General features: G+C 67.4%; 206 protein-coding genes, 1 tRNA gene, 1 other RNA gene and 1 pseudogene (2 of these 209 cut by a window edge). 99 read left to right on the forward strand and 110 right to left on the reverse strand.

Annotated features, from left to right (window positions below):
* The 3 genes from GGR33_RS05105 to GGR33_RS05115 all read left to right on the forward strand — a co-directional run.
* Positions 1-216 carry the 3' portion of a hypothetical protein gene (locus GGR33_RS05105; protein ID WP_183503519.1) on the forward strand. 126 nt of this gene lie to the left of the window's left edge, so only the last 216 of its 342 coding nucleotides appear in the window; its start codon lies beyond the left edge, outside the window; it ends in the stop codon at positions 214-216.
* Between the two features lie 319 nt (positions 217-535).
* Positions 536-973: a DUF2231 domain-containing protein gene (locus tag GGR33_RS05110; RefSeq protein WP_210301853.1), complete on the forward strand. Its 438-nt coding sequence runs from the start codon at positions 536-538 to the stop codon at positions 971-973.
* Between the two features lie 2 nt (positions 974-975).
* The gene (locus tag GGR33_RS05115; protein ID WP_425488749.1) at positions 976-2,292 is read left to right on the forward strand and encodes a PQQ-dependent sugar dehydrogenase; all 1,317 of its coding nucleotides are present in this window, start codon (positions 976-978) and stop codon (positions 2,290-2,292) included.
* 168 nt (positions 2,293-2,460) lie between these two features.
* On the opposite strand, the gene GGR33_RS05120 is transcribed toward GGR33_RS05115, so the two are convergent.
* Together GGR33_RS05120 and mprF are read right to left on the reverse strand one after the other, a co-directional pair.
* Positions 2,461-3,843 (reverse strand): virulence factor family protein, encoded by a 1,383-nt coding sequence (locus GGR33_RS05120; RefSeq protein ID WP_183502592.1) that lies wholly within the window; start codon positions 3,841-3,843, stop codon positions 2,461-2,463.
* Positions 3,840-6,482, reverse strand: coding sequence for a bifunctional lysylphosphatidylglycerol flippase/synthetase MprF (gene mprF, locus GGR33_RS05125; protein ID WP_183503523.1), 2,643 nt, complete (start codon positions 6,480-6,482; stop codon positions 3,840-3,842). Before mprF ends, GGR33_RS05120 begins: the two co-directional genes overlap by 4 nt.
* A gap of 533 nt (positions 6,483-7,015) precedes the next feature.
* On the opposite strand from mprF, the gene GGR33_RS05130 reads away from it, so the two are divergent.
* Together GGR33_RS05130 and GGR33_RS05135 are read left to right on the forward strand one after the other, a co-directional pair.
* Complete coding sequence (locus GGR33_RS05130; protein WP_183502594.1) at positions 7,016-7,207, forward strand: hypothetical protein; 192 nt, start codon at positions 7,016-7,018, stop codon at positions 7,205-7,207.
* A gap of 84 nt (positions 7,208-7,291) precedes the next feature.
* The gene (locus GGR33_RS05135; RefSeq protein WP_183502596.1) at positions 7,292-8,479 is read left to right on the forward strand and encodes a pyridoxal phosphate-dependent aminotransferase; all 1,188 of its coding nucleotides are present in this window, start codon (positions 7,292-7,294) and stop codon (positions 8,477-8,479) included.
* 288 nt (positions 8,480-8,767) lie between these two features.
* On the opposite strand, the gene GGR33_RS05140 is transcribed toward GGR33_RS05135, so the two are convergent.
* The gene (locus GGR33_RS05140; protein ID WP_183502598.1) at positions 8,768-8,986 is read right to left on the reverse strand and encodes a hypothetical protein; all 219 of its coding nucleotides are present in this window, start codon (positions 8,984-8,986) and stop codon (positions 8,768-8,770) included.
* Positions 8,987-9,627: 641 nt separating this feature from the next.
* A complete protein-coding gene (locus tag GGR33_RS05145; protein WP_183502600.1) occupies positions 9,628-9,795 on the reverse strand; it encodes a hypothetical protein in 168 nt (55 codons plus the stop codon).
* Between the two features lie 404 nt (positions 9,796-10,199).
* On the opposite strand from GGR33_RS05145, the gene GGR33_RS05150 reads away from it, so the two are divergent.
* Together GGR33_RS05150 and GGR33_RS26205 are read left to right on the forward strand one after the other, a co-directional pair.
* Positions 10,200-12,404 (forward strand): transglycosylase domain-containing protein, encoded by a 2,205-nt coding sequence (locus GGR33_RS05150; protein ID WP_183502601.1) that lies wholly within the window; start codon positions 10,200-10,202, stop codon positions 12,402-12,404.
* Between the two features lie 227 nt (positions 12,405-12,631).
* Positions 12,632-13,012, forward strand: coding sequence for a PilZ domain-containing protein (locus GGR33_RS26205; RefSeq protein ID WP_183502603.1), 381 nt, complete (start codon positions 12,632-12,634; stop codon positions 13,010-13,012).
* 12 nt (positions 13,013-13,024) lie between these two features.
* Here the strand turns inward: GGR33_RS26205 and ppa are convergent, their stop codons facing one another.
* Together ppa and GGR33_RS05165 are read right to left on the reverse strand one after the other, a co-directional pair.
* Positions 13,025-13,570: an inorganic diphosphatase gene (gene ppa / locus GGR33_RS05160; protein ID WP_183502605.1), complete on the reverse strand. Its 546-nt coding sequence runs from the start codon at positions 13,568-13,570 to the stop codon at positions 13,025-13,027.
* Between the two features lie 120 nt (positions 13,571-13,690).
* Positions 13,691-14,197 (reverse strand): GNAT family N-acetyltransferase, encoded by a 507-nt coding sequence (locus tag GGR33_RS05165; protein ID WP_183502607.1) that lies wholly within the window; start codon positions 14,195-14,197, stop codon positions 13,691-13,693.
* Between the two features lie 164 nt (positions 14,198-14,361).
* Between GGR33_RS05165 and GGR33_RS05170 the strand changes: the two genes are divergently transcribed.
* Positions 14,362-15,087, forward strand: a complete 726-nt coding sequence (locus tag GGR33_RS05170) for a fused DSP-PTPase phosphatase/NAD kinase-like protein (protein WP_183503525.1) — start codon at positions 14,362-14,364, stop codon at positions 15,085-15,087.
* 8 nt (positions 15,088-15,095) lie between these two features.
* The gene (locus GGR33_RS05175) at positions 15,096-16,103 is read left to right on the forward strand and encodes a WcbI family polysaccharide biosynthesis putative acetyltransferase (RefSeq protein ID WP_284211014.1); all 1,008 of its coding nucleotides are present in this window, start codon (positions 15,096-15,098) and stop codon (positions 16,101-16,103) included.
* Positions 16,104-16,186: 83 nt separating this feature from the next.
* On the opposite strand, the gene lpxD is transcribed toward GGR33_RS05175, so the two are convergent.
* From lpxD to GGR33_RS05225, 10 genes are all read right to left on the reverse strand, one after another.
* The gene (gene lpxD / locus GGR33_RS05180) at positions 16,187-17,248 is read right to left on the reverse strand and encodes a UDP-3-O-(3-hydroxymyristoyl)glucosamine N-acyltransferase (protein WP_183502609.1); all 1,062 of its coding nucleotides are present in this window, start codon (positions 17,246-17,248) and stop codon (positions 16,187-16,189) included.
* A 153-nt stretch (positions 17,249-17,401) separates the two neighbouring features.
* Entirely contained in the window at positions 17,402-19,990 is a 2,589-nt protein-coding gene (gene bamA, locus GGR33_RS05185; RefSeq protein ID WP_183502611.1) for an outer membrane protein assembly factor BamA, read from the reverse strand.
* A 455-nt stretch (positions 19,991-20,445) separates the two neighbouring features.
* A complete protein-coding gene (gene rseP, locus GGR33_RS05190) occupies positions 20,446-21,606 on the reverse strand; it encodes an RIP metalloprotease RseP (RefSeq protein ID WP_183502613.1) in 1,161 nt (386 codons plus the stop codon).
* Positions 21,607-21,754: 148 nt separating this feature from the next.
* Complete coding sequence (dxr, locus tag GGR33_RS05195; RefSeq protein WP_183503529.1) at positions 21,755-22,933, reverse strand: 1-deoxy-D-xylulose-5-phosphate reductoisomerase; 1,179 nt, start codon at positions 22,931-22,933, stop codon at positions 21,755-21,757.
* A gap of 8 nt (positions 22,934-22,941) precedes the next feature.
* Complete coding sequence (locus GGR33_RS05200) at positions 22,942-23,796, reverse strand: phosphatidate cytidylyltransferase (protein ID WP_183502615.1); 855 nt, start codon at positions 23,794-23,796, stop codon at positions 22,942-22,944.
* Between the two features lie 57 nt (positions 23,797-23,853).
* Positions 23,854-24,420, reverse strand: a complete 567-nt coding sequence (frr, locus tag GGR33_RS05205) for a ribosome recycling factor (protein WP_183502617.1) — start codon at positions 24,418-24,420, stop codon at positions 23,854-23,856.
* Between the two features lie 217 nt (positions 24,421-24,637).
* Positions 24,638-25,360, reverse strand: coding sequence for a UMP kinase (gene pyrH, locus GGR33_RS05210; RefSeq protein WP_183502619.1), 723 nt, complete (start codon positions 25,358-25,360; stop codon positions 24,638-24,640).
* A gap of 210 nt (positions 25,361-25,570) precedes the next feature.
* The gene (gene tsf / locus GGR33_RS05215; RefSeq protein ID WP_183502621.1) at positions 25,571-26,497 is read right to left on the reverse strand and encodes a translation elongation factor Ts; all 927 of its coding nucleotides are present in this window, start codon (positions 26,495-26,497) and stop codon (positions 25,571-25,573) included.
* A 145-nt stretch (positions 26,498-26,642) separates the two neighbouring features.
* Positions 26,643-27,710, reverse strand: a complete 1,068-nt coding sequence (locus GGR33_RS05220; protein WP_183502623.1) for a 30S ribosomal protein S2 — start codon at positions 27,708-27,710, stop codon at positions 26,643-26,645.
* Between the two features lie 178 nt (positions 27,711-27,888).
* The gene (locus GGR33_RS05225; RefSeq protein ID WP_246412859.1) at positions 27,889-28,476 is read right to left on the reverse strand and encodes a TetR/AcrR family transcriptional regulator; all 588 of its coding nucleotides are present in this window, start codon (positions 28,474-28,476) and stop codon (positions 27,889-27,891) included.
* An 89-nt stretch (positions 28,477-28,565) separates the two neighbouring features.
* Here GGR33_RS05225 and GGR33_RS05230 point away from each other — a divergent pair, with 89 nt between their 5' ends.
* Entirely contained in the window at positions 28,566-29,399 is an 834-nt protein-coding gene (locus GGR33_RS05230; protein WP_183502627.1) for an oxidoreductase, read from the forward strand.
* A 42-nt stretch (positions 29,400-29,441) separates the two neighbouring features.
* On the opposite strand, the gene GGR33_RS05235 is transcribed toward GGR33_RS05230, so the two are convergent.
* Positions 29,442-30,362, reverse strand: a complete 921-nt coding sequence (locus GGR33_RS05235) for a KpsF/GutQ family sugar-phosphate isomerase (RefSeq protein ID WP_246412891.1) — start codon at positions 30,360-30,362, stop codon at positions 29,442-29,444.
* A gap of 104 nt (positions 30,363-30,466) precedes the next feature.
* Positions 30,467-30,676 (reverse strand): hypothetical protein, encoded by a 210-nt coding sequence (locus tag GGR33_RS05240; RefSeq protein ID WP_183502631.1) that lies wholly within the window; start codon positions 30,674-30,676, stop codon positions 30,467-30,469.
* Here GGR33_RS05240 and GGR33_RS05245 point away from each other — a divergent pair.
* From GGR33_RS05245 to GGR33_RS05275, 8 genes and pseudogenes are all read left to right on the forward strand, one after another.
* Positions 30,675-31,373, forward strand: coding sequence for a response regulator transcription factor (locus tag GGR33_RS05245; protein WP_183502632.1), 699 nt, complete (start codon positions 30,675-30,677; stop codon positions 31,371-31,373). The two genes, GGR33_RS05240 and GGR33_RS05245, sit on opposite strands and share 2 nt — an antisense overlap.
* Positions 31,373-32,791: a sensor histidine kinase gene (locus tag GGR33_RS05250; RefSeq protein ID WP_183503531.1), complete on the forward strand. Its 1,419-nt coding sequence runs from the start codon at positions 31,373-31,375 to the stop codon at positions 32,789-32,791. The genes GGR33_RS05245 and GGR33_RS05250 overlap by 1 nt, the downstream gene beginning before the upstream one ends.
* Positions 32,792-32,926: 135 nt before the next feature.
* Positions 32,927-34,711: pseudogene (locus tag GGR33_RS26505) on the forward strand (PAS domain S-box protein); the annotation flags it as partial.
* 36 nt (positions 34,712-34,747) lie between these two features.
* Positions 34,748-37,051, forward strand: coding sequence for a PAS domain S-box protein (locus tag GGR33_RS26510; protein WP_425488750.1), 2,304 nt, complete (start codon positions 34,748-34,750; stop codon positions 37,049-37,051).
* Positions 37,052-37,057: 6 nt separating this feature from the next.
* Positions 37,058-39,970: a bifunctional [glutamine synthetase] adenylyltransferase/[glutamine synthetase]-adenylyl-L-tyrosine phosphorylase gene (locus tag GGR33_RS05260; RefSeq protein WP_183502636.1), complete on the forward strand. Its 2,913-nt coding sequence runs from the start codon at positions 37,058-37,060 to the stop codon at positions 39,968-39,970.
* Positions 39,971-40,014: 44 nt separating this feature from the next.
* Complete coding sequence (locus GGR33_RS05265) at positions 40,015-40,764, forward strand: class I SAM-dependent methyltransferase (protein ID WP_183502638.1); 750 nt, start codon at positions 40,015-40,017, stop codon at positions 40,762-40,764.
* Between the two features lie 267 nt (positions 40,765-41,031).
* Positions 41,032-43,947: a preprotein translocase subunit SecA gene (secA, locus tag GGR33_RS05270; RefSeq protein ID WP_183502640.1), complete on the forward strand. Its 2,916-nt coding sequence runs from the start codon at positions 41,032-41,034 to the stop codon at positions 43,945-43,947.
* Positions 43,948-43,956: 9 nt separating this feature from the next.
* Positions 43,957-44,379, forward strand: coding sequence for a GNAT family N-acetyltransferase (locus tag GGR33_RS05275; RefSeq protein WP_183502642.1), 423 nt, complete (start codon positions 43,957-43,959; stop codon positions 44,377-44,379).
* A 19-nt stretch (positions 44,380-44,398) separates the two neighbouring features.
* Here the strand turns inward: GGR33_RS05275 and GGR33_RS05280 are convergent, their stop codons facing one another.
* Positions 44,399-45,133: a class I SAM-dependent methyltransferase gene (locus GGR33_RS05280; RefSeq protein WP_183503533.1), complete on the reverse strand. Its 735-nt coding sequence runs from the start codon at positions 45,131-45,133 to the stop codon at positions 44,399-44,401.
* Between the two features lie 166 nt (positions 45,134-45,299).
* On the opposite strand from GGR33_RS05280, the gene gloB reads away from it, so the two are divergent.
* From gloB to lpdA, 10 genes are all read left to right on the forward strand, one after another.
* A complete protein-coding gene (gloB, locus tag GGR33_RS05285) occupies positions 45,300-46,079 on the forward strand; it encodes a hydroxyacylglutathione hydrolase (protein WP_183502644.1) in 780 nt (259 codons plus the stop codon).
* A 48-nt stretch (positions 46,080-46,127) separates the two neighbouring features.
* Complete coding sequence (locus tag GGR33_RS05290) at positions 46,128-46,514, forward strand: MAPEG family protein (RefSeq protein ID WP_183502646.1); 387 nt, start codon at positions 46,128-46,130, stop codon at positions 46,512-46,514.
* A gap of 119 nt (positions 46,515-46,633) precedes the next feature.
* Complete coding sequence (locus tag GGR33_RS05295) at positions 46,634-47,320, forward strand: TetR family transcriptional regulator (protein WP_246412860.1); 687 nt, start codon at positions 46,634-46,636, stop codon at positions 47,318-47,320.
* A 307-nt stretch (positions 47,321-47,627) separates the two neighbouring features.
* Positions 47,628-48,590, forward strand: a complete 963-nt coding sequence (gene mdh / locus GGR33_RS05300; RefSeq protein ID WP_183502650.1) for a malate dehydrogenase — start codon at positions 47,628-47,630, stop codon at positions 48,588-48,590.
* A 138-nt stretch (positions 48,591-48,728) separates the two neighbouring features.
* Positions 48,729-49,925, forward strand: coding sequence for an ADP-forming succinate--CoA ligase subunit beta (gene sucC / locus GGR33_RS05305; RefSeq protein WP_183502652.1), 1,197 nt, complete (start codon positions 48,729-48,731; stop codon positions 49,923-49,925).
* A 9-nt stretch (positions 49,926-49,934) separates the two neighbouring features.
* Complete coding sequence (gene sucD / locus GGR33_RS05310; protein ID WP_183502654.1) at positions 49,935-50,819, forward strand: succinate--CoA ligase subunit alpha; 885 nt, start codon at positions 49,935-49,937, stop codon at positions 50,817-50,819.
* A 130-nt stretch (positions 50,820-50,949) separates the two neighbouring features.
* Complete coding sequence (locus GGR33_RS05315) at positions 50,950-53,940, forward strand: 2-oxoglutarate dehydrogenase E1 component (protein ID WP_183502656.1); 2,991 nt, start codon at positions 50,950-50,952, stop codon at positions 53,938-53,940.
* 62 nt (positions 53,941-54,002) lie between these two features.
* Complete coding sequence (gene odhB / locus GGR33_RS05320; protein ID WP_183502658.1) at positions 54,003-55,262, forward strand: 2-oxoglutarate dehydrogenase complex dihydrolipoyllysine-residue succinyltransferase; 1,260 nt, start codon at positions 54,003-54,005, stop codon at positions 55,260-55,262.
* Between the two features lie 24 nt (positions 55,263-55,286).
* Complete coding sequence (locus tag GGR33_RS05325) at positions 55,287-56,474, forward strand: DUF4241 domain-containing protein (protein ID WP_183502660.1); 1,188 nt, start codon at positions 55,287-55,289, stop codon at positions 56,472-56,474.
* A 43-nt stretch (positions 56,475-56,517) separates the two neighbouring features.
* Positions 56,518-57,924: a dihydrolipoyl dehydrogenase gene (gene lpdA, locus GGR33_RS05330; protein WP_183502662.1), complete on the forward strand. Its 1,407-nt coding sequence runs from the start codon at positions 56,518-56,520 to the stop codon at positions 57,922-57,924.
* Between the two features lie 113 nt (positions 57,925-58,037).
* On the opposite strand, the gene zapE is transcribed toward lpdA, so the two are convergent.
* A complete protein-coding gene (zapE, locus tag GGR33_RS05335) occupies positions 58,038-59,267 on the reverse strand; it encodes a cell division protein ZapE (protein ID WP_183502664.1) in 1,230 nt (409 codons plus the stop codon).
* Positions 59,268-59,415: 148 nt separating this feature from the next.
* Entirely contained in the window at positions 59,416-59,880 is a 465-nt protein-coding gene (locus GGR33_RS05340) for a YcgN family cysteine cluster protein (RefSeq protein WP_183502665.1), read from the reverse strand.
* A 272-nt stretch (positions 59,881-60,152) separates the two neighbouring features.
* Between GGR33_RS05340 and GGR33_RS05345 the strand changes: the two genes are divergently transcribed.
* The 3 genes from GGR33_RS05345 to GGR33_RS05355 are packed head-to-tail and all read left to right on the forward strand — an operon-like array spanning position 60,153 to position 63,747.
* The gene (locus GGR33_RS05345) at positions 60,153-62,417 is read left to right on the forward strand and encodes a transglycosylase domain-containing protein (protein WP_183502667.1); all 2,265 of its coding nucleotides are present in this window, start codon (positions 60,153-60,155) and stop codon (positions 62,415-62,417) included.
* 32 nt (positions 62,418-62,449) lie between these two features.
* Positions 62,450-63,139 (forward strand): DUF1214 domain-containing protein, encoded by a 690-nt coding sequence (locus GGR33_RS05350; protein ID WP_183503535.1) that lies wholly within the window; start codon positions 62,450-62,452, stop codon positions 63,137-63,139.
* Positions 63,136-63,747, forward strand: a complete 612-nt coding sequence (locus tag GGR33_RS05355; protein ID WP_425488744.1) for a DUF1254 domain-containing protein — start codon at positions 63,136-63,138, stop codon at positions 63,745-63,747. The genes GGR33_RS05350 and GGR33_RS05355 overlap by 4 nt, the downstream gene beginning before the upstream one ends.
* 3 nt (positions 63,748-63,750) lie before the next feature.
* On the opposite strand, the gene GGR33_RS05360 is transcribed toward GGR33_RS05355, so the two are convergent.
* The 4 genes from GGR33_RS05360 to GGR33_RS05375 are packed head-to-tail and all read right to left on the reverse strand — an operon-like array spanning position 63,751 to position 66,053.
* On the reverse strand, positions 63,751-64,308 hold the full coding sequence (locus GGR33_RS05360; protein ID WP_183502671.1) for a DNA-3-methyladenine glycosylase: 558 nt from the start codon (positions 64,306-64,308) through the stop codon (positions 63,751-63,753).
* Between the two features lie 8 nt (positions 64,309-64,316).
* Positions 64,317-64,997: a ribonuclease HI gene (gene rnhA, locus GGR33_RS05365; protein WP_183502673.1), complete on the reverse strand. Its 681-nt coding sequence runs from the start codon at positions 64,995-64,997 to the stop codon at positions 64,317-64,319.
* Positions 64,998-65,040: 43 nt separating this feature from the next.
* A complete protein-coding gene (locus GGR33_RS05370) occupies positions 65,041-65,841 on the reverse strand; it encodes a hypothetical protein (protein ID WP_284211304.1) in 801 nt (266 codons plus the stop codon).
* Positions 65,838-66,053, reverse strand: a complete 216-nt coding sequence (locus GGR33_RS05375) for a hypothetical protein (RefSeq protein WP_183502675.1) — start codon at positions 66,051-66,053, stop codon at positions 65,838-65,840. The genes GGR33_RS05370 and GGR33_RS05375 overlap by 4 nt, the downstream gene beginning before the upstream one ends.
* Before the next feature lie 506 nt (positions 66,054-66,559).
* Between GGR33_RS05375 and GGR33_RS05380 the strand changes: the two genes are divergently transcribed.
* Together GGR33_RS05380 and gshB are read left to right on the forward strand one after the other, a co-directional pair.
* Positions 66,560-66,856, forward strand: coding sequence for a hypothetical protein (locus GGR33_RS05380; RefSeq protein ID WP_183502677.1), 297 nt, complete (start codon positions 66,560-66,562; stop codon positions 66,854-66,856).
* 51 nt (positions 66,857-66,907) lie between these two features.
* Positions 66,908-67,855, forward strand: a complete 948-nt coding sequence (gene gshB, locus GGR33_RS05385) for a glutathione synthase (RefSeq protein WP_183502678.1) — start codon at positions 66,908-66,910, stop codon at positions 67,853-67,855.
* 6 nt (positions 67,856-67,861) lie between these two features.
* Here gshB and GGR33_RS05390 read toward each other — a convergent pair whose 3' ends face one another.
* The 5 genes from GGR33_RS05390 to GGR33_RS05410 all read right to left on the reverse strand — a co-directional run bounded on the left by GGR33_RS05390 (position 67,862) and on the right by GGR33_RS05410 (position 72,998).
* Positions 67,862-69,463, reverse strand: a complete 1,602-nt coding sequence (locus tag GGR33_RS05390; RefSeq protein ID WP_183502680.1) for a Na+/H+ antiporter — start codon at positions 69,461-69,463, stop codon at positions 67,862-67,864.
* An 80-nt stretch (positions 69,464-69,543) separates the two neighbouring features.
* Entirely contained in the window at positions 69,544-71,166 is a 1,623-nt protein-coding gene (locus GGR33_RS05395) for a cation:proton antiporter (protein WP_183502682.1), read from the reverse strand.
* 81 nt (positions 71,167-71,247) lie between these two features.
* Positions 71,248-71,688 carry a hypothetical protein gene (locus GGR33_RS05400; RefSeq protein ID WP_183502684.1) on the reverse strand — a complete coding sequence of 147 codons (441 nt, stop codon included), beginning with the start codon at positions 71,686-71,688 and terminating at the stop codon, positions 71,248-71,250.
* 126 nt (positions 71,689-71,814) lie between these two features.
* Positions 71,815-72,186, reverse strand: a complete 372-nt coding sequence (locus tag GGR33_RS05405; RefSeq protein WP_246412893.1) for a DUF2147 domain-containing protein — start codon at positions 72,184-72,186, stop codon at positions 71,815-71,817.
* 164 nt (positions 72,187-72,350) lie between these two features.
* Positions 72,351-72,998 carry a hypothetical protein gene (locus tag GGR33_RS05410; RefSeq protein WP_183502688.1) on the reverse strand — a complete coding sequence of 216 codons (648 nt, stop codon included), beginning with the start codon at positions 72,996-72,998 and terminating at the stop codon, positions 72,351-72,353.
* A gap of 206 nt (positions 72,999-73,204) precedes the next feature.
* On the opposite strand from GGR33_RS05410, the gene lexA reads away from it, so the two are divergent.
* On the forward strand, positions 73,205-73,933 hold the full coding sequence (gene lexA, locus GGR33_RS05415) for a transcriptional repressor LexA (RefSeq protein ID WP_183502690.1): 729 nt from the start codon (positions 73,205-73,207) through the stop codon (positions 73,931-73,933).
* On the opposite strand, the gene GGR33_RS05420 is transcribed toward lexA, so the two are convergent.
* A complete protein-coding gene (locus tag GGR33_RS05420; RefSeq protein WP_183502692.1) occupies positions 73,927-76,209 on the reverse strand; it encodes a ComEC/Rec2 family competence protein in 2,283 nt (760 codons plus the stop codon). The genes lexA and GGR33_RS05420 overlap by 7 nt on opposite strands.
* Before the next feature lie 168 nt (positions 76,210-76,377).
* Here GGR33_RS05420 and gltX point away from each other — a divergent pair, with 168 nt between their 5' ends.
* The 5 genes from gltX (at position 76,378) to GGR33_RS05445 (ending at position 81,613) form a co-directional block, all read left to right on the forward strand.
* Positions 76,378-77,775 (forward strand): glutamate--tRNA ligase, encoded by a 1,398-nt coding sequence (gene gltX / locus GGR33_RS05425; RefSeq protein WP_183502694.1) that lies wholly within the window; start codon positions 76,378-76,380, stop codon positions 77,773-77,775.
* A 201-nt stretch (positions 77,776-77,976) separates the two neighbouring features.
* The gene (locus tag GGR33_RS05430) at positions 77,977-79,266 is read left to right on the forward strand and encodes a citrate synthase (protein WP_183502696.1); all 1,290 of its coding nucleotides are present in this window, start codon (positions 77,977-77,979) and stop codon (positions 79,264-79,266) included.
* Positions 79,267-79,360: 94 nt separating this feature from the next.
* Positions 79,361-79,852 (forward strand): hypothetical protein, encoded by a 492-nt coding sequence (locus GGR33_RS05435; protein WP_306484219.1) that lies wholly within the window; start codon positions 79,361-79,363, stop codon positions 79,850-79,852.
* Positions 79,853-80,142: 290 nt separating this feature from the next.
* Positions 80,143-80,949, forward strand: a complete 807-nt coding sequence (locus GGR33_RS05440; RefSeq protein WP_183502698.1) for a M15 family metallopeptidase — start codon at positions 80,143-80,145, stop codon at positions 80,947-80,949.
* Positions 80,950-81,208: 259 nt separating this feature from the next.
* Positions 81,209-81,613 (forward strand): VOC family protein, encoded by a 405-nt coding sequence (locus GGR33_RS05445; RefSeq protein ID WP_183502700.1) that lies wholly within the window; start codon positions 81,209-81,211, stop codon positions 81,611-81,613.
* 154 nt (positions 81,614-81,767) lie between these two features.
* Here GGR33_RS05445 and dnaE read toward each other — a convergent pair whose 3' ends face one another.
* Positions 81,768-85,289: a DNA polymerase III subunit alpha gene (gene dnaE, locus GGR33_RS05450; RefSeq protein ID WP_183503541.1), complete on the reverse strand. Its 3,522-nt coding sequence runs from the start codon at positions 85,287-85,289 to the stop codon at positions 81,768-81,770.
* A 629-nt stretch (positions 85,290-85,918) separates the two neighbouring features.
* Between dnaE and GGR33_RS05455 the strand changes: the two genes are divergently transcribed.
* From GGR33_RS05455 to GGR33_RS05465, 3 genes are all read left to right on the forward strand, one after another.
* A complete protein-coding gene (locus GGR33_RS05455; RefSeq protein ID WP_183502702.1) occupies positions 85,919-86,674 on the forward strand; it encodes a hypothetical protein in 756 nt (251 codons plus the stop codon).
* A gap of 95 nt (positions 86,675-86,769) precedes the next feature.
* Positions 86,770-87,363, forward strand: a complete 594-nt coding sequence (locus GGR33_RS05460; protein ID WP_183502704.1) for a PAS domain-containing protein — start codon at positions 86,770-86,772, stop codon at positions 87,361-87,363.
* A 374-nt stretch (positions 87,364-87,737) separates the two neighbouring features.
* A complete protein-coding gene (locus GGR33_RS05465) occupies positions 87,738-87,977 on the forward strand; it encodes a hypothetical protein (protein ID WP_183502706.1) in 240 nt (79 codons plus the stop codon).
* Between the two features lie 66 nt (positions 87,978-88,043).
* Here the strand turns inward: GGR33_RS05465 and GGR33_RS05470 are convergent, their stop codons facing one another.
* From GGR33_RS05470 to GGR33_RS05575, 22 genes are all read right to left on the reverse strand, one after another.
* The gene (locus GGR33_RS05470; protein ID WP_183502708.1) at positions 88,044-88,754 is read right to left on the reverse strand and encodes an ABC transporter ATP-binding protein; all 711 of its coding nucleotides are present in this window, start codon (positions 88,752-88,754) and stop codon (positions 88,044-88,046) included.
* Positions 88,755-88,770: 16 nt separating this feature from the next.
* Positions 88,771-90,075 (reverse strand): lipoprotein-releasing ABC transporter permease subunit, encoded by a 1,305-nt coding sequence (locus tag GGR33_RS05475; protein ID WP_183502710.1) that lies wholly within the window; start codon positions 90,073-90,075, stop codon positions 88,771-88,773.
* Between the two features lie 306 nt (positions 90,076-90,381).
* Positions 90,382-91,707, reverse strand: coding sequence for a proline--tRNA ligase (gene proS / locus GGR33_RS05480; protein WP_183502712.1), 1,326 nt, complete (start codon positions 91,705-91,707; stop codon positions 90,382-90,384).
* 435 nt (positions 91,708-92,142) lie between these two features.
* Positions 92,143-93,474, reverse strand: a complete 1,332-nt coding sequence (locus tag GGR33_RS05485; RefSeq protein ID WP_183502714.1) for a sugar MFS transporter — start codon at positions 93,472-93,474, stop codon at positions 92,143-92,145.
* A gap of 204 nt (positions 93,475-93,678) precedes the next feature.
* Positions 93,679-94,014, reverse strand: a complete 336-nt coding sequence (locus GGR33_RS05490) for a DUF1467 family protein (RefSeq protein ID WP_425488745.1) — start codon at positions 94,012-94,014, stop codon at positions 93,679-93,681.
* Between the two features lie 4 nt (positions 94,015-94,018).
* Positions 94,019-94,423: a methylmalonyl-CoA epimerase gene (mce, locus tag GGR33_RS05495; protein WP_183502716.1), complete on the reverse strand. Its 405-nt coding sequence runs from the start codon at positions 94,421-94,423 to the stop codon at positions 94,019-94,021.
* A gap of 146 nt (positions 94,424-94,569) precedes the next feature.
* The gene (locus tag GGR33_RS05500; RefSeq protein ID WP_183502718.1) at positions 94,570-96,243 is read right to left on the reverse strand and encodes a ribonuclease J; all 1,674 of its coding nucleotides are present in this window, start codon (positions 96,241-96,243) and stop codon (positions 94,570-94,572) included.
* An 18-nt stretch (positions 96,244-96,261) separates the two neighbouring features.
* Complete coding sequence (locus GGR33_RS05505; RefSeq protein ID WP_183502720.1) at positions 96,262-97,041, reverse strand: biotin--[acetyl-CoA-carboxylase] ligase; 780 nt, start codon at positions 97,039-97,041, stop codon at positions 96,262-96,264.
* A gap of 4 nt (positions 97,042-97,045) precedes the next feature.
* Positions 97,046-98,488, reverse strand: a complete 1,443-nt coding sequence (gene nuoN / locus GGR33_RS05510; protein WP_183502722.1) for an NADH-quinone oxidoreductase subunit NuoN — start codon at positions 98,486-98,488, stop codon at positions 97,046-97,048.
* Positions 98,485-100,020 carry an NADH-quinone oxidoreductase subunit M gene (locus GGR33_RS05515; RefSeq protein WP_183502724.1) on the reverse strand — a complete coding sequence of 512 codons (1,536 nt, stop codon included), beginning with the start codon at positions 100,018-100,020 and terminating at the stop codon, positions 98,485-98,487. The genes nuoN and GGR33_RS05515 overlap by 4 nt, the downstream gene beginning before the upstream one ends.
* On the reverse strand, positions 100,020-102,056 hold the full coding sequence (gene nuoL, locus GGR33_RS05520; protein WP_183502726.1) for an NADH-quinone oxidoreductase subunit L: 2,037 nt from the start codon (positions 102,054-102,056) through the stop codon (positions 100,020-100,022). Before nuoL ends, GGR33_RS05515 begins: the two co-directional genes overlap by 1 nt.
* Positions 102,057-102,105: 49 nt before the next feature.
* Entirely contained in the window at positions 102,106-102,414 is a 309-nt protein-coding gene (gene nuoK, locus GGR33_RS05525; protein ID WP_183503545.1) for an NADH-quinone oxidoreductase subunit NuoK, read from the reverse strand.
* Positions 102,415-102,416: 2 nt separating this feature from the next.
* Positions 102,417-103,037, reverse strand: a complete 621-nt coding sequence (locus GGR33_RS05530; protein ID WP_183502728.1) for an NADH-quinone oxidoreductase subunit J — start codon at positions 103,035-103,037, stop codon at positions 102,417-102,419.
* Positions 103,038-103,157: 120 nt separating this feature from the next.
* Positions 103,158-103,646, reverse strand: coding sequence for an NADH-quinone oxidoreductase subunit NuoI (nuoI, locus tag GGR33_RS05535; protein WP_183502730.1), 489 nt, complete (start codon positions 103,644-103,646; stop codon positions 103,158-103,160).
* A gap of 25 nt (positions 103,647-103,671) precedes the next feature.
* The gene (gene nuoH, locus GGR33_RS05540; protein ID WP_183502732.1) at positions 103,672-104,694 is read right to left on the reverse strand and encodes an NADH-quinone oxidoreductase subunit NuoH; all 1,023 of its coding nucleotides are present in this window, start codon (positions 104,692-104,694) and stop codon (positions 103,672-103,674) included.
* Between the two features lie 7 nt (positions 104,695-104,701).
* Positions 104,702-106,783: an NADH-quinone oxidoreductase subunit NuoG gene (nuoG, locus tag GGR33_RS05545; RefSeq protein WP_183502734.1), complete on the reverse strand. Its 2,082-nt coding sequence runs from the start codon at positions 106,781-106,783 to the stop codon at positions 104,702-104,704.
* A gap of 34 nt (positions 106,784-106,817) precedes the next feature.
* A complete protein-coding gene (gene nuoF / locus GGR33_RS05550) occupies positions 106,818-108,119 on the reverse strand; it encodes an NADH-quinone oxidoreductase subunit NuoF (RefSeq protein WP_183502736.1) in 1,302 nt (433 codons plus the stop codon).
* Positions 108,120-108,123: 4 nt separating this feature from the next.
* Positions 108,124-109,395, reverse strand: coding sequence for an NADH-quinone oxidoreductase subunit NuoE (gene nuoE / locus GGR33_RS05555; RefSeq protein WP_183502738.1), 1,272 nt, complete (start codon positions 109,393-109,395; stop codon positions 108,124-108,126).
* Between the two features lie 18 nt (positions 109,396-109,413).
* A complete protein-coding gene (locus tag GGR33_RS05560; protein WP_183502740.1) occupies positions 109,414-110,604 on the reverse strand; it encodes an NADH-quinone oxidoreductase subunit D in 1,191 nt (396 codons plus the stop codon).
* Between the two features lie 9 nt (positions 110,605-110,613).
* Positions 110,614-111,276, reverse strand: coding sequence for an NADH-quinone oxidoreductase subunit C (locus tag GGR33_RS05565; RefSeq protein ID WP_183502742.1), 663 nt, complete (start codon positions 111,274-111,276; stop codon positions 110,614-110,616).
* A gap of 5 nt (positions 111,277-111,281) precedes the next feature.
* Entirely contained in the window at positions 111,282-111,869 is a 588-nt protein-coding gene (locus GGR33_RS05570; RefSeq protein WP_183502744.1) for a NuoB/complex I 20 kDa subunit family protein, read from the reverse strand.
* Positions 111,870-111,906: 37 nt separating this feature from the next.
* On the reverse strand, positions 111,907-112,272 hold the full coding sequence (locus GGR33_RS05575; RefSeq protein ID WP_183502746.1) for an NADH-quinone oxidoreductase subunit A: 366 nt from the start codon (positions 112,270-112,272) through the stop codon (positions 111,907-111,909).
* Positions 112,273-112,640: 368 nt separating this feature from the next.
* Between GGR33_RS05575 and GGR33_RS05580 the strand changes: the two genes are divergently transcribed.
* A tRNA-Asp gene (locus tag GGR33_RS05580) sits at positions 112,641-112,717 on the forward strand.
* A 210-nt stretch (positions 112,718-112,927) separates the two neighbouring features.
* Entirely contained in the window at positions 112,928-113,431 is a 504-nt protein-coding gene (locus GGR33_RS05585; protein ID WP_183502748.1) for a CAP domain-containing protein, read from the forward strand.
* Positions 113,432-113,511: 80 nt separating this feature from the next.
* Here the strand turns inward: GGR33_RS05585 and GGR33_RS05590 are convergent, their stop codons facing one another.
* The 7 genes from GGR33_RS05590 to GGR33_RS05620 form a co-directional block, all read right to left on the reverse strand.
* Entirely contained in the window at positions 113,512-114,156 is a 645-nt protein-coding gene (locus GGR33_RS05590; protein WP_183502750.1) for a DedA family protein, read from the reverse strand.
* A gap of 70 nt (positions 114,157-114,226) precedes the next feature.
* Entirely contained in the window at positions 114,227-114,433 is a 207-nt protein-coding gene (locus tag GGR33_RS05595) for a hypothetical protein (protein WP_183502752.1), read from the reverse strand.
* Between the two features lie 306 nt (positions 114,434-114,739).
* A complete protein-coding gene (locus tag GGR33_RS05600; RefSeq protein WP_183502755.1) occupies positions 114,740-115,540 on the reverse strand; it encodes an ATP12 family chaperone protein in 801 nt (266 codons plus the stop codon).
* Between the two features lie 40 nt (positions 115,541-115,580).
* Positions 115,581-116,279: an HAD-IA family hydrolase gene (locus GGR33_RS05605; RefSeq protein ID WP_183502757.1), complete on the reverse strand. Its 699-nt coding sequence runs from the start codon at positions 116,277-116,279 to the stop codon at positions 115,581-115,583.
* Between the two features lie 19 nt (positions 116,280-116,298).
* A complete protein-coding gene (locus GGR33_RS05610; protein ID WP_246412861.1) occupies positions 116,299-116,760 on the reverse strand; it encodes a hypothetical protein in 462 nt (153 codons plus the stop codon).
* A 150-nt stretch (positions 116,761-116,910) separates the two neighbouring features.
* A complete protein-coding gene (locus tag GGR33_RS05615; protein WP_183502759.1) occupies positions 116,911-118,320 on the reverse strand; it encodes an RluA family pseudouridine synthase in 1,410 nt (469 codons plus the stop codon).
* A 127-nt stretch (positions 118,321-118,447) separates the two neighbouring features.
* The gene (locus GGR33_RS05620) at positions 118,448-120,841 is read right to left on the reverse strand and encodes a transketolase (RefSeq protein WP_183502761.1); all 2,394 of its coding nucleotides are present in this window, start codon (positions 120,839-120,841) and stop codon (positions 118,448-118,450) included.
* 107 nt (positions 120,842-120,948) lie between these two features.
* On the opposite strand from GGR33_RS05620, the gene GGR33_RS05625 reads away from it, so the two are divergent.
* On the forward strand, positions 120,949-121,422 hold the full coding sequence (locus GGR33_RS05625) for an Lrp/AsnC family transcriptional regulator (RefSeq protein WP_183502763.1): 474 nt from the start codon (positions 120,949-120,951) through the stop codon (positions 121,420-121,422).
* A gap of 98 nt (positions 121,423-121,520) precedes the next feature.
* Here GGR33_RS05625 and GGR33_RS05630 read toward each other — a convergent pair whose 3' ends face one another.
* Entirely contained in the window at positions 121,521-122,801 is a 1,281-nt protein-coding gene (locus tag GGR33_RS05630) for an Hsp70 family protein (RefSeq protein WP_183502765.1), read from the reverse strand.
* A 90-nt stretch (positions 122,802-122,891) separates the two neighbouring features.
* Complete coding sequence (locus GGR33_RS05635) at positions 122,892-124,394, reverse strand: carboxypeptidase M32 (protein WP_183502767.1); 1,503 nt, start codon at positions 124,392-124,394, stop codon at positions 122,892-122,894.
* Positions 124,395-124,560: 166 nt separating this feature from the next.
* Between GGR33_RS05635 and GGR33_RS05640 the strand changes: the two genes are divergently transcribed.
* Together GGR33_RS05640 and GGR33_RS05645 are read left to right on the forward strand one after the other, a co-directional pair.
* Positions 124,561-125,034, forward strand: coding sequence for a nuclear transport factor 2 family protein (locus GGR33_RS05640; RefSeq protein WP_183502769.1), 474 nt, complete (start codon positions 124,561-124,563; stop codon positions 125,032-125,034).
* 11 nt (positions 125,035-125,045) lie between these two features.
* Positions 125,046-125,615: a TetR/AcrR family transcriptional regulator gene (locus GGR33_RS05645; RefSeq protein ID WP_183502771.1), complete on the forward strand. Its 570-nt coding sequence runs from the start codon at positions 125,046-125,048 to the stop codon at positions 125,613-125,615.
* 6 nt (positions 125,616-125,621) lie between these two features.
* Here GGR33_RS05645 and GGR33_RS05650 read toward each other — a convergent pair whose 3' ends face one another.
* From GGR33_RS05650 to GGR33_RS05675, 6 genes are all read right to left on the reverse strand, one after another.
* Positions 125,622-126,500, reverse strand: coding sequence for an aldo/keto reductase family oxidoreductase (locus GGR33_RS05650; RefSeq protein ID WP_183502772.1), 879 nt, complete (start codon positions 126,498-126,500; stop codon positions 125,622-125,624).
* Positions 126,501-126,611: 111 nt separating this feature from the next.
* Positions 126,612-127,925 carry a replication-associated recombination protein A gene (locus GGR33_RS05655; protein WP_183502774.1) on the reverse strand — a complete coding sequence of 438 codons (1,314 nt, stop codon included), beginning with the start codon at positions 127,923-127,925 and terminating at the stop codon, positions 126,612-126,614.
* A 61-nt stretch (positions 127,926-127,986) separates the two neighbouring features.
* A complete protein-coding gene (locus GGR33_RS05660) occupies positions 127,987-129,450 on the reverse strand; it encodes a DegQ family serine endoprotease (protein WP_183502776.1) in 1,464 nt (487 codons plus the stop codon).
* An 82-nt stretch (positions 129,451-129,532) separates the two neighbouring features.
* A complete protein-coding gene (locus tag GGR33_RS25840; RefSeq protein WP_246412862.1) occupies positions 129,533-130,402 on the reverse strand; it encodes a phasin family protein in 870 nt (289 codons plus the stop codon).
* A 135-nt stretch (positions 130,403-130,537) separates the two neighbouring features.
* Positions 130,538-130,891: a phasin gene (locus GGR33_RS05670; RefSeq protein WP_183502778.1), complete on the reverse strand. Its 354-nt coding sequence runs from the start codon at positions 130,889-130,891 to the stop codon at positions 130,538-130,540.
* A 268-nt stretch (positions 130,892-131,159) separates the two neighbouring features.
* On the reverse strand, positions 131,160-132,425 hold the full coding sequence (locus tag GGR33_RS05675) for a glycosyltransferase family 4 protein (RefSeq protein ID WP_183502780.1): 1,266 nt from the start codon (positions 132,423-132,425) through the stop codon (positions 131,160-131,162).
* Between the two features lie 117 nt (positions 132,426-132,542).
* Here GGR33_RS05675 and GGR33_RS05680 point away from each other — a divergent pair, with 117 nt between their 5' ends.
* Together GGR33_RS05680 and GGR33_RS05685 are read left to right on the forward strand one after the other, a co-directional pair.
* On the forward strand, positions 132,543-133,844 hold the full coding sequence (locus GGR33_RS05680; protein WP_183502782.1) for a glycosyltransferase family 4 protein: 1,302 nt from the start codon (positions 132,543-132,545) through the stop codon (positions 133,842-133,844).
* A gap of 52 nt (positions 133,845-133,896) precedes the next feature.
* Positions 133,897-134,088, forward strand: a complete 192-nt coding sequence (locus tag GGR33_RS05685; protein WP_183502784.1) for a hypothetical protein — start codon at positions 133,897-133,899, stop codon at positions 134,086-134,088.
* A 12-nt stretch (positions 134,089-134,100) separates the two neighbouring features.
* Here GGR33_RS05685 and GGR33_RS05690 read toward each other — a convergent pair whose 3' ends face one another.
* The 3 genes from GGR33_RS05690 to GGR33_RS05700 all read right to left on the reverse strand — a co-directional run bounded on the left by GGR33_RS05690 (position 134,101) and on the right by GGR33_RS05700 (position 139,345).
* A complete protein-coding gene (locus tag GGR33_RS05690; RefSeq protein WP_183502786.1) occupies positions 134,101-136,527 on the reverse strand; it encodes a putative bifunctional diguanylate cyclase/phosphodiesterase in 2,427 nt (808 codons plus the stop codon).
* Between the two features lie 116 nt (positions 136,528-136,643).
* A complete protein-coding gene (locus tag GGR33_RS05695) occupies positions 136,644-138,338 on the reverse strand; it encodes an acyl-CoA dehydrogenase family protein (protein ID WP_183502788.1) in 1,695 nt (564 codons plus the stop codon).
* Between the two features lie 125 nt (positions 138,339-138,463).
* Entirely contained in the window at positions 138,464-139,345 is an 882-nt protein-coding gene (locus GGR33_RS05700) for a DMT family transporter (RefSeq protein WP_183502790.1), read from the reverse strand.
* 169 nt (positions 139,346-139,514) lie between these two features.
* Between GGR33_RS05700 and GGR33_RS05705 the strand changes: the two genes are divergently transcribed.
* Positions 139,515-140,408: a YihY/virulence factor BrkB family protein gene (locus GGR33_RS05705; protein ID WP_183502792.1), complete on the forward strand. Its 894-nt coding sequence runs from the start codon at positions 139,515-139,517 to the stop codon at positions 140,406-140,408.
* Between the two features lie 379 nt (positions 140,409-140,787).
* Here the strand turns inward: GGR33_RS05705 and GGR33_RS05710 are convergent, their stop codons facing one another.
* Positions 140,788-142,578, reverse strand: a complete 1,791-nt coding sequence (locus GGR33_RS05710) for a glucan ABC transporter ATP-binding protein/ permease (RefSeq protein WP_183502794.1) — start codon at positions 142,576-142,578, stop codon at positions 140,788-140,790.
* Positions 142,579-142,835: 257 nt separating this feature from the next.
* On the opposite strand from GGR33_RS05710, the gene GGR33_RS05715 reads away from it, so the two are divergent.
* The gene (locus GGR33_RS05715; protein WP_183502796.1) at positions 142,836-143,609 is read left to right on the forward strand and encodes a motility protein A; all 774 of its coding nucleotides are present in this window, start codon (positions 142,836-142,838) and stop codon (positions 143,607-143,609) included.
* A gap of 236 nt (positions 143,610-143,845) precedes the next feature.
* On the opposite strand, the gene GGR33_RS05720 is transcribed toward GGR33_RS05715, so the two are convergent.
* The 5 genes from GGR33_RS05720 to GGR33_RS05740 form a co-directional block, all read right to left on the reverse strand.
* Positions 143,846-145,102, reverse strand: a complete 1,257-nt coding sequence (locus tag GGR33_RS05720) for an NAD(P)/FAD-dependent oxidoreductase (RefSeq protein ID WP_183502798.1) — start codon at positions 145,100-145,102, stop codon at positions 143,846-143,848.
* Positions 145,099-145,269, reverse strand: coding sequence for a c-type cytochrome (locus GGR33_RS26390; protein ID WP_246412863.1), 171 nt, complete (start codon positions 145,267-145,269; stop codon positions 145,099-145,101). Before GGR33_RS26390 ends, GGR33_RS05720 begins: the two co-directional genes overlap by 4 nt.
* A gap of 264 nt (positions 145,270-145,533) precedes the next feature.
* Complete coding sequence (locus GGR33_RS05730; RefSeq protein WP_183503549.1) at positions 145,534-146,028, reverse strand: CAP domain-containing protein; 495 nt, start codon at positions 146,026-146,028, stop codon at positions 145,534-145,536.
* Between the two features lie 125 nt (positions 146,029-146,153).
* On the reverse strand, positions 146,154-147,110 hold the full coding sequence (gene argF / locus GGR33_RS05735; protein ID WP_183502802.1) for an ornithine carbamoyltransferase: 957 nt from the start codon (positions 147,108-147,110) through the stop codon (positions 146,154-146,156).
* 152 nt (positions 147,111-147,262) lie between these two features.
* Positions 147,263-148,495: an aspartate aminotransferase family protein gene (locus GGR33_RS05740; protein ID WP_183502803.1), complete on the reverse strand. Its 1,233-nt coding sequence runs from the start codon at positions 148,493-148,495 to the stop codon at positions 147,263-147,265.
* Between the two features lie 175 nt (positions 148,496-148,670).
* On the opposite strand from GGR33_RS05740, the gene GGR33_RS05745 reads away from it, so the two are divergent.
* Together GGR33_RS05745 and GGR33_RS05750 are read left to right on the forward strand one after the other, a co-directional pair.
* A complete protein-coding gene (locus GGR33_RS05745) occupies positions 148,671-149,144 on the forward strand; it encodes a RidA family protein (RefSeq protein WP_183502805.1) in 474 nt (157 codons plus the stop codon).
* Positions 149,145-149,146: 2 nt separating this feature from the next.
* Positions 149,147-149,893, forward strand: a complete 747-nt coding sequence (locus GGR33_RS05750; protein WP_183502807.1) for a glycerophosphodiester phosphodiesterase family protein — start codon at positions 149,147-149,149, stop codon at positions 149,891-149,893.
* A gap of 75 nt (positions 149,894-149,968) precedes the next feature.
* On the opposite strand, the gene GGR33_RS05755 is transcribed toward GGR33_RS05750, so the two are convergent.
* The 3 genes from GGR33_RS05755 to GGR33_RS05765 all read right to left on the reverse strand — a co-directional run bounded on the left by GGR33_RS05755 (position 149,969) and on the right by GGR33_RS05765 (position 152,709).
* On the reverse strand, positions 149,969-150,412 hold the full coding sequence (locus tag GGR33_RS05755) for a CsbD family protein (protein ID WP_183502809.1): 444 nt from the start codon (positions 150,410-150,412) through the stop codon (positions 149,969-149,971).
* Between the two features lie 134 nt (positions 150,413-150,546).
* A complete protein-coding gene (locus tag GGR33_RS26215) occupies positions 150,547-151,824 on the reverse strand; it encodes a DUF5666 domain-containing protein (protein WP_183502811.1) in 1,278 nt (425 codons plus the stop codon).
* Positions 151,825-151,836: 12 nt separating this feature from the next.
* Complete coding sequence (locus GGR33_RS05765; protein ID WP_246412864.1) at positions 151,837-152,709, reverse strand: DUF6502 family protein; 873 nt, start codon at positions 152,707-152,709, stop codon at positions 151,837-151,839.
* Between the two features lie 441 nt (positions 152,710-153,150).
* On the opposite strand from GGR33_RS05765, the gene GGR33_RS05770 reads away from it, so the two are divergent.
* The 4 genes from GGR33_RS05770 to ybgC all read left to right on the forward strand — a co-directional run bounded on the left by GGR33_RS05770 (position 153,151) and on the right by ybgC (position 155,347).
* Complete coding sequence (locus GGR33_RS05770; protein ID WP_183503630.1) at positions 153,151-153,330, forward strand: hypothetical protein; 180 nt, start codon at positions 153,151-153,153, stop codon at positions 153,328-153,330.
* A gap of 74 nt (positions 153,331-153,404) precedes the next feature.
* Positions 153,405-154,139, forward strand: a complete 735-nt coding sequence (locus tag GGR33_RS05775) for an outer membrane protein (RefSeq protein ID WP_183502813.1) — start codon at positions 153,405-153,407, stop codon at positions 154,137-154,139.
* 151 nt (positions 154,140-154,290) lie between these two features.
* Positions 154,291-154,731 carry a phospholipase A2 family protein gene (locus tag GGR33_RS05780; RefSeq protein WP_183502815.1) on the forward strand — a complete coding sequence of 147 codons (441 nt, stop codon included), beginning with the start codon at positions 154,291-154,293 and terminating at the stop codon, positions 154,729-154,731.
* Positions 154,732-154,900: 169 nt separating this feature from the next.
* On the forward strand, positions 154,901-155,347 hold the full coding sequence (gene ybgC, locus GGR33_RS05785) for a tol-pal system-associated acyl-CoA thioesterase (RefSeq protein ID WP_284211275.1): 447 nt from the start codon (positions 154,901-154,903) through the stop codon (positions 155,345-155,347).
* Position 155,348: 1 nt separating this feature from the next.
* Here the strand turns inward: ybgC and GGR33_RS05790 are convergent, their stop codons facing one another.
* On the reverse strand, positions 155,349-155,966 hold the full coding sequence (locus GGR33_RS05790; protein ID WP_183502817.1) for a glutathione S-transferase family protein: 618 nt from the start codon (positions 155,964-155,966) through the stop codon (positions 155,349-155,351).
* 93 nt (positions 155,967-156,059) lie between these two features.
* A complete protein-coding gene (locus GGR33_RS05795) occupies positions 156,060-156,704 on the reverse strand; it encodes a helix-turn-helix transcriptional regulator (protein WP_425488746.1) in 645 nt (214 codons plus the stop codon).
* Between the two features lie 315 nt (positions 156,705-157,019).
* Between GGR33_RS05795 and tolQ the strand changes: the two genes are divergently transcribed.
* From tolQ to tolB, 4 genes are all read left to right on the forward strand, one after another.
* A complete protein-coding gene (tolQ, locus tag GGR33_RS05800) occupies positions 157,020-157,745 on the forward strand; it encodes a protein TolQ (RefSeq protein ID WP_183502819.1) in 726 nt (241 codons plus the stop codon).
* A gap of 28 nt (positions 157,746-157,773) precedes the next feature.
* Positions 157,774-158,217 (forward strand): ExbD/TolR family protein, encoded by a 444-nt coding sequence (locus tag GGR33_RS05805; protein WP_147044772.1) that lies wholly within the window; start codon positions 157,774-157,776, stop codon positions 158,215-158,217.
* Between the two features lie 15 nt (positions 158,218-158,232).
* Positions 158,233-159,501 (forward strand): cell envelope integrity protein TolA, encoded by a 1,269-nt coding sequence (tolA, locus tag GGR33_RS05810; RefSeq protein WP_183502821.1) that lies wholly within the window; start codon positions 158,233-158,235, stop codon positions 159,499-159,501.
* 75 nt (positions 159,502-159,576) lie between these two features.
* Positions 159,577-160,902 (forward strand): Tol-Pal system beta propeller repeat protein TolB, encoded by a 1,326-nt coding sequence (gene tolB, locus GGR33_RS05815; protein ID WP_183502823.1) that lies wholly within the window; start codon positions 159,577-159,579, stop codon positions 160,900-160,902.
* A gap of 43 nt (positions 160,903-160,945) precedes the next feature.
* Here tolB and GGR33_RS05820 read toward each other — a convergent pair whose 3' ends face one another.
* Both GGR33_RS05820 and GGR33_RS05825 read right to left on the reverse strand, forming a co-directional pair.
* Positions 160,946-162,175 carry an MFS transporter gene (locus GGR33_RS05820; protein WP_183502825.1) on the reverse strand — a complete coding sequence of 410 codons (1,230 nt, stop codon included), beginning with the start codon at positions 162,173-162,175 and terminating at the stop codon, positions 160,946-160,948.
* Positions 162,176-162,192: 17 nt separating this feature from the next.
* Positions 162,193-163,422: an MFS transporter gene (locus GGR33_RS05825; protein WP_183502827.1), complete on the reverse strand. Its 1,230-nt coding sequence runs from the start codon at positions 163,420-163,422 to the stop codon at positions 162,193-162,195.
* Positions 163,423-163,531: 109 nt separating this feature from the next.
* Here GGR33_RS05825 and GGR33_RS05830 point away from each other — a divergent pair, with 109 nt between their 5' ends.
* Entirely contained in the window at positions 163,532-164,863 is a 1,332-nt protein-coding gene (locus GGR33_RS05830) for an adenylate/guanylate cyclase domain-containing protein (RefSeq protein WP_246412865.1), read from the forward strand.
* Positions 164,864-164,936: 73 nt separating this feature from the next.
* Here GGR33_RS05830 and GGR33_RS05835 read toward each other — a convergent pair whose 3' ends face one another.
* Positions 164,937-165,218, reverse strand: a complete 282-nt coding sequence (locus GGR33_RS05835) for a hypothetical protein (RefSeq protein WP_183502829.1) — start codon at positions 165,216-165,218, stop codon at positions 164,937-164,939.
* Positions 165,219-165,577: 359 nt separating this feature from the next.
* Between GGR33_RS05835 and GGR33_RS05840 the strand changes: the two genes are divergently transcribed.
* Complete coding sequence (locus GGR33_RS05840; RefSeq protein WP_183502831.1) at positions 165,578-165,781, forward strand: hypothetical protein; 204 nt, start codon at positions 165,578-165,580, stop codon at positions 165,779-165,781.
* A 245-nt stretch (positions 165,782-166,026) separates the two neighbouring features.
* Here the strand turns inward: GGR33_RS05840 and GGR33_RS05845 are convergent, their stop codons facing one another.
* Entirely contained in the window at positions 166,027-169,470 is a 3,444-nt protein-coding gene (locus GGR33_RS05845) for an SbcC/MukB-like Walker B domain-containing protein (protein WP_183502833.1), read from the reverse strand.
* Positions 169,471-169,710: 240 nt separating this feature from the next.
* On the opposite strand from GGR33_RS05845, the gene GGR33_RS05850 reads away from it, so the two are divergent.
* Positions 169,711-170,145, forward strand: coding sequence for a hypothetical protein (locus tag GGR33_RS05850; protein WP_183502835.1), 435 nt, complete (start codon positions 169,711-169,713; stop codon positions 170,143-170,145).
* Between the two features lie 128 nt (positions 170,146-170,273).
* Here GGR33_RS05850 and GGR33_RS05855 read toward each other — a convergent pair whose 3' ends face one another.
* A complete protein-coding gene (locus GGR33_RS05855) occupies positions 170,274-170,507 on the reverse strand; it encodes a hypothetical protein (RefSeq protein WP_183502837.1) in 234 nt (77 codons plus the stop codon).
* A gap of 167 nt (positions 170,508-170,674) precedes the next feature.
* On the opposite strand from GGR33_RS05855, the gene fae reads away from it, so the two are divergent.
* Positions 170,675-171,214: a formaldehyde-activating enzyme gene (gene fae / locus GGR33_RS05860; protein ID WP_183503559.1), complete on the forward strand. Its 540-nt coding sequence runs from the start codon at positions 170,675-170,677 to the stop codon at positions 171,212-171,214.
* On the opposite strand, the gene GGR33_RS05865 is transcribed toward fae, so the two are convergent.
* Positions 171,208-172,431, reverse strand: a complete 1,224-nt coding sequence (locus GGR33_RS05865; protein ID WP_183502839.1) for an adenylate/guanylate cyclase domain-containing protein — start codon at positions 172,429-172,431, stop codon at positions 171,208-171,210. The two genes, fae and GGR33_RS05865, sit on opposite strands and share 7 nt — an antisense overlap.
* Positions 172,432-172,504: 73 nt before the next feature.
* Entirely contained in the window at positions 172,505-174,406 is a 1,902-nt protein-coding gene (locus tag GGR33_RS05870) for an ABC transporter ATP-binding protein (RefSeq protein ID WP_183502841.1), read from the reverse strand.
* Between the two features lie 184 nt (positions 174,407-174,590).
* Here GGR33_RS05870 and GGR33_RS05875 point away from each other — a divergent pair, with 184 nt between their 5' ends.
* The 3 genes from GGR33_RS05875 to GGR33_RS05885 all read left to right on the forward strand — a co-directional run bounded on the left by GGR33_RS05875 (position 174,591) and on the right by GGR33_RS05885 (position 176,363).
* Positions 174,591-175,487, forward strand: coding sequence for a DnaJ C-terminal domain-containing protein (locus GGR33_RS05875; RefSeq protein ID WP_183502843.1), 897 nt, complete (start codon positions 174,591-174,593; stop codon positions 175,485-175,487).
* A 2-nt stretch (positions 175,488-175,489) separates the two neighbouring features.
* On the forward strand, positions 175,490-175,768 hold the full coding sequence (locus GGR33_RS05880; RefSeq protein ID WP_183502845.1) for a chaperone modulator CbpM: 279 nt from the start codon (positions 175,490-175,492) through the stop codon (positions 175,766-175,768).
* 145 nt (positions 175,769-175,913) lie between these two features.
* Positions 175,914-176,363: a tRNA (cytidine(34)-2'-O)-methyltransferase gene (locus GGR33_RS05885; RefSeq protein ID WP_183502847.1), complete on the forward strand. Its 450-nt coding sequence runs from the start codon at positions 175,914-175,916 to the stop codon at positions 176,361-176,363.
* On the opposite strand, the gene GGR33_RS05890 is transcribed toward GGR33_RS05885, so the two are convergent.
* Positions 176,360-177,742: a dipeptidase gene (locus GGR33_RS05890; protein WP_183502849.1), complete on the reverse strand. Its 1,383-nt coding sequence runs from the start codon at positions 177,740-177,742 to the stop codon at positions 176,360-176,362. The genes GGR33_RS05885 and GGR33_RS05890 overlap by 4 nt on opposite strands.
* A 153-nt stretch (positions 177,743-177,895) precedes the next feature.
* On the opposite strand from GGR33_RS05890, the gene GGR33_RS05895 reads away from it, so the two are divergent.
* The 8 genes from GGR33_RS05895 (at position 177,896) to GGR33_RS05930 (ending at position 184,054) form a co-directional block, all read left to right on the forward strand.
* A complete protein-coding gene (locus tag GGR33_RS05895) occupies positions 177,896-178,420 on the forward strand; it encodes a (2Fe-2S)-binding protein (RefSeq protein WP_183502851.1) in 525 nt (174 codons plus the stop codon).
* Complete coding sequence (locus GGR33_RS05900; protein ID WP_183502853.1) at positions 178,417-179,430, forward strand: FAD binding domain-containing protein; 1,014 nt, start codon at positions 178,417-178,419, stop codon at positions 179,428-179,430. Before GGR33_RS05895 ends, GGR33_RS05900 begins: the two co-directional genes overlap by 4 nt.
* A gap of 11 nt (positions 179,431-179,441) precedes the next feature.
* Positions 179,442-181,700 (forward strand): xanthine dehydrogenase family protein molybdopterin-binding subunit, encoded by a 2,259-nt coding sequence (locus GGR33_RS05905; protein ID WP_183502855.1) that lies wholly within the window; start codon positions 179,442-179,444, stop codon positions 181,698-181,700.
* 127 nt (positions 181,701-181,827) lie between these two features.
* Positions 181,828-182,196: a fluoride efflux transporter CrcB gene (gene crcB / locus GGR33_RS05910; RefSeq protein ID WP_183502857.1), complete on the forward strand. Its 369-nt coding sequence runs from the start codon at positions 181,828-181,830 to the stop codon at positions 182,194-182,196.
* 9 nt (positions 182,197-182,205) lie between these two features.
* Positions 182,206-182,640: an EamA family transporter gene (locus tag GGR33_RS05915; RefSeq protein ID WP_183502859.1), complete on the forward strand. Its 435-nt coding sequence runs from the start codon at positions 182,206-182,208 to the stop codon at positions 182,638-182,640.
* Positions 182,640-183,305: a M15 family metallopeptidase gene (locus tag GGR33_RS05920; RefSeq protein WP_183502861.1), complete on the forward strand. Its 666-nt coding sequence runs from the start codon at positions 182,640-182,642 to the stop codon at positions 183,303-183,305. Before GGR33_RS05915 ends, GGR33_RS05920 begins: the two co-directional genes overlap by 1 nt.
* 132 nt (positions 183,306-183,437) lie before the next feature.
* The gene (locus tag GGR33_RS05925) at positions 183,438-183,731 is read left to right on the forward strand and encodes a hypothetical protein (protein ID WP_183502863.1); all 294 of its coding nucleotides are present in this window, start codon (positions 183,438-183,440) and stop codon (positions 183,729-183,731) included.
* Complete coding sequence (locus GGR33_RS05930) at positions 183,728-184,054, forward strand: hypothetical protein (protein WP_183502865.1); 327 nt, start codon at positions 183,728-183,730, stop codon at positions 184,052-184,054. Before GGR33_RS05925 ends, GGR33_RS05930 begins: the two co-directional genes overlap by 4 nt.
* Positions 184,055-184,061: 7 nt before the next feature.
* Here the strand turns inward: GGR33_RS05930 and GGR33_RS05935 are convergent, their stop codons facing one another.
* Entirely contained in the window at positions 184,062-185,300 is a 1,239-nt protein-coding gene (locus GGR33_RS05935) for an amidase (RefSeq protein WP_183502867.1), read from the reverse strand.
* Between the two features lie 113 nt (positions 185,301-185,413).
* On the opposite strand from GGR33_RS05935, the gene GGR33_RS05940 reads away from it, so the two are divergent.
* The 5 genes from GGR33_RS05940 (at position 185,414) to GGR33_RS05960 (ending at position 189,080) form a co-directional block, all read left to right on the forward strand.
* Positions 185,414-186,367, forward strand: a complete 954-nt coding sequence (locus GGR33_RS05940) for an extensin-like domain-containing protein (RefSeq protein ID WP_183502869.1) — start codon at positions 185,414-185,416, stop codon at positions 186,365-186,367.
* A gap of 151 nt (positions 186,368-186,518) precedes the next feature.
* Positions 186,519-187,001 carry a hypothetical protein gene (locus GGR33_RS05945; RefSeq protein WP_425488747.1) on the forward strand — a complete coding sequence of 161 codons (483 nt, stop codon included), beginning with the start codon at positions 186,519-186,521 and terminating at the stop codon, positions 186,999-187,001.
* Positions 187,001-187,675: a ribonuclease T2 family protein gene (locus GGR33_RS05950; RefSeq protein WP_183502871.1), complete on the forward strand. Its 675-nt coding sequence runs from the start codon at positions 187,001-187,003 to the stop codon at positions 187,673-187,675. Before GGR33_RS05945 ends, GGR33_RS05950 begins: the two co-directional genes overlap by 1 nt.
* Before the next feature lie 89 nt (positions 187,676-187,764).
* On the forward strand, positions 187,765-188,208 hold the full coding sequence (locus GGR33_RS05955) for a cupin domain-containing protein (RefSeq protein ID WP_183502873.1): 444 nt from the start codon (positions 187,765-187,767) through the stop codon (positions 188,206-188,208).
* Positions 188,209-188,231: 23 nt separating this feature from the next.
* Positions 188,232-189,080, forward strand: coding sequence for a 23S rRNA (adenine(2030)-N(6))-methyltransferase RlmJ (locus GGR33_RS05960; RefSeq protein WP_183503563.1), 849 nt, complete (start codon positions 188,232-188,234; stop codon positions 189,078-189,080).
* A gap of 3 nt (positions 189,081-189,083) precedes the next feature.
* Here the strand turns inward: GGR33_RS05960 and GGR33_RS05965 are convergent, their stop codons facing one another.
* On the reverse strand, positions 189,084-190,517 hold the full coding sequence (locus GGR33_RS05965; RefSeq protein WP_183502875.1) for an FAD-linked oxidase C-terminal domain-containing protein: 1,434 nt from the start codon (positions 190,515-190,517) through the stop codon (positions 189,084-189,086).
* A gap of 306 nt (positions 190,518-190,823) precedes the next feature.
* On the opposite strand from GGR33_RS05965, the gene GGR33_RS05970 reads away from it, so the two are divergent.
* Entirely contained in the window at positions 190,824-191,183 is a 360-nt protein-coding gene (locus tag GGR33_RS05970; RefSeq protein ID WP_183502877.1) for a c-type cytochrome, read from the forward strand.
* Positions 191,184-191,290: 107 nt separating this feature from the next.
* On the opposite strand, the gene GGR33_RS05975 is transcribed toward GGR33_RS05970, so the two are convergent.
* A complete protein-coding gene (locus GGR33_RS05975; RefSeq protein WP_183502879.1) occupies positions 191,291-191,773 on the reverse strand; it encodes a MarR family winged helix-turn-helix transcriptional regulator in 483 nt (160 codons plus the stop codon).
* Between the two features lie 348 nt (positions 191,774-192,121).
* On the opposite strand from GGR33_RS05975, the gene GGR33_RS05980 reads away from it, so the two are divergent.
* The gene (locus GGR33_RS05980) at positions 192,122-192,769 is read left to right on the forward strand and encodes an RNA polymerase sigma factor (RefSeq protein WP_284211266.1); all 648 of its coding nucleotides are present in this window, start codon (positions 192,122-192,124) and stop codon (positions 192,767-192,769) included.
* Between the two features lie 169 nt (positions 192,770-192,938).
* Entirely contained in the window at positions 192,939-194,894 is a 1,956-nt protein-coding gene (locus GGR33_RS05985) for a vWA domain-containing protein (protein ID WP_246412866.1), read from the forward strand.
* Between the two features lie 3 nt (positions 194,895-194,897).
* On the opposite strand, the gene GGR33_RS05990 is transcribed toward GGR33_RS05985, so the two are convergent.
* The 3 genes from GGR33_RS05990 to GGR33_RS06000 form a co-directional block, all read right to left on the reverse strand.
* Complete coding sequence (locus tag GGR33_RS05990) at positions 194,898-196,199, reverse strand: HlyC/CorC family transporter (protein WP_183502883.1); 1,302 nt, start codon at positions 196,197-196,199, stop codon at positions 194,898-194,900.
* A 159-nt stretch (positions 196,200-196,358) separates the two neighbouring features.
* Entirely contained in the window at positions 196,359-197,807 is a 1,449-nt protein-coding gene (locus tag GGR33_RS05995; RefSeq protein WP_183502885.1) for an ATP-binding protein, read from the reverse strand.
* On the reverse strand, positions 197,804-198,541 hold the full coding sequence (locus GGR33_RS06000) for a response regulator (RefSeq protein ID WP_183502887.1): 738 nt from the start codon (positions 198,539-198,541) through the stop codon (positions 197,804-197,806). The genes GGR33_RS05995 and GGR33_RS06000 overlap by 4 nt, the downstream gene beginning before the upstream one ends.
* A gap of 235 nt (positions 198,542-198,776) precedes the next feature.
* Here GGR33_RS06000 and GGR33_RS06005 point away from each other — a divergent pair, with 235 nt between their 5' ends.
* The 4 genes from GGR33_RS06005 to GGR33_RS06020 all read left to right on the forward strand — a co-directional run bounded on the left by GGR33_RS06005 (position 198,777) and on the right by GGR33_RS06020 (position 201,479).
* Positions 198,777-199,058, forward strand: a complete 282-nt coding sequence (locus GGR33_RS06005) for an accessory factor UbiK family protein (protein WP_183502889.1) — start codon at positions 198,777-198,779, stop codon at positions 199,056-199,058.
* A gap of 274 nt (positions 199,059-199,332) precedes the next feature.
* On the forward strand, positions 199,333-199,839 hold the full coding sequence (locus GGR33_RS06010) for a type III secretion system chaperone family protein (RefSeq protein ID WP_183502891.1): 507 nt from the start codon (positions 199,333-199,335) through the stop codon (positions 199,837-199,839).
* A gap of 7 nt (positions 199,840-199,846) precedes the next feature.
* Positions 199,847-200,674: a pyrroline-5-carboxylate reductase gene (gene proC, locus GGR33_RS06015; protein WP_284211262.1), complete on the forward strand. Its 828-nt coding sequence runs from the start codon at positions 199,847-199,849 to the stop codon at positions 200,672-200,674.
* Between the two features lie 79 nt (positions 200,675-200,753).
* Positions 200,754-201,479, forward strand: coding sequence for a TetR/AcrR family transcriptional regulator (locus tag GGR33_RS06020; RefSeq protein WP_183502893.1), 726 nt, complete (start codon positions 200,754-200,756; stop codon positions 201,477-201,479).
* A 6-nt stretch (positions 201,480-201,485) separates the two neighbouring features.
* Here the strand turns inward: GGR33_RS06020 and GGR33_RS06025 are convergent, their stop codons facing one another.
* Both GGR33_RS06025 and GGR33_RS06030 read right to left on the reverse strand, forming a co-directional pair.
* Positions 201,486-201,734, reverse strand: a complete 249-nt coding sequence (locus GGR33_RS06025) for a hypothetical protein (protein ID WP_183502895.1) — start codon at positions 201,732-201,734, stop codon at positions 201,486-201,488.
* A 154-nt stretch (positions 201,735-201,888) separates the two neighbouring features.
* The gene (locus GGR33_RS06030; RefSeq protein WP_183502897.1) at positions 201,889-202,311 is read right to left on the reverse strand and encodes a gamma-butyrobetaine hydroxylase family protein; all 423 of its coding nucleotides are present in this window, start codon (positions 202,309-202,311) and stop codon (positions 201,889-201,891) included.
* A 134-nt stretch (positions 202,312-202,445) separates the two neighbouring features.
* Between GGR33_RS06030 and moaA the strand changes: the two genes are divergently transcribed.
* Positions 202,446-203,480, forward strand: a complete 1,035-nt coding sequence (moaA, locus tag GGR33_RS06035) for a GTP 3',8-cyclase MoaA (RefSeq protein WP_425488748.1) — start codon at positions 202,446-202,448, stop codon at positions 203,478-203,480.
* A gap of 10 nt (positions 203,481-203,490) precedes the next feature.
* Here the strand turns inward: moaA and GGR33_RS06040 are convergent, their stop codons facing one another.
* On the reverse strand, positions 203,491-204,105 hold the full coding sequence (locus tag GGR33_RS06040) for a DUF4126 domain-containing protein (protein ID WP_183502901.1): 615 nt from the start codon (positions 204,103-204,105) through the stop codon (positions 203,491-203,493).
* A gap of 139 nt (positions 204,106-204,244) precedes the next feature.
* On the opposite strand from GGR33_RS06040, the gene GGR33_RS06045 reads away from it, so the two are divergent.
* Complete coding sequence (locus tag GGR33_RS06045) at positions 204,245-205,111, forward strand: NAD(P)-dependent oxidoreductase (RefSeq protein WP_183502903.1); 867 nt, start codon at positions 204,245-204,247, stop codon at positions 205,109-205,111.
* Here GGR33_RS06045 and miaA read toward each other — a convergent pair.
* Positions 205,089-206,072, reverse strand: coding sequence for a tRNA (adenosine(37)-N6)-dimethylallyltransferase MiaA (gene miaA / locus GGR33_RS06050; RefSeq protein WP_183502905.1), 984 nt, complete (start codon positions 206,070-206,072; stop codon positions 205,089-205,091). The genes GGR33_RS06045 and miaA overlap by 23 nt on opposite strands.
* Here miaA and serB point away from each other — a divergent pair.
* Positions 206,071-206,967, forward strand: coding sequence for a phosphoserine phosphatase SerB (gene serB / locus GGR33_RS06055; protein WP_183502907.1), 897 nt, complete (start codon positions 206,071-206,073; stop codon positions 206,965-206,967). The genes miaA and serB overlap by 2 nt on opposite strands.
* Positions 206,968-207,036: 69 nt before the next feature.
* Here serB and GGR33_RS06060 read toward each other — a convergent pair whose 3' ends face one another.
* The 3 genes from GGR33_RS06060 to hflK all read right to left on the reverse strand — a co-directional run bounded on the left by GGR33_RS06060 (position 207,037) and on the right by hflK (position 210,757).
* A complete protein-coding gene (locus tag GGR33_RS06060) occupies positions 207,037-208,587 on the reverse strand; it encodes a DegQ family serine endoprotease (RefSeq protein WP_183502909.1) in 1,551 nt (516 codons plus the stop codon).
* Between the two features lie 89 nt (positions 208,588-208,676).
* Entirely contained in the window at positions 208,677-209,585 is a 909-nt protein-coding gene (hflC, locus tag GGR33_RS06065) for a protease modulator HflC (RefSeq protein ID WP_183502911.1), read from the reverse strand.
* A complete protein-coding gene (gene hflK / locus GGR33_RS06070) occupies positions 209,582-210,757 on the reverse strand; it encodes an FtsH protease activity modulator HflK (RefSeq protein ID WP_183502913.1) in 1,176 nt (391 codons plus the stop codon). The genes hflC and hflK overlap by 4 nt, the downstream gene beginning before the upstream one ends.
* 480 nt (positions 210,758-211,237) lie before the next feature.
* On the opposite strand from hflK, the gene GGR33_RS06075 reads away from it, so the two are divergent.
* Positions 211,238-211,924, forward strand: coding sequence for a dihydrofolate reductase (locus tag GGR33_RS06075; RefSeq protein WP_183502915.1), 687 nt, complete (start codon positions 211,238-211,240; stop codon positions 211,922-211,924).
* A 3-nt stretch (positions 211,925-211,927) separates the two neighbouring features.
* Here the strand turns inward: GGR33_RS06075 and GGR33_RS06080 are convergent, their stop codons facing one another.
* Positions 211,928-212,722, reverse strand: a complete 795-nt coding sequence (locus GGR33_RS06080) for a thymidylate synthase (RefSeq protein WP_183503569.1) — start codon at positions 212,720-212,722, stop codon at positions 211,928-211,930.
* A gap of 76 nt (positions 212,723-212,798) precedes the next feature.
* Positions 212,799-213,674, reverse strand: coding sequence for a CPBP family intramembrane glutamic endopeptidase (locus GGR33_RS06085; RefSeq protein ID WP_183502917.1), 876 nt, complete (start codon positions 213,672-213,674; stop codon positions 212,799-212,801).
* On the opposite strand from GGR33_RS06085, the gene ssrA reads away from it, so the two are divergent.
* Both ssrA and GGR33_RS06095 read left to right on the forward strand, forming a co-directional pair.
* Positions 213,666-214,052: a transfer-messenger RNA gene (ssrA, locus tag GGR33_RS06090) on the forward strand. The two genes, GGR33_RS06085 and ssrA, sit on opposite strands and share 9 nt — an antisense overlap.
* A gap of 62 nt (positions 214,053-214,114) precedes the next feature.
* Entirely contained in the window at positions 214,115-214,756 is a 642-nt protein-coding gene (locus GGR33_RS06095) for an SspB family protein (protein ID WP_183502919.1), read from the forward strand.
* A gap of 42 nt (positions 214,757-214,798) precedes the next feature.
* Here GGR33_RS06095 and GGR33_RS06100 read toward each other — a convergent pair whose 3' ends face one another.
* Positions 214,799-215,179, reverse strand: coding sequence for an SGNH/GDSL hydrolase family protein (locus GGR33_RS06100; RefSeq protein WP_183502921.1), 381 nt, complete (start codon positions 215,177-215,179; stop codon positions 214,799-214,801).
* A 44-nt stretch (positions 215,180-215,223) separates the two neighbouring features.
* Positions 215,224-216,687: a cytochrome P450 gene (locus GGR33_RS06105; protein WP_183502924.1), complete on the reverse strand. Its 1,464-nt coding sequence runs from the start codon at positions 216,685-216,687 to the stop codon at positions 215,224-215,226.
* 92 nt (positions 216,688-216,779) lie between these two features.
* Between GGR33_RS06105 and fumC the strand changes: the two genes are divergently transcribed.
* From fumC to GGR33_RS06125, 4 genes are all read left to right on the forward strand, one after another.
* Positions 216,780-218,204: a class II fumarate hydratase gene (fumC, locus tag GGR33_RS06110; RefSeq protein WP_183502926.1), complete on the forward strand. Its 1,425-nt coding sequence runs from the start codon at positions 216,780-216,782 to the stop codon at positions 218,202-218,204.
* A gap of 60 nt (positions 218,205-218,264) precedes the next feature.
* Positions 218,265-218,453: a DUF4169 family protein gene (locus GGR33_RS06115; protein WP_183502928.1), complete on the forward strand. Its 189-nt coding sequence runs from the start codon at positions 218,265-218,267 to the stop codon at positions 218,451-218,453.
* Positions 218,450-218,713 carry a ribbon-helix-helix domain-containing protein gene (locus GGR33_RS06120; RefSeq protein WP_183502930.1) on the forward strand — a complete coding sequence of 88 codons (264 nt, stop codon included), beginning with the start codon at positions 218,450-218,452 and terminating at the stop codon, positions 218,711-218,713. Before GGR33_RS06115 ends, GGR33_RS06120 begins: the two co-directional genes overlap by 4 nt.
* 125 nt (positions 218,714-218,838) lie before the next feature.
* Positions 218,839-220,536 (forward strand): methyl-accepting chemotaxis protein, encoded by a 1,698-nt coding sequence (locus GGR33_RS06125; RefSeq protein WP_183502932.1) that lies wholly within the window; start codon positions 218,839-218,841, stop codon positions 220,534-220,536.
* 58 nt (positions 220,537-220,594) lie between these two features.
* Here the strand turns inward: GGR33_RS06125 and GGR33_RS06130 are convergent, their stop codons facing one another.
* Both GGR33_RS06130 and GGR33_RS06135 read right to left on the reverse strand, forming a co-directional pair.
* A complete protein-coding gene (locus tag GGR33_RS06130; RefSeq protein ID WP_183502934.1) occupies positions 220,595-222,229 on the reverse strand; it encodes a metallophosphoesterase family protein in 1,635 nt (544 codons plus the stop codon).
* Between the two features lie 128 nt (positions 222,230-222,357).
* Positions 222,358-223,149, reverse strand: coding sequence for a helix-turn-helix transcriptional regulator (locus GGR33_RS06135; protein WP_183502936.1), 792 nt, complete (start codon positions 223,147-223,149; stop codon positions 222,358-222,360).
* Between the two features lie 84 nt (positions 223,150-223,233).
* Between GGR33_RS06135 and GGR33_RS06140 the strand changes: the two genes are divergently transcribed.
* A protein-coding gene (locus tag GGR33_RS06140; protein WP_183502938.1) for an MBL fold metallo-hydrolase crosses the window boundary here: on the forward strand, positions 223,234-223,814 show its 5' portion. It continues 424 nt past the right edge of the window; the window shows 581 of its 1,005 coding nt (coding positions 1-581); its start codon is at positions 223,234-223,236; its stop codon lies beyond the right edge, outside the window.

Genomic DNA, 223,814 nt, shown 5'->3' on the forward strand with positions numbered 1-223,814 from the left:
ATCGAAGCGCGGATCGGGCCGAGCCACGTCGACGAGTATGCCGCGCTGACCGCGGTCCTGTTCCTCGCGAGTTCCGGCGCCTCCTATCTCTCGATGCGATGGCCTGCCGAGAGCCGGCTCTCAGCCAAGCTCGAGACGGCCGCGGATGTCTGTTTCGTCCTCGGCTTGGTCAGCCTGTCGGTGATCTCGGTCCTGTTCGCGTACGAGGCGGTTTGAGGCAGGCATCGACCCATCGGCTTATGGCGCAGGGGGAACTGCGCTGAGCCTGAAGCGAATAATGTGAAACAAATCAGAAACTTATTTCATCTTACAGCGCGGCAGATCTGTTACGCACTTGCGGCACCGCGTCGCGACCCAAGATCCGATTTCGTGCAAATGGGCACGTGGCCGCCCGTTGCGGCTTCGGTGGCATCACGGTGTTGGACCATCGCATTCGCGATGAAGCCACCGAGTACGGTTGTACCTTTCCCGAGATTTCGCGTTTCACGCATGCTCGACCGAGCTTTCTCAAGTCGTCGCTTCATTGGAGGAAAAAATGGCTAGGCAAATCGGCGAGGGCCGTACGCCCCGGCCGCTGCACTCGTTTTTCGTCGGACTTGGCGGGGCCTTGCTGATGGCCGCCCTGTTCACGGACTACATGTATTTCAGCAATGCGCTGGTGCAGTGGGCGAACTTCTCGGCGTGGCTGATCACCGGCGGGCTCGTGCTGGCCCTGATCGCCGCGATCGTGCTCGTGCTCGATTTCGTGCTCGGCAGGGCAGGCCCGATGCGCTGGCCGGACTTCGGCCTGCTGGCCGTCGCGGCGCTCCTCTCGATCGTCAACGTCTTCATTCACACGCGCGATGGCTGGACGTCCGTCGTTCCGTCCGGGATCACCGTGTCGGCCATCGTCGCGATCCTGCTCCTCGTTGCCGGCCTTCGCGGCTGGTGCGTGACCGGCCTCAAGGCTCCCGCCCGGGGAGAGAACGCATGACCATGAAGCGATTCCGCGCGGCCTCGAGCCTGATGATCGTCGCTCTGCTCGCCGGATGCAGCGACAAGGGCGGCGATCCCTCGAAGCAATACGGGCCGAATCCGGATATTCCGGAGTCTCAAGCGTACATCATCCCCCCGATGAGCGTGCCGCAGGCCATCGGCTGGAAGGCCGGGGAAACGCCCACGGTTCCCGCCGGCCTGCGCATCCAGGCCATGGCGAACGGGCTGATGCATCCGCGCATCGTCTACCCGCTGCCCAACGGCGATATCCTCGTCGTCGAAAGCAACGGCCCCGGGACCAAGCCTTTCCGGCCGAAGGACTACATCTCGGGCTCGATCAAGGCCCGCGGCGGCGCCGCCGACAAGGGCGGCAACCGCATCACGCTGCTGCGTGATGCCGACGGCGATGGCGTTCCGGAGCTGAAGACGGTGCTCGTCGACCATCTGCACTCGCCCTACGGCGTCGCATGGGTCGCGGACACCCTGTACGTGGCCAATACCGACGCGATCATCGCCTATCCGTTCAAGCCCGGGCAGACGGAGATCAAGGAGCCTGGGACCAAGCTCACCGATCTGCCGGCAGGCCCGATCAACCATCACTGGACCAAGGCGATGGTCGCCAGCCCGGATGGCTCGAAGCTCTATGTCGGCGTCGGCTCTAACAGCAACGTTGGCGAGAACGGCATAGACATCGAGGAAGGCCGCGCTGCGATCCACGAGGTCGACCGGCTGACCGGCGCCACGCGCCTCTACGCGACCGGAATCCGCAATCCGACGAATCTCGCCATCCAACCCGGGACGGGGCAGGTGTTCGCCGTCGTCAACGGGCGCGACGAGAACGGGCCGGATGCGGATCCGGACTATCTGTCCTCGATCAAGGAGGGCGGCTTCTACGGCTGGCCCTACAGCTATTGGGGCCAGCACGTCGACGTGCGCATCCAGCCACAGAAGCCCGACTTGGTGGCGAAGGCGATCAAGCCGGATTACGGCCTGAGCTCCCACGTCGCGGCCCTCGGTGTCGCGTTCAGCCAAGGCCAGACGGTGTCACCGCAATTCGCCAACGGCGCGTTCGTGGGCGAGCATGGCAGCTGGAACCGCGACCCGCTGAACGGCTACCAGGTGATCTTCGTCCCCTTCGTCGATGGAAAGCCGAACGGAGCGCCGATCCCGGTGGTCACCGACTTCCTCGCGCAGGACAAGAAGACAGTCCGCGGACGCCCGGTTGGCGTGACGCTCGATCGGACCGGCGCTCTCATCGTCGCAGACGATGTCGGCAACACCGTCTGGCGCGTGAGCGGGGCAGCGGCTACGCACTAAAGCATGCTCTAACTCATTGAAACGGCCACGCTGCGTATCGACCGATCACTTCGGAACGCAGCGTGGTCCAAATCATGTCGCCGCGCGAATACTTCGACAGGCGATCGCCCCCAACCGCGCGGGACGAAACCTCATATTTCGACCGCTACGGCCGCCAATGGCGACCGCTCATCGAGGCAACCTTGCCTCCTCGATGATCCGCCGCGCCAATGCCGGATAGTCCCCGTCGAAATGGTGCCCCCCGTCGATCAGCAGGCGACGGGCGGCGGCGAGACTCGGATCGAGGCAGGGCGAGTCGTGTTCCTTCGAACCGTGGACGCAGAGCACACGATCGAGGGGGAGCGCCGCGAGCTGCGGCAGCACCGGATGCTCGCCGCCGAAGCCGAGCCAGCCCTTCACCGAGACGCTGAAACCGGTGCTGCGGCTCGGCGCGAGCAGCGCGATGAGCCGGACACGGTCGCGCACGGAGGCCTGGAGATAGGGCCACGAGAACGGAAACAGGTCGGCCCCGAACGAGTAGCCGAGCACGATGACCGGCAGGGTGCGGCTCGAATCGGCATCCTTGAGCATGGCGGCGATGTCGGCCGCGACCGTCTGCGGTTCGCGGTCCTTCCAGAAGTAGCGGAGCGCATCGATGCCGACGACGTGGATGCCCTCACGGGTGAGATGCTCGCCGATGGTCTTGTCGATGTCGCGCCAGCCGCCGTCGCCGGAGAAGAACACGGCCACGGCCCTCGTCTTGCCGAGGGCCGGCAGGTCGACGAGCGGCAGGCCGCCCGGCCCCGCATCCTGAGCCGCGATGGCGGAAACCGCGTTCACGGCAGCGCCTAGGCGAAACCTCGGCTCCGGCTCGGGATGACGGTCGATGACGAAGGGTCCGGCGCCCGGCGCACTCGCTTCGGAGACGGGGAGCTGCGCGGCGCTCAGCACCGTGAGCTGCGCCTGCGTCCGCAGCGGCAGCGGGTAGGTGAAGCCGCCCTCGGGTGATGGCAGCGGGTCGGCCACCGGCGCCTTGTCGTCGCAGATCGGGCGGGCGGTGACGAGCCGCTCGGCCGGGTCGAGCGCGACCCCGCCGCCCAGCGTCGCCGCGAAGGTGCGCGAAAGGATGGCCTCGGTGAGCGTCCCGCCCTCCCCCACGCCGACGAGGACCGGGCGGAGATAATTCTGGCCCTTCAGGGAGCGTTGCGCCTCCTTGGCCAGAAGCTCGATATCGACGATCGGGCGGATGCAGGGCGTGGTGTCGCGATCAATGGCCTTGCGCCATGTTTCGAGGTCGAGCTGCAGCACGATGAAGCCCCGCGCGCGCAGCGCCGCGCCGAGCTGACGCTCGGTCTCGCCGGTGCCGCCAGCGCCCGAGAGGATTGCCGCGAGACCGACCGGCGTGCTGGCCGGAGCCTCCACGAGGACGTCCTCGAAATGCGAGGAGGCGATGCGCTCGGGCAAGACCGGAGCAGCGTCCGGCGCCCAAGGGTGAAGCCAGAGCAGGCCAAGGCCGAGCAAGACGACGGCTGCGCCTATCCCACCGCCGACCAGCCGGCGGCCCAGCCTCATCGCCGGATCAGGCCGAACGGCGAGCCGTTCACCAGGGTCGCGACGTCGAGCAGCGTCTTCGGCGTCTGCAGGCCGCCGGGACAGATCAGGTAGTAGGGCGTCCAGACCGGGTCGAACTTCTGCTTGAAGCTGCGCAGGCCGTCGAAGCTGTAGAGGTCGGCACCGCGGCGGTAGAGGAAGGCGCCGAAGCGGTTCCAGCGCGAGGCGAGGCGCTTGTCGACGAGGCCGGAGAGCGGGGCCGCACCGAGGTTGAACCAGCGGTAGCCCTCCTCCTTCGCCGCCAGCAGCAGGTTGGCGAAGAGCGCGTCCATGATCACCTTCGAGGCATCCGGCGCGTAGCGGATCAGGTCGATGGCGATCTCGTTGCGGTCAGCGCCGCGCAGCAGGTTGGCGAAGGCGACGATCCGGCCCTGCTTGCGCATCACCGCGATGTCGAAGCGCGCGAGATAGGCCGGATCGAAGGCGCCCATCGAGAAGCGCTTCTCACCGCCCTGCTTCAGCTCCAGCCACGCATCCGAGACGTCGCGCAGCTCCGGCATGGCGGCACGGACCCGCTCTCGGGGGAGGATCTCGAAGGCGAGGCCTTCCTTCTCGGCGCGACGCTGGCCGTAGCGGAGGTCGTGCCGGGTCGGTCCCTTCAGCGAGAAATCCGCCAGCGGGACGCGCGCCACTTCGCCAAGCTTCAGTGCCGTCAGGCCCATGTCGAGGAACAGGGCGAGATTTTCGGGGCCGACGCCGTAGAAGACCGGGCGCGCGGCGGCCCGATCCGCGAGTTCGCGGAACGACCAGGCGAGATCGGCCTGGAGCCGGGCCGGGCCGACCGGATCGCCCAGAGCGACGAGGCTGCGGCCGGCGCGTGCATACATCACGAAGCCCTCGCCGTCGGGCGAGGTCAGGAATTCCTTGTCGCCCAGCAGCGCCATCGCGGCCGAGGCGTTCGGCGACGCCGCGACGAGATCAGCGATGTCAGAAGGCACGACCGGTTCCGGCTGGCGGCGTCGGCCGCGATGATTGACGGCGCCATCGAAGCCGACGGCGGCGAGCGCCACCATGAAGGCGAAGGAGGCGCGGGCGGCACCCGAGCCGCTCCCGTCCCAGGAGATCTGCCACCAGAGGGCGTCGGCGACGGCGACATGCGTCCACCCGAGGAAGCCGATCCCGGCGGAGGCGGCAGTGAGCAGGCCGCCTGCCGCGAGGGTCGAGCGCAACCCGGCCCGTCGCAGCCAGATCCGGCTCACCGCGAAGGGGTTCGCCTTGGGGCATCGGTAGAACGAGCCGCGGAACAGGGCGAGAAGCGCCGCGAGAGCGGTCAGCAGCGTCGCCTCCTCCCAGTCCAGTCCCTTGCCCAGCGCGAAGCCTGCGCCGATGACGAGCAGCATCACGGCAGCGTTCCAGGCCCGGGCCAGGCGCCGGTACAGGCCGCGCGCGAGCACCAGCAGCGCGATGCCGACGAGGCAGGAGGCGAAATGCGAGGCCTCCATGAACGGAACCGGCACCACCTCGGACAGCACGGCGATGCGCGAGGCGAGGTCGCGGGTCGCGCCGGAGGCCAGCAGCATGAAGCCGCCGGCGAAGGCGATGGCGGACCAGGCGGCCGGCACCATCGGCTCGAGGAAGCGCAAGGACGCCTGGATCGGCTCGCGGCGGCGATAGGCCTCCACGCCCGCCAGCCCGGTCAGCGCGAGGCCGAAGGGCAGCAGCATGTAGATGATGCGGTAGGCGAGCAGAGCCGCGAACAGGTCCGGCCGATCCGCGAGGCCGAGGCTCGCCAGCAGCGTCGCCTCGAAGGCGCAGAGGCCGCCCGGCGCATGGCTGGCGATGCCGACGACGGTGGCCGCGATATAGGCGAGGAGGAAGGCCGGGAAGCCCGGCGCCACATCCGCCGGGAGCAGCACGTAGAGCGTGCCGGCCGCCGCCGTGATGTCGACGATGCCGGCGCAGATCTGCAGGAGCGCCGCGCGCGAGGTCGGCAGGCGCAGCTCGAAGCCGCGCACGCGCAGCGTCTTGGAGGTCGGGCCGAGCCAGATCAGAGATCCGGCGACGAGGCCAAGGACCGCCACACCGAGCAGGGCGGCGAGCTGTGCCTTGGCATCGCCGAAGCCGCCGAAATGCTCGGGGCCGCAGATCAACGCCAAAGCCGTCATGGTGACGAGCGAGATCAGCAGCGCGAACCACGAGGCGCCGAGCACGCGTCCGACATCGGCGAGCCCCGAGGCGCGCGATCCGTAGGCCCGCATGCGGTAGGCGCCCTGGGTCAGGATCGGAAAGCCCAGAGCGTTCGAGACCGCGTAACCGCCCGCTCCCGTGGCGAGGGCCGCGATGCGAGGGATGCGCCCCGGAGCGACCGCCTCGACGGCGATGAGATCGTAGACCGCGATGGCCGCGAAGCTGACCACCGTCAGCAGGAGCGCCAGGGCGAGCGCCGAATCGGGGATCTGGTCGTAGGCCTTCGTCACCGATTCGATCGAGACGCGGCCGAGCGTGCGATGGATCGCGACCGCCGCCATCACGGTCAAACACAGGCCGACGGCGCGCGGCAGGGCACGCCCGATCAGCCGCCAGGGCGACGGCGCGCTCGGAAGCGCCGTGATCTGCTGCTCGACCTGTGCCGGAGCGGAAGACGGTGTCGATGACGTCATCGGCGATGAGGACATGAAGGCGGGCCGGGTGTCTCTCCGGAGGATGCCGCGTGCGCCGTAGCCACTCGAGGCGACCCCGTCACGCGCTTCTCCGCCATCGAACCCGAATGTTGCGTGAATGAGGCGAAGAAATGCACCAGCACCGCTCAATTTGTATGCAGAATGCACGCTGACGCGGCGGATTTACAACGAAGTGGGAGTGCTTAAGCCGCTCCTAGGACATGGTTCTTCCGGACCGCGAATCACGTTCGGGCCTGCCGGCCGCGCCATCCGAAGCCCAGACCCGTCATTCCGGGGCGCCGAAGGCGAACCCGAAATCCACGACTGGCTGCTTCGCCATGCCCAGGCGGCGCATCACGGGTGGATTCCGGGTTCCGCTCCGCGGCCCCGGAATGACGATGCTCCCACCTGCAAATTCGGCCGTGAAACCCTCAATCGTCGAGCAAAGGTGTCCCATTGCCGGGAAAGCAGTGCTATGAGCACCTGTTTTCCGGATGCGGGGACTCAACCCCGCTCAACGTGAGTGCTTGTCCATGAACCCGCTGGTTCCGCTCGGTATTCTCTTCCTTCTGCCGCTCACCGCGATCGGCCTCGTGCTCTACACCGATACCGGGATCCTGCCGGAGCTGTTCTACGCCGCCGTGAAGACCTCGGTGATCCTCATCATCGTCGGTGGCGCGATCTCCTTCGCGGCCAGCAAGCTCGCCGAGCGCTCGAACGGCTGATGTCTTGCTCGTGCGTTGTCCGAGGATGGCCCGCGGGTCTCCTCGGCCACGCCCGATGAGCGGGCTCAACCGTACGAGGATTCCATGCCCCACGTCGTTCCCGCTTTCGATCGCATCGGCGAAGAGAACGCCTTCGCCGTTCTGGCGCGCGCGGGCGCTCTCGCCGCGGAAGGCCGAGACATCGTCAATCTCGGCATCGGCCAGCCCGACATGCCGACGCCGGCCCACATCGTCGAGGCCGGCATCAAGGCACTTCGCGATGGGCATCACGGCTACACGCCGGCAGTGGGCATCCTGCCGCTGCGCGAGGCGGTGGCCGCGGATATCCTGCGCCGCCACCAGGTGACGGTGTCGCCGGACTCGGTGATGATCGTGCCGGGCGGCAAGGTCACCATGTTCATGGCGATCCTGATGTTCGGCGAGCCCGGCGTCGAGATCCTGTACCCCGATCCCGGATTTCCGATCTACCGCTCGATGATCGAGTTCACCGGCGCGACGCCGGTGCCGGTGCCGATCCGCGAGGAGAACGGGTTTGCCTTCTCCGCCGAGGAGACGCTGGCGCTGCTCACGCCGAAGACACGGCTGCTGATCGTCAATTCCCCGGCCAACCCGACCGGCGGCGTCACGCCCAAGGCCGAGATCGACGCGCTGGTCGCCGGCCTCGCCGCGCATCCGGATCTCGCGGTGATGTCCGACGAGATCTACGGCACCATGACCTACGATGAGGAGCAGCACCATTCGCTGCTCAAATACGATGAAATCCGCGACCGGCTGATCTATCTCGATGGGGCCTCCAAGACCTACGCCATGACCGGCTGGCGGCTCGGCTGGTCGGTCTGGCCGAAGAAGCTTTACGAGGCCGCCCGCAAGCTCGCGGTGAACGCGCATTCCTGCGTGAATGCCTCCACGCAATGGGCCGGCGTCGCCGCGTTGAACGGCCCCCAGGATTGCGTGGCCGAGATGGTCGCGGAGTTCGACAAGCGCCGCAAGATCGTGGTCGACGGGCTGAACGCCCTGCCCAACGTCTCCTGCATCTCGCCTAAGGGCGCGTTCTACGCCTTCCCGAACGTATCGAAGACCGGCTGGAAGGCGAAGAAACTCGCCTCCGCGCTTCTCGAAGACGCGGGCGTCGCGGTGATCGGCGGCCCCGATTTCGGGGTCTGCGCGGAGGGCTATATCCGCCTGTCCTATGCGAATTCGGCAGAAAACATCCGCAGGGCGCTGGAGCGGATCAACGACTTCCTCTCGCAGGCGCGTCCCGACCCGGCCTGACGCGAGATCGGTCACCGATACGAAAAAGCCCGCCGCGGCGAACCGGGCGGGCTGATAGCAATGAGAGCCGTCCAGGACGGCTGAGCCGGCAATGGCCTGGGCCGCAAGGGCCGTGATTCCTGCGACAGCCGTGTGACGTAGGCACGGCCAGCTTCCGCCGAAACGGCCCGTCAGCCGTCATTGCGAGGCGAAGCCGAAGCAATCCAGATCACACCTGCACCGCAGGCCCATCGGCCCTGGATTGCTTCGCTGCGCTCGCAATGACGGCGAAGCGTCCGAGGCAGCCGTTCAGATGTTCGAGCCGGGATCGCGCGGCGGGCTTCCGCAGCGGAAACGCTCGATCCGCCACCGCTCGTGCTCGTGATCGTTCTGCCATCCGGCCATGGCCGGCTGGGCGAGCCGCAGACATTGCGTCGGCGTCTGCACCGGCTCGTCGAAGTAGTGCGTGCGCGTGACGCAGTGTGCCGGGTTCGCGGCGAGGCAGGTCACGAAGTAGAGGCCGATCATGCGCGTGGCGCTCCGTGGCGTCGTGCGGCGCTTCCTCGGAGAAACTCCTGGCAAGCGTCGTGCCGATCTGGGTCAACCGGCGGCGCCGGGGCCTGGTTCGCGCGGGCGGTCCCTCTGCGTGTCTCGTCCGTCTGCAGCACGACAAAGCCCGCTCCGGGATAGGGCAATTCCGGGCGGGCTCTGAAGCCGGGCATCCCTCGCTTGCTCTGCGTGAGCCCGAGACGAGGATACGCATTCACACGCGTCGAAAGTTTCAGGCGGATCGCGGCGCTGAACGCCTTCCGTGCGCGGGCTCTTCAGCCGTCGTTGCGAGCGCAGCGGCAAGCTGACACCGAATTCGATGCGGTGAAGCTGAAGCTGAGCGTCGTTTGCCGGCAATGCCGAAAAGAATTGAGCGCGCCCCTCGCAAGAGAAACGCGCTCAAAGTTGGTTCTTTGTCTCAGGGAAGAACTGAGGCAGCCCTTAGCGGGCCGCCCAATGCCATGCTGTAGCGGGGCCGCCACAACCCACTGTGTGGCCTTGTCACGGAAACGTCACGAGAGCACTTGGCTCGCGCCTCTCCGAGGGTGCAAAGGGCTCAGAAACGAAAAGCCCGCCACGGCGAACCGGGCGGGCTTCGGAAGCGGATGTGGGGCTGTAGGTTACTGCCCCGGCTTCGGGTTGGCGGGGGAAGGCTCCTGGCCGTTGGCGCTGCCGCTCTTCATGGCGCCGCCTTCCTTGCTCATGGACCCGCCGCTCTTCTGCATCGAGCCGCCCGCCGTCGACGATCCGGTCTCGCTCTTCCCGTTGACACTGCCAGGGTTGTTCACGGTCCCCTCTTGGCTGTTCGTCTTGCCTGGCCCGTTATTGCTGCCGGCGGCAGCCTGAGCCCAGGCGGAAGCGGGGAGCGTAAAGGCAAGAGTGGCTGCCAGTGCTGCAGTTGCGAAGCGCATTGAGAAATCTCCAGTTCCGAGGTTGTGCCCGAGAACCGGCAGCCGGAAGCATTGTTCAAAATTAAATCGCGCGATCGGCCGCGTCGTGAAAAGCCCGCGCGGCCTTCCGAACGTCGATCCGAGAGGATCGCCGGAGTGCGACACGATAAGTGCATGTGTTTGCTAAACAATCAGATTTTATGGGTTAACGCTCCCTAAACCCGCCGCATTTACCGTGCGGAACCGGGACCGGCCGGCTCCGCTGTTACGCGGTTTCGGGCGGAACGGGTCAGATCGGGCACATGGCAAACGGACGCGGGCGGACGACGAGGCAGGAGCCGAACTTCGACGCGCCCGAGGGCCGCGGCGCGGATCGGGGCTCCGATCTCCGCATGTCCGCGAGCGATCGCGCAGGGGGCGGCGTGGCGAAGCGCGGATCGGGTTCGACAGATCGCGGCGGCCGGCAGCCGGCCAAGGGTAGCGGTGGCGGCGGACGCGGCAACGGCGGCGGCTCGCGCAGTCGCTCGCGGCGTCGCGGCTCGATCCTGGGCAAACTCGTCTATACCGGCGTGGTGCTCGGCCTCTGGGCCGTGATCGGCGTCGCCGGGCTCGTGGCCTATCACGCCTCGCAACTGCCGCCGATCGACCAGCTCAGCGTTCCGAAACGCCCGCCCAACATCGCGATTCTCGCCAGCGACGGCTCGCTGCTCGCCAATCGCGGCGAGACCGGCGGCCGCACGGTCTCGATCAAGGAATTGCCGCCCTACCTGCCGCGCGCCTTCGTGGCGATCGAGGACCGGCGCTTCTACGACCATTTCGGTGTCGATCCCGTCGGCATCGCCCGCGCGGTGGTGCAGAACGTGACCCGGCGCGGCGTCTCCCAGGGCGGCTCGACCCTGACGCAGCAGCTCGCCAAGAACCTGTTCCTCACCCCCGAGCGCTCGGCCTCGCGAAAGATCCAGGAGGCGATCCTGGCTCTGTGGCTGGAGCACAAATACTCGAAGGACGAGATCCTCGAGCTTTACCTGAACCGCGTCTATTTCGGCGCCGGCGCCTACGGCGTCGAGGCGGCGGCCCAGCGCTATTTCGGCAAGCCCGCCAAGAACGTGAGCCTCGCGGAGGCCGCTATGCTCGGCGGCCTGGTCCAGGCGCCCTCGCGCCTCGCACCGAACCGCAACCTCAAGGCCGCGCAGGTGCGCGCCGCACAGGTGCTGGCCGCGATGCAGGAACTCGGCTTCGCCAAGGAGCCGGACGTCAAAGTCGCGCTGGCGCAACCCGCGCGGACCTTTTCGAGCCGCGGCGGTGGATCGGCCAACTACGTCGCCGACCTCGTGATGGACGTGCTCGACGACTTCCTGCCGAAATTCGAGGCCGACATCGTGGTGGCGACCACCGTCGATTCCGGCCTGCAGGCGGCGGCCGAAAAGGCCCTCGTCGATGAGCTGAACGCCAAGGGCGTGCGCTACAATGTCGGCCAGGGCGCCCTGGTTTCCATGAAGCCGGACGGCGCCGTGCGCGCGCTGATCGGTGGCCGCGACTACGCGCAGAGCCAGTTCAACCGCGCCACGACGGCCAAGCGCCAACCCGGCTCGTCGTTCAAGCCCTTCGTCTACCTCTCCGCCGTCGAGCGCGGCCTGACGCCGGACACTGTGCGCGACGACGCGCCGATCAAGATCGGCAACTGGTCACCGGAGAACTACACGCACGCCTATCATGGCCCGGTGACGCTGCGCGACGCCCTGGCACAGTCGCTCAATACGGTCGCCGTGCGGCTCGGCCAGGAGGTCGGCCCCAAGACCGTGGTGCAGACGGCCCAGCGCCTCGGCATCTCGTCCTCGCTGCAGGCAAACGGCTCGATCGCGCTCGGCACCTCCGAGGTCACGCCGATGGAGATGGTCGGCGCCTATTGCGCCTTCGCCAATGGCGGCACCGGCGTGATCCCCTACGTGATCGCGAGCATCAAGAGCGCGGACGGCAAGGTGCTGTACAAGCGCGGCGCCGGCGGCCTCGGCAAGGTCATGTCGCCGGACGCCGACGGCATGATGAACGCGATGATGCACGAGACCTTCGTCAGCGGCACCGCCCGGAAGGGCGACATCCCCGGCTGGGACCTCGCCGGCAAGACCGGCACCAGCCAGGATTATCGCGACGCCTGGATGATCGGCTATTCGGGCTCCCTCGTCACCGGCGTCTGGCTCGGCAACGACGATGGCGAGTCGACCAAGAAGGCCACCGGCGGCAGCCTGCCGCTGGAGATCTGGAAGACCTACATGACCACCGCCCTCAAGGGCGAGAAGCCGGTGCCGCTGCCCGGCATGAACCGCTGGCACGCGCGGCCCGAGGCGGCCGTGGCCCAGGCGGCTCCGAACCCGATCGGGGATATCATCGGCGCGATCACCGGCGAGCCACAGCAGACCGCCTCGACCCGCCCGCCGCCGCAGCAGCGCCGCCGCGGCGGGGACGACCGCAACTTCATCGAGAAGCTGTTCGGCGTCGGCGAGGATTAGAGGCCATCGGGGTCGGCCCAGCAGGGCGATCGCCGACATCCTCGATCCTCGTAGCCGTCGCGACCCATTCCCAGCGATGCGCGGCCGCGACGTCGAGCCCTCGCTTTGGAAGAGTGTTTGCCACGGGCGGCACAGCTTAGCTGTGGCTGCCGAGCCATCTTAATTGATCAGCAACCGACAGCCCACGGTGCTTGCGCGTATAGTCTCCTTCAACTGGGAGAACATTCGTGATCGAGCGCAGGAGACGGCCGCGCGTCCGTGTGGACAGCGTCGGATACATCATTACGAAAACCGGAAACCCGATCGCATGTCGGATCATCGATAGGTCGCCGGACGGGGCGAGACTATGCGTCGACAGTGTCTTCGGTATTCCCAACGAGTTTCGGCTCGTCGTCCAGAAGACCCGCGAAAGCTTTACGACGAACGTGGCCTGGCGCAGTCCGCAGGAACTCGGCGTCGCCTTCGTCGAAACCCACGGCGTCATGGCGGTCACGCCGGCCAACGGCGAACGCGAGCCGATCGCTCTCGCCCAGTATCGCGGTCCCGAGGGCTTCGCGCCGGAATCGCAGGGCGGTTCCCTGGTCTCCGGCGCGTGTTACGAGATCTAGCTCCGCCCGAGATCAGGCCTTGCTGGCCTTGGCGGCGTTCTCGCGCTCGATGCCCTCGAGGATGAGGCGGTGGGCCTCTTCCTTGTCGCCCCAGCGGACGACCTTGACCCACTTGCCGGGCTCCAGATCCTTGTAGTGCTCGAAGAAGTGCTGGATCTGGTGGATCGTGATGTCCGGCAGATCGGTGTAGTTCTGGATGCGCTCGTAGCGGGCGGTCAGGTGGCGCGACGGAACGGCGATGATCTTCTCGTCCTCGCCGGCATTGTCCTCCATCACCAGCACACCGACCGGGCGCACGCTCATGATGGCGCCCGGAGCGATGGCGCGGGTATTGGCGACGAGCACGTCGCAGGGGTCGCCGTCGCCGGAGAGGGTGTGCGGGATGAAGCCGTAATTCCCCGGATAGACCATCGAGGTATAGAGGAACCGGTCGACGACGAGGGCGCCGGACTTCTTGTCCATCTCATACTTGATCGGCTCACCGCCGATCGGCACCTCGATGATGACGTTGACGTCGTGAGGCGTGTTCTTGCCGATCGAGATGTTGTCGATGATCATCGGAGCGGTTCCTGCGGACCTGGGGGAGAGTACTCTGCTCTCCTGTCGCAGGCTTCTAAACCGCCGGACGCGCCAAGGAAATCGGCCGTTCGGCCATAGCCGAGGCCAAGGGCCGAGGTTTCAGCCGAAAATGTAAGCGACTTTCGGCAGGCAGGAGCCCGAAACCCGCTCGATCGCCTCCGGCCCGGGTCGGCCGCCGAGCCCCTCGTAGAAGGCGCGGGCGCGGTCGTTGTCGGCAAGCGCCCAGACGCCGACGCGGGCGAGCCCGTGGTCGGCGAGATCGTTGCGCACCGCGCGAAACAGCCGCGAGCCCAAGCCCAGCCCCTGGTATTCTGGCGCGACGTAGAGCTCGTCGACCTCCCCCTCCGCCGTCAGCGAGCGGTCACGCGCCCGTCCGTAAGACGCGTAGGCGACGACGTCATCGCCGAATTCCACCACGGCGAGGCCGCGGCCACGGCCGATCATGCCGCGCCAGACGCTCGGACCGCGCTTGCTGATGAATTTTTGCAGCGCCACGCCGGGGATGACGCCCTGATAGGCCTCCCGCCACGCGGCCTCGAACACCGCCGACAGCATCCCGATGTCGTCAGGCTTGGCCCGGCGGATGCTGATCGTCTTCGTGCTCATGGATGCGCGGGCCTCCGAAGCAGGTTGGCGTATGATGAGGGCAAATGGAGCGCCGGGGCAATGGCGAAACCAAGGCGGCGGCCCGCTCGCGTTGTCGGCCGCCGGGCCGCCTGATAGATCGGCGGCTCGGCGAGCCCTGCCGAGACGCCCCGCAGCCGGTCCCCTTGTTCAACCGCTACCTCTCCTTCGAGGCACGCTCCGCGCGGCGCACGGCGCGCATCGCGCGGTTCGAGCAGCCCATCACCGGGCCGCTCGCGCGCGCCGGAGCCTGGGCGAACATGCTGCTGCTCGACCATGGCGTCCTGCGGCTCGCCTATCTCAACCGGCACCGCGTCGGCAGCGGTCTGGTCTGGCGATCGGCTCAGCCGAGCCCGCACCAGCTCGCCTGGTTCAAGCGGCAGGGCGTGAAAAGCGTCATCTCCCTGCGCGGCGGACGCGAGCACGGCTCCTGGCCCCTCCAGCGCGAGGCCTGCGAGCGACAGGGCCTCACTCTCGTCGACCTCGTCCTGCGCTCGCGCGAGCCGCCGACCAAGGAGACCATTCGCGAGGCCCAGGCACTGTTCGCTGCGATCGACTATCCCGCCGTGATGCATTGCAAGTCGGGCGCGGACCGCGCCGGGCTCGGGGCAGCCCTGTTCCTGATCCTGCACGAGGGCGTGCCCGTGCGCGAGGCGATGCTTCAGCTCTCGGCCCGCTACGGGCATTTCCGCTTCGCCAGGACGGGCATCCTCGACGCCTTCTTCGCCCGCTACCTGCGCGAGGGTGAGCCGCGCGGCCAGAGCTTCCTCGACTGGGTCGAGACGGACTACGACCCCGAGGCGCTCAGGCGCGATTTCCGGCCAGGCTTCTGGTCGGACCTCGTGGTCGACCGCATCATCAAGCGAGAGTAGTCCGCACCGTGTCCGTCCTGCAGACAGGGCGCCAGGCGCTGCTGGGCGCCCTGGCCCGGCTCCCGTGTTGGCCGGCCGCGCGCGATGTCCCGTATCGCGGCGGCCCGCGGATCGCCGTAATCGGAAACTGTCAGGCGCGCGGCGTGGCTCGCTCGCTCGAAGTGCTGCTGCCGGAGGCCGCCGTAACGCTGGTGCCGACCGGGCAGATCAGCCGGCGCGCACGCACGCTGCGCGCCTTCGCGGACGGCTTGGCCCGTTACGATCACGTCTTCTCGCAACCCATCGCGGCGGGGCATTTCCCCGATGGCGGCTTGGCGGAGCTGCTAAGCCTGCTGCCGCGGGCGCGGCTTTTCCCTCCGATCGTCTTCGCCGCCTTCCATCCCGACATGGTTTATGTCGGGGATCTGTCGGCGGGCGGCGCGGCCGGCCTGGTGCCCTCACCGCTCCACACCTACCACTCGGCAATCACACTGTTCGGATACCTGCGCGGCCTGTCGGAGGAGCGCATCCTGCGGCTGTTCCGGGACGACGTGCTCGCCCGGCTCGGCTTCCTCGACGGCTGGGATCTGGCGGCCGACGATCTGGTCGAGACCAGCCGGTCGATCGGCTTCGATCTCGCTCCCGATCTCCTGCGCTGGTCGCGGCGGGGGGCATTCATGCACGGCATCAACCATCCGAAGCTCTTCGTGATGGCCGATATCGCGCTACGGCTGGCGACGGAGGCTGGCCTCGACCCGGCACCGCTGCCGGTCGAGGCCTATCTCGCCGATGACCTGCTCGGCGAAGTGATCTGGCCGGTGTACCCTGCGGTAGCGGAGGCCTACGGCCTGAAAGGTTCCTACGTCTTCAAGCGCCGGGCGATGCCGAAGGCGCCTCCCTCGGTGCTCGATCTCGCGGGGCTCGTGCGCGAGAGCCTTGCGCTCTACCGGACGATGCCGAGGGCGCGGCTGACCTGTCAGCGCACCGAGCATTGGTCCCGCAGCCCGGAGACCTGCGCCCTGTTCGACGCGGCCTGAGGCGGTTGTGTGCGGGCTCTCTCCTATCCCTTGTGGGGTGGGAATGACCGGCGGCATCCGGTTCGATCAAACGGGGGGCTCGATCACGCCTCCGGCTCACCGCCCTTGTCCGCGCCGCGCTCGGCGAGACGGGCCAGCGTTGTGAGCTCGCGGAACCAGGCGCGCACCGGCTTGGCCGGCGTGCCGCCCCAGCGCGAGCCCGGGGGCACGTCCCGGTTGACGTTGGAGGAGCCGGCGATCTGCGATCCCATACCGATGCGCAGATGGCCGACCACGCCGACCTGGCCGCCGAGCACGACGTAATCCTCCAGCGTCGTCGAGCCGGAGATGCCGACGCCCGAGACGATGACGCAGTGCCGCCCGATGACGACGTTGTGAGCGATCTGCACGAGGTTATCGATCTTGGTGCCCTCCCCGATCACCGTGTCGCGGCTGGCGCCGCGATCGATCGTGGTGTTGGCGCCGATCTCCACGTCGTCCTGGACGATGACGCGGCCGATCTGCGGCACCTTGAGATGACCGCCCGCCCCCATGGCGAAGCCGAAGCCGTCCTGGCCGATCCGCGCGCCGGGATGCACGATGACGCGGTTGCCCACCAGGGCGTTCGTCAAGGTCGCGCCGGCACCGATGGAGGAGTCGCGGCCGATGCAGACGCCGGGGCCGACCACCGTGCCGGGACCGATCACGCTGCCCGAGCCGATCTCCGCACCCGGGCCGATCACGGCGCCGGGATCGACGCGCACGCGGTGCTCCAAGCGCGCCTCGGGATGCACGTGGGCGCCGGGCGAGACGCCCGCGGCGGCAAAGAGCGAGCCAGGCCGCAGGGCATCGGGGTACAGACGTCCGAGCAGGGTCGCGTAGACCCGGTAGGGATCGCGGGTCACGAGGGCGAGCGTTCCCTCCGGCACCCGGGCCGCGAAGCGCTTCGAGACGAGGCAGACCCGCGCCCGCGTCGCCGCCAGGGCGTCGCCGTAGCGGGCGTTGTCCATGTAGGCGAGGTCGTCCGGCCCAGCGCTCTCCAGTGAGGCGGCGCCGGTGACGACGGCGTCCGGATCGGCACCCTCGGGCAGTGTGACGCCTGCCGCCTCGGCAATGGCGGCGAGGCTCAAGTTGCCGTTGGGCTTGAAGAAAATGCAGTCCGACATCGGGCGATCACGAGGGTCTGTTTGCGTCCGACGGTCCAAGACCACGGATCGACCCCGATGCCAACACGGCGGGAACGACAAAGCCCGGAAGCGGCGAGCGCTTCCGGGCTTTTGGAGAGGGCCGCCCGGGAACCGGGCGACGTATCGGGTCGATTAGAAGCGCGAGCCGCCGGAGAAGCGGAAGGCCTGAAGCTGATCCTTGCCGACGCGGCCGAGCAGAGTGCCGTCCGCAGCGTAGATCTTCTGACCCTCGTCCCTTGAGAGGGCGTAGGCGTAGTCGAAGCGGATCGGTCCAAGCGGCGAGTTCCACAGGATCGACGCACCGACCGAGGAGCGGATGATCGGCTTGTCGCGAACGTTCAAGCACTCCGGCTCGACCTTGATCGCGTTGTTGCCGAAGTTCGAGTAGCCGCAGAAGCCGCCCGGAGCGATGCCGTTGATGGCGCCGTCGCGGTTCACGTCGAACTGCGTCTTGCCGTTGTAGCCGAACAGCGTACCGGCATCGGCGAACAAGGCGCCCTTCAGGCCGAGATCCTTCGGAATACCCCAGATCGGGAACTGAACTTCGACCGTACCGCCGACATAGGTGGTGCCGCCGACGGCGTTGGACTGCGTGTCGGTCGTACCGACGTCGCGCGGACCGAGACCGTTCGGGGCGAAGCCGCGGACGAGCGATGGGCCGAGGAAGAACTGGTCGGTGATGCGCAGCTTCTCGTCGGTCAGAGCGCTGATGTTACCGCCCTGGATACGCACGAAGCCGACGACGTCCTCGTAGAGCTCCTTGTAGTAGCGAGCATCGCCGGTGACGCGGAAGAACTTCGAGTCGCCGCCGAGGCCGGCGATGTCGGGCTTGATCTCGCCGTAGAAGCCGTTGGTCGGCCGGGCGACGTTGTCGAGCGTCGAGTAGGCGAGCGTCGCGCCGACGAGCGAGGTCAACGTGTTGCCCTGCGACGCCTTGAGGGCGATCGAGGCTTCACCGTCGAAGGCACAGGTCGGATAGGCTGCCAGGCCGCCGACGTTACGGCCGCTCACCGGATCGATGGTGCCGGCCGGGTTCAGAGCCGTATAGCCCGGGATCGGGTTCGAGCAGTCGTTGTATGGCTGCTTGATCGTGTTCGGGACCTTCAGCTCGGTGTTGTAGAGCGAGTAGCGGAAGGTGACGCCGAGTTCCTGAGTGATCGGCAGGCCGATGCGGAGCTGGCCGCCATAAACCGTGGTCTCGTAACGCGAGTACCGGGTCAGGTCGGAGTACTTGTAGAAGGCGTCGAAGCCGGCCGCGAGGCGGTAGCCGAGGAAGTACGGCTCGGTGAACGAGAAGTCGACGCCCTTGGCGTATTGGCCGCCGGTGCCGGCGATGCGGACGTACTGGCCGCGGCCGAGGAAGTTTGACTCGGAGACCGAAACCTCGCCGATGATGCCGTCCTGGGTCGAGTAGCCACCCGAGACCGAGAACGAACCGGTGGGTTGATCCTCGACGTCGATGTTCACGACGACGCGATCGGGTGCCGAGCCAGGCTCGTTCGAGAAGCGGACCTTCTTGAAGAAGCCGAGACCGTTCAGGCGGCGCTCGGCGCGCTCCACGAGGACGCGGTTGTAGGCGTCACCCTCGCCGAGATCGAGTTCGCGGCGAATGACGTAGTCGCGGGTGCGGGTGTTGCCGCGGACGTTGATGCGCTCGATGTAGACGCGCGGGCCGTCCTCGACCACGAAGCCGAGGGCGACTTGGTGCGTGTTGCGGTCGCGCTGACCGGTCGGGCGAACCTGGGCGAAGGGGAGTCCCTGGCGGTTGACCTCGGTGGTGATGCCGGTGAGCGTCTTCTCGACGTCCTCGGCGTTGTAGACGTCACCGACCTGGGCGCGGACCTCGCCCTCGACCGAGCCCTGATCGACGCCCGGCACGCGGGTATCAACGGAAACGGCGCCGACGGTGTACTGCTCGCCCTCTTCGACAGTGACGGTGATCACCCAGCCGGCATCGCCGTCAGGTCCACCGTCGACGTAACGGGCATCGGCGTTGGCGACGCGGAAGTCGGCGTAGCCGTTGCGCAGGTAGTAGCGGCGGACGATCTCGAGATCGGAGGCGATGCGATCGGGATCGTAGACGTCCGAGGTCTTGATGAACGACAGGAAGTTCATCTCGGTGGTGGTCATCAGACCCTTGAGGGTCCGCTCGGAATAGACGTTGTTTCCGACGAACAGGATCTCGCGGACGCCAGTCTTGTCGCCTTCGTCGATCTGGAACACCACGTCGGTGCGGCCGTTCTCGAGATCGACCAGACGGTAGGTCACCTTGGCGCCGCCGCGGCCCGAACGGCGATAGGTCTCGCGGATACGCTCGACGTCGGCAGCGACCACGGCATTGCTCAGCGCGCCGCGATCCTTCGACTCGACGACGCCCTGCAGGGTCGCCTTCTCGAGCTTCTTGTTGCCCTCGAAGAACACGCGGCCGATGATGCTGTTCTCACGCACGGTCACGACGGTGGTGCCGCCGCGGTTCGACACCTTCACATCGGAGAAGAGGCCGGTGGAGAGCAGGTTGCGGCGCGCCTCTTCGGGCGATCCGGAGGCGGTCCCGGTTACGTAGGAGCGGATCGTGCCCGCCTCCACTCTGCGATTACCTTCGACGACGATCTGCTGCGCATAAGCGGCGCCGCCCACAACGACGCCGACGGCGGCAGTGGCGATCAGGACGATGGTCCGTTCCGCCGACTTACGCCGGCGTTTCCCCGTCATCGACATCATGTATTCGCCCGTCTCATTGTTATCAGCGCGGGTTTGCACCCGCAGACGCCCACCTTTGTGGTGTGACGCTCTCTGGTCCCAGCCACGCTTCTATCGGGAATCCGAGGCGAAGCAACGGCAAGTAGGGACGACCCTTCGGGATTCTGCTGGGTCGTGGCCTTCGGGCAACTTAACGAGGAGAGGCAGTTCCAAACGATCGCACAACACGGTGAACGAGTCGTAAACCACGAAAAAATCTCATGTTTCAGGAATGACCCTGAAGCGTCTTCAGGGTTCGTGAACCATCGGTTTTCGGACTTTTTCGTGGCAGGCAAGCAGAGCTCCGGCGGCGGTCACGCGAACCGGTGCCGACACAGAAAGGCCGCCATTCCGGGCCCGCGCAGCGGAAACCGGAATGGCGGCCCTTATGTCCGGCCCGGACGCGCCAGCGCGCCCGCTCGTCGAGGAGGAAAGCCTCAGGTCCCGCCGGCAGTCCAGGACGCCACGACGTTGAAGACGTCGTTCTTGGTGGCGAAGATCATCAGCAGGGCGACGAGGCCGAGGCCGATGCGGAAGCCGATCTCCTGCACGCGCTCGCTCAAGGGGCGGCCGCGGATCGCCTCGCAGGCGAAGAACAGCAGGTGGCCGCCGTCGAGCAGCGGGATCGGAAACAGGTTGAGCAGACCGATCGACACCGACAGGAAGGCGATCCAGTTGATGATCCCGCTGACACCGCCGACGCGGGCGACTTCACCGGAGACCCGCGCGATCCCGATCGGCCCGGAGAGCTGGTCGACCGATTCCCGGCCGACGACCAGCTTGCCGAGGAAGTTGAAGGTCCGTTCGACGATGAAATAGGTCTCCTGCGAGCCGAGCACGAGCGAGTCGATCGGGCCGTACTGGACGAGTTTGCCATCGCTGCCCTTCGGCCCCTGGACGCCGAGGCGGCCGAGGCGATGCTTCCCGAACGGCGTCGTCTCCTCGATGGTCTCGGGCGTGGCCGTCAGCCGCGTCTCGCCGCCGCCACGCTGCACCGTGAAGACCAGGCTCGAATCGGCGCTCGACGAAACGATGCGCTGCATGCCGCCGAAGGTGTCGACCGCGTTGCCATCGATCGCCTTGATGACGTCGCCGGCTTCGAAGCCGGCGCGTGCGGCGGCGCTGTTCGGCACCACGGCCTCGACGCGTGCCGGAATCTCGTAGCGGCCGCTCATCCAGATCGCGCCGCTGAACACCGTGATAGCGAGGATGAAGTTGGCGATCGGACCGGCCGCGACGATGGCCGCCCGCTTGGCGACGGGCTGGGCCGGAAGACTGACCGCACGCTCGCGAGGGTCCATCCGGGCGATGGCCTCCGCATCCGGCACGCTGGCACCGTTCACGTCGCCGACGAATTTCACGTAGCCGCCGAGGGGGATGGCGCAGAGCTTCCAGCGCGTGCCGTTGCGGTCGTTGAAGCCGATCAGCTCCGGTCCGAAGCCGATCGAGAAGGCGTGAACGCCGACGCCGCACCAGCGCCCGACTAGGAAGTGGCCCATCTCGTGGATGAAGACCACGACGGTGAGCACCAGGACGAAGGTGAGCAGCGTCCCGAAGAAACCGGTCGCCGTGCCGGTCATGGCCGTCAGAAAGTCCATCGCATGATCCCTTCGCCACGGCCGTCGTGATCCGGTCGGCGCCCGGATGCAAGCGTAGCAGCAACCGCGCATCGTCGCACGGTTAAGGCCGTGCGCGCGAGCCGGGCCGGCGAACGCTGCCCGCTTTCCCCGCTGTCCCCGCCCGGATTCAGCCGGCCGCGCGGGTCTCGGGCAGCGCCTGCTCCGACCAGGCGCGTACCTCGGCGTCGATGGCCAGGGCCTCCTCGATATCCGCGGGCGCGGCTCGGAAGACGGGAGCGAAATGCTCGCAGGCCCGCTCCACCAATTCGGCGATGCCGTAGAATGAGATTTCGCCGCGGATGAAGGCCGCGACCGCGATCTCGTTGGCCGCGTTCATCACCGTCGGCGCCGAACCGCCGTCGGCGAGAGCCGCACGAGCGATTCTGAGGCAGGGGAACCGCGCCTCGTCGGCCGGCTCGAAGGTCAGGCTGCCGGTGGCCGCGAGGTCCAGCCCCCTGCCCCGCTCGATCGTCAGGCGGTCGCCGAGCCCGAGGCAATGCGCGATCGGCACGCGCATGTCCGGCATGGCAAGGCCTGCGGTCACCGCACCATCGCGCCAGGTGATCAGGCCGTGCACGATGGATTGCGGGTGGACGATCACGTCGAGGCGGTCGTGCCCGATGGCGAAGAGGTGATGCGCCTCGATCAGCTCGAGGCCCTTGTTCATCAGCGAGGCCGAGTCGATATTGATCTTCATCCCCATCGACCAGGTCGGATGCTTGGCGGCCTCCGCCGCGCTCGCCGCTGCGATGCGCTCGCGGCTCCAGGTGCGGAACGGACCGCCGGAGGCTGTGATCGTCATCTTCGCGACGTCATCGACCGGACCGCCGCCGAGCGCCTGAGCGAGGGCGTTGTGCTCGGAATCCACGGGTAGCAGCAGCGCGTTGTAGCGCTTGGCATCGCGCATGAAGGCATCGCCGGCGCAGACGAGGCTCTCCTTGTTGGCAAGCGCGATCGTGCGCCCGAGCCGCAGAGCCGCATGCGTCGGCTTGAGGCCCGCCGCCCCGCTCACCGCTGCTACGACGATGTCGGCATCGCGCGAGACCGCCTCCAGCACCACACTTTCGCCCGCGCCGCTCGGGATGCCCGAGCCCGCGAGCGCCTCGGCGAGCGCCGGCCCGGCGCTCTCGTCGGCCACGGCTGCAAAGGAGGCGTTCAGCTCACGCGCGAGCTTGCCGAGCCCTGCCGCATCACGGCCGCCGACGAGGGAGCCGACGCGGAAGCGATCCTTGTGCTGCGCCAGCAGATCGACGGTAGAGGCGCCGATCGAGCCGGTAGCGCCGAGGATGGAAACGGTGAGCAAGATGTGTCCTCTCAGGCCGGCAGAGCGGTGCGGGCCAGGATAGCGTGAACCAAGAGATATAGCCCGACCAGCAGCGAGACGGCGAAAAAGCCGTCGAGCCGGTCCATCACGCCGCCATGGCCGGGGATCGAGCGGCCCGAATCCTTCACGCCATAGCGGCGCTTGAGGGACGACTCGAAAAGGTCTCCGGCCTGGCTGATGACCGAGGCGGCGGCACTCGCAAGGGCGACCAGCCACAGCGGGAGCGCGGCCACGCCGGAGCCGCGCGCAACGAGCACGACGGCGACACCGGCGAGCGTGCCCGCTGCGAGTCCGCCGAGCGCGCCGGACCAGGTTTTCTTCGGGCTGACGCGCGGCATCAGCTTCGGGCCGCCGATGGTGCGGCCGGTGAAGTAGGCAATGATGTCGGTGGACCAGACCACGGCGAACATCCAGGCCGGCCCCACGATGCCGATGCCGGGATCCTCACGCAGCAGCGCCGGCACCAGGGCGACGATGGCCCCGCCGGCATAGCCGATGACGGCGTTGAGCCGGGCGGCCGCGCCGCCTCGGGCAAGCCCCGCGAGCGCGCCGGCCGCAAGCACGGCGATCCCGAGAACGGCCCAGGCTGGCGCGTCGAGCAGGATGGCAGCGCAGGTGGCGGCGATCGCCGCGGCGTTCACCAGAGTCAGCGCGAGGACGGGCGACGTCCGCGTGATGGTGAACCATTCGCTGGCGCCGACGACGCCGGCGGCGATCCAGATCAGCGCGAACGGCCAGCCGCCGAGCACCAGCGCCCCGAGCACGACGGTGCCGAGCACGACGGCCGAGGCGATACGCTCGAAGAACTCGCGGGTCGCGAAGGCCTGCGTCTTTCCGGACGTCATCCGGCGCGCCTCCGCGCTGAAACCTGGCGGATCACCGGGGATCCGATCATGCGGGTCTCAAACCTGCATGATCTCCTTCTCCTTGCTCGCCAGCACGCCGTCGATCTCGGCGATGTACTGATCCGTCGCCTTCTGGACGTCGCCGGCCTGACGCTTCTCGTCGTCCTCGGAGATCAGGCTGTCCTTGAGGAGCTTCTTGAGATGGTCGAGGCCGTCGCGGCGCACATGGCGCACGGCGACGCGGGATTCTTCCGTGTATTTGTGCGCCACCTTCACCATCTCTTTGCGGCGCTGCTCGTTCATCTCGGGGATGCGCAGGCGGATGGTCTGGCCTTCGGTCTGCGGGTTGAGGCCGAGATCGGATTCGCGGATCGCCTTCTCGACGGCCGTGATCATCGCGCGGTCCCAGACCGAGATCGAGAGCAGGCGCGGCTCGGGCACGCTCACCGTGGCGACCTGCGCCATCGGCATCATGGCGCCGTAGGCGTCGACCTGGATCGGGTCGAGCAGGCTCGGCGTGGCGCGTCCCGTGCGCAGCGAGCCGAGATCCTTGCTCAACGAAGACACGGCGCCCTGCATGCGGCGCTTGATGTCGGCGAGGTCGAAGTCTGGGATTGCGGCCATGGTCTCAAGTCGTCCCGTCGCGGCTCACGGCGTTCGTCAACGAGACCTGGACAGAGTCGTCGGAGAAGCGCGCCGTGAGGCAGGTTTTCGATGCGAGACCCGGCCGGCGAAGGGCCGGGCTCGATTGCGGCTTCCATGGACGAAATTGGGCAGCCTCGCAAATGGGCAACCGCCTGTCGCGCCCTGGAAACCCTTGAAAATCGACCGCGAGCCGATCTCAGGGCACGACGTGGGTCGAGGGCGCAGCGCCCGTCAGGATCGCCGTGACGGAGGACGGCGCATGCACCGAACCAACCACGATCGACAGCCGGCTCTCGCGGGCGAGCGCGAAGGCGGCCGTGTCCATGACCTTGAGGTCGCGGGCGATGGCCTCGTCGTGGGTGAGGCGGTCGTAGCGGGTGGCGGAAGGGTCCTTCTTCGGATCGGCCGAATAGACGCCGTCCACCTGCGTCGCCTTCAGCACCGCGTCACAGCGCAGCTCCGCCGCGCGCAGCACGGCGGCGGTGTCGGTGGTGAAGAACGGGTTGCCGGTGCCGCCGGCGAGGACCACGACCTGGCCCTTGTCGAGATGGTGCAGGGCGGGCTGACGGGCATAGGTCTCGCAGATCGTCGGCATCGAGACCGCCGACATCGTGCGGGCCGGGACGCCGGCGGCGTTCAGCGCCGTTTCGATGGCCAGCGAGTTCATGACGGTGGCCATCATGCCGAGCGAGTCGCCGGTCGCCCGGTCGATCCAGCCGGCCTGCGAGATGCGCGCGCCCCGGATCAGGTTGCCGCCGCCGACCACCACCGCGATCTCGATGCCCTCGGCAACCACTCGGCCGATATCCTCGGCGAGCGCGGCAAGTGTCTGAGGATGCAACCAATATCCATCGGGCGCCGCCAGGGCCTCCCCGGAGAGTTTCACGAGCACGCGGCGAAACGGCGTCGTCTCCGGCATCGAAGGCTCCCCATCGGCGGGCCCGGCCGCCATCCGACTGAAATGATGTCGGGGCTTCTAGAACATGGCGGGGGACGGGGAAACCGGATTCATCGGATGGCCCTTCCGTCATCGCGAGCGCAGCGAAGCGATGACGGAAGAGGACCGGAAACGACGAAGGGCGACCTCGCGGCCGCCCTTCGGAGAACTGACTCGAAAAACCGAAAGGAATCAGCGCGACATCGCCGCGACTTCGGCCGCGAAATCCGGGCCCTCTTCCTTCTCGATGCCCTCGCCGAGGGCGTAGCGCACGAAGGCCTTGAGCGTGACGGGCGCGCCGGCCTTGCCCTCGGCCTCCTTGAGGACCTGGGAGATGGTCTTGGAGCCATCGTGGACGAAAGGCTGCTCCAGGAGGGTGACCTCCTTGTAGTAGCTCTTCAGGCCGCTCTCGATGATCTTGGCCATGACGTGGTCCGGCTTGCCGGCGTTCTTCTCGCGCAGGATGTTCGACTCGCGCTCCAGCACCGCCGGGTCGACGCCGGCCGCGTCGAGCGCCACCGGGTTCGTCGCGGCGACGTGCATGGCGATCTGGCGGCCGAGCGTCGAGAGGAAGTCTACGTCGCCGTTCGACTCGAGAGCCACGAGCACGCCGATCTTGCCGAGGCTGGCGCCCGGCGTGATCGGGCCGTGGACGTAGTTGGCCACCACGCCCTTGGCGACGTCGAGCTTGGCGACGCGGCGCAGGGTCATGTTCTCGCCGATGGTGGCGATGAGGCCCTGCAGCGTGTCGTTGACCGTCTCGGACGAGCCTGGGAACGTCTTGGCCTGCAGGCCTTCGAGGGTGCCGTCGGAATCGAGGGCGAGCTTGGCGGCTTCGCGGGCGAAGGCCTGGAAGCTGTCGTTGCGGGCGACGAAGTCGGTCTCGGAATTCACCTCGACGAGCGCGGCGTGATGGCCGGAGGACTCGACGGCGACGAGGCCCTCGGCGGCGACGCGGCCGGCCTTCTTGGCGGCCTTGGCGAGACCCTTCTGGCGCAGCCAGTCGACACCCGCTTCGAGATCACCGGCAACCTCGGTGAGCGCGCGCTTGCAATCCATCATGCCGGCGCCGGTCTTCTCGCGAAGCTCTTTGACGAGGGCTGCGGTGATCTCGGCCATGTGAATCTCTTTCAGCGAAGGGGTGGCGCAAACGGGGTTGCGGACGGGTCTTTGAAGTGAGTGAGCCCGGCGCTTGGGTTAAGCGCCGGGCTTTGCAGTGAAATGACGCAAGTCGGACCGGGCCGGAGCCCCATCCAGGCGGACCTTACACAGCGGCGGCGTCGAGGAAGCCGCGCGACTGGGCGATCCAGCCATCGCGATCGATACGGCCGTTGAGCTTCAGCTCGGCGTCGAGCTTGGTCACGTCCTCCGGCTGCATCGCGGCGACCTGCCAGTAGTGCCAGACGCCCGCATCGTTGAGCTTCTGCACGATCTGCGGGCCGATGCCGGTGAGCTTCATCAGGTCGTCCGGCGCGCCGCGCGGGGCGGGAAGCAGCTCGAAATGCTCGGTCGAATCGGCCAGCGCGGCAACCTCGGCCTGCGTGATGGCATCGGACTCGATCGAAGCCGGCGCATGGCTCTCCTCGACGGGCAGCTCCTCGGGGGCCGGCTGCTCGGAGGCGCCGACGTCCACGCCCGACGAGCCCTGGCCACGACCGATGCCCTCGATCGCCGCACGGGCGATCAGGTCGCAGTAGAGCGCGATCGCGCGGCCAGCATCGTCGTTGGCCGGAACGATGTGGGTGATGCCGTCGGGGTTGCAGTTCGTGTCGACGATGGCGGCGACCGGGATGCCGAGGCGGTTCGCCTCCTTGATCGCCAGTTGCTCCTTGTTGGTGTCGATCACGAAGATCAGGTCGGGCACGCCGCCCATGTCCTTGATGCCGCCGAGCGCCTTCTCGAGCTTGTCCTTCTCACGCGTCAGCATGAGGCGCTCCTTCTTGGTGAGGCCCGTGGCCCCACCTTCGAGCGTCTCGTCGACCTTGCGCAGACGCGAGATCGAGCCGGAGATGGTCTTCCAGTTGGTCAGCATGCCGCCGAGCCAGCGGGAATTGACGTAGTACTGGGCGGAGCGCTTGGCGCTCTCGGCGATCGCCTCGGCAGCCTGGCGCTTGGTGCCGACGAACAGCACGCGGCCACCCTTGGCAACCGTGTCGCTCACGGCCTGCAGCGCGGCGTGGAGCGCCGGCACGGTCTGAGCGAGATCAATGATGTGGATGTTGTTGCGCGTGCCGAAGATGTACGGCTGCATCTTCGGGTTCCAGCGGTGCGACTGGTGACCGAAATGGGCGCCCGCTTCGAGGAGCTGACGCATAGTGAAATCGACGGCCATGATCCGTGTTCTCTCCGGTTATTTCCGCCGCGGGGGATGTAGCCGACTGAATGCCGGCCACCGGAAAGGCCTCATTCAGGCATGAGGCCGCCTCCGCGTGTGGGATGGGCGGTGCCGTTAGCAGAATGGGGGATGGGGAGCAAGCGCTGCGGCCGATCGTCTGGCCGCGACGGCGGTGTCACTCCTCCAGAAGGACGAAAACCTCGGCGCGATCCTCACGCCCGATGAATCCGAGAAGCGCCGCCGCAGCCGCGCTGCGTGCCCGGCGACCCAACATTTCGTCGTCGAGTTCTCCGGCGGTCCAGAAGGACAGCACGCCGCGAAACGCAAAGGCGAGCTGATCCGGTAGCACCGACAACGCCCGGATGCGCGTCGCGGAGGCGAGACCCTTCCCATCCGCGAGCGCTTCGGCCCAAAGGCCGCTGGAGCGCGCCAGGACATCGCCGGGAGCGTCGCTCGGGGCGCCGAGCGCGCCCATGACGGCGCGGTTCACGCCCGGCGCCTCCAACATTACCGCCACGGCGATCTCGACGGCGGCCAACACGCGCGAGACGGCTCTCGCGGGCAACGCAGCCTGCGCAAGTCGTTCGCGCATCGATGCGATCCGGCGCGCCGACAGCGCCTGCATGATCCCCGCTTTGCTGCCGAACTGATTGAAGGGCGTCGCGAAGCTGACGCCTGCCTCATCGGCCAGCTCGCGCATCGAGAAGGCGGCACCGTCCTGGGTCAGCAGGCGCTCGGCCGCATCGAGAACGCGCTCGCGCATTGGCACCGTCGATGACGGGCGGGGCTTGTCGGAGGACATTCTGATTTATATCATGATATAGAAGTGGCACAAACGATCGGTGAGCGCGTATGACGCATTCCAAGACCTTCCTCATCACAGGTGTCGCGTCGGGCCTCGGCCGCGCCTTCGCGACCGAAGCCCTGGCGGACGGCCATCGCGTCGTCGGTACGGTGCGCCGCCCGGAGGATGCCGAGACGTTCGGCTCTTCGGAGCGAGCTCATCCACTGCTTCTCGACGTCACCGATTACGCCGCGATCCCGGACGCCGTCGCGCGGGTCGAGGCCGAGGTCGGCCCGATCGACGTCCTGGTCAACAATGCCGGCTACGGCCACGAGGGCGTGCTCGAAGAGTCGTCGATGGACGATCTCCAACGGCAATTCGCTGCAAACGTCTTTGGCGCGGTCGCGATGATCAAGGCCGTGCTTCCCGGCATGCGCGAGCGCCGTCGTGGCCACATCGTGAACGTGACCTCGATGGGCGGCTTCATCACGATGCCGGGCATCAGCTTCTATTGCGGCAGCAAGTTTGCCCTCGAAGGCATCTCGGAGGCCCTCGGCAAGGAAGTCGCGCCGTTCGGGATCCACGTCACCGCGCTGGCACCGGGCCAGTTCCGCACGGACTGGGCCGGCCGCTCGATGGACCGGACCCCGCGCAGTATCCCCGATTACGACGCCACCATGGATCCCATCCGCGCCGCGCGCAGCACCAAGAGCGGCCAGCAGCCCGGCGATCCGCGCAAGGCGGCCCGGGCACTCCTCCAACTGGTCGCAGCGGAGCGGCCGCCGACGCGCCTGTTCCTGGGTGAGGACGCGCTCGGCCTCGTCGAAAACAAGCTCGTTCAGATGGGGGACGAGATCGCGGCGTGGCGCACGCTGACATGCTCGACGAACTTCGCCGCATGACACGGTGAGGTGGCTCGGCGGACCTGCGGCCGTTGGCGCCCCTTAGGCGACCCCGGCCTGCAGCAGGTCGTGGACGTGCAGGATGCCGACCGGACGACCGTCCTCGGTCACGAACACGGCCGTGATGCGCTTGCGGTTCATCAGGCCGAGTGCCGTGCTCGCCAGGAGTTCTCTCTCCACGACGATCGGATCGGCGGTCATGATCGTGCGGACCGGCGTGTCGAGCAGCGCCGGACCCATGTGGCGGCGCATGTCGCCGTCGGTGACGATGCCCACGAGGCGGCCATCCGTGTCCGTCACGCCGCAGCAGCCGTAGCGGCGCCCGGCGATCACGATCAGCGCCTCGGACATCACCGTCCCGTCGGAGACCAGCGGGATCTCGGGGCCGGAATGCATGAGTTGCTGCACGGTCTTGAGCCGAGCGGCGAGCTTGCCGCCCGGATGCAGAACCTTGAACCCGGCCGAGGTGAAGCCGCGCTGCTCGATCAGCGCCACGGCGAGCGCATCGCCGAGCGCGAGCTGGATCAGGGTCGACGAGGTCGGCGCGAGGTCGTGTGGGCAGGATTCGCGTACCCGCGGCAGGGCGAGCAGGACGTCGGCGGCGCGGCCGAGCGTGCTCTCGGGCTTGCTCGTCACCGCGATCAGCGGGATCGAGAAGCGGCCGGAGAAGCTGACGAGGTCGCCGAGTTCAGCGGTCTCGCCCGACCAGGACAGGGCGACGATCACGTCGTCCGGTACGATCATGCCGAGGTCGCCGTGGCTCGCCTCGGTCGGGTGGACGAAGAAGGCCGGTGTGCCGGTGGAGGCGAGCGTCGCGGCGAGCTTGCGGCCGATATGGCCGCTCTTGCCGACGCCGCAGACGATGACGCGGCCCTTGGCATCGAGAATCGTGCGCACCGCGCGTTCGAATGCATCGCCGAGATCGGCATCGAGCGCCGCAGTCAGTTCCCGCATCGCCGCCATGCCGGATTGCAGGCTGCGCGCTGCGGAGGAACGGATGTCGTCGACGGTCTCGTCAGTCTTGACGAGGCTGAGGTTGCGGAACGGAACCGTTTCGGTCGCGGTCTTCATGTGCCGATATCGACTCCGGGCAGTGCAATGACTGGAAAACGACTTCGCGAAATGTCTTGGTATTTCAAATAGTCGAGCGGCCGCAGAGTCTTGCGACGGTCTCCCAACGATGTTTTGCCGGTATGGTTTAATTGTGACGGTTGGTTTTCCGCCATGTGATCAGGCCGTTTTCCTGCGGCCGGGAAATGCTTATCTGAGAGCGCCATGCGCCTCCTCATCATCGAAGACGACCGCGCGGCCGTCGCCTACCTCGTCAAGGCCTTCCGCGAGGCCGGCCACGTCGCCGACCAGGCGACGGATGGGCTCGACGGCTATGCCATGGCCCGCGAGGGCGGTTACGACCTGCTCGTCGTCGACCGCATGCTGCCGAAGCTCGACGGGCTGTCGCTGATCCGCTCCCTGCGCGAGCAGAAGGTCGAGACGCCAGTGCTCATTCTCTCCGCGCTGGGCCAGGTCGACGACCGCGTGAAGGGCCTGCGAGCCGGCGGGGACGATTACCTTCCCAAGCCCTACGCCTTCTCGGAGCTGCTCGCCCGCGCCGAGGTCCTGGCCCGCCGCCGCGCGAGCGCCCCCGGAACGTCCGAGGCTACCGCCTACCGGGTCGGCGACCTCGAGCTCGACCGTCTCTCGCACCGCGTCGTGCGCGCCGGCCGCGAGATCGTGCTGCAGCCGCGCGAGTTCCGGCTGCTCGAATACCTCATGCGCCATGCCGGACAGGTCGTTACCCGGACGATGCTGCTCGAGCATGTTTGGGACTACCATTTCGATCCGCAGACCAACGTCATCGACGTGCACGTCTCGCGACTGCGCGGCAAGATCGATCGCGGGTTCGAGCACGCCCTGATCCAGACCGTGCGCGGCGCCGGCTACGTGGTGCGCGCCGAGGAGCCGCGCACCACGTGATGTCCCCCGCCCCGCTTCGGCCTTCGCGGGAGGGTGTGCTGGCTCGTGTCGGCAAGCTGTTCCGCACGACGGCGTTCAAGCTCTCCCTCGCCTATCTCGTCATCTTCGCGCTCTGCGCGGTTGTGGCGCTCGGCTACGTCGCCTGGAACGCGCGCAGGGTTCTCGACGATCAGATCGTCCAGACCATCGAGGCCGAGATCAACGGCTTGCAGGAGCAATATACGGCGGGCGGCCTGCGCACGCTGATCGCAGTCATCGAGCGCCGCTCGAAGGAACCCGGCGCCTCGCTCTACCTCGTGACGACGCCGGCCGGCGAGCGCGTCGTCGGCAATGTCGGCTCCGTCCCTACCTCCCTGCTGTCGAAGACGGGGCAGTTCGAGATCTCCTACGGCCGCGACGTCGATACCAGGAACATCCAGCACCGGGCGATCGTCCGGCTCTACACGCTCGCCGGTGGTTTCCACCTCCTGGTCGGCCGCGACACCGAGGAGCGTGACCAGCTGCGCGCGGCCATCGGCAACACCTTCGGAAGCTCGCTGGCTCTGGTGCTGCTGCTCGGCGTGATCGGCGGCTGGTTTGTGGCGAGCCGCGTGCTCAAGCGGGTCGACGACATGACCGAGACGACGCGCTCGATCATGGCCGGCAATCTGGACGGGCGCCTGCGCGTTGCCGGCACCGGCGACGAGCTCGACCGCCTGGCCCAGAACCTGAACCTCATGCTGGAGCGTATCGGCGAGCTGATGCGGGGCATGAAGGAGGTCTCCGACAACATCGCCCACGACCTCAAGACGCCACTAACCCGCCTGCGCAACCATGCCGACGAGGCCCTTCGCGGCGAGCGATCGCCGGAGGAGCTGCGCGGGGCGATCGGCGCCGTGATCGAGGAAAGCGACGGGCTGATCCGCGTGTTCGAGGCACTGCTCACCATCGCCAGGCTGGAAGCCGGCAGTGCCCGCGAATCCTTTTCGGAGTTCGACGCGGGTCAGGCGCTGCGCGAGGTCGGCGAATTGTACGAGGCACTGGCGGAAGAGAACGGGCTCACGCTCTCGGTCGAGGCCGAAGACGGCTTGATGCTCGTCGGCAACCGCGAACTCGTCGGGCAGGCGCTCGCCAATCTCGCCGACAACGCCATCAAATACGGCGCGGGCGGTATCGGCGAGCGCAGCATCGCGATGAGGGCCGAGCGCGAGGTGGACGGCGTCGCGCTCAGCGTCGCGGATCACGGCCCGGGCATCCCGGAGGGTGAGCAGGCCCGGGTTCTCGACCGTTTCGTCCGCCTGGACGATGCGCGCTCGCGGCCCGGTTTCGGCCTCGGGCTGAGCCTCGTCAACGCCGTGGTGCGCCTGCATGGCGGCGCGCTCACCCTACGAAACAATGCCCCGGGCCTGGCGGTTAAGCTGTCACTGCCGCGAGCCTGAGCATCGGCCTCGCCAATCCGGGCACGCGCCGAGCGACACCTCCGGCGGTGTCGTGATAGGAGATCGCATGTCCGCGCACGCTCAGCTCCTAAGACGCCACATCCCCGAAGCGGCTTCGCAACGCGACGGCCGCTGATGGCCACAGATCCCGCCCGTGAAGCGCAGCGGCTCGCGGCCCTACACAGCTACGACATCCTGGACACGCCGCCCGAGGCCGAGTTCGACGACGTCGCACAGATGGCCGCTCAGGCGTGCGGCACGACGATGGCGCATATCAATTTCATCGATGCGGACCGGCAGTGGATCAAGGCGGCGGTCGGCCACGATGCCCGCGAGATGCCGCTCCATTTCGGCTTCTGCACCGACACGATGGAAAAGCGCGACCTCCTGGTCCTGCCGGACATCGAGAAGGAACCCGGCCTCGCCGACAACCCGCTCGTCAGCGGACCACCCCATCTGAGCTTCTATGCCGGCGTCCCGCTGGCCAGTCCGGACGGATGGATCATCGGCACGCTCTGCGTGATCGACCGGGTGCGGCACGAACTCGCCGAGGAGCAGATTTTCATCCTGCGGGCGCTGGCCCGCACGGTCATGGCCCAGCTCGAGATGCGCCGGTCCGACAAGGCGTTGCGCCGAAGCGAGGCCCGGCTGCGGCTCGCTCTGTCCGCGGCCGGCCAGGGCGATTGGGAACTCGATCTGCGGACCATGGATCTGCAGGTCTCGGAGACGTGCCGGTCCCATTTCGGGCGCAGGCCCGACGAACCCTTCGGATACCCGGAGCTGATTGCGAGCATCCATCCGGACGACCAGGAGCGCATGCAGGCGACCGTGGCCCGGGCCCTCGTCGAGCGGTCCGATTACGACATCGAGTACCGCTGCATCTGGCCCGACGGCACCGAACGCTGGATGCACATTCACGGGCGGCCGAGCTACGGCGAGGATGACCGGCCGATCGGCATGGTCGGCATCTCCTCCGACGTGACCGCCCGGCACCAGACCGAGATGGCCCTACGCGCCAGCGAGACGCGACTCTCGGCAAGCGAGGCGCGCCACGCCTTCCTGCTGAAACTCACCGACACGATCCGGGCACTCACCGACCCGCGCCCGATCATGGATGCCGCTGTCGAAGCGCTCGGCCGCCATCTCAAGGCTAGCCGCGCCGGCTACGGGCGGGTTCAGCCGGACGGCCGCAGCATCGTGCGCGACGCTGGCTATGCCAACGGTGTCGAGCCAGTGGACGGCCCGATCGACATGCAGGCCCTCGGGAGCGCGGCGCTCGGCAAACTCCGGGCCGGCGAGACTCTCGCTACCGCCGACGTCATGGCGGAACTCGCCTCCGGCGGCGAGCGCGACCCGTCGACCTGGACGGCGCTCTCCGTCGGCTCCTTCATCGCCGTGCCGCTGGTCCGCGGCGGTGCGCTGATCGCAGTCCTCTATGCAGCGGACCGCGAGCCGCGCAACTGGAGTTGGGACGACGTCACTCTGGTCGAGGACGTCGCTGCGCGCACCTGGGACGCGGTCGAGCGCGCCGCAGCCGAGACGGGCAAGCGCGAGAGCGCCACACGGCATCGCCAGATCCTCGACAGCGCCACCGACTACGCCATCATCGCCATGGACCGCGATGGCGTCGTCACGGAGTGGAACGAGGGCGCACGCCGCATTCTGGGCTGGGACGAGGCCGAGATGCTCGGGCAGACCGGGGAGCTTTTCTTCACGCCCGAGGACCGTGCCAAGGGTCGGATCGAGGAGGAGATGCGGGCAGCCGCAGAGAGCGGCGTCGGGACCGACGAGCGCTGGCACATGCGCAAGGGCGGCGAGCGCTTCTGGGCCAGTGGTGAGATGACCCCGATCCGCGACGATGCCGGCCATACGATCGGCTTCGTGAAAGTCCTGCGCGACCGCACGGCCGACCAGCTCGCCCGCGAGGCCCTCGACGAGGTCAGACAGCGCCAGGAGATCGCCCTCGATACCAGCCGCGTCGGCTTCTTCGACTGGGACGTCGAGCGCGGCGTGATCGAAGGTGATCGGCGCTTCGCGGCGTTCTTCGGGCTGGATTCCTCGATCGTGACGACGGGCTTGCCGTTCAAGACCTTCCTCGACCGTGTCCACCCCGACGACCGGGCCTCCGTCAAACAGAACATTGAGACGGCATTCTCCACGCTCGGTGACTACGCGAAGGAGTACCGGGTCGGTCGCGACGGCAGCCATCATTGGCTGATGGCGCGGGGACGCTGCTACGCCAGCGCCCACGGCAAGCCTCTGCGCTATGCCGGCACCGTCATCGACGTAACCGAGCAAAAGTCCACGCAGGCGCGCCTGGATGAGAGTGAGGCGCGCTATCGATCGCTGTTCGAGTCGATCGACGTGGGCTTCTGTCTCATCGAGGTGATCTTCGACGAGGACGGCAAGCCGACCGACTATCGCTTCGTCGAGATCAACCCGGCCTTCGAACGTCACACGGGCCTGACGAATGCCGTCGGCAGGCGCGTTCGAGAGTTCGCGCCCGCTCACGAGCAGCACTGGTTCGACACCTATGGGCGCGTCGCGCTCACGGGCGAGTCCCACCGCTTCGAGAACGTCGCCGAGGCGCTCGATGGCCGCTGGTACGACGTCTACGCCTTCCGCAGCGGTGCCCCAGAGGCGCGGCGCGTCGCGGTCCTGTTCAACGACGTGTCCCAGCGGCGGCGGCTGGAGATTCAACTCCGGCGTCTGAACGAGACCCTCGAGGCCCAGGTCGCCGAACGCACGGCCGAGCGCGACCGGGTCTGGCGCAACGCCCGCGACCTGCTCGCCGTCATCGATCCCTCCGGCATCTTCCGCGCCGTGAACCCGGCCTGGGAGGCGACGCTCGGATTCCGCTCGGACGAAATCCTGGGCAAGAGCTTCCTCGAATTCCTGGCGCCCGAGGACGTCGAGCGCAGCCGCAAGGCTCACGCCAAGGCCACCCACGAGAACCTCTCGAATTTCGAGAACCGCTACCGCCACTTCGACGGCAGCTTCCGGACCATCGCTTGGCAGACATCCGTGGAGGGCGATCTCGTCTACGCCTATGGCCGCGACGTTACCAACGAGCGCGAGCGCCAGGAGGAACTGGTCCACGCGCAGGAGGCCCTTCGGCAGTCGCAGAAGATGGAGGCCGTCGGCCAGCTCACCGGCGGCGTCGCGCACGACTTCAACAACCTGCTGACGATCATCCGCTCGTCCGTCGACTTCCTGCGACGGCCCGACCTGCCGGAGGATCGGCGCAAGCGCTACATGGACGCCGTCTCTGATACGGTGGACCGAGCAGCCAAGCTCACCGGCCAGCTCCTGGCCTTCGCGCGACGCCAAGCCCTGAAGCCTGAAGTCTTCGACGTCGGCACACGGCTCGGAAGCGTCGCCGACATGCTCGACACGGTCACGGGCGCGCGCATCACCGTGGTGACGCAGCTCGCAGGTACGCACTGCTTCGTGCGGGCCGATGTCAGCCAGTTCGAGACGGCCCTGGTGAACATGGCGGTCAATGCCCGCGACGCCATGGAGGGCGAAGGTACGCTGACGCTCCGGCTCGTCTGCTCCGTACCGATGCCGGCCCTGCGCGGCCATGCCGGCGCGCGTGGCCCTTTCGCCGCGGTGTCGCTTCACGATACCGGCTCGGGCATCTCCACTCAGGCGCTCGGCCGCATCTTCGAGCCGTTCTTCACCACGAAGGAGGTCGGACGCGGCACCGGTCTCGGCCTCAGTCAGGTCTTCGGCTTCGCCAAGCAATCCGGCGGCGACGTCGCCGTGGAGAGCGAGCCGGTTCGGGGCACCACCTTCACGCTCTACCTGCCCGAGATCGACGCCCCGGACGAGGTCTCTCCAGCTCGCACCGACGAGGCCGACCTCGCTCCCGACGGCACGGGGCAGCGGGTGCTCGTGGTCGAGGACAACATCGAGGTCGGCCGCTTCGCCACGCAGATCCTGCAGGATCTGGGCTACGAGACCGCCTGGGCCGCCAATGCCGAGGAGGCGCTCGACACGCTGGGAGTCGACGGCGCGGACTTCGATGTCGTCTTCTCGGACGTGGTGATGCCGGGCATGGGCGGCCTCGCGTTGGCGGAGGAGCTGCGCCGTCGTCTGCCCGACCTCCCGGTGGTGCTCGCCTCGGGCTACAGCCACGTTCTGGCCCAGGAAGGCGCGCACGGCTTCGAATTGCTGCACAAACCCTATTCGGCCGAGCAGCTCTCGCGCATCTTGAGGCGCGTCAGCGCGCGAGGCCGAAGGGTGAACGCGGAGTAGCCTGCCATGGCCAGCGAGAAAGGGCTGATCGGACGCATCGTCGGCGTGCCGCCCCTGTCCAATCCAGGCGAGGCCGAGCAGCTCGTCTCCGACATTGCGGACGCGCTGCCGGCGCGGCTGCGCAAAGGGCCGGCTTACGACCTGCTCCTCACCGTCGCCGACCACTCGCCCTTCCTGTGGGGGCTCGCCAGTCGTGATCCGGAGCGGCTCGGCCGGCTGTTTGCAGAGGCGCCGGAAGCCGCGAACGCCCGCATCGTCGACGACCAGCGTGCGGCCGGGCGCTCGTCCACCGATCTCGACGAGATCGGCGCCCGGCTGCGGACGAACCGGGCGGAGCATGCGCTGCTCGTCGCCCTGGCCGATCTCGGCGGCGTCTGGCCGGTGAAGACGGTGACGGAAGCTCTTGCCGATTTCGCCGACGCCTCGGTATCGGCCGCCGCCGACGCGATGCTGCTTCAGGCCGCCGCCGCAGGGCGCTTCATCCCCAAGGACGCGGACAAGCCGCAAGAGGCCTCCGGCCTGGTGATACTGGGACTGGGCAAGCTCGGCGGCCGCGAACTCAACTATTCCAGCGACATCGACCTGATCGTGCTCTTCGACGGCGAGGCGGCGCCGCTGAAGGAAGGGCTGGAGCCGACGCCGTTCTTCTCGCGGCTCGCTCAGGGCATGGCGAAGCTGCTGCAGGATCGTACCGCCGATGGCTACGTCCACCGCGTCGATTATCGGCTGCGCCCGGATCCCGGCTCGACGCCGACGGCTTTGAGCCTCGCCTCGGCCTACCATTACTACGAGACGACGGGTCAGAACTGGGAGCGCGCCGCCTTCATCAAGGCGCGGCCGATCGCGGGCGACATCGCGGCCGGCAATCGCTTTCTCGACGATCTCAAGCCTTTTGTCTGGCGCAAGTATTTCGATTTCGCGGCCATCGCCGACGTCCATGCCATGAAGCGGCAGATCCATGCCGTACGCGGACACGAGGCGCTTGCGGTCGCCGGCCACGACATCAAGCTCGGGCGCGGCGGCATCCGCGAGATCGAGTTCTTCGTGCAGACCCAGCAGCTCGTCTTCGGCGGACGCCGGGCGAACCTGCGAGGACGCAGCACCATCCCGATGCTGTCCGCCCTGCACGACGATGGCTGGATCTCGGCCGAGGCCCGCGACGAACTCGGCGAGGCCTACGGCTTCCTGCGCACCATCGAGCACCGCCTGCAGATGGTGCGCGACGAGCAGACCCAGCGACTGCCGACCGACGATGCAGAGATCGAGCGCTTTTCGCGGTTCGCCGGCTACGAGACGCGCAGGGATTTCGAGGAGGCGCTCCTTTCCCATGCGCGCCGGGTCCAGGCGCATTACGCCCTGCTGTTCGAGGCCGCGCCGGATCTCTCATCGGAAATCGGCGACCTCGTCTTTTCCGGGTCCGAAGACGATCCCGCGACGCTGGAGACCCTGCGAAAACTCGGTTTCCGCGAGCCCGAGCGCGTCGCCGAGACCGTCCGCGGCTGGCATTTCGGACGCCGCTCCGCCGTTCGGAGTGCCCGCGCCCGCGAGGTGCTGACGGAGTTGGTCCCGGCCCTGATCCAGGCGCTGGCGGGAACGCACGACCCGGACAACGCCCTAGACAACCTCGACCGCGCCTTCGGTCGCATGCCTGCCGCGGTCGAGCTGCTGACGATCCTGCGCGAACGCGAAAGGCTGCGCACTCTCTTCGCCGACCTCCTCGGCAGCGCGCCGCGGCTCGCCGACATCGTCGCCTTCAGCCCGCACGTGCTCGACGCGGTGATCGATCCGGGCTTCGTCGAGCCGACGACGGACGCGGCGGAGATCTCGGCGCATTACCGCAGTCTTCTCGGCAAGCCGGACAGCCACGAGATCTTCCTCGACCGTTCCCGCGACGCCGCGCGCCAGCTTCGCTTCGTGACCGGAGCGCGCCTGCTCTCAGGTATCCTGACGCCCGAGGGCGCGGGCCGCGCCTTCTCGGCGATCGCCGACGCCGTCGTCGCGAGTTCGCTCGAAGAGGTGGCGCGGCACTTCGAGGCCGAGCACGGCAACATTCCGGCTGGCCGGATGGCGGTGCTCGGCTTCGGCCGGCTCGGCTCGCATCAGCTCACGGCGGAATCCGATCTCGACCTCGTCGTGCTCTACGATTTCGACGAGGAGAACCGGGCCAGTACCGGCAAACGTTCGCTCGATGCGGCGATGTATTTCAACCGGCTGACCCAGCGGCTCGTCGCGGCGCTCACCGTCCCGACCCGGCGCGGAGGACTCTACGAGGTCGACCTGCGCCTGCGCCCCGGCGGCGGCCAGGGCTCGGTGGCCACGCAGTTTCGCAGCTTCCGCGCCTATCAAGGTGAGGAAGCCGAGCTGTGGGAGCACATGGCGCTGACCCGCGCCCGCGTCGTCGCGGGCGATGCCAGCCTCGCCGAGGAGGCGACAGGCGTGGTCCGCGACGCGCTGATGGCGAAGCGCGACCCGAAGGCCGTCGACCGCGCGGTGCGCGACATGCGCATGCTCATCGCGAAGGAGAAAGGTGACGGAGGCCCTCTCGACCTCAAGCTCGCTCCCGGCGGCCTGCTCGACCTCGACTTCCTGGCACAGGCCCTGGTGCTCGGGCATGCCAGCGACATCCCCGATCTGATCGGGCTCGACGCTCCGTCCGTCTTCCGGCTCGCCGCCGAGCACGGCGTCCTGACGGGAGCCGACGCCGAGCGTCTCCTCGACGCCTACCGCCTCCTCGACGACGTCCACCACTGGCAGCGCCTGATGGTCGAGGGCGATCCGACCGGGGCGACGCCCGTGGCGCTTGCCCGTCTGGCGCGCGCCGTGAACCTGCCGGATGCGCGCGCGCTTGAGACGGAGCTGGGCACGCGGCGGAAGGCCGTAAAACGGCTGTTCGACTCCCTGCTCAAAGCCGGGCACTGAGGGCCGGAACCGTCGCCACGCCTTCGATCACGCCACGAGGCCTCATGACCTTCCGCTCCGGCAACCCGGCCGTCGACCGCTACATCGTCGAGGACTACGAAAGTGTGCGCGGCATGTCCTCGCGCTTCGCCGCGACGATCTGCGCGCACGTGATCCGCCGGCAGAGCAGCCTCGGCATCGAGGGGCACTTCGCCGAGATCGGCACCTTCGAGGGGCGTTTCTTCATCGCCATGGCGCTCGGCCTCGCCCGCGGGGAGAAGGCGCTCGGAATCGACACCTTCGACTGGCCCGACGCGGGCCTAATCGACCGTTTCCACGCACATTGCGCCCGGCTCGGCCTGCCCGAAGACGGCACCGTGACGATCAAGTCCGCCGCCCGGGATCTCACCGACGGGGATATTCGGGGCGCGCTCGGCGGCCCGGTGCGCTTCTGGCACATCGACGGCGATCACACGCCCGACAGCCTCACCGCCGATCTCGATCTCGCCGTGCAGAGCCTGCATGCCAAGGGCGTCCTCTGCCTCGACGACATGCTGCACCCCGGCTACCCGCTGCTCGTCGCTGCTTTGCAGGCTTGGCTCGCCCGTCATCCTGAGATGCACGTGCTCGCCGTGATCGACCGCGAGGACATCGTGGCGGCCGCCAAGGTCATGATCTGCCGCGAGGATGCCGTAGATCTCTACGGCCAGGACCTCGTCGATGCCTTCCCCGCCCACCATTGGAAGCTCGGATCGGATTGGGGCGACTATTTCGCCGTCGTTCTGACGCCGCAGCCACGCCTCGCCGAGGTGTAGTGAACGGGCCTTCCCCGTCATTGCGAGCGCAGCGAGGCAATCCAGGGCCAATGGGCTGACGTGGCGGGTGCGAGTCTGGATTGCTTCGCTGCGCTCGCAATGACGGCGGTGCTCGTTCAAACGGCGAGCGTCTCGGACCAGTCCCTTTGGACAGCCGCTCTTTCGGATGCGCCTCCGGATATTTACCTCTATAAGCCCGGCCAAAGCCTGCTGAGGGTGCCGTTTCGGCATCTCGCAGGCCGCACTTTCGAAGTCCGTAGGTTCACGATGCTCGGCTCTATCGCCAAGAAGATTTTCGGCTCGTCCAACGACCGTCGGGTCAAGGGCTTCCGTCCGCGCGTCGACCAGATCAATAAGATGGAGCCGGAAATCTCGGCCCTCACGGACGAGGGGCTTCGCGAACGCACCCTGGCCCTGAAGGCCGAGGTCGCCGCCGGCAAGAGCCTCGACGACGTGCTGGTCCCTACCTTCGCCCTGGTCCGCGAGGCCGCCAAGCGCGTGCTCGGCCAGCGCCACTTCGACGTGCAGCTGATGGGCGGCATGGTCCTCCACGAGAGCGGCATCGCCGAGATGAAGACTGGCGAGGGCAAGACCCAGGTGGCGACCCTCGCCGTCGTGTTGAACGCGCTGTCCGGCAAGGGCGTCCACGTCGTCACGGTCAACGACTACCTCGCCGCGCGCGACGCCGAGTGGATGGGCCGGATCTACAAGTTCCTGGGGCTGACCGTCGGCACCATCGTCCATGGGCTCGACGACGACCAACGCAAGGAAAACTACGCCTGCGACATCACCTACGGCACCAATAACGAGTTCGGCTTCGACTACCTGCGCGACAATATGAAGTACGAGCTCTCGCAGATGACGCAGCGGGGGCACAATTTCGCGATCGTCGACGAGGTCGACTCGATCCTGGTGGACGAGGCCCGCACGCCGCTCATCATCTCCGGCCCGGTCGATGACCGTTCCGAGCTGTACATGGCGGTCGATGCGCTCATGCCGCATCTGGTGCGCGAGCATTACGACCTCGACGAGAAGCAGCGCACCGTCTCGCTGACCGAAGAGGGCAACGAGTTCATGGAGGAGGCCCTGCGCGAGGCCGGCATCCTCAAGGAGGGCGACCTCTACGACGCGCACAACGTCACCATCGTCGCCCACGTCACGCAGGCGCTTCGCGCCCACACCCTGTTCACGCTGGACAAGGACTACATCGTCAAGAACGACGAGGTGGTGATCATCGACGAGTTCACCGGCCGCATGATGCAGGGCCGGCGCTATTCGGAAGGCCTGCACCAGGCGCTGGAGGCCAAGGAGAAGGTCACGATCCAGCCCGAGAACCAGACGCTCGCCTCGATCACCTTCCAGAACTACTTCCGCCTCTACAACAAGCTCGCCGGCATGACCGGCACGGCGGCGACCGAGGCCGACGAATTCGCCGAGATCTACAAGCTCGACGTGGTCGAGATCCCGACCAACAAGCCGATCGAGCGCGTCGACGAGGACGATCAGGTCTACCGGACCGTCCAGGAGAAGTACGACGCGATCATCCAGGAGATCGACAGGGCGCACGAGCGCCACCAGCCGGTCCTGGTCGGAACGGGCTCCATCGAGAAGTCGGAACTGATCGGCGAGATGCTGACCAAGCACGGCTACACCCTGCTCGACTACTCGGACCCGAACGCGCTGACCGACGTCTACAAGGCGGCGCGGGAGAACCGGGTCACCAAGCGCTTCGCGGTGCTGAATGCCCGCTTCCACGAGCAGGAAGCCTACATCGTGGCCGAGGCCGGCGTGCCCGGCGCGATCACCATCGCGACCAACATGGCCGGCCGCGGTACCGACATCAAACTCGGCGGCAACCTGGACATGCGCATCGAGAAGGAGCTCGCGCATCTCGAAGCGGGCCCGGAGCGCGACGCCGCTATCGAGGCGCTGCGTGCCGAGATCGCCGAGAATCGCGAGAAGGTTCTGAACTCGGGCGAGAAGGCCAACCCGGAAGCCGGCCTGAAGAGGGACCTGCCGGGCGGCCTCTACATCGTCGGCACCGAGCGCCACGAATCCCGCCGCATCGACAACCAGCTGCGCGGCCGCGGCGGTCGCCAGGGCGATCCCGGCCGCTCCAAGTTCTTCCTGTCGCTGCAAGACGACCTGATGCGGATCTTCGGATCCGACCGCATGGACGGCATGCTGACCAAGCTCGGCCTGCAGCCCGGCGAGGCGATCATTCACCCGTGGATCAACAAGGCCATCGAGAAGGCGCAGCAGAAGGTCGAGGCGCGCAACTTCGACATGCGCAAGAACGTGCTCAAGTACGACAACGTCATGAACGACCAGCGCAAGGTCGTGTTCGAGCAGCGCCGTGACCTGATGGGCCAGGAGACGGTCCGCGAGACCGTCGACGAGATGCGCGAAGGCGTGATCGATGACCTCGTCGCCGTGCACGTTCCCGAAAACGCCTATGCCGAACAGTGGGACATCCAGGGGCTCAAGGAGCGCACCCAGGACGTGCTCAACCTCGACCTGCCGGTGCAGGATTGGGCGGCCGAGGAAGGCATCGCCGACGAGGAGATGCGCGAGCGCCTGAAGAAGGCCGCCGAAGAGGCGTACGCCGCGCGCACCGAGAAGAACACGCCCGATGTGATGACCTATGTCGAGAAGCAGGTCGTCCTGCAGACCCTCGACCATCTCTGGCGCGAGCATCTCGTCACCCTCGATCACCTCCGCCAGGTGATCGGCTGGCGCGGCATCGCCCAGCGCGACCCGCTCAACGAGTACAAGTCCGAGGCCTTCGACCTCTTCAACCAGCTGGTGACGGCGCTCCGGGAGCAGGTCACCGGTCAGCTGTCGCGCATCGAGATCATGTATCAGGAGCCGGAGGGCGCCGACGGGTCTTCGGCGAGCTTCGAGCAGGCCGGCCTCGGCCAGCCTCAGCTTCCGCCGATGTTCGCGCAGCATCTCGACCCGGTCACCGGAGAGAACGAATTCGGCCGCGGATCGGGCAGCGAAGGCGGCGGCGGCCCGGCCTACGGCTACGCCGCGCGCGACCTCTCGGCGGACACCGCCGTGCTGGAGCGCAAATCCGATGACAGCACCACCTGGGGCAAGGTCGGGCGCAACGAACCCTGTCCCTGCGGCTCGGGCAAGAAGTACAAGCACTGCCACGGCGCCTTCGCCACGGAAGCCTGATCGACAGCGATGACTTCCGCGGGTTTCGTTTACGGCATCGAGCCGGCCCTGAGCGCGGCGGAGTTCCGCCGCGTGCTCGTCGCCTCCGGTCTCGATGCGCGCCGCCCGGCCGAGGATCTCGACCGCCTCGAACGGATGTTGCGTGGCGCGAACCTGATCGTCACCGCACGTGCCTACACGCCGGAGCGCACGCTCGTCGGCGTCGCCCGCACGCTGACCGACTTCTCGTATTGCGCCTACGTTTCGGACCTCGCCGTCGCCAAACCGCAGCAGGGATTGGGTCTCGGCCAAGGTCTGCTGGACGCGGTGCGCAAACAGGTCGGTCCGGAGGTCTCGGTGATCCTGCTCGCGGCACCCGGGATCGAAACCTACTACGAGAAGATCGGCATGCGCTCGGCCACGAACGCCTTCGTCTCGGATCGCGGGCGCTAGAATTCGAGCTCGGGCAACATCACCCCGGCTGCCCCGCCGGCACCAGGATCGGCGACGGCATCCGCGCCTTGACCCGCCGAACCTGCTGCACCGCCACGGGCCTGTAGAGCTGCTTTGTCGCGTCGATGACGTGAACGCCCGCGAAGGGCAGCGACAGGCTGGTGCCGAGCCACTCCCAGGTACTCGCCGATTGCAGCATCAGTCGCGAGCGCACCGGGGGCATGTACAGCGTCTCGGTCCAGTCCTCCGGCGAGAACAGGGTCTCGCGCATCAGCCGGCTGAGTTGCGAGCGGCTGTAGGGCTGGCCGTGACCGAAGGGCGTCGCGTCGCGCCGCGCCCAGACGCCGGTCCGATTGGGCACGACGAGGATCATCCGCCCCCCGGGCGTGAGCACCCGCCAGACTTCCGCAAGCAGCTCGCTCGGGCTCTCGACCCCTTCCAGCGCGTGGACGAGGACGACGCGGTCGACGGCCGCCTCAGGCAGCGGCAGCATGGTAGGGTCGGCAAGCGCCGTGACGGAGCGGCCGGTGGCGGGCCAGTTCACCACTCCCTGCGTCGCCGGCATGAAGGCGAGGGTCCGCTCGGCGATGACGTGAACCGGACCGAGATACGGCGTGACGTAGCCGAGACCGAGAATGCGCAGGCCCGAGACTGAGCCGAGAAATCCGTCGATCGCCTTCGCGACGAACCTGTGCGTGACGAGCCCGAGCGGACTTGCATAGAAAGTCCGCAGGTCGTTGACGTCGAGACGCATCGGTACGGGTTCCGGCACGGCCGGTTTCCTCTGCCGGGCAGCTTGAAGCATGAATGGGGATTGCCGCAGGCCCGGACAAGCGCGGCGCCCCTCTCGTGTTCGGAACTGCGGTGGGCAACCACCCGTTCTCCCGCGCATTTCGATTTCAGACTGGACGTGAGGCTTCATGAGCGCAGCCGGACCCTGGATCCGCACTTTCCTCTGCCGCAGCGACAATATCGGCGTGCTGATCCGCGATCCCGAAACCGGCGATTGCGCATCGATCGACGTGCCGGAGGCCGGCCCGGTGCTCGCCGCACTCGAGGAGACCGGCTGGAGGCTGACCGATATTCTGGTGACGCATCGGCATGCCGACCACGTCGAAGGCATCCCCGAGGTCAAGGCACGTACCGGAGCCAAGGTGACGGCGCCGGCCAAGGCCGGGGATGCGGTGCCAGACGTCGACCGGACCGTCGTCGAGGGGGACAGGGTGCGAGTTGGCCAATTGGAGGCCGAGGTTTGGGAGACGCCGGGCCATTGCGCCGACCACGTCAGCTACGTCTTTCGCGACGCGGGCGTGGCCTTCGCGGGCGACACGCTGTTCACGCTCGGCTGCGGCCGGGTGATGGAAGCCGAGCCCGCAACGCTCTGGCACTCGCTGGAACGCTTCCTCGCCCTGCCGGACGCGACCGAGGTCTATAGCGGCCACGATTACGTGCTCTCGAACGCGCGCTTCGCCCTGGCTGCCGATCCCGACAACGCCGCGCTGAAGGAGCGCATGGCCGAGGCCGAACGCCTGAAGGCGCAGGACCGCTTCCTGATCCCGTCGACCATCGGCGCGGAGAAGGCGACCAACCCGTTCTTGCGCGTCGCCGAGCCGGCCGTTGCCCGTTCGGTCGATCTCGCGCCGGACGCGGAGGCGGAAGCGGTATTTACGGCACTCAGGGCCTGGAAGAACCGGTTCTGAGACGCGAAGCTCGCATCCCTGCCGTCACGCGACCCCGATGAGCGACGCATGATTTTTCCAGCGACGACCGCTTTCTTCGCCGGCCTGTTCGGCCTCCTTCATGTCGGCTTCACCGGCTGGGTGGTGGCGGGGCGAGTACAGAAGGAAACCCTGCATGGCACCGGCGACGATCCGCTGATGAAGCGTATCCGCTCGCAGGGCAACTTTTCGGAGAACGTTCCGCTCGCGCTGCTGCTCGTCGCGTTCGTCGAAGCCAGAGGCACGGCACACTGGCTCGTCGAGCTCCTCCTCGTCGTGCTGCTCGTGGGGCGACTCCTGCATCCCTACGGAATGTTCGCACCCGCAAACTCGCCCAGGCAGTTCGCCTGCCGCGGCGGCGGCATCATTGCGACACTCCTGGTGATGCTGGTCTCGTCGATCCTGCTCTTGACCTGATTGCCGCCGGCAGGCTTTCGCTTGCCAAGTGCCAGGCCAATGCGGAGGGTCGGTGGAGAGTAGAGGGAGCGCGTCGGCGCGGGTCCATGCCATCGGCGGTGAGTATCGAGGCGGCCATCATGGCGCCGGACGATCCTGAACGGACGGAGAGTGCGGGCGCTCGTCCCGGACGCGCCCAGCGTCTGAGCGGGCCGGCCGCGCGGGCACGGCCGACGCCGGTCTCCACCGACGCACGGCTTCTCGCCATCGCCTCGGATCATCTCGCGCGGCTCGGGCCGAAGGGCGTCACGGTCGTCGCGGTGGCGGCCGAAGCCGGCATGACCCATGCGAACGTCTACCGGTACTTTCCCTCGAAGGACGCGCTGCTCGATGCCGTCGCCGGACGCTGGCTGCGCGATGTCGAGACTCGCCTCGCCGGCATCGCCGACGCACCCGACCCCGCCGAAGACAAGATCGAGCGCTTCCTCATCGCGCTCAGCCTCGCGCAGCGCGAGGCGCTCGCCGGTGAGCCGAACGTCTTTTCGGTGCATCTCGATGCCACGGTCGCGTCGCGCCCGATCGCCCGGCGGCATCGCGTCCGCCTGCGCACCTTGGTGGAACGGGTCGTCGAAGAAGGGATCGCCAGCGGCGCCTTCGTCGCCCGAGACCGCGAGCGGGCCATCGCCTGCATCTTCGACGCGAGCTACCGGTTCACCCATCCGCTGGCGATCCAGCAGGATGCCGACGTGCCGCGCGATCTGCTGGAAGCACGGCTCGGAGCCGTGATTCAGGCGATCCAGCGCATGCTCCGATCGGGCGCGTTCTAGCTCCGGCTAAAGGTTCGGTGACAGATCCTCCAGTCTGTCACCTGAGCGATTCCGCTGCATCGCCGTTTCGGCGGCGCACCTAAATCGCTCAGATCGCTGTACTTTCTGCGAAAATTGCGTTTTGCGAAGCCAGTTTTCGGCCCGCAGCCGGCAGGCGAGCACCCATCGCCTTCGGGTTGAAGCAGCATGGCTTTTCCGCCAAACCAGCGCCCGCAATACGACCGGCCTGTCAGACTCGCCGATCCGGCGGACATTCCTCTCCTCCGGCAGCCTGACGAGGCGTCATTGGGATCGGAGGTTTTCTCTCATGGCACGCAGCAAGATCGCGCTCATCGGCGCCGGACAGATCGGCGGAACCCTCGCGCATCTGGCGGGCCTGAAAGAGCTCGGTGACGTCGTCCTGTTCGACATCGTCGACGGCGTGCCCCAGGGCAAGGCGCTCGACATCGCCGAGTCGGCCCCGGTCGACGGCTTCGACGCCAAGTATTCCGGCGCGAGCGACTACTCGGCCATCGCGGGCGCCGACGTGGTGATCGTCACCGCCGGTGTGCCGCGCAAGCCCGGCATGAGCCGCGACGACCTGATCGGCATCAACCTGAAGGTCATGGAAGCCGTCGGCACGGGCATCAAGAAGCATGCGCCAGATGCCTTCGTGATCTGCATCACCAACCCGCTCGATGCGATGGTCTGGGCGCTCCAGAAGTTCTCGGGCCTGCCGACCAACAAGGTCGTCGGCATGGCCGGCGTGCTCGACTCGGCCCGCTTCCGCCACTTCCTCGCCGAAGAGTTCGGCGTGTCCGTCGAAGACGTCACGGCCTTCGTGCTCGGCGGCCACGGCGACGACATGGTGCCGCTGACCCGCTATTCGACCGTCGCCGGCGTGCCGCTGACCGATCTGGTCAAGCTCGGCTGGACCACCCAGGAGAAGCTCGACGCCATGGTCGAGCGCACCCGCAAGGGCGGCGGCGAGATCGTCAATCTCCTCAAGACCGGCTCTGCCTTCTACGCGCCCGCTGCCTCCGCCATCGCCATGGCTGAGAGCTACCTGCGCGACAAGAAGCGCGTGCTGCCCTGCGCTGCCTATCTCGACGGCCAATACGGCGTGAACGGCATGTATGTCGGCGTGCCGGTGGTGATCGGCGAGAACGGCGTCGAGCGCGTCCTCGAAGTGACCTTCGACGAGGCCGAGAAGGCCATGTTCGAGAAGTCGGTCGGCGCCGTGAACACGCTCATTGCGGCCTGCAAGGACGTCAATAAGTCGCTGGCGTAAGCCGAGAGCGGTGTCATCCCGGGGCCGCAAAGCGGAACCCGGGATCCAGAACCACGGGTGGTGCTCCAGCTTGCCGCGACAGCGGCTCTGGATTCCGGGTTCGCCTCCGGCGCCCCGGAATGACGGAGAGGGTCCTAGATGAACATCCACGAATACCAGGCCAAGGCGGTCCTCAAGGAGTTCGGCCTGCCGGTCTCCCGGGGCGTTGCGATCTTCAAGCCCGAGGAAGCGGAAGCCGCCGCCAAGGAACTCGGCGGCCAGGTCTGGGTGGTGAAGTCGCAGATCCACGCGGGCGGACGCGGCAAGGGCACCTTCAAGGGCGCACCCGAGGGCGCCAAGGGCGGCGTGCGCGTCACCAAGTCGATCGACGAAGTGAAGCAATATGCCGGCGAGATGCTCGGCGAGACGCTGGTCACGATCCAGACCGGCCCGGCCGGCAAACAGGTCAACCGCCTCTACATCGAGGAAGGCGCGCAGATCGCCGCCGAGTTCTACCTGTCGATGCTCGTCGACCGCGAGACCGGGCAGGTCGCCTTCGTCGTCTCCACCGAAGGCGGCATGGACATCGAGACGGTGGCCCACGACACCCCGGAAAAGATCGTCACCTTCTCGGTCGATCCGGCCACCGGCATCATGCCCCATCACGGCCGCGCGGTCGCCAAGGCGCTGGGCCTCACCGGCCCTCAGGCCAAGGAAGCGGGCGACCTCACCACCAAGCTCTACGCGGCCTTCACGGCCAAGGACATGAGCATGCTGGAGATCAATCCGCTGGTGCTCACCGGCGACGGCCATCTCAAGTGCCTCGACGCCAAGATCTCGTTCGATTCGAACGCCCTATACCGCCATCCCGACGTCGTCGCGCTCCGCGACGAGACCGAGGAGGACGCGAAAGAGATCGAGGCCTCGAAATACGACCTCGCCTATATCGCGCTCGACGGCACGATCGGCTGCATGGTCAACGGCGCCGGCCTCGCCATGGCCACGCTCGACATCATCAAGCTCTACGGCGAGGAGCCCGCGAACTTCCTCGACGTCGGCGGCGGCGCCAGTGAGGAAAAGGTCACCGCGGCTTTCAAGATCATCACCGCCGACCCGCAGGTGAAGGGCATCCTCGTCAACATCTTCGGCGGGATCATGAAGTGCGACGTCATCGCCCGCGGCGTGATCGCGGCGGTGAAGGCGGTCGGCCTCGAAGTGCCGCTGGTGGTGCGCCTCGAAGGCACCAACGTCGAGCCGGGCAAGGAGATCATCCGCACCTCGGGTCTCAACGTGATCCCGGCGGACGATCTCGACGACGCCGCGCAGAAAATCGTCGCCGCCGTGAAGAAGGGCTGAGCCGAAACCATGTCCATTCTGATCGACGCGAACACCAAGGTCATCTGCCAGGGCTTCACTGGCAAGAACGGCACCTTCCATTCCGAACAGGCCATCGCCTACGGAACGAAGATGGTCGGCGGCACCTCGCCGGGTAAGGGCGGTTCGAGCCATCTCGGCCTGCCGGTCTTCGACACCGTGTCCGAGGCCCGCGAGGCCACCGGCGCCGACGCCTCCGTCGTCTACGTGCCGCCGCCGGGCGCGGCCGACGCGATCTGCGAGGCCATCGCGGCCGAGATCCCGCTGATCGTCTGCATCACCGAGGGCATCCCGGTGCTCGACATGGTGCGCGTGAAGCGTGCCCTCGAAGGCTCGAAGTCGCGCCTCATCGGGCCGAACTGCCCCGGCGTCGTCACGGCGGGCGAGTCCAAGATCGGCATCATGCCGGCCAACATCTTCAAGCCCGGATCCGTCGGCATCGTCTCGCGCTCCGGCACGCTGACCTACGAGGCCGTGTTCCAGACCACCACCGCCGGCCTCGGCCAGACCACGGCCGTCGGTATCGGTGGCGATCCGGTCAAGGGCACCGAGTTCATCTCGATGCTGGAGCTGTTCCTGGCCGATCCGAAGACCGAGTCGATCGTGATGATCGGCGAGATCGGCGGCTCAGCCGAGGAAGAGGCCGCGCAGTTCCTCGCCGACGAGGCGAAGAAGGGCCGCAAGAAGCCGATGGTCGGCTTCATTGCCGGCCGCACGGCGCCTCCGGGCCGCCGCATGGGCCATGCCGGCGCGATCATCTCGGGCGGCAAGGGCGGCGCCGAGGACAAGATCGCGGCGATGGAACGGGCCGGCATCCGGGTCTCGCCCTCGCCGGCGCGTCTCGGCTCGACGCTGGTCGAGGTCTTGAAGGGCTGAGCGGGCGACGCGCCTGCGCTGCAGCACATGCAGCGGCCGAACACCCATGTAGGAGACCGGGGCTGACGGCATCCCCGGTCTGAGACGGAGAGGCGGTCGCACCGGCGACCGAGTTTGAGGACACCAAGCGATGGCACGCCAGGACGCGAACGACGCCTTCCTCGAAACCTCTTTCCTCTACGGTGGAAACGCCGCCTACATCGAGGAACTCCAGGCGGCCTATGCCCGCGATCCCAACTCGGTCGATCCCGAGTGGCAGCGCTTCTTCAAGGAGCTCGGCGAGGAGAACGCCCTCGTCGAGAAGAGCGCGGCCGGCGCTTCCTGGGAGAAGCCGAATTGGCCGGTCCCAGCCAATGGCGAGCTCGTCTCGGCGCTGGACGGTGATTGGAGCAGCCTCGAAAAGGCCGTCGGCGAGAAGATCCAGGCCAAGGCCGGCAAGCCCGTCGACGGAACCGGCAAGGGCGCCGACATCGTCGCCAAGACCGGCGTTTCGGTAGAGCAGGCCACCAAGGATTCCGTGCGCGCGATCATGCTGATCCGCGCCTACCGCATGCGCGGCCATCTCCACGCCAAGCTCGACCCGCTCGGCCTGACCAAGCGCGGCGATCACGAAGAGCTGCATCCGCAGCATTACGGTTTCAAGGAAGAGGCCGACTGGGATCGCCCGATCTTCCTCGACAACGTGCTCGGGATGGAATTCTCGACGATCCGCGAGATCGTGGCGATCCTGGAGCGCACCTACTGCCAGACGCTCGGCGTCGAGTTCATGCACATCTCCGATCCCGAGGAGAAGGCTTGGCTCCAGGAGCGCATCGAGGGCAAGGACAAGGAGATCTCCTTCACCCCCGAGGGACGTCGCGCGATCCTGAACAAGCTGATCGAGGCCGAAGGCTTCGAGAAGTTCCTCGACACCAAGTACACCGGCACCAAGCGCTTCGGCCTCGACGGTGGCGAGTCGATGGTCCCCGCGCTGGAGCAGATCATCAAGCGCGGCGGCGCGCTCGGCGTCGAGGAGATCGTGTTGGGCATGGCCCATCGCGGCCGGCTGAACGTGCTCACCAACGTGATGGCGAAGCCCTTCCGCGCCGTGTTCAACGAGTTCAAGGGCGGCTCGGCCAACCCGGCCGAGGTCGAGGGCTCGGGCGACGTGAAGTACCATCTCGGTGCCTCGTCCGATCGCGCCTTCGACGACAACCACGTCCACCTGTCGCTGACCGCCAATCCCTCCCACCTCGAGATCGTCGATCCGGTGGTGCTCGGTAAGGTGCGCGCCAAGCAGGATCAGCTCGCCAAGCCGAACGTCGAGCGCCGCAAGGTGCTGCCGCTGCTGATCCACGGCGATGCCGCCTTCGCCGGCCAGGGCGTCGTGGCCGAATGCCTCGGCCTGTCCGGCCTGAAGGGTCACCGCACAGGCGGCTCGATCCACTTCATCATCAACAACCAGATCGGCTTCACCACCGATCCGCGCTTCTCGCGGTCCTCGCCGTACCCGTCCGACGTGGCGAAAATGGTGGAAGCCCCGATCTTCCATTGCAACGGCGACGATCCGGAGGCTGTGACCTTCGCCGCGAAGATCGCGACCGAGTACCGTCAGAAGTTCGGCAAGCCGGTTGTGATCGACATGCTGTGCTACCGCCGCTTCGGCCACAACGAGGGCGACGAGCCGGCCTTCACGCAGCCGAAGATGTACCAGCTCATCCGCAAGCACCCGACGGCGCTTGAGACCTACGGCAAGAAGCTCGTCGCGCAGGGCGACCTGACCCAGGGGCAGCTCGACGCCCGCAAGGGCGAGTTCCGCGCGATGCTCGACGACGAGCTCGATTCCGCCGGCAGCTACAAGGCCAACAAGGCCGATTGGCTCGATGGGCGCTGGTCCGGCTTCAAGGCGGTGCGCGAGGAGATGGACGACCCCCGTCGCGGCCAGACCGGCGTGTCGGAATCGACGCTCCGCGAGATCGCGCAGAAGATTACCACGCCGCCGCCCGGCTTCCACCTGCACCGCACGATCCAGCGCTTCTTCGACAACCGGGCCAAAGCGGTCGAGACCGGCGCCGGCATCGATTGGGCGACCGCCGAGGCGCTGGCCTTCGGCTCGATCCTAATCGAGGGCAACCGCATCCGGTTCTCGGGCCAGGATGTCGAGCGCGGCACCTTCTCGCAGCGCCACGCCGTCGTGATCGATCAGGAGAACGAGCAGCGCTACACGCCGCTGAACTCCGTGAAGGAGGGTCAGGCCCGCATCGAGGTGATCAACTCGATGCTGTCCGAGGAGGCCGTGCTCGGCTTCGAATACGGCTACTCGGCCGCCGAGCCGAATGCCCTGGTGCTCTGGGAGGCGCAGTTCGGCGACTTCGCCAACGGCGCACAGGTCGTCATCGATCAGTTCATCTCGTCCGGCGAGCGCAAGTGGCTGCGCATGTCCGGCCTCGTGATGCTGCTGCCGCACGGCTACGAGGGCCAGGGACCGGAGCACTCCTCGGCCCGCCTGGAGCGCTATCTTCAGATGTGCGCCGAGGACAACATGCAGGTCGCCAACTGCACGACGCCCTCGAACTACTTCCATATCCTGCGTCGTCAGCTGAAGCGCGACTTCCGCAAGCCGCTCGTCCTGATGACCCCGAAATCACTGCTGCGCCACAAGCGCGCCGTCTCGCGTCTCTCGGAGATCTCCGAGGATTCGACCTTCCACCGCGTGCTCTGGGACGATGCCGAGCACGAGGATGACGGCATCAAGCTGGTGAAGGATGACAAGATCCGGCGCGTCGTGCTCTGCTCGGGCAAGGTCTATTACGACCTCTACGAGGAGCGCGAGAAGCGCGGCATCAACGACGTCTACATCATGCGCGTCGAACAGCTCTATCCGTTCCCGCTCAAGGCGCTGGCCAACGAGATGAGCCGCTTCCGCAATGCCGAAGTGGTGTGGTGTCAGGAGGAGCCCAAGAACATGGGCGCCTGGGCCTTCGTCGACGACTATCTCGAATGGGTGCTCGGCCAGGCCGGGTCCTCGGTGAAGCGCGCCCGCTACGTCGGCCGTCCGGCCTCGGCCTCGACCGCCGTCGGCCTGATGTCGAAGCACGTCGCGCAGCTTCAGGCCTTCCTCAACGAAGCCCTCACGGTCTGACCATCCTTCAGGGGCCGACCGCCCGCGGCCCCTTCGACACGAAACGCTGGAAGACGAACGACATGGCCACCGACATCCTCGTCCCGACGCTCGGCGAATCCGTGACCGAGGCCACGATCGGCCGCTGGTTCAAGAAGCCCGGCGACACCGTCGCCGCCGACGAGCCCCTGGTGGAACTCGAGACCGACAAGGTCACCCTCGAGGTCAACGCCCCGGCGGCCGGCGAGCTCGGCGAGATCCTGGTCAAGGACGGCGAGACGGTGGAGCCCGGCGCCCTGCTAGGCTCGATCGTCGAGTCCAGCGGCGGTGCCAAGAAGCCGGCCGCCGCCAAGACCGCCGAGAAGTCCGAGCAGAAGGCCGAGAGCCGCAAGGAAGAACCGGCCAAGGAGCCCGCCAAGTCGGGCAGCAGCGCTCGCTCCGCCGAGGATAGCGGTCCGGCGGTGGCCAAGCTCGCTCGCGAGACCGGCATCGATCCCTCGACGCTGAATGGCAGTGGCAAGGATGGCCGCGCCACGAAGGGCGACATGCTCGCCGCCAAGGACGGCCGGTCCGCTTCCTCCGCTCCGGCTCAGGAAGCTCGCCCGCCGGCTCCGCCGCGCGCCCCCTCGGCTCCGGACGATGCCGCGCGCGAAGAGCGCGTGAAGATGACGAAGCTGCGCCAGACCATCGCGCGGCGTCTCAAGTCCGCTCAAGACACGGCCGCGATGCTCACCACGTTCAACGACGTGGACATGAGCGCCGTGATGGCGATGCGCAGCCAGTACAAGGACATCTTCGAGAAGAAGCACGGCACGAAGCTCGGCTTCATGGGCTTCTTCACCAAGGCGGTGATCGGCGCCCTCAAGGACGTGCCGGCGGTCAATGCCGAGATCGACGGCACCGACCTCGTCTACAAGAACTACTACCACATCGGCATCGCCGTCGGGACCGATAAGGGCCTCGTCGTGCCGGTGGTGCGCGATGCCGACGACCTCTCGATCGCCGGGATCGAGAAGAAGATCGCCGGGTTCGGCAAGAAGGCCCGCGACGGCAAGCTTTCCATCGAGGAGATGCAGGGCGGTACCTTCACCATCACCAATGGCGGCATCTACGGCTCGCTGATGTCAACGCCGATCCTCAACGCGCCGCAATCGGGCATCCTGGGCATGCACCGGATCGAAGAACGCCCGGTCGTGCGCGCCGGCAAGATCGAGGCGCGACCGATGATGTATCTCGCGCTGTCCTACGATCACAGGATCGTGGACGGGAAGGAGGCCGTGACCTTCCTCGTGCGCGTGAAGGAAGCCCTGGAGGATCCGGCCCGTCTCGTGCTGGACCTTTGAGGTCCGGCTGAACCCGTCCGTGCCATGCCAGAGTTCGGTCGCCTCGTCGGCATCGCCCTCGTCGCCGCGATCGTGATCAGCGGCGCTACGGCGGTGCTGGTGGCGCGGGCAAGTCGACAGGAGGGCCGACCGTTGACCGCCTTCGATCCCCCCGCCGACAAGCCGACGCGGCATGTCGACCTCACGACGGCGAACGAGAATCTCGGGCTGACGGCCTCGTCCGAAACCGAGTTGGGCGCGCGCGGGGTGACCCGGCACAAGCTCGGGTATCTCGACGTCCCAACCGGCGCCATCGTCGCGGCCGATCCGGCGGTGCAGCCGGAGCGGCCGGCCTTCGCCCGCACCGTCACACCAGGCCGATACGCGCTGACCCTTTACAAGGCCCAATCGCGGGTCGCGATGGCAGAGCTGCGCTTCGCGGACGGCACGCCGACCCGCTGGCAGCTGGCGGTGGTGGCCGGCCAAGATGCCGGCACGCTCAAGGACGACGAGATTTTCGGCTATCCGGTGGATGCGGGCCTCGGCTGCTTCATGGACGTGAAGGGCCGGGACGCCTTCCTCAAACGCGATGCACGGGAGCAGGCGCGTCTCGGTTCGAAATACGTGTCGAGCTACGACGACATCATCGCGGGGCCGCTGGACGCGAACGGCGGCAACGAAGTGATGCTGCAGCCGCTGCCCGACGAACCCGCCAACGTCGCCATCTTCCAGAGCGGCTGGGGCGATGGGTTCTACGCCTCCTATTGGGGTCTCGACGATGCCGGCACGCCCCTGCTGCTGGTGACCGATTTCGGAGTGATCGATAAGGGCGACGGGCGCCCGGCGCACGAAATCGCACAGGCTGCCATCACCGCCGCGATGACGTCCGAGCAGCAACGTGACAGCAAGGATGGCTACGCGGCGCTCAAAGCCGACGACTTCGGTGCCGTGTCGGCACTTCTCCGACAGGGGCGCATCGCACCCGAGACTCACATCGAAGAGACCGGGGATACCTTCACGTTCGAGGCGATCCGCCTCGACAAGCCCGAAGCCCTCGCGCTCCTCGTGGCTCATGACGCTCCGATCACGATGCCCGAGTATCTGCGCACATCCAAGATTGCGACCTATTCGGACTACGCCCGCGCGCTAAACAAGCCGCGCTCGGCAGAACTTTCGAAAATCATCGCCGACTGGGAAAGCGCTCGGAGCGCGCTCGACCCGAGCAAACGGTAACGCGGCCTCCTTCGACCGCATCGCTCCAGCCAGGAACACCTTCATGAGCAGCAGCTACGATCTCGTCGTCATCGGCACCGGCCCCGGAGGCTATGTCTGTGCGATCCGTGCAGCGCAGCTCGGCCTGAAGACCGCCGTCGTCGAGAAGCGGGCCACTCATGGCGGCACCTGCCTCAACGTCGGCTGCATCCCGTCGAAGGCGCTGCTCCATGCCTCCGAGGCCTTCGAGGAGGCCAACCACCATTTCGCGGATCTCGGCATCCAGGTCGGGACACCGAAGCTAGATCTCGCCAAGATGCAATCGTTCAAGCAGAGCGGCGTCGACGGCAACACCAAGGGCGTCGAGTTCCTGCTGAAGAAGAACAAGGTCGACACCTATCACGGCACCGGCCGCATCGCCGGAGCCGGCCGCGTCGAGGTGGTCTCCGACGATGGCGGCAACCACATGCTGGAGACGAAGAACATCGTCATCGCCACGGGCTCCGACGTCGCGCGCCTGCCCGGTGTCGAGATCGACGAGAAGACCGTGGTCTCCTCCACCGGCGCCCTCGAACTCGCCAAGGTGCCGAAGAAGCTGCTGGTGATCGGCGCGGGCGTGATCGGTCTCGAACTCGGCTCGGTCTGGCGCCGCCTCGGCGCCGAGGTCACGGTGGTCGAGTATCTCGACCGCGTGCTGCCCGGCATGGACGGCGAGGTCGGCAAGCAGTTCCAGAAGATCCTCGGCAAGCAGGGCATCGCCTTCAAGCTGTCCTCGAAGGTGACCGGCGTCGAGGTCGGCAAGTCCGGCGCGACCGTCACCGTCGAACCCGCCGCCGGCGGCGAGGCCGAGACGATCAAGGCCGACGTCGTGCTCGTAGCGATCGGCCGGACTCCCTATACGCAGGGTCTCGGCCTGGAGGGCGTCGGCGTGCAGCTCGACAACCGCGGGCGCGTCCAGACCGACAGCCACTACGCCACGAACGTCACCGGCATCTACGCCATCGGCGACGTGATCGCCGGCCCGATGCTCGCCCACAAAGCCGAGGATGAGGGCGTCGCCCTTGCCGAGATCCTGGCCGGGCAATCGGGCCACGTGAATTACGGCGTGATCCCAAACGTGGTCTACACCTTCCCCGAGGTCGCCTCTGTCGGCCGCACCGAGGAAGAGCTGAAGAAGGACGAGGTCGCCTACAACGTCGGCAAGTTCCCCTTCACGGCCAATGGCCGCGCCAAGGCCAACGGCACCACGGACGGCTTCGTGAAGATCCTGGCCGATGCGACGACGGACAAGGTGCTCGGCGTCCACATCGTCGGTGCGGATGCAGGCAACCTCATCGCCGAGGTTGCGGTGGCCATGGAATTCTCGGCCTCGGCCGAGGACATCGCCCGCACCTGCCACGCCCACCCGACCCTGACCGAGGCAGTGAAGGAAGCCGCGCTGGCCGTGGCCAAGCGGGCGATTCACATCTGAGGACGGCAACCTCCGTCATTGCGAGGCAAAGCCGAAGCAATCCAGGGCCACGCGCGCAAACGTTACCGCGTTGGCGCTGGATTGCTTCGCTACGCTCGCAATGACGATCGGGGCTACGTCTCCACCAACCCGCTGCTCGACCCCGAGCCTTCGGAATGGCCGCCGCCATGCGGCAATCCGAGATATTCGCTCGACCGCATCTCGATGAGCCGCGAGGCCGTGCGCTCGAATTCGAAGGCCTCGCGGCCCTCCGTGCCGGTGTAGAGCCCGGTCGCGTCGGCAGTGGCCGAGGCGATCAGCTTCACATGCGCATCGTAGAGCGTGTCGATCAGCGTGATGAAGCGCTTGGCTTCGTTTCGGGTCTCCTGGCTCATCACCGGGATGTCGGACACGATCACCGTGTGGAAGTGACTGGCGATGGCCATGTAGTCGGACGCGCCGAGCGGCCGTGCGCAGAGATCGGCGAAGGTGAAGCGCGCCACGCCGCCCGCCTCCTCCGGCACCACGACCTCGCGGCCCTTCACCCGGATCGAGCCCGGCTGTCCCTTCGCCTTGCCGGTGAGCGCCTTGAAGGCCTGGTCCAAGGCCTCGCTCGCGCCGCCCTCCCCGATCAGATGATAGACCGAGCTGCCGCCGAGCTTTTCGAGCCGGAAATCGGTGCGGGAATCGAGCCGCATCACGCTCACCCGCTCCTGCAACTCGGCGATGAAGGGCAGGAACAGAGCGCGGTTCAGCCCTCCCTCGTAGAGCCGGTCCGGCTCGACGTTCGAGGTCGCCACCACCGTCACGCCGCGCTTGAACAAGGCTCCGAACAGGCGGCCGAGCAACATCGCATCGGCGATGTCGGTGACGGTGAATTCGTCGAAGCAGAGCAACGTCGCCTCCGCCGCGAGCGCATCGGCCACCGGCGGGATCGGGTCGTCGCCCTTGGCCGTGCCGGCCTTCACCGCCTGACGGTGGGCATGGATGCGCTCATGCGCATCGGCCATGAAGCCGTGAAAGTGGATGCGCCGCTTGGGCGCCGGAGCGGCCTCGTAGAACAGGTCCATCAGCATGGTCTTGCCGCGGCCGACCGAACCCCAGACGTAGAGGCCCTTCACCGGCCCCGCATCGTCGTCCTTGCGGCCAAACAGCCAGCCGAGTGCGCTCCCCTTGCTGGCGCGCTTGCGGCGACCGAGATCGAACACCAGCCGGTCGAGGGCCTTCAGCAGAACGAGCTGCGCCGGGTCGCGCTCGATGGCGCCGGCGCGCACCAGGGCGTCGTAGCGCTCGAAGACCGGCCCAGGAGAGACGGCGCCGGCCCGCGCTTGCTCCGAGGGGGACGGCCTTGCGGCATCACTCACGACGACACAATCCTGCGCTCCGCAACCCTGCGCCCGAGCGGGCGGGCTGGATGAACCTGTGCCGCGCGCGCGCGGCCGGATCAAGCCCGTGGACGGCCAGGCACCGGACGCGGTCTCGGCGGCGGCAGGTGGTCACGCGCGCTGGCGCTCAGTCGGTTTCGCCCGGCCAGCCCACGATGCGGTCGACGAGCTCGTCCTCGGTGAACTCCTCCTCGTTGCCAGCGACCCGTCCGCGCACCGAGATCCCGGCCTCGTGAACGCTCGCCCTGCGCCCCGACACCAGCGGATGCCAGGGCAGCAGGTCGCGGCCCTCGCGCACGAGCCGGTAAGCGCAGGTCGGCGGCAGCCAGGGGATTTCGCGCACCGCCTCGGGCGTCAGCCGCACGCAATCCGGCACCCTCTTGGCGCGGTTCCGATAGTCGCGGCAGCGGCAGGCATGGGCGTCGAGCAGGGTGCAGCCAATATCGGTGTGGTGGATCTCGCCGGTATCGTCGTCTTCGAGCTTGAGCAGGCAGCAGCGCCCACAGCCGTCGCACAGGCTCTCCCACTCGGTCGAGTTCATCTCGTCGAGGGACTTCGTGCGCCAGAAGGGAGGGTGACCTGTCTCCGTCATCGCGTGCTCGTGCCGCAGGCGGGACCATCAGGCAAGGGCAGCCGATGCCACGCCGTGCGCCGCCACCCGGCCGCCCCATTGTCGCATCAAGGTTAACGAAAGCTTTCGGCCGCTCGGAACCGCAGGAACGCGCGTCCGAGCGTTCGTGACGCGATCGCGAACCTCGCGCGCGGTTGCGAGCCTTGATACAAGAGGATCGGTCGGATCGGCTCGGCGCTCGTTGCGTGCCAAGCTGGCTCATGACCGGGTCATCCGAGGAACCGGACAAAGCCGTGCGCCTGCCCAGCCTCACCGCGATCAAGACCCGGATCAGCCGCGCGGCCCTCGCCTTCGACGCCTGGGTCAATGCCAGCCTCTACGAGGGTGGGCGTTCGTCGGGCGAGTCCTACGAGCGTTTCCGCGAGCGCATGGCGGTGTTCGCCTTTACCGGCTGGAAGCGCTTCGTGCTGGATCTGACGAGCGAGGCGGCCACCGTCGGTGCGGCCGGCGCGATGTTCGTTCTCTTCCTGGCGCAATCAGCCTTCAACCTCACGAGCGAGCAGGGTTGGCTGAAGGAGCAGGACCTCGCGGTCACCTTCCTCGACCGTTACGGCAACGAGGTCGGGCGGCGCGGCATCAAGCACGACGACTCGCTCAAGCTCAACGACTTCCCGGACCTGATGATCAAGGCGCTGCTCTCCACCGAGGACCGGCGCTTCTACGAGCATTACGGCATCGACCCGATCGGTACGGCCCGTGCGCTCGTCTCGAATTCGAGCGGCAAGGGCAACGTCCAGGGCGGCTCGACCCTGACCCAGCAGCTCGCCAAGAACCTGTTCCTGTCCAACGAGCGCTCGCTGGAGCGCAAGATCAACGAGGCGTTCCTGGCCTTCTGGCTCGAGAACCACCTCACCAAGAACCAGATCCTGAAGCTCTATCTCGACCGCGCCTATATGGGCGGCGGCACTTTCGGCGCGGTGGCGGCGGCCGACTATTATTTCGGCAAGCGCCTGCAGGACGTGACATTGGCCGAGGCCGCGATGCTCGCCGGCTTGTTCAAGGCGCCGACCAAGTATTCGCCCAACGTCAACCTGCCCGCCGCCCGCGGCCGCGCCGTCGATGTGCTGCACAACATGGTCGAGGCCGGCTTCGTCACCGAGGGTCAGATCCAGACGGCGCTCCGCAACCCGGCGACGCCGGTGGTGCGCGCCAAGGACGTCACCGCCGACTACTATCTCGACTGGGCCTTCACCGAGGTGAAGCGCCTCGCCGATGCCGGCAAGCTGAAGAACGACCGCGTCCTCACCGTGAAGACGGCGCTCGACATCCGCATCCAGAAGAGCGCCGACCAGGCGATCGAGAACATGCTGCGCCGCTACGGCGACAGCTACGACGTCGATGAGGCCGGCGTGGTGATCGCCGATCCCGATGGCGGCGTGCGCGCCATGGTCGGCGGCGCCGATTACGGCGAGAGCCAGTTCAACCGGGCGGTCGACGCGATGCGCCAGCCCGGCTCCTCGTTCAAACCCTACGTCTACTCCGCCGCCTTGGCGTCCGGGCTGTTCAAGCCGGAGACAGCGGTGGTCGATTCGCCGGTCTGCGTCGGCAACTGGTGCCCGCAGAATTACGGGCGCTCCTATTCCGGACGCCAGCCGATGTGGCTCGCCGTCGCGAAATCGATCAACACGATCCCGATCAAGATCTCGATCGCCCTCGGCAAGGGCATGGGCATCACCAACGAGTGGAAGGCCGCGAAGGCCGGCCGCGAGAAGATCATCGAGATGGCGCATGCGATGGGTGTGACGTCGCCGTTGCCCGACACGGTCTCACTGCCCATCGGTGCCGACGACATCACGGTGCTGGATCAGGCCTCGGGCTTCGCCGTCTTCGCCAATGGCGGACGCTACGCCCGCGCCTTCGCCGCGACCGAGATCAGGAATTCGAGCGGAGACGTGATCTACCGGCGCACAGACGACCCGGCTCCCCAGGTGCTGTCGAGCAAGGTCACCGCCGACATGAACTACATGCTGAACAAGGTCGTCGAGGAGGGCACCGCCCGGAAGGCCCAGATCGAGGGCTGGAAGGTCGCGGGCAAGACCGGCACCACCAACAACTACCGCGACGCCTGGTTCGTCGGCTATACTGGCGCCCTCGTCGGCGCCGTCTGGTTCGGCAACGACGACCACAGCACGACGAACAAGATGACCGGCGGCTCGCTGCCCGCGATGGCGTGGCACGAGATCATGGAGCCGGCTCACCAGGGCATCGAAGTCAAGCCGTTGCCCGGCCTCGACGAGCGTTCGAAGCCTGCGCAGGCCGCCCAGACGGCGCAGGGTCCGGCGCCGATCAACGCGGCGGCGAGCGCGGCCGGCAAGCTGTCGCGGCGGTCCTTCGAGGTGATGTCGGGGATCAACGGGCTGTTCCGCTCGATCGATGGCGGCCAGGCGGCCGCGAAGCCCGATTCCGGAAAGCCGTTCAAATCCGGCGCGATCACGCCCGGCCGCCAAGGCATCGTTCCCGTCGACGTGGCCGAAGGCGGCCGCTTCGGGACGCCGTGAGCCGGCGATCCGTGAACGCACTCACCCGCATCATGACCGGCGCGATCATCGCGCGCACCCGGCGCGCACCGGCGGACGCGCGGCTCCGCGAGCGCGGCGCCCGCATCGGCGGCGTGCTCGGCGGCATCCTGCGCCGGACGTCGCAGACCGGCTTCGTGCTCTATGCGCTCGCGCTCGGCGCCGCCCTCGGCCTCGCGAGCGCCGACTTCGCGACGAGCGGCGGCTACCCGGTCGGCGGCACCACGATCGGCGCCTGGACGGCCTGGGCGAAAACCGGCGCGGTCGACGCCGATCCCTATTCCCGCGCCGTGAATGCCCGGCGCGGTGAGATCCCCCTCGCCCTCGGCGAGGGCCTGTTGCTGACCGCCGCCAGGGACGATAGCGGCCGGCGCCTCGACGCGTCCTGCACCTACAGCGTCGGCGGCGCGGTTCCACCGGCGCGGGCCTGGACGCTCACGATCGGCGGTCGCGGCGCGGTCGATCCGGCCGCGAAACCCGTGCGAGAGGCCTTCACCTCGACCGAGATCCTGCGAGAGGCGGACGACCGCTTCGTCATCACCATCGGCCAGGAGGTGCAGAGCGGCAACTGGCTGCCGATGCCGCGCCCGAGTGGCCCGGTGCGCCTCGCTTTGCGCCTCTACGACACCCCGGTCGCCGCGAGCGTCGGTAGCCTCGACCGCAACACCGTGCCGGCCATCACGCGCCTCGGATGCAAGCGATGAGCACCCGCAGCCGCTTCATCCTGGCGACCCTGTGCGCGCTGGTGCTCGCCGGCATCGTTCATATCGTCACGGTTCGGGCGATTCCCTATTTCGCGGAAGAGGATGCCTTCTCTCTCGCCCGCAAGAGCGAGAGCCTCGACCATCCCCTGCGCATCCACTCGCTGGCCGTCGCCGGGACCCCCGCGCCGGCGCAGGGCTGGCTGCCGGTGCCCGACCCGGCGGTGGCGGTCGGGGTCTGCGCCTACGATCTCGACGACGGCCCGATGCGCGTCTCGGCGCGCGTCTCCTCGCTGAACCTGTCGATCGCCGTACATGGCCGGAAAGGCGCGTTCTACGCCGTGACCGATCAGGCGGCGGTACGCGGCTCCCTCGACCTCGTGATCATGACACGCGCGCAGCTCGACGAGGCACTGGCCTCGGCGGACGAGAACGAGGTCAACCGCGACGTCCGCATCGTCGCGCCCGAGCGGGAGGGCTTCGCGGTGGTGCGGGTGATCGCCGGCCTGCCGAGCCAGAACGCCATGGCCAACGAGGCGGTCGACGCCGTGTCGTGCTCGATCGACGCGCCGGACGAGCCCACCGACGCGAACGGCAAGCCCGACGGCTGAGCCTCAATCCCTCGGTCTCGGCAGCGGCTTGCTGACGAAACGCGATCCGGCGAGCACGAAGCGCCAGGGCGTCTCGACGCCGCGGCTGATGCCGATGCGCGTGCCGGCCGCGACGTTCACCGGGGCAGCCGGCTCACGCCAAGCGAAGGGCGGCCGATCCAGCGGTAATCCGTCCTGCACCAAGTTGATGGCGAGCGCCTGAGACAGACGGCCCGGCCCGGCGCAGAGCAGCCGAGGTTCGCTCAGGCCCCTGCGTGCGCGCATCGCGTCCAGGCCATCGGTCGGTTCGAGGGCGCGCAGCAGTACGGCGCTGGCCGGTTCGCAGACCAGATTCAGGCACCAGTGCAGGCCATAGGAGCGGTAGACGTAGGCATGGCCGGGCGGGCCGAACATGCTGGCGTTGCGCCGGGTCGGACCCGCGAAACTGTGCGAGGCCGGGTCTTCGCGATCGTAGGCCTCGGTCTCGACGACGATGCCGCCAACGCCCGCGACGAGAAGCGTGTGCCCGATCAGATCTGCCGCGACCACAGCGGCTGGACGGGCGAAAAAGGCCGGATCCACGCTGCCGGTCAGAACAGCTCGCCGGGTCGCGGTGCGGCGCTCTCCAGCGCGACTTCTTTGCGGATGCGGGCGACGCGCTCGGGGCCGAGTTCGAGCGCGAACCTCAGGGCCTCGGCGACAAACGCCTCCGTGGGGAGACCGGCCCGCTCGGCCGCCTGGGCGACCGCATCGGCGAGGCCGGCGTCGACCTTCATCGAAACGGTGGCCGCCGCCGGCACGGCCGAGGGCTTCTCGACCGACGCTTCCTCCACCGCCGGGAGGCCGAGGGCCACGCGCCGTCCCGCGGCGGCGAGCCGGTCTGCGCGCTCATTGCCAGCCTCGCCGGAATGGCCGCGCACCCAGGTCCAGCGCACGTCGCGGCTGCGGGCGAGCGCGTCGAGGCGCTCCATCAGGTCGACGTTCTTCACCGGGCCGTTCGCGGTGCGCCAGCCGCGCCGCTTCCAGCCCGGTATCCACTCGGTCACGGATTTGACGACGTACTGGCTGTCGCAGCGCATCTCGATCGCCGTCCCTTCCGGGAAATATTCGAGCGCACTGATCGCGGCGGTCAGTTCCATGCGGTTGTTGGTGGTGACGAGCTCACCGCCATGCAGTTCCACCGGCGCATCGGGGATCTGGATGACGACACCCCAGCCACCGGGACCGGGATTGGGATCGCAGCCGCCATCGGCATAGACGATGGTTCGCATCTCGGGACTCGTGGAATCGGGGGGGACCAGCCGGCGGACGGTTTCAGTACTTTGCGACCACCGTCGGGGCCAGCCTGGCCACCGGTGCAGCGGTCTGGACGAGGCCACAGCGTGCCTCGGCCTCCGCTGGCAGCAGTCCGGCGAGGATCACGCGGCGCTCGTCGAGGAAGGTCACGGCGCGCTCGGCGCCGACCGCCTCGCGTCCCGGCATCTCGACGATGAAATGCTCGAGCGCGTAGCGATAGCGGGCGACGCGAAGCCCGGTTTCAAGGCGGACCCAGGCGATCAGGCAACGGTTCTCCGCCACCCGCATGGCCGCGTCGCGCACGTCGTCGTCGTTGAGGCTCTTCGTGAAGGGCAGGCTGCGCAGTCGCAGCTTGTCGGCCTCGATCACCCGCGCGGCGGATGCGGCGAAGGGCGGGATCAGGCGGCCATCCGCGGTGGCGTCCTCGGAGAGACGGCCGTAGCGCGAGGACGGCGAACGGAACGCGCCTGCGATCAGCTCGTCGTGATAGCCCTCGATATCGTTTTCCCGCCAGCTCGGCGGCAGCACGCGCGCGCGCGTCAAATTCGCGATCGCGTCGAGGAAGGCGGCACGTCCCTGCGCCGGCATCAGGAAGCGCCACGCTCGGTCGCGGAGCAAGTGCTCGTCATCGGTGAGCGGAAAGGACGAGGAGGGCTCGTCGCGGATGCCTGCCGCGATGGAGCCGGTGGTATCGATCAGGGAATTCCAGGCGCTCGGCGCCGGCCTTCCGAAATCGCCCTCCTGGGCGCAGCCGCCGATCAGACAGAGGCCGGCGATCGACAGGAGCCGCGGGAGACCAGGTTTGAACCCCGGTGTCACGAGCGCTTGCGCTGCCGGACCGGCCGCTCCTCCTGCACCTCCGGCATCCGCTCGTAACGGACGCCCGTGAAGAGCAGGATCTGGCCCATGGGTTCGGTATCGGACGCGTCGCGCCGGAAACGGCGCGTGCCGGACGAGGTGAGCGCGATCACCGTCGCCGACGGCCGATGCTCCGCCTCGCGGCTTTTCGACAAGGTGTTGCGGGAGTTCATGCGGATGATCCCGTGCGGTTCCGTGCGGCTGTCGTTCCGGTCACCCGTCGGGGGTGCGTGTATCGGTACGAGGTCACCGGACGAAGGATCCGCCCGGCTTGGCGCTGGGCAAGATCAGCACGGCATCGTTAACGGAGGGTTTCCAAGCCGAAATCGCATCCGTCCCGACGCAACTCTGCAACAGCGGCAGACGCCGGCTTCGGAAGGCACTGGCGCCTGCCGAGATCGGCTGCGCGACGTCCTGAAACGGCACGGCCATGCCGTTCGGCCCGCCTCTTGCATTATAGGTTTTGCCCAAGGCGGGCGTTTCCTCCCTTCGACTTCGGCCCCGCTCACCCCAGAGCGGGGCCTCTTCGTATCTGCGGAGGCGTCCCCCCTGTGTTGCCCGTAAGCGACCCATGCTGCCGATCGGGTGTCTCCGGCAATCCGACGCGCTTGCTTACGTCGGGCGGCGCCCGATATGCCGTCTCGAAACGCCATGAGCGCAAGCGCATGAGGACATCAGGATGAATTCGGATTCGGCACGATTCGGGAGGCCGACGAAGGGCCTGTCGACGGTACTGACGATTGCGCCGCTCGCCCTGCTCCTCGCCGCCACTGGCCCTGCCCTCGCGCAGCGCGACGATCCCGGCCTTCAGCTCAACTGCGCCAACGACTTCTTCCGCCTATGCGCTGGCGTCGATCCGAACGGCTCCGAGGCCGACGACTGCATGAATCGCAACCGCCCCCGGCTCTCGCCCGAGTGCAAGGCGGCGATCGGCGATTATGATCGCAAGTCCTCCAGCAAGGCTGGCAGGCGCTAGACCTCACCAACGGCCGGAGGGGGCCACCTCCCACCAACATCGAGGATATCCATGGCCCTCACCGTCGCGGTCCAGATGGACCCGATCCAGGCGATCCGCATCGCCGGAGACACGACCTTCGCACTGATGCTCGAGGCTCAGGCGCGGGGGCATCGCCTGCTTTACTACACGCCCGACCGGCTCTCGATGCAGGGTCGGCGCGTCGTCGCTCGCGTCGAGCCGGTGACGGTGCAGGACGTCGAGGGCGCGCATGCCGTGCTCGGCTCGATCGAACGGGTCGAGCTGACGCAGACGGACGTGGTGCTGATGCGCCAGGATCCGCCCTTCGACATGGCCTATATCACGGCGACGCACATGCTGGAGGCGATTACCGGCGAGACGCTGGTGGTCAACAACCCGGCCGAGGTGCGCAACGCGCCCGAAAAACTGTTCGTCCTCGATTTCCCCGAGCTGATGCCGCCGACCCTGATCTCGCGCGACAGGGCAGAGATCGAGGCCTTCCGCAAGGAGCACGGCACCATCGCGATGAAGCCGCTTCACGGGCATGGCGGCGCCGCGGTGTTCCGGGTGACGGAGGACGATCCGAACTTCGGCTCGATGTTCGATCTCTTCTCTGTGACCTTCCGCGAGCAATGGGTGGTTCAGCGCTTCCTCGACAAGGTCTCCGAGGGCGACAAGCGCATCATCCTGGTCGACGGCGAGCCGATGGGTGCGATCAATCGCGTGCCGGCCAAGGGCGACATTCGGTCCAACATGGTGCGCGGCGGAGCGGCCGGCGCCTCAGACCTCACCGATCGCGAGCGCGAGATCTGCGCAACGATCGGTCCGGAGCTGAAGCGCCGCGGCCTGATCCTCGTCGGCATCGACGTGATCGACGGGCATCTGACCGAGATCAACGTGACCTCGCCGACGGGCATCCGCGCCATCAAGCGACTTGGTGGGCCGGACCTCGCGGTGTCGGTCTGGGATGCGATCGAGGGACGTCTCGGCCGCAGCTAACCGCTGTCAGTGGCCGCCGACCCCCACTGTCGCAAGGCGCTTCAGCCGGAGCTCTTCGAGATCGAGCTCGCTTTCGAGTGACCGCAGGACCGAGACGTGGATCTGGTTCTCGCGATGGAGCTTGATCAGCGCATCGCGTCCCGCGCGATGCGCCAGGAGCGCCGCCTCGAAATGCGCGTCGCGGTCGGCCAATCGGCCGATCCCCGCGTCGCGGGTCCAGGTCACGGCGCGGACGCGCTTGCGGTACTCCTCGGTGAGTTTCGGATGCAGCAGCTCGTCGGAGCCTGCGACTCGGGTCGCTTCGAGCGCATCGAGCCCGGCCTGGGCCACAACGACGCGTGCGCCGACGAGATCGAGCGGCTCTGCGGCCGCGCCGCTCGCGGCTTCGAGCTTGAGCAGCTTGATCAGCGGCCCGAGCGTCAGCCCCTGAACCAGCACCGTGAACAGGATGACCGCGAAGGACGCGAGCAGCACCGCGTCGCGACCCGGAAATTCCAACGGCAGCGCCAGGGCCGCCGCCAGGCTGACGACGCCGCGCATGCCGGCCCAGCCCACGATGATCGGCATTGCGAGCGGCGGCGAGGGATCGCGTTCGCGCAGGGACCGCGAAAGCCAGCGCGGCAGATAGGTCGCCGGAAACACCCAGACGAAGCGCGAGATCACGACCACGGCCGAGACCGCGAGCGCCAGGGGCAGCGCCTCCCGGAACACCTCGCCCTCACTCATCCGCTCCAGCACGCCGCGTAGCGCCAGGCCTATGAGCACGAAAACGAGTGCTTCCAGGACGTAGACCACGAAGCCCCAGACGGCGACCGCCTGCATGCGGACCTGCGCGCCGAGCAGCTCATGCTCGCGCGAGCCCATCATCAATCCGCAGGCGACCACGGCGAGCACGCCCGAGGCGTGCACCCGCTCGGCCAGGATGTAGCTCGCCCAGGCGACGAGGAAGGTCAGCACGATCAGGATCAGGCCGTCCGTGATGCGTCGGAACAACCAGTTCATGACGAGACCGATCAGCACACCGATGCCGATCCCGCCGACGGCCAGCCAGAGGAAGCTGGCACCGGCCTCGACCGCGCTGAAGGCGCCGGTCAGCGCGGCTGCGACCGCGAAGCGGTAGAGCACGAGACCCGAGGCATCGTTCACGAGGCTCTCGCCTTCGAGGATCGTGGTGAGCCTGCGGGGCAGCGTCAGATGTTCGAGCACGGCCTTGGCGGCGACCGCATCGGGCGGCGAGACGATCGCGCCGAGCGCAAAACAGGCTCCCCAGGGCAGCGACGGCATCACGAGATGCGCGACGACGCCGACCGCGAAAGTGGTGAAGGCCACGGCCCCCACCGAGAGCATCAGGATCGGCCGGAGCTCGGCCTTGAAGTCCCGCCACACCGTGAACCAGGCCGAGGATTGCAGGAGCGGCGGCAGGAACAGGACCATGATCAGGTCCGGGTCGAGCTGGACGGCCGGAAGATGCGGAACGAGCGCCAGCGCCATCCCGCCGATCACCAGCGCCACGGCCGGGGGCAGCCGGAGCCGCGCGGCGGCGAGCGACAGCACCACCGCCAGACCGACGAGGACGAGCACGAGTTCGAGAAGCGCGACGGGGGTCATTGAGACGAGTCTTCCGCTGGCCCCGAGAAGCCGACACCACGCAAAAGCCTACCTAGAATTGCTACGTCAACCGGCCAAGCTCAGGTTTCCGCCCGAGGCGTCGCGCTCAATTCAGTCCAGTCGAACTCTTCCTCCAGGACGAAGAAGGCGTCGTCGCCGATCTCGCCGGCCCGGCGCAGGGCGAGGATGCGCTCGCGGGCGGCCTGGATCGCCCGGCGGCGGGCATCGTCGGCCGGCAGGTTTTCGGGCGCCAGCCCCTCCTCGTGCTCCTCCGCCTCCTCGACGACCAGCCGAAACTCCCGGCGCAGCGCCTCGGCGATCTCGGACTCGTCGCCCTCCAGGCTGCGGATCGCCGCGCCGTAGGCCTCCGCACGGCCCCAGCCGATCTCGTGCCCGACGGGATCGGTGTCCTCGAGCTTCAGCCAGGCCAGCAGCGGGCGCAGGGTCAGCCCCTGGATCACCAGCGTGCCGAGCACCACGGCGAAGGCGGTGAGCACGATCAGGTCGCGATAGGGAAAGCCGCCATTGGGGCCGCCCTCCGGCAGCGCCAGGGCGCCGGCGATGGTGACGAGGCCGCGCATCCCCGCCCAGGACACCGCGAAGCCGGCGCCCGGCCCGAGATCCGGGGGCTCGCGCCCGCCGGCCGCGATGCCCTTGCGGAAGGCGTTTCCGAGATCGAGCACGGAGTCTTTCGGAGCGCGCGCCTTCGCCGAGAAGCCGATCCGCCGGATACCGCTCGCCGGCAGCACCCAGGCGATCCTTACCAGGATCACCGTGAGCAACACGGAGCCGGCGACGAGGGCGTAGGGGAGATGCTCGGTGGCGTGGAGCCGTTCGAGGATCGGGCCGATCTGGTTGCCGATCAGCACGAAGGCCAGCACGTTCAGGACGAAGATCGCCGTATCCCAGACCGCATAGGACAGGATGCGCGGGCGCGGCGCCGTCTGTTCTGGGGTGTAACGCGCCACCGTGACCGCGAAGCTGACGACCGTGAGCACGCCCGACAGCTCCACGGCCTCGGCGGCGATCCACACGCCGAAGGCGGCGGCGAATTGCAGGACGATGCTGCTCGCCGGGTCGCGCACCCAGCGCATCGCAAAGAGGTAGACCCGGCCGACGAGGGGCCCGGCGATCAGGCTGCCGATCACCCCGATCAGAAAGGCCGGCGCGACCTCGGACAGGCTGAACTGGCCGGTGACCGCTGCGGCGACGCCGAGCCGGTAGATCAACAGGGAGGCCGCATCGTTGAGCAGGCTCTCGCCGCGCAGGATGGTGGTGAGTCGGTGCGGCAGCGGAACATGTGCGAGCACCGAGAGCGCCGCCACGGCATCCGGGGGCGCCACGATCGCGCCGAGCACGATCGCCGCCGAGAGCGGCATGCCGGGCACTAGCAGCTTGGCCACGATCGCCACCGCCGCCGTGGTCACCGCCACCGCGCCGACGGCGAGGCCGGCGACCGGCCGCCAGTTGATGCGCATGTCGCGCAGCGAGGTCGCGTAGCCCGCATCGACCAGGACGGGCGCCAGGAACAGAGCCAGCGCCAGATCGGGATCGAGCCGCAGGTTTGGGAAGCCCGGCACCAGGGCGAGCACGACCCCGCCGAGGGCGAGGAAGGCCGGATACGGCGCGCCGATGCGCCGCGCCAACCCCGCCAGCAGCACGGCCCCGACCAGAACCGCGACGATCCACTCGAACACGAACATGTCGAACGGCAGATAGAGCGATGCAGGCCGGTCGGGAGACGATTCCCAATGTCGCAGAAAGCTGCCGGGCCGGCTCGGCCGCTACTTGGCCGGCGCGGCCTCCGGAGCCTTGGCCGGCGGAGGAGCCGGCGGTGTCTCGCCTGCTGCCACTGGCTGGAGCACGTTCTTGGCGATGTTGCCCTCCGGGCCGTACTCGCCGGCCACGGCGATGCAGGACTGCTCGCGATGCAGCGCCATATCGTTCGACATCATCGTGAACATGCCCTGGATATGCGACCCGAACGCGCCGCGCGGCCCGACATCCTCCGCCTTGACGTTCATCTTGGCCAGGAGCGCATCGAATTCGGGCACGCCGATCCGGTAACCGCAGACGTTCGAGGCGGCGTAGACATAGGCGGCGAGCGTCAGGGCTTGCGGGGCCGGCGCATTCCGAATGGGCTTCGGGGGCGCCGCATCCTCTGCCGCGGCGGGAAGCGTGGCTTCCGCAAGCAGACCGGCAATCAGGAGAATTCGAAACATCATCGTGGGCGTTCCTCGGATCGGGCGGCTTCTTATGAGCCGCTCACAATGCGTCGGACATAGCCCGTGCGCTCACGCTCCTCCAAGGGACAAGAGCGCGCAGATCGAACCTCGGTGGATGGGCGAGACCTACTTCACCCGCGTCCAGGTCTGGCTCTTGCAGAGCACGCGCAGCACGCAGCCCGAAACCGCCAGGTGATCCGCGCCCTTCGGAGTCATCGAGCCCGAATAAGTCTTGCCGTCATTGGGATTGTAGAGCGTGCCCTCGAAGCCATCCGCGGTCGGGGACGTGGTCGAGAGGATCTGAACGCCGACGAGCTTGCGGGTCTTGAGCGCCGGATCGGGATTGTTGACGTCGAGGCCCGAGCCAGTGGTGCTGGCGAGGATCCCACAATAGCCGCTCCCGCAGCGTGCCACCCGCACCTTCGATCCACTCTCCGTGAGCCAGGTGCCGCTCGGATCGCCGCCCGGCTGAGCGGATGCGGACTGGCAGGCGAGCATCGCCAGCACGACGAGAGCACATGAGCGAAGGACGCGGCTGGCGATCATGATTCCTCCTCGGGCGCATCTCGCGTGCAGCCTCATGGAGTATCGGTAGCCTGCAGCAACGGAAGCGTGCAAGCCGCTCTTCACCCGACGGCGCCGCAGAGCCCGGCGTTCGCCGCTCAGCGCTCGCCGCGCGCCAGCACCGCGCCGGTATAGGTCTCGGCCACTTCGCAGAACGGCACGCCGGCCGCCGTCGAGAGGACCGCTTCGACGTAGAACAGCTTCTTCTCCGGCCCCGGCATTTCGAGATCGGTCGGCGTCCAGAGCGTCTTCAGCGAGAGGTTGCGCCGGCTCGGTGCGAGCGGGTGGACAACGCGGCCGAACGGCGTCTGCGTGGTGTCGAGCACCTGGTTCATCTCCGGCGTCAGGCGGCCCGGCACGTACCAGTTGTCGGCTTCCGACAGGACATGCTCGCCGCAGGTCAGCCGCACGCGCCGGTAGCGGATGGGCTCGTCGGGACCAATCGCCAACCTTTCGCGCTGAATGCCTGAGAGCGGCTTGTCCGGTCCCGGAACCCGGACGGCCGTTAGATGCGGGTCGATCGCGAGTCCGCGCTCGGCGCACCAGGCCTCCAGGACGGCGGTCGCGCTATGGGCGGCGAGCAGGCGGGCACTCAGGGTCTCGATCAAGCGCTCGGTCCCGGCCCTCGCATCGGATGGACGGATCGCAGCCGGCTCCTCGGCGAGGGCGGCCGGCGCGACCGCGGCTCCGCCGACCGAGGCCGCGAGAGCCAGCACCGCGATCCGCTTGCCCCGCTCGGCTCTCATCGTCCCGTCGGCATCCGCATCCATTGCGCGCCGCAATACGGCCTCCCGCCCGATACGTCCATCGGCGACGAAGACGCGGTCCTGCTCATCGAACGAGCAATCACATTCACGCAGCCTTGCAGAACACTTGAGGAACGTCTACCGTGTTCGTGGTTTGTTTCTGCGGTCTCTCGCCCGGCGATCGCTCTCTCTCCCAGGTGGCTCGCATGTTGACGCGCAAGCAGCTTGAGCTGCTCCAGTTCATCCAGCAGAGATTGAGCGAGAGCGGGGTTCCCCCCTCCTTCGACGAGATGAAGGACGCGCTCGATCTGCGCTCGAAATCCGGCATTCACCGGCTGATCACCGCCCTGGAGGAACGCGGCTTCCTGCGCCGCCTGCCCAACCGGGCGCGGGCCATCGAGATCATCCGCATTCCCGAGGCCGTCGCCAGCCGTCCGCAGCCCGCGCTTCAGGCCGAGATCCGCCGGTTCACGCCGAGCGTGGTCGAGGGTGGCCGCGCCAAGGCCGCTCCGCCGAAGCCTGCGCAGACGCAGTACGCCAGCGAGGACGGTCGGTCGGTCATGGTACCGGTCATGGGCCGGATCGCCGCCGGTACGCCGATCTCGGCCATCCAGAACGAGAGCCATTCCGTCGCGATGTCGCCGGACTTCCTCGCCGGTGGCGAGCATTACGCGCTGGAAGTGCGTGGTGATTCGATGGTCGATGCGGGCATCCTGGACGGCGACCTCGTCGTCATCCGCAAGCAGGACACGGCCCAGACCGGCGACATCATCGTTGCGCTGATCGACGACGAGGAGGCGACCCTCAAACGCCTGCGCCGCCGCGGCTCCTCGATCGCGCTGGAAGCGGCGAACCCTGCCTACGAGACCCGAGTGCTCGGTCCCGACCGGGTGCAGATCCAGGGCAAGCTCGTCAGCCTCGTGCGACGTTACTGAAGCGGCTCGACGGGGGCGTCGTCGGCAGACGGTTCGGGCTCCTCGAACGGCTTCTTCGCCCAGGCGGCGAAGCCGGATGGCGGATCGACGGCGGCGGCGGCCGGCTTGTCCGGCGGCTTGACTTGGGAGGCCATTCGCCAGGGCGGTGGGGGCCCGGGTTTTCGAACCGTGGAGAGGACCGGCCCGGCGGGATCGAGCCGGATCGTCACCGCACCGTGCTCGGCAAGGAACTTTCTGTCGACGATCAGGGCAGATGCACAGCCCGGCGGAGCATCGCGGCGGCTGATCAGGATGTCGGCTCGGGCGCAGTCTTCGTGAAAGGCGCGCTTGTCCTTTGTCAGGGCGAGCGAGCGACCATCCACCGTGTGGATCGTGCAGCCGAGCCGGTCGCAATGCGCGCCCTCCCCTGCGGCCACTTGATCGGGACGCCGCCCGTCGCCATCCGCCTTGAGCCACTGCTCCAACACGAAATTCGGCGGCTTCCCCAGGACCGCGAGCCGGCCGTCGGCGCCGCGGACCGCGGCGCCCGCCCCCTCGCGATCGATGAAGACGTCGTAGCGCGTCGGTGCCGCGGCGAGCGCCAGCCCGCTCAGGGCCGGAAGCAGCGCCAGCCAGCGGAGGCGCGACACCGAGAGCGTCGCCACCAGCAGAGCACAGGCCAAGAGCGATAGCGCAGCCGGGCCGAAGGCGGGCACCACGAGGTTCGCCTGACCGAACCCGGCGATCCAGGTCGAGATCACCAGCATGCCCTTCACCGCCTGCCCCATCAGCCACCAGATCGGCTGATCGAGCGCGAAGGGATAAGCGAGGATGCCGACGACCGCCGATGGCATCACCACCAGCGAGACGAGCGGCAGGGTCAGCGCATTGCCGACGAGCCCGAAGGGCTGGACGGTCTGGAAATGGTACGTCGAGAACGGCGCCGTCGCGATCTGCGCGACGAGGGTCGTCGCCAACGTCCCGACCGCCGCGGTCATCACGAAGGACAGGCCACGCCCGATCCAGCCGCGCTTCTCGCCGGCGAACAGACGCGCGCTCAACAACGGCGAGCAAGCGATGAGCCCGGCGACGGCGCCGAAGGACATCTGAAAACTCGGGCCGAGCAGCGCCTCCGGCTCGCGGGCCAGCGCAATCATCGCGGCGAGCGCGAGGTTGCGCATGCTCAGCGCCGGGCGATCGACGAGGATCGCGCCGAGCATCACCAGGGTCATGATCCACGAGCGCTCTGCAGCGACGTCCCAGCCGGAGAACACGCAGTAGGCGGTGACGCCGACCATCGCTGCGCCTGCCGCAATCTTCTTGATCGGCCAGGTCAGCGCGAGGAGCGGCACGAGGGCCAGCAGCGCGCGCACCAGCCAGAACACCACTCCCGCGGCCAGCACCATGTGCAGACCGGAAATGGACACAACGTGATAGATCCCGGCCGCGCGCAGCACGTCGTTGGTCTGCGGCGAGATCAATCCGCGCTTTCCAGTGACCAGGGCGGCGGCGACCGCCCCGCCCTGCCCTCCCGTGGCGTCGGTGATGCGGCGGGTGAGCGCGTTGCGCGCGTCATCCACCGCGGCGGCGAGGCGCAGGCTCCAGGGCAGCCGCTCGGTGGAGGGGATCACGTCGATCCGGCCGGTCAGCGAGCCGACCGCGCCGATGCCGCGAAAATACGCGTCGCGAGCGAAGTCGTAGCCTCCGGGACGCGCGGCCTCGGGTGGGGGCAGCAGGCGGGCGCTGGCGCTGATCCGGTCGCCGGGCCGGATCGCCTGAGCCTTGCGGTACGACACGCGGACCCGCGTCGGCCGCGCGCCCTCCTCCAGGGAGCCGAGGGCGAGGACCTGCACGATCAGCCGCGCCCCCTGCTCTCGCTCGTCGAGCGCCTCAACGAGGCCCGTGAGCGGCGCGATCGTGGTGCGGGCGAGGATCGGGCTCGCCAGGCTGGCGACGCGATAGGCCGCGGCTGCGAAGCCGAGGAGGAAGGCGGCGATGCCAAGCGTCAGCGCGAGCGCCACCGGCCGGGCACGAAGGGCAGCCGTCGCGGCAAGGGCGAGCCCGGCACCCGCCAGCGGCGCGGCGAGGTTCGGCTGCCCCTGCGTTGCTGTGAGCTCGACGAGAATGCCGGCGCCGAAGGCCACTGCGAGCCACGGAAACAGCCGGCGCTGGCCGGCTTCGAAAGCAACGGCACCCGTGAAGCCGTCACGCAGCGCACCGAGGTCGAGCGAAGGCAGTCGGCCGGCGGCGCGGGCCGGGAGGCCACGTGTCGCCGCTGCCGAGCGCTCCCCCGCCATCGTTCGGTTCCATCGCGGCGCCGTGCGCAGGACCGCCTGACGTTTTCTTAACGCATCGGCTCGCCCGTGCTACAGGCCCCAACCGGATCGGGCTCCGGACCCCGCCGAACGGCGCGGTCGATCCACAGATCCTGCCGCTTCGCTCCCTCTCAGCAGTCAGCTTTCTCGATGCCGTCCAACGTCGTCACGCGTTTCGCGCCTTCGCCTACGGGCTACCTGCATATCGGCGGGGCGCGCACGGCCCTGTTCAATTGGCTCTATGCGCACCGCTTCGGCGGCCGGATGCTGCTGCGGATCGAGGACACCGATCGCGAGCGCTCCACGCAGGGCGCGATCGACGCGATCCTCGACGGCATGCGCTGGCTCGGCCTCGATTGGGACGGCGATCCGATCTTCCAGTTCTCCCGCGCCGAGCGCCATCGCGAAGCGGCAGAATCTTTGCTCGCCGCCGGCCATGCCTATCGCTGCTTCGCCAGCGCCGAAGAGCTCCAGCAGATGCGCGACCTGGCCCGCGCCGAGGGCCGCGCCCCGCGCTACGACGGCCGCTGGCGCGACCGCGACGCCTCCGAGGCGCCGGCCGGTGCCAAGTCCGTGATCCGCCTGCGTGCGCCGATCGAGGGCGAGACCACGGTCGAGGACGCGGTCCAGGGCCGTGTGACCTGGCAGAACAAGGATCTCGACGACCTCGTCCTGCTCCGCTCGGACGGCACGCCGACCTACATGCTCGCGGTCGTGGTCGACGATCACGACATGGGCGTCACCCAGATCATCCGTGGCGACGACCACCTCACCAACGCCGCCCGCCAGGCGCAGATCTACAAGGCGCTCGGCTGGGACGTGCCGGGAATGGCGCATATTCCCCTGATCCACGGGGCCGACGGCGCCAAGCTCTCGAAGCGCCACGGCGCGCTCGGCGTGGAGGCCTATCGCGACCTCGGCTACTTGCCGGCGGCGCTCCGCAACTACCTCGTCCGCCTCGGCTGGAGCCATGGCGACCAGGAGGTGTTTTCCACCGAGGAGATGGTGGCGGCCTTCGATCTCAAGGCAATCGGCCGCTCCCCGGCGCGGTTCGACTTCGCCAAGCTCGAGAACCTCAACGGCCGCTACATCCGCGAAAGCGGCGACGCGGAGCTCGCCGATGCCATCCAGCGCATCGTGCCAGAGCCGATGGCGCCGGAGCTTCGCGAAAAGCTGATCCTGTCGATGTCGGGGCTGAAGGAGCGCGCAAAGACGCTCGTCGAACTCATCGACAGCGCCTACTACCTCACCGCCGCGCGGCCGCTCGTCGTTGACGAGAAGGCGAAGGGGCTGCTCGGCGAGGAGGCCCGCGAGCGCCTGCGCCTCGTCGTTCCGGCTCTGGAGGCGCTCGTCGAGTGGACCGCGGGGAGCACCGAGGGCGAGATCCGCAAGTTCGCCGAAGCGCAGGGCCTGAAGCTCGGCCAGGTCGCGCAGCCCCTGCGTGCGGCGCTGACCGGCCGCACCACCTCGCCGCCGCTCTTCGACGTCATGGCCGTGCTCGGCCGAGATGAATCTCTGGCGCGCCTGCGCGACCAGATCGGGCAGTGACAATCTTCTCCGATCGTAAAGGTTTCGCACCGCAACAGACCAGCAGTACCGCCAGCCCCGTTGCTGGCCGCCGAGCGATCCGCTAACCGGGGTCTTCAGTGAGCAACTGCAGCATGGCTGCGGTTCCGCTTCTGTCTGGAACCGTCGCACCGTCGGCCTCCGGACCGGTGCTGCCCGTCGCGAGAAAGGGTCCGCGCGTCCATGAGCGTTTCCGCCAGCTCCATCACCGTCGACGGCAAGAACGTCGAACTCCCCGTCAAAACCGGCACGATCGGGCCGAGCGTCGTCGATATCGGCAAGCTCTACGGCCAGACCGGTGCCTTTACCTTCGATCCCGGATTTACCTCGACCGCCTCCTGCGAGTCGGCGATCACCTATATCGACGGTGACGAAGGAGTCCTTCTGTATCGCGGCTATCCGATCGAGCAGCTCGCCGAGCAGGGCGACTTCCTCGAGACCGCCTATCTGATGCTGTTCGGCGAGTTGCCGACCCCGGCCCAGAAGGCCGATTTCGACTACCGGGTCACGCGCCACACCATGGTGCACGACCAGATGAATCGCTTCTTCCAGGGCTTCCGCCGCGACGCGCACCCGATGGCGATCATGGTTGCCTGCGTCGGCGCGCTCTCGGCCTTCTATCACGACTCGACCGACATCTCGGACGAGAACCAGCGCATGATCGCGTCACTTCGCATGATCGCGAAGATGCCGACGCTGGCCGCGATGGCCTACAAGTACTCGATCGGCCAGCCCTTCGTGTATCCGAAGAACGACCTCGACTACACGTCGAACTTCCTGCGAATGTGCTTCGCGGTGCCGTGCGAGGAGTTCCAGGTCAACCCGACCTACGCTCGTGCGCTGGACAAGATCTTCATCCTGCACGCCGACCACGAGCAGAACGCCTCGACCTCGACGGTGCGTCTGGCCGGCTCCTCGGGCGCCAACCCCTTCGCCTGTATCGCGGCGGGCATCGCCTGCCTGTGGGGCCCGGCCCATGGCGGCGCCAACGAGGCGGCGCTGAAGATGCTGATGGAGATCGGCACGCCGGACAACGTCGCGAAATACGTCGCCAAGGCGAAGGACAAGAACGACCCCTTCCGCCTGATGGGCTTCGGCCACCGCGTCTACAAGAACTACGATCCTCGCGCACGCATCATGCAGAAGACCACGCATGAGGTGCTGAAGGAGCTGAACATCAAGGACGACCTGCTCGAGGTCGCCATCCAGCTCGAGAAGATCGCGCTCGAGGACGAGTACTTCATCGAGAAGAAGCTCTATCCGAACATCGACTTCTACTCGGGCATCACCCTGAAGGCGCTCGGCTTCCCAACCTCGATGTTCACGGTGCTGTTCGCTCTCGCCCGCACCACCGGCTGGATCGCCCAGTGGGCAGAGATGATCCAGGACCCCGCCCAGAAGATCGGCCGCCCCCGCCAGCTCTATGTCGGCCCGGCCCAGCGCGACTACGTGAATATCGGCCAGCGCGGCTGAGGCTGCGGACCCCAACGCGTCAGTCCGGGGCTCGCCAGAGGCGAGAACCCGGACTGACGGCGAGGGCGCATTGTCGAACCTGTGGACAGGCCCATTGGGCCGCATCGGTTGTGTCCAGCCCGCACTCATCACCCTGAACGAGCATGGCTACGCTTCGTTCTCGGAGGCGAGCGTCACGATGGGCACCAACCGGTCATCCGCGCGGATCGTGTTAGCTGCGTGCCTCGCCACCGTGTTGCTGCCGGCCGGCGGCTGCATGAAGGAGGCTACGGCGCCTGCCGCTGCTGCCGGCACCATGCGCGAACGCATCGCGGCCCTCGCCCTGCGACAGATCGATTTCGGTGCGATCTCGCTGATCCCGGTCCGCTTCGAGAAGAGCCGCATCGCCGGCCCGTTCGAGGATGGTGGTCGCAGCCTCTATTGCGTGACCAGCCACATGAAGGGCCGCAGCCTCGACAAGGCCGAGCGACCGAAGGCGGTGATCCGCGACGCGGGCGGCGTCCTGACGGTCCTCCGGGACGAAGACGAAGTCTGCGAAGGACACCGGACCGAGCCGTTCACGGAACTCGACTCCAAGGCGACGTGAGCGCCCGGAGCCAGGGACGATCGCACGGCGCCGACACGCGGCCACTCCCCCGCTCCTTCTCCCACCTAATCACCTCATCCTGAGGTGCGAAGCGCAGCGGAGCCTGAAAGAGGGCCCCAGGGATCGCAGTGGTATCTGGAGCCCTCCTTCGAGGCTCCGCTGCGCTGCGCACCTCAGGATGAGGGGTTTGATAGGGGGCAAGGATCAAGGCGGTGACGTCCATTGCCTGAGAGGCGAGAAGCGCTGCGTAATGCGCGCGTGTCGATGACAGGCGAGCCGGAGCAGGTGAAATGATCACGACCCGACATCACCTCCGCCTCGGCCAGGCGATCACCCTCCTCTGCGCGATCACGCTCGCCTCCGAGCGGGCCCTCGCCGCTCCCGAACCCTCACCCTCCGCCGAGGCCCTGCTACGCGCCTATCCCGATCATCTCAGCCGCATCGAGGGCAACGACCTCGTCTGGCGCGACGGCACGCGCATGCCGATCTCGGATGGGCGCAGCACCAAGGATTTCGACACGCTCCTCGACCATGCCGATATCGACGACATGCTGCTGATGCCCTATCGGCCCGGCCCGCCGAGCGGCGCTCCCGCGCTCAACGAGGATCCGGGCCGGGTCCGCTACGAGCCGTTCTTCTCGAAGATGTATGGCGATTGCCGCAAGGGCGGCGTCACCGCGCATCTGCGCGAGATCAAGTGGCTGCCGCAATGGGGCGGCGGCACCCTCAAGATCACCACCGTCAACGGCGTCGCTGACCGGCTCGAAGCAGTCGGCCGCGATCTGGCGAAGCTGCCGGAAAGCTTCAAGAAATACCTCGTGCCCGCCGCAGGCACCTTCAATTGCCGCCTGATCGCCGGGACCGAGCGGCGCAGCATGCACGCCTACGCCGCCGCAATCGACATCAATACCGGCTTCACGAATTACTGGCTTTGGGCGAAGGCCGGCGGGGGCACCATTCCCTACGTGAACCGCATCCCGTTCGAGATCGTGAAGATCTTCGAGGACCACGGCTTCGTCTGGGGCGGCAAGTGGTACCACTACGATACGATGCACTTCGAATACCGGCCGGAGCTCCTGGGCCGCCGGGGGGATTGAGCGCGCGGGACCGCCTGTCTGTCCGCCACCCAGACACCTCCCACCCAATCCCCTCATCCTGAGGTGCGCAGCGAAGCGAAGCCTCGAAGGAGCCCTCCAGCCAGCCGCGCGATCCCTGGAGCCCTCCTTCGAGGCTTCGCTCCGCTGCGCACCTCAGGATGAGGGTGCGGGTGGGGTCACGGAGACGGGCTCCCCTACCCAGCTGCCGGCCACGGCCCTACTTCCGCGCTCACGCCACCACAAAAACCCGGACACGCGCATGACCGACACGCCGAAGCTGATCCATTCCATGATCCGCATCCGCGACGAGGCGCGCTCGCTCGATTTCTACCGCAAGGCCTTCGGGCTCGAGATCGCCGACCGGCTCGACTTCGAAACCTTCACCCTGATCTACCTGTCGAACGCGGCCTCCGGCTTCGAGCTGGAGCTGACGGTCAACAAGAGCCAGAGCGAGGCCTACGACCTCGGCAACGGCTACGGCCACATCGCCTTCTCGGTCGCCGACCTCGACGCCACGCATGAGCGGATCAAGGCCGCTGGCCTGGCGCCGAAGGACATCAAGGAACTCGCCCATTCCAGCGGCGGCAAGGCCCGGTTCTTCTTCATCGAGGACCCGGACGGCTACAAGATCGAGGTGTTGCAGCGCGGGTGGCGGTTTTTGTAGCCACCCCCGTCATTCCGGGGCTCGCGAAGCGAGAACCCGGAACCCACCCGTGATGAGACGCCGCGGCCAGTCGCCGAGGCCAGTCGTGGATTCCGGTTTCCGCTGCGCGGCCCCGGAATGACGGTGGTGGTGTGAAGAGACGCGGGCATCGGCCCTAACTCACCTCCACCTGCACCACCCCCGGCACTGCCCTGAGCGCCCCAGCCACCTGCGGCCCGGCCTGATACTTCCCCTCCAGCTTCACCTCGACCTCGCGCTCGCCGTTGTCGAGGATGAGGATCAGCGAGACCTCGCCCTCGCCGCGCAGCGACAGCCGCTGTTTCACCGAGTGCAAGGCACGGTCGTCGCGTAAAAAGATGCGCATGCCCTTCTGGTGCTTGGAGACCGCCGCATCGAGGGGCTCGGCGGTGGTGATGCGGGCGCGGACGTCCTCGCCTTCGAGGTTGGCCTGGAGCGTCAGCACCAGCGGTTTTCCGGGCTCCAGGATGTCCCGGTACTGGATCAGCCCCTCCTGGAAGATGATCGCCTCGAAATGGCCGGTGCGGTCCGAGAGCGTGACGATGCCCATCTTGTTGCCGCTCTTGGTGCGGCGCTCGGCGCGGTCGAGCACCGAGGCGGCGACCTTGCCGAAGCCGCCGCCATTGGCGCGCACCGAAGCGCAGAAGTCCGACCAGCTCTGGACGCGCAGCTTCTGGAGGAGGTCGCTATACTCGTCGAGCGGGTGGCCCGAGAGGAAGAAGCCGATCGCGTCGTATTCGCGCTTGAGCGTGTCCGACATCGGCCAGAGTTCGTGGCTCGGGATGCGCAGCTCCACGCCGGTCGCCGCGACGCCGCCGAACATGTCCTCGATGCCGGTGCTCTCGGCCTCGGCGGCGCCCTGCGCCATCTTCATCATCGGCTCGACGGCGGCCCAGGCATGGGAGCGGTCCGGCTCGATGCAGTCGAGCGCGCCGGCGGCGATCAGCGCCTCCAGGGTGCGCTTGTTGACGTGGCGCGGATTCATGCGCCGGGCGAGGCAGGCGAGATCCTTGAACGGCGTGTCGCCCCGCGCCTCGACCAGGGATTCCACGGCCGCGCGGCCGACGCCCTTGATCGCGGCGAGCGCGTAATAGATCCGGCCCTCGCGTACCTCGAAGGTCACGCCGGACTCATTGATCGAAGGCGGCACCACGGTGATCTTGAGCCGCTGCGCGTCCTGCCGGAACTCGGCGAGCTTATCGGTGACGTCCATGTCGAGGTTCATCGCCGCGGCGAGGAACTCGACCGGGTGGTTCGCCTTGAGGTAGCCGGTCTGGTAGGTCAGCAGCGCGTAGGCCGCCGCGTGGCTCTTGTTGAAGCCGTAATCGGCGAACTTGGCCAAGAGGTCGAAGATCTCGTTGGCCTTGGCCTTGGTCAGCTCGCGCTCGATGCAGCCCTTCACGAAACGCTCGCGCTGGGCGTCCATCTCCGCGCGAATCTTCTTGCCCATGGCGCGGCGGAGCATGTCGGCCTCGCCGAGCGAATAGCCGGCGAGCACCTTGGCGATCTCCATCACCTGCTCTTGGTAGACGATGATGCCGAAGGTCTCCTTCAGCACCGGTGCGATCTTTTCGTGTGGGTACCAGGCCTTCTCGTTGCCGGCATCGCGCCCGAGCTTGCGCTCGCAATAGACCGGGATATTGGCCATCGGGCCCGGCCGGTAGAGGGCGACGAGGGCGATGATGTCCTCGAACCGGTCGGCCTGCATCTCGACCAGCGCCTTGCGCATGCCGGCGGATTCCACCTGGAACACGCCGACCGTCTCGCCCCGGCCCATCGGCACGTAGGTGCCGGGATCGTCGAGCGGCAGGGAGGCGAGGTCGATATGGATGTCGCGCTGCTTGAGCAGATCGGTGCAGCAGCGCAGCATCGTCAGGGTCTTCAGGCCCAAAAAGTCGAACTTCACGAGGCCGGCGGCCTCGACCCATTTCATGTTGAACTGGGTGACCCGCATGCCGGTCTTCGGGTCTCGATAGAGCGGGACGAGCTGCTCCAGCGGCCGGTCGCCGATCACCACGCCGGCGGCGTGGGTCGAGGCGTGACGGTGCAGGCCCTCGAGCTTCTTCGAGATCTCCATGAGGCGGCCGACGATCGGCTCCTCCTCGATCGCCTGCTGCAGCTTCGGCTCGCCCTCGATCGCCTGGGTCAGCGTCACCGGGTTGGCCGGGTTCTGCGGGACGAGCTTCGTGAGCTTGTCGACCTGGCCGTAGGGCATCTCCAGCACGCGGCCGACGTCGCGCAGCACGCCGCGCGCCTGGAGGGTACCGAAGGTGATGATCTGCGCGACCTGGGCCTCGCCGTAGCGCTCCTGCACGTAGTTGATCACGCGCTCGCGGCCGTCGACGCAGAAATCGATGTCGAAGTCCGGCATCGAGACGCGCTCGGGGTTGAGGAAGCGCTCGAAGAGCAGGCCAAACCGCAGCGGGTCGAGATCGGTGATGAGCAGCGACCAGGCCACGACCGAGCCGGCGCCCGAGCCGCGGCCCGGCCCGACCGGGATGTCGTGGTCCTTGGCCCACTTGATGAAGTCGGAGACGATCAGGAAGTAGCCCGGAAACTTCATCCGGGTGATGACGTCGAGCTCGAAGGCAAGGCGCGTGCGGTAGTCGTCCTCGGAGGAATCGGGCGCGGTGCCGTGCTGCTTCAGTCGCAGTTCGAGCCCGGCCTCGGCCTGCCGGCGCAGCTCGGTCGGCTCGTCGGCGGCGATCTCTTGGGGAGCGCCGTTCGTGGCGTCTGCCAGCACATCCGCCATCGGCGCCGTCTCGCCGGCCGCGACGCGGGAGAAGTTGGGTAGGATCGGCTTCTGCGTCCGCACCCGGACGGCGCAGCGCATGGCGATCTCGACGGTCGCCGTGAGCGCATCGGGCAAGTCCGCAAACAGCGCCTTCATGTCCTCGCGCGACAGGAAGGCGTGTTTCGGCGTCAACCGGCGGCGGCGCTCGTCCGAGACCAGACGCCCCTCGGCGATGGCGAGCAGCGCATCGTGTGCGTCGAAATCGCCGGATTTCGAGAAGAACGGCTCGTTGGCCGCGACCAATCCGAGGCCGTGCCGGTCGGCCAGCCCGATCAGCTCGCGCTCGATGGCGCGCTCGTCGCCGAGGCCGTGACGCTGTAGCTCTACATAGAGATTGTCCTCGCCGAAGGCCTCCTTGAGCAGGCCGAGCCGGCGCAGGGCGAGATCCGACTTACCGAGGCGCAGGGCGGAGTCGAGCGGGCCAGTGCCGCCGCCGGTCAATGCAATCAATCCGGCGCCGGACTCGCGCAGGGCCTCGGCCATGACGCGCGGCGGCTCGCCGAGCGGCACATCGAAATAAGCGCGGCTCGCCAGTCGCAGCAGGTTGCCATAGCCGGTCGCGTCCTGCGCGAGCAGGACGACGTTGCCCATGCCGGCGGTCGAGCCGCGCACCTTCGGGTCCGGCTCTTCGAAGCAGACCGTGAGCTGCATCCCCGCGATCGGCTGCAGCCCCGATCCGGCGGCCTTCTCCGAGAATTCGAGCGCGCCGAACAGATTGTTGGTGTCGGTGAGCGCGAGGGCCGGCTGCCGGTCGGCCACCGCCGCCATCACCAGATCTCCGACCTTCAGGGCACCTTCGAGGAGGGAATAGGAGGAATGGACATGGAGGTGGACGAAGCCGACCTCCTTCAACACGCGCGCCATGAGATGCCTTCGTTGCGGCCCGACACCATCGGCGAGTCTCCGGCCCGGGTCGAGGCTGGCGCGCATGACGGCGGCGATATCCACCGCGCGTGCCTCGCCCGCATCAGGTCTCGGCCGGGAGCGCGATCGCATTCCGCTGTGGATGGATCGCCGGTCGAGGCTGCTGGAAACCTTCGGTCAGTGGATCGGGGTCAAGGCTACGGCCCAGAGACCGATCGCTCCCGAGAAGAGGCCGAACGCCGTGAACTCGACCAGGCTGGTGAGAAGTGTGTTCCGGATCATGACTGCGCCTGCTCCCGTTTGATGGGGCAATCTTTGTTCTTGTTTTGTTCTGTGTAAAGCCTGTGGGCGACGCGATGTCAGGCTGTGGTTAACGGCAGCGGTGCCGATCGATCCGTGAGTGGTGATGATTTGGATGCCGATATCCGCCGACATCGCGGCGGTGCTCAACAACAAGGCAGTCTTCGCCTGGACGCTCCCACGCGGAATACAGGAATGCCTTTGCAAACACGTTCTCGGACAATGTCCAATCCCGCGATCGCCAAAGAAAAAGCGCCATCGCCGCGATGTGGCCAGCAGACTGGACTCCGCCGCCCGTTGACCTTACGATTTCAACAAATGTTAATCTTATGTTTCTTTTGCGCCGCTTTCCGTCTTTGGTTCGATCAATCGATCGCCTGCTGCTGACGTTGCGCATTGATCATCTCACGGCCAGCGCCAAATACTGGCAGGCTTCAAAGTTGCCAACTCATTCGGTTGCGTCGTGCAGCCATGCCATGAACCAGCCGTGTGAGGTCGACGTCTCGCCGAACGATGCCGCTGGGTCTGGACGCTTGGGAAACGGCCGTCACATGTTCGATATCGAGAACCGAAGCGCTCCGCCCATCGCGAAGTCCGACGTCTTGGCGACCCACAGGGTTGGCACCTGGCAATGGGACATCGTGGATGACCGCGTCACCTGTGATGTCACGAATGCAGGCTTGCTCGGGCTCACGCAGGAGGAAGCGAAGCGAGGCGTCCGGTTGGAACGGGTCATGCAGGCCGTGCATCCGGACGACCGCGAGCTCTTCAGGACGACTACCGCGCCGGCGCGGCAGGTAGCGGGAACGGTCGATCTCGTCATCCGCACCGCGCCGGCCCCTGGTGTCATCCGGCATGTGAACGTGCGAGGCCGGTACGAGCCGGATGAGTACGGTGTGATGGCTCGTGGCTATGGGCTCCTGATTGATCTGACGAGCGCGCCGTCCGTCGCGGCTGGAACGGCGCGAGCGGTTCCCTCGGCGTCAGACGATCCGGTGCAGCTTTCTGCCGGGCTCGGCCCGTCGGATGGTCGCCGGCAGCTGCACGTTCCGGCTTCGTACGCTGCTCGACATGGTCCTGCTTGAATACGGGCAGATCCACGGCCGCAACGACAGATAGCGTCGCGGCGCCTGCAGACTTACGGTCCGGTACGTCGCACGAGCGACAGAAAGCGTCCCTCATGGCAACCATCCTCAAACCCGCGAGAGCGGTCGATCAGGCTCTCGAATCCGCTCTCAACGCATGCGGCTTCGTCGGCACGTGGGAGACCGATCTCGAAACGAGCACGGTCTATCCGTCCGGAGCCTTCACCGCCCTGATCGGCGTGAACGAAGAGGCAGCGCGCGCAGGCATCTCCCTGAACACCTTCTTGGAAGGCGTTCATCCCAGCGACCGGGAGCGGGTCCATAAGGCCGTGAAGGTCGCGCACACCACTGCCGGGCGCTTCGAATCCGAATTCCGCATGATCGGCGGCACCAGTTCCTATCGGTGGGTGGCCGCCCGCGGACAAGTCGAGAAGGACGCGCAGGGTCGGGGCTTCCGATGCCTCGGCGTGGCGGTCGACGTCACGGATACGCGGGACGCCGAACGCCCTCGCGGCGAGGATGCCATCAAGATCGTCAATCACCTGATCGATGCGATGATGGCCGCGAGGACCTCGATCGGCTCGCTCGGCACGCCGATCCTCAAGAACATGATCGACATGTTGCTCATCGAGTTGCAGCGCGAACTGCAGCACCGGACGCTGCCGGAGGGCAATCGCCGGCTCCAATAGTCACGACAGGCACCACGGAAACGCTGACGTTTGGGCGCAGACCCTCGCGCATTCGCCAATTCACCGGCGGAATATTTTATTCCTTATCAGCCCGAACTCCGATATTCTTAGCAAGCAGTCGGCAGTGTGTCGCCAACCGACGTGTATCGGCGCCGCATGCGATCGTCCCGACATGGTGCGGGAGGGTCGCCAGCATTCGCGAAGACACGATCGACGGCCCCGGCCGTGGCAAGCGTAGCGATCGTTCTCCACGCGCGCATTTCGGGGGACGGTCGTCCGACTGCTCACGATATAGGCAGCGTAGCCGCTAGCGTTTCGGTTGCACAAGATTGAATTTCAGGCAATTGCGATCGCCCGTTGTGTAGGAGTTCCGAATGACCGGTGGGAACGGCAAGACCTCACTCGATCGGATCGTGCGCTCGGACTGGGCGCGCGGTGAACGCGATGGCCTGAGCATCGGGCCGATCGCTGCGAATGACGGCGACATGGCCTTCTCGCAGGACGCGCGGATGACCCACGAACTCGTCTCGCTGTTCCTGTCTATCGAGGATCAGGACGCGCGCGCTCGGTGTCTGGCCTTCGTGCGCGAACAGGCCGAAGGCGGCCTGGAGTGACCCCGGTCGTCGGTTAGCCGACGGATTCTTTCGCTGAGGCGCACAAGAGGCCGGGCGCGCCCGCCGTCAGTCCATCTGCTCGATCAGACCGTCCCGAATCGTTACCCGGCGGTCCATGCGCGAGGCGAGATCCATGTTGTGGGTCGCGATCAGCGCGGCGAGGCCCGAGGCCCGCACCAGCGATAACAGAATTCCAAAAACGTGACCGGCAGTATGCGGGTCGAGGTTTCCGGTCGGCTCGTCGGCCAGCAGCAGGCGCGGTCCGTTGGCCACTGCGCGGGCGATGGCGACGCGTTGCTGCTCGCCGCCCGAGAGCTCAGCCGGACGGTGGGTCATGCGTTCGCCGAGGCCGAGGAAGCTGAGGAGTTCGGCCGCGCGCGCCCGCGCCTCGCCGCGCCCGAGACCGCGGATGAGCTGGGGCATCACCACGTTCTCCTGCGCCGAGAACTCGGGCAGTAGGTGGTGGAACTGGTAGACGAAGCCCATCTCCTCGCGCCGGATGCGCGTGCGCTCCGCATCCGACATCGCCGAGGTCGGGCGGCCGCCGATGAAGACTTCGCCGCCATCCGGCCGCTCGAGCAACCCGGCAACGTGTAGCAGCGTCGACTTGCCGGTGCCCGACGGCGCCACGAGAGCGACCAGCTCTCCAGGCCAGATCGCTAGGTCGGCACCCCGGAGAATCTCGAGCGCGCCCTTGGCCTGCGTGTAGCGGCGCTCGACGCGCGCGAAGAACAGTGCTGGCACCGGCTGCGTGCCGGCTGCCCCTTCGGTGGCCATCGTCGTTGGTCCGTGTTCAGCCATACCGCAGCGCCTGCACCGGATCGAGCCGCGCGGCGCGCCAGGAAGGATAGAGGGTCGCCGCCAACGCCAGCGCGATCGAGGTCAGCACGATCGTCGTCACCTCGCCGGTGTTCATCTCGGCCGGGATCTCGGCGAGGAAGCGCACCGTCGGGTCCCAGGCGCTCGGAAACAGCGTGCGCTGGATTGGCTTGATGTTCAGCGTGAAGACCACGCCGAGCACCAGCCCCGCCAGACTACCGACGATGCCGATCAGCGCGCCGTTCAGCAGGAACACCCGCATGATCGTGCCGGGCGTCGCGCCCATGGTGCGCAGGATGGCAATGTCGCTCGACTTGTCTTTCACCAAGAGGATCAGGCCGGAGACGATGTTCAGCGTCGCCACGATGACGATGAGGTTGAGGATCAGGAACATCACGTTCCGCTCGACCTCGAGCGCGCCGAAGAAGGTCTTGTTGCGTTGGCGCCAGTCGGTGAGCAGGACAGGCCGCTCGGCCGCCATCTCCAAGTCGCCACGCAGTTCCCCGACGGAATCCGCGTTGTCGAGATAGATCTCGATATGGCTGACGTCGCCCTCGCGGTTGAAGAAGGCTTGGGATTCGGTCAGCGGCATGAAGACGAAGGTCTGGTCAAACTCGGTCATGCCGATCTCGAACACCGCCTTCACCGTGTACGTCTTCTGGCGCGGCGCCGTACCGAACGGCGTGGTCGCGCCTTTCGGGGTCGAGAGGGTGATCTGATCGCCCGATTGCAGGCCGAGGCTGTCGGCGAGGCGTGCGCCGATGGCGACGCCGGTGCCGTCGTCGAAGCCTTGCAGCGTGCCGCTCTTCAGGCTCTTCGAGACGGTGGCGATCTTATCGAGGTCCACTGCGCGCACGCCGCGTACCAGCACCCCGCTGCCGCCATAGGGCGACGAGGCGAAGGCCTGCCCCTCAACGAGCGGAATGGCGGAGCGCACGCCGGCGACCTTCTCCAAGCGGTCGGCGAGGTCGCCGTAGTCGGTGAGCGCACGATCGATCGGCGTGACGAAGACGTGGCCGTTGAGCCCGACGATCTTCGAGAGCAGCTCCGAGCGGAAACCGTTCATCACCGAGAGCACGATGATGAGGTTGGCGACGCCGAGCGCGATGCCGATCACCGAGAACAGGGCCACGACGGAGACACCGCCGCCGCGGCGGCGCGCGCGCAGGTAGCGCAATGCGATCATCCACTCGAAGCCGGAGAACGGCAGCGTGGCGCCGGACCGCAACCCGCCCGCGAAGCGCTTGGCCCGGTCGGCGAGGCCTGTCACCCCTCCCATCGTCAATCCCGCCACGTGATGATCCGCCTCACACCGGCACTCCTAAGGCCGTCCGCACGCGCTCGTCGACGATCTGCGACACGATCCAGGACAGGCAAAACCCTGCAAGATTAAGGCGCGTACTCAAATCGCTCGTATCTGAGTCACGAAACACACCCTTCTTCCCGGACACCTGCAGCGAAGCGGAAGGTGATCCGGGACCCAAGGATGGACGTGCCGCGCAGCGGCTCTGAATCTCAGACCATCGGCCACCAGACTGACCGCTGCAGTGCGCCCGGGAAGGGGCCGGCACCGTCGCAGAAAGTGTCAGAGCCGCTTAAGCCGCGAGACCAGGTCGACCGGTGCGATCAGCTCGCGCTCGCCGCTGGCGCGGCGTTTAAGCTCGACCTTGCCGTCGGCGAGGCCCTTCGGCCCGACGATCACCTGCCAGGGCAGGCCAATCAGATCGGCGGTGGCGAACTTCGCTCCGGGGCGATCGTCGCGGTCGTCGTAGAGCACGCTAAGTCCGGCGCCCTGGAGATTGCTCTCGATCTCGGCGCAGGCGGCATCGACCGCGGCATCGCCGACCTTGAGGTTGATCAGGGCGACGTCGAAGGGCGCGACGGAATCCGGCCAGATGATGCCGGCCTCGTCGTGGCTGGCCTCGATGATCGCGGGCACCAGCCGGCTCGGGCCGATGCCGTAGGAGCCCATATGCACGGGCACCTCCTTGCCGTCCGGGCCGGTGACGACGGCCTTCATCGGCTCGGAATACTTGGTGCCGAAATAGAAGATGTGCCCGACCTCGATGCCGCGGGCCGACATGCGCGCCTCCTCCGGCACCTCGGCGAAGACCGCCTCGTCGTGCATCTCGTCGGTGGCCGCGTAATGCGAGGTCCAGGAATCCACCGTGCCCTGCAGACCGGCAATGTCGTCGAAATCGACGTTTACCGCCGGGATCTCGAAATCGAGATAGGCGCGGTCGCAGAACACCTCGCTCTCGCCGGTCTGGGCGAGGATGATGAATTCGTGGCTGAGATCGCCACCGATTGGACCGGTATCGGCGCGCATCGGGATGGCGCGCAGGCCCATCGCGGCGAAGGTGCGCAGGTAGGCGACGAACATCTTGTTGTAGGCGTGCCGGGCGCCGGCCTGATCGAGATCGAAGGAATAGGCGTCCTTCATCAGGAATTCGCGCGAGCGCATGGTGCCGAAACGCGGACGCACCTCGTCGCGGAACTTCCAGGAAAGCTGGTAGAGGTTCTTGGGCAGGTCCTTGTAGGAGCGCGCGCTCGCCCGGAAGATCTCGGTGACGACTTCTTCCGCCGTGGGGCCGTACAGGATCTCGCGATCGTGCCGGTCCTTGATGCGCAGCATCTCCTTGCCATACGCCTCGTAGCGGCCGGATTCGCGCCAGAGATCGGCCGACTGGATCGTCGGCATCAGGATCTCGATGGCGCCGGAGCGGTTCTGTTCCTCGCGGATGATGGCGCAGACGCGCTCCAGCACGCGCAGGCCGAGCGGCAACCAGGCATAGATCCCGGCAGCCTCCTGGCGGATCAGGCCGGCCCGCAGCATCAACCTGTGGGAGACGATCTCGGCTTCCTTGGGTGTCTCGCGCAGCGTCGGCAGGAAGTAACGTGTCAGACGCATCGAAGGCCTATGCTGAGCGGGCGCGGCGCCGGGCGGACCCCGATACGCGCGAGCGCACACAACACATTGCACCCTGAAAAGACAAGCGTTCTCCGGTTTCGGACGGGGCGGACCCCCGAATGAAACCGCTTGGACGCGATCGATCCCGCGGGCCGGCCCTCATCGAGCCGGAGCAGACTGTCGCAGTTTGAGCAAAAAAACGCAGCATAACGCTCTACCCCCCGTGACAGATGGAAATGTTCTTCCTATAAGCACCGCCGTGATGGTCGCCGCCCTACTTGTGGCAGCGCACGGTCCGAGTCTCGGGAGGAACAAACAGCCGCCACGTCGCTAGAAGAACGTGAGAAAATATAGGCTGTAATACTTTATACTGCTCAAAAGCAAGGCTCAGTGCCTTGCTTTTTTATTTGGCGCATACGGCCGGCATCTTCCCGATCAGACTGCCAGCGCTTTTTCTCCGCCACGCTCGCCGGCCGTCTCGGCGCGGAGGTTGGCGAAGGCGTAGCCGGCAATGCAGAGATAGCAGGCGACCGGGGCGAACAAAGCCAGGCCGAGCCCGATATGGTCGGCCAGGAAGCCGGTCACCACCGGCACCACCGCGCCTCCGACGATCGCCACACAGACGATGCCCGCGCCCTGTGCCGTGCGCTTGCCGAGGCCGTCGATGGCCATGGCGAAGATCGTCGGGAACATGATCGAGTTGGCGAGGCCGACTGCGATCAACGTAACCGCGGCGAGGGTGCCGTGCGACAGGCCGGAGACCGTCGCGAACGTGCCGGCGGCGACGGCGCAGCAGCCGAGGATCAGCCCGGCTCGGGCATAACGCAGCACGATGCTGCCGATGACTCGGCCCACGAGGGCGCCGCCCCAATAGAAGCTCAGCAGCTTGCCGGCATGCTCTGGCGTTGCGCCCAGCACCTGCGGCTGCTCGAGATAGCTCACCATCAGCGTGCCGATGGAAACCTCGGCGCCGACATAGAGGAAGATCGCGAGCGCCCCGAGGGCGAGCTTCGGGCGCTTGAGCAGGTCGAGCCCGAGACCGCGGGTCTCCGGCTCGACGCTGGACCGCTTGGATTCCGTCACCCAGGAACGCACGATCCAGAAGAAGATCGCCAGGGCACCGAGCCCGGCCGCGATCACCAGGAACGGCGTCTGCAGCACGGCTGCCTCGGCCTGGCGCGCGGCGGCCAACGCCTCGGCGGAGAGGCTCGCGGGGTCCTTCACCTCAGGCACGTGCGAGAGGATCGCCCAGGCGCCGATCACCGGCCCGACCGTGGTGCCGAGCGAGTTGAAAGTCTGCGCCAGGGTCAGCCGGCTCGGGGCCTGCGCGGCGGGGCCGAGCTTGGTCACGAGCGGGTTCGCCGCGACCTGGAGGATCGCGATCCCCGAGGCCATCACGAAGAGCGCGAGCAGGAAGATCGGAAATAGCCCCATGCGGGCGGCCGGCGCGAAGAGCAGGCAGCCGCAGGCCATGACGAGCAGCCCGACCACGAGGCCGCGCATGTAGCCGATCCGCCCCACCAGCACGCCGGCCGGCAGCGAGATCACCGCATAGGCGAAGAAGAAGCAGAACTGCGTCAGCGTCGCCTGAGTGTAGCTGAGATCGAACAGGCTCTTCAGCTTCGGCGTGACGATGTCGACGAGGACGGTGGCAAGGCCCCAGGTGAAGAACAGGGCCAGCATGCAGGGCAGCAGATAATGGTGGCCGACGCTGCCTTCGGACTCGTCCCCGGCAGGCGTGCTCGCGGCACCCGGCATCGCGGCCATGTTCGTCTCCCTGAGCGCGGCCGCATTCTCCCGCAGGGGGGCGCAGCCGTCACCCAAAGTGTCGAAGCCGGCGACACGTCTGTCAATCAACGATTGAGCGAGCGCCGGCTGGCGGACGTGTTCCGATCGATGGCCGTCGCGAGCAGTTCGCGATGGAGGTGGCCGATCCTGAGTTGAGCCTCGTTTGGGCCGGCCCGAGCTCCTCTAGAGGCGTGCGAGCGGGAAGACGCTGAGGGCGATGAAGAAGGCGAAGGCGGCGGCGACCGTCGTGATGAGCGCCTTTTCGCGCAGGCGCGGGCGAGCCGGGGCACCCGGATCCTGGCCCGGTACGATCCGGCTCGGATCGTGCTCCGCTTGGTTGCCGAGCGGCAGCACCGCGAACAGAAAGGTCCACCACAGCACGAAGAACAGAGCCAGGGAGCCAAAGACCGTCAGGTCGAAGGCCTTCACGGCCACCGTGGCGATGGCCGCGATGAGGACGGCAAGGACGATGAGCGTCTTCACCGTCGAGGCGGCGACCGACAGGAACAGCGCCTTCACGGGCTCAGACCTGCTCCAGCTCGACCAGCGTGCCGAGGAAGTCTTTCGGGTGCAGGAAGATCACCGGCTTGCCGTGCGCGCCGATCCGCGGCTCGCCGGTGCCGAGCACGCGGGCACCCTGCGCCTTCATCTTGTCACGGGCGGCGATGATGTCGTCGACCTCGTAGCAGACATGGTGGATGCCGCCGGCCGGGTTCTTGTCGACGAAACCCTGGATGGTCGAATTCTCGCCGAGCGGCGCCATCAGCTCGACCTTCGAGTTCGGCAGCTCGACGAAGACGACGGTGACGCCGTGATCCGGCTGCGGCAGCGGCTCGGTGACCTTGGCGCCGAGAGTATCGCGGTAGATCGCGGTCGCCGCGTCGAGATCCTGCACCGCGATGGCCACGTGGTTGAGCCGGCCGATCATGTGGTTGCTCCCGTAGAAATGGTCCTTGGCTCGTTCGTACCTTCATTGCGAGCCGAAGGCGAAGCAATCCAGAGCCAAATCCTCAGCGCTCGGAGTCCGTTCTGGATTGCTTCGCTTCGCTCGCAATGACGGCGGGAGGTCGTCGATCAGACCTCCACAACCTGCACGTGGCAGGCGGGCTTCTTGCCCCAGACGTCGTTGAGCGCGGAGCGGATCGAGCGGTCGACGGCGTTCTCGACCGCCTCGGAATCGCGGCGCTTGCCCGGCGAGAGGCCGGCCAGCGTGCGTTGGACGGTCTCGGCCACCGTGTCGATCAGCGTCTCGCCGTCGCGTCCGCGATTGGGCAGCCCCATGATGTCGACGGCAGGGGTGCCGAGCACGGTGCCGCGGCCATCGATGGCGATGGCCACGGAGACAACGCCGGCCTGGGCGAGCTTACGCCGCTCGGGGATGGCACGATCCTTCGAGTCGATGAGGACGTTGGCGTCCTTGTAGAGCCGGCCGGCCCGAACGTGCTCGATCACTTCGGGCTTGCCCGGCGCCAGGCGGATCAGGGTACCATTGCGGGCCTTCACCACCGTCTCGACGCCCTGGGCACGGGCGAAGCGCGCATGTTCGTCGAGGTGGAGCGCCTCGCCATGCACCGGGATCGCGGCCTTGGGCCGGGTCCAGGCATACATCGAGACCATCTCGTCGCGACGCGGGTGGCCGGAGACGTGGACGAGCTCGGTGCGGTCGGTGATGACCTCGACTCCCATCTCGATCAGGTCGTTGATGATGGCACCGACGTCGCGCTCGTTGCCGGGGATGGCGCGGGAGGAGAAGATCACGCGGTCGCCGGCCGTCAGCGACACGGCCGGATGGTCCTCGCGGGAGACGCGGGCCATGGCGGCGCGGGCCTCGCCCTGCGAGCCGGTCAACAGGCAGACCACCTTTTCGCGCGGCAGGTGGCTGAAGGAATCGCCCGGCAGGATCTCCGGCAGCCCGTCGAGGTAGCCGCACTCCTTGGCGACGTCGATGACGCGGTCCATGGCGCGGCCCACTGCGAGCACCTGGCGTCCGCAGGCTTGCGCCGCTTCGGCCACGGCGCGGATGCGGGCGACGTTCGAGGCGAAGGTCGTCACCGCGACACGGTGCGGCGCGTCCTCGATCAGCCGCTTGAGCGTCGCCGCGACCTCTGCCTCGCTCGGGCTGCGGCCCTCGCGCACGACGTTGGTGGAATCGCAGACGAGCGCCAGGATGCCCTCGTCGCCGAGCGCGCGGAACTTGTCGGGCGAGGTGATGTCGCCGGCCACCGGCGTGTCGTCGAGCTTCCAGTCGCCCGTATGCAGCACGAGGCCGTGCTCGGTGCGGATGGCGACGGCGTTCGACTCGGGGATGGAGTGAGAGACCGGCACGTATTCGATCTCGAACGGTCCAATCGTCAGGCGCTGGCCCGGCGTGATCTGCTTGAGCACCACCTTCGGCGCGCCCGGCTCCGAGAGGCGACGGGTCTCGAGCAGTTGCTTGGCGAAGCGCGTCGCGTAGACCGGCGCCTTGAGCCGCGACCACAGCTCGCTCACGGCACCGATATGGTCCTCGTGCGCATGCGTGATGAAGATGCCGAGCAGATCCTGCTTGCGCTCTTCGATGAAGGTCAGGTCCGGGAACATCAGTTCAATGCCCGGCAGGCCTTCCTCGCCGGCGAAGCCCATACCCAGATCGACCATGATCCACTTGCGGCTCTTCTCGGGACCGATCCCGTAGAGTGCCGCGTTCATGCCGATCTCGCCCACGCCGCCGAGCGGCACGAAGACGAGCTCGTCTTGCCGTGAAGTCATATTGTTTTCAGTCCAACATCAGGCCGCCGTCGCGGCACTTCCAAAGTGCACCTCACCCGCCGTCACGGTATGCGTCTGTCCGTCCGGGGCGAGGACAATGAGCCGCCCCCCCTCATCGATTCCGTCGTGAAGACCATGAAGCGTCCTGTCGGGGAGGCGCACCGTCACGGGCGCCCCGATCCCGGCCGCGCGCTGAAGCCAGCGCTGCCGGACGCTCGAAAATCCGTGCCCCTTGTTCCAGATCCGGGCTGCTTCCACAAACCGACGTGACAGCGCAGCCAAGAGATCGGCCGCATCCGCGTCAAAACCCAGCGAAGCAAGGGATGTCGCCGCATACGGCAAACCGTCCGGCGCCGCCAGCACGTTGACGCCGAATCCAACGACCACCGCACGCTTGCCCGCAGCTTCCAGCAGTATGCCGGCGAGTTTTTCGCCGTTGGCGAGCACGTCGTTTGGCCATTTCAGGCGGAAGGTGCCCTCACTCGCATGCGACGCCGCGACGTCGTCCAGCGCGTTCGCCATTGCCAGCCCAGCGACGAAGCCGAGCGTCGCGACCTGCTCGGGAGCGATTCCGGCGACTGGCCAGAGCAGGCTGGCGGCGAGATTGCCCTCGGGGGAGACCCAGGCCGCCCCTCGTCGTCCCCTGCCCTCGCTCTGCCGATGCGCCGCGATCCAGAGCGGCCCGGCCTCGCCGGCCTGGGCCTGCGCCAGGGCCTCGGTGTTGGTTGAGCCGAGGGTGTCGTGAGCGTGCAGCCGATGCCCCGCCTCACGTGCCTCGGGGCTCAGGCGGAACCCCATCCGTTCAGAACAGCGACTTCGCAGCCGCACCCGCAGCGGCCACCAGCGGCGCCGGCACCAGGAAGAACAGAACCACCAGGGCGCTCGACAGGCCGAGCACGATCCTGATGCCCGGCGGCATCGGCTCATAGGCCTCACGCGGCTCGTCGAAATACATCACCTTGACGACGCGCAGATAGTAGAAGGCGCCCACCACGCTCGTCACCACGCCGATGACCGCGGTCGTCACGAGCCCCGCCTTGATCGCGGCGGCGAACACGTAGAACTTCCCAAAGAATCCGGCGAGCGGCGGCACACCGGCCAGCGAGAACATCATCGCGGCGAGGCAGAAGGCCAGCCACGGATGGGTGCGCGAGAGGCCCGACAGGTCGTCGATGGTCTCGTACATCTGGTTCTTGCGGCGCATCGCCAGCAGTACGGCGAAGCCGCCCAGCGTCATCGCCAGGTAGATCAGCATGTAGACGACGACGCCGCGCACGCCCTCCTCGGTGCCGGCCGCGAGGCCGATCAGCGCGTAGCCGACATTGCCGATGGAGGAATAGGCGAGCAGGCGCTTGATGTTCTTCTGGCCGATGGCGGCGAAGGAGCCCAGCGCCATCGAGGCGATCGAGACGAAGATGATGATCTGCTGCCAGATCGCGGTCACGTCCGGGAAGGCGCCGATGAAGACGCGCACCGTCATCGCCATAGCGGCCATCTTCGGCGCGGAGGCGAAGAAGGCGGTCACCGGTGTCGGCGCGCCCTCGTAGACGTCGGGCGTCCACATGTGGAACGGCACGGCCGCGAGCTTGAAGCAGACGCCGGCCGCGATGAACACGATGCCGAGCACGATGCCCAGGCCGGTCGAGTCGCTGTTCAGCGCGGTGACGATCCCCGGGAAGGAGACGGTGCCGGTGAAGCCGTAGACCAGCGAAGCGCCGTAGAGCAGCATGCCGGAGGAGAGCGCGCCGAGCACGAAGTACTTCAGACCCGCTTCCGTGGACTTCACGTCGTCGCGGTGGAAGGCAGCGATGACGTAGGCGGCGAGCGACTGCAATTCGAGGCCGAGATAGAGCGAGATCAGGTCGTTGGCCGAAGCCATGACCATCATGCCAGTCGTGCAGAGCAGAATCAGCACCGGATACTCGAACCGGTCGATGCGCTCCCGCTGAAAGTAGTCGCGCGAGAGCAGGATCGTCGCGGCCGATCCGATCAGGATCAGCGCCTTCATGATCCGGGAGAAGTTGTCGGAGATGAAGGCGCCGGACAGCGTCGTGATCTTGCCGTGGCCGGAGACGACTACGAAGAAGGTCAGGATCAGCAGGATCAGCGCGCCGACGTTGACGCCCTCGACCGAGCGCTCGCCGCGGAAGGCGCCGTACATCAGGAGCGCCATCGCCCCGACCGCCATCATGATCTCGGGCAGCAGCGGGCCGATCGTCGGCATCACGGAATGCAGATGGGTCATCGCGCGGCGATCTCGGCCTTGCCCGCGGCCGCGCGCTCGGCGGCCTGCGTGTTGGACAGGGATGTCTTCATGCTCGTCATCAGCGCCTCGGTCGACGGCGCGAAGGCGTCGAGGATCGGGGCCGGATGCACGCCGTACCAGATCGTCAGCGCAACCAGCGGCGCGATGATGATCTTTTCACGCAGATCCAGATCCAGGATGCCCTGGAGGTTGGGCTTCTCCAGCTTCCCGTAGATCACGCGGGCATAGAGCCAGAGCGCGTAGCCGGCCGAGAGGATGATACCGAAGACCGAGAAGAAGGCGACCATCGGGTTGGCCTTGAAGGCGCCCATCATCGACAGGAACTCGCCGACGAAGCCCGACGTACCCGGCAGGCCGACATTCGCCATGGTGAAGACCATCATCGCCGCCGCGTAGAGCGGCATGCGCTTCACGAGGCCGCCATAGGCCGCGATCTCGCGGGTATGCATCCGGTCGTAGACCACGCCGACACAGAGGAAGAGCGCACCCGACACGATGCCGTGCGAGATCATCAGGAACAGCGCGCCCTGGATGCCCTGCTCATTCAACGTGAACAGGCCGAGCGTCACGAAGCCCATATGCGCCACGGACGAGTAGGCGATCAGCTTCTTGATGTCGGTCTGCATCATCGCGGTAAGCGAGGTGAAGATGATCGCGATCACCGAGAGCGCGAACACGAAGTTCGCGAAATAGGCCGAAGCGTCCGGCAGCATCGGGAGCGAGATCCGGATGAAGCCGTATCCGCCCATCTTCAGCAGGATGCCGGCCAGGATCACCGAGCCCGCCGTCGGTGCCTCGACATGCGCGTCGGGCAGCCAGGTATGGACCGGCCACATCGGCATCTTCACCGCGAAGGAGGCGAAGAAGGCGAGCCACAGCCAGGTCTGCATGTGGACCGGGAAGCGGTGCGTCAGCAGGGTCGGGATGTCGGTGGTGCCGGCGTGCCAGTACATCGCCATGATGGCGAGCAGCATCAGCACCGAGCCGAGCAACGTGTAGAGGAAGAACTTGAAGCTGGCGTAGATGCGCCGCTTGCCGCCCCAGATGCCGATGATGAGGAACATCGGGATCAAGCCTGCCTCGAAGAACAGGTAGAACAGCACCAGGTCGAGGGCGCAGAACACGCCGATCATCGTCGTCTCGAGAACGAGGAAGGCGACGAAGTATTCCTTCACGCGGGTGTCGATCGAGCGCCACGAGGCCCCGATGCAAAACGGCATCAGGAAGGTGGTCAGCAGGATCAGCGGCATCGAGAAGCCGTCGACGCCGAGCTTGAATTTTATTGTCTCTGCCAACCAGCCATGCGTTTCCACCAGCTGGAAGCTCGGGCTCGCGACGTCGTAGCGCGACCAGGCAGCCAGCGAGAGCAGGAAGGTGACGATCGTCGTGATCAGCGCGGCCCAGCGGGCATTGCGCTTCACGGCTTCGGTCTCCTCACCCAGGGTGAGGATGAAGGCCGCGCCGCAGAGCGGGACGATCAGGAGACCGGAGAGGATCCCGAGGCCGAGCATCAATGGGCTCCCCCGGCAACGCCGGTCAGCATGTACCAGGTGATGAGGCCGGCGACGCCGACCAGCATGACGAAGGCGTAGTGGTAGACGTAGCCGGTCTGCAGACGCACGACGCCGCGGGTGACGTCGACCACGCGGGCCGAGATGCCGTCGGGGCCCATCCCGTCGATGATGCGGCCGTCACCCTCCTTCCAGAGGAAGAGACCGAACTTCTTGGCCGGACGAACGAAGATCGCGTCGTAGATCTCGTCGAAGTACCACTTATTGAGCAGGAACTGGTACAAGGTCGGCTGTTGATTGGCCAACTGACCGGGTAGTTCCGGCTGGCGGATATACATCCAGAAAGCCAGCACGAAGCCCAAGCTCAGCATGATGAACGGCGAGGCGGAGACCCAGCCGGGCGCCTCGTGGATCTTGTGCATGATGTGGTTTTCGGAATGGGCCAGGGCATGGCCCCAGAACGCGTCCATGCCCTCGCCGATGAAACGATCCTTGAAGATCAGGCCGGCGAAGAGCGCGCCGAAGGCAAGGATCGCCAGCGGCAGCGTCATCACGATCGGGCTCTCGTGCGGCGTGTGATCGTGGCCATGACCGTGGTCGTCATGGGCAGCGTGATCGGCCGCGGCATGACCATGGGCATCGGCGTGAGCATGATCGTCATGCCCGTGCGCGCCGTGCTGCGCGGCCCAGCGGGCCGGCCCCTCGAAGGTCAGGAAGAACAGGCGCCAGGAGTAGAACGAGGTCATCAGCGCGGCGATCACGGTGGCGAGGAACGCCAGCACGTGGCCCGGACGGTCGGACATGTAGGCCGCCTCGATGATCGCATCCTTCGAGTAGTAGCCGGCCGTGAAGGGGAAGCCGATCAGCGCGAGGGTGCCGATCGTCATCATCGCCGTGGTGAACGGGATGAATTTCCGCAGCGCCCCCATGTGCCGCATGTCCTGCTCGTGGTGCATCGCGTGGATGACCGAGCCGGCTCCGAGGAACAGCAGCGCCTTGAAGAAGGCGTGGGTGAAGAGGTGGAATACGCCGGCCGAATAGGCGCCGACGCCGAGCGCCACGAACATGTAGCCGAGCTGCGAGCAGGTCGAATAGGCGATGACCCGCTTGATGTCGTTCTGAACGAGGCCAACGGTCGCCGCGAAGAAGGCGGTGATGCCGCCGATCACCGTCACCACCGAGAGGGCGACGGGCGCCAGCTCGAAGAGCGGCGAGAGCCGGGCGACCATGAACACACCGGCCGTCACCATGGTGGCGGCATGGATGAGCGCGGAGACCGGGGTCGGGCCTTCCATCGCGTCCGGCAGCCAGGTGTGCAGCAGGAACTGCGCCGACTTGCCCATGGCGCCCATGAACAGCAGCAGGCAGGTCAGCGTCAGGGCGTTCCAGTCATAGCCGAGGAAGTGGAAGGTCGCGTCCTTCAGCTCCGGCGCCTTGGCGAAGATCGCATCGAAGGAGACCGAGCCGGTCAGCACGAAGACCAAGAAAATGCCGAGCGAGAAGCCGAAATCGCCGACGCGGTTGACGATGAAGGCCTTCATCGCGGCGGCATTGGCCGAGGGCTTCTCGTACCAGAAGCCGATCAGCAGGTAGGAGGCGAGACCGACGCCCTCCCAGCCGAAGAACATCTGAACGAGGTTGTCGGCCGTCACCAGCATCAGCATGGCGAAGGTGAACAGCGACAGGTAGGCGAAGAAGCGCGGCCGGTGCGGATCCTCCTCCATGTAGCCGACGGAGTAGAGGTGCACGAGCGTCGAGACGGTGGTGACGACGACCAGCATCACGCAGGTCAGCGTATCGACCTTGAAGGCCCAGTCGACGGTGAGATCACCGGCCGAGAACCACTGCGCCACCTGCACACGCTCGGCATGACCATGGTCGCCGGTCACCAGGAAGAACGCGCCCCAGGCGAGCAGGCAGGCGAAGGCGAGACAGCTCGTCGTCACGTACTCGCTGAGCCGCGCGCCAATATAGCGGCCGAACAGGCCGGCGATGATGGCGCCGATCAGGGGGAAGAAGACGATGGCGTGATACATGGTTCTGTGCGGCCTCGCAGCAGGCGGACGAAGGGGCGACCGGGGCGGGTCAACCCTTCATCATGCTCACGTCCTCGACGGCGATGGAGCCGCGGTTCCGGAAGAAGACGACCAGGATGGCGAGACCGATGGCGGCCTCCGCCGCGGCCACGGTCAGCACGAAGAGCGCGAAGACCTGGCCGGTGATGTCGTCGAGATGGGTCGAGAACGCCACCAAGTTGATGTTCACGGCGAGCAGGATCAGCTCGACCGACATCAGGATCACGATGACGTTCTTGCGGTTGATGAAGATGCCGAGCACGCCGAGCGTGAACAGGATCGCGGCGACCGTGAGGTAGTGGCTGAGGCCGATCATGATGCTTAGACCTCCACGCCCTGACGGGAGGGCACCTTGCGCGTCTCCACGGCCATGGCCTGCGTGCGCGCGTTCTGGACGGCGATGTTCTGGCGCTTGACGCCCGGGCGGTCGCGCAGGGTCAGCACGATGGCGCCGATCATCGCGACGAGCAGCACCAGGCCGGCGATCTGAAAGAAGTAGGCGTAGTCGGTGTAGAGCACGCGGCCGAGCGCCTGGGTGTTGGTGAGCCCCTCGCTCGCGGCCGTCTGACCGATCGGTGTGCGCACGATGCCCGGATCGATCGCCCAGGAGCCGACCACGAGAATCAGCTCGATGGCGAAGATGGCGCCGATCAGGCCGCCGATCGGCAGGTATTGCTGGAAGCCCTGGCGAAGCGCGGCGAAGTCCACGTCGAGCATCATCACGACGAACAGGAAGAGCACCGCGACCGCGCCCACGTAGACGACCACCAGGATCATCGCGAGGAACTCGGCGCCCATGAGTACGAAGAGCCCCGCCGCATTCACGAAGGCGAGGATCAGGAACAGCACCGAGGTCACGGGATTGCGCGCGGCGATCACCATGAATCCGCTGGCGATCGCGAAGCCTGCGAACAGGTAGAAGAAGGCGGCGGCTGCAGTCATGCGGTGATCAGGTCAGCCGCTGAAACAGCGGCTCCTTCTGCCTAGAAGCCAACGGCCTGCGGGAAGCGGGCCGTCTATAAAACTCGGGTCTGCGGCGCACAACCGGCGCGCCGCCGGGCATCAACGGTAAGGCGCGTCGATCGCGATATTGCGCGCGATCTCGCGCTCCCACCGATCGCCGTTATCGAGGAGCTTCTGCTTGTCGTAGAGCAGCTCCTCGCGGGTCTCGACGGAGAACTCGGAGTTCGGACCCTCGACGATGGCGTCCACCGGGCAGGCCTCCTGGCACATGCCGCAATAGATGCACTTCACCATGTCGATGTCGTAACGGGTGGTGCGGCGCGTGCCGTCGTTGCGGCGCGGGCCGGCCTCGATGGTGATGGCCTGAGCCGGACAGATCGCCTCGCAGAGCTTGCAGGCGATGCAGCGTTCCTCGCCGTTCGGGTAGCGGCGCAACGCGTGCTCGCCCCGGAAGCGAGGACCGCGATGCCCCATCTCGAAGGGATAGTTGATCGTGGCCTTCGGCTTGAAGAAGTACTTCATGGCGAGGATGAACCCCGACACGAACTCCCTCAGCAGAAGACCTCTGGCGACCTGATCGAGCTTCATGCTCGGATCTCCGATATATTTGCGGTCATGCCCCCGGCGCGAGGCCGGTGAGCTTGAGTACGAAGGCGACGACGACGACCGAGACCAGGGAGAGCGGAAGGAAGACCTTCCAGCCCAGCCGCATGAGCTGGTCGTAGCGGTAGCGCGGCACCATGGCCTTCACCATGGCGATCATGAAGAACAGGAAGCTCGCCTTCAGCGCGAACCAGATCAGGCCGGGCACCCAGGTGAAGGGCGCGAAGGGGATCGGCGAGAGCCAGCCGCCCAGGAACAGCACGGTTCCAAGCGCGCACATGGTCATGATCGCCACGTACTCGCCGAGCATGAACAGCAGGTAGGGCGTCGAAGAGTACTCGACCATGTAACCGGCCACGAGCTCCGATTCGGCCTCGGGCAGGTCGAAGGGCGGGCGGTTCGTCTCGGCCAGCGCCGAGATGAAGAACACCACGAACATCGGGAACAGCCAGAACCAGTACCAGCCGAACAGCCCGAGCGAGGTGTCCTGCGCCATGACGATTCGCGAGAGGTTCAGCGAGCCGGCGCAGAGCAGCACGCAGATGATCACGAAGCCGAGCGAGACCTCGTAGGAGATCATCTGCGCGGCCGAGCGCAGGGCGCCGAGGAAGGCGTATTTCGAGTTCGACGCCCAGCCGCCCATGATGACGCCGTACACGCCGAGCGAGGAGATCGCGAAGATGTAGGTGATGCCGACATTGATGTCGGCGATGGCCCAGCCATCGGCGAGCGGGATGACCGCCCAGCTCGCCAGCGCCAGCGTCGCGAAGACCATCGGCGCGAGCAGGAAAATCGCCTTGTTGGCACCGGCCGGGATCACCGGCTCCTTGATCACGAACTTGATCAGGTCGGCGAAGGACTGGAACAGGCCGAAGGGGCCGACGACGTTCGGCCCGCGACGGAGCTGAACCGCCGCCCAGATCTTGCGGTCGGCGAGCAGCGCGTAGGCGATGAAGACCAGCAGCGCCGAGAGCAGCACGAGGCTCTTCAGCGCGGTGAGGGCGACGAGGCCGACGGTTTCCCAGAAGGTCATGGGGTCCTCACTCGGCCGCCTGGAGCGTGCGCCCGTGGGCGACGCTCGAACATTCCGCCATCACGCGCGAGGCGCGGGCGATGGGGTTCGTCATGAAGAAGTCGGCGAAGGCGGGCCCGAACGCCTCCTTGCCCAGGCTTCCGCCGAGACCGGCAAGTGCATCGACCGCCTTCACGACGTCGGCAGCCTCGATCGCGTCGATTCCGGCGAGGTGCGGATGCGCGGCGTAGAGCGCGCGGCGCAGCGCGCCCAGCGAGTCGAAGGGCAGCTTGTGACCGAGCACGTCCGACAGGGCGCGCAGGATCGCCCAATCCTCGCGGGCATCGCCCGGCGGAAAGCCGGCGCGGTTGGTCATCTGCACGCGGCCCTCGGTGTTCACGTAGGTCGCGGACTTTTCGGTGTAGGCGGCCCCCGGCAGGATCACGTCGGCGCGCATCGCGCCGCGATCGCCATGGGTGCCCTGGTAGATCACGAAGGCACCTGCCCCGACATCGACCTCGTCGGAGCCGAGGTTGAACACCACGTCGAGCGCGCCCGGCGCGGTGATGCCGGCGAAGTCGAGACCGCCCTCCCCCGGCACGAAGCCGAGATCGAGCGCGCCGACGCGGGCGGCCGCCGAATGCAGGACGGCGAAGCCGTTCCACTCGGGCTTCACGGCACCGACGCTCTTGGCGAGCCCGGCGGCAGCGGCGAGCACCGCAGCGCCATCGGCGCGCGACAGGGCGGCGCTGCCGACGATGACGAGCGGCCGCTCGGCCTTCGACAGGGTCTCGGCGAAGCTGTGCTTGCCGGCAGCAAGCTCGGACAGCGTCTCCGCGCCGGCGCCAAGATAGAGGTGCGGATAGGTCAGATCGACCTCTTCGCCGATCAGACCGACCGCGAGCGGCGCCATGCGCCAGCGCTTGCGGATGCGGACGTTCAGCAGGGAGGCTTCGAGGCGCGGATTGGTGCCGACGAGCAGAATCGCGTCCGCTTCCTCGATCCCCGGGATCGTCGGGTTGAAGGTATAGGCCGCGCGGCCCCAGGCCGGATCGATCTTTTCGCCGCCCTGGCGGCAATCGGTATTGGCCGTGCCGAGCGAGCCCATCAGCTCCTTGAGCGCGAAGATCTCCTCGACACCGGCGAGATCGCCGACCACGGCGCCGATCTTCTTCGGATCGGCACCTTTCACCTTGGCGGCGATAGCGGCGAAAGCCTCACCCCAGGAGGCCGGGCGCAGACGGCCGTTCTCGCGCACGAAGGGACGGTCCAGGCGCTGCATGCGCAAGCCGTCGACGATCTGTCGCGTCTTGTCGGAGATCCACTCCTCGTTGATCTCTTCGTTGACGCGCGGACTGATCTGCATGACCTCGCGGCCGCGCACGTCGACGCGGATCGCCGAGCCCACCGCATCCATCACGTCGATGGAATCGGTCTTGGTCAGCTCCCAGGGGCGGTTGTTGTAGCTCTGGGGCTTGGGCACCAGCGCGCCCACGGGGCAGAGATCGGCGACGTTGCCCTGGAGCTCCGAGCCCATGGCGTTCTCGAGATAGCTCGTGATCTCCATGTCCTCGCCGCGGCCGATCGCGCCGAGATCCGGCACGCCAGCGACTTCCGCAAGGAAGCGCACGCAGCGGGTGCAGTGGATGCAGCGGTTCATCGCCGTGCGCACCAGCGGGCCGATGTACTTCTCCTCGACCGCGCGCTTGTTCTCCTTGTAGCGCGTCGAGTCGACGCCGTAGGCCATCGCCTGGTCCTGCAGGTCGCAATGGCCGCCCTGGTCGCAGATCGGGCAATCGAGCGGGTGGTTGATGAGGAGGAACTCCATCACCCCCTCGCGGGCCTTTTTGGTGAGGCCCGAGCGTGTCAGCACCTCCGGCGGCTCGCCGTTCGGGCCGGGGCGACAATCCTTCACCGCATAGGCGCAGGAGGCCACGGGCTTCGGCGCGCCCTTCAGCTCGACGAGGCACATCCGGCAATTGCCGGCGATGGACAGGCGCTCGTGGAAGCAGAAGCGCGGGATCTCGGCACCCGCGACCTCGCAGGCCTGCAGGAGCGTGAAATCGGCCGGGACATCGACCTCGGTGCCGTCGACGAGAAGCTTTGTCATCGGGTCATCTCGGAATGGTCGCGCAGCATCATCCTCACTCCGCCGCCATCGGCACGGCATCGGAATGCGGGTTGGCGCTGTACTGGTCGATCCGCTTCTCGATCTCGGGGCGGAAATGCCGGATCAGGCCCTGGACGGGCCAGGCCGCGGCATCGCCCAGCGCGCAGATCGTGTGTCCCTCGATCTGCTTGGTGACCTCGAACAGCATGTCGATCTCGCGCTTCTGCGCACGACCGTGGGACATGCGCTGCAGGACGCGCCACATCCAGCCGGTGCCCTCGCGGCACGGCGTGCACTGGCCGCAGCTCTCGTGCTTGTAGAAGTACGAGATGCGCGTGATCGCCGAGACGATGTCGGTGGACTTGTCGAGCACGATCACCGCCGCGGTACCGAGGCCGGAGCCGAGGTTGCGCAAGGTGTCGAAATCCATCTTGGCGTCGATGATCTGATCCGCCGGCACCAGCGGCACCGAGGAGCCGCCGGGGATCGAGCAGAGCAGGTTGTCCCAGCCGCCGCGCATGCCGCCGCAATGCTTGTCGATGAGCTCACGGAAGGTGATGCCCATCTCCTCCTCGACGTTGCACGGCGTGTTCACGTGCCCCGAGACGCAGAACAGCTTGGTGCCGGTGTTGTTCTTGCCGCCGAGGCCCGCAAACCACGCCCCGCCGCGGCGAAGAATGGTGCCGGCGACGGCGATCGACTCGACGTTGTTGACGGTCGTGGGGCAACCGTAGAGGCCCATATTGGCCGGGAAGGGCGGCTTCAGCCGCGGCATGCCCTTCTTGCCCTCGAGGCTCTCGATCAGCGCCGTCTCTTCGCCGCAGATATACGCGCCGGCGCCATGATGGACGTAGATGTCGAACGGGAAGCCGTGGACGTTGTCCTTGCCGACGAGCCGGGCCTCGTAGGCCTCGTCGACCGCGCGCTGCAGCGCGAATTTTTCCGCGACGTACTCGCCGCGCAGATAGACGTAGCAGGCATGCGCGCCCATCGCGAAGGAGGCGAGCATGCAGCCCTCGATCAGGAGATGCGGATCGTGCCGCATGATCTCCCGGTCCTTGCAGGTGCCCGGCTCCGACTCGTCGGCATTCACGACGAGGTAGTGCGGGCGCCCATCGGACTTCTTGGGCATGAAGGACCACTTCAGGCCCGTCGGGAAGCCCGCGCCGCCGCGCCCGCGCAGGCCCGAGCCCTTCATCTCGTCGATGATCCAGTCCCGGCCCATTTCGAGCAGGAACTTGGTGCCGTCCCAGGCGCCACGCTTCTTCGCCGCGTCGAGATCGGGCGAATGCAGGCCGTAGAGGTTGGTGAAGATGCGATCCTGATCGGAGAGCATGCCCTCAGCCCTTCTTTCCGGCGAGCACGGCCGCCTGGCCGACCCAGTTTTCACGGTCGATCCGGCCTGGGAAGGCGAGATACGCGCCCACCCAGGCGATCTCCGCCGGCGACCAGGCCGCGATCTGGTCGAAATGCCAGATGCCGAGATCGTTCAGGCGACGGTTGTTCACGGGGCCGATGCCCTTGATCTTGGTGAGGTCGTCGGGACGGTCGTCACGCGCGGCATCGATGCCCGTGGGGCGCGTGCCGGCGGCATCGGCCCGCTCCTCGGGGCTCTGCTCCTCGTGCACCGCGTCGTCCGCGCCGGAAGCGAGCGGCTGTTGCGGCGGCTCGGTGCGAAGGGCGACGTCTTCCTCGACCGCTTCCTTGTCGGCAGCCGTCTTGGCGGTGCCGTCGGCAATCTTCGGAGCGCCGACCTGATCGGCGACCGCGGGGGAAGCCGGCGAGACCGCCGCCGTCTTGCCATCGGCCTTGCGCTGCGCGGGAGCATTGGCAGCCGGGCTCTCGGTGGCGCGGCCGGAATCGGGCTGGGCCGGTTTGGGGTCGTCTTTGGCGCGGGCTTCGGTCGAGGCAGCCTCGTCCTTCTTGACCGCTGCGTCGCCCTTGTCGTCGCCGCCCTGGGTCTGCTCGAAGCGCTTGCGCCAGGCGCCGACGCGCGATCCGTCGAACAAAGTCGGATCGGTCAGCGTGTTGACCGCATCCTTGGGCTCCGAGGAAGTCCGGCCGGTCTGTGAGCCGATCTTCACCGGACGTCCGGCCGCGAGATCGTCCATCAGCGTGTTGAGGCTCTCGGGGGTGAGGTCCTCGTAATAGTCCTGGTTGATCTGCACCATTGGCGCGTTGCAGCAGGCACCGAGACACTCGACTTCGAGCCAGGAGAAGTTGCCGTCCGCCGAGACATGACCCTGCGGGCCGAGGCGATCGTGCAGGGACTGCTTCAGCTCTCGCGCACCACAGCTGTCGCACGGCACCGTTCCGCAGAGCTGGATCCAGAACCGGCCGACCGGCTCCAGGGCGAACATCGTGTAGAAGGTCGCGACTTCGAGCACGCGGATATGCGGCATGCCGAGCTGGTCGGCGACGGCCTCGATGGCCTTCTGCGGCAGCCAGCCGCCATTCTGCTCCTGCGCCTTCCACAGCAGCGGAATCACGGCCGAGGCCTGGCGGCCTTCCGGGTATTTCTCGATCTGGCCGTGGGCCCAATCCGCGTTCTCGGGAGAGAACGTGAAGCTCTCGGGCTGTTCGGCGGCGGGGGCTAGCCTGCGGTTCGCCATGACGTCTCGGCTGTCCTCTCAGCGGTCCACTTCGCCGAACACGATGTCGAGCGTGCCGAGCACGCAGGACACGTCGGCGAGGAGGTGGCCGCGGCACATCCAGTCCATCGCCTGAAGGTGGGCGAAGCCTGGAGCGCGGATCTTGCAGCGGTAGGGTTTGTTGGTGCCGTCGGCGACGAGGTAGACGCCGAACTCGCCCTTGGGCGCCTCGACCGCGGCGTAGACCTCGCCGGCCGGCACGTGGAAGCCCTCGGTGTAGAGCTTGAAGTGGTGAATGAGCGCTTCCATCGAGCGCTTCATCTCCCGGCGCGGCGGCGGTGCGAACTTGCCGTCGACGGCGGCGATCGAGCCTTGCCCGGCCGGCTCACGCAGCTTGGCCACGCACTGCTTCATGATCTTCACGGATTCCCGCATCTCTTCCATGCGGATGACCTGACGATCGTAGGTGTCGCCGTTCTTCCCCACCGGAATGTCGAAATCCATCTCGTCATAGCACTCGTAGGGCTGCGACTTGCGCAGGTCCCACGGGATGCCCGAGCCGCGCACCATCACGCCCGAGAAACCCCAGGCCATGGCCTCGTCCTGCGTGACGATGCCGATATCGACGTTGCGCTGCTTGAAGATGCGGTTCGCCATGACGAGGTCGTCGAGGTCGTCGACCACCTGAAGGAACGGGTCGCAGAACGCCTCGATGTCGTCGATCAGCGCCGGCGGCAGATCCTGATGGACGCCGCCCGGGCGGAAGTAGTTGGCATGCAGACGAGCGCCCGAGGCACGCTCGTAGAAGATCATCAGCTTTTCGCGCTCCTCGAAGCCCCAGAGCGGAGGCGTGAGCGCGCCGACGTCCATCGCCTGCGTGGTGACGTTGAGGAGGTGCGAGAGCAAGCGACCGATCTCGCAGAACAGAACGCGGATCAGCTGCGCCCGGCGCGGCACCTGGATGCCAGCGAGCTTCTCGATCGCCAGGCAGAAGGCATGCTCCTGATTCATCGGCGCGACGTAGTCGAGCCGGTCGAAATAGGGCGTCGCCTGCAGGTAGGTCTTGTGCTCGATCAGCTTCTCGGTGCCGCGGTGGAGCAGGCCGATATGCGGGTCGACGCGCTCGACCACCTCGCCATCGAGCTCCAGCACCAGGCGCAGCACGCCGTGCGCGGCCGGATGCTGCGGGCCGAAGTTGATCGCGAAGTTGCGGATGTTGTGCTCGGCCATCCTGCGACCTCAGCTCGACTTCTTCTCATCGCCCGGCAGCACGTAATCCGTGCCTTCCCAGGGCGAGAGAAAATCGAAATTGCGGAATTCCTGCTGGAGCTTGACCGGCTCGTAGACCACGCGCGCCTCGTCCTGGTCGTAGCGGACCTCGACGAAGCCGGTGAGCGGGAAGTCCTTGCGGAGCGGGTGCCCCTCGAAGCCGTAATCGGTCAGCATCCGGCGCAGGTCTGGATGGCCCGAGAACAGGATGCCGTAGAGGTCGTAAGTCTCGCGCTCGTACCAGTTCGCGGACGGAAACACCGAGATCACGGACGGCACCGGCGTGGTCTCGTCAGTGAGCACCTTCACACGAATGCGCGCGTTATGGCGCAGCGAGAGCAGGTGATAGACGACGTCGAACCGGCGATCGCGCTCGGGATAGTCCGCGCCGCAAATGTCGATGAAGCAGCGGAACGAGCAGTTCGGATCGTCGCGCAGGTAGGTCAGCGCGTAGACGATGTCCGAGCCCTGCACCGTCAGCGTCAGCTCGCCATGGGCAATTTTGGTGTTCGTGACCGCCGGGCCGAGGGCCGCGCCGATGCGCTCGGCCATGGCCTTCAGCGCCTCGTCGCCCTGCGCGACCTCGATGGTCGAGCGGAGCGTGATGCCATTGGTGGTGATGGGCTCTGCCATGCCGCTCACCGCTCGATCGTGCCGAGACGGCGGATCTTCTTCTGGAGAAGAAGCACGCCGTAGAGGAGCGCCTCGGCCGTGGGCGGGCAGCCCGGCACGTAAATGTCGACCGGCACGACCCGGTCACAGCCACGCACCACCGAGTAGGAGTAGTGATAGTAGCCGCCGCCATTGGCGCACGAGCCCATCGAGATGACGTAACGCGGCTCCGGCATCTGGTCGTAGACCTTGCGGAGGGCCGGAGCCATCTTGTTGGTCAGCGTGCCGGCGACGATCATCACGTCGGACTGGCGCGGCGAGCCGCGCGGCGCGAAGCCGAAGCGCTCGCAATCGTAGCGCGGCATCGACATCTGCATCATCTCGACGGCGCAGCACGCCAGGCCGAACGTCATCCACATCAGCGACCCGGTGCGGGCCCAGTTGATGAGTTCGTCAGCCGAGGTGACGATGAAGCCGCGATCGGCCAACTCGTCGTTGATCGACAGGAACATCGGATCGGTCGCGCCCACCGGGCGGCCGGTATTGGGATCGATGATCCCCTTCGGCGCCGGCGCGACTTCCGGGACGCGGTCAAATGTCGGGTTCAGGGCCATGTGCGCCTCTGATCGTGATGCGGATACGGGCGGCGGCTCAATCCCACTCGAGCGCTCCCTTCCGCCATTCGTAGATGAAGCCGATGGTGAGCACGCCGAGGAACACCATCATCGACCAGAAACCGAACCAGCCGAGCTCGCCGAAGGTGATCGCCCAGGGGAACAGGAACGCGACCTCGAGGTCGAAGATGATGAACAGGATCGCGACGAGATAGAACCGCACGTCGAACTTCATGCGGGCGTCGTCGAAGGCGTTGAAGCCGCACTCGTAGGCCGAGAGCTTCTCAGGATCGGGAGCCGAATAGGCCACCAGGAACGGCGCCACGAGGAGCGCAACGGCGATGAACAGCGAGACGCCGATGAAGACGATGAGCGGCAGATAATCCGCCAGCAGCCCCGTCATGCGACACCTCCGAATCCCGGTGAAACCGACTCTGCTCACCCCCGCGCGGACGCGGCGCTCTGGAATTGATCAATTCCAGTCTGAGCACGGCGGAGGCTTAGACGAGCCCCCCCGGTGAAACAAGGGCGTTCCGCGCCGCACAAACGAAAGGTGATGGATGTAAGGTGTGTCAGTGCCCGCAGGGGTCAGTAGGGCGAAACCGCACACGCGCAACGGGCGTAGGCCGGCTACTGCGGTTGCTATGCGTGGCCGACAAAGCGTCTCGTCAAAAACTCTCTCCGCTCCAGCTCGGAGCGCCTTGACAGCAACGGTCACGCCCACCTAAACCCCGGCCGTCGCCGAGCAGCAGATGCGCCGGCGTGCCTTACGCGGGCGTAGCTCAGTTGGTTAGAGTGCCGGCCTGTCACGCCGGAGGTCGCGGGTTCGAGCCCCGTCGCCCGCGCCAGTAGTTTCCTTTTCAAGACCGGAACGACATGGCAGGCCTGCAGAGAGCAGGTCCGATGCTCCACTGTTTCGGGTCGTCCCCCACCATCCGAAAGCGTGACTCAACCGTCACACTCCGATCGCAAGTCTCGGTCGGCCGCCCTGCGCCCCGGTTTCGCCTCACCCCCGCACGACAGCCTGCGGTGCGATTCCCCATTCCGCGCAAGCCGTCATGCCCCTTTCGAGAACTGCCCGCTCGCTTGCCGCCGTCACGGCGCTCGCCACCCTCACGCTCGCCGGCTGCGGCACCGGTACGCCGATGCTCGACGGCGTCGGACCCGTCAGCACGGTCGTCCTCAACGAACAGGCTGCGGCGGCTGCGATCTCCGGCTACCGCGCCCAGCACGGTCTCGGCCCGGTCGTTCTCGATTCCAGCCTGGTCAAGGCCGCCTCTTACGAGGCCGCGGCCAATGCGCGGGCGGGTCAGCTTAGCCACGATCACGGCGGCAGCTTCGAGTCGCGCATGGCGAGTGCCGGGTTCGGCCGCCGCTATGCCGCGGAAAATCTCAGCGCCGGTTCGGAGACCTTCGACCAGGTGCTCGGCCGCTGGAAGGCCTCGGCGGCCCACAACAGCAACATGCTGATGCCCCAGGCCCGGCGCATCGGCATCGCCCGCGTCGATGCCCCGGGCAGCCGCTATAAGCGCTACTGGGCATTGGTCCTGGCCGGCGATTGAACCGCCGAGCCTCCGTCACCTTGCAAAAAGGCCCGCCGCATCGCTGCGGCGGGCCTTTTTCGTCGACCGTCTCGGCTCGCTCAGGCGGTGAGCGGACCGGGGATCGCGGCTTCGGCCTTGACCAGCAGACGCTGCTCGTGGCGCTTCATGAACAGCCAGAGTGCCAGGCCACCGAAGATGACGAAGGCGAGCAGCGCGAGCCCGACCGGGCCGACAATATGCTCGATCGAGCGTCCGCAGAAATAGGCGCCGAAGCCCATGATCGAGGCCCAGGCCACGCCGCCGAGGCCGTTCCAGATCATGAAGCGGCGGGCATCGAGCTTGTTCACGCCGGCGAGCACGGCCGCATAGGCCCGCAACATCGCGGTGAAGCGACCGAAGAACACGATCGCTCCGCCATGCTCGCGGAACAAGTACTGCCCGAGCTTCAGCCGGCCATGATCGAGCGCGATCATATGGCCGTGCTTGAGCAGCAGCGGCATGCCCCAGCGCCGGCCGACCCAATAGCCGAGATTATCGCCGATGATGGCTGCAGCGGCAGCAGCCGATACGATCAGGACGATGTTCAGGTTGCCCGTGCTGCCGGCATAGACCGCCGACGAGATCAGGATGGTCTCGCCCGGCATCGGAATGCCGGCGCTTTCGAGCATGATGACGAAGAAAATCGCGAGGTAGCCGTAGGACGCGATGAGCTCCGTCACCGGCAACTCGTGTAGGAAGGACATGAGGGACGACTCTATGGTTCCGGTGCGGTCAGTCTCGCGAAAAATGGGGCCATAGAGCGGCGTCGGCCATTCAGCTGCGTTTCGTGACCTCCGTCACGTCCTCGGACGATTCCTCCGAGGCCTCGGTAGCCCGCGCCGTCTCAGTCACCTGGTCCTCGGGCGATGGGGCCGGCGTGATCAGCGGGATCAGCTTGGCGATTGCCTCCGCAATCCCGTGCAGGACGGGGTTGGAGCGCGGGCCGAGATCCGGCGGCAGGAGGTGGCGGGTATCGATCATCGTCGTCTAGCTCACGGCAGCTTATGCTCACGCTTGCCTACCGGAGGATAAGTCGCGACGTCGCCGCAAGTTTCATCGCCAAATTTCCCGAAGTGCGCCGCAGCACGCGCTTCAGTCTTCCTGACAAATCACAAAGACACCGAACCGCAATCCAATCCGGAACGTTGTCCGAGACCTGGGGGAGGCTCAGATGGATTCACATACCGAGACCGCGGATACTGTCGCCGACGTCAGCAGCCCGACGTTACTCGGCCTCGCCGTGATCGGCGCATTGGTGACGGTCGCGATCTATTGGGTGCTCGGCAGCTAGGCCAGGGTGGCAGTCGCGACAGCGGCCTCGAACTCGGCCTGCCTGGCCTGAAGCCGCGTCTGCGCATCCTCATCGTGGCCCCAGACGCTCGCCTGGAAGATCTCGTCGACATGGGCGGCGGCCCAGGCCTGTTCCGCATCGAGCCGCCCATGCAGTACGGCGAGCGCGATCAGCAGTGAGCCGGTCAGCGTCGTCATCGTGTGGAGCGCGGCGAGTCGAAATGCGCCCTCCACCCTCGCGATCTCCGCGCGCAAGGCCGCGATCGTATCGTCCGGCTGCGTGACGTGCATCACGCCCTCGGACAGCATCAGGCGAGCGCCGAGAGCATCCCGCGCCCAGGCGATGATCGGATCCCAGGCGTCACCCTGCGCCGCGACGAGGCGCGGCGGGTCGCCCGCGCGATAGGCCACCAGATCGGTGCCCGCATAGGCCCCGAGATCCTCAGCAACCTCCTCACGGCGCTCGGCGACGCCATCGATCGCCGAATTGGCGAGCCGCGTCAGCAGCATCCGGGCCGGGTCGATCACCTCGGTCTGCGCCTGCCACTCGGCCGCGACGCGCTCCGCCAGAGCGCGGGTCGGCAGCAGCAGCAGGTTTTTCGCCGGGGTGCGGGCCGGGCGGCCGTCGAGGGTGAGGCGGAAGCCACCCTCGGTCTCGTCGAACCCGGCTTCCTTGTAGAAGCGCTTCGGCAGGACGGGTTTGCCATGCCCGCGAGCGATCGCTCGGGGATCCGGCGGCCGGACTTCGCCGGGTTCGCCGAGCCAGTCCCGGGTCATGTCGTTCTTCGGATCGGTCATGGGTGGGCCATAGGCGATCTCGGCGCCGGACGCCAAGGCGTCAGCCTGCCGCGATCTGGTCCGCGACGGAGCGCGACGACTCGTCGAGAGGCCGCGCGATCAGGTCGGCGAGGGTCTTGGCGCTCTCCACGACGGTGACGGCGCCGGCACCGAACAGCGCGCCGGGCGGGTGGTAACCCCAGGCGACCCCGATCGCTGCGACGCCGGCGCTTCGGGCCATCATCATGTCGTAGGTGGTGTCGCCGATCATCACCGTGCGGCTCGGACTGGTGTCGGCCTCCGCCATGGCGAGTTGCAGCATCGCCGGATCAGGCTTCGAGGGTGCATCGTCGGCGGTCTGGATGGTGGCGAACCAGCCGTTCCAGCCATGCTTGTCGACGAGGTGAGCGACGCCGCGGCGCGACTTGCCCGTAGCGATTCCGAGCCTGACCTCCGGACGGGCATGCAGCGCCTCGACCAGCTCGCCCATGCCGGGAAACAGCGGCTCCTCGTAGGCCGGATCGATCCTCAGCGCCTGGAACGCGCGCCGGTAGCTGTCGGACAGAGCCTCGATCGGTCCCGCCTCGCCCACCAACCGCTTGAACGCCTCGGGCAGGGACAGCCCGACGACCGAGAGCGCCTCCTTGCGGTTCGGCGCTATCAGCCCGTGCTCGGCGAAGGCGCGGGCCTGGGCCTCGACGATGAGGTGCTGGCTGTCGACGAGCGTCCCGTCGACATCGAAGACGACGAGCGTCACCACGGCGGAGCAGCACCCCGACTCATGGCCGCTTCGCCGGAGGCTGAGGTTGAACCGGCATCGTCGGTGGAACCGAAGCCGGCTTTGCTGGGGCCTGATTCTGCGGCGGGTTCGACTTCGCAACGGGCGGCGGAGGCGTTTGCGGCTGCGCGCCCTGTGTCGTCGCCTGGCCGGGGCGGCGGCGCTCGTAGCCAAGCCTGCAGCGGATCAGGAAGCGACGGCGTGCCCCGCCGCGCAGGCTCCGGTTATGCGATTCACGGTTACAGCTCGCGTAGGAGCGGCGGCGCTTCTCCGCCCCACGGATCCCAGAGGGCCGGCCGGCGGCGGCCGGCGCGGCGGCCGCCGGGGTCGCGGGTGCAGGTGCCGGCTGAGCAGGCACGGGCTGCGGCTGAGCGCTCGTTCCGCGCGCCAGAACCGGCGTGCAGAAGCCCCCAACGCCGACGAGCCCGGCGAAGGCGAGGCACATCAAGGTCACGACCCTCATGGATACGGCTCTTCCGGTGCGTCCATCACGACCGATGCACGCGGGCACTGCGGTCGAGCAAGACCGTCGCGCACCTGTGGACCGGGCCAGCAGAGAATAAGCCGCGCGGCGCCTTTGCCAAGGAGCAAGCGCGGCCGCGGCATCCTTTGCTCAGCTTTCGGGAGCCTCGACGATCGGATCGTAATGGCCGGTTTCGAAGCCCAGCAGGTTCCAGCTCTGGGCCATGTGCGGCGGCAGCGGCGCGCTGACGTCCACGGGCACGCCGGTGCGCGGGTGCGGGATCACGATCCGGCGAGCGAGAAGGTGCAGCCGGTTCTGGATGCCGCCGGGCAGCTCCCAGTTCTCGACGTCGAAATATTTCGGATCACCGACGATGGGGTGGCCGATATGGGCGGCATGCGCGCGCAATTGGTGCGTGCGCCCGGTCACCGGCTTCAGCGAGAGCCAGGCGAGCTTCTGGGCGGCCTGGTCGACCACGGCATAATAGGTCAGCGCATGGCTCGCGCCGTCGTCACCATGGCTGACCACCTTCATGCGGGCGTCGGCGTCGGTGGGCTCGTCCTTGGCGAGATAGGTCGAGACCCGGCCCTGGCGGGTGCGCGGCACGCCGGCGGCTAGCGCCCAGTAGATCTTCCGGGCTGCGCGCGAGCGGAAGCTCTTGGCGAGCGTCGCCGCTGCGAGGCGCGTCTTGGCGACGATCAGGCAGCCGGCTGTGTCCTTGTCGAGCCGGTGGACGAGGCGCGGCTTCTGGCCGTCCTTGCCGGTGAGCGCTTCGAGCATGCCGTCGACGTGCCGCACGGTGCCCGAGCCGCCCTGCACCGCGAGCCCGAACGGCTTGTTCAGGATCATCATCTCCGCGTCCTCGTAGAGGATCAGCGATCGCAGGAACTCGGCGTCGTCGGCCTCGCGGGCCGGGTTGCGCGGGCGCTCGGTCGGCTGGTCGAGCTTCAGCGGCGGAACCCGGACGCTCATGCCCGGCTCGAGCCGGTCGTTCGGCTTCACCCGCTTGGCGTCGACGCGCAGCTCGCCCTTGCGCACGATGCTCTGGACGCGGGTGAAGGGAAGCTGGGGAAACCGGGTCGTCAGGAAGCGATCGATCCGCATCCCGGCCTCGTCCTCCTCCACGACGAGGGTCTGCACGCCGGAGGCGAGGGTCGCGGAAGCCGCCGCCCGCTGCTCGCGGCGCGTCGGTCCCTCCACCGGAGGGGCGGCAGGCCGGCGGGTCGCATCGGGCTTCTTGCGGGGGCCAGGTTCGGAGAAGCTGCCGGGACCGGCCTTTGCCGAGGGCCGCGGAGCAAAGGCACGCGGCTTCGCTGCGGCCGAAGCAGGCTTGGGGGGAGCCTTCGCGGGCCTCGCCGCCTCGGCCGGACCATCCCAAGGCGAGCGCTCCGAAACGTCCTCGCCACGGTTGCGCGCGGCACGGCGAGCCGCATCCAGAGCGGATGTGCGTGGCCCGGTGCCCTCGCGCTTCGGCCATGCGTCGGAGCGCGGACCGCGGCGTCCTGCGCCGTTGCCGGCGCCCTTGCCCGCTCCGCCGCGTTGTGGAGGTCTTCCCGTCATGGCTCGCTGCTACCACCCCGTCGCACGGCCGGAAAGCGATGCGATGCGCGGCAGCGGCGTGGCTGGGGCGATATCGGCGCGTGCGCCCCTCGAAAATCGCATCGGCGCTTTCGCAAACCGGGACCGTTCAGGCCTGTCGGAGATGCCGAATCCTGCGGCCGGGCGCGATGGTCTGGGCCGCGAGGACGATGCCTTGCGCGTCGATGCCGAAGTGGCGGTAGAGGTCTGCGATCGTCCCGGTCTGGCCGAACCGGGAGACTCCGAGCGCGCGAAGGCGATGGCCGTGCACCGATCCGAGCCAGCCGAGGGTCGCCGGATGGCCGTCGAGCACCGTCACGAGGCCGCATTGCTCAGGCACCTCGGCCAGGAGCCGCTCGACATGGCTCGTGACGTCATACTGGCCGAGGTCCCGCAAGCCCTGTGACGCGATCCAACCCGCATGCAGCCGATCCGCCGAGGTGATGGCGAGAAGGCCGACGTCGCGGCGATCCTCCGCCATGAGCCCGACGGCCTCGATCGCCTCCGGTGCGACGGCGCCCTGATAGGCGACGACGACCTCTGCGTTCGGACCGGGCTTACGCAACCAGTAAGCGCCGGCCGTCATGTCGGCGGCGAGTGCCGCATCGATCGTGCGGTTGGGTTGCTCGATGCTGCGCGTGGAGAGCCGAAAATAGGCCGAGCCGCCGGCGGCGTCCGGCAGGCAGGTCACCGGGTCGGGCTCGGCTTCGCCATGCGCCTGCATGCGGGCGAAGGCAAAACGCATCAACACGGCGAGCTCATCGACGAAGGCCGGTTCGAACGAGGCGAGGCCGTCCTGGCCGAGCCCGATCAGCGGCGTCTTGATCGACTGGTGCGCGCCGCCTTCCGGCGCCAGCGCCACGCCGGCAGGCGTCGCGACGAGGAGGAAGCGGGCATCCTGGTAGCAGGCATAATTCAGCGCATCGAGGCCACGCTCGATGAACGGATCGTAGAGCGTGCCGACCGGCAACAGGCGCTCGCCGAAAATCGAATGCGAGAGTCCGAGGGCCGAGAGCGCCGTGAACAGGTTCGATTCGGCGATGCCGAGCTCGAGATGCTGGCCACCCGGCGAGAACGTCCAGTTGAAGGTCGAAGGGATGCGCTCCTTCTTGAAGATGTCGGCCATCTCCTCCTTGGCGAAGAGGCCGCGCCGGTTCACCCAGGCGCCGAGATTGGTCGAAACCGTGACGTCGGGCGAAGTGGTGACGACCCGGTCCGCGAAATCGCCCTCGCCCTTTGCGATCTCGTGCATCAGCATGCCGAAGCCGGCTTGAGTCGACAGGCTCGCCTGCTTGGGCGCCGCGAAACTCTCCGGCACGGGGATCGCCGGCGCCTCGTAGCGGCGGCGGCCGGCCTGGACGAAGGGCACGTCCGAGAGGAAGCGCGTCATGTCCGCCTCGTCGACCCCGAGCCCCTCGAACGGCTCCCATTCGTGGCCCTCGCGCACCTTCATGCTCTTTCGGAAGGCGTCGAGCTGGGCCGGCGTCATCAGACCAGCATGGTTGTCCTTGTGGCCGGCCAGCGGCAGGCCGTGCCCCTTGATCGTGTAGGCGATGAAGCAGACCGGCCTGTCATGCCCGCGGGCCGCCTCGAAGGCCTCGACCAGCGTCGGTAGATCGTGGCCCCCGAGATTGCCCATCAGCGCGGCGAGTCCGTCGTCCGAGCGCCGATCGAACAGAGCCGACACATCGCCCTGGTCGCCGAGTTCGTCGGTCAGGCGCTTTCGCCACGCGCCGCCGCCCTGGAACGCCAGCGCCGAATAGATCTGGTTCGGGCAGGCCTCGATCCAGGCTTTCAGTTTGTCGCCGCCGGGCTCGGCGAAAGCCGCACGCTGGAGCGACCCGTGCCGCAGAACCACGACGTCCCAGCCGAAATTGGCGAACATCGTCTCGAACTTGGCCCAAAGGCCCTCGCGCACGACGGCATCGAGGCTCTGGCGGTTGTAGTCGACGATCCACCACGTGTTGCGCAGACCGTGCTTCCACCCCTCCAGCAAGGCCTCGAAGATGTTGCCCTCGTCGAGTTCGGCATCACCGATGAGGGCGACCATCTTGCCCTCCGGCCGGTCGCCGCCCCACCCCTTGGCGCGCACGTAATCCTGCACGAGCGCGGAGAACAACGTCTGCGCGACGCCGAGCCCAACCGAACCCGTCGAGAAGTCGACGTCGTCGACGTCCTTGGTGCGCGACGGGTAGGACTGCGCACCGCCAAATCCGCGGAAGTTTTCGAGCTTCTCTCGGGTCTGGTTGCCGAACAGGTACTGCAGCGCGTGGAAGACCGGGCTCGCATGCGGTTTCACCGCTACTCGGTCCTCTGGCCGCAAGACCGCGCCGTAGAGCGCCGTCAGGATCGCGCAGAGCGAGGCCGAAGAGGCCTGGTGGCCGCCGACTTTCAGTCCATCCGTGGAGGACCGAAGGTGGTTGGCGTTGTGAATGGTCCAGGTGGACAGCCACAGAGCCTTGCGGGCCATGGCCGACAGATACGGCAGACGATCATCGCTCATGCCCGGCAGGATGCCAGAGATCCAAGAGCAAAACGGTGCAATCTGAGTTGTCTCCGGGCGCAAGTTTAGCTCAAATCGGTCGCAGAGCACCAGTTTGGGATCAATCCGTGTCGAAACAGAAGATCGATGCCATCGACCGGCGCATCATCGCTGCCCTCCAGGACAACGCTCACCTCACGACGCATCAGCTGGCGGAACGCGTGGGCCTGTCCGCGTCACCCTGCGCGCGCCGCGTCCGGCAGCTCGAGGCAACGGGCGTGATCAAGGGCTACGTGGCCGTCGTCGATCAGGTCGCCGTCGGGCTTCCCGTCAGCGTTTTCGCCTCGATCAAGCTCGAACGGCAGCGGGAGGAGCAACTCGACCGCTTCACGGAGGCGGTGGCGCGCTGGCCCGAGGTGATCGATTGCCACCTGATGACGGGCCAGCGCGACTTCCTGCTGCGCATCGTCGTCGAGGATCTGGCGGCCTACGAGCGCTTCTTGAAGGACAAGCTCACACGACTCGATGGCGTCGCGTCGATCGAGTCGAGCTTCGCGCTCTCTCAGATCAAGCGTTCGCATGCCTTGCCGATCGGAGGCTGACGAAGTGCGAGGCGCTCGAAACGATTCCCGAGAGCGGGGGCAGCCTGGCCGCCCGCCGCTCCTCCAGGGCGCTGCGACCGGGCCGCCCTTGAAACCGGTCAAACGGCGGCAGCGTGCGCCACGGATCTCGCCGGTCCGAACTGACGCGCCGCCTCGATCGCCAGCCCGACGCCCACCGAGCCGAAGGTGTCGCCGTCGACCACTCGTGCCTCGGGCACGCAGGCGCAGAGCGCGGCGCGGACATGCGGCAGGCCGGTCGAGCCGCCGGTAAGGAAGATCGCGTCGATATCGCCCGCGGCGAGCCCGGCCTGGGTCAGGCAGCGCGCGATCCGCGCGGCGATGCGCTCGGCCAACTCGCCCGTGTGCCGGGCGAGACCGGCACGGTCGATATCCGCCGCGAGCTTCGGCTCGACCCAATCGAGATCGATGCGGCCCTTGCCCGTGTCTGACACGGTAATCTTGGCGCCCTCCACCGAGATGGCGAGGCTGTGCCCGCGCTCGGCCTCGACGACGTGGCGAAGCCGCCCGATCAACTCGGGCCGCGCGGCATCGCGCGCGACCTCATCCAGCTCGCGCAGGACCTTGCGGTCGTAGAGCCGGTTGATGCTCGACCAGGTGGCGAGGTCGTGGAAGTAGCTCGTCGGCACCAGGAGATCGGCGCGCTTCATCGGGCTGCCGAGCCCCATCAGCGGCATCACCGTGCCGAGGCTGAGCCGACGGTCGAAATCCGTGCCGCCGATGCGTACGCCGTCATTGGCGAGGATGTCCTCGGCGCGCTCGGCGCGGCGGTGGCGCTCCGGCGAGAGCCGCACGATGGAAAAGTCCGAGGTGCCGCCGCCGATATCGGCGATCAGCGCGATCTCCTCCCGCTCGACGGATTGCTCGTAATCGAGCGCCGCCGCGATCGGCTCGTACTGGAAGCGCACGTGTCGGAAGCCGACCTCGCCGGCGATGGCACGCAAGGTGTCCTCGGCCTTGCGGTCGCCGGCCTCATCGCCGTCGACGAAGTGGACCGGGCGGCCATGCACAACGGTATCGAGTTCGTCGCCGCCGGCTGCCTCGGCCCTCTGCTTCACCGCTGCAAGATAGCGGGCGATGACCTCGCGGAAGCGCAGGCGCTCTCGCCCCACCGGCGTGCTCTCCTCGATGAGGTTCGAGCCGAGCACCGATTTGAGGCTGCGCATTAGGCGGCCCGCCGTGCCCTCGACATAGGCCTCGATCGCGGCGCGGCCGATCAGAGCCTCGTGCCGAGGGCTGAAGAAGATCGCACTCGGGATCGTCCGGTGCGCGCCTTCCAACGGCAGAAGCGAAGGCCGCCCGGCCGTCGCGAGGCCGAGCGTCGTATTGGACGTGCCGAAATCGAGGCCGCAGGCTGCCATGCGTAAAGAGTCTCGGGCCGGTTTCTCGGGAGGGGCGGCTGCGTACAAGCAACCGCCCTGCCGGTCTACCGCCGGAAACGCGTCGCGACGTCAGGACACGGCAGCGTCGGCGGCATAGCGCCGTTCGAGATGCGCGAGGAAGTCTTCCGCGCCGAGCGGCTTGCCCGTCGCCGCGACGAACAGCTCGTCGGTCTGGAGCAGGCTGCCCTTGGCGTGGACGTTCTCGCGCAGCCAGCCGCGCAAAGCCGAGAAATCGCCCTGTGCCAGGGCCGGCCGGATGGCGGGCAGCGCCGCGCAGGCCGCCGCGAAAAGCTGCGCCGCGCCCATCGCGCCGAGCGTGTAGGTCGGGAAATAGCCGAAGCTGCCGCCGGGCCAGTGGATGTCCTGTAGGCAGCCCTCCCGATCGTTCGTCACGGTGAGACCGAGGAGCCGGCTCACGCCGTCGTTGAACGCGCCGGGCAGATCGGCCACTGCGAGGTCGCCCGCGATCATCGCCGTCTCCAGCTCGTAGCGGAGCAGGATATGGGCCGGATAGGTCACCTCGTCGGCATCGACGCGGATGAAGCCCGGCTCGACCCGCGTGTAGAGCCGGTGGACGTTGTCGGCCTCCCAGGCCGGCCCTTCGCCGCCAAAGGCCTCGCGCAGTCGCGGCGCCAGGAACTCCACGAATTCGCGGCTGCGGCAAGCCTGCATCTCGATGAGCAGTGACTGGCTCTCGTGCAGGCTCATGCCGCGCGCCTGGCTGACCGGCTGATGGCGCCATGCGGCCGGGCGGCCCTGTTCGTAGAGCGCGTGCCCGGTCTCGTGCATCACGCCCATTAGGGCGCGGGTCGCGTCGGCCTCGTCGTAGCGGGTGGTGATGCGGACGTCGTCCGTGGCTCCGCCGCAGAACGGGTGCAGGCTGACATCGAGCCGGCCACGCTCGAAATCGAAGCCGGCGGCCCGCATCAGCGTGAGACCGAGATCCTTCTGGCTCTCGATCGGGAAGCGACCGAGCAGCGGTAGGGCCGGCCCTCGCGCGGCCTGGCGTGCCTGCGCCCGTCCGAGCAGATCCGGCAGGGTTGCGCGCAGCAGCGCGAAGAGCGGATCGATCCGGGCTTGGCGCATGCCCGGGTCGTAGCCGTCGAGCAGGGCATCGTAGGGCGAGAGTCCGAGCACGGCGCCCTTCGCCTCACCGATCTGCCTCTGCAGCCGCAGCGTCTCCGCGAGATGCGGGGCCAGCATGGCGAAGTCGCCCTGCTTGCGCGCCTCGCGCCACGCCATCTCCGAGCGGGTCGAGGCCTTGGAGCTCGCCTCGACGAGATCGCCGGGTACGGCCGAGGCGTGGATGTAGGTTCGGCGCATCTCGCGCAGGTTGGCCTGCTCCCACTCGCCGAGCCCTGTCTCATCCTCGGCCTGAGCGAGGGCGTCGGCGGTCTTCTGCGAGGTCAAGATCTCATGGGCCAGGACGCTCAGCGTGGCGAGCTGGTCCCCGCGCATCTCCGACGCGCCGTCCGGCATCAGGGTCTGCATGTCCCAACCGAGGATTCCCGAAGCGTCCTCGATGGCACCGAGCCGCGAGAAGGTCGTGGCGAGAGAACGATAGGCCTGCATCGATCGCGCTTGTCCTGTTCGGTTCGTCCGTCGCGAGGCGGCCTATCACGTCACGGCACGGCCTGACGATGCAGCAAGACGAATGCCGGTTGACGGCGGGGTCGTCAGATTGTACTGATCAGTACATTCTTGACCGATCAGTACACACAAACCGCAGGAGCCGACCATGTCCGAGAGCCGCCCTCCCCTTCCGCCATTCACCTACGAGAGCGCCGTCAAGAAGGTCCGCGCGGCCGAGGATGGCTGGAACGGCGGCAATCCCGAGAAGGTCTCGCTGGCCTACACGGCCGACAGCCGCTGGCGGAATCGCTCGATGATCTTCCAGGGCCGCGAGGCCATCGTGGCCTTCCTGAAGCGGAAGTGGGAGCACGAGCACGAGTACCGCCTGATCAAGGAGATCTGGGCCCATTCCGAAAACCGCATCGCCGTGCGCTTTGCCTACGAGTACCGAAACGCCTCCGGCAGCTGGTTCCGCGCCTATGGCAACGAGAACTGGGAGTTCGACGAGAACGGCCTGATGCAGGTCCGGCACGCCAGCATCAACGACATCGCGATCCAGGAGAGCGAGCGGCTCTTCCATTGGGACCGCTCCGCACCGCGGCCGGCCGACCATCCCGGCCTGACCGAACTAGGGCTGTAAGCGAGCCAAGCATGCCACGAACCGTGAAGGCCCGCGCGGACGTCCTGCCCGCGCTGGCCGAGGTGTTTCGCGAATACGGCTACGAGGGCGCGAGCCTGTCGCTGATCGGCCAGCGCACGGAGTTGGGCAAAGGCAGCCTCTATCACTTCTTCCCCGGCGGGAAGGAGGAGATGGCCAATGCCGTGCTCGACGAGATCGACGGGTGGTTTGAGACGCGGATGTTCAAGCCGCTTCGCGACGAGGCCGATGCCTCGGCGGCCATCCGCGCCATGCTCGCCGATACGCTCAGCTATTTCCGCTCGGGGCGGCGGGTGTGCCTGGTCGGAGCGCTCGCGCTCGGCGATGCGCGAGATCGCTTCGCAGAGCGGATCAATGTCTATTTTGCCGCCTGGCGGGACGCCCTGGCCTCGGCGCTCGTGAGGCAGGGTCTCGACGAGTCGGAGGCCCGGCCGCTCGCAGAAGACGCCGTCGCCCTCATCCAGGGCGGCTTGGTGGCCGCCCGCGCGATGGATGATCCGAGCCTCTTCGAGCGGCTCTTGGCTCGCCTCGAAACACGCTTGTTGCCGCCTGCGAAGAGCTAGCCTGGCTTAGGCGCCCTTCTCTGCCGCGATCCGATCCAGCGCCTGCATCGTCTCTCCCGACAGCTCCAGATCGGCCGCCGCGAGGTTTTCGCGCAGGTGACCGAGCGACGACGTGCCGGGGATCAGCAGGATGTTCGGCTTCCGCTTCAACAGCCACGCCAGCGCGACCTGCATCGGCGTCGCGCCGAGCTTCACGGCAATTTCGGAGAGCGCCGTGGATTGCAGCGGCGAGAAACCGCCGAGCGGGAAGAACGGCACATAGGCCGTTCCGGCGGCGGCAAGCTGATCGATCAGCGCATCATCCTCGCGATGGGCGATGTTGTATTGATTCTGCAGGCAGACGATGTCCGTGATCTCGCGGCCATCGGCGACCTGCTTGGCAGTCGCGTTGCTCAGGCCGACATGGCGCACGAGGCCCTGCTTCTGCAGCCCGGCCAGCACCGAGAGCGGCTCCTCGATCGCCCCCTCGGCCGGGCCGTGGACATCGAACATCAGCCGCAGGTTCACGACATCGAGCGCCTCGACGCCGAGATTGCGCAGGTTGTCGTGGACCGCGCTCGTCAGTTCATCGGCCGAGAAGGCCTTGTTCCAGGAGGCATCCGCGCCGCGCTTGGCGCCGATCTTGGTGACGATCGCCAGATTATCCGAATAAGGGTGCAGTGCCTCGCGGATGATGTGGTTGGTGACGTGCGGCCCGTAGAAGTCGCTGGTGTCGATATGGTCGACGCCGCTCGCCACCGCCTCACGCAGCACGGCGATTGCCGCCTGCCGGTCCTTCGGCGGCCCGAACACGCTAGGCCCTGCGAGCTGCATCGCCCCGTAGCCGAGGCGCTTCACCGTGCGGTCGCCGAGCTTGAACGTGCCGGCCTTCGCGATGTCGGTCATGGTGGATCTCCTCTGGAATGAGGACCCATCTAGTTCGCGCACGGCCGGTGGATAATCGGACCAATTCAGCACGGCCCGTTCGATAATCCGCACAATATGGCGACGCTTCGGCTAGTCCTCGCCGCGCCGCTCCCGCCGCAGCCGCTCCCAATAGGCCAGCCGTTCGCGGTAGCGCGTCTCCATCCCGCGATCGGTCGGTTCGTAGAAATGCTGCCGCTCCAGCTTCTCCGGCCAGTAATCCTGGCCCGAGAACGCATCCGGCTCATCGTGGTCGTAGCGATAGCTGTCGCCGTAGCCGATCGCCTTCATCAGCTTGGTCGGCGCGTTGAGGATCACCCGCGGCGGGGGCAGCGATCCGTTCTCCTTCGCGACCCGCGTCGCGGCCTTGTAGGCGTTGTAGACCGCGTTCGATTTGGGAGCGCAGGCGAGATACACGGTGGCCTGGGCCAGGGCGAGTTCGCCTTCCGGCGAGCCGAGGAAGTCGAAGGCATCCTTGGCCGCGTTGGCGACGACCAGCGCCTGCGGGTCGGCCAGCCCGATATCCTCCACCGCCATGCGCACGAGGCGGCGCGCGATGAACAGCCGATCCTCGCCGCCATCGAGCATGCGGCAGAGATAATAGAGCGCCGCATCCGGGTCCGAGCCGCGTACCGTCTTATGGAGCGCGCTGATCAGGTTGTAGTGACCCTCCTGCGACTTGTCGTAGATCGGCGCCCGGCGCTGGACGAGGTCCTGCAGGGTCTGTGCGTCGAGCACCTCGCCGGGCTTCGCCGAGCGCCAGACCTCCTCCGCCAGCGTGAGCGAGGCGCGGCCATCGCCATCTGCCATGCGGACGAGGACACCGCGGGCCTCCTCGTCGAGGGGCAGCGCCTGCTTGGTCAGATCCTCGGCGCGGGCGAGCAGCTTGGCGATGGCCCCGTCGTTCAGCGCCCGGAACAGCAGGACGCGGGCGCGCGACAGCAAGGCCGCGTTCAGCTCGAAGGACGGGTTTTCCGTCGTCGCGCCGACGAGGGTGACGGTGCCGTCCTCCATCACCGGCAGGAAGGCATCGAGCTGGGCGCGGTTGAAGCGGTGGATCTCGTCGACGAAGAGAAGCGTCCCCTTGCCCGTCGAACGGCGCCCGCGCGCGGCCTCGAACACCTTCCGCAGGTCGGCGACACCGGAAAAGATCGCCGAGATCTGCTCGAAATGCAGATCGACCTCGTGGGCAAGCAGCCGCGCCACCGTGGTCTTGCCCGTGCCCGGCGGCCCCCAAAAAATCAGCGAGCCGAGCGCCTTCGAGGCGAGCAACCGTGTCAGCGCGCCATCCGGCCCAGTCAGATGCTCCTGACCGACGACCTCTGCGAGCGTCTGCGGCCGCAGGCGGTCGGCGAGCGGACGCGGCGCGGTGCTGTCGAGGCCTGCCGAGGCGAAGAGATCGGACATCGGCGCATCAACACCGCAGGCTGCCCGCTCGGCAAGCCCAAGGGTCGCCGCTGGCCGCTCCCTATCCCCGGAAGACCGAGGTCATCACTGAGCCGCCGCGATTGATCGAGATCTCCCAGATGCCCAGGCTGTCGCGGGTCATCCGTTCGAGATCCTTCGTCGTGCTCACCGTGCTGCCGTTGATGGCGACGATCACGTCGCCCTTCTTGAAGCCGGCGCGGGCAGCGATCGAGTTCTCGTCGACATCGGTCACGGCGACGCCCTCGCCCGGCAGATCGACCTGCATCTCCTCGGCGACCGCCGGCGACGTGTTGACGAGCGTCGCGCCGACGAAGGGCGAGCGGCTCTTCACCTTCAGGACGTCGCGCGGCCGGGTCTCGGGCGCCGGGCCGAGCTTCACCTCCACCGTCTGCTTCTTCGCGCCGCGCTGCACGCCGAAGACGGCCTTTCCGGTGATACCCTTGAGCGCAAACCGGTAGCCGAAGGCCTCCGGATCATCGACCGGCTGACCGTCGATGGTCAGCACGATGTCGCCGCGCTTCAGACCGGATTCCTCGGCCGGGCTCTTCGGCTGCATGCTGGCGACGAGGACGCCGGCCGGCCGGTCGAGGCCGACGCTCTCGGCGATGTCGGGCGTCACGGTCTGCAGGCGCGCGCCGAGCCAGGGGCGCCGCACCGTCGTGCCGCCGCTCTTGGCCGTCTCGACCACAGCCTTGATCATGCTCGCCGGAATCGCGAAGCCGATGCCGTGGCTGCCGCCGGATTGCGAATAGATCGCGGTGTTCACACCGACGAGGTGGCCCTTGAGGTCCACCAGCGCACCGCCGGAATTGCCGGGATTGATGGCGGCGTCGGTCTGGATGAAGAACTGGTAGTCGGACGAGCCGACCTGTGTGCGGGCCAACGCGGAGATGATGCCCTGCGTCACCGTCTGGCCGACGCCGAACGGGTTGCCGATCGCCATCACGAAATCACCGACCTCGAGATGATCGGAATCGCCGATCGGCATTGGTGCCACGTCGGCCGGCGTCTTGATCTTGAGCACGGCGAGGTCGGTGCGCGGGTCGCGCAGCACGATGCTTGCCTCGAACTCGCGGCGGTCGGCGAGCGAGACCTTCACCTCGTTCATGTTCTCGATGACGTGGTTGTTGGTGATGACGAGGCCCGAGGCGTCGACGATCACGCCGGAGCCGAGGGAGCGCTGCGCCCGCTCGCCCGGCGTTCCGCCCATGCCGCGGCCGGGCGCGTCCTCGCCGAAGAAGCGGCGCATGAACTCCGCCATGGCGCTGGAGCGCGGGTTCCGCTTCTCGACATGCGAGGCGTAGACGTTGACGACCGACGGCGCGGCCTTCTTCACGATCGGGGCGAAGGAGAGCTGGATCTCGCCCTTCGAGAGCGGAGGGGCCTTCTCGGTCGCGGCCCGCTCGGCCGTCGTCTGCGCGAGCAGCGGCAGCGGAGCGAGGCAGGCCGTGACGCCCAGGGCGGCGGCCAGAAGGCGGGCCGGCATGAAGGGCGGACGAGGCATGGTGGTCTCCCGAAGGCAATGAGCTTTCGGGCTATCTATCACGCCGAATCGGGCAGGCGAGTGGCCTTGCCCGGGTACGGTGTCACGGCAGGCGTGCGCCGCCGATCCGGCTCGCGCTGCGCACGATCGCGCTGATGCAGCTCAGCGAGGAATCGGCCGCGCGCTGAAACTCGCCGACCTGAAGGCGGATCAGCTCGGCCGGCGACTTCACCTTGGAGAGCGCCTGCATGTGAGCCAAAGCTGCCTCGCCTTCTTTGCGCACGAAGGCGAGAACGGTCTCGTTGATCTCGGTGAACTGCACCGTCGAGGTCGTGCCGCCGAACCCGGCAATCGCCGCGATCTCGTTCTTCGGCGCAGGCTTCGCAGCTTGCGGCTTCGGCGCCTGGGGGGCAGCGGCGGGCACCGGAACAGGTGCCGGAGCCGGCTTCGTCTCGATCGCTGCCGCCGGAGCGGGCTTCACCTCGACAGGCTTGGCCTCGACCTTTGCGGCGGGAGCGGTCGTCTTCGCATTGGAATTCGCCGGCTTCACCTCGGCCTGCGATGCCGGGCTCGCCTTCGGCGCTGCGCTCATCACGGCAGCGGGCTTGCTCTCCGCGACGGGCTTGGCTGCCTCAACCTTGGGCGCCTCGACCTTGGGAGCAGCAGGCTTTGCCGCGGCCAATTCGGGAACCGCCACCTTCGCAGGGACGGCTTTCGGTGCCGCGATGGCAGCCTTCGGCTCCGGAGACTTGGCAGCGGGGGCCACAGGCTTGGCGGCGGGAGCGGGCTTGTCCGCAGCCTTGGCAGGCGCGGCAGCAACGACGGGCTTCGGAGCGGGTTTGCCTCCAACCGGAGCGGACTTCGATGGCGGCTTCGGCGCGGCCTTCGCTACAGCTTCGACCGGCTTGGTCGCGGCCTTGGCATCCTTCGCGGCAGCGTCGGATTTCTGCGTCGGATCAGTGCGAGTCGCCATCAAACCGCCTCCTCGTCATTCGCGTCAATCGAGGCGGTCAGTCTCGATCGCCTCTTGGTCCCTGGGCCGAACCCGCGGCCGGTCCGGCCGCGGGTTCACCGAGAGATGCTTTGTCTTATCGGACTTAGAAGGCCGTTAGTGGGCGGTCTTCTGCGCGAGAGCGCCGTATTCCTTCGCCTGCGACTGCAGCGTAGCGAACTGGGCCTTCACGTACTCGGACTGCAGCTCGATGGCCTCGCGGAAGTCGCGGGCGCGAACGAGCTTCTGCGTGAAGTCGAAGGTGGCGTTGGCGTTGGTCTGGGCGTGGTCGATGCCCTTGAGGATGGCGGCATGAACCGTCGACTGGACGTTCACGCCCGTGTTCTGCAGCTGCTCGGAGGTCTTCAGAGCGCCGCTGAAGAAGCTGCCGAAAGCGGTGCGGGCCTGCTCGACGCTCTTGTCAGCGAACTCGCGCAGCTCGGTCGGGATCTCGAAACCTTGAGTAGCCAAAGCAATCTCTCCTGTGAGCTTTTCCGTCAGGCTCCGGCGACTCATCGCCGCGGCCCGGTGGAGATATGTTGCAACGCAACATGAAAGTCAAGAAGGCTTGCCGGGCCATTTCGCCGGCCCGATCCACCATTACTATGTAATTGATCTAAAAGTGAATTGCTTTGGTGAAAGGTATCGACGCCGAGGGGCGGCCGTCAAACGTGCAGAGCGAAGATCTGGTAGTCGGCTGCCGATCCCTACCCTCGTCCCTCACTTCACCGCGTCAGTTTCAGCCCACCCTGAAATTGAATGCAGAATCGATGTTGTTGCGGCTGAGCTTGGGTGAAATTCCCCGTATCTGCGCTTCGTAGATGCTGATCAGACCGTCCGCATGGGCAGCGAGCGTCATCGGCGCGGCCCAGTAGCGCTCGTAAGCGGCCTGTCCGGTGCGGCGCACAATGGCATCGTCCGCAAGCCGGTCGAAGGCGTCGGCGAGAGCGCCGGTTTCGGGCTCGACGACGAAGCCGCTGATCCCGTCCGCGACTTTTTCCGATGCGCCCGACCGCACCGACGCGACCACCGGAATGCCGGCCGCCAACGCCTCGTAGACCGTGAGGGGACCGGTCTCGTACCAGCGTGAGGGCGCGCAGATGGCGCGGGCGCGGCTGCGCAGCGCGACCTCGACCTCGGCCGGGCTGCGCCAGCCGAGCAGCTCGACGCCGGGCATCGCGCGCAGGCGCTCTTCCAGTGGGCCTGCACCGACGAACAAGGCCGGAACTCCCGCCTGCCGTGCTGCCTCGGCGACGAGATCGGCGCCCTTCTCCTGCGTGAGGCGGCCGACATAGGCGATGGCATCGCCCTTGGCCGGATCGGCCGGCTCCCCTTTTGGCGTACGCACCGGGTTGTCGAGGCGGTGATGGCGCAGGTCGAAGCCGCTCAGCAGAGCGCCGGCGCGCTCGACGCTGGCGTCGCAGACATGGATGACGTCGAGGCGGCCGGAGCCGATCGCGGTTCGCATCGCCGCGGAGCGTGCGACGCGAACCATCTTGTGCAGCCGGCTCTTGGGATCGCAGGCGGCGGCGACGCACGAGGAGGAGAGCGGCTTCAGCGCACAGGGTTCACCTTGGTCGAAGCGGTAGTAGAGGCCGTTGGGGCAGGCCAGGAAGTATTCGTGCAGGGTCAGCGTCACCGGCACGCCACGGGCAAGCAGCACTGGCAGCACGGCCGGCGAGAGCGCGCGGGTCCACTGATGCAGGTGGATGCAGTCGGCCGGCACCGGCAGCGCATCGAGGGCGGCGGCAAGGCGGCGCGCGGCCTCGCCGTGCCAGATGCCCGTCACCGCGCCCTTCCAGGCTGGCAGGGACCACACATCGGCGAGGCCGAGGCCGATCCGCTTGATGCGCGGGTGATCGAGCAGCGGGTCCACGGGACCGTCGATCGCCTGGATGAAGCTGACGGCGACCCCGGCCTCGGCGAGGCCACGCGCGGATTCGACCGCGACCTTCTCCGCGCCGCCGCTGGCGACGGCGAATTCGGCGAGGATGACGACGTGCATGACGGGGCGTCCCGATCGCCGGGCAAAGTGAACCTGGTCCGATTGCACGGTTTACGCCCGATCAACTGCCGAGCGGTAAAGATGATCGACCATTTCCCGGAATGATCGGGTGCCGTCGTGCGTGTCGTCCTCGTTCTCGATCACGCCCACATCAATGGGGGCCAGGCGAAAGTCGCGCTCGACTCGGCCCTCGGGCTGAGCGCGCGCGGCCATGCGGTCACCATCTTCGCCGCCGTCGGCCCGGTGGATCCTCGCCTGGAGCAGGCCGGCATCCGCGTCGTCTGCCTCGGCCAGGACGACATCGAATCCACGAAGAACAAGCTCGCTTTCGCGGCGCAGGCAATCTGGAACCGCAAGGCCGCCGAGGCGCTCGGTGACGAGCTGCAGCGTTACGATCCGGCGGACACGCTGGTGCATGTCCACGCCTTCGCCAAGTCGCTCTCTCCCTCGATCGGGGTGCCGATCGCGGCTTCGGGTCTGCCGTGCCTCTACACGATGCACGAGTTCTTCCTGGTCTGCCCGAATGGCGGCTTCTACGATTATCCGAGCGAGGCGATCTGCCACCGCACGCCGATGTCGCTGTCCTGCCTCGGCACCAATTGCGACGCGCGCTCCTACCCGCGAAAACTCCTTCGGGTGGTCCGCCATGTCGGGCTCGATCACGTCGCGCGCCTGCCCGATCTCTTCCGCCACGTCATCACGATCAGCGCCCTGCAGGAGCGCGTGGTCGCCCCGCTGATGCCGAAGGGCACGCTCTTCCACCGCGTCGACAACCCGATCTCGGTAACGAAGGCCCCTCCCCGCTCCGGGCCGCCGGGCGATTTCCTCTTCGTCGGCCGGATCTCCACCGAGAAGGGCGCCCCGATCTTCGCCGAGGCCGCGCGTCGGGCCGGCGTCAGGCCGGTCTTCGTCGGCGATGGGCCGAGCGCCGCCGAACTCAAGGTGCGCTACCCCGAGAGCGTGATGCTCGGCTGGAAGAATGCCGAACAGGTCCAGGCGCTGATGCGCGAGGCCCGCGCCCTGGTGTTTCCGAGCATCTGGTACGAGGGCCAGCCGCTGACTGTCTACGAGGCGCTGGCTGTCGGCTGCCCGGTCATCGTCAGCGACGCCTGTGCCGGACGCGAGGCCATTGAAGACGGCGAAAACGGATTCTGGTTCCGCTCCGGCGACCCGGCGGCCCTGGCCGCGCACCTCTCCCGGCTGACCGACGACGCCCTCGCCGACCGCCTGAGCCGGCAGGCGCACGAGCGCTACTGGGCCGGCCCGCTCACCGTCGATGCCCATCTCGACCGGCTGGAACAGGTCTACGAGCGCGTCGCGCGTGAAGCTGCAGGACGGCGCCCGATCGTCGGTGCGCGGGCCGGCGGCCGAGCCGCGGCGACGATTGCCGCGGAAACACCACCGCGCGCCCTGCGTTGAGGTTGGTGCGCGTCACGAAGCGCGTGCCCAACGGCGTAGCGAGTGAAACGACATGTCCGATGCGAAGGCCCCGAAGACGGGCGGCGAAAAGCTCGACGAGCACCGCGAGCGAGACAGCGGCAAGAAGAGCGACGACAAGGCGAACCCCGCCAACGCGCCGGGCAAGCAGGAGAAGCGGCTCGACGAGGCGCTCGAAGAAACCTTCCCTTCGAGCGATCCGGTCTCCGTGAACATCACGAAGTAGCGGCCGCAGCGCTCAGGCCGCTCGCGCGATCGTCCCGGCAATAAGGGACCGTGCCTCCTCGGCGGGGACGGGCCGGCTGAATAGGAAGCCCTGAACCTCGTCGCAGCCCTCGGCCTGGAGGGCCGCGAGTTGCGAGGCGGTCTCGACCCCCTCAGCCGTCGTCACGATGCCGAGGCTGGCGCCGAGCCCGGTCGCCGCGCGCACGATCGCGGTGCAATGGGCGTTGACGCCGACCTGGCTGACGAACGAGCGGTCGATCTTGATCTTGTCGAACGGGAACGAGCGCAGGTAGCCGAGGCTCGAATAGCCCGTGCCGAAATCGTCCATCGCGATGCGCACGCCGAGATCGCGCAGGGCATGGAGTGCCGCGAGGTTGGCGGCCTCTTCCGCGAGCAGCACCGATTCCGTGATCTCGATCTCGAGCCGGTTGGCGGCGAGCCCCGATTCCGCCAGCGCCTGCTTCACGGTGTCGACGAGGTCCCGGTTGCGGAACTGGACGGGCGAGAGGTTGACCGCCACGCGGATGTGATCGGGCCAGGTCGCGGCTTCGGCGCAGGCGGTGCGCAGCACCCAGGCCCCGATCGGATTGATCAGTCCTGTCTCCTCTGCGAGCGGCACGAACTCCGCGGGCGAGATCGCACCGTGTTCGGGGTGCTGCCACCGCAGCAAGGCCTCGAATGCCGTCACCCCACCGCCGAGGCTGTTCAGCAGCGGTTGGCAGACAAGGGAGAGCTGCCCTCGGGCAAACGCTTCGCGCAGGTCGTTCTCGCGGCTTCGGCGCAGCTGTGCCCAGGCCTCCATCTCGGGCTCGAAGCAGCGGAACGTCCCGCCACCCGCGGCCTTGGCGCGGTAGAGCGCGAGATCGGCGTGACGCAGCAGCATCTCCGGGTCGCGTCCGTCCTGCGGAAGCAGCGCGACGCCGATGCTCGTGCCGATGTGGCAGTCCTGGCCGTCGAGGCGAAACGGCCGCGACAGCTCGTCGATGATCCGCAAGGTCAGCGAGTGCAGGAGCAGCGGGCTCTCGACGCAGCGGACCAGGATCGCGAACTCGTCGCCGCCGAGCCGCGAGACGATATCGCCCTCGCGCACACAGCCGACTAGCCGGCCCGCTGCCGCCGACAGCAATGCATCGCCGGCGGCATGGCCGAGCGTGTCGTTGACGATCTTGAACTTGTCGAGGTCGAGGCAGAACAGCAGCGCAGCCTCGCCTGAGCGCTCCTGGCGAGCGAGAGCCTCGGCGAGATGCTCGCCGAACAGGACGCGGTTCGGCAGCCCCGTGAGCGCGTCGTGATGGGCCATATGCGCGATGCGCGCCTCGGCGCGGCGACGCTCGGTCACGTCGATGGCCGCGCCGATCACGGCTTCCCGGCCCTCGAACGGCACGGCCCGCTCGAACAGGTTCACCTCGATCGGGGTGCCGTCGACGATCCGGTGGAGTAGCGGTCCATCGCGCATTGCGCCGGACGCGTTCGAAACGTCGTCGCCCGCCGCCAGATCGGAGAGGCGCATCCCGAGAAACGCCTCCCTCGCGAAGCCGTAATGCTCGATCGCCGCGTCATTGACCGCGAGGAAGCGACCCGACCCGCTCTCGGTTACCCACATCGGGACGGGGTTGTTCTCGAAGAGCAGCCGGAAGGAGGCATCGCGAGCCTTGATGTCGCCGACATCGGTGAGCGTCAGCGCGATCAGATCGCCGATGCTGCCGGCCTCGACCTTGAGGTAGAGCGGGCCGCCATCCGGGCGGAGATGGGTCAGCTCGAACACCCTGCGCCGGCCCGTCTCGACGAGGTCGGAGAAAATCGCCGCCACGTCGTTGGCCGCATGGCCCGGCAGGACGTCGGCCAGCCGTTGCCAATGCAGCGCGCCGGGAGCCCGGTTCAGCAGCCGATGGGCACCCTGGTTGGCGGCGACGATCTTGAAGTCGACGGCCGCACCGTCGGGGTCGCGCACGGTGCTGAGCGCTAACATGCCCTGGTCCGTCGCGCCGAACATGGCCTGGACGAGCTCGGTGCGCACGCCGTCATCCGCGAGCCCGATCAAGACGAGCGGCCGCCCCCAACCATTGGCCAGCGGCACGCCGACGAGGCCTGTGGTGGTGACGACGCCTTCGCTGATCCGGTCGCAGCGGGCGAAGGCCGGCTCGGACGAGTCGAGAGCCGCCGCGACAATCTCGCGAACGGGTTGGCAGACTTCATCGGAGAGTTGGGAGACCGGCAGGCCTTGGGCGTCACCCTGCAGCCAATCCTGGAACTGCGCACCGGCCCACAGGACGGTCTCGGCCTGGCCCTCCCGCGAGACGACGAGAGCGGTACGATCGGTGAGGCGCCCGAGGCTGCCGAGCACCACCGCCTCGTAGGTCGGCAATGCGTGTCCGACCCGGCAATCGCGCCAATGCTGGACGAGCGAGCGGGTTTCGGCAGCCGCTGGAGAGGCGGTCATCAAGGCAGTCCACGCTTAGGATTTGCGCGTGGTTAGACCCGAACTCGTTGACGGCAAGTATATGCGCCGGCTCACCTCTTCGTCGAAGGAGCCGGCGCAAGGTTTCTTTCGGTCTTTTACGCAGCCTCGAGCAGACGGCGAGCGATCACCTGCGCCTGGATCTCAGCTGCACCTTCGAAGATGTTGAGAATGCGCGCGTCGCAGAGAATACGGCTAGCCGTGTATTCCAGCGCGAAGCCGTTGCCGCCGTGGATCTGCAGAGCGTTGTCCGCCGCCGCCCAGGCGACGCGGGCGCCGAGCAGCTTGGCCATGCCCGCTTCGAGGTCGCAGCGCTTGCCCTCGTCCTTCTCACGGGCCGAGAAGTAGGTGAGCTGGCGGGCGATGTTGATCTCGACCGCCATCATCGCGATCTTGTCGGCGACGCGCGGGAACTCGACCAGCGGTTTGCCGAACTGGACGCGCTCCTCGGCGTAGCGCAGGCCGACGTCGAGCGCCGCCTGGGCGACACCGATGGCGCGGGCCGCCGTCTGGATGCGGGCGGATTCGAAGGTCTGCATGAGCTGGGTGAAGCCCTTGCCCTCGACGTCGCCGAGGAGATTGGCGCCCGGCACCTCGAAGCCCTCGAAGGACAGCTCGTATTCCTTCATGCCGCGGTAGCCGAGCACCTCGATTTCGCCGCCGGTCAGGCCCTCGACCGGGAAGGGCTCGGCATCGGTGCCGCGCGGCTTCTCGGCGATGAGCATGGAGAGGCCGCGGTGGCCCTTCTCCTCGGGCTTGGTCCGCACCAGCACCGTCATGATGTCGGCGCGTACGGGATGGGTGATCCAGGTCTTGTTGCCGGTGATCTTCCAGACGTCGCCCTCCTTCACCGCGCGGGTGCGCAGGGAGGCGAGATCGGAGCCTGTATTCGGCTCGGTGAAGACGGCGGTCGGCAGGATCTCGCCGGAAGCGAGCTTGGGCAGGAAGCGCTGCTTCTGCTCCTCGGTGCCACCGCCGAGGATCAACTCGGCCGCGATCTCCGAGCGGGTGCCGAGCGAACCAACGCCGATATAGGCGCGCGACAGCTCTTCCGAGACCACGCACATCGCGGCCTTCGGCATGCCCATGCCGCCGTATTCCTCGGGGATCGTCAGGCCGAAGACGCCGAGCTCGGCCATCTTCTCGATGATCTCCATCGGGATGTAATCGTTCTTCAGATGCCACTCATGGGCCTGTTCGACGACCTCGGCCTTGCCGAAGCGGCGCATCTCGGAGCGGATGGATTCCATGTCCTCGTCGAGGCCGGAATCGCCGATCGTCGCGGAGCCCGCGCCGACGCTTTCGCGGATCTTGGCGACCAGCGCCTTGCGGTTGGCGGCGGTGTTGCCGTCGGCGATCACCGCCTCGACGGCCTCGCTGCGGTACTGCGCCAATTCGCTCGGCTTGAAGTCGAGCGACGAGGTCGGGCGCACCATCTCGCCCTGGCTCATCGGGATGCCGCCGAACATCTGGTCGAGATATTCGCCGGCGCCGATCTTCACGAGCAGGATCTCGGTCTCTCCGAGCTTGCCCTCACCCTGAAGCCGCTCGGCATAACCGGAGAGCTCGCGCACCGCCTCGCCGTAGGTGGCGAGCCAGGCGAGGCCGTGCGCGGCGTGCTGCTCGGCTTCGAGCTTGGCCGCGTCGATCTTACCCTCGGCGGTTAGGACGAGCTTGCGCACCCGCGCGGTGGCTTCGGCGACCAGCTTCGCTGCGGATTCGGCGGCCGCGCGGGTCTGGCCGACCAGATCCTGCGTGTCGTCGATCGGTTGAACGGCGGGAGAAGCGGCCATGGTTCACTCTCTGAAATCAAAAATCCTTGGGGTCATTATAGGCTCACGCGGCGCTGCAGTAGGGGGTTATTGCTTTGCCGCGCCAAGATCCTGCGTGAATGCAAAATACATTGATTCCGGAAGGCTTAGCTTCTGCTCGCGAGGGCGACGCCGACAGCTGCGATCGTCATGCCGCCGATCTGGATCGGGCTTAGGGCCTCGCCGAACAGCGCATAGGCCATCAGGGCCGAGACCGGCGGCACCAGGAACAAGAGCGAGGCGACGCCGGCCACCGCCCCGCGCCGGATCAGCGCCATCAGCAGCAGGATACCCGCTACCGAGTTGCCGAGCACGGACCAGGTAAATCCGAGAGCGAGCGGCCAGCCGAGATCGGCTTTCCAATCGCCCGCCAGGGCGGCCAGGGGAAGCATGAGCAGCGAGGCGCCGGTGAACTGGATGGTGGCGTTCGCCAGGAGGTCGGTGCTCGCTCCCGTGCGCTTCTGCCAGAGCGTGCCGAGCGTCATCGCGACCATCGCGCCGAGGCAGGCCACGAGTGCCACCGGCGGGATTCCGGACGCGTCCACCGCGCCGAGCTTCGGCGCCAGCACCAGCCCCGCGCCGAGAAATCCGGCACCGATCCCGGCCCAGCGTCGTCCGGCGACCCGCTCGCCGAGCAGCGGCCCGGCGATGGCGGCGGTGAGCAGCGGCTGGAGGCTTCCGACGAGCGCGGCGATGCCGGCCGGCAATCCGCGATGCACCGACCAGAACACCCCGGCGACGTAGAAGCCCTGCATGAGCACCCCGGCGATCAGGGCGTTGCGGGTTCCCCGGCGCGATGGCCAGGGCACGCCGCTGACGAGGCTGATCGCGGCGAGCACAAGGGCGGTCACCACGACTCGCACGGCGACGAAGGCCAGGGGCTCGGCATGGGGCGCGACGAGGCGCGCCGTGACGAACCCCGTGGCCCAGATCACCACGAACAGGCCAGGAATCAGGGTCGTCGGCAGTGAGATGGGTGTCCTCGGCATGATCCGAGGGCTCGAACACGCGCGAACCCGTCGATGCAACCGCAACCATCGGCGGGCTGCCATGCGCGAGACATGACGGGCCGGCCTGCGTTGACGAAACCGCCCAGGTTCCGCGTATGTCGGCTGAGGCCCCATATCGGCCCTTGGACAGCGCGACAACGCCCCTGCCGTGAAACCGATCCGCAAGTGCCTCGACGTCACCGGCGTCGCCGCCCAACGCTTCGTCGCACATGACGGCTGGGCCATCGCCAGCCACATCGCGCTGTCGATGCTGACGTCGCTGTTTCCGTTCCTGATCCTGCTCGCCGCGCTTGCCGGCTTGCTCGGCTCGGCCTCCCTGGCGGACAAGGCCGGCACCCTGATCTTCGAGGCGCTGCCCCGCGAGGTGGCCAACCCGATCGTCGGTGAGGTTCATCGCGTGCTGACCGAGCAGCGCAGCGGTGTGGTGACGGTCGGCCTGATCCTGGCGCTGTACTTCTCGTCGTCCGGCGTAGAGTCGCTGCGAGTCGGGCTGAACCGCGCCTATGGACGGCGCGAGATGCGCTCCTGGTGGCTGACCCGCCTGGAATCCATCGGCTACGTGATCTGCGGCGCCTTCGCGATGCTCGCCTTCGCGCTGCTGGTGGTGCTCGGTCCCCTACTCTGGAGGCAGGCGGTGTTCGTCGCGCCGGGGCTCGAAACGCTCGGCCTCACGGTCACGATCGGCCGCATCGGCATCACCGCGATTCTGATCGCGCTCGTCCTCGTCATCGCCCATAAATTCGTCGCGGCCGGAAGCCGGCCGATCGCCGCTGTGCTGCCGGGCATCGGCGTGACGCTGGTGCTCTGGTTCCTCGCCGGCCTCGGCTTCGGCTTCTACCTCGACCGCTTCTCGAATGCCTATGTCTCGACCTATGGCGGCCTCGCCACGGCGATGGTGTTCCTGGTCTTTCTCTACTGGCTCGCCGCGATGTTCCTGTTCGGCGGCGAGATCAACGGAACGGTGATCGCGGCGCGTCGTCGGCGACTTCAGGCGCGGATGATGGCGAAGCACGGCGTGCCGCGTCCGACCGGCGAGCGGTGACGGCCTACAGCGGTTCCCGAACCCCTGCTGCGCTCAATCGAGCCCCAGCACACGGCGCCCGACGGCAAACAATGCTGCACTCCACCACAGCAAAGCTGTCTCGCACCGTCGTTCCTGCTCGCCATGTGGAACCGCCGAGTCTTCGGCGGGCGCAGTCTGGGTGCGGATTTGTGAAATCAGCTCTCACGCAGGAATTGCGAAGGAACCCCGCACCCTCTCGCGGCTTTGATCCAATGCTCTGTGTGACATCCCTCTGCCTCGACAGGCCTGCGTCCCGATCGGACAGCAGGTCTTTTTTTGTCGCGAGCCGCTCTTCTCAACGGTGCGTTGCCCGAGCCTTCGACGGGCGGCACGAGAACCGCCGAGAGCGTTCGAACGGTCAGGCCGCGATGGCGTCGACGTCCGGCTCCAATGCGGCGTCAGCTTGGGCCGCCATGAACTGAGCCCGCGCCAATTCCGCGAAGCGGCCATCCTCGGCCACCAACTCGTCGAAAGTGCCGCTCTCGACGATCCGGCCCTCGTGGAAGACCAGGATGCGGTCGGCGTTGCGGATCGTTGCGAGACGGTGGGCGATCACGAAGGTCGTGCGGTCCTTCATGACCTCTTCAAGCGCGCCCTGGAGCTTGCGCTCGGTGGTGGCGTCGAGCGCACTGGTCGCCTCGTCGAGGATCAGCACCGGCGGGTTCTTCAGCAGCGCGCGGGCGATCGAGAGGCGCTGACGCTCGCCCCCGGAGAGCGAGCGGCCGCGCTCGCCGATGACGGTGTCGAGACCATCCAACTGACGGGCCATGAACTCGCCGGCCTGGGCACGCTCCAGCGCGTCGAGCATCTCGGCATCGGTCGCATCCGGGCGGCCGACCTGCAGGTTCTCGCGGATCGACCGCGCGAAGAGCATCGGCTCTTGGAAGACCACGCCGATGTTGTGGCGCAGGCTCGACAGGCCGATGTCGCGGATGTCCGTGCCGTCGATGCTGATCGAGCCCGTGCCCGGATCGAAGCTGCGGTGGAGCAGGCCGAGCGTGGTCGACTTGCCCGAACCCGTGGTGCCGACGAGCGCCACCGTCTCGCCGGGGGCTGCGGAGAAGGAGACGCCATCGAGCGCCTTGCGGCGGCCGTCATAGGAGAAGCCCACGTCTGCAAAGGTGACCTCGCCCTCGAAGCGGGCGACCTGCTTTGCGCCCGGCCGGTCGCGCACCGACGGCACAGTATCGAGGATGTCGAAGAACTCGCGCATCTTCGGCGCCTGCTGGAACAGGCTGTTCACGAAGCTCACGACCTGATCGAGGCGCGAGATCAGCATGGTGGCGAGGCTCATGAAGCCGACGACCTCGCCAACGCTCGCCGAGCCGTGCTGGTGCAGGTAGATGCCGGTGATGAAGATCGCCGTCATGGTCAGCGTGGCGGAAGCCTTGGTGGCGACGGCCGCGAGCGCCCACCACGACAGGACCGGGATCTGCGCCTTCAGCAGATCGCGGATGATGTCGTGCATGGCGTCCTTCTCCGCCTTGGCGCGGGTGAAGGACTGGATCACGGCGACGTTGCCGAGTGCGTCGGAGGCGTGGGCCGCGAGGCCGGAATGGTACTGCTCGACCTCCCCCTGCAGCTCGAGGGTGCGGCGCATGACGAAGCTCGTCAGCGCCGTGAACACGACCACCAGCACGACGAGGATCGAGCCGAGCCAGACGTTGATGAACAGCGTCAGCGGCAGCAGGACGCCGAGGGATACGATCGACACGAAGTGATCGCGGAAGAAGCCGAGCCACAGCCACGACATGCCGTTCGTGCCCTCCAGCATCGCCTTGAGGACGCGGCCGGAATGGTTCGACGAGTGGAAGGCGATCGGCAGGTCGAGAACGTGCTCGAAGTAGTTCGCCATCGTGGTCAGGCGGTTGCGGTGAGCGAGCCGGTCCGAATGCAGGGCGATGGTGACGCCGGCCGCGATCGTGAACAGCCCGAACACAACCCAGGCGCCGATCCACGGCACCAGCGTCGCGAAGGCGTTGGCGCCGCGCGTCAGGTGGGTGAGACCATCGATGATGCGGCCCATGATCAGCGGTTCGGCAAAGGCCGCCACCGCGAGCAGGACGTTGGCCGCAACGAGTCCGATCGCGAGATTCCGGTCGGCCTTCAGAAGGCTCATGACCCGCGCATAGAGACGAATCATCGACATCGTGGACAAAACTCCCAGCCCGCCCCGGAGGAATGGTCCGGGCGAGGCCGCGGTGCCGTTTCCCCGCCACTGTGCGATCGGGGCTCTGACGGCCCTTATCGCATCGTGACGAAGGGCTTATCGCAATTCGAGGCTGAACGCTGCATGAGCCGGGGAATGATTTCCGCTTCAGCTTTTACGGTTCGTTCATTGTGTTTTTTTAGACTTGAGGCACTCCTCTGCGGGAATGCGCGGAGCCAAGGGCCGAGCGTCGCGTCATGGATTTCGCAACCGGCATCGGTCTGCTCGGCGGCTTCTGCGTCGTCTTCACGCTGATCATGATCGATGGCGGCGATTTCGGCGCCTACTACGACAAGCATGCCCTCATCGTGACCTTCGGCGGCGCCACCATGGCGACGATGATGCGCTTTCCTTTCTCGACCATCCTGCACGGGGTGCCGATGGGCCTGCGCTTCGCCTTCACCATGCGCGCCAGCAAGCCGCGCGAATTGATCGAAGAGATCACCAAGATCGCCGAAGTCGTGCGCAAGTCCGGCCCGATCGCGCTCGAGTCGATGGAGATCTCCGATCCATTTCTCGCGCAGGGCGCCCGCTACATCGCCGACGGGTACGACCGCGAGTTCATCCGCGACGCGATGGAGCGCGAGCGCGACAATTTCCTCATGCATCTCGACGAAGGCTCGAAGATCTATCGCGCCTTCGGCGATTGCGCGCCGGCCTGGGGCATGATCGGCACCATCCTCGGCACGGTGACGATGTTCGCCCAAATGTCCGACCTCTCGAAGCTCGGCCCGGCCATGGCGACTGCGCTGCTCGCGACGCTCTACGGCGTTCTGATCGCGAACATGGTCGCCCTGCCGCTCGCCGACAAACTCCGCCTCAAGCTCGAGGAGGAGGACGTGTCGCGCTCGCTCATCATCGACGGCATCCTGCTGATCCGCGACCAGAAGAGCGCCACGCTGGTGCGCGAAATGCTGATCGCCTACCTGCCGCACAACCGCCGCGACGAGCTCACCGCCGGGGCGACGTGATCGGAGGAGGCAGGCAAGGCCGACACCGAGCCGATGTTTCCCGACTATCCCTACCTCTTCTCCAATCGCCGCGTGACGGTGACGCTCCTCTCCGAAGCGCCGCCAACGCCGGCCGGCAAGGGACTGCCTTAGGCGGGTCCTGTGCGCCTCGACGGTTACCGTTCGATCGCAGCCGGTGCCGCGGGTTATCCCCTCCCCTTTGCGGGGAGGGGAGTGCCCACTCGAACGAACCGGTATCAGCCGAACAGCTCGCGGGTGATCGTGCGGTACCAGGCTGCGCCGAGCACGGCTTCCTTCGCCCGGATTTCGGGCGCGGCATCGTCGGGGCTCAGTCCGCCGGCTCCCGGCACGGAGACCAACGCATCCCATTCGGGCGCATAAACCCCGGCGACGGAGAAGGCATAGTCGGGCGCGGCGAGGCTGTAGCAGACGTTGATCAGCCGCGGCTCGTCGGGTTTTCGCCCCGCGAGGAGGTCGGAAATCGCCTGGGCGCAGACCTTCCCTTGAGCGTTCGCCGAGAAGGCGGATTTCGGCATCGCCCCGGCCGCCGAGGCATCGCCAAGCACGTGGATGCCCGGCACGCGGATCGACTCGAAGGTCACCGGATCGATGCGGCACCAGCCATAGGCATCCGCGAGACCAGCCTGGAAGCAGAGCTCCGGCGCGCGCTGGGGCGGGATCACGTTCGCGACCGCCGGAACGAACCGGCCGCCCTCGGCCTCGAGGACCATCGCTCCAGCCTCGACCCGTTTCAGGCTGCCACCCTTCGAGGCCGACACCCATTCGAGATGTTCGGGATAGAGGGTCTTCCAGGCGGTCTCGAATAGCGGCTGCTTCGAATATCTGTCCTTCGCATCGAGCACGATCACCTTCGAGCGCGGCTTATGCGTCTTCAGGTAGTGCGCGATCAGGCTCGCCCGCTCGTAGGGGCCGGGCGGGCAGCGATAGGGCATGGCCGGCACCGAAATGACGACGAGGCCGCCATCCTCCATTGCCGCGATCTGGCGCATCAGGAGGCTGGTCTGCGTCCCGGCCTTCCAGGCATGCGGCATCGCCAGGCTCGCCGCCTCGTCGTAGCCGGGGATCGCGTCGAAGCGCATCGCGACGCCCGGCGAGACCACGAGCCGGTCGTACGTGAGGCTGCCGCCGCTCGTGAGCCGAACCCGCCGGGCCTGCGCCTCGATGGCCGTCACCGTGTCCTGCACCACCGTGACGCCGGCGCGTACTACGCCCGCGTAGTCGAAGGTCACGTCCGAAATCGGCATCATCCCCGCGATGACGGCATTGCTCGACGGGCAGGACGTGTAGGTTGCCGAGGGCTCGACCAGCGTCACGCCGAGGCCGAGCCGAACCAGCTCGCGCGCCACCGTCACGCCGCCATAGCCGCCGCCGACCACCACGATCGCGGGCTTGCCCTGCGCCAGGGCCGGGGCGGCGAGCGCCGTCGCGGTCAATCCGCCGAGAACCTGGCGGCGGTTGGCGCGGTCGCTCACGGCGCGGACTGCCGGTCGCGTCCGAGGAAGGCTGCGATTGCGCGCGCCTCGCCCGGTGAGAAACCCTTGGCAATGCGCGGCATGATTGTTCCACCGCGTGTGCCCGAGCGGAAGGCAGCCATGGCCGCTTCGATCTCGGAGACGGTGAAGCCGGTCAAAGCGGGCATCTCGGTCGAACCGGCGCTGTGACAGCCCGAGCAGGAAGAGGCTCCGGCCGGTAGACGCTCGGCCGCGACTGCGCTCCAGCTTGTCACGGCCGCAAGCACAAGCGCTGGCATTCGCCATCGAAGGATCGACACGTCGACCGACACGCGTTCCACCATACTCATCCTACTAGTTGGTAGAATGCGAACGCTGGTTGTGCAAGTCGGATCGCGTCCCCGAACGCCGTCGTTCGGAGGCCGCCCAGCAATGGCGGGCGATGGGCGTTCCTACTTGGCGACCAGAAGCGCCCAGTACACCTTGTACTTGGAGCCCGGCGCATAGGCCGTGGCGATCCCCATTCGGGTCGCGTCGGCGGAGAGCATCACTGCGTTGTGCGGAGGGCTGTCGCGCCAGCCGGAAAAGGCTTCGGCCAGGGTATGATAGCCGGCCGAGAGGTTCGCGCCGGGCGAGGCGTAGCCGAGGCGGCCGATCGCTGCCGACACGGTACGGCTCTGGCTCGGCTTGTCGGCGACCGCCATGGCGGCGGCCTCCGTCTCCGCGAGCTTCTGCAGTTCCGGATCGACCGTGAGCGCCGCCTCGCCGCGGCCCTTGCGATAGGCCGAGATCATGTCGCGAGCCGCCGCGGTGTCCACTGACGCACTCGCCGTGGTGAGCGGAAGATACAGGCTCGGCAGCCCAGTATTGGCCTGCATGTCGCCGGCGCAGCCCGACAGCAGGCCGGCGACGAGACCGAAGCCGGTCGCGGCGGCGATGCAGCGCATGAGACGGCGCTCGGTCACGGCTTCAATGCTCCACGGGTACCGCGCTGGAAATGGGACTCCAGCGTGGCCGTCTCAAGTGGCCTGGCGTACGCGGCAGTGGATGAACGCCCTCGCGATTCCTCGGCTCAGGCGAGGCCGGGCGCCTCCAGGCACCAGGCCAGGATGCCCTTCTGCGCGTGCAGCCGGTTTTCGGCCTCGTCGAAGATCACCGATTGCGGGCCGTCGATCACCTCCGCGGTGACCTCCTCGCCGCGGTGGGCCGGCAGGCAATGCATGAAGATCGCGTCCTTCGCGGCGGCCGCCATCAGGCCGGCATCGACCCGGTAGGGCGAGAGCAGGTTGTGCCGATAATGCTCGTCATCGTCGCCCATCGAGACCCAGCAATCGGTGACGACGGCATCTGCGCCGTCGACCGCCTCGTAGGCGTCGGTGGTGGCGTTGACCCGCGCGCCCTCGCGCTTGGCCCAATCGACCAGCGAGGACGGCATCGCCAGTTCGGGAGGCGCTGCGACGTTGAGGGTGAAGTCGAAGCGCGCCGCGGCGTGCACCCAGCTCGCCAGCACGTTGTTGGCATCGCCCGACCAGGCCACCGTGCGGCCCTTGATCGACCCGCGATGCTCCTCGAAGGTCAGCACGTCGGCCATGATCTGGCACGGATGCGAGACCTTGGTGAGCGCGTTGATCACTGGCACCGAGGCGTTCTCGGCAAGTTCGGCCATCAGCCCATGGTCGAGGATGCGGATCATGATCGCATCGACGTAGCGCGAGAGCACGCGGGCGGTGTCGGCGACGGTCTCGCCGCGGCCGAGCTGCATCTCCTTGCCGGTCAGCATCAGAGTCTCGCCGCCGAGCTCGCGCATGGCGATGTCGAAGGAGACGCGGGTCCGGGTCGAGGGCCGGTCGAACACCATGGCGAGCTGGCGCCCGGTCAGGGGGCGATCCTCGGCGAGACGGCCCTTGCGGCGCGCGCTCTTCATGCTGGCGCTGGCATCGATGATGCGGCGCAGGTCGGCTCCAGAGAAATCCTTGAGGTCGAGGAAGTGGCGGATGTCCCGTCCCGCCCCGTTCGCAGTCGCGGCCATGATGTCGTGCTTCGCTTGTCGTTCGCCAGATCATGCTGCGTTTCGACCGCCTCGGTCAAAACGCTGAAATCATGATCGCTTCAATCAGTTAGAACATGCTTGGTGCGAAAAACCGTGTCCACTGTTTCGCAGCATGCTCTCGGTTGCCGGGCTCAGGCCGCTCCGCGGACCTGCGCCTCGATGGTACTCGCGGCGGCATCCAGGCGGTCGACCGCCTGGGCCACGTCGTCTTCCGTGATGATCAGTGGAGGCAACAGACGCACCACGTTGTCGCCGGCCGGGATCACGAGCAGTTTCTGCGCGCGGGCGGCTGCCGCGAAATCGGTATTGAGTACGTTGAGCTTGAGCCCGAGCATCAGCCCCTGGCCACGGATTTCGGTGAAGACCCGCGGGTGCCGGTCGACCAGCTCGGCGAGCCGCTGCTTCAGGTGCAGCGAGACCTGCTGGACGCGCTCCAGGAAACCGTCGGCGAGGATCACGTCGAGCACGGCGTTGCCCACTGCCATCGCCAGCGGATTGCCGCCGAAGGTGGTGCCGTGCGTGCCGGCGGTGAGGCCGCGTGCGGCCTCGGCCGTCGCGAGGCAGACGCCGATCGGAAAACCGCCGCCGATGCCCTTGGCCACGGACATGATGTCCGGCGTGACACCGCTCCACTCGTACGCGAAGAACCGGCCCGTGCGCCCGACGCCGGTCTGGATCTCGTCGAAGATCAGCAGCAGGCCGTGCTCGTCGCAGATCGCGCGCAGGCGACGCAGGATCTCGGCATCAACGTTGCGCACGCCGCCCTCTCCCTGGATCGGCTCGATCATCAGGGCGGCCGTCTCCGGTCCGATCGTGCTGGCGAGCGCCTCGAAATCGCCGAGAGGCACCTGATCGAATCCGTCGACCTTCGGGCCGAAGCCCTCGATGTATTTCGCCTGTCCGCCGGCCGCGATCGTCGCCAGGGTGCGGCCGTGGAAGGCGCCCTCGAAGGTGATGATCCGGTAGCGCTCGGGATGGCCGCCCGCCGCGTGATACTTGCGCGCCATCTTGATGGCGGCCTCATTGGCCTCGGCTCCGGAATTGGCGAAGAAGGCGACGTCCGCGAAAGTCGCGTCGACCAGCCGCTGGCCGAGCCTCTCGCCCTGCGGGATCTGGTACAGGTTCGAGGTGTGCCAGATCTTCTGCGCCTGGGCAGTCAGCGCCTCGACGAGATGCGGATGCGCATGGCCGAGCCCGTTCACCGCGATGCCGGCGCCGAAATCCAGATATCGCTCGCCGGTCTCCGCCACGAGCCAAGCGCCCTCGCCGCGCTCGAAGGCGAGCGGCGCGCGGTTATAGGTCGAGACGAGTGCGGAGTGGGACGCCAATGGGCTCTCCGTGACGAGGCCGCGCGATGCGGCCATTCCAAAAGAAAGTGCCGCCTCGGAAACGGGCGGCACGCGCGCGATTACTATGACATGCGCCCTGCGTGTCAATTGTGACAGTCCGTGACGAGGCTTCTCGTCGATCGGCTTGCACAGAGCCGGCGCCCTGTGCTCAGACCGCCCGAAGACTCAAGCATCAGCGGGGACACGGCCCATGAGTTCGGTCAAGGAACGTCTCGAGAAGCTCGGCATCACCTTGCCGAAGGCGGCGGCACCAGTCGCGAACTACGTGCCGTTCGTGCGCACCGGCAACCTCGTGGTGATCTCCGGCCAGATCTGTTTCGGCCCCGACGGCAAGCTCGCCGAGGTCCACAAAGGTAAGCTCGGCGCCGAGGTCTCGGCCGAAGCCGGCATCGCCGCTGCGCGGCTCTGCGCGCTCAACGTGCTCGCCCAGGTCCAGGCCGCCATCGGCGATCTCGACCACGGCGTCGTGCAATGCGTGCGTCTCGGCGGATTCATCAACGCCGTGCCGAGCTTCGCCGGCCTCGCGCCCATCATGAACGGCGCATCGGACCTGATGGTCGAGATCCTCGGCGATCGCGGCCGCCATGCCCGCTCGACCGTCGGCGTCGCCGAGCTGCCGCTCGATGCGGCCGTCGAAGTCGAGGCGATGTTCGAAGTGCACTGAGCATGGCCGCGCCGGGCTGGCTGATCGAACGGCCGATCGCCCATCGCGGGCTGCATGACCGCACGGCCGGCATCCCCGAGAACACGATCGCCGCGGCGCAAGCCGCCATCGCCGGCGGCTATGCCATCGAATGCGACGTGCAGCCGAGCCTCGATGGCGAGGCCATGGTGTTCCACGACGACGCGCTGGGGCGCCTGACCAAGGCGAGCGAACCGACGGCCTCGCGCAATGCCGCCGATCTCTCGACGCTCGCCATCGCGGGCACGGCGGAACGTATCCCGACCTTGCCCGACTTCCTGCGGGTGATCGCTGGGCGGACACCACTGATCATCGAGGTGAAGACGCAGTTCGACGACGACCAGCGGCTCGCTCGCCGCGTCGCCGAGGTCGTCGCGGGCTATCAGGGGCCGGTGGCGCTGAAATCCTTCGATCCGCGCATCGTCGGCGCATTGGCCGAGTTGGCCAAGGGCGTGCCGCGCGGGATCGTCGGCGAGAGCAGCCAGGATGATCCGTCCTATGGGCGGCTCAGCGCGGCCCAGCGTTTCGGGCTCGCCAACCTGCTTCACCTGGAGGACACCCGGCCGGATTTCCTGTCCTGGCGCGTCGACGACCTCCCGGGGGGCGTGCCCTATCTTTGCCGCCACCTCGGTCGGATGCCGGTGATGACCTGGACGGTGCGCACCGACGATCAGCGCAAGAACGCGGCAGCCCATGCCGACCAGATGGTGTTCGAGGGCTTTCGGCCGTAGCGCCTTGCCACCTCCCCACAGCACGAAAAAACCCCGCCGCCGGGCTCGGCGACGGGGCTTGGTTCGGGCGGCCGCTCAGCGGCGGCTGTGCAGCAGCAGGGCGAGGCCGTAGCCGACGGCGCCGGCGATCAGCAGCGCGACCATCGGATTCTCCTCGACTCGCGCAGTCACCGCCCGATGCCCATCGCGGACATAGTCGCCGCTCCGGTCATAGGCGTCGCGCGCATAGTCGCTGCCGCGGTCATAAGCATCGCGCGCGTAATCAGCACCGCGATCATAGGCGTCCCGGGCATATTGGGTGCCGCGATCGTAGGCGTCGTTCGCGTAATCGCTGGCATCGTCGGCGACGTCGCGCGCCTTGTCCTTGGCCTCGCCATAGGTCTGCTGAGCCTTGCCCTGCACGTCGCGGTAGCGGCCCTCGAGCGAGTCCCGCGACGAGCCAACGGCATCGCCGATCGCGCTCTGGACCTTGCCGCCAAGCTCCTTGGCGCCGCCGATGACGCGATCCGTATCAACCATTGTCCATACTCCTCGAAACGGGTGCCATCCGCCCGGCGCGATGAGCCGCGCGGCGGGTGGATCGATCACAGAACGCCCGAAACCCGATTGTGTCCCGAGTTGCGGCGAATTTCTCGCCGCGGCCTGACGACCGCTCAGCGACCGCCCCGGCCCGGACCGCCGCCGAATCCACCGAGGCCTCCGCCACCGAGCCCACCGCCCGGACCACCACCGCCGAGCCCGCCCCCTCCTAGGCCTCCGCCGCCACCGAGACCGGGCCGGCCACCGCCAAAGCCGCCATCGCCTCCCCCGCCGAATCCGGGGACGGGGCGCGTGTCGATCCGGAGACCATCCCTGCCCGGCAGTCCATCGAGGCCGCTGCGGCCGGGGTTGCCCGGGATCGGGTTGCTGGATCCGGGATCGAAGCCGCCTCGGCCGGGAAGCTGGCTCCTGCCGGGTCCGAAACCGTTCGGGCGCTCGCCCCCGAGCCCCCTGCGACCGCCCGCATCGTCGCGGCCCTGGATGCGCAGCGAATCGGCGTTCAGCCGTCCGTCCGCCGCCACGGCGCTGGTGATCACGGCTCGGGCTCCGCTCGCGACCGAGAGACCTGAGGCGTTCGCCAGCCGCAGCCCCGAGCCGAGGTGGAGACCATCGCCCTGCCGCACGACGTAGCCCTCGATCGAAGCGCGCCCGAGTCCCGCGGCGAACGGCCGGCTGACGTCCCGCGCGGTGGAGACCGCGAGGCCGCCGGATGCCGGCTCGCCCTCGACCGCGGCGCGGCGACCGACGAGCCCTGCCTTCAGCCCGTCGAGCTTCAACCTGCCGATCATGGGCGCTCCGTTGGGGCCCTTGCGGACCGGTCCGGCGACGAGGGCCGGCCCCGCCGGCCGCGACTCGATCAGGCTCGCGACGATGGTGCCGTCACTCCGGCGCAACCCGCTGACGGCGACGCGGTCCCCGACCTTCCAGGCGGATCCCTTGGAGGAGGACACCGACTGCCCGAGCACGGTCATGCGCCCTCTGGCGACGGCCTCGACCGGGCCGACCACCTCGCTGGTGACGTCGATCCGGTGCGTCGAGAGCGCGCCCTCCCCGCCTTGCGCCACCACCCGCACAACATGCCCGATCTTCAGGTCCGAGACCCGCGCCGGCACGCCGTCGATACGGACGGCAACGTCGCGCGGATAGGCGATGCGCAGGTCGTTGACGACGATGGAGCCGAAGCGCCGGATCGTGCCGATCACGCCCGTCCCGCCGATGCCGCGGTCGCCGCCGGGCAGTTCGTCCTCGGACGGCCGCGCGCCGGTGCCCCCGATGCCGCGATCGCCCGGATCGACCTGCGCCCGCGGCATCCGCACCGAGGCGAGCAGCAGCGGCAGGCCGCCGAGCAGCCCGAGGAACCTACGTCGCCGCGGGGAGAAAGCGTCGCTCATGAGCGCCTCCCCTTAGGCGTCTGCGGCGGGGGCCGAAGGCGCGCTCGCGGGCGGCGTGTCCTCGCGATACACGTAGATGCCGAAGTTCCAGCGATGCGATCCGCCGGGATCGCCGATGCAGGCCTCGTGCGCCTCGGCATTCGCCTGCCTCAAAGCATCCATCGCGATCTCGCGCGCCCTCGCCTCCAGCCTCTCGGCCAGTGCCTGGGAGAGGCCGTCGTAATGCACGGCCCGCTCCAGGAAGCGCGGCTCCTCGCCCACGATGTTCTCGACTGCGGCGGCAACGTGGTCGTGGAGGTTGCGACCGAAATAATAGAGCTGCGGCTCGCCGCCGCCGCGCGGCAGGTAGGCGGCCTCGCGCAGTACCACCCGGCCCTGCTCGTCGAGCGCGGCGAGCCCACGGTCGAGCCACTCGTCGAGGACGGCACGCGGCCGCACGTCCCGCGTCACGCCGGCCACCAATGACTCAAAGGACGGCGCTTCGTCCTCGCTCGCTCGGGGAAGCGGTAGGGGCCGTCCCTGCGCATCGGTGAATTCGGGCGCCGCGACCCAGCGCGCGATGATCCGGCTCGTGCGCGAGACCACGCCCGGCACCTGGCTCACCGGCGCACCGGCTCCGCGCAACCGCCTGACCTCCTTGCGGTGAATCCCGGTGAGAAGGCTGACGCGGCTATCCGTCTGCTCCTTGCCGGCCAAGGCGAAATCGTACTCGGCAACGTTCACGTAGAGTTCGCGCAGCAGGTTGGTCAGAGCCGGAAAGGTGATGCCGCGCGCCACGAACAGCCGGACCAGCGGCCGCAGCAGGCGGGCCACCGGCGCGTGCAGGGCTGCGGCCTGCGGCGAGGCGGCATCTGAGATTTCGGGCATGTCGGGCGGCACGGACATGACCACAGATGTACTCGGAGGCGCGTGGGACACAATCCCACAATGTGCGCTTCAACACCTCACACCGCAGATTTCGAATTGACGTGGGAATTTTGCACACGTAGCTTTTGCGTGTTCAAATTTCCCATGGACACGAAACATGACCGAGGTTCGAGCTGCCCACCTGTCAACTGACGAACCCCTCTCGGTGCGTCGGCCCCCGGCATCCCTCGCCGACGTTTCGCTCCACCCCTTTCGCCGCGGCCTGCTCTTCTTGGCCGCGCTGTCCTTGCCCGTCATTGGATGCGCACTCGCCGACCGGTTCCACGGCAACGCATCCGATCCGGCGCAAGTCGCCGCCGTCCTGCGCACCCCCCCTCGAAGTGGGACGGCGGCGAACCCTTCGAGCGCGATGACGCTCCGCTTCGCCCCTGCGAAGTTCGGCCAGAGCCTGAGCACGCGATGAGCAGCCTCACTCTACTGGCTCGCCCCGGCCCCCTTTTCGGCCGGCCAGTGCTTGACCACCCCGAAGAGGCGATGCCTCGCGAGCGCGACCCGTGCGGTGGGGAGCACGTCATCGACTTTGCCCTGTGCCTCGTGATCGCCGCCGCCACGGTGGGCCTGATGCTCCTGGCACTCTGAAAGTTTTCGGCGCCCCGGCGCCGATCGATCCGGCCCCCGACGCGAAAAGGGCCGACGTCACGAAAGAGAGCGACATGAACGGAAAACTGCTCGCCGCCGCCCTGTGCGTCGGCACCTTGGCTGCTGTCTCAGCCCAGGCTGCGGACTTGCCCAGGCGGGCCGCCCCGCCCCCGCCGCTGCCGATCCCGCCCGTCTTCACCTGGACCGGCATCTATGTCGGCGTGAACGCCGGCTACGGTTTCACCTCCGGCTCGTCGAGCTTCACCGACCCGACCTACGGGACGGTCACGGGCGGCGGCAATCGAGGCGGCTTCGTCGGCGGCGGCCAGCTCGGCTACAACTATCAGTTCACGCCCGGCTCCGGATTCGTGATCGGCATCGAGACGGACATCCAGGGGGCAGCCTTCTCGCGCGGCAATACCGCGATCGGCACGACGCCGTACTACAACGTCTCGCCTTCGCTCGATTATCTCGGCACGGTACGCGGCCGTCTCGGCTACGCCTTCGACCGCTGGCTGGTCTACGGCACCGGCGGTCTCGCCTATGGCGGTGGAAGCCTGCCCTCCAGCGCCAGCGCATATCCCTACACGCTGCCGGACACCTCGCGCATCGGTTACGCGGTCGGCGGCGGCGTCGAATACGCGCTGACCGACCACGTCTCGGTCAAGGTCGAGGGGCTCTACGTCAACCTCGGCAAGGGCACGCCGGGCTCGACCTACTACGACGCCACGACGCCGGCCTATTACGGCACCGGCCGCTCCGATTCCGGCTTCGGGCTCGCCCGCGCCGGGCTGAACTACCGCTTCTGAGCGCAGGAGAAGCTCCCCGGCCAGGGGGGAACCGTGAAGGACCGTGACCGTTCTGAACCTTCGAGGCGGGACAGTTTCTGCGTGTCCGCGTGCGTCACGACGTTCGCCGGATGCGTGGGAATGAAAACTTCCTTCGATCGAGGAGAACGACGTGGCCTTCATCCCCCTGCGTAGCGCGAGCCGGCGTTTCGCCATGGTGCTCGCACTCTCGTCGGCGTTTGCCGGCACGGCGACCCTGCCGTCCCTTGCTCAGGACCTGCCCAGGTTCGAGACGCCCGACATCGACACACCCGATGTGGACGAGCCCTCGTTGGACCTTCCGGACACCAAGGGCGCCCTCGTCTTCCACGGTAATTACTGCGGCCCGGGCAGCCGCGGCGTGGGCCGGCCTCCGGTCGACGCCCTCGACGAGGCCTGCATGCATCACGATACCTGCTCGCCGAAGGCTGGAACTGGACTACCGTCGTGCGGCTGCAACGCCCGGCTCGCCCGCGAGGCGAGTCTCGTCGCGCAGAGCCCGCGCACCGACGACGAGCAGCGCGTCGCGGCCGAGTTCGTCGCGGCCGGCGCGAAGGTCCTGGCCTGCCGTTGATTGCGAGATGAGACGGCTGCCGGGTCTAATCTTCGCTCGAAGCCCAGCCCGGCAGCCGGACAGCAACTCGCCCCTGGCTTTTGCGCCCGCGGCCTCGGAATGTTAGCTCGCCCCATGACTTGGCGGAGCCAACCGACTCCGTGACCGGACTGCTCGGGCGGGAGGCTGCGTGACGACGAACCCCATCGGCGGAGCGCTGAGCGGCGGCGTCCACCGGCTGCCCGTGCGGGTCTATTACGAAGACACCGACTTTTCCGGCTTCGTTTACCACGCCAGCTACCTGCGCTTCATGGAACGCGGGCGCACGGAGCTGTTGCGCTCCCTCGCTGGTGACCAATCGGATCTGCATCGCGACGCGCGCGGCCTGGTCTTCGTCGTGCGGAAGATGACGCTCGACTTCTTGAAGCCCGCGCGCATGGACGACCTGCTCGACGTTCTCACCTGGTCCAGCGAGCTGAAGGGCGCCTCCATGCACCTCGCCCAGGAGGTGCGCCGAGGGGACGAGGTGCTGATGAAGGCGGACGTCGTGGTCGCCTGCGTCCGCGAGGGTCGGGCGATCCGGCTCCCGGATTCGCTCCGACACTCGCTGACACGCTCGGTTCCCGGAGCCGTTTAGATCACGCGGCTTCCGCCGCGCTCTCCGCCAGGTCCTCGCCGATCGTGCGGTGGAAAGCCGAGCGCCGGCTGACGCGATCGAGATAGCCACGCAGGACCGGCGTCTCCGGGATCACCTTCAAAATGTCGAGCCCCCAGTACAACGCGCTCCCGAGCGCGACGTCGGCGGCCGTGAAGCTTTCGCCGGTGATGTAGGGGCTCGCGGCCAGCGTCCGCTCCACATGAGCCAGGGCGTCGTCGAACGTGCCGAAGGCGACGCCGCGTGGCTCATACTGCCAGCGGTTCATGTGCGCGGTGATGGCCGGATCGAGCACGGCGTCGACATAGGTGAGCCAGCTCAGATACGGGCCACGCCTGCGATCCCCGACGGGCGGTGCCATGCCTGCATCGGGAAAGGCATCGCAGAGGTGGATCGCAATGGCCGCCCGCTCGGTGACGGTGATGCCGTCATGGACGATCGCCGGCACCTTTCCGTGCGCCTGGATCGACCGGTAGCTCACCGGCACGCCGCCGGCTGCGCGGATGTCGACGATGCGGGTCTCGAACGGGATGCCGAGCTCGGCCAGCAGCCAATGGATGGCCGAGGAACGCGAATGCGGAGCGTGAAAAAACGTGAGCATGACCTGATCCCCTATCTCGAAGTCCAGGGCCGGTCTGTGCTGCCGGGCCGTCTGGAGTGAGGAGAGGGTGCAGTGGCCTTGCGTCAGTTTCTGTCAGGAGCCTCGCGCCAGGGTCTGTGCCGGCCTCATCTCCTTGCGCCACGCCTTCACCAGCGCCGCCCGTCGCGTCGGGTAGCGCTCGCCCGTCAGGGACAGCGCGCCGATATTCTCGGCGTGGAAATGCCGAAAGGCGGTGCGCAACTCGCACCAGGCCGAGAACAACCGCTTGCGGTCGTAGAAGGCCATGCCGATCGGCCAGACCGTCCGCTCGGTCATCGCACCGGCCGCGTCGCGGTAGGTGATGAACAGCTTTTCCTCCCGCCGAATCGCCTCGCGCAAGGCCTTCAGCACGGGCGTATGATCGATCTCCGCCTGAGGCAGCGCGGCCCAGAGGCCGGTCTCGGCTAGGGCCTCGCGCTGGTCGGACGGCGTCGCCATGGCGATCTTGGCGATGGCGTTGGTGGCCGCCTTGGCGAGGACGGAATCGGCCTGCCGTTCGACCCAGCGCGCGCCCAGCACCAGCGCCTCGCGTTCGTCCTCGTCGAACATCAGCGGCGGCAGGAAGAAGCCGGAGCGGAGTACATAGCCCATGCCGGCCTCGCCCTCGACCGGGGCGCCGAGCCCGCTCAACGTGGCGATGTCGCGGTAGATCGTCCGCTCCGAGACGGACAGCTCCTCGGCGAGCACGGCGGCGGTCACCGGGCGGCGGCGACGACGCAGGGCATCGATCAGAGAGAACAGGCGGTCGGTGCGACTCAGTGGATCATCTCCCGAACATCGATCAGCCTCACGATAGCCGAGATCGACAACCAATCCTTAACCTTGATGCGCGCCTAAACTAGCTCGCGAAAAGCTCGCAACGATCGTGCGGCGGCTGGACAAGCTCGGCCCTTACTTTCGACAGATTCGAGAGCGATTTGCTTTGATATCGCTCAAGGATTCGGCGAGAGCGCGGGCCCAGCCGGGATGCCGCAGGAATCGCTGCGCCCCAGGGCCATTCGGGATCCGACGACGATGAATCCAGCCGATGCCATGCAGGCGGCCCAAGCCGCTCCCGTCGTGGACATGAGCCTGTTCGGCTTGTTCTGGCAGGCCCATTTCGTCGTGAAGATCGTGATGGTCGGCCTGCTCAGCGCCTCGATCTGGTGCTGGTCGATCATCGTCGACAAGACCCTGCTCTTCCGCCGCACCGATGCCGAGATGGATGCCTTCGAGGAGGCGTTCTGGTCCGGCCGCTCGCTGGAAGAACTCTACCGCTCCTACAACGACCGTCCGGCCACGGGCCTCGCCGCCGTCTTCGTCGCCGCGATGCGCGAGTGGAAGCGTTCGTTCGAGGGCTCGGGCCGTCAGGTGCAGTCGCTCAGCCAGCGCATCGAGAAGCAGCTCGACGTCACCATTCATCGCGAGGTCGAGCGGCTCGAATCGCGCCTTCTGTTTCTCGCCTCGATCGGCTCGGCCGGCCCGTATATCGGCCTGTTCGGCACGGTCTGGGGTATCATGACCGCCTTCACCTCGATCGCGGCCTCGAAGAACACCTCGCTCGCCGTCGTGGCTCCGGGCATCGCCGAGGCTCTGTTCGCCACCGCCATCGGCTTGTTCGCGGCGATCCCCGCCGTGCTCGCCTACAACAAGCTCCAGGCCTCGGTATCCAAATCGCAGTCGCGTCTCGAAGGCTTCGCCGACGAGTTCTCGGCCATCCTCTCGCGCCAGATCGATGAGCGCCTCTCGCTCGCCGCCTGATCAGGAAGCCGAAGCAGGATCACGCACGATGGGCATGAGCCACGGAGCGGCACAGGGCGGCAAGCGGCGCCGGCGCGGCAAGCGCGGCGGAGGCCCGATCAACGAGATCAACATGACGCCGTTCATCGACGTCGTGCTCGTGCTGCTGATCATCTTCATGGTGGCCGCGCCGATGATGACGGTGGGCGTGCCGCTCGACCTGCCCCAATCCAAGGCGAGCCCGCTCAATTCCGACGTGAAGCCGATCACCCTGTCGATCCGCCAGACCGGACAGATCTTCCTCGGCGAGGCGGAGCTGAAGGACGACGACATCGTCCCGCACCTCATGCAGGAGGCCAAGGCCGGCACCGAGGACCGCGTCTTCGTGCGCGGCGACAAGCGCGTCGATTATGGCCGCGTCGCGCAGGTGATGGCGATCGTCACCGGCGGCGGCTTCAAGAAGGTGGCGCTCGTCACCGAACCGGACAATTGAGAGGGCGCTGAGACCGTGCGCTTTCCCAAGCTCAGCTTCGACAAGAGCGAACCCGGTGTATGGGTTTCCGCCGGCACGCATGTGGCGCTGCTGTCGCTCGCGCTGTTCGCGGTAGCGGCTCCCGCCCTGCCGAACGCCGACGAGGGCGTGCCGGTCGAGGTGCTCACCGAGCAGCAATTCTCCGAGCTCACCCGCGGCGAGCGCAACGCCGACAAGCCGCAGGAAAAGCCAAACAAGGCCGACCGCGTTGCCGACAAGGTCGAGGAGCGCGAGCCCGAGAACGCCAAGGTCGACACGCCGGCCCCGCCGACGCGTACCGCCGAGATGAAGCTCGCTTCGGTCGACGAGATCCCCCTGCGCGCCGATACGCCCGACCCCGCCAAGGAAGAAGCTGCGGCCGCTGCCGCGAAGGCGGCTCAGGCCAAGGCCGAAGCCGAGAAGGCCGCCGCCGCCAAGGCCGAAGCAAAGGCAAAGGCCGAGGCTGCCGCCAAGGCCGAGAAGGCCGAGGCCGCCAAGCGCGAGGAACTCCAAAAACTCGTCGAGCGCGAGGAAGCCGAGGCCGCCGCGAAGGAAGCCGCCAAGAAGGCCTCCGAGGCCAAGGCGAAAGCCGAGGCAAAGGCCAAGGCTGAGGCGAAAGCCAAGGCGGACGCCGAGGCCAAGGCAGAGGCTGAAGCCGAGAAGAAACTCGCGGAAGCCAAGGCGAAGGCCGAGGCCGATGCGAAAGCCAAGACCGAGGCGACCGCGAAGGCGGAAGCTGCTGCGAAGGCCAAGGCAAAGGCCATGGCCGAGGCGAAGGCCAAGGCGGATGCCGAGGCCAAGGCCAAGAAGCAGGCCGAGCTCGCGAACAAGTACAGCCCCGGCGACATCCGCCAGCTCCTCGCCAACAAGGCGCCCTCGCAATCGACCGGCTCGACGGGCCGGGAGGTCCAGCGCACGGCGTCGCTGGGCACCTCGACGGGCAATGCGCAGAAGCTTTCGCCGTCGATGCGCGATGCCCTCGTCGGCATGCTGCAGCAGCAGATCGAGCGCTGCTACTCGGCGCCCCCCGGCGCGACGCAGGGCATCATCCTGCCGATGCTCGACATCAAGCTGAACCCGGATGGGTCGCTGACCAGCGAGCCGCGGATCATGCGCGGTGGCGCGAGTGGGGTCGACCAGTCGATCGCCCAGGCCGCCCTACGCGCGGTGCGTCGCTGCGCGCCGTATAAGATTCCGTCGCAATTCGCGCCGTATTACAACGACTGGAAGGCCATCAACGCGGAGTTCGAGTTCTCGCGGGTGTGAGAACCGAGCTTCTCTTCTCCCTTGTGGGAAGGGAAGAGCGCGAGCCCGAAGCCTCAGCCTTTTCGGAACTGACTCATGACGACTTTGACCCTCACCCGGCGCTCCCTGGCCGCCGCCTTCACCGCGCTCGGGCTGATGCTCGCCGCCGCCGCACCGGCCCATGCCCAGCTTCAGCTGCGCATCGGCGGCGGTGCGTTCCAGCCGCTGCCCATCGCCATCGTCGATTTCGCGGGTGATCCGAGCCTCGGTTCGCTGATGTCGAGCGTGGTGACGAACAATCTGCGCCGCTCGGGCTATTTCACGCCGCTGGAGAAGTCGCGCTTCCCCGAGACCCCGAGCTTCGACGCCGCTCCGAATTTCGACAAGTGGCGCGGCACCGGCGTCCAGGCGCTCGTGACCGGCCGCGTCGGCCGCGGCGGCGATGGCAAGCTCAAGGTCGAGTTCCGGCTCTGGGACGTGACCTCCGGGCAGCAGGTCACCGGCCAGCAATACGGCACCGATCCGGGCAATGCCCGCCGCGCCGGCCACCTGATCTCGGACGTGGTCTACACCAAGATCACCGGCATCGGCGGCTTCTTCGACAGCCGCGTCGCCTTCGTCGACGAGTCGGGTCCGAAGGAGCACCGCCGCAAGCGCCTGATGGTGATGGATCAGGATGGCGCCAACGTTCGCGCGCTGACCAGCGGCGACGTCTCGGTGGTGGCGCCGCGCTATTCGCCGGCCGGCCAGGACATCGCCTTCATGACCCAGGCCTCGGGCCAGCAGCCGCGCGTGCAGATGATCGACCTCGAGAGCGGCACTCGCCAGACGGTCGGCAGCTTCGAATCGATGAGCACCAGCCCGCGCTTCTCGCCGGACGGCCGTCGCCTCGTGATGAGCGTCCAGCAGGGCGGCAACGCCGACATCGTCACCGTCGACATCGCCACGAAGGCGCAGCGACCGGTGACGCAGGGCCTCGCCATCGACACCTCCCCGACCTACTCGCCGGACGGCAGCCAGATCGTGTTCGAATCCGACCGCGGCGGCTCGCAACAGATCTACGTGATGGGCGCGGACGGCTCGAACGCCCACCGCATCTCGTTCGGCGAAGGCTCGGCCTCGCAGCCGGCTTGGTCGCCGAAGGGCGACCTCATCGCCTTCACCCGCCAGCGCAAGGGCGGCTTCGCGATCTGCGTGATGCGGACCGACGGCTCGGGCGAGCGCGTGCTGACCGAAGGCTTCCACAACGAGGGCCCGACCTTCGCGCCGAACGGACAGTACGTGATGTTCTTCCGCGATCCGGGCGGCCAGGGCGGCGGCAAGCTCTACATGGTCGACATCACCGGCCGCGTGGAGAACCCGGTGCCGACGCCGTCCTACGCCTCGGACCCGACCTGGTCGCCGCTGCTGGGGGGACGGTAGACTTTACCGCAGTTCTCGTCCGTCGTGCTCTGCAAGCCTGCGATCAGCCCTGCATCAACTGATCACGCGACCTAAGCGCGGGAAAGAAGCGCGCCCAAGCGATCGCCACCAGTACCGTCGCAACACCTCCAGTCGCCACGGCCGGGACGGCGCCGACGAGGGCGGCGAGCGTGCCCGATTCGAACTCGCCGAGTTCGTTCGAGGCACCGATGAACACCGTGTTCACCGCCGCGACGCGGCCGCGCATCGCATCCGGGGTCTCGCCCTGGACCAGGCTCTGGCGCACGTAGACCGAGATCATGTCGGCAACGCCGACCACGAACAGCGCCGCCATCGAGACGAACAGGTTGGTCGAGAGACCGAAGACAATCGTGGCGAGTCCGAACGCCGCGACAGCAATGAGAAGCCGCTTCCCGGCTTGACGGCGCAGGGGAACCCAAGCGAGCACGATCGCCGTGGCGACGGCGCCCGCCGCCGGCATGCTGCGCAACACGCCGAGCCCGAGCGGGCCGACGTGTAGCACTTGCGCTGCGAAGACCGGCAGCAGGGCGGTCGCGCCGCCAAACAGAACAGCGAACAGATCGAGGCTGATCGCGCCGAGGACGACAGGCTGCGAGCGGATGTAGGACAGGCCGGCCGAGAGCGCAGCCCAAGTCACGCGCGGGCGCTCCGTCAGCGGCTCCGGGCGATGGCGCACGGCCGCGATCAGACAAGAGGCGAGCGCGAACGTCGCCGCACCCGTGCCGAACACCACGGCCGGTCCGAGGACGTAGAGCATGCCGCCGATCGCGGGGCCGGCGACGGAGGAACTCTGCCAGATCGAAGCGTTCCAGGCGACCGCCGAGCCGAATTGCTCACGCGACACCAGCGTCGGCAGAAGCGCCTGCTGTGCCGGATTGGCGAAGGCGCGCCCGATGCCCGTGCCGATGACGAGGCCGTAGATAGGCCAGACCACCTGCGACCCGATGACGGCGCTCGCGAAAAGGCCAAGCGCAGCGAGGCTGAGGACCGCGTAAGCCATCGCGGCGACCAGGCGACGGTCTCGCGTGTCGGCGACGTGGCCCGCGAACAGGGCCGACACCATGGCGGGCAGGAAGGCGGCAAGCCCGACGAGGCCAAGCGCCAAGGTGCTCTTCGTCAAATCGTAGACGTACCAGCCGATCGCCACCGCCTGCATCTGATAGCCGAGCCCGGTCAGGAAGCGGGCACCGATGAGCAGACGGACGTCGCGGTTGCGCAGGACGGCCCAACCGCCGGGATCAGGGACGAGCATGGCGGAGACACAAACCCCTACATTGCCATCAGGCGATCCCGCGCGCGGAGCGCGGGAAACAGGCGCCCCCAGCAGGCCGCGACCAGCACGGTCGCGACGCCGCCGGCCACCACGGCGGGCGCCGCGCCGATCAGGGCTGCGAGCGTGCCGGATTCGAATTCGCCGAGCTGGTTCGAGGCGCCGATGAAGACGGATTCCACCGCGGAGACGCGCCCGCGCATCGCGTCCGGCGTCTCGCCCTGGACGACGCTCGATCGGACATAGACCGAAACCATGTCGGCGGCGCCTGCCACGAGCAGGCTCGCCATCGACAGCCAGAGGCTGTGTGAGAGCCCGAAGACGATGGTGGCGACCCCGAACAGGGCGACCGCCTGGAGAAGCCGCGGTCCGGCCCTGCGGGTCAGCGGCCGGTATGCGAGCCAGATCGCAGTGATCACCGCGCCGAATGCCGGCATGCTGCGCAACGCACCGAGTCCGAGCGGGCCGACATGCAGGGTCTCGGCGGCGAAGATCGGCAGCAAGGCAGTGGCGCCGCCGAGTAAAACCGCGACGAGATCGAGGCTGATCGCACCGAGCACGACCGGCTGCGAACGGATGTATGAGAGCCCGGCGGACAGACTCGCCCAGGTGATCGGCGCGCGCGCGCTCTTCGGCTCGGGCCGGAACCGGATCGCCAGGATGAGGATGCTGCCGAGCGCGTAGATGCCAGTCGTTACGCCGAACACGGTCTTGGCACCGAGGATGTAGAGCACGCCACCGAGCGCCGGCCCGAGCACGGATGCACTCTGCCAGCACGACGAGATCCAGACCACGGCCGTACCGAACTGCTCGCGCGGCACCAGAGTCGGCAGAAGCGCCGAAAGGGCGGGGCTGGCGAAGGCGCGGCCGATCCCCATGACCACGACGAGGGCGTAGATCGGCCAGACGGACTGCATGCCCTGGAGCGCGAAGACGAAGAGGCCAGCCTGGGCGAGCGTCGCCACGCCCCAGGCGCCAGCGGCCACGAGCCGCCGATCGTAGGTATCCGCGACATGGCCGGTGATCGGCGCGGCCAGGATCGCCGGCAGGAAGGCCGCGAGCCCGACGAGGCCGAGGGCGAAGGCGCTCTTCGTGAGGTCGTAGACGAACCAGGCCACCGCCACGACCTGCATCTCGCTGGCGAGGCTGGTGAGGAAGCGCGCTGCGCCGAACAGCCGGAAATCGCCGTTTCGGACGAGCGCCCAGCCGACGGAAGGAGGCTTGGCCATCGTGTGCCGGCTTGCAATGCGGTGGCCGCTGGCGTCAACCGCGTTCGGGCGTCGAGACGGAAGGGTGCGGCGCCCGAAAACGTCAGTTCAGGAGGAAGACGGGATTTTCATGGACCAGGACCGCGACGGTTCCCGAGCGAGTGCCGGGAACGGCGAGGCGAGTGCGCTGCGGCTGTTGCAATCGGCATCGGGCCTGCGTCTGTTCGCAATGCACGCCCTCATCGTCGTAGTGCTGCTCGCGACCGCACAGAGCTACGACGGCTCGATCCATCCTGCGAGCCACTGGGTCGTGCTTGCCGCCTATGCCGCCTGCTCGCTCGGGCTCGGCCTCGCGGAGCGCTGGGACCGGGATGCCCAGCAGCATACCGGCTCCGGCTTCACCAGCCGGCGCGCGGAGGGCCTCGCCTGGGCTTCGACGGCGCTGAACGCCGGCGTCGCGATCTACGTAGAGATCGAGCACCTGCTCGTCGGCGCGAGCGCGGGCTTCGACGATGCGGCCGGAGCCGTGAGCAAGCTGCCGGCCTTCCTGCTGCTGCTGCAGACTGGCTTGACCATGCGGGTTTGGCACACCGCCGTCTTCGCCGGAGCCGTGACGTTCGCCTGGGCGGCCACGATCCTGATCGCGATCCTGCAGCCCGAGGGCTCCCTGCTCGGGCCGCATGTCAGCCTGTCGGATGAGATGCCGGCGCTTCTCACCTTCATCGCCGCGAGCCTCGTGGTGATCGACGGCGTGCGGCGCCTGCGCCATGCGGTGACGACGGCGCTGCGGCTCGAGCACGAGCGGACCATGCTGGCCCGCTTCGTTCCGGGAAGTGTCGCCGTGCAACTCGCCCGCGAGGGCGGCCTCGGCACCGTTCGCGAGCGGCATGCCTGCCTGTTCACGCTCGATATCCGCGGTTTTTCGGCCTTCACGCGCGACTATCCGCGCGAGCATGTCGTGCAGGCGCTGCTCGACATTCGCGCGCTGACGCATGCCGGCGTGAGCGACCATGGCGGCATCGTCGACAAATATATCGGCGACGGCGTGCTCGCGCACTTCCTGGTGGGGCCGCCGGAGCATCAGGCGCTCTCCGCTCTCGATGCCGCCGTGGCGGTCCGCGAGCGCCTCGACGCCCTGAACCATGAGCGCCGGGAGCAGGGCCGGCATCCGCTCACCATCACCATCGCGCTGCATGCCGGCACCGTTCTCGCCGGGGTCTTCGACGACGGCGCGCGGGCGGAATTCACAGCGCTCGGTTCGGCGATGAACATGCTCGCCCGCCTGGAGGCGCGCGCAAAGGCTGAGGATCTCGCTCTCGCCGCCTCGGAAGAGGTGGTCAGCCTCCTCGCCGGCAGGCTGCCGAGCGGGCTATCGGCCGTGCCCGTCACGGCCGAGGGCGCGACGGGCCATCGCGTGCCAGCCCTCTACGCGATCGTTCAAGGTGTGCCGATCCCCGCCTGAACACAGTGGCTTGGACATGAAAAAAACCGCACGGCCCAGGCCGTGCGGGTCGGACGCTGCAATGTTCGGTCGATCAGCGGGCGCGGCGGCCCGTCGAGCCGGCGGCCCAATGCGGGTCCACCACTCGGCTGCGCGACACGCCGTGAGCACCGGCCTGCTCGGAGAACATCGGAGCGCCGAGGATCTGGCCGGTGCTGTTGCGCTGCGAGTAGACCGAGCGCGGGTCGTGGTGCGGATCGGTGATGTAGGAGCTCATGTGTCCACCACCGGCAGCCTGCCGGCTTCCATCGGCAGCGGAGGCCGCGAAAGGCGTTGCGAGAACGGTGGCGACGACGGCGATCACTGCAAAACGCATTGAATTTTAATCCTCTCTCTTCTTGATATCAGTCACCGCAGATTGTCGCCCTGCGGCCATGAGAACAATCTAGATGAAGAATAACAGAATATATGTGTGCTTTATCACCAAATATTACTTAGGGTTTAATCCATACAACCTGGATTATTAGTGCGCCTTCGCACATCTTCCGACGGGCGCCCCCGAATTTCGGGATAATCGACGCCTGAATACCGATTCCCTCTCATGCCGACCGAACGTCTCGCATGAGAGGCCGATGGGTTCAGATTGCGCATTTCCCGCGCTCGCGTCGGAATGATACGGAGGGAGGGCCGCGATGGGCGGCGGGAACGGTCACCGGTGCAGAGGCGCGCGACGCCATGAAAGGCTATGCAGCCAATGCGCAGATCATGGCGGACGTCGCTGCCGTCATCGAGCAGGCGCGCCGCGAGGGCCGCGACGTCGCAACGGCTCTGCGCATCGCGCGGGTGACGCTCGCCTATGTCAGTGGCCCGAACCCCGATCCCGAGCAGGCCAAGACGCTCGAGAGCTTCGACCAGCACCTGAAGACGATCTCGAAATAAGTGCTGGTCGTTGCCGACGCGCTATCCGAGCTGAGCGATCAGCGTGACCGCACCGAAGATCAGCACCGCCGCCACGGCGATGGCCATCAGGATCAGTTGCGGACGCGATTCACGCAGAGGGTCGTCGCTCATCCACGGAGATTAGTCGACGAGATGGCAGTGCGGAAGCGCGAGCTTCCCGCTGAGATGATCAGGGGTGCCTTGGTGCGCGCGATCCCAGAGGCCGCCTCTCACAGCCAATCAGGTCACTCCGCCGCGTCGGACACCCGGAACGCCTCGATGCCCTGCCGCTCCGGGTTAATCGCTGCCAAAGCGCGCTTCGCCGCCTCCAGCGGGTGCTCGGATTCGATGCGGACAGAGGCGAGGTCCGGGCTCTTGTAGACCGTGACGATGGTGTCCATCACCTCGGTCAACGTCGTGCGCTTGTCCTCGGGCGCCGCGATCAGGAGCTGCAGGCCCCAGGCCCGGAACAGGTCGACCAGCGCCTGGGAGTTGCGCACGTCGAGCTTCGAGAAGGCCTCGTCGAGCAGGCAGAGGCCGAGGCCGGGATGCTCGTGGCCCGGCCGGTCGCCGGGATAGTAGGCCGAGGCCAGCGAAGCGGCGATGGCGACGTAGAACGGCGCCTGCGCCTCGCCGCCCGAGCCGCGGGTCGCGCGGTTCGAGAGCGTGGTGCGGTTGCCCGCGCCGTCCCGCATGCCGATCTCGTAGACGAAGTAGTTGCGGTAGTCGGCGAGCCGGGCGGCGCTCTCCTCGCCGGCGATGAGCGCCGAGATCTCCTCCATCGCCGCCGAGAGCGGGCCGTCCTCGACCTCCGGCAGCACCGCCTGCGCCGCGTCGGGCGAGCGGGCGACCTCGGTGGCGAGCGCGTGGACGGCCGCATAGCGCCGGTCGACCACGGCCTCGAAGGCGTAGGTCTGGCCGGTGAATTTTTGGGAGGACAGGCGCTCGTTCAGCGCGTCGAGGCGGTTCCTCACCCGCTCGAAGCGGTCGGCGAGCCGGGTGAGCAGATCCTCGGTGGTCAGGCGCCGCATCTCGCGGTTCGCCCGCTCGGCCTGCTCGCGGTAGCGGCGCAGCTCGTGGCCTTCGACAGACTCGAACTCTCGCCGCGCCCAGGCATAGCCGAAGGACGCCGTCGCCTCCTCGCGGCCGAGCGGGTTGTCGATGCGGCGCTGGACGCAATACTCGGCGAGATCGCGCTCGGCCGCACGGCCTTCCGTCCGCGCCGTCTCGATCTCGCTGCGCACGGAGGCTCTGGCCGCGCTGGCGACGGCCGCGAGTTCCTTGGAATCGAGCCCGGCGAGATCGGCCCGCATCTGACGCAGCACGGCCGGATCGAGGCTCTCACCGCGCGCGAGCCGGATGCGAAGCGAGTCGCCGCCGGCCCAGCGCGCATGGGCCTGCCGGCGCGCGCCGAGCGCGGCCTGCGCCGCGTCCTTCGCCGAGCCGAGCTTCGCCTTCAGGCCCGCCTCCTCGGCGAGAAGCCCGTCGCGCTTCGGCTCCAGCACCTGGATCAGCTCGGTGAGGTAGGCGGAGCGCTCCTTCGTCAGTTCCTTGATCTCGGCCTCCAGCGCGCCGGTATCGGCCTGCCGAAGCTGCTCGTGCTCCGTGGTGAGGCTGCGGCGGCGGCCCTCGATCGCGTCGGCTTCGTCGCGGAGCGCGGCGACGTCGAGGGTTGCGGTAGAGAGCCTGGCGCGGAGCGAGGCGGCGGTGCGGGCGGCCTCGCGCATCACGGTCGCCTCCGTGCGTAGGCGGCGCGCTTCCTCGACGACGCTCTCCAGGTTGCGCCGTCCCTCCGCGGTCGGGCCGCGCTGGCCGCGGGTCATCATCAGCTGGACCGGGCGCACCACCGAATAGGCCATGCCGGAGGTCGAGCGGCCGCTCGGTGCCACGGCGCGGCTCATATGGGCGAGCGCCGCGTCGTTCGGCGCGAGGTCGTAGCCGCCGAGGCGCGCCGCGAGGAAGGCCTCTGCGTGGTCGCTCTGGCACTCGATCAGCCCGAGCGGGCCGTCGTCGAAGCGGCGGGCGGTCCGGCGGGCGGTATCCGTCGTCTTGACGAGCAGGCAGCGATAGAAGCGCGCCTTCTGCTGCTCGAGAAGGCCGAAGGCTTTGTTGAGCCGGTCCGGCTCGACCACGAGCGCCTCGCGGGCACCGCCGAGCAAGCCTTCGAGTGCCGGCCCCCAGGCCGGATCGATGATCTCGGCGAGCTCGCAGATCGGTGTCGCATCGATGCCGATGCGGGCCAGCTCGTCCCGGAAAGCGAGCGTATGGGGTGAGAGACGCCCGGCGCTGGCATGGCCGGAGGAGAAGGCGGCGGAGAGGGCCTGCGCCTCGCGCTCCTGTGTGCGGGCGCGGACAGCGAGATCTTCGGCCGCCTCGTCGAGGGTGCTGGCGATGTCGGGAAGCTCGGCGAGGCCGGTGATCAGGCGGCCGAGCACGCCGTCGGCGCGAAGCGTGTCCTCGGGAGGCGCGTCGCGGCGCAGGCCCGAACGGGCGCAGGCCTCGATCAGCCGGGCCGCCTCCGGCTCGCTCGACCGGACGATGGCGGAGACGGCGGCGAGCTTTCCGGCCTCCTGCACGAGACTGACGAGTTCGGACACCCGCGCGCCGAGGTCGCGCCGGTCGCGCGCCACCATCGCGAGGCCGGCATTGGAGGCCGCGAGCCGCCCTTCCGCCGCGCTGCCGACGATCATCGCCTTGCGCTGGGCGATCTCGGCATCGATTTCGCGGACGAAACCCTGGCTGGTGGCGACGCTCTCGCGGGCGATGCGCAGGGCGTCGCCCGTCTCGACCAGCCGCGCACGGGCGCTCGTCCAATCAACGATCCGTCGGCGCAGGTCGGCGCTCGTCGCCCGCATCTCGTCGAGGGCAACGGCAAGGCTCGCATCGGCCCAGGCCTCGTAGCGCCCGACGATGCGGCGCAGATGCGAGAGCCGCGTCTCCAGTTCCTCGATGGTCTCGCAGAGCCGGCGCCAGTTCTCGACCGATTGCCGGATGCGCTCGACGTCGAGGGGCGCCGGCTCGAGCACGAAGCTCTTCACGAAGGCGCTCGGATCGAAGATCGGTTTGAACGCGACGGCATTGGCGAAGGTGCGCAGGAAGTGGCGCGGCTCGGGGGCCGGCGCGCCTTCGCGCATCAGGGCGAGCACCTCGGTGGTGAAGCGCTCTCCGGAAGAGCGGAACTGCTCGAAGCGCTCGGCCCGGCGGTTGAGGTCGGCGGCGATCTCGCTCCAGGGCGCGACGAAGCTGCCCTTCGCGGTCTCGCGCACGTAGTCGGCGATCTCGAAGCGGTGCCCGACGGCGACGAAGCGCGAGATCGTCTCCTCGCGCTGCTCGTCGGAACGCGCCGCGAGCGCGAGGCCGACGGAAACGATGCGCCCGCTCGCTTCGTTCTCGAAGGTCAGGGCGATGATCGTCTCGCAGGATTCGCGCGTCGGCCGACCGCCCTCGGCGGGATCGCTGATCCAGCCGAGGCAATAGTCGCGCACCGTGCGCGAGGAGCGGCCCGAGGCGGACGCGTTGAGCGCGAGGCGGCTGGCATTGTTGCCCGCGAGAACGGTGCCCACCGCGTCGAAGATCGTCGACTTGCCTGCGCCCGTCGGCCCCACTAGCGCAGCCGCGCCCCGGATCCGGATCTGCTGACGGCGGATCAGGTACCAGTTGGAGAGCGCGATGTCGGTGAGAAGATACAAAAGGCGTTCGGCCGATGGAGGCTCGGCAGCGACACATGCCGCGCGGGTTCGCGGGCGAGGACGATGCGCCGTGAATGGAGGCTGTTTGCCAGAGCTACAGGATTCGAGCGCCCGGCGGGAGTCACCTCAAAGACAGCGTCCCCCGAATCGCGCCGTCGCGGGGCCGGAGCGGGCTTGACCGGACAAGCGTAGCGGTTTCAATGCGATCCCGTTCGACGCTTGGCACAGGAGGCGACGACCATGAAGCGGCGCGCGATCCTGCTTGCCCTCGGCCTCGGCCTGACGGGCTGCACCGGGTTCGAATACATCTCGAAGACCTACGTCTCGCTGCCCGTGCAGGTCGTCACGATCGGCTGCAACGAGCCCTACGAGGTCTACGACAACCGCCAGCGCCGGCGGATGCTGGTCGTCTCGAACTCGCTCAGGGAAGTCGCGGGCTGCGGCATCGGCGAGCGCAACGAGGGCCGCGACCCGAAGGCCTCGCGCGCCGAACGCTTCCGCACGGCCGCCCGCGCCTTCCTCGACGAGACGGTCCGCGAGGATTGCCAGGTGAAGGGCGAGACGGTGTTCACCGACCTGCAGACCGAATTCGCCTATACCTGCGATGCGCCGGTCGAGCCGCGCGGCACGATCACCCCGCGCCTGCCGGGCCGCACCAAAATCTCGCCGCGCTGATCGCGCGGTCTCGGGCTAGAGCACGCTGCGAAAAAGTGGAAACGGTTTTTCGCGCCAAACATGCTCTAACTCATTGAATCGATCATGTTTTCTGAGTTTTGATCGGTTCAATCAAAACTCAGCATGATCTAGAGGTCTTCGCTGCCTGCGGGAAACGTCCGCTCCGTCGCGTCTCCCGCCGCGGCGAGCAGCGCCCGCGCGAAGGCGCGCGCCTCGGTCTTGTCGAGGCTGAGCACCGCCGTCACCGGCTGACCGCTGAGATCCGGCAGGCCGAGCTCGAGCCGCACGCCGTCCCCTTCGGCCCGGGCCAGCAGGCTCCAGCCACGTTCACCCGCCGAAGATCCGCCGCTCGGCCCCGTCATCGTCGTTTCCTCCGCCCGCCTCTGCATGACCGATCGAGGCGACAGAGGCCAGAGCGCCCCGGGGAATGCCCACCGGACGATTGACGGGCAAGGCCCGGGATGGTGTCTGCGCCGGGCTCGCGCCGGTCACCGGCGCATCCCGACATTCCAAGCAGGACGCGACGACGATGGCCGAGATCTGGTTCCGCACGGGCGAGGCGACGGTGCTCGCCGCCGAGGGTCAATTCACCGACGCGATGCCCGAGGTGCTGATCGGCTCGACCCGTGGGCCCGTCGGCAACGCCTTCGCCGGCATGCTCGGTCAGGTCCAGGGCCATACCCGCATGTTCGTGGTGCGCGACCTCAACCAGCTCGTGCGCCCGTCCACGATGATGACCACCAAGGTCACGATCCACACGGCCGAATATGCCGAGCTGCTCGGCGGCGTGGTACAGGCCGCCACGGGCGACGCGATCATCGATTGCGTGATCGAGGGCATCCTGCCCAAGGACGGGCTCGACGAGCTCTGCATGATCATCACGATCTGGCTCGACGAGCGCTGCGCCAAGGACGAGAACCTCGACCGCAAGGACCTCTATCGCACCAATTACGAGGCGACGAAGCTCGCCATCGCCCGCGCCATCAAGGGCGAGCCGACGATCGACGAGCTCATCGCCAACCGCAAGACGGTGAAGCACTACGCCCTGGAAGACGTGATCGACTACTGACTGGTCGCTGCTGCCGGCACGCTCCGGTCGAGCCCCGGTAGGGTCCAGAGCCGCTGCGGCCGGGCGAGCCCGCGCAGCGGCACCGTGCCGACCTCCTCGAGCGCGTCCGCGCAGCGGGCGGCGAAGGCATCCGAGATCAGAAGCGGGTGGCCGAGGCTCTGGCATTGGCCCTCGATCCGGCTCGCCTCGTTGACGGCGCGGCCGATCAGCGTGAAGTCGAGCCGTCGCCCGGTGCCGACATTGCCGTAGACCACCTCGCCGAAATGCAGGACGAGATCGGCGGGCAGCTCCGGCTGGCCCGCCGCCCTGCGCCGGGCATTGAGGGCGTCGTTGGCGGCGAGGGCATCCATGGCGGCCGCGAGCGCCTGCCGGCAGACGCTGCACGGCAGCTCGTCGGCGTCGGGCACCCTGAAGGCCGCCAGAAAACCGTCTCCGAGAAACTTCAGGATCTCTCCGCCCTGCCCCGTGACAGGGTCGCCCAACGCATCGAAATGCTCGTTGAGCCACGTCACCATGTCGAGGGGATCGGAGCGGTCCGACAGGGCGGTGAAGCCGCGCAGATCCGCGAGCAGGATCGCCGCCGAGACCGTGCGGCCCTGGCCGCGCCGGACGTTTCCTTCGAGCACCTGCCCGGCCGTCACCGGCCCGACATAAGTACCGAGAACCTCGCGCAGCGTGTGTGCGAGGCTGAGCCGGGCGAGCGCGAGGCCGAGCGTCGGCAGGATGGCCTCGATCACCGAGACGGAATCCTCGTCGAAGCCGCCCGCTTCCCGCGTCGCGAAGGACAGGGCGACTCCGCGCAGGGCGAGGCCCGGCGCGAAGGTCACGAGGTGCAGGAGGTAGTCCGTCCCGCCCTTGTCGCGCAGCTCGTGCAGGATCGGGAAATCCTCGCCGTTGCGCAGGGCTTCGAGCCGGTAGCGCACCGAGTGCTCGCCGCTCTCCAGGAGGGCGAAGATCGGGCTGCGCAGCCACATCGCCTCATCCTGCTCGTGCGGGATGAAGGTCAGGGTCATGCCCTCCTGCGCGTACCAGGTCAGGCCGACGCCGCGATGGGTCGGATCGATGGTCGGGCCGGAGACGCTGGCGCGCCAGAGCGGCACGCCCGCTTGGCAGAGGGCGTTGCAGAGACCATCGAGCAGGGCCTCGCCGTCGTCGCTGGCTGTGGCGCGCTCGGTGATCCAGTCGCGGAGCCGCGCCGAGAGCCGTTCCGTCTCCATTCCCTCCGGCAATCCTTTCCCGCCTATGCAACCCGGGTCTGTTCGCACGATTCAAGTCGCGCGTGAAACGGACTCACTCTGCCGGAGTCGCCCTCAAGGCCCGCTCGTCACGGCCGGGCGCTGCCTCGTCTTGAAGAACGCCATCTCCAAGGAAGCCCCCCGACTGGCGCTGCCAGAGGCGCGCGTAGAGGCCGCCGCCCTGGATCAGCTCGGCATGGCTTCCCTCCTCGACGATGCGTCCCTGGTCGATCACGATCAGCCGGTCGAGGGCGGCGATGGTCGAGAGGCGGTGAGCGATGGCGAGCACCGTCTTGCCCTGCATCAGCGTGTCGAGGCTCTCCTGAATCGCCGCCTCCACCTCGGAATCGAGGGCCGAGGTCGCCTCGTCGAGGATCAGGATCGGTGCATCCTTCAGGATCACCCGAGCGATGGCGATGCGCTGGCGCTGGCCGCCGGACAGCTTCACGCCCCGCTCGCCGACCTGGGCGTCGTAGCCGCGCCGACCCTTGTGGTCGACGAGATCACCGATGAACGTGTCCGCCTGGGCGAGACGGGCCGCATGCTCGATTTCCGCCTGCGAGGCCTCGGGGTTGCCATAGGCGATGTTGTCCCGGATCGAGCGGTGCAGCAGGGAGGTGTCCTGGGTGACCATTGCGATCGCGCCGCGCAGGGAATCCTGCGGCACCGTCGCGATGTCCTGCCCGTCGATCAGGATGCGGCCGCCTTCGAGATCGTGCAGGCGCAGCAGCAGCGCCGTGATCGTGGTCTTGCCCGCTCCGCTCACGCCGACCAGCCCGACCTTCTCGCCAGGCCGGATCTGGAACGAAAGGTTCTCGATGATGCTGGCATCGCCCCGGCCGTAATGAAAATCGACGCCCTCGAAGCGGATGTCGCCGCCGGTCACCTGCAGCGTCCCTGCATTCGGCGCATCGACCAGCGCGTGCGGGCGCGAAACCGTGTGCATGCTCTCCTGGATCACGCCGACATTCTCGAAGACGCCGCGCACGGTCTGCATGACCCAGCCCGACATCGCGAGCAGGCGCATCACCAGGGCTAGACCTGCCGCCGCCTCGCCCGTGGTCATGGCGTTGGCCCGCCACAGCATCAGGCAGACCGTCGCAGTTGCGACCAGCAAGACGCTGTTCAGTACTCCGAGCAGCGTGGTGGTGAGCGTGGTGAGCCGGTACTGGTGGAGATAGGCATCCGTGTTGGACTGGATCGCCTCGCGCACCGCCGCGCGTTCCTCGCGATCGCGGGCGAAAAGCTTCACCGTCAGGATGTTGGTGTAGCTGTCCACCACGCGGCCGACGAGGGTCGATCGCGTCTCGGCGCTCTTGTGCGAGCGCTCGCGCGCTCTCGGCACGAACCAGGTCGTGAGCGCCGCGTAGGCCACGACCCAGACGATCACCGGGAGGGCCAGCCAGATCGAGATCGAGCTGAACAGCCCGATCGCCGTGATCGCGTAGATCGCGACGTAGAGCAGCGTATCGATGAATGTGACGGCCAGTTCGCGCACGGCCGGCCCGACCTGGACGATGCGGTTGGCCAGACGCCCGGCGAAGTCGGACTGGAAGTACGAGAGCGAGTGCCCGAGCGTGTAGAGATGCGTGCGCCAGCGGATCTGGCTCGAGGTCTGCGGCACGACGAGCTGGTTCGAGCAGACTTCGTGCAGCCAGATCGAGATCGGCCGGATCACGAGGAGCAGGACCAGCGCCAGCCCGATCTGCGTACCATGCTCATCGAGAACGGTGGTGCGGTCGGCGCCGTTCATCAGGTCGATGAACCAGCGCATCAGCAGGTACAGGGAGGCTTCGATCGTACCTGCAGTCACCGCGACCACGAACAGGATCGCAAGCGCCCAACGGATCGGTTTCAGGTAGAAACCGACGAAGCCGCTCACGGTCTTCGGCGGCATCTGCCGGTCGTCGAACGGCGCGAACGGATCGATGCGGCGCTCGAGCCAGTCGAGAAACATGCGGTGATACAACCAAGTGAGCGTGAGCGCCTGACTTAAGCCTTCCCGGCGCCAAACCAAGGCGCAGGCGATGCCACAGGCTCGACCCGGCCGCCCGGCATGAAGCGCGGCCGGCAGCGCGTTCCCTTCCGCGAGCGGTCCGCTACATCGTCGGGCATCGGGCAAAACGCCGACGGAGCGGTGCGTGGCCAATCCCTACGAAGTCTTGGGCGTAGCGAAATCGGCCTCGGACGGAGAGATCCGCAGCGCCTATCGCAAGCTCGCCAAGACCTTCCATCCCGATCTCAACCCCGGCGACAAGGCGGCCGAAGACAAGTTCAAGGACGTCGCAAGCGCCTACGACCTCCTCGGTGACGCCGACAAGCGCAAGCGCTTCGATGCCGGCGAGATCGACGAGACCGGGGCGGAGCGACCACAGCAGCGCTACTACCGCGATTATGCGAGCGAGGCGGGGCATGCCTACGCGAGCGATTCCGGCTTCGCCGATTACATGGACGGTGACGACGCGTTCGCCGAGTTGCTGCGGCGCAGCCAGCAGGCGCGCGCGAACCGCCGCGGACCGGACATTCGCTACACGCTGCCGATCCCCTTCGTGGACTCGATCACCGGCGCCAATACGCGGCTGACCCTGCCCGAAGGCGGCACGCTCGACGTGACGATCCCGCCCGGCCTGATCGACGGACAGGTTCTGCGCCTGCGGGGCAAGGGCGGCCCCGGCACCGGCACGGGCGGTCCGGGCGACGCGCTGATCGAGGTCGAGGTTCGGCCCGATCCCCGCTTCGAGCGCGACGGCGACGACATCTCCATCGAGTTGCCGATCTCGCTGACCGAGGCCGTTCTCGGCGGGAAGGTCCGTGTCCCGACGCCAACGGGTGAGGTCACCATGTCGGTGCCGAAAGGCGCGAGTACCGGCGCCCGGCTGCGTCTCAAGGGCAAGGGTGCGCCTCGCCGCGAGGGCGGTCACGGCGACGAGTACGTCAAGCTCAAGATCGTCCTGCCCCAGCCGCCGGATCCGGCGCTCGAATCCTTCGTCGAAGGATGGGAAGCAGGCAAATCGTTCAACCCGCGTGAGGGTCGGTGATCATGAAGCGCGAGGAATTCCTGACACGCTCGGGCCTCGAGGTCCGCACGCTCGAAATTTGGCTCGAGCAGCGCTGGCTTCTGCCGGACGCCGAAGACGTCGAGGCCGGCTTCTCGGACATCGACGTCGCGCGGGCGCATTTCATCCGCGATCTCCAGGGCGGTCTCGGCGTGAACGACCCGGGCATCGACGTGATCCTTCACCTCGTCGATCAGTTGCATGGGCTCCGGAGGGCATTTTCTGAGTTGAAAGAAGGCCAGAGCGGCCCGGGCAACGAGTGATCCATGTCCGTCCCCGTCATTGCGAGCGCAGCGAAGCAATCCAGAGCCGCACCCGCAAACGTTGGCGCGTCGGCCCTGGATTGCTTCGCTGCGCTCGCAATGACGGAGGAGGCTGAGATAAGCATCATCGGCTAAGCCTGACCCGATGCTCCGACTCGCCCTCTACCAACCCGACATCCCCCAAAACACCGGCACCATGCTGCGCATGGCGGCTTGCCTCGGCGTGGCCGTCGAGATCATCGAGCCCGCGGGGTTCGACGTCTCGGACCGGAACCTGCGGCGGTCGGGGCTCGATTATCTCGACCACGTCGCGATCACGCGCCACCGCTCCTGGACGGCCTTCGAAGAGTGGCGGCGGCGAGCCGGCATCCGGCTGGTGCTCGCCACCACTTCCGGCGCCGTGCCCTACACGGCACACGGCTTTCGCGATGGCGACTGCATCCTGATGGGCCGCGAGTCGGCCGGCGTGCCCGAAGCCGTGCACGCGGCGGCCGATACCCGGATCGTGGTTCCGATCCGGGAGGGGATGCGCTCGCTCAACGTCGCTGTGGCCGCCGCGATGATCCTCGGCGAGGCGATCCGGCAGGTCGGCTAGCGGGCTGCCAGCGCCGACAGGATGCGCGCCCAGCTGCGCGTGCCCTTGTGGAAGCTTTTCAGCTCGTACTTCTCGTTCGGCGAGTGGATGCGGTCGTCGTCGAGGCCGAAGCCGATCAGTAGGGTGTCGAGGCCGAGCAGGCGCTTGAAGTCGCCGACGATCGGGATCGAGCCGCCGGCCCCCACCGCGATGGCGTCGCGGCCCCATTCCTCAGTCAGCGCAGCCTGCGCGACGCTGAGCTGCGGCATGTCATAGGGCAGTGCGATGGCGCGCGAGCCCTTGTAGCAGACGACATCGACCTTGCAGTCGGCCGGCGCGCGCTCGCGCACGAAGGCCTCGAAGTTCTTGGCAAGCTGTTCCGGATCCTGGTCGTCGACCAGGCGGAACGAGACCTTGGCGCTCGCCTGTCCCGCGATCACCGTCTTGGTGCCCTCGGCCGTGTATCCGCCGATAATGCCGTTGACATCGCAGGCGGGCCGCGACTGGATCAGCTCGATCAGCATGCGCCCGCGCTCACCGGCCGGCTCTTTGAGGCCGATCGGCCCGAGGAATTTTTCGGCCGTGAAATCGAGCCCCTTCCACTGCTCCAGCACCTCGGCCGGCGGCTCGCGCACGCCCTCGTAGAAATCCGGGATCGTCACGCGGCCCTGGTCGTCGTGAAGCGCGGCGAGGATTTTTGACAGGACATGGATGGGGTTGGCCGCCGCACCTCCAAAAAATCCGGAATGCAGGTCGCGGTCGGCGCAGGTCACCGTCACCTCGAAATAGGCGAGGCCGCGCAGCGAGGTGGTGATCTGCGGCGTGTTCCGGTCCCACATCGAGGTGTCACAGACGAGCGCGACGTCGGCCTCCAGCCGGTCGCGGTTCTTCTCGACCCACTCGGGCAAGCCCTGCGAGCCGCTCTCCTCCGCCCCCTCGATCACGATGGTGACGGCGCAGGGAAGCTCGCCGTTCATGGCGAGATGCGCCCGGCAGGCCTCGACGAAGGTCATGACCTGCCCTTTGTCGTCCGAGGCACCGCGCGCGACGATCTGCCGGCGGTCTCCCTCACCGATCAGGCGCGGCTCGAAGGGCGGATGGGTCCAGAGGTTCAGCGGGTCGACCGGCTGGACGTCATAATGGCCATAGAACAGAACGTGCGGCGCGCCCGGCTTCGGCTTGTGCGCGTAGACCACCGGATGGAGCGAGGTCTCCTCGACGCTGGTCTCGAAGCCCAGCGCGGTGAGGTTGCCTTCGAGCCAATGGGCCGCCTTGCGGCACTCGCCCTTGTAGGCCGAGTCCGTCGAAATCGACTCGATGCGCAGGAATTCGAACAGCCGCTCCAGGGCGTTGTCGAGGTCCGTGTCGATGTCGTTCAGGATCGGGTCCAGCGCGGCCATGGCCTGTCCTCAAGCTCTCCGGTGTCGGGGAAGCGTTAGCCGAGGCCCGGGCGTAGCGTAACCCCGACGCGCCCGGTCGAACGCAGCGCTTGGGAACGGGGCCAGATTGGAACGGTTGTCGAAACGATCTCACCCAACATCGTGGACACCGCCATGCTCATCGAAAGCGGCTCCGTCGGAGCCCATGCCAAGATCGGCATCACCCTGACGATCAATGGCGAGAGGCGCGAGATCGAGGTCGCACCTTGGACTACCCTGCTCGACCTGCTGCGGGAGCGTCTCGACCTCACCGGTACGAAGAAGGGCTGCGACCATGGCCAATGCGGTGCCTGCACGGTGCTGGTGGATGGGACGCGGATCAATTCCTGCCTGGCGCTCGCCGTGATGAAGGATGGTGCCGAGATCACCACCGTCGAGGGGCTCGCCGGACTCGCTCAGAAGCACGGCACCAACACGCTGCACCCGCTCCAAGAAGCGTTCATCGAGCACGATGCCTTCCAGTGCGGCTACTGCACCCCTGGCCAGCTCTGTTCATCCGTGGGCCTTTTGAACGAGGGCCATGCCCGGTCGCGGGAGGAAATCCGCGAGGCGATGAGCGGCAATCTCTGTCGCTGCGGCGCCTACACCAACATCGTCGATGCGATCGAAGAGGTGATGCACCAAGGAGCCGCCCGATGAACCGCTTCGACTATGTCCGAGCGGACACCGTGGCCGATGCCATCAAGGCGCTCGGCGGCGATCCGAATGCGCGCTTCATCGCGGGCGGCACCAACCTCGTCGACCTGATGAAATACAATGTCGAGAAGCCGGGCCGGCTCGTCGACATCACCCGGCTGCCGCTGAAGAGCATCGAGGAGCACGCGGGCGGCCTGCGCATCGGCGCCCTCGTGAGCAATGCCGATCTCGCCTACGACGAACGCATCCAGGCCCGCTATCCGCTCCTGGCGAGCGCGATCCTGGCCGGAGCCTCGGCGCAATTGCGCAACGCCGCCTCCACCGGTGGCAACCTGAACCAGCGCACCCGCTGCTACTACTTCTACGACGAGGGCACGCCCTGCAATAAGCGCGAGCCTGGCTCCGGATGCCCGGCCATCGGCGGCGTGAACCGCATCCACGCGATCCTCGGCGCGAGCGAATCCTGCATCGCCACCAACCCCTCCGACATGTGCGTCGCCCTGGCGGCCCTGGAGGCCACGGTCCAAGTGTCGGGTCCGGAGGGCGACCGCGCCATCGCGTTTGCCGACTATCATCGCCTGCCGGGCGACGACCCGTCGAAGGACAATACCATCAAGCCCGGCGAGATCGTCGTCTCGGTCGATCTGCCGCCGACGGATTACGGCCAGCACCACACCTACCTGAAGCTGCGCGACCGGCTCTCCTACGCCTTCGCCCTGGTCTCGGTCGCCGCGGCCCTCGAACTCGATGGGCAGACGGTCAAGACCGCCCGGCTGGCGCTCGGCGGCGTCGCGCACAAGCCGTGGCGCAACCTCGAGGCCGAGGCACTCCTGCAGGGCAAGTCCGCCACGCGAGAAAGCTTCAAAGCCGCGGCCGATCTCGTGCTGAGGGAGGCCAAGCCGCAATCCGAGAACGGCTTCAAGATCGAGCTGGCGCGGCGCGCCATCGTGCGCGGCCTCGAACAGGCCGCTGCCGGCACGCCACAATCCCAGTCCGACAAGCGCATCCAGTGAGGAGTTCGCGAATGGCAACGCAGATCAGCACCAGTGCCGGCCGCGACCGCTTCGTCGGCGGCGCGCTCAGCCGGGTCGACGGACCCGCCAAGGTCACGGGGCTCGCCAAATATGCCGGCGAGTTCTCTGCCGAGAACCTTGCGCATGGCTACGTCGTGTCGAGCACGGTCGCCAAGGGCCGGATTACCGCGATCGACGTGAGTGCGGCCGAGGCCGTGCCGGGTGTCCTGAAGGTGATCACCCACCAGAACCGTCCGAGCGTGGCCGGCGAGGCCAAGGCCTATCAGGACATGGTGGCGCCGCCGGGCCTTCCGTTCCGTCCGCTCTACGACGAGACCATCGTCTTCTCCGGCCAGCCAGTGGCGCTGGTGGTTGCCGAAGAGTTCGAGACCGCACGCCATGCCGCCTCGCTGGTGACCGTCACCTACGAGGAGGACACGCCGCAAACCGACATCGCAGCCATCGCGGACGAGGCCTACGATCCGCCGAAGAAGCGCTCGGGCATCAAGCCGCCGCCGAAACCCTGGGGCGATGCCGGAGCTGCCTTCGATGGCGCACCAATCAAGCTGAGACAGCAATATCGGATCGCGCATGAGCACCATAATCCGATGGAGCCGCAGGCTTCCACGGTCATCGTCGAGGACGATGGCACCTATACGGTCTACGACAAGATCCAGGGCGTCGCGAACACCCAGCTCTACCTGACCAATGCCTTCGGCCTGAAGCCGGAGCAGGTGCGCTGCCTGAGCCCGTATATGGGTGGCGGCTTCGGCGGTGCGCTGCGGCCGCAATACCAGCTCTTCCTGGCCATGCTGGCGGCACAGGATCTGAATCGATCGGTGCGCGTCGTACTGACCCGCGACCAGATGTGGAGCTTCACCTACCGCCCCGGCGCGATCCAGACGGTCTCCCTCGGTACCGACGGGAGTGGAAAGCTTCAGGCGATCCGGCACGACGCCGTGCACGGGACCTCGACCTACGAGGATTACCAGGAGAACATCGTCAACTGGTCGGGCATTCTCTACGCCTGCGACAACGTCGAGCTGACCTATCGGCTCGCCAAGCTCGACACCCCGACCCCCGGCGACATGCGTGCGCCAGGCGCGGTGACGGGCATCTTCGCCCTCGAAACGGCCATGGACGAGCTGGCCTGCGCGACGGGCATCGACCCGATCCAGCTCCGGCTCATCAACTACACCGAGACCGACCCGGTCGAGGAAAAACCATTCGGGTCGAAGGCGCTGAAATCCTGCTTCGAGCAGGGCGCCGAGCGTTTCGGCTGGTCGAAGCGCAGCCCCGAGCCCCGCTCGATGCGCGACGGCCGGGAGCTCGTCGGCTGGGGCATGGCGACCGGCATCTGGGAATCGCTGATGATGCAGTCGAGCGCCCGCGCCACGCTCACTGCCGACGGTCGGCTCGAAGTCGGCAACTCCACCGCCGACATCGGCACCGGCACCTATACGATCCTGACGCAGATCGCCGCGGACGCCCTCGGGCTGCCGATGGACCACGTCACGACGAAGCTCGGCGACACGAACCTCGCTCAGGCTCCCGTCGCTGGCGGTTCCTGGACCGCGGCATCCTCCGGCACCGCCGTGATGAAGGCCTGCCGCAAGGTCGCCGAGCAGGCTTTCAAGCTCGCGCGCGGCATGGACGGCTCGCCGCTGGCCAATGTCGATTTCGAGCGCGTGGTCTTCGCCAATGGGAGGATCGAGGTCGCAGGCGACGCCTCACGTAGCGTCGCGCTGACCGATGTGCTGAAAGCTGCGGGCAAGGACAAGATCGAGGCGACCGAATCCGCCAGTCCGGACAAGGACTTCAAAAAGAAGTACGAGGCCTACACTCACTCCGCCGTCTTCGCCGAGGTGAAGATCGACGAAGACCTCGGCATCGTTCGGGTCACGCGCGTCGTCTCAGCGATCGCTGCGGGCAAGATTCTCAACACCAAGACCGCGCGGAGCCAGATCATGGGTGCCGTGGTGATGGGGATCGGCTCGGCACTCCACGAGGAATCCGTGCTCGATCACCGCCTCGGCCGCTTCATGAACCGCAATCTTGGCGAGTACCACGTGCCCGCCCATGCCGATGTGCACGACATCGACGTGATCTTCGTCGAGGAAGAGGACAAGGCGAACCCGCTCGGCGTGAAGGGCGTCGGCGAGATCGGCATCGTCGGCACCGCCGCCGCCATCGGCAACGCGATCCATCACGCCACCGGCAAGCGCATCCGCGAGTTGCCGATCACCGTGGACAAGATCCTGGCGGCGTGAGTTCTCGCTCCTGATCGACGGCGACATGGCTGCCGATCATTTCGCTTGCTTGGACCGCCGCATACGTTGCGATGAAGAGCGGATGCACGGTATCGCCAGGCTATCCGCAAGCTTTCCCACTGACCCGATGAACCCACTCCTCGTCTTTCTCGGCGCCGGCATCGGCGGCGTGCTGCGCCACAGCGTGAACATGACAGCCGTCCGCTTTGGATCGAGCTTTCCCTGGGGCACGCTGACGATCAACATTGTCGGCTCGATCGCGATGGGGCTCGTCACCGGCTGGTTCGCCCTTCGCGGCGGCAGCATGCAGGCACGCCTCTTCATCGCGACCGGCATCCTCGGCGGCTTCACCACCTTCTCGACCTTCTCGCTGGAGGCGTTCTCCCTGATCGAGCGAGGTGAGACGGTCGCGGCGCTGGGCTATATCATGGCCTCGCTGATCATCGGCATCGGCGGCCTCGCGCTGGGCCTGCTACTGATGCGCCAGATCCTGTAAGCGAACGCGATGGCCGACCTGCTGCAATCCTGGCGGTTCTGGGCGCTGCTCTCGGCGGGGTTCGCGGCGTTGACCGCGATTTTGGCCAAGGTCGGCGTCACGGGCGTGGAATCCGACGTGGCGACCTTCGTGCGCACCGTCGTGATCCTGTTCCTCACCGGCGCGATCGTCATCGCCGCAGGGCAGACGCACGCACTCGGCCAGATCCCAGGCCGTAGCGCGCTGTTCCTGGTGCTGTCCGGCCTCGCGACCGGCGCCTCGTGGCTCTGCTACTTCCGCGCTCTGTCCCTGGGAGATGCAGCGCGGGTCGCGCCGATCGACAAGCTCAGCGTTGTGCTGGTGGCGATCTTCGGCGTCGTCATCCTCGGCGAACGGCTTTCGGGCGTGAACTGGCTCGGTGTCGTCCTGATCGCGGCTGGTGCCACCCTCGTGGCGTTCCGCTGATGCGAGGCTTGCCGCCGACGCTCGCCGCACTTCTGGTGGGTTGCCTGCCGGCGCAGGCGCAGGATCCCTTCGTCGACGCGGCCGGGATCGTACCGGGCCTCGTCGCCGAGATGCGCTATGCCGGCTCGCACAATTTCGTCGGCCGGCCGATCGCCGGATACGAGGCTCCACGCTGCCTGTTGACTGCGAAGGCAGCGCGCGCCCTGGCGAACGCGCAATCCGATCTCGCGCCTCGCGGATACGGCCTGAAGGTGTTCGACTGTTATCGCCCGACCCGAGCCGTGGCCGACTTCGTGGCCTGGGCGGCCGATCCCGCCGAGACACGGATGAAGGCGGAGTTCTACCCGCGCATCGACAAGCGCGACCTGTTCCGGCTCGGCTACATCGCCACGCGCTCGGCCCACTCCCGCGGCTCGACGGTCGATCTGACGCTGGTGCGTCTCGGCGGCGGCGGCGAGGTCGACATGGGCACGCCCTTCGACTGGTTCGGACCGGAATCGGCGCCGGGCTGGCGCCATCTCACCCCGTCGCAGATGGCGGCTCGCGGTGTGCTGCGCAACGCGATGATTCGCGCCGGCTTCCGCCCCTACGCGCAGGAATGGTGGCATTTCACGCTGGCCGGCGAGCCTAATCCCGCGACGGCATTCGACATTCCCGTGCGCTGACGCCTGGCAGGGCGACGCCCAACCCGATGGCCTTTCTCGTCTTTCCAAACCACGTTGAATTCTTCTAAATATCTACTTCAGATCCAATCCAGACTGCATGCTTTTTATTATTTCCAATGTTTAGCCAAAGACTTGATCGGTTTGGGCGCATCGTTCACTGAAGTGCTCATGTCGAAAGCCTTCAGTCCGATCGCTCTTCATCCATCGCACGGCTCTGCCGCCTTTGCGGTGCCCCGTTCGGCACCGTGGCGTCTGGATTTCGGCAATCTCGAAGGTGAACTTGCGCAGGTCTTGGATCTGATCCGGGAATGCGCCCGGATCGCTTGGTGGGACGGCTCGGCCATCGGCCTCCACTTGAACGACGTCTTCGGCTTGTTCGACAGCCTCGATACGCGCTTCGGCGTGGAGCCGGAGGATCGGGCATGAGCACCGGATTGCCGATTGCCATGCGCCCGTTCGAAGAACGCTCCCGCCAGTCCTCGCTGGAACGCGCGCTCACCTGCGCCTTCTGGCGGACCGTCCAGAACGAGCCGATACCGGTGATGGCAGCGCTCGAAGCGGCCGCCCGCGCGCTCGGCCATCTCTATCGCCAGACGGCGGCCGCGCATGGCCCCGGCGGCAGCTGCGGCTGCGGCTGGCAGCCCGATCCGGAGGCCGACCTGATCGTCCTGGAAGCCATGCTCGCCGCCGCCGTGATGCAGCAGCCGGTCGAGGATCTGGCAGAGATGGAAGTGGCCGGTCGAGCCTGACCCGCCCTCAGCCCCGTGCCAGTGCCAACTCGATCGCGCGCGCCACGGCGAGCGCCTGACCGTCACGCCCGAACCGCGCAATGACCTGCACGCCGAGCGGCAACCCATCGCCCGGCACCGGCACGTTCACGCAAGGCACGCCCATCAGCGTCCAGAGACGATTGAAGCGTGCATCCCCCGTCGAGCCGAGTCCGCGTGGCGCGCGGCCGACGGCAGAATAGGTCAAGATCGCGTCGACCTCGCCGAAGAGGTCCTTGAGCTGGCGGCGGGCGTGATGCGCTTCGCGGCGCGCGGAGTCGTATTGCGCCGCAGTGAGCGCCTGGGCGCGGTCGAGCTGCGGCCCGAGCAAGGCGGGAAGAGCCTCGCGATGGTGGGCATATTCCCAGGCCAGCGCCTGACGCGCCTCGAAATCCTGGATGACGGGATGCAGATCCCAGGCCCGCGCGAAGGCATCCGGCAACGACACGTCGGTGACGATGGCGCCCGCCGCTTCGGCGGCACGGGCCGCCTGCGATAGGGCTGCCGCAGCGTCCGGATCCGCGTCGCCGGCGAAACCCTGCAGGCAGATGCCGATACGGGGAGCGCTCGGCGCATCGTCGGTGAGGTCGATCTCCGGGCGGTCGGCGATCAGCGCGAGCGCACGGGCGATGTCCGGCACCGAGGCGCCGAACAGTCCGAGCGTGTCGAGCGCCCAGGAGAAGGTCTTCACGCCGACCGTCGGCAGCAGGCGGAACGAGGCTTTGATCGCGGCGACGCCGCAGAACGCCGCCGGACGGATCACCGAGCCACCCGTCTGCGTGCCGAGCGCCAGCGGAAGCATTCCGGCGGCAACCGCGGCGGCGGTCCCCGACGACGAGCCGCCGGGCGTGTGGCCGTGGTCGCGCGGGTTCACGGTCACCGTCGGATCGAGGCCAGCGAAGGCCGTGGTCGCGGTCTTGGCGAGCGGCACCGCGCCGAGCTGCCTGAGACGCGACACGATCGCCGCGTCGGCCCGAGGCTGCCAGCCCTGGTAGATCGGCGAGCCCATCTGCGTCGGAAGGTGCGCCGTATCGATGATGTCCTTGATGCCGACGGCGATGCCGGCGAGGCGTCCCTCTTCCGGTACCGCCGGCTCGGGATCGCTGCAGACGACCGCACCGATGCTGGGATCGCGCTCGGCGATCGCTTCCCGGGCCTCGGCGATGGCTTGCCGGTGCGTGAGATCACCGGCCTCGATGCGGGTACGGATGTCGATCAGGGAGAGCATGTCAGCCGTTCTGTGCGCTGGATGGACGCTGTCAACACTTGTCCACCGCTACGCGAGGCAAAGCGCGGCACCGTTAGCGCCTCGTTTACGCGCTCCTTCGCATTGTCGCGACCATGTGGCGTAGCGTACTCGCATTCTCGATCCCGGCGGTGTTCCTCGCTGGCTTGGCCGGTTGCGCCGTCAACCGGTTCGAGGCGCGCGCGCCCTGGCGTGATCAGGCCGAGAGCGTGTGCATGGCGCGCGGGCTCGTTCACCCCACGGCCTATGTCTCGCTCGGCAAGGAGATCGACGGACCCGGCCCCTGTGGCATCCAGCAGCCCTTCAAGATCACGCGTCTCGGCAACGGCACCGTTGCACTCAAGCAGCGTATGACCCTCGGCTGTTCGGCCCTCGCCGAGGCCGAGGCCTGGCTCGCCGACACGATCCAGCCGGCCGCCAATCTCTATTTCGGCGTGCCCGTCACCGAGATCAACGCCGGCACCTATTCCTGCCGCGGCCAGAACAATCAGGTCGGCGCCAAGCTGTCGGAGCATTCCTACGGCAATGCCATCGACATCATGTCGTTCAAGCTCGCCGACGACCACGTCATCACCGTGAAGGGCGGTTGGCGCGGCACGGAAGCCGAGCAGGCCTTCCTTCGCGAGGTCTTCACGGGAGCCTGTGCCCGCTTCACCACCGTGCTCGCGCCGGGCTCGAACGTGTTCCACTACGATCACATCCACGTCGATCTCGCCCGGCACGACCCGCGCGGCCTGCGCCGGATCTGCAAGCCGGTGATCAAGTTCGAGGCTCAGATCGGCGCCGACGGCCAGCCGCGCCAATTCGCCAGCCCACGGCCGCCCATGCGTCAGGCGGCACCGCCCCAGGCACCGATCGACCAGGAGACGGACGATCCCTACGGCGCGAGCCCAGCCTCGGCGAGGGCGAGCGGGTCGCAATACGCCCGCACGCCCTCGCCCCGCTCGACCTATGCCGCGGCTCCCCCGGAGCGGCCAGGCCTTGCCGGCGCGGGATCTGACGAGCCTTCCTCCTTCGACGTCGAGTCCTCCGCCCATTCGATCTACTGATCGGCCGCACGCCCTACCGAGAGTGTGCCCACGACTCCCCATCCGTCCGCAAAAGCGGCGCAGGCGGCCGGGACAAGCTTGACTTGCAACGGCGGGAGGCCATCGTCCGCGTTAACGATCCGATCCTGCGATTGAAGTGATCCGAGACGCGATGCGTAAGCCCCTGGCCCCCTCCGCCCTCGCCCTGTCCGCCCTGACCTTTGGTCTTCTGGCCTTGCAGGCGATCCAGCCCGCTTCGGCGCGCTCGGCCCGCGAAGAAATCTCGCCGGCCGAAGAGCAGGTCTTCCCCTACGATGCCAACATTCCTGGTTGCCAGGATACCGGTGTGCTCGAGGAGATCTCCAGCAAGTTCGCCGAAAAGGAAGCGAAGTACTGGAACACCTCGCTGACCATCGCGTCCTACGACACCATCAGCCGCACCGCCTGGCGCCCCTACGGCGTCGATTTCATTCCGCGCCGTTATTGCTCGGCGGTGGCGACGACCTCCGACGGTGTTCGTCGGCGGATCGACTACTCGGTGCGCGAGAGCCTCGGCTTCATCAGCGCCACCTGGGGCGTTGACTATTGCGTCCACGGCCTCGACCGCAATCTCGCCTACGCCTACTCCACTGCCTGCCGGATGGCCCGCCCCTGATGCGCGGCCTCGGGCTCGCGCTCCTCGCTCTGTTCGGCGCGACGGGCGCGCAGGCCCAGGATTACGGTGGATTCCGCGGGCGGGGCGCGGGCGGGGAGCCGGGCTCCTTCGATTTCTACGTGTTGTCCCTGTCCTGGTCGCCGAGCTATTGCGCCGGCCCGGGGGCCTCGCGCGATGCCGACGGACAATGCTCGCCCGGACGCGGCCTCGGCTTCGTGGTGCATGGCCTCTGGCCGCAATATACCCGCGGCTTCCCCTCGAATTGCGGTGCCTTCCCTCGCCCGCTGACCGGCGATGCGATGAAGGCCGCGGGCGAGATCATGCCGAGCGCCGGGCTCGCGCGGCACGAGTGGAAGACGCACGGCACGTGCTCCGGGCTCGACCCGGTGGCCTATTTCAAGGCCGTGAAGCAGGCGCGGCAGGCGGTGACGATCCCCGAACCCTACCGCAAGCCTACCTCCAGCCAGCGCGCCGCGCCCCTCGATATCGCGCGCCAGTTCGCCGATGCCAATCAGGGTCTGCGCACCGACATGATGACGGTGACCTGCAAGCGCGGCCAGCTCGAAGAAGTCCGAATCTGCTTCGACAAGGGTCTCAAGGGCTTCACGAGTTGCCCGACGGTGGCGCGTCAGGGTTGCCGCGGCGGCGACGTCGAGATCGACGCGGGTCGCTGACGCCTGTTGGTTGCCCGGCCGCCGCAAAGCCGGCTAGGGCTCGATCCAACGGCCGCTCCGCAATGCAGTAGTTGATCGAGGATCGCAGCATGACGGGCTCTTCCAGCCGGCCGAGTTGCCGCCTCGTCCAGGCCGGCGCCCCCTTCACCGGCAAGCAAGGGCTCGACTACGCCGTCGGCATCTCGGCGGAGAGCGCCGGCGCCACGGGCATCCATCTCCAGCTCGTCACGATCCCGCCGCTCGCCAAGGCGAAGGCGCACAAGCACGAGGCGCACGAGACGGCGATCTATGCACTGAGCGGCGTGTCGGGCTGCTGGTATGGCGACGAGCTCGAGGAGCACGCCATCGTCCGCCCCGGCGACTTTTTCTACATCCCGGCCGGGGTGCCTCACCTACCCTACAACCCGAGCGCCGACGAACCCTGCATCGCCGTGATCGCCCGCACCGATCCGAACGAGCAGGAGAGCGTCGTTTTAATGCCCGAACTCGATGCCGTGCGCCCAGACCCATTCTCGGGCGCGGCCGAAGGCTAAGTCCGCATTGGGAGACAGAAGCCCTGAACTATCGTCACGCCTTCCACGCCGGCAATTTCGCGGACGTCCTGAAGCATCTCGTGCTCACGCGCGTGCTCGTTCACCTCTCCGCCAAGGACAAGCCGTTCCGCGCGATCGACACCCATGCCGGGCTCGGCCTCTACGATCTGACTGCCGACGAATCCGGCCGGACTGGCGAGTGGCACGAAGGATGGGGCCGACTCGACGCGCCGTTCTCCGACGAGGTCGAGGCACTCCTCGCGCCCTATCGCGCGGCGGTTGCGGCGGTACGCGAGCGGCATGGGCCGACGATCTATCCCGGCTCGCCGTCGCTGATCCGCGAGTTTCTGCGCAGCGGCGACAAGGGGATCTTCGTCGAGCTGCACCCGGCCGATTCCGCGACCCTGGCCGAGCTCTACCGCAGCGACAGCCGCACCAAGGTGCTGCATCTCGACGGTTGGACCGCCCTCGGCGCGATGATCCCTCCGCCCGAGCGCCGCGGACTCGTCCTGATCGATCCGCCCTACGAAGAGCGCGGCGAGATCGACCGTCTCGGCAGCAGCCTGCTCAAGGTGGCGCGCAAATGGCCGACGGGGATTTTCCTGGGCTGGTACCCGATCAAGGACGTCTCGGCGCTCGACCGGATGATCGCAGCGCTCGATCGCGATTTGGAGCGGCCGGCACTGCGCATCGACCTGATGATCGACCGGCCCGACGACGAGACCCGCCTGCACGGCACCGGGCTTGTGGTGATCAACCCGCCCTGGACGCTTGGGGCCGAAGCGGTCGTTTTCCTACCCTCCCTCGCGGAGCGTCTGGCGCGCAGAGGTTACGGCGCCTTCCGTTGCGAGCGGCTCGGCCGCGAGGCCTGAGCCTCACGCCATCACGCGCCTTTCCAGCGGGAACACCTTGGCCGGATTCATCAGCCAGGCCGGATCGAACACGTTCCTCACCCGCATCTGCTGCTCCAGGTCCTCACGGGTGTACTGGAAGACCATCAATTCGCGCTTCTCGATGCCGACGCCGTGCTCGCCGGTGAGGCAGCCGCCCACCTCGACGCAGAGCTTCAATATCTCATCGCCCGCGGCCTCGGCCTTCTGCAGCTCCCCAGGCGTGTTGATGTCGAACAGGATCAGCGGGTGCAGGTTGCCGTCGCCGGCATGGAAGACGTTGGCCACGCGGAGATTGTGACCGGCGCAGATCTGACCGATCCGCTCCAGCACCGGGCCGAGTTGGCCGGTGGGAATGGTGCCGTCCATGCAGATGTAATCGGAGATGCGCCCCGTCGCGCCGAAGGCGGATTTCCGGCCCTTCCAGATCGCTGCGGACTCGGCTTCCGACTTCGACACACGGATGCTGGTCGGGCGGAAGTCTTTGGCGATCGCCTCGATGCGCGCGAGCATGTCCTCGCACTCCTCGTCGCAGCCTTCGACCTCGATGATCAGCATCGCCGCGGCATCACGCGGGTAGCCGGCCTTGGCGAAGTCGTCCGTGATGAGGATCGCCTCCTTGTCCATATACTCGATCGCCACCGGGATGATGCCGGCTGCAATGATCGCGGCGACGCAACGGCCGGCATCCTCGACCGACGAGAAGCCGACGAGCACGGGGCGCGCGCCCTCGGCAGCGCGGATGATGCGCACCGTCGCCTCGGTGACAATGCCGAGCTGACCTTCCGAGCCGCAGACCAGCGCGAGGAGATCGTAGCCGCCACTGTCGAGATGGTCGCCGCCGATCTCGACTACCGTGCCGTCGTTCGTCACGAGGGTGACGCCGAGCAGGTTGTTGGTGGTGACGCCGTATTTCAGGCAATGCGCGCCGCCCGAATTCATGGCGATGTTGCCGGCGATGGTGCAGGCGAGCTGGCTCGACGGATCCGGCGCGTAGAAGAAACCCTCGTGGCTGACCGCGCCGGAGATCGCGAGATTGGTGATCCCGGCTTCGACCCGCGCCGTGCGGTTGGCGAAGTCCATGTCGAGCACGCGGGTCATCTTGCCGACGCCGAGGATGATGGCGTCCTCCTGCGCGATCGCGCCTCCGGCGAGCGACGTGCCGGCACCGCGCGCCACCACCGGCACCCCCTGCCGGTGACAATAGGCCATCACTGCCGAGATCTCCTGGGTCGTCGAGGGCAGCACCACGGCGAGCGGAATCTTGCGGTAGGCCGTGAGACCGTCCGACTCGAATACGCGTCGCTCGTCCTCCGTCGTGATCAGAGCCTCGGCCGCGACCAGTGGCCTCAAGCCGTCGATGATGGCCTCGCGACGGGCGACGATGTCGGCATTCGGGACGGGAAAGGCGATCGACATCCGGCGTCTCCACTCAGAATTTTCGGTCGAGGATCTCTGCCCTCGCACGTGCCGCGCTCGCTTCAGCCCCGCTTCAGCCTCGCGGGCTTAACCTGGGTTATGCGTGCAGGACCAAGTTAGCGGAAAACGGCCGCCGACGCACGGCCTGCGGCAATCTGCGAATGAGCGAAGTGCATGCCAAGGCAACGCTTTCGGCCCTTCGGGGAGGGAACCCGGGTAGCGTTTCCAGTCTTTATCTGTTCTAAAGCTAAGCGGCTCTACCACCAGCCCAAGGGCGGCCATTGCCGCCTCCAAGGAGGAATTTTGATGCGTCATCTCATCCTCGGCGTCGCGTTCGCTGCGCTTCTTCCCCTCGCTGCCCACGCCGAAGGCGATGCCGCGGCCGGCGAGAAGGCGTTCGCGCCGTGCAAGGCCTGCCACGCATTCGGCAAGAATGGCGCCGGCCCGGATCTGCAGGGCGTCGTTGGCCGCAAGGCCGGCACGAAGGAAGGCTTCAACTACGATGCAGCCCTCAAGAATTCGGGCATCACGTGGGATGAGGCAAACCTGCACGAGTGGATCACGGACCCCAAGAAAAAGATCCCCGGCAACAAGATGATGTATGCCGGCATCAAGGATTCCAAGAAGGTCGACGACGTGATCGCCTATCTCAAGTCCAAGAACTGAGCGATCGAACGATGATGTGAGCATTTCCACTCGCTCACATCATCGGATTGGCGCCGAAAGACAAAGAAGCTGCTCCATTGGAGCGGCTTCTTTGCTATGGATAGGGGTCAGGCTACGGCGGCCGCCGATGCCTCGGCCCCGGCGCGGTCATGGAGTTCGGTGCGCATCCCGGCGAGCGTATCGAGCAGGGTGCGGCGAGCTTCCATATCGAGGCCCGTCATGCCGCCGACGTCGAGCGGGAGGCACTCCATCTTGCCCTTCAGGCTGCGGCCCTTGTCGGTCAGGAAGATGCTGACCTGGCGTTCGTCGGCCCGGTCACGCACCCGGCGAACCTGGCCTGCCGCCTCCAGGCGCTTCAGCAGCGGCGTCAAGGTCCCGGAATCGAGAAACAGTTTCGTGCCGATATCCTTCACCGTCAGACCCTCTTCCTCCCAGAGGACGAGCAGGACGAGGTATTGGGGATAGGTAAGATCGTGGTGGGTCAGCATGGCACGGTAGGCGCGGCCGAAAGCGTGCGCTGCGGCGTAGACCGCAAAGCAGAGCTGATTGTCCAGACGTTGCGGGTCGTCGGCTCGGCCCGGCTTGCTCATACGTGCAGTCCTCGTCTCATTCCGGCGCAGGTGATCGCCAAATCCGTCACGTCACATCTTGCCGCAGCGATGCAAACAACTCGCCAGCTCGAGCCTCGACAACTGAGGACGGGACGCTTCGGCACATGATCGGCGGCTAAGAGACGGTTCTTAAAGGAAGATTGTACTGCACACAATCAACTGGCGCACGCGCGCGCGGCGACCGTTGCATTCATGTTCGCAACGCCCATGGCCGAAGGCCGTGTGGGCGGACACCGAAGCCCGAGCCAACAATCTGCAGATTCTCGCAAAGGATTCGTCAGCGGCGCGCGTCTTATGGGATGAGAGCCGGCAGAAGAGGCTGAGAGCGTGCAGCGCAGTATCGGCTGGAGCGGGGCGGATCGGCTCCGGGGTGATGCCTCGGTCGCCGACGCGCGCGCCGCGCCCGATCTTGGGATGCCGGATGCCGTGGATTTGCCGCCTCCTGATCCCGACCGCAACCTCGTCGCCCGGGCGCGCGCTGGCGACCGCGCTGCCTTCGAAGCGCTGCTGCGCCAAAATTACGACCGGATGCACCGCATCGCCTGGCGGATGACCGGATCGCGCGAGGATGCAGAAGACGTCGTGCAGGAGGTCTGCTGCGCGCTCGCCGGCAGGATCGCCGGCTTCCGCGGCGAGGCGCGCTTCTCCACCTGGCTGTTCGGCATCACGGCGAATGCCTGCCGCGATCATCGTCGCCGCGGCGCGACTTTGTCCCGGCTGCGGCAGGGCCTCGCCATCCTCGTCCGCGCCGGCGGCGATGGCCGTGATCCCCATCGCCGCATCTGGCTCGAGAATGCGCTGTCCCGCCTCGAGCCTGGATTACGCGAGGCCGTGGTTCTCGTGGCCGGCGAGGGCCTGACCCACGCCGAGGCGGGCATTGCGCTCGGCATCGCCGAGACGACGGTGTCGTGGCGCCTGTTCGAGGCTCGGCGCCGCCTCAAGGAGGAATTCGACGGGGAGATGCCCGATGTCTGAGCCCGAGCACCACGACGAGATGGCCTCGCGGCTTCCGCAGGCACCGAGCGCATCACCGGAAGCACGCGAGCAGGCGATCGGTGCCGCGCTCGCGCGTTTCGATGAGCTCAAAGGATCTGCCGGCAGCGCGCGTCCAAGGGAACGTCACACTCGAAAGAGGACGTTTTCCATGACCCCCATCCGCACCGCCCTGGCGGCTTCCGTCGTCGTCATCGTCGCGGCGCCCATCGCCTGGCAGCTCTCGCGAGAGCAAGGCGCGCCCTTCGGTCGACCGGCAGAGGACACTGCGCCGATCCCGAAGAGCGTCATTGAACAGGCCGCCGATGACAAGCGCGACACCGCCGCGTCGCCGCCACCCGTAACGACCATGCCTCCGGCCGATGCCACGGCAGGCAAGCTGCGCGATGAAGCTGCGCAGCGACAGCGCGCAGCCGAGGCCGCCAACCAGACGATGGCCATGGTCGGCGCGGAAGCCGGTCATGCCGCGCCGCCGGCAGTCGCGCCGATGCCGCCTCCTGCGCCGCCACCCACTCTGCTCTCGAAGCCGTCTCCACCGCCGAGCGGGCAGCCGCAGCCGCGCGCCCTGCACAAGGAAGCTTTCAGGTCTTCGGGCGATGTGGCGCGGCCGGCGGCGCCGGCTCCAGCGCGATCCATTGCGGCGATGGAGGCTCCGGCCCAACCCGCGGAGCCGGTCGGCCAGGAAAAGTTCGACGGCAAGCCGCAGAGTGGGTTCAAGTCGACCCAGGAAGCGCCCGTCTCGACTTTCTCGATCGACGTGGACACCGCGTCCTACGGCTATGTCCGTGCCAGCCTCAACCGCAACGTCCTGCCGCCGGCCGCCGCGGTGCGGACGGAGGAGCTGATCAACTACTTCCCCTACAACTATCCGGTCCCGGAGAACCGCGAGACGCCGTTCAAGGTCACGGCGAGCGTGTTCCCGAGCCCCTGGGCGGAAGGCCGCAAGATCGTGCGGGTCGGCATCAAGGGCTACGAGATCCAGCCTGAGACGCGGCCGAAGGCCAATCTCGTCTTCCTCGTCGACACCTCCGGATCGATGAACGGGCCGAACCGGCTGCCGCTGGTGAAGCAGTCGCTCAGCCTGCTCCTGACCAAGCTCGGCGAGGGGGACCGCGTCGCCATCGTCGCCTATGCCGGCGAGGCCGGCACGGTGCTCGAGCCGACCCCGGCCAGCGACAAGCAGAAGATCCTGTCCGCCATCGAAGGCCTCGGCGCAGGCGGCTCCACGGCCGGCGGCGAGGGCCTGCGCCAGGCCTACGCACTGGCCGAGCGCAACTTCGATCCGAAAGCCGTGAACCGCGTGATGCTCGCCACCGACGGCGACTTCAATGTCGGCATCACCAGCCAGGAAGAGTTGAAGGGCTTCGTCGAGCGCAAGCGCGAGACCGGCATCTTCCTGTCGGTGCTCGGCTTCGGCATGGGCAACACCAACGACGCGCTGATGCAGACGCTCGCCCAGAACGGCAACGGCACCGCCGCGACCATCGACACGATCAACGAGGCCCGCAAGGTGCTGGTCGAGGAGGCGACGGCCACGCTGTTCCCGATCGCCAAGGACGTGAAGATCCAGGTCGAGTTCAACCCGACCACCGTCGCCGAATACCGGCTGATCGGCTACGAGACCCGCGCGCTCGCCCGCGAGGATTTCGAGAACGACAAGGTCGATGCCGGCGAGATCGGCTCGGGCCAGTCCGCGACGGCGCTCTACGAGATCGTGCCGGCCGGTGGCCCGCGCACCGTTCCCCCGCTGCGCTACGGCGAGGCCAAACCCGAGACGGCCTCGCAGGCCGGCGAATATGCCTTCGTGAAGGTCCGCTACAAGCAGCCCGATCAAGACGTGAGCAAGCTGATCGAGACACCGGTCGGCCCGTCCGTCGAGCAGCCGAGCTTCGACAAGGCCGACGAGGATGCGCGCTTCGCCACCGCCGTCGCGGGCTTCGGCGAGATCCTGCGCGGCGGCAAATGGACCGGCAAGCTCAAGCTCGACGACGTGGCGAAATGGGCCTCTGCCGCGCGCGGCGAGGACCCCTACGGCTATCGCTCCGAGTTCGTGCAGATCGTGCGCGCGGCGAAGTCGGCGCAGGCGCTGCACCCCTCGCGGCGCTGAGGGTTACTCCTCCCCGGCCGGCTTCGGCAGGGCCGGGAGCAGGGGCGAAATCCGCAGCGACGTGATCCGGTTCTTGGCCTTGCGCACCACCTGGAAGCGGAAGCCGTGGAAGTTGTAGGTGGTCCCCGTGTCGGGGATCGCCCGCGCCTCGTGGATGACGAGGCCGGCGATCGTGGTGGCCTCCTCGTCCGGCAGGTTCCAATCCATGGCCCGGTTGAGGTCGCGGATCGGCACGCCGCCATCGACCGTCACCGAGCCGTCCGGCTGCGGCCGGACACCGGAAATCGTGACGTCGTGTTCGTCGGCGATGTCGCCGACGATCTCTTCGAGAATGTCTTCGAGGGTCACGAGGCCCATCACCTCGCCGTATTCGTCGACGGCGAGCGCGAAGTGCGTCTTGCGGGCGAGGAAGGCCTTGAGCTGGTCGCGCAGCGAGGTCGTGTCCGGCACGAACCAGGTCTCCAGCGCCAGCTCTTCGACCTTGAGGCTCGCCGGGTCGCCGCCGGCCGCATCCAGCGCGCGCAGCAGGTCCTTGGCGTGGAGCACGCCGACGATGTTCTCGTGCTTTTCCCGCCAGAGCGGCATGCGTGTGTAGGGCGAGGCCAGCACCTCGCGCACGATCTCCTCGGAGGGCAGGTCGGCATTGATGGTGCGCATCTTGGTGCGATGGACCATCACTTCGGAGACGGTGAGTTCGTTGAGGTCGAGCAGGCCGCCGAGCATGTCGCGCTCGGCGCGTCCGACGCCGCCCTCGCGGTGGAGCAGGGCGACCTGCCCACGGATCTCCTCGGTCGCCGACAGGATCGAGCCGTGCTCGCCGATCGAGATGCCGAAGGGTTTCAGGATCAGGCGGACGGCTGCCTCGGTCGCCACCGCCAGCGGTCCGAGCAGACCCACCGAGAAGGCGACGGGCCGGGCCAGCAGCAGGGCGATGCGGTCGGGATTGCTGATGGCGAGCGTCTTCGGCAGCACCTCGGCGAAGACGATGACGAGCACCGACATCGCCACCGTGGCGTAGATCACCCCGCTCGACCCGAACAGGCTGGTGAGCACGCTGGTGGTGAAGGCGGAGGCGCCGATCGCTACCACGTTGTAGCCGATCAGCATGGCGCCGATGAAGCGCTCGCGGATCGCCAGGATGCGGTTGACGAGGGCGGCCTGCGTGCTGCCGCCCGTCTCCAGCGAGAGCATCCGGGCCCGCGACGCCGCGGTGAAGGCGGTCTCCGCACCGGCGAAGAAGGCCGAGAGCAGAAGCGAGATCACGACGATACTCGCCGCCAGCCAGACGTCGGAATGGGAGTCCATGGAGCCGTCGTTCCCGCGGCCCGCAAGCCGCGGTGCCGTGGCGTTCCTCTAGCAGCGGCGCGGCCCGCTCGAAACAGAAGCGCCGCAGATCACGGCTCCAGCGTTTCGATGGTCTGCGAGCCGCCTTCGCGACGAAGCGCTGTTTCTTCGCGACCTGCCCTAAGCGGCCTCGGGCTGACGCGCGTTCTGACCGCCGGTCGCCGCCAGCGTGCCGGGCAGCTCGATGCGCGCGCTCAGGCCTCCCGCCGGCCTGTTCTCCAGCGTCAGCCGCCCATCATGGGCCTCGACGATGGCGAGCACGATCGACAGGCCGAGGCCGAAACCGCTGGCATCGTTGAGGTTCCGGGCACGGTCGCCGCGCACGAAGGGCTGCAGCATGGCGTGCCGCTCGGATTCCGGAATGCCGGGGCCATCATCGGCCACCTCGATCGCCACGCCGTTCGTGCATTTCGAGACCGAAAGCCGGGCGCTCCCGGCGTATTTCACGGCATTGTCGACGAGATTGTTGACCGCGCGTTCGAGATCCTCGGGATGCGCCCGGATCAGCACGTGGCGCGCCTGCTCCATGCTCACGTTCGCGCCGGTATCCGAATAGTCGTCGCACACGGTCTGGACCAGGGAGGCGATGTCGATCAGCGGTTTCTCGGCCGTCGAGCCGCCCTCGGCCCCGCGTTCGTCGCGGGCGTAGGCGAGGGCCGCCTCGACCAGCGCGTTCATCTGGTCGAGATCGCGAAGGGTCCGCTCGCGGGCCTGATCGTCCTCGATGAACTCGGCGCGCAGCCGCAGGCGGGTGATCGGCGTGCGCAGATCGTGGCTGATGGCGGCGAGCATCTGGGTGCGGTCGTCGATCAGGCGGTTCACGCGCGCCCTCATCCGATCGAGGGCGGCGGCGAGAGCCAGCACCTCGTCTGGCCCCCGGCGCGGCAAGGGAAGCGGCACCCGGCTGGTGCCGAACGCCTCGGCGGCGCCAGCGAGCTGGGCCAACGGCGCCGTGAGGGCGCGGGTGGCCCAGACGGTGAGCAGGGTCAGCGTGGTCGCGAGGAACAGGAAGCTGAAGATGATCGCGCCGCGCTTGGGCGGTTCGAGCGCATCGTCCGGCAGCGTCGCCTGAAGCTGCGCTCCGGCAGGCGTGCGCAGCCCGATATGCAGGACCGGCGGCTCCTCGGGACTGGCATCGGGCGCGAGATCGGCAAGCGCCAGCTCCCGCCCGTAGCCATCGAGCAGGCGTCCGATGATCGGGCGCTCGCGCAGCCGCTCGCTCTCGATCGCGGGCGGAGTGCCCTGCCAGGCCTCGAGACGAAGGTTCGGCAAGCTTCGCCCCGCTGCCGCGATGATCGCGTCGCGTCCCTCGGGCGCGGTCTCGTCGAGCAGCCGGGCGATCACGGCGAGGCGGTTGGCGGCGACGCCTGGGCGCGTCTCGGCGCGCCAGGGCTCGCGCATCGCGAAGAGCGCCACCGCCGCGGCGGCGTGCGAGGCGACGATCGCCGCGACGACGAGCAGGGCGATCTGGCCGGCGACGCTTTTCGGCCGCGGCCAGAAGCGGCGCAGGCCGGCCGGACGCGCGGTTTTCGAGGCAACCGGGGCGGCGATCGTGGTGCCGGTGCTCATGAGCGGGTCACCTCGGGCGCGAACAGGTAGCCGCCGGAGCGGATGGTGCGGATGATCTCGGGATTGCGCGGGTCCTGTTCGAGCTTCTGGCGGATACGGCTGACCAGCACGTCGATGCTGCGTTCGAAGGGGCCGGCGCTGCGCCCCTGCGTCAGGTCGAGAAGCTGGTCGCGGGAGAGCACGCGGCCCGGCCGCAGGCAAAGCGCGTGCAGCAGGTCGAACTCCGCGCCCGTGATGGCGATGCGGGCGCCTTCAGGGCTCAGCACCTGGCGCAATCCGGTATCAAGCGTCCAGCCATGGAAATGCAGACGCCGGGCCTCCTCCACCTCCGGCCGCTCGGCGCCGTTGCTGTTGCCCCGGCGCAGGATCGCCCGGATGCGCGCAAGTAGCTCTCGCGGGTTGAAGGGCTTGGCGAGATAGTCGTCGGCGCCGGTCTCCAGGCCGATGATCCGGTCGATCTCCTCGGATTTGGCAGTGAGCATCAGGATCGGCATGGCTGACGCTGCGCGTAGGCGGCGGCACAGACTCAGGCCATCTTCACCCGGCAGCATCAGGTCGAGCACGACGAGGTCGATGCGGGACTCCGCCAGCACGCGGTCCATCTCGCGACCATCGACGGCGAGGCTGACCCGGCACTCGTTGCCGCGCAGATAGCGCGCGACGAGCGCGCTGATCTCCCGGTCGTCCTCGACGACGAGAATGTGGGGCGTGGTCGCGCTGGTAGGGGTCGTCATGGCGGCCGTCAAAATCTTCGATCGTCAGTATGCTCGCTCATCCCGCCAGTTCGTAGATCAGGGCAACACAATCTTTGTAACGCGATGTTTCGCGAGCAAGATCTTCACAATCCCCTGAAACCCGCATCGATCCAGCGATCGGTGATTGCCGGGACTCCCGCGGATTCCTATGTCGGAAGACAACTGATTCGCGGGCAGTTCTGCGGGTCGCCGCCGATAGATCCGAGAGACGACGATGCAGAGTTCGAACCGCCTTTTCGACGACGTCGCTCGGATCTTCACCGACGCGACCGGTGCCGCTCAGGGCGTACGCCGTGAGGCCGAGACCCTGTTCAAGGCTCAGATCGAGCGCCTGATCCGCGACATGGACATCGCGTCGCGCGAAGAGGTCGACGTTCTGCGCGACCTCGTCACCGCTCTGCGCAGCCGCAACGACGCACTCGAAGCCCGCGTCGCCGCCCTGGAATCCCGGCTCGGCACGGATGCGAGTCCTGCCGGCAACACCGAATCCGTCTGATGCATTTTACACAGGAACGAGCGGTGGAAAGTGCAGTTGCCCACCATTCATCCCGTGACAACGCTTTGAACGATGCGGGGAACGCAGGCTATAAACGTTTAGGCACTGATTCGCGCCTGACAGAACAACTCCTCGAACGCTCGGACCGTTGATCTCCGAACGAATCCACGCCCCTGCGTAGGTTTCGTTTCGGCACGCTCTCGGATTCGTCGCGGCCTTTGCTTCACCGCCGAACCGTTCATCGGTCATGAACGGATCGACAATTTGGATCGCCATGACCCAGCTGCACATCATCGAGGAACTTGATCGGCCAGAGCACCCGCTCGACGTGGTCGAGAGGCTGGCCTCCCTGCGCGACTGGATCTTCGACCGCGCCGAGACGGACGAGATGTCCGTGACCGTCGAGGGCAAGTGGACCGAGTATCACGTCGCCTTCACCTGGATCGAGGATGTCGAGGCGCTGCACGTCGCCTGCGCCTTCGACCTGAAGGTGCCCGATCGCCGCCGCGTCGAGATGACGAGACTGATCGGGATGCTGAACGAGCAGCTCTGGATCGGCCACTTCGATCTCTGGTCGAACGATAACGTGGTGATGTTCCGGCACTCGCTGCTCCTGACCGGCGGCATCGCACCGACGCAGGCCCAGTGCGCGATGCTGATGAAGTCCGCCGCCGAGGCCTGCGAGCGCTACTACCAGGCTTTCCAGTTCGTGCTCTGGGCCGGCAAGCCGGCGCGCGAAGCCCTCGACGCCGTGCTGTTCGAGACCGAAGGCGAGGCCTGAGCCGTCCGTGACCGGAACCGACAGGGGATCATTGCCGGCCTCGCTGACTCTCGTCGGCGCCGGCAAGATGGGTGGCGCGCTGCTCAAGGGATGGCTCGACGGCGGACTCGATCCGGACACCACGACGGTCGTCGATCCGCAGATCGGTCCGGACATCGCCGCCCTCTGTCAGGAACGAGGCATCGCCCTCAACCCGAGCCAGCCGCCGATCGCGGAGGTGATGGTCCTCGCGATCAAGCCGCAGGGCCTGGAAGCTGCGGCGCCCAAGCTGGCTCCGCTCGTCGGACGCGATACGCTCGTCCTCTCGATCCTCGCCGGCAAGACCCTGGCGAATCTGGCGGAGCGCCTGCCCGGCACGCGCGCCTTCGTGCGGACCATGCCCAACCTGCCGGCGAGCATCGGTCGTGGCGCGACGGGTGCGGTGGCCAGCGCGGCGGTCACGCCGGAACAGCGTCGAGCCGCGGACGCGCTCCTCGCCTGCTCCGGCCTCGTCGAATGGGTCGACGACGAGGCGCTCATCGATGTGGTCACCGCGGTGTCCGGTTCGGGACCGGCCTATGCCTTCCTGCTCGCCGAAGCCCTGGCCGATGCCGGCGCGAAGGCTGGCCTGCCGCCGGAGATGGCGGCGCGGCTCGGGCGTGCCACGGTGGCCGGGGCCGGCGCGCTGCTCGACGCGAGCCCGATCGAGGCCGGCCAGCTTCGCCGCGACGTCACGTCTCCCGGCGGCACCACCGCAGCGGCGCTCGCCGTGCTGATGAGGGAAGGCGGCGTACCCGACCTGCTCACGGAGGCCGTTGAAGCTGCACGGCGACGGGCCGGGGAACTCGCCGGCTAATCCACGCGATCGCGGTTCGGCTGCACACGGGCCGATCGCCCCCTACATGGGTCTGGAGAGTCCCGAACGGAGCGCGATCATGGATGCCGCCGATCCGAAGCCAAAGGCCAAGAAGAAGCCCAATCCCCGCGAGGCCGTGGTCGAGGCGTTGATGCGGCTCGCTGCCGTTCAGCCCTGGAACGACATCGAGATTGGCGACATCGCCCGCGAGGCCGAGATCACGCTCGCCGAGTTCCGCGACCTGTTTCCCTCAAAGGGTGCCGTGCTCGGCGGCCTGTCGCGCGTGATCGATGGCAAGGTCCTGGACCGTGACTTCTCGGACATGGCCGAGGAGCCGGCGCGCGAACGCCTGTTCGACGTGCTGATGCGTCGCCTCGACGCGATGGCACCGTACAAGACGGCGCTCCGGCGGATCTCCTACGCGCTGCGCGGCGATCCACTTTCCATGATGGCGCTGAACAGCGTGGCGCTGAACTCGCACCGCTTCATGCTCGCCGCCGCCGGGATTGACACCGAAGGATCGCTCGGTCGCCTTCGGCTGCAGGGCAGCGTGATCGCCTTCGCACGGGTCGTTCAGGTCTGGCTCGACGACGACGATCCGGCGCTCGCGCGCACCATGGCGCGGCTCGACAAGGAGATCCGCCAAGGCGAGCGGTTCATGGAGCGAGCGGATGACGCGCGCCGGCTCACAGCGCCACTGCGCGCCATCGGGCGCGCGCTGCTGGAACGCCGCCCGAGCCGCGACCGGCGTCGCGACACGGAGGGCGAGAACACGATCGACGGCGATCCGGCCGCGGCCGTCTGACGTCGTTCAGCGCGCCTCGGCGGAGCGACGACGGCTCGGCGCCGCGTGGCCACCATCCATGACCATGCGGCAGCCGGGGCTGAGATTGGCCTTCTGGCTCCGAAGGCACTGGGTGATCGCGCTGGCGCTCGGGATGTAGGAGGCGCAGAGGCGCCACACGTCCGGCTCGCAGGCGGCGCGAGCATCGGCACTCTGAGCGAGGGCGGGCGAAGCGCCGCAGATCAGGAGCGCAGCGAAGAGCGAAGTACGTGTCATGAGCGTCGAGCCTTCCCTTCTCCGTATTTTATACGGTCAAGGTCGGCTCGAAATCGTTAACGAAATGGAAAAAGTGCCGGATCGACGTCAGCTCTCGTTAAGACTTCCGGCCGCTGTTGCAACGGGGCCGCGTGACCGACACGCCACACCCGCTTCAGTGGCAACCGCACCCGTCGCCGCAACCGCCGCTGGAGGCCTTGCCGACGGGGACCGAGGCGGCCTGGTCTCGGCTGAGGCCTCGCTCTTCGAGCTCCGCAAGGTAATTCTTCCAGCGCGTGCGGTACTCGCGCCCGAGATCGTAGAGGTATCCCCAGCCGAAAATGCCGGTATCGTGCCGGTCGTCGAAGGACAGCTTCACGGCGTAGTTGCCGATGGGCTCGACGGCGAGGATCGCCACCTCGCGCTTGCCGCCGATGATCTTGCGCTCGGCCGGCGAGTGCCCCTGCACCTCGGCAGAGGGGCTCGAAACGCGAAGATACTCGGCGGGAAGATCGAAGCGGCCGCCATCCTCGAAGGCCACGCGCAGCATGCGCTTGTCGCCTAACAGGCGGATCTCGGTGGGCCAGCGCTCGCTCATGTCATCCTCACGCCGTGGCGATGCGCCCCGTGTGCTTGCTCGTTCGGGGCCGAACCCTCATATGAATACAGATGCTGGACCTGTCAGCCGATAAAGCAACCCAAACCGATTTCGAGTCGCGTTCCGAGACGCATATGTGGGCTGTTCGAGACGACGCTCCCCCGCCGATGCGCCCGTCGCCGCTCGTCGATCCGTTCGGCCGCGCAATCACCTATCTGCGCATCTCGGTCACGGATCGCTGCGATTTCCGCTGCAGCTACTGCATGGCTGAGAACATGCAGTTCCTGCCCAAGCGCGACCTGCTGAGCCTCGAGGAGCTCGACCGGCTCTGCAACGTCTTCGTCGAGCGCGGCGTGCGCAAGCTGCGCATCACCGGCGGCGAGCCCTTGGTCCGCCGCGACATCATGCAGCTCTTCCGTCGGCTCTCGCGGCATCTCGACAGCGGCGCCCTCGATGAGCTGACGCTGACCACCAACGGCTCGCAGCTCGGCCGCTTCGCGCCGGAATTGGCCGATCTCGGCATCCGCCGCGTGAACGTCTCGCTCGACACGCTCGATGCCGACAAGTTCAAGGACATCACCCGGCGCGGCGACCTGCCGACCGTGCTCGCCGGCATCGAGGCGGCGCGCAAAGCCGGCATCAAGGTCAAGATCAACGCCGTTGCGCTGAAGGGCCTGAACGAGCACGAGATCCCCGACATGATCCGCTGGGCACACGGTCTCGGCATGGACATGACGCTGATCGAGGTGATGCCGCTCGGCGAGATCGACGGCGACCGCACCGACCAGTTCCTGCCGCTCTCCGTCGCCCGCGAGCACCTGGAAGAGCAGTTCACTTTGACCCCGCTCGCCCACCGCACCGGTGGCCCGGCGCGCTACGTGAAGATCGAGGAGACCGGCGGGCGGCTCGGCTTCATCACGCCGCTCACCCATAATTTCTGCGAGGGCTGCAACCGCGTCCGGCTCACCTGCACCGGGCAGCTCTACCTCTGCCTCGGCCAGGAGGATTCGGCGGATCTGCGAGCGCCGCTGCGGGCGTCTGAGGATGACGAGTTGCTGCGGCAAGCGGTTATCGACGCCATCGCCCGCAAGCCCAAGGGCCACGACTTCGTCATCGAGCGGGCACGGCCCGCCGCCGTGCCGCGGCATATGAGCGTGACGGGCGGCTGAGCGGCCGCTTTTACCGCATCGCCGGCTGTGCCGGTTCCCGATCGCGCTTCGCGTAGATCCGGCGCAACAGGCGCCAGAGAACGACGATCGCCGCCACAGCAGCCAGCGCGATGAGTCCGGCGACGGTGGCCGCCGCGGCTGGATGGATCAGCACCGCCAGCAATAATCCCGTCGTCGTGACATCCTCACCGAGCGATAGGCCGATATTCGAAAACGGCTCCGGGCTCGCATTGGCGACGGCCCGCGCGCTGGCCTTGGCGCCGTGGGTGAGCAGGGCCGCGCTCCCGCCGAGCAGGAGACTCGCGATCTGCCAGGTCGGATCCTGCGGATCGATCACGGCGGCGGCGAGCAAGGCTCCGCCGATCGGGCGGATGAAGGTGTGGATGCCGTCCCAGAGCGAGTCGAGCCACGGGATCTTGTCGGCGAAGAACTCGGCGATCAGGCCGACGGCGGAAATACCGATGATCGTCGGGCTCGCCAGCGCGTCGAGCGCGTGCAGGTGCTGGGGGAGTTGGACCCAACCGTAATGCATCGCGAGGCCGAGGGCGAACGTGCAGAGGTAGATTCGCCAGCCCGACAGCAGGCCGATACTGGCACCCAATCCGATCAGTTCCGGGGCACCCATGCGACGGCCCTCGCGGGCAATATCGCCCGACCACGACAATATGGGTGTGATCGAGATTTTCTGCAGGCGTCCCAAGATTGACGCTCCCGGACAGCCCTCCTAGACGGGGCCGCATTCTGCATTCGTTTGGAGACGGTCGATGGCGAAGGTCGCATTCCTGGGCCTCGGCGTGATGGGCTCGCCGATGGCGGGGCATCTCGCGAAGAAGGGCCACGACGTCACGGTCTACAATCGCACCCGCGCCAAGGCCGATGCCTGGGTGCAGGCGAATGGGGGCGCCCCCGCCGACACGCCTCGCGAGGCCGCGACCGGCCAGGAGATCGTCTTCGCCTGCGTCGGAAACGACGAAGACCTGCGCAGCGTCGTTCTCGGCGAGACCGGTGCCTTCGCGGGAATGACGAAGGGCACGGTCTTCGTCGACCACACCACCGCCTCGGCGGAAGTCGCCCGCGAGCTGTCGGCAGCAGCGGATGCGGCCGGCCTGCACTTCATCGACGCCCCGGTCTCGGGCGGACAGGCTGGCGCCGAGAACGCCGCGCTCACCGTGATGTGCGGTGGCGACGCAGCAAGCTACGCCAAGGTCGAGCCGGCCATCATGTCCTTCGCCAAGGCTTCGCGGCTGATGGGCCCGTCGGGCTCCGGCCAGCTCACCAAGATGGTCAACCAGATCGCCATTGCCGGTCTCGTCCAGGGCCTGTCGGAGGCGATCCATTTCGGCAAACGCTCGGGCCTCGACATCGAGGCGGTGCTCGACGTGATCTCGAAGGGTGCGGCCGGCTCCTGGCAGATGGAGAACCGCGGCAAGACCATGAATGCCGGCAAGTTCGATTTCGGCTTTGCCGTCGAATGGATGCGCAAGGATCTCGGCATCGTGCTCGCCGAAGGCCGTCGCAACGGCGCGCACCTGCCCGCGACGGCCCTCGTCGACCAGTTCTACTCGGACGTCGAGGCGATGGGCGGTGGCCGCTGGGATACGTCGAGCCTCATCGCCCGCCTGGAGCGCTGAGGCGCTCCTCGGCGATCCGTCGCACGGTCTCGGGATCGGCCCAGATCCAGTCCTCGCCCATCTGATGACGGAACCAGGTGAACTGGCGCTTGGCGTAGCGGCGGGTGTCGCCCTGCCCTCGCGCGATCGCCTCGTCGCGCGAGATCTCGCCGTCGAGATGGGCGATCAGCCCCGGTACTCCGTGCGCCCGCATCACCGGCAGCATCGGATCGAGCCGGCGATCCCGTAGGGCCGCGACCTCGTCGAGGGCACCCTCCTGCATCATCGTGAGGAAGCGCGCATCGATGCGGCGGCGCAGCTCGTCCCGATCGACGTCCAGAAAGAGCTTGAGCAGCGAGCGCCCGGCCAGCGGGCCGGGAAGGCGCCGGCCCTGGAATGCGCCGATCGGCCGGCCAGTCGCCTCGAACACCTCGAGAGCGCGCATCACCCGCATCCTGTCGGAAGGGCGAAGCGTCTCGGCTCCCGCCGGATCGAGCCGAGCGAGTTCGGCATGCAGCGCACCGGTCTCGCGGCCCTCGGCGCGCGCGCGAACGGCCTCGCGCACCGCATCCGGCACCGTCGGCATGTCGGAGAGCCCCTCGTCCAGTGCCCGGAAATACAGCCCGGTGCCTCCGACGAAGATCGGAAGGCTGCCGTTTCGCCAGACCTCTTCTAGGATTTCGGACGTTTCACGTGAAACATTTCCTACCGAAAAATTCACAGCGCCGTCGATCGTGCCGTAGAGACGGTGCGGTGCCTGCGCCTCGTCTTCCGGAGACGGCCGTGCCGAGAGCCGTCGCAGGTCGGCATAGACCTGCATCGAGTCCATGTTGATCACGGTCCCTTGGAACCGGCGCGCCAGGGCGAGCGCCAGCGCCGACTTGCCCGAGGCCGTCGGCCCTGCGATGAGGATCGCCGCCGGCCGCCCGGCCCCTGCCTCCGTGACCGGCGACACCCACTGCTCCCTTCGTGATCCTGGCATGACCCTCGTCGCGACGCTGATAGCAAACCCGGTCCGTCCCGCCATCACCGGCGCGATCCTGAGCGATGCCCGCGAGACGCTGGCGACGGAGCATCCGCCGCGCCTGCTGTATCACGGCGTGGCGGCCGAATTCCTGGTCGATGCGCCGATCGAGCGGGCGCAGGAACTGACCTCCCGACTCGACGAGCGCTTCGCCGGCGAGCCGTTCGACGTGGCCGTGCTGCCGGCCGGTCCGCACCGGCGCAAGCGGCTGTTCCTGGCTGACATGGATTCGACCATGATCGAGCAGGAATGCATCGACGAACTCGCCGACGTCCTCGGCATCAAGGCCGAGGTTGCGGCGATCACCGAGCGCGCCATGCGCGGCGAGATCGCCTTCGAGCCGGCCCTTCGCGAGCGCGTCGCCCTGTTGAAAGGGCTCCCGGCGACGGTGGCCGACGATCTCATCGCGACGCGCATCGCCCTGACGCCGGGCGGCCGGACGCTATTGGCGACGATGAAGGCGCACGGCGCCCATACCTGCCTGGTCTCCGGCGGCTTCACGCTGTTCACCGGCCCGATCGCCGGCATGATCGGCTTCGACGAGACGCGCGCCAACAGGCTCGACCTCGCCGACGGCAAGCTCGCCGGCACCGTAGCGGAGCCCATCGTCGGGGCGGAGGCGAAGCGCGCGACGCTTCTGGAATTGCAGGAAAAGCTCGGCCTCGCACCGGAGGACACCATGGCGGTGGGCGACGGCGCCAACGATCTCGCCATGCTCGGCGAGGCCGGTATCGGCGTGGCGTTCCGGGCCAAGCCGGCCGTTGCGGCGGCTGCCCGAGTCAGGATCGAGCACGGGGACCTGACGGCGCTGCTCTACCTGCAGGGTTATTCCGCGGCGGAGTTCGTGGCGTAGTGCCACGCCACAAACGCCGTCATTCCGGGGGCGCCGTAGGCGAACCCGGAATGACGGGCGTGTGAGCGTTCAGTCCAGCCCCAGCGCCACGAACCGCACGTCCCCGCTCGCGCCCGCGATGAGCAGCAGAACGGACTTCCGCGATTCCTTCTTCAGCGCTTCGACCTTCTTGGTGACGTCGGCGGGCGTGCTGACCGCTTCCTGGCCGACCTCGACGATGACCTCGCCGGGGGAGATGCGCTTGTCGGCCGCCGTGGAATTCGGGTCGACGCGGGTGACCACGACGCCCTTCACGGTGTCCTTGATGTTGAACTTCTTGCGCAGCTCGTCGGTCAGGCCGGAGAGGTTGAGGCCGAGGGCCTGACGAACGGCGCTCTCGGGTTCGGCCTGCTTGACGTTGGCGAGCTGAGCCTTCTCGCCGTCTTCGAGGCGGCCGAGCAGCACCGACTTCGTCATCTCCTCGCCCTTGCGGACCACCACGACTTCGACGGTCTTGCCCACCGGCGTCTGAGCGACGATGCGCGGCAGCTCGCTCGACGACTTCACGGCGGTGCCGTTGAACTTCGTGATCACATCACCGACCTCGAGACCGGCGGGCTTAGCCGGACCCTTGTCGTCGACGCCGGCGATCAGCGCACCCTTCGGACCGCCCTTCAGGCCGAGCGCCTCGGCGGTGGCCTCGTCGACGGTCTGAATGCGCACGCCGAGCCAGCCGCGGCGGACCTCGCCGAACTCGCGGAGCTGGTCGAGCACCGGGCTCGCGGTGTTCGAGGGCACGGCGAAGCCGATGCCCACCGAGCCGCCCGAAGGCGAGAGGATCGCCGTGTTGATGCCGATGACCTCGCCGTTCATGTTGAACAGCGGGCCGCCCGAATTGCCCTTGTTGATGGCCGCATCGGTCTGAATGTAGTTGTCGTAGGGACCGGACTCGATGTTGCGTCCGCGTGCCGAGACGATGCCGGCGGAGACCGAGCCGCCCAGGCCGAACGGGTTGCCGATCGCCATCACCCAGTCGCCCGGACGCATCTTGTCGGAATCGCCGAACGGCACCGACTTGAGAGGCTTGCCGGCCTCGGGCTTCACACGGAGGATGGCGAGGTCGATCTTCGAATCCTTGCCGACGATCTCCGCCTTCAGCTTCGAGCCGTCATGCAGGATGACCTGGATGTCGTTGGCGTCGCCGATGACGTGGTTGTTGGTGATGACGAGGCCGGCCGCATCGATGATGAAGCCGGAGCCGAGGGAGTTCGACTTGCGCGACTGGCGCTGGCTATCGTCATCGCCCTTGTTGTTGTCGCCGCGCTGACCGCGCTTCTTGAAGAACTCCTCGAACAGATCCTCGAAGGGCGTGCCCTGCGGCAGCTGCGGCATCGCCCGGCCGCCGCGCGCGGATTTCTCGACGGTGGTCGAGGCCGAGATGTTCACCACCGCGTCCGTGACCTGCTCGGCGAGGTCGGCGAGCGATTCCGGACCCTTGGCCAGGGCCGCCTGCGGCACCAGCGCGGGCGCCACCGAGATCGGCAGCACCGCAGCGATCATCACGGCAGCGAGTGCCGATCTCGCGCGCTGGCAGAGGGCCGGGCGGCCGTGGCCCGATACGGCGCTCATGGCGAGACGCATGGTGCGGTTCCTTCTTGAAGCGTGCCTATAGATCGGCGCCGATCGCGCGCGATCAAGAGCGGCGCGTGGGCCGCTCTTGATCGTGGCCGTCAGGGCTTGGCGCTCGCCGCCGGGCGACCCATCGGATCGCTGAAGTAGCGGAAGAACGACGAGTTGGGGCTGATCACCAGGCGCGTGTCCTGCCCCTTCATGCTCTGCTCGTAGGCCTGCATCGAGCGGTAGAAGGCGAAGAAGTCGGCGTCTTTGCCGAAGGCTTCGGCTAGGATGCGGTTCCGATCGGCTTCGCCCTGGCCGCGCAGCTTCTCCGAACTGCTCGTGGCATCGGCGAGCAGAACGGTGACCTCCTTGTCGGCCTTGGCCTTGATGGTGGCCGCCGCCTGGTCGCCGTTGGCGCGGATGTCGGCCGCCTCGCGCTTCCGCTCGGAGGTCATCCGGTCGTAGACCGCCTGCGAGTTCTTGGCGGGCAAGTCGACGCGGGTCATGCGCAGGTCGACGATCTCGACGCCGAGCTGCTTAGCCTGCTTGTTCACGTCCTCCTGGATCTCGTTCATCAGCTCGACGCGGTCGGTCCGCACGATAGCGTCGCGGCTGGAGCGGGCCAGCACGTTGCGCAGGGACGAGTTGGTGAAGCTCGACAGCCTCTGGTTCGCCAGAGGAATGTTGCCGACCGACTGGTAGAACTTCAGCGGGTCGACGATCCGGTAACGCACGAAGGCGTCGACCTCGAGGTTCTGGCGGTCGGCGGTGAGCAGGGTCTGGACCGGCAGGTCGAGATCGAGCACGCGCTTATCGAAGATGACGACCGAGTCGGTGAACGGCACCTTGAAGTAGAGGCCGGGCTTGGTCTCTCCGTGCGGGTTCAGCACGGCGCGTACGCGGCCGAGCTGGAGCACGAGCGCCTGCTGCATCTGCCCGACGGTGAAGACCGACGCATAGAGGCCGACGACGACGAGACCTGCGAGGACGATCAGTCCAGTGCGGAAGGCGGAGCCGTTCATCGGGCAGCTCCACCGCGGCCGGCGAGGTCGCCGAGGGGCAGGATGGGCAGCACGCCCGCGGCATTGGCGCCGGCAGCGCCGGTCCCGCTCTGGTCGATGATGACCTTGTTCACGGAGCCCAGAACCTTCTCCATCGTCTCCAGGAAGATGCGCTCGCGACTGACGTCGGGCGCGGCCTTGTAGGCGTTGTAGACCTGCGTGAAGCGCGCGGCCTGACCGCTCGCCTCAGCGGTGGCCTGATCGCGATAGGCCTCGGCCCCCTGCACGATCTGCGACGCGCGGCCACGGGCCTGCGGCACTTCGCGGCTGGCATAGGTCTCAGCCTCGTTGCGGGCGCGCTGCGCGTCCTGCTGCGCGGCGTTCACGTCGATGAAGGCCGGCCGGACCTCGGGAGGCGGGTTCACGCTGGTGAGCTGGACCACCTCGATGCGCACGCCGGCGCCGTACTCGTCGAGCGCGGTCTGGAGGATCTCCTTGACCTCCTGAGCGATGCTCGACTGCTCGTTGGTGAGGATCGCCTGGATGTTGCGGCGGCCGATCACCTCGCGCATGGCGCTCTCGGAGATCGCCTTGATCGTTCCCTCGGGGTTCTCGAGGTTGAACACGTAATCATCCGCCTTGAGCGGGTTGATGCGCCACTGCACCTCGAAGTCGAGGTCGACGATGTTCTCGTCGCCGGTGAGCATCAGGCTCTCTTCGGGCACGTCGCGCTGACGCGCCGCACCGGCGCCGGCCCGGTAGCCGACCACCACCGAGTTCACCTGGCCGACATTGGGTTTGACCACGCTGCCGATCGGATAGGGGAAGTTGTAGTTCCAGCCGGACGCAGTCTGGCCGGTATAGCGCCCGAACACCGTGTTGATGCCGACCTCGTTGGGCTTCACCGTGTAGAGGCCGGTGAGCAGCCAGACGCCGACGAGGATCACGGCGACGAAGAGCAGGCCCTTGCCACCACCGAAGCCGCCGCCGGTGCCGGAACCGCCGGGGATGATCCCACGCAGGCGATCCTGACCGCGGCGGATCAGATCTTCCAGGTCGGGAGGCGTCTTACCGCCACCACCGCCTCCGCCGCCCCAGGGTCCGCCACCGCCGCCATTGCCACCGCCGGGACGGTTGCCCCAGGGGCCGCCTCCCCCACCGCTGCCGCCGCCGCTCTGATTGCTCCAAGGCATTCTCGACGTAGACTCCTGCTCCGGCTCCGATCCGCAGGATGCCGCCCGCTCCGAACGGCGCCCCACCACGATCGATCGCTGGATTCCCGCTGCCGGAAACGACTTAACGGATCCGTATGGTCGAGCGCACCTGATTGGCCGCACCCGTTCATGTCAAGGCCGTGAGGTGGGCATCCGCAACCTCCGCCGCAACGCCCAAAACATCGCGTGCAGCCGCGCACGGGCTGCAAAAAACCTTGATCATGCCGGGATGAAATCGAGATCTGCGCCAGATGGATGAACGGCATCTCAAGCGTGTCCGTCGCGCCAGAGCAGGCAGCCGCTCTTTTGAACTCCCGCCCTAAAAACTAGATTCGATCTAATGGGAACTCCCGGCTAGGAAGGCTGAATAAGCGAACCCTCCCTTAACGGCCATGGCGAATCATGTCCGCTCGCCCCCAGAGCAGCAATGCAACCGCTGCTTGAAAAAATGATTGAAGCATGAAGCCTATCGAACGCCCGATGCCTTCAATTTCTTACATTGTGGCACGCAGCAGGCCCGGCGATGTAATCGGCTGTGAAAATCAACTACCCTGGCGCATTCGCACCGACATGAGATTTTTCCGTAAAGTTACGGAAAATCATGTGGTTATCATGGGGCGGAAAACATTTGAATCACTAGGTCGCCCGCTACCGAACAGGATAAATATAATTCTTTCGAGGTCGAATGAAGCAGATGGCAAAGATCTGTTTTGGGCAACAAACAGAGAAATGGCTTTGTTTCTTGCAGACACACATTCAATATTAAAAGAGAAAAGTGAAATTATCGTAATTGGCGGAGCTCAGATTTACAAAATTTTTTCGGATTTGTTTACAAAAATCTATCTTACAGAAGTTTTTCATCAAATTGAAAATGGAGACGCGCATTTCACAGAACGCTTTGATAAGCGCTATTGGGCTGTCACCGAAAGTCAAAGCTGGCCCGCATCTGACCACGATCAATATCCATTTGAAATTAATGTTCTTGAGCGACGGAATAAATATGTTAGACACCGAGAAATCAGTGATTTCTACGTCGGAAATCAAAAAGATAAAGTAAGCAGCTTTTTACCTGTTCTTGCTGACAAACTTTCAAAACCTACGCCTGAAGAGAACCGTCAAGCAATTTTGCCACTAAAAGTTGCATGATACTTAGACCGCCACCGGAGCCTTGATGGCCGGATGCGGCGCGTAGCCCTCGATGGCGATGTCCTCGAACGTGAAATCGAACAGCGACCGCACCTCGGGGTTCAGGCGCAGGGTCGGCAGGGCGCGCGGCGCGCGGGCGAGCTGGGTCTGCGCCTGTTCGAGGTGGTTCAGGTAGAGATGGGCGTCGCCGAACGTATGGACGAAGTCGCCCGCTCGTAGGCCGGTGATCTGGGCGATCATCGCGGTGAGCAGGGCGTAACTCGCGATGTTGAAGGGCACGCCGAGAAAGACGTCGGCCGAGCGCTGATAGAGCTGGCAGGAGAGCCGGCCCTCCGCGACGTAGAACTGGAAGAGGCAATGGCAGGGGGCAAGCGCCATCTTGTCGAGATCGGCCGGGTTCCAGGCCGAGACGATGAGGCGGCGCGAATCCGGGTTCGCCCGAATCTGCTCGACGACCTGTGCGATCTGGTCGACCGTCGAGCCGTCTCGTCGCTCCCAAGAGCGCCATTGCTTGCCGTAGACAGGGCCGAGATCGCCGTTTGCATCGGCCCATTCGTCCCAGATGCTCACGCCCTTGGCCTGAAGCGAGCGGACATTGGTCTCGCCTGCCAGGAACCAGAGCAGCTCGTGGATGATCGAGCGCAGGTGTAGCTGCTTCGTCGTGACGAGCGGAAAGCCTTTTTCCAGATCGAAGCGCATCTGGTGGCCGAACACGGAGAGCGTGCCGGTGCCGGTGCGGTCGTCCTTGCGGACGCCCTCGTCGAGGATGCGTCGGAGAAGCTGCTGATAGACCTGCATGGTCCCGAGGATACGGCGCGAGAGGCCGCGCAGGAACCCGCCACGAACGGCCGCGCACAAGCTTGGCCGCCGGGGTTCAGTCGGAAACCGGCCAGAGCAGGTAAGTGATCAGGGCCAGGTTGCTCCAACCGTGCAGCAGCATGCAGGGCCAGAGCCGGCCGGTCCGCCACCGCAGCCAGCCGAGGGTGATCGCGAGGGGCAGCAGTGAAACCGGCCGCGCGATGCCGCCGGATTCGGAGAGATGGGCGAGCGAGAAGAGGAGCGCGGTGGCGGCGATGGCGCCTGCGGGCCGCATGATCCGGCTCGCCCGGGCGAAGGCCTCGCCGCGCATGATCAGCTCCTCGGCGACCGGCGCGAGCACGACGACGTAGGCGAACCATCCCGCGACCGAGACGGGCGACAGGAACGGGGAGAGATGGATGCCCTGGGCGACCCCGCCGTTCAGGGCGCGGGCGGTCTCGGTCACCCAGACGATGTGGATGACCGGCCAGACCGCCAACAGGAGCCACAGCCGCAACGGGCTGCTCCTGCGCGGTTCGGCGGGAACGGTCAGGGCCAGCCTGCGGCGCCAGGCCGCTCCGTCCATCCAGAGGGCGAGGCCCACGACGAGCGCTGCGACCAGCACCTGTCGCAGAATGTCGGCAGCGACACCCCGGCCGGCGATTTCACGCAGCGGCAGACGCGGACGGAGGGCCTCCGGCGTGAAGACGTCGACGCCGATCCTGAGATCCGCCCCGACGCGCACGACGAGAATGGCGAGCAGGCTCGCCAAGGTGAGAAGGCCGATGGGAACCGCAACGAACAGAAGCGCTTGGAACAGCCACGCGACCAGACCGAGCGCGGGAAGCGGCGCGGGCGGAGCGCGGTCTGCTTCGTCGTCGGGCGCATTGCCAGCGTGCACGGGAGCAACAGCCGCATCATCGAGCAGGGGGGCGTGCGGATCGCTCTTCAAAACCGCCCCCGGTCCCTCTATATTCGCGGTTGCCGGTCGCAAGATCGGCTATGGCGATAAACGTTCTTCGAAATAAACCTATCGGACCCGGGGGCGGTACCCGGCGCCTCCACCACAACCCAGGACCGATGGCCGCAAGGCCCGAGCGGACCGGAAGACTGGGTTTCGGCGGGGGCGAAATAGGATCGACGAGGGCGTAAAGGTTGAGCTTTCGCTCGGCATGGTTCCGCCGTTATCGGGCCTCTGCAATAGTTGCCAATGACAACTTTGCTCCGGTCGCTGTCGCCGCGTAAGCGGTGCCGGTTACCGAAATCAAGTCCTAGCGGGTAGCACTGCATAGGCGGGGTTCGGAGGTACCTGGCAACAGAAACCTCCACTTACATTTCGACGTCCCCCGGCGGCCCCGACGTCCGGCAGGCAACCGGGTAGAGCGAGCGCCGATGGCAGAAGACCTGATCCGCTATGACCTCCTGGTGCAGGACGCGCTCCGCGGCGTCGTGAAACGCGTGCTCACCGACGCGGCCCGGGAAGGGCTTTCCGGCGAGCATCATTTCTACGTCTCGTTCCGCACCGAAGCGCCGGGCGTGCGCATGTCTCAGCGCCTGCGCGAAAAATACCCGCAGGACATGACCATCGTCCTGCAGCACCAGTTCTGGGACCTGAACGTCGGCGACACCTCGTTCGAGGTCGGCCTGTCGTTCTCGGGCGTGCCCGAGCGGCTGCTGGTGCCCTTCGACGCGTTATCGGGGTTCTTCGATCCGTCCGTGCAGTTCGGTCTCAAATTCGACCTGCAGGAAGAGGGTGAGGTATCCGAGGAGGGCGAGAGCGCGCCGCCCCAGATCAAGTCCGGTCCGCGCGGCGCGGCCTCCGAGCCGGCCGAGATCAAGCCGAAGAATGCCGGCCTCGCTGCGATCTCGGGTCCGCCGAAGGTCGTGCCGGGCCTCAACGCCGGCAACAAGGTCAACGAGAGCTCGAACGACGCGAACGAAGCGGACAAGGACGCCGCCGTCGCGGAAAAGGGCGCCGGCAAGGACAGCGGTGCCGAAGTCGTCAGCCTGGACGCCTTCCGCAAAAAGAATTGAGGCAATCGACGCCGAGAGGCGGGAGCAGGCGAGGAGCGTGCCTCAGCCTGCTTCGATCCAGCGGGCAGCTGCCTCGGCAGTGTTCTCCGGACGCGAGTTGAACGCGATCGCTGCGGCGGGGGCGTGTTGGCGCACCGTATTGATCACCGCCTCGAAGACGATCAGTCCATTCGAGGCGAGACGAACGCCGCCGCCGATCACTACGCAGTCGTAGGTGTGCGCCTTCAGTTGCTGCGTCACCGTCGCAACCGCATCGTCGGGCCGGATGGAGCAGAAATCGGCGCCCCATCCGCGGTCGCGCATGTCCTTCAGACCGACCTCGATACCGGCTGCGATTTTCTCGGCGTCCATCCCGGGCGGCAAGGCAGGATCGGAGTAGTCGACGGCGTCGGGCGCGTAGCCGATCAGCAGGACCTGCGTCATGGAGCTTCTCCTCGCACTTCTGCGCTGACCGCGCCCGCCGCAAATCAGGCCGGTCCCGCTCCAACCAACGGGGGTTCGCTCGCTTGGTTCTCGGCACCCGCCGTTCCGCGATCGTGCACCCGCATCCGCAACCCGCCCTGAGGCCTGAGCGTGACACGGTGCAGCGGCACCACCGGCGGATGGTCGGCGGCGAGATCCAGCCGCACGGCTCGCGCAACATGCGCCAGCACGATCGTCGCCTCCTGGAGCGAGAAGCTCTGGCCGATGCAGACGCGCGGACCTGCTCCGAAGGGCAGATAGGCGAAGCGCGGGATGCTCTCGCGATTCTCCGGCAGGAATCGCTCGGGCACGAAGGCATCGGGATCGTCCCAGAGCATCCGATGTCTGTGCAGGACCCAAGGCGCCACCATGACGGTGGAGTTCCGCGGGATCTTGATACGGCCGATACGGTCGTCGCGGATCGCCTGGCGGCTCATGAAGGGCACAGGCGGAAATAGCCGCATGGTCTCCTCCATCACCGCCTTGGCGAAGGGCAGGTCGTCGAGGGCAAAGTGGCCGTCGGTGCCGATGGCGGCGTCCGCTTCCGCCTCCAGCCGCTCGCGGGAGGCCGCGTCCTGCGAGAGGCAAAAGAGCGCCCAGGTCAGCGCGTTGGCCGTGGTCTCGTGGCCGGCGGCGATGAAGGTGACGATGTTGGCCTTCACCTCGAGATCGGTCAGGCCGTTGCCGGTCTCGGGATCGCTCGCGGTGAGCAGCAGCGTCAGCAGGTCGTGCGGCGCCTCGCCGCCGGACGCGGTCAGGGCACGCCGCCGCTCGATCAGCTCGTCCACCACCTCCTCGAAGAAGCGTCCGGCCGGCCGCGCGCGCAGGCGACCAATGCGGGGCACGAAGTTCGGCATGCCGAAGACGTCGAGCGGATCGATCGGTCCGATCGCCTCGAGGAACCGGGTGATGGCGCGTCCGACCGCGTCCGGATCGCGCTTGAGCCCCTGCGTAAAGATCGTGCGCTCCAGGACATCGAGGGAGACGCGCGTCATCTCGTTTGCCGCCTCGACCTGCATGCCGCCGCGCCGAGCGAGCCGGCGTGCGACGCGAGCACCGGCGAGGTTCATCGACTCCGAAAAGCTCGTGACGTGGCGAGCCGAGAAGATCGGCGCGATGGTGCGGCGCTGGTTCTTCCACTCCTCGCCCTCGGCCGAGAGCAAGCCGTTGCCGAGCCCCGGCGCCAGGATGCGGCGCTGCAGGTCGTCCTTGCGGTAGTTCTTCGCGTTCTCGACATAGAGGTAACGGATCAACGCCGGATCACTCACCACCGTGACCCGGCCGAGGACGCCCTCCGCCGCAACCACAGGCTGCTCGAAATGCGAGCGCATCCAGGTGGTGATCGGGTTCTCGCGCGCCGCCCTGAGGAAGCCGAACAGGCTGAGATCCTGGGTGCGGGGCTTCGGAACCTCGGGCCGGAAGCGGAATGGCGTGACGGCATCGCGCGGCAGCGTTGCATCCGTCTGCATCAAATCTCCTTTGACCGAGCGAGAAGCGGAATTTCACTCCGAGGCTCGCTTCGTTAAGTAGGGGCCGCACCGACCCAGACGAAGAGGCCACGATGTCGCCGGACAACTCGACCGAGACCCACCAGGAGACCCGCACGGAATCCGATACCTTCGGTCCGATCGAGGTCCCGGCCCACCGCTATTGGGGCGCGCAGACGCAGCGCTCGATCCAGAACTTCCGCATCGGCACCGAGCACCAGCCGGCCCCGATCGTCCATGCGCTCGGCATCGTGAAACAGGCCGCCGCCCTGGTGAACAAGGATCTCGGCGGCCTCGACGCCAAGGTCGCCGACGCCATCGCCGCTTCTGCGGCGGAGGTCGTCGCCGGCAAGCACGACGACGAGTTTCCGCTGGTGGTCTGGCAGACGGGCTCGGGCACCCAGTCGAACATGAACGCCAACGAGGTGATCGCTTCGCTCGCCAACGAGCGGCTCGGCGGCAAGCGCGGCGGCAAGTCGCCGGTCCACCCGAACGACCATTGCAACCGCAGCCAGTCCTCGAACGACACCTTCCCCACCGCCATGCACATCGCCGTGGCGCGTGAGATCAAGGAGCGGTTGCTCCCGGCACTCACCCACCTGCACGATGCGCTGGAGGCCAAGTCCAAGGCGTTCTCCTCGATCGTGAAGATCGGCCGCACCCACCTGCAGGACGCGACCCCCGTCTCGCTGGGCCAGGAGTTTTCCGGCTACGTCGCCCAGGTCGCCCTCGGAAAGGCCCGCATCGAGCAGACGCTGCCGGGCGTGTTCGCGCTGGCTCAGGGCGGCACGGCGGTGGGCACCGGCCTCAACGCGCATCCGGAATTCGCGGAGCGCTTCGCGGCCAAGGTCGCCGAGTTGACCGGCCTGCCCTTCACCTCGGCCGAGAACAAGTTCGAGGCGCTCGCCACCCACGACGCCCTCGTCTTCACGCAGGGCGCGCTGACGGCGCTGGCCTCGGGCCTGTTCAAGATCGCACAGGACATCCGCCTGCTCGGCTCCGGCCCGCGCTCGGGCCTCGGCGAACTCTCCCTGCCGGAGAACGAGCCCGGCTCCTCGATCATGCCGGGCAAGGTCAACCCGACCCAGTGCGAGGCGCTGACCATGGTCTGCTGCCAGGTGGTCGGCAACGGCACCACGGTGAGCTTTGCCGGATCACAGGGTCATTTCGAGTTGAACGTGTTCAAGCCGGTCATCGCCAACGCGGTGCTGCAATCGGTGCGTCTGCTGGCCGACGCGGCGGTGAGCTTCACCGACAATTGCGTCGTCGGCATCAAGGCCAACGAGGACAAGATCGCTGACCTGATGAGCCGCTCGCTCATGCTGGTCACCGCGCTCGCCCCCTCCATCGGCTACGACAAGGCCGCGACCATCGCCAAAACGGCGCACAAGAACGGCACCACCCTGAAGGAAGAGGCGCTGAATCTGGGCTACGTCACGGCCGAGGAATTCGATCGTGTCGTGCGTCCCGACACGATGCTGGCGCCGAGCATCGATTAGACGCATGATCATGGTTCCGGCGGGATTTTCCCGCCGGGTCCGGTCGGAGACGAACGTGCCGTGGCCGAGATCATCAACCTGAACCAGTTCCGCAAGGCGCGCGACAAGGCCGAGAAGCAGGCACGCGCCGCGGAGAACCGCATCGTCTTCGGCCGTCCCAAGAAGGCCAAGACCCTCGCCGAGAAGAAGGCGGCCATCGAGACCGAACGGCTCGAAGGTCACCGCCTCAAGAGCCCCGACGAAGAATGAACGACGAGACGCTGGGCGGCCTCAAGAAGCGCTCGGTGATGATTGCCGGACATCGCACCAGCGTCTCGTTGGAATCCGCGTTCTGGGACGTGCTGCGCGAGATCGCGGAGACGCGGGAACGATCCGTCCAGGCCATGATCGGGGATATCGACGCCGAGCGCGGCGACCAGAACCTGTCTTCGGCGATCCGAGTCTTCGTGCTGCGTTGCGTGCTGGAGCGCTCGGGTGAAGCAGCCCCAACGGCCGATCGAGCAACCTGATACATATCTAAACATATGTTGTGCGTTATAAAGCAACTCTACAGTAAACCTGACGTTAATCTGTGCACTGCAACCTTCGGCTCATCTTCGATGATCGAGCCGGCGATCCGGCCTAGGGGCCGGCTATGCGCGCGTTCAACGACCTGAAACTTATCGTAAAGCTGGCAATACCGACGCTACTGCTGGTTGCGGTCTCGATCGGATTGGTCGGGTTTTCGCATACCAACCTGACCATGCTCGCCAGCGTCGCTCAGCATCTGGTCGATGAGAGTGCGACCCGCGCCATCCTGTCCAGCGAACTCGCCCTCCAGGTCAACGAAGCGACCATCCGCGAGAAGAACGCGATCCTCGAGACCGAAGACGCACGGGTCGCTCTGCAACTCACCGGGCAGGCCAATGCCAAGCGGGCCGCCTACAAGGCGATCGACCGTCTGATCGCACTGGCGGACAGCGATGACCGGCGCGCAACGAACGAGCGCATCAAGGCGCAGATGAACGACTTCTTCTCCGCCTCGGAGCGCGTGACGGCCTTCGCGTCGAAGGGTGACAAGCGCTCGGCCATCGAGCTGTCCAATGGCGAAGGACGCGCGGCACGCGGCAAACTCGTCGAGGCTCTGCAGCAGCGTGTCGAGGCCAATCAGCGCGAACTCTTGCGGGACCGCGACGGGGCGGCCCAGACGGCGAAGGACACGACCTGGATGCTGGTCGTCATCGCCGCGGCCGGTCTGATCGTTTCGAGCGCCCTGCTCGGCGTCATCGCGATCTACGGCATCACCAAGCCCATGGGCCAGCTCGTCGGCGTGCTGCAGCGCATGGCCCATGGCGAGATCGATACGACGATCGCCGCGGCCGCGCGCGGTGACGAGATCGGAGCGGTCGGCCGCGCGGTCGAGGGCATCAAGAGCATGGTGGCCCAGAAGGCGGCCGAGGAAACGGAGCGCAAGCGCATCGCCGACGAAGCGGCAGCCCTCGAGCGTCGCCGGACCATGATCGAACTCGCCGACGGCTTCGAGCAAGCCATCGGCGGCATCGTCGGTGCGGTGGGATCGGCCGCGACCGAGCTGCAGGCCACCGCACAGACCATGACGGTGACGGCGACCCAGACGGCTAGCCAATCGACGACGGTCGCGGCAGCGGCGGAAGAAGCCGCCTCGAACGTGAACACCGTGGCCGCTGCCGCCGAGGAGCTGGGCTCGTCCGTCCAGGAAATCGGCCGGCAGGTCGATGGCTCGGCCGCGCTCGCCGGAAAGGCCGTCGAGGACGCGGCCGGCACGGCAGCGCTGGTGCGCGAGCTCAGCGTCGCCGCTGCCAAGATCGGCGACGTCGTGCGCATGATCTCGGACATCGCCAGCCAGACCAACCTTCTGGCGCTGAACGCCACCATCGAGGCGGCTCGTGCGGGTGAGGCCGGACGCGGCTTCGCCGTGGTGGCGGCCGAGGTGAAGGAGCTGGCCTCGCAGACGGCCAAGGCGACTGACGAGATCGGCAGCCAGATCGCCCGAATCCAGGGCTCGACCGATCAGGCGGTCGGTGCGATCAGCGGCATCACCTCGCGCATCCAGGAAATCAGCGCCGTCGCCACCTCCATCGCCGCCGCCGTCGAGGAGCAGGGCGCGGCGACGCAGGAGATCGTGCGCAACGTCTCCCAGGCCGCCAGCGGCACCGGCGAGGTCACCTCGAACATTTCAGGCGTCGCCCGCGCCGCCGAGGAGACTGGAGCGGCGGCGAGCCAGGTGCTGGCCTCTGCCTCGGAGCTGTCTCGCCAGTCCGAGCACCTCAACGGCGAGGTCGCCCGCTTCCTGGCGACCGTTCGCGCCGCCTGAGCCATCGAACGGTAGACGAAGCGCGTCTCGCTCGCCCGAGCAGGGCGCGCCTTCGTCGTCAGGCGCGCTTCATCGTGGTTGTGTGGAAGGGCTCGAGGGTGTCGATCGCCTCGGGCCTTTGCGTCTTCTGGTTCCAGTTGAAGTAGCGCAGCACCACGCTCTCGGGCGTGAAGTCCATGATCAAAAAGCCGTTCTCCTCGATCGGCTTCACCGTCTCGTCCATGTCGAGATGGTGAGGCGTCAACGGTCCGACGCCGCGGAACTCCGAGGCCCAGCCGCCGGTGCTGGTACCGAGCGTCCCGGGCAGCACCGTCACCACCGGATTCTTCGAGAAGTCCAGCTTGCCGCTGCGCAGCATCCGACCCTCTGCCGTCGCGTGGAGATCGCCGCTGACCACGAGCGGGATGCGCCCGGGCATCTCGGCGAGCGACTGCATCAGCCGGTCGTGCTGCGTCAGCCAGCCGGACTGCCAATAGGGCTTGGGCTTGGCGACCGAGAGCCGGCCGTCAGAGCCGAGCAGGTCCGGGTACCACTCGCCCCACTTGCCGGCGCTCCAGCCCGGCGGATTGGAGGGCACGTGCATGACGTGGTCGACGTCGCGCGCGGCAGCCCGCGCCTTGAGCCAGGTCTCGACCTCGGGTGCGACATACACCGAGGCTGGCCCGGCCAGCGTCATCGTCCGCCGGACATCGTAGAGCAGAACCTCGGCGAGCCGTCCGTAGCGCAGGGTGCCGAAGCTCTCCGATAGGCCGGAGGGCCGATAGGCGGGACGGTCCGGCGTATCGCAGCCCGGCAGGCCGGCGGGGCGGTTCGGATCGGGCAGGAACTCGGGATACCAGAGGCGCTGCGTCGCCCGCGCCGCCTGCATCATGAAGGTGTCCGGCGGGAAGGTGACGGCCTCGTCCGTCGCCTCGTCGTTGTCGAAATGGTCGTGGTCGTCCTGCAGGAAGAAGACCGGCGTCGAGCGGCACAGCGTCCCGTAGAGCGGCGTGATCTGCTCGCCCGCCGCCTTGAACAGTGCCGACTCGTTCGGCGTGCCGAGAACCGGCAGCGAGCGATCGAACCGCGCATAGGCCAGGGCCGCCGGGTTGGCGCCGAGCCGCGGCGAGGCCTTCGGCGCGAGCAGGTCCCAATAGACGTGGTCGCCATTGGCCACGAGGGCATCGGGCTGGAAGGAGAGCGCCCGTTTCAGCAGCCGCTGCCGCACGGCCGCGGGCAGGAACTCAAAGTTGGTGTGCGCCTTGGCGAAGAGATCGTGCCCACCGGAGCAGGAATAGACCAGCAACCGGAATTTCTGGGGCCGGTCCTCCGGCGCCGGCATCGTCGAGAGCGTCCACGGCGCGCAGAGCGCGCGGCCATCCGCGGCGGCCAGCGAGAGCCTGTGCTCCGTGCCCGGCTTCAGATCCTCCGCGAAGAACTGCCAGAACAGACCCTGCGTGTCCGAGGCGATGCCGGGAAAGCTTTTTCCGCCCACGTTGAGCTTGGGCGGCCCATCGAGCGCCCGCTTGAACGAGGCCTTGATCAGCAGCCGGTCGTGGCTGCTCGCCGGCAGCAGATGCGCGACATCGCCGGAATCCCAGTCGTCCGCCGCGGTCCCCGATGCCGCCCAGGCCGGCATCGCACCGATCATCGGCAACCCACCGAGCGCCGCGAAGGCACCGGCCTCGAGAACGCCGCGTCGTGTCGTGCTCATGCTTCCGATCCCTCGCTCGGGCTCTCGGTGGCGGCCCGTTTCACCGGCCACGTCACCGGCCGACCTGCTGCACAATATTGCGCAGGGCTCCGCAATTTCGACCGAGGGCTTGGCCAGGAGGCGGGGGATCAGCGGCGGATGCCGACGAGGCTGCCGGAGGCCGGCGCACCGAAGGTCTTGCGAAAATCGTGGGCGAGATGGGCCTGGTCGAAGAAGCCGGCCTCATGTGCGGCCATCGTGAGGTTGGCGCCCTCGATGACGGCCCGGATCGCCCGCCGCATGCGCGTCCACGAGCGATAGCGCCGATAGGGCACGCCGACTTCCTGCGTGAAGAGACGCTGGAAGCGTGAGGCGGAAATGCCTGCCGCCTCGGCGAGCTCCGCCACGGGCACGCACTCCCCGGCGCGCGCATGGATCAGCGCTGTCGCCCTCGCGATGCGGCCATCGACGTCTCTGCGCGACCGTGCCGAGGCAAACTGCAGGAGATCGGCGAGCGCGAGCCCGGCAATCCCGGCGGCGGCGCGGTCCTCGTAGAGATCGCGCATCAGCGCCGTCTCGCCGCCGCTGCCGATCAGGGCGCCGCCTTCGGTTCGCGTGCCGGTCATGAGCGGGACGAGACCATCAGGGCCGGCCTCCTCCGGCTCGACATAGAGCACCCCGAGCGGATCTCCGCCGAGGTCGAGTTCGTGCACGACGCCGGCCGGGATCATCGCCGTGCGGCAGGTGGTCCAGGCTCCCGCGCCGACGCGCAGGCGGAAGGAGCTGTAGAGACCGGCGAGATAGACCGGCGCGCCGTGCTGGTGTCCGGCATTATAGCGCAACGGCCCCGCAAAGAACGTGCGCGTGTCCTCGACGTGCCAGATCGGACCCTGCCCGGTCTCGGCTCCGGGCGCTGCGGCGGCACGTTCGTACAAGCGCATCCTCCCCTGCCGTTGCTAGGTCTCGGGGCGGCACAACGGCACGGCGATACTCTCGCGCCGCCGCCGCGCGGAAGGAAGCCCCGGATGATCACGAGCACTCGCGCCGTCACGCGCCGCCGGCTGATGAGTTCGGCTGCCGCGATGGCTGCCGGTTCCGCGCTCGCCGCATCCACCCCAAGCGGCGGGGCCGCGTCGCCACATCATGGTCCGACACGGGCCAGCTTTCACCGGATCGAGATCGGCGCCTTCGAAGTGACGATGCTCCTCGACGCGACCGCGATGATCGACGGCCCGTGGCCGATCGTCGGCGAGGATCGGCCACGCGGCGAGATCGAGGCGCTGATGCGGGAGAATCGGTTGCCGCCCACGCGATTCCAGCCCGGCTTCACGCCGGTGCTGGTGAATACCGGTCGTCAGACTGTCCTGTTCGACACGGGCAATGGCGGCGTCGGCTTCGTGCCGCGTCCAGCCGGTGGCCGTCTGGGCGAGCGCCTCGCGGCGGCGGGGGTCGATCCAGCCGCGATCGACCTCGTCGTGCTCACCCATTGCCATACCGACCATATCGGCGGTCTCGCGGAGGGGGGCCGTCCGTTCTTTCCGAACGCAGCCTATGCGGTCTGTGCCCGCGAGTTCGATTTCTGGTCGAAGCCGGAGCGTCTGTCGGC

The sequence above is a fragment of the Methylobacterium brachythecii genome (genome assembly GCF_014196345.1).
GTDB classification, from domain to species: domain Bacteria; phylum Pseudomonadota; class Alphaproteobacteria; order Rhizobiales; family Beijerinckiaceae; genus Methylobacterium; species Methylobacterium brachythecii.

What these genes read in the sequence shown, in the direction of transcription:
- GGR33_RS05290 (WP_183502646.1), top strand. Translation starts at nt 46,128, where the DNA reads ATGATTTTTCCAGCGACGACCGCTTTCTTCGCCGGCCTGTTCGGCCTC.
- GGR33_RS05165 (WP_183502607.1), bottom strand. Translation starts at nt 14,197, where the DNA reads ATGAGCACGAAGACGATCAGCATCCGCCGGGCCAAGCCTGACGACATC.
- GGR33_RS06045 (WP_183502903.1), top strand. Translation starts at nt 204,245, where the DNA reads ATGGCGAAGGTCGCATTCCTGGGCCTCGGCGTGATGGGCTCGCCGATG.
- GGR33_RS05265 (WP_183502638.1), top strand. Translation starts at nt 40,015, where the DNA reads ATGACCTTCCGCTCCGGCAACCCGGCCGTCGACCGCTACATCGTCGAG.
- GGR33_RS05880 (WP_183502845.1), top strand. Translation starts at nt 175,490, where the DNA reads ATGAAGCGCGAGGAATTCCTGACACGCTCGGGCCTCGAGGTCCGCACG.
- GGR33_RS06125 (WP_183502932.1), top strand. Translation starts at nt 218,839, where the DNA reads ATGCGCGCGTTCAACGACCTGAAACTTATCGTAAAGCTGGCAATACCG.
- GGR33_RS05620 (WP_183502761.1), bottom strand. Translation starts at nt 120,841, where the DNA reads ATGAGCGATGATCGTCTGCCGTATCTGTCGGCCATGGCCCGCAAGGCT.
- GGR33_RS05340 (WP_183502665.1), bottom strand. Translation starts at nt 59,880, where the DNA reads ATGACGGAGACAGGTCACCCTCCCTTCTGGCGCACGAAGTCCCTCGAC.
- GGR33_RS06040 (WP_183502901.1), bottom strand. Translation starts at nt 204,105, where the DNA reads ATGGGTGCCCCGGAACTGATCGGATTGGGTGCCAGTATCGGCCTGCTG.
- GGR33_RS05825 (WP_183502827.1), bottom strand. Translation starts at nt 163,422, where the DNA reads ATGGCCAAGCCTCCTTCCGTCGGCTGGGCGCTCGTCCGAAACGGCGAT.
- GGR33_RS05630 (WP_183502765.1), bottom strand. Translation starts at nt 122,801, where the DNA reads ATGGCAGCCTGCGGCCTCGATTTCGGCACGTCCAATACGACGCTCGGC.
- GGR33_RS05400 (WP_183502684.1), bottom strand. Translation starts at nt 71,688, where the DNA reads ATGATGTTTCGAATTCTCCTGATTGCCGGTCTGCTTGCGGAAGCCACG.
- GGR33_RS05870 (WP_183502841.1), bottom strand. Translation starts at nt 174,406, where the DNA reads ATGTTTCTCGACTGGCTCGAGCGCCGCATCGATCCGTTCGCGCCGTTC.
- GGR33_RS05600 (WP_183502755.1), bottom strand. Translation starts at nt 115,540, where the DNA reads ATGACCGATCCGAAGAACGACATGACCCGGGACTGGCTCGGCGAACCC.
- GGR33_RS05955 (WP_183502873.1), top strand. Translation starts at nt 187,765, where the DNA reads ATGACGGGCTCTTCCAGCCGGCCGAGTTGCCGCCTCGTCCAGGCCGGC.
- GGR33_RS05930 (WP_183502865.1), top strand. Translation starts at nt 183,728, where the DNA reads ATGAGCACCGGATTGCCGATTGCCATGCGCCCGTTCGAAGAACGCTCC.
- GGR33_RS05645 (WP_183502771.1), top strand. Translation starts at nt 125,046, where the DNA reads ATGCCACGAACCGTGAAGGCCCGCGCGGACGTCCTGCCCGCGCTGGCC.
- proS (WP_183502712.1), bottom strand. Translation starts at nt 91,707, where the DNA reads ATGCGTCTGACACGTTACTTCCTGCCGACGCTGCGCGAGACACCCAAG.
- GGR33_RS05950 (WP_183502871.1), top strand. Translation starts at nt 187,001, where the DNA reads ATGCGCGGCCTCGGGCTCGCGCTCCTCGCTCTGTTCGGCGCGACGGGC.
- GGR33_RS05945 (WP_425488747.1), top strand. Translation starts at nt 186,519, where the DNA reads ATGCGTAAGCCCCTGGCCCCCTCCGCCCTCGCCCTGTCCGCCCTGACC.
- GGR33_RS05635 (WP_183502767.1), bottom strand. Translation starts at nt 124,394, where the DNA reads ATGCAGGCCTATCGTTCTCTCGCCACGACCTTCTCGCGGCTCGGTGCC.
- GGR33_RS05970 (WP_183502877.1), top strand. Translation starts at nt 190,824, where the DNA reads ATGCGTCATCTCATCCTCGGCGTCGCGTTCGCTGCGCTTCTTCCCCTC.
- dnaE (WP_183503541.1), bottom strand. Translation starts at nt 85,289, where the DNA reads ATGGCGCGCGTGTTGAAGGAGGTCGGCTTCGTCCACCTCCATGTCCAT.
- rseP (WP_183502613.1), bottom strand. Translation starts at nt 21,606, where the DNA reads ATGGACTTTCTGACGGCCATGACCGGCACGGCGACCGGTTTCTTCGGG.
- sucC (WP_183502652.1), top strand. Translation starts at nt 48,729, where the DNA reads ATGAACATCCACGAATACCAGGCCAAGGCGGTCCTCAAGGAGTTCGGC.
- GGR33_RS05940 (WP_183502869.1), top strand. Translation starts at nt 185,414, where the DNA reads ATGTGGCGTAGCGTACTCGCATTCTCGATCCCGGCGGTGTTCCTCGCT.
- GGR33_RS05460 (WP_183502704.1), top strand. Translation starts at nt 86,770, where the DNA reads ATGGCAACCATCCTCAAACCCGCGAGAGCGGTCGATCAGGCTCTCGAA.
- GGR33_RS06025 (WP_183502895.1), bottom strand. Translation starts at nt 201,734, where the DNA reads ATGACACGTACTTCGCTCTTCGCTGCGCTCCTGATCTGCGGCGCTTCG.
- GGR33_RS05250 (WP_183503531.1), top strand. Translation starts at nt 31,373, where the DNA reads ATGTCCCCCGCCCCGCTTCGGCCTTCGCGGGAGGGTGTGCTGGCTCGT.
- GGR33_RS05585 (WP_183502748.1), top strand. Translation starts at nt 112,928, where the DNA reads ATGCCCCTTTCGAGAACTGCCCGCTCGCTTGCCGCCGTCACGGCGCTC.
- GGR33_RS06000 (WP_183502887.1), bottom strand. Translation starts at nt 198,541, where the DNA reads ATGACGACCCCTACCAGCGCGACCACGCCCCACATTCTCGTCGTCGAG.
- GGR33_RS05615 (WP_183502759.1), bottom strand. Translation starts at nt 118,320, where the DNA reads ATGACGGGAAGACCTCCACAACGCGGCGGAGCGGGCAAGGGCGCCGGC.
- tolQ (WP_183502819.1), top strand. Translation starts at nt 157,020, where the DNA reads ATGAATCCAGCCGATGCCATGCAGGCGGCCCAAGCCGCTCCCGTCGTG.
- GGR33_RS05405 (WP_246412893.1), bottom strand. Translation starts at nt 72,186, where the DNA reads ATGCTCGCCTGCCAGTCCGCATCCGCTCAGCCGGGCGGCGATCCGAGC.
- GGR33_RS05890 (WP_183502849.1), bottom strand. Translation starts at nt 177,742, where the DNA reads ATGGCCGCGCTGGACCCGATCCTGAACGACATCGACACGGACCTCGAC.
- GGR33_RS05805 (WP_147044772.1), top strand. Translation starts at nt 157,774, where the DNA reads ATGGGCATGAGCCACGGAGCGGCACAGGGCGGCAAGCGGCGCCGGCGC.
- GGR33_RS05770 (WP_183503630.1), top strand. Translation starts at nt 153,151, where the DNA reads ATGAGCAGCCTCACTCTACTGGCTCGCCCCGGCCCCCTTTTCGGCCGG.
- gltX (WP_183502694.1), top strand. Translation starts at nt 76,378, where the DNA reads ATGCCGTCCAACGTCGTCACGCGTTTCGCGCCTTCGCCTACGGGCTAC.
- GGR33_RS05590 (WP_183502750.1), bottom strand. Translation starts at nt 114,156, where the DNA reads ATGTCCTTCCTACACGAGTTGCCGGTGACGGAGCTCATCGCGTCCTAC.
- GGR33_RS05905 (WP_183502855.1), top strand. Translation starts at nt 179,442, where the DNA reads ATGGCAACGCAGATCAGCACCAGTGCCGGCCGCGACCGCTTCGTCGGC.
- nuoI (WP_183502730.1), bottom strand. Translation starts at nt 103,646, where the DNA reads ATGAAGCTCGATCAGGTCGCCAGAGGTCTTCTGCTGAGGGAGTTCGTG.
- GGR33_RS05240 (WP_183502631.1), bottom strand. Translation starts at nt 30,676, where the DNA reads ATGGCGCTCTCAGATAAGCATTTCCCGGCCGCAGGAAAACGGCCTGAT.
- gshB (WP_183502678.1), top strand. Translation starts at nt 66,908, where the DNA reads ATGGCCCTCACCGTCGCGGTCCAGATGGACCCGATCCAGGCGATCCGC.
- GGR33_RS05375 (WP_183502675.1), bottom strand. Translation starts at nt 66,053, where the DNA reads ATGAACTCCCGCAACACCTTGTCGAAAAGCCGCGAGGCGGAGCATCGG.
- GGR33_RS05850 (WP_183502835.1), top strand. Translation starts at nt 169,711, where the DNA reads ATGAAGCGGCGCGCGATCCTGCTTGCCCTCGGCCTCGGCCTGACGGGC.
- GGR33_RS05110 (WP_210301853.1), top strand. Translation starts at nt 536, where the DNA reads ATGGCTAGGCAAATCGGCGAGGGCCGTACGCCCCGGCCGCTGCACTCG.
- nuoN (WP_183502722.1), bottom strand. Translation starts at nt 98,488, where the DNA reads ATGACCCATCTGCATTCCGTGATGCCGACGATCGGCCCGCTGCTGCCC.
- mprF (WP_183503523.1), bottom strand. Translation starts at nt 6,482, where the DNA reads ATGACGTCATCGACACCGTCTTCCGCTCCGGCACAGGTCGAGCAGCAG.
- bamA (WP_183502611.1), bottom strand. Translation starts at nt 19,990, where the DNA reads ATGATGTCGATGACGGGGAAACGCCGGCGTAAGTCGGCGGAACGGACC.
- GGR33_RS05900 (WP_183502853.1), top strand. Translation starts at nt 178,417, where the DNA reads ATGAACCGCTTCGACTATGTCCGAGCGGACACCGTGGCCGATGCCATC.
- GGR33_RS05130 (WP_183502594.1), top strand. Translation starts at nt 7,016, where the DNA reads ATGAACCCGCTGGTTCCGCTCGGTATTCTCTTCCTTCTGCCGCTCACC.
- tolB (WP_183502823.1), top strand. Translation starts at nt 159,577, where the DNA reads ATGACGACTTTGACCCTCACCCGGCGCTCCCTGGCCGCCGCCTTCACC.
- GGR33_RS05655 (WP_183502774.1), bottom strand. Translation starts at nt 127,925, where the DNA reads ATGTCCGATCTCTTCGCCTCGGCAGGCCTCGACAGCACCGCGCCGCGT.
- fumC (WP_183502926.1), top strand. Translation starts at nt 216,780, where the DNA reads ATGTCGCCGGACAACTCGACCGAGACCCACCAGGAGACCCGCACGGAA.
- mce (WP_183502716.1), bottom strand. Translation starts at nt 94,423, where the DNA reads ATGATCGGCCGGCTCAACCACGTGGCCATCGCGGTGCAGGATCTCGAC.
- GGR33_RS05505 (WP_183502720.1), bottom strand. Translation starts at nt 97,041, where the DNA reads ATGGGGTTCCGCCTGAGCCCCGAGGCACGTGAGGCGGGGCATCGGCTG.
- GGR33_RS05560 (WP_183502740.1), bottom strand. Translation starts at nt 110,604, where the DNA reads ATGGCCGAGCACAACATCCGCAACTTCGCGATCAACTTCGGCCCGCAG.
- GGR33_RS06120 (WP_183502930.1), top strand. Translation starts at nt 218,450, where the DNA reads ATGAACGACGAGACGCTGGGCGGCCTCAAGAAGCGCTCGGTGATGATT.
- GGR33_RS05830 (WP_246412865.1), top strand. Translation starts at nt 163,532, where the DNA reads ATGGACCAGGACCGCGACGGTTCCCGAGCGAGTGCCGGGAACGGCGAG.
- GGR33_RS05530 (WP_183502728.1), bottom strand. Translation starts at nt 103,037, where the DNA reads ATGACTGCAGCCGCCGCCTTCTTCTACCTGTTCGCAGGCTTCGCGATC.
- GGR33_RS05750 (WP_183502807.1), top strand. Translation starts at nt 149,147, where the DNA reads ATGGCCGCGCCGGGCTGGCTGATCGAACGGCCGATCGCCCATCGCGGG.
- GGR33_RS05260 (WP_183502636.1), top strand. Translation starts at nt 37,058, where the DNA reads ATGGCCAGCGAGAAAGGGCTGATCGGACGCATCGTCGGCGTGCCGCCC.
- GGR33_RS05295 (WP_246412860.1), top strand. Translation starts at nt 46,634, where the DNA reads ATGGCGCCGGACGATCCTGAACGGACGGAGAGTGCGGGCGCTCGTCCC.
- GGR33_RS06030 (WP_183502897.1), bottom strand. Translation starts at nt 202,311, where the DNA reads ATGAGCGAGCGCTGGCCCACCGAGATCCGCCTGTTAGGCGACAAGCGC.
- GGR33_RS05410 (WP_183502688.1), bottom strand. Translation starts at nt 72,998, where the DNA reads ATGAGAGCCGAGCGGGGCAAGCGGATCGCGGTGCTGGCTCTCGCGGCC.
- GGR33_RS05515 (WP_183502724.1), bottom strand. Translation starts at nt 100,020, where the DNA reads ATGCTCGGCCTCGGGATCCTCTCCGGTCTCCTGATCGTCCCGCTCTGC.
- GGR33_RS06010 (WP_183502891.1), top strand. Translation starts at nt 199,333, where the DNA reads ATGACCCAGCTGCACATCATCGAGGAACTTGATCGGCCAGAGCACCCG.
- GGR33_RS05565 (WP_183502742.1), bottom strand. Translation starts at nt 111,276, where the DNA reads ATGGCAGAGCCCATCACCACCAATGGCATCACGCTCCGCTCGACCATC.
- moaA (WP_425488748.1), top strand. Translation starts at nt 202,446, where the DNA reads ATGTGGGCTGTTCGAGACGACGCTCCCCCGCCGATGCGCCCGTCGCCG.
- lexA (WP_183502690.1), top strand. Translation starts at nt 73,205, where the DNA reads ATGTTGACGCGCAAGCAGCTTGAGCTGCTCCAGTTCATCCAGCAGAGA.
- GGR33_RS05275 (WP_183502642.1), top strand. Translation starts at nt 43,957, where the DNA reads ATGACTTCCGCGGGTTTCGTTTACGGCATCGAGCCGGCCCTGAGCGCG.
- GGR33_RS05325 (WP_183502660.1), top strand. Translation starts at nt 55,287, where the DNA reads ATGCCAGAGTTCGGTCGCCTCGTCGGCATCGCCCTCGTCGCCGCGATC.
- mdh (WP_183502650.1), top strand. Translation starts at nt 47,628, where the DNA reads ATGGCACGCAGCAAGATCGCGCTCATCGGCGCCGGACAGATCGGCGGA.
- hflC (WP_183502911.1), bottom strand. Translation starts at nt 209,585, where the DNA reads ATGAACGGCTCCGCCTTCCGCACTGGACTGATCGTCCTCGCAGGTCTC.
- GGR33_RS05245 (WP_183502632.1), top strand. Translation starts at nt 30,675, where the DNA reads ATGCGCCTCCTCATCATCGAAGACGACCGCGCGGCCGTCGCCTACCTC.
- GGR33_RS05595 (WP_183502752.1), bottom strand. Translation starts at nt 114,433, where the DNA reads ATGATCGATACCCGCCACCTCCTGCCGCCGGATCTCGGCCCGCGCTCC.
- GGR33_RS05120 (WP_183502592.1), bottom strand. Translation starts at nt 3,843, where the DNA reads ATGAGGCTGGGCCGCCGGCTGGTCGGCGGTGGGATAGGCGCAGCCGTC.
- nuoL (WP_183502726.1), bottom strand. Translation starts at nt 102,056, where the DNA reads ATGTATCACGCCATCGTCTTCTTCCCCCTGATCGGCGCCATCATCGCC.
- GGR33_RS05610 (WP_246412861.1), bottom strand. Translation starts at nt 116,760, where the DNA reads ATGAGGGTCGTGACCTTGATGTGCCTCGCCTTCGCCGGGCTCGTCGGC.
- GGR33_RS26390 (WP_246412863.1), bottom strand. Translation starts at nt 145,269, where the DNA reads ATGCCCGCTTTGACCGGCTTCACCGTCTCCGAGATCGAAGCGGCCATG.
- pyrH (WP_183502619.1), bottom strand. Translation starts at nt 25,360, where the DNA reads ATGCCGGAGACGACGCCGTTTCGCCGCGTGCTCGTGAAACTCTCCGGG.
- GGR33_RS05280 (WP_183503533.1), bottom strand. Translation starts at nt 45,133, where the DNA reads ATGCGTCTCGACGTCAACGACCTGCGGACTTTCTATGCAAGTCCGCTC.
- GGR33_RS25840 (WP_246412862.1), bottom strand. Translation starts at nt 130,402, where the DNA reads ATGGCGACTCGCACTGATCCGACGCAGAAATCCGACGCTGCCGCGAAG.
- GGR33_RS05570 (WP_183502744.1), bottom strand. Translation starts at nt 111,869, where the DNA reads ATGGCCCTGAACCCGACATTTGACCGCGTCCCGGAAGTCGCGCCGGCG.
- GGR33_RS05420 (WP_183502692.1), bottom strand. Translation starts at nt 76,209, where the DNA reads ATGGCGGGGGAGCGCTCGGCAGCGGCGACACGTGGCCTCCCGGCCCGC.
- GGR33_RS05355 (WP_425488744.1), top strand. Translation starts at nt 63,136, where the DNA reads ATGAGCACCCGCAGCCGCTTCATCCTGGCGACCCTGTGCGCGCTGGTG.
- GGR33_RS05695 (WP_183502788.1), bottom strand. Translation starts at nt 138,338, where the DNA reads ATGGCCGCTTCTCCCGCCGTTCAACCGATCGACGACACGCAGGATCTG.
- GGR33_RS05710 (WP_183502794.1), bottom strand. Translation starts at nt 142,578, where the DNA reads ATGTCGATGATTCGTCTCTATGCGCGGGTCATGAGCCTTCTGAAGGCC.
- GGR33_RS06135 (WP_183502936.1), bottom strand. Translation starts at nt 223,149, where the DNA reads ATGCGCTTGTACGAACGTGCCGCCGCAGCGCCCGGAGCCGAGACCGGG.
- GGR33_RS05765 (WP_246412864.1), bottom strand. Translation starts at nt 152,709, where the DNA reads ATGTCCGTGCCGCCCGACATGCCCGAAATCTCAGATGCCGCCTCGCCG.
- GGR33_RS05455 (WP_183502702.1), top strand. Translation starts at nt 85,919, where the DNA reads ATGTTTCTTTTGCGCCGCTTTCCGTCTTTGGTTCGATCAATCGATCGC.
- GGR33_RS05790 (WP_183502817.1), bottom strand. Translation starts at nt 155,966, where the DNA reads ATGCTCACGTTTTTTCACGCTCCGCATTCGCGTTCCTCGGCCATCCAT.
- hflK (WP_183502913.1), bottom strand. Translation starts at nt 210,757, where the DNA reads ATGCCTTGGAGCAATCAGAGCGGCGGCGGCAGCGGTGGGGGAGGCGGC.
- GGR33_RS05885 (WP_183502847.1), top strand. Translation starts at nt 175,914, where the DNA reads ATGCTCCGACTCGCCCTCTACCAACCCGACATCCCCCAAAACACCGGC.
- GGR33_RS05740 (WP_183502803.1), bottom strand. Translation starts at nt 148,495, where the DNA reads ATGGCCGCATCGCGCGGCCTCGTCACGGAGAGCCCATTGGCGTCCCAC.
- GGR33_RS06020 (WP_183502893.1), top strand. Translation starts at nt 200,754, where the DNA reads ATGGATGCCGCCGATCCGAAGCCAAAGGCCAAGAAGAAGCCCAATCCC.
- GGR33_RS05140 (WP_183502598.1), bottom strand. Translation starts at nt 8,986, where the DNA reads ATGATCGGCCTCTACTTCGTGACCTGCCTCGCCGCGAACCCGGCACAC.
- fae (WP_183503559.1), top strand. Translation starts at nt 170,675, where the DNA reads ATGGCCGAGATCTGGTTCCGCACGGGCGAGGCGACGGTGCTCGCCGCC.
- GGR33_RS05470 (WP_183502708.1), bottom strand. Translation starts at nt 88,754, where the DNA reads ATGGCCACCGAAGGGGCAGCCGGCACGCAGCCGGTGCCAGCACTGTTC.
- GGR33_RS06005 (WP_183502889.1), top strand. Translation starts at nt 198,777, where the DNA reads ATGCAGAGTTCGAACCGCCTTTTCGACGACGTCGCTCGGATCTTCACC.
- GGR33_RS05965 (WP_183502875.1), bottom strand. Translation starts at nt 190,517, where the DNA reads ATGTCGATCGCCTTTCCCGTCCCGAATGCCGACATCGTCGCCCGTCGC.
- GGR33_RS05235 (WP_246412891.1), bottom strand. Translation starts at nt 30,362, where the DNA reads ATGGCGGCGATGCGGGAACTGACTGCGGCGCTCGATGCCGATCTCGGC.
- GGR33_RS05745 (WP_183502805.1), top strand. Translation starts at nt 148,671, where the DNA reads ATGAGTTCGGTCAAGGAACGTCTCGAGAAGCTCGGCATCACCTTGCCG.
- GGR33_RS05640 (WP_183502769.1), top strand. Translation starts at nt 124,561, where the DNA reads ATGTCCGAGAGCCGCCCTCCCCTTCCGCCATTCACCTACGAGAGCGCC.
- rnhA (WP_183502673.1), bottom strand. Translation starts at nt 64,997, where the DNA reads ATGCGAACCATCGTCTATGCCGATGGCGGCTGCGATCCCAATCCCGGT.
- GGR33_RS26215 (WP_183502811.1), bottom strand. Translation starts at nt 151,824, where the DNA reads ATGAGCGACGCTTTCTCCCCGCGGCGACGTAGGTTCCTCGGGCTGCTC.
- GGR33_RS05220 (WP_183502623.1), bottom strand. Translation starts at nt 27,710, where the DNA reads ATGGCCGTCGATTTCACTATGCGTCAGCTCCTCGAAGCGGGCGCCCAT.
- GGR33_RS05935 (WP_183502867.1), bottom strand. Translation starts at nt 185,300, where the DNA reads ATGCTCTCCCTGATCGACATCCGTACCCGCATCGAGGCCGGTGATCTC.
- GGR33_RS05230 (WP_183502627.1), top strand. Translation starts at nt 28,566, where the DNA reads ATGACGCATTCCAAGACCTTCCTCATCACAGGTGTCGCGTCGGGCCTC.
- GGR33_RS05135 (WP_183502596.1), top strand. Translation starts at nt 7,292, where the DNA reads ATGCCCCACGTCGTTCCCGCTTTCGATCGCATCGGCGAAGAGAACGCC.
- serB (WP_183502907.1), top strand. Translation starts at nt 206,071, where the DNA reads ATGACCCTCGTCGCGACGCTGATAGCAAACCCGGTCCGTCCCGCCATC.
- lpxD (WP_183502609.1), bottom strand. Translation starts at nt 17,248, where the DNA reads ATGTCGGACTGCATTTTCTTCAAGCCCAACGGCAACTTGAGCCTCGCC.
- nuoF (WP_183502736.1), bottom strand. Translation starts at nt 108,119, where the DNA reads ATGCTCTCCGATCAGGATCGCATCTTCACCAACCTCTACGGCCTGCAT.
- GGR33_RS05675 (WP_183502780.1), bottom strand. Translation starts at nt 132,425, where the DNA reads ATGCACGTCGTCATCCTCGCCGAATTCGCCGTCGCCAGCGGCGGCGCG.
- GGR33_RS05855 (WP_183502837.1), bottom strand. Translation starts at nt 170,507, where the DNA reads ATGACGGGGCCGAGCGGCGGATCTTCGGCGGGTGAACGTGGCTGGAGC.
- nuoE (WP_183502738.1), bottom strand. Translation starts at nt 109,395, where the DNA reads ATGGCGAACCGCAGGCTAGCCCCCGCCGCCGAACAGCCCGAGAGCTTC.
- GGR33_RS05895 (WP_183502851.1), top strand. Translation starts at nt 177,896, where the DNA reads ATGCTCATCGAAAGCGGCTCCGTCGGAGCCCATGCCAAGATCGGCATC.
- GGR33_RS05660 (WP_183502776.1), bottom strand. Translation starts at nt 129,450, where the DNA reads ATGCCTCGTCCGCCCTTCATGCCGGCCCGCCTTCTGGCCGCCGCCCTG.
- GGR33_RS06105 (WP_183502924.1), bottom strand. Translation starts at nt 216,687, where the DNA reads ATGCAGACGGATGCAACGCTGCCGCGCGATGCCGTCACGCCATTCCGC.
- GGR33_RS05395 (WP_183502682.1), bottom strand. Translation starts at nt 71,166, where the DNA reads ATGTTCGTGTTCGAGTGGATCGTCGCGGTTCTGGTCGGGGCCGTGCTG.
- GGR33_RS05730 (WP_183503549.1), bottom strand. Translation starts at nt 146,028, where the DNA reads ATGCGCTGCATCGCCGCCGCGACCGGCTTCGGTCTCGTCGCCGGCCTG.
- GGR33_RS05840 (WP_183502831.1), top strand. Translation starts at nt 165,578, where the DNA reads ATGAAAGGCTATGCAGCCAATGCGCAGATCATGGCGGACGTCGCTGCC.
- GGR33_RS05485 (WP_183502714.1), bottom strand. Translation starts at nt 93,474, where the DNA reads ATGGCCGCGATGCCGGGTGCCGCGAGCACGCCTGCCGGGGACGAGTCC.
- GGR33_RS05715 (WP_183502796.1), top strand. Translation starts at nt 142,836, where the DNA reads ATGGATTTCGCAACCGGCATCGGTCTGCTCGGCGGCTTCTGCGTCGTC.
- GGR33_RS05985 (WP_246412866.1), top strand. Translation starts at nt 192,939, where the DNA reads ATGACCCCCATCCGCACCGCCCTGGCGGCTTCCGTCGTCGTCATCGTC.
- GGR33_RS05835 (WP_183502829.1), bottom strand. Translation starts at nt 165,218, where the DNA reads ATGCGTTTTGCAGTGATCGCCGTCGTCGCCACCGTTCTCGCAACGCCT.
- GGR33_RS05200 (WP_183502615.1), bottom strand. Translation starts at nt 23,796, where the DNA reads ATGACGTCCGGAAAGACGCAGGCCTTCGCGACCCGCGAGTTCTTCGAG.
- GGR33_RS05390 (WP_183502680.1), bottom strand. Translation starts at nt 69,463, where the DNA reads ATGACCCCCGTCGCGCTTCTCGAACTCGTGCTCGTCCTCGTCGGTCTG.
- GGR33_RS05475 (WP_183502710.1), bottom strand. Translation starts at nt 90,075, where the DNA reads ATGGGAGGGGTGACAGGCCTCGCCGACCGGGCCAAGCGCTTCGCGGGC.
- secA (WP_183502640.1), top strand. Translation starts at nt 41,032, where the DNA reads ATGCTCGGCTCTATCGCCAAGAAGATTTTCGGCTCGTCCAACGACCGT.
- GGR33_RS05380 (WP_183502677.1), top strand. Translation starts at nt 66,560, where the DNA reads ATGAATTCGGATTCGGCACGATTCGGGAGGCCGACGAAGGGCCTGTCG.
- GGR33_RS06130 (WP_183502934.1), bottom strand. Translation starts at nt 222,229, where the DNA reads ATGAGCACGACACGACGCGGCGTTCTCGAGGCCGGTGCCTTCGCGGCG.
- gloB (WP_183502644.1), top strand. Translation starts at nt 45,300, where the DNA reads ATGAGCGCAGCCGGACCCTGGATCCGCACTTTCCTCTGCCGCAGCGAC.
- nuoG (WP_183502734.1), bottom strand. Translation starts at nt 106,783, where the DNA reads ATGACAAAGCTTCTCGTCGACGGCACCGAGGTCGATGTCCCGGCCGAT.
- GGR33_RS05685 (WP_183502784.1), top strand. Translation starts at nt 133,897, where the DNA reads ATGTCCGATGCGAAGGCCCCGAAGACGGGCGGCGAAAAGCTCGACGAG.
- GGR33_RS05975 (WP_183502879.1), bottom strand. Translation starts at nt 191,773, where the DNA reads ATGAGCAAGCCGGGCCGAGCCGACGACCCGCAACGTCTGGACAATCAG.
- nuoH (WP_183502732.1), bottom strand. Translation starts at nt 104,694, where the DNA reads ATGACCTTCTGGGAAACCGTCGGCCTCGTCGCCCTCACCGCGCTGAAG.
- GGR33_RS06080 (WP_183503569.1), bottom strand. Translation starts at nt 212,722, where the DNA reads ATGCAGGTCTATCAGCAGCTTCTCCGACGCATCCTCGACGAGGGCGTC.
- ppa (WP_183502605.1), bottom strand. Translation starts at nt 13,570, where the DNA reads ATGATCATCGACAACATCTCGATCGGCAAGAACACGCCTCACGACGTC.
- GGR33_RS05430 (WP_183502696.1), top strand. Translation starts at nt 77,977, where the DNA reads ATGAGCGTTTCCGCCAGCTCCATCACCGTCGACGGCAAGAACGTCGAA.
- GGR33_RS05690 (WP_183502786.1), bottom strand. Translation starts at nt 136,527, where the DNA reads ATGACCGCCTCTCCAGCGGCTGCCGAAACCCGCTCGCTCGTCCAGCAT.
- GGR33_RS05865 (WP_183502839.1), bottom strand. Translation starts at nt 172,431, where the DNA reads ATGGAGACGGAACGGCTCTCGGCGCGGCTCCGCGACTGGATCACCGAG.
- GGR33_RS05500 (WP_183502718.1), bottom strand. Translation starts at nt 96,243, where the DNA reads ATGACTTCACGGCAAGACGAGCTCGTCTTCGTGCCGCTCGGCGGCGTG.
- crcB (WP_183502857.1), top strand. Translation starts at nt 181,828, where the DNA reads ATGAACCCACTCCTCGTCTTTCTCGGCGCCGGCATCGGCGGCGTGCTG.
- GGR33_RS05820 (WP_183502825.1), bottom strand. Translation starts at nt 162,175, where the DNA reads ATGCTCGTCCCTGATCCCGGCGGTTGGGCCGTCCTGCGCAACCGCGAC.
- GGR33_RS05650 (WP_183502772.1), bottom strand. Translation starts at nt 126,500, where the DNA reads ATGACCGACATCGCGAAGGCCGGCACGTTCAAGCTCGGCGACCGCACG.
- GGR33_RS05440 (WP_183502698.1), top strand. Translation starts at nt 80,143, where the DNA reads ATGATCACGACCCGACATCACCTCCGCCTCGGCCAGGCGATCACCCTC.
- GGR33_RS05350 (WP_183503535.1), top strand. Translation starts at nt 62,450, where the DNA reads ATGACCGGCGCGATCATCGCGCGCACCCGGCGCGCACCGGCGGACGCG.
- GGR33_RS06075 (WP_183502915.1), top strand. Translation starts at nt 211,238, where the DNA reads ATGAAGCCTATCGAACGCCCGATGCCTTCAATTTCTTACATTGTGGCA.
- GGR33_RS06095 (WP_183502919.1), top strand. Translation starts at nt 214,115, where the DNA reads ATGGCAGAAGACCTGATCCGCTATGACCTCCTGGTGCAGGACGCGCTC.
- GGR33_RS05775 (WP_183502813.1), top strand. Translation starts at nt 153,405, where the DNA reads ATGAACGGAAAACTGCTCGCCGCCGCCCTGTGCGTCGGCACCTTGGCT.
- argF (WP_183502802.1), bottom strand. Translation starts at nt 147,110, where the DNA reads ATGGCCGCGACTGCGAACGGGGCGGGACGGGACATCCGCCACTTCCTC.
- GGR33_RS05315 (WP_183502656.1), top strand. Translation starts at nt 50,950, where the DNA reads ATGGCACGCCAGGACGCGAACGACGCCTTCCTCGAAACCTCTTTCCTC.
- GGR33_RS06100 (WP_183502921.1), bottom strand. Translation starts at nt 215,179, where the DNA reads ATGACGCAGGTCCTGCTGATCGGCTACGCGCCCGACGCCGTCGACTAC.
- GGR33_RS05700 (WP_183502790.1), bottom strand. Translation starts at nt 139,345, where the DNA reads ATGCCGAGGACACCCATCTCACTGCCGACGACCCTGATTCCTGGCCTG.
- GGR33_RS06060 (WP_183502909.1), bottom strand. Translation starts at nt 208,587, where the DNA reads ATGCGTCTCGCCATGAGCGCCGTATCGGGCCACGGCCGCCCGGCCCTC.
- frr (WP_183502617.1), bottom strand. Translation starts at nt 24,420, where the DNA reads ATGGCCGCAATCCCAGACTTCGACCTCGCCGACATCAAGCGCCGCATG.
- miaA (WP_183502905.1), bottom strand. Translation starts at nt 206,072, where the DNA reads ATGCCAGGATCACGAAGGGAGCAGTGGGTGTCGCCGGTCACGGAGGCA.
- GGR33_RS05575 (WP_183502746.1), bottom strand. Translation starts at nt 112,272, where the DNA reads ATGACGGGGCTGCTGGCGGATTATCTGCCGCTCATCGTCTTCATCGGC.
- GGR33_RS05755 (WP_183502809.1), bottom strand. Translation starts at nt 150,412, where the DNA reads ATGGTTGATACGGATCGCGTCATCGGCGGCGCCAAGGAGCTTGGCGGC.
- sucD (WP_183502654.1), top strand. Translation starts at nt 49,935, where the DNA reads ATGTCCATTCTGATCGACGCGAACACCAAGGTCATCTGCCAGGGCTTC.
- GGR33_RS05995 (WP_183502885.1), bottom strand. Translation starts at nt 197,807, where the DNA reads ATGAGCACCGGCACCACGATCGCCGCCCCGGTTGCCTCGAAAACCGCG.
- lpdA (WP_183502662.1), top strand. Translation starts at nt 56,518, where the DNA reads ATGAGCAGCAGCTACGATCTCGTCGTCATCGGCACCGGCCCCGGAGGC.
- GGR33_RS05225 (WP_246412859.1), bottom strand. Translation starts at nt 28,476, where the DNA reads ATGCGCGAGCGCGTTCTCGATGCGGCCGAGCGCCTGCTGACCCAGGAC.
- GGR33_RS05920 (WP_183502861.1), top strand. Translation starts at nt 182,640, where the DNA reads ATGCGAGGCTTGCCGCCGACGCTCGCCGCACTTCTGGTGGGTTGCCTG.
- GGR33_RS05990 (WP_183502883.1), bottom strand. Translation starts at nt 196,199, where the DNA reads ATGGACTCCCATTCCGACGTCTGGCTGGCGGCGAGTATCGTCGTGATC.
- GGR33_RS05445 (WP_183502700.1), top strand. Translation starts at nt 81,209, where the DNA reads ATGACCGACACGCCGAAGCTGATCCATTCCATGATCCGCATCCGCGAC.
- odhB (WP_183502658.1), top strand. Translation starts at nt 54,003, where the DNA reads ATGGCCACCGACATCCTCGTCCCGACGCTCGGCGAATCCGTGACCGAG.
- GGR33_RS05150 (WP_183502601.1), top strand. Translation starts at nt 10,200, where the DNA reads ATGGCAAACGGACGCGGGCGGACGACGAGGCAGGAGCCGAACTTCGAC.
- GGR33_RS05915 (WP_183502859.1), top strand. Translation starts at nt 182,206, where the DNA reads ATGGCCGACCTGCTGCAATCCTGGCGGTTCTGGGCGCTGCTCTCGGCG.
- GGR33_RS05115 (WP_425488749.1), top strand. Translation starts at nt 976, where the DNA reads ATGAAGCGATTCCGCGCGGCCTCGAGCCTGATGATCGTCGCTCTGCTC.
- GGR33_RS05465 (WP_183502706.1), top strand. Translation starts at nt 87,738, where the DNA reads ATGACCGGTGGGAACGGCAAGACCTCACTCGATCGGATCGTGCGCTCG.
- tsf (WP_183502621.1), bottom strand. Translation starts at nt 26,497, where the DNA reads ATGGCCGAGATCACCGCAGCCCTCGTCAAAGAGCTTCGCGAGAAGACC.